A 222019-nucleotide genomic window follows, 5' to 3' on the forward strand; every position below is an offset into this window, starting at 1 on the left:
TGGGCGGGTACGGGTACACGCGGGAGTTCCCGGTGGAGCGGATGATGCGCGACGCCAAGATCACCCAGATCTACGAGGGCACCAACCAGATCCAGCGCATGGTCATCGCCCGCCAACTCCTCAAGTAGCCCCGCGACGCCCCGCCTCCCCCTCCGCGTTTCGAGGCCGGCGCGGGTGGGTGACGGCGAAGGGCTGTCGCCGCCGCGGGAGTGCCGTCAGGATGGGGGTCCGGTGGTCCATCCCGGACAAAGGGAGTGCGCATGAGCGGAACCGGCCCCGCGCCCGAAATCGACACGAGCGTCTCGCACGTGGCGCGCATCTGGAACTACTGGCTGGGCGGCAAGGACAACTATCCCGTCGACCGGGAGGTCGGCGACCAGATCCTCGGGATGCTCCCGGACGTGGCGCGGCTCGCCCGCGCCTCCCGGCTGTTCCTCAACCGGGTCGTCTGGCACCTGGCCGCCGAGGCGGGCGTCCGCCAGTTCATCGACATCGGGACGGGCCTGCCCACCGTCGACAACACCCACGAGGTCGCGCAGCGCGCCGCGCCCGGCGCGCGGATCGTCTACGTCGACAACGACCCGCTGGTCCTCGCGCACGCGCAGGCGCTGCTCACCAGCACCCCCGAGGGCGTGACCGCCTACATCGACGCCGACCTGCGCGACCCGGAGCGCATCCTGGCGAAGGCCGCCGAGACCGTCGACTTCGACCGTCCGGTCGCGTTCACGCTGATGGGGATCCTGGAGTTCATCACCGACGACGAGCAGGCGTACTCGATCGTCCGGCGGCTGCTGGACGCGGCGCCGTCCGGCAGCTACCTCGCCATGTACGACGGGACCAACGTCGTCCACGGCGAGGCGTCGGACCGGATCGTCGAGGTGTGGAACGCCTCCGGCAACGCCGGCCTCGTGCTGCGCACGCCCGAGCGCATCCGGCGCTTCTTCGACGGCTTGGAACTGCTGGAGCCCGGCGTCGTCCCGGTGAACGAGTGGCGGCCCGAGGTGACCGTCGGCACCGAGCCGGAGCCCGTGGACGCCTACGGCGGCGTCGGCCGCAAGCCCTAGCCGCCCGGCCCCCGCCCGCCGGGGGATCCGTCCGCGTGCCGCAGGATCTCGGTGATCGCGAACGCGGCGTCGAGCCGTCCGCCCTGCACGGCGGCCTTGTAGTAGACGAGCGCGACCTCCCCGCCGGCCCTGTCCCCGCTCCGGCCCGCCCGGTCGCCGAGGTGGTGGGCGTGGCAGGCCGCCTCCCGCGCGTCGAGGCCGTCCGGCGAGGCGTCCAGCAGGTCCAGCGCGCCGGGATGGCCGGCCGCCGCGGCCTCGATCAGCAGCGGGACGGCCTCCCCGCCGCGCGCCGGGTCGGTGCCGAGCAGCACCGCGACCCGGTAGAGCGCGTCGGCGTCCCCGGCCGCGGCGCGGCCGAGCAGGCCCCGGCCGTGCGGGCCGTACCCGGCGACGGTCGCCCGCTGCGACTCCGTCAGCCGCACCGGCCTGGCCGGCTCCCCGTCCGGCGGCGCGAGCGCGCGCTCCGGCGCCTCCCGGTCCGCGGACCGGGGCGAGGGGACGTCGTCCCGGACCGCCGACCGCGCGGCGCGCAGCCGGGCCTGCCAGCCGGGCAGCGACGCGGTGCCCGGATCGTCCGAGCGCACGCCGGTCTGCCAGGCGCGCCGCTGGCAGCACAGCACGAAGCTCGCCACCCAGGCGGCGGAGGGAAGCCGCTTGCGCCGCCCGGCGAGCACGTCGAAGATCCCGGTCGTCGACAGCGACGGCAGGTCGCGGCGGCCGTACAGCTCGCCGAGGTGCTCGGAGACCTCCGCGAGTTTGCGGTACGGCGGGCGGTTGCAGGAGTCGTAGAGCGCGTTGAGCGCGCCGATGAAGTCGTCCGGCCCGGCGGGCCGCGAGGCATCGTCGATCATGTAGGTCGCCTTTGCCGGCAGGGATCTGACCTGTCCGCCTTCATGCTGCCAGCCGGACGGCCCCGCCGTGGCCGGTATCGCCATCACAGGTCGCGCACTATCCGCCACAGGATCGACTGCGTCGCGGCGGCGGGCGCGGCGGTCAGCACGAGCCGGTTGATGGTGTGCCAGTACGGCACCGCGTCCGGCCCGGACGGGTACACCGCCCCGTTCAGCCGCTCCACGTACACGACGTCGGGCAGTTCGGGCTGCGGCGGCCGCAGCAGCGTGAACGAGCCGCCCGCGACGGGCGGCGCCTCGGCCGCCGCCAGCGGCAGCACCTGCAGGGTGACGTGGGGCAGGTCGCAGACGTCCAGCAGGTGCTCGAACTGCGCGAACGCGACCGCCCGCCCGCCGCGCCCGCGCCGCAGCGCGGCCTCCTCGATCACCGCCCACAGCCGCGCGGGCGACGGCCTGTGCAGGATCCGCCGCCGGACGGCCCGCAGCGCGGCGAGCCGTTCGGCCTCCCCGGCGGGCCGGTGGTCCTCGAGGAGCGCGCGCGTGTAAGCCTCGGTCTGAAGCAGGTCCGGGACGACCTGCGCCTCGTAGGCGCGGATGAGGCCGGCCGACTGCTCCAGTTCCAGGTACGGTTCGTACCAGGGCGGGACCACGTCCCGATACGCGGCCCACCAGCGGGGCGCGTTCGCCTGCCGCGCGAGGCCGAGCAGCGTCGCGAGCGCGTCCCGGTCCGCGCCGCCGTAGGCGGCGCACAGGTCGGCGACCTCGCGCAGCCGCAGCACCGCCCGGCCGAGCTCGAGCCGGCTGATCCACTCCCGCGGGCGCCGGAGCACGGCCTCGGCGTCCTCCAGGCTGTGGCCGCCGGCCTCGCGCAGCCGCCGCAGCTGGGCGCCGAGGACCATCCTGGCCACGGTGGGCCCGGCCTCCCACTCCTCGTGGAAGCCGCCGCCGGCCTGTTCGGCCGCAACTGTGCTCATGCCTTCCTTCGCGCGGACGACCGTCGGGCGTTTCCCACGAACGCTAGCCCAGCGCGGCACGGCGTGTCCCAGGGTTCGCAAGGCGGCCCGGCGCCGCTACGCCGGCCGATAAACGGGGACCTCCCCGTTTAATCTCCCCGGAAGGAACCTCATGCCCCTCACCACCGAGGACCGGCTCGCGATCACCGACGCCATCTCGCTGCACGGCCACTACGCCGACGGCGGCGAACTCGACCGCATGGCGGAGCTGTTCACCGAGGACGTCGTCCACGACGTCACCGCGCTCGGCTTCGACCGCATCGAGGGCCGCGCCGCGCTGAAGCAGGCCGCCCTGGACCTCGGCGACGGCAACCCGCTCGCCCACCACGTGACCAACGTCGTCGTCACCGGCGGCGACGGGGACCGTGCGCACGCCGTCTCCAAGGCGATCGCCGTGCTGGCGGACGGCCGCTGCGGAAGCGCCGCCTACGAGGACACCCTCGTCCGCGACGGCGACCGCTGGCTGATCAGCCACCGCACGATCCGGCCGCGCCGCGCGCCCCTCACCCCGTGACGCCGGCCGCTCCGGGGCCGGCGGCCCGCGCCGATTAGCATGATCGAAGCCGCCGGAGTCCACCTGTGAGGAGCGGTTCGTGCACGAGATCGCCGTGTTCAGCGGGAGCGCCCACCCCGAGCTCGCCGCCGAGGTCTGCGCCCATCTCGGCGTGCCGCTGAGCCCGGCCCGTGTCTCCCGGTTCGCCAACGACTGCCTGGAGGTCCAGCTCCAGGCCAACTGCCGCGAGCGGGACGTGTTCCTCATCCAGCCGCTCGTCGCGCCCGTCCAGGAGAACCTGGTCGAGCTGCTCCTCATGTGCGACGCGGCGCGCGGCGCGTCCGCGAGCCGCATCACCGTCGTGATGCCGCACTACTCCTACGCCCGCTCCGACAAGAAGGACGCGCCGCGCATCTCGATCGGCGGCCGCCTCGTCGCCGACCTGCTCGTGGCGTCCGGCGCGTCCCGCGTCCTCGCCATGACGCTGCACTCGCCGCAGGTGCACGGCTTCTTCTCGGTCCCGGTCGACCACCTGCACGCGCTCCGCGAGCTCGCCGAGCACTTCCGGCGGTACGACCTGTCGCGCACCACCGTCGTCTCGCCGGACCTCGGCAACGCCAAGGAGGCCGCCGCCTTCGCCCGGCTGCTCGGCGTCCAGGTCGCGGCCGGCGCCAAGCAGCGCTTCTCCGACGACCGCGTGCAGATCAGCTCGGTCATCGGCGAGATCGCGGGCCGGGACGTGATCGTGCTGGACGACGAGATCGCCAAGGGCAGCACCGTCCTGGAACTGCTGGACCGGCTGCGCGAGCTCGGCCCCCGCACGATCCGCATCGCCTGCACGCACGGCCTGTTCGCCGCCGGTGCCCTGAAGCGGCTGTCCGCCGAGCCGGACGTGCTGGAGATCGTCTGCACCAACACCGTGCCCGTCCCGGCCGGCGAGCGCGGCGGCAAGCTCCGGGTCCTGTCGATCGCGCCGGCCCTCGCCGAGGCCGTCCGCCGCATCCACAACGGCGAGTCCGTGAGCGCCCTCTTCGAGAACCCCCACCCCTGACCCCCGGCGGGCGGGGTCAGAGGAGCATGTCGCTGCCGCCGGACTCCTCTTCGCCGTCGGTCGTGTGCTCGGGTTCGAGGTACTCGTCCTCGGGCCAGAGCTCGTTGGCGAGGAAGGCGAGGTACTCCTCGTCGCCCGGGTCGAGTTCGGCGGTCATGGACTCGGGGTGGACGCGGCCGGGGCCGGCGTCCGCCGCGGGTTCGGCGGTGGCGGGGTCGGCTCTGGACGGCTCGTCCGGGGCCGGGGGCGCCGCGGGACGGAGCAGGCACAGGCCGAACAGGGCGGCCACTGACACCAGGACCAGGACTGTGATCACGACACCACCCCGTCCTTTCGCGGTCGAGTTCCACATGACTCTTACGTAAGTAGCAAAACAGTTGAACGCTACCTGGACGACCTATCGGATGGGAGCCGACATGCGGGCCGCCGGAGACAATGGCGCGGTGGAGTCGCACGGAGCGGTCGACGCGCGGGCCCGCGAGCTGGCCCGCGTCGTCTGGGACCACCTGGTGCTCACCGGCCCCCTCTCCAAGGCTGACGCGATACTCGCGCTGGGGTGCCACGACACGCGGGTGGCGGCGCACGCGGCGAGGCTTTGGCGTGCGGGATGGGCTCCGGTGGTGGTCGTCACCGGCGGGCGGGGCAAGATCACTTCGGGGTGGACGGAGACGGAGGCGCGGGTTTTCGCGCGTGTGGCGCGCGCGGAGGGGGTTCCGGACGCGGCTCTGCTGCTCGAGGAGACCGCTGCGAACACGGGGGAGAACATCACCGCGACGAGACGGTTGCTTGACGGACGGCTCGATCTGCGGAGCGGGATTTTGGTCGCCAAGCCGTACATGACCCGGCGGGCGCTCGCCACGGCGCGCAAGCAGTGGCCCGAAGTGACCTGGATCGCCGCGTGTCCGGACCTCGGGTACGAGGCGTACGGGGCGGGGGACGACGAGCGGCGGTTCATCGAGCTGATGGTGGGCGACCTCCAGCGGATGGAGGTGTACGCCGAGCTGGGGTTCCAGGTGCCGATGCCGGTTCCGGCGGCGGTGTGGGCGGCGTACGAGGAGCTGGTGGGGCTCGGATACGACCGGCACGTGATCAGGTGACGGTGGCACAATCGGACGCATGGCGTCAGTGGCCACTTACTGCCGGATCTGCGAACCGCTCTGCGGCCTGGAGGCCACCGTCGAGGACGGGAAGGTCGTCCGGATCCGCCCCGACCGGGAGCATCTCGTTCTGCACCTCGGTCATCGCGATGCCCTTGGGGCAGGCTGCCGTTCCTGCAGAACCACCTCACCCCGTACGGGGCGTGGACGGAGCCGGTCGTCGCGCCGCGCGGGGAGGCCCGTCAGGAGTGGGAGATCATCGACGCGCTGGCGCGCCGGATGGGGCTCGGCGTCGGCGCGTTCCCGCTGCAGCGGCTCGCGCACCGGCTGGGCGTCCGGCCGTCTCCGCGGTTCCTGGCGGACGCGCTGCTGCGCACGGGCCCGGCGGGGGACTGGTACGGGCTGCGCCGGCTCCTCGGCCGGCGCGGCGGGCTCAGCGTGCGCCGGTTGCGGAAGGCGCCGCACGGTGTCGTCCTCGCCGAGCACCAGCGGACGGGGCCATCAAGCCGCAGCACGCAGGCACCACTTCACGCAGCGCCTGCGCCTCCAGGTCATCCAGATCTAGCTATGTAGTACTAGGCGGCGGTCGTCGGGCGGTGCGGTGCGATCACGCGGCCGTCGGGCAGCAGCTCGCCGGTGTCCTCGAAGACGACGATGCCGTTGCAGAGCAGGCTCCAGCCCTGCTCCGGGTGGGCGGCGACGGTCTTTGCGGCCTCCCGGTCCAGCGCGTCGGGCCGAGGGCACGGCGGCTGGTGCGGGCAGGACGGGGCGCGTTGGTCGGTCACGGGTTCCTCCACGGACGTCCCTGTGATTAAGGACATAGTGGAAGCCTGCCGCCGTTCGTCCGAAATATGCAAGTCGATGGGGGATTCTTTACCGTTCATCGCGTGTGGCGCCGGACAAGTTGGGGCATATTGGGACGTTCAGCGCAGAAGACCCTCGTCCGGTTCGCCGCCGTGGTCGACGTCGAGCCCGACCACCGACAGGCATCCGGTGCAGATCCACTCGGCGATGACGGCCTCGGAGTTCATCCCGTGCGCCCGGTAGGGGCGGTCGACCCAGCGGCGCCGCATCCCGTGCCCGCACGAGGAGTGCAGCAGGCGCCCGCAGGTCGGGCACGGCCAGACGTCCTCGCAGCGCCGGTCGCACTGCGGGCACAGCGGCGACTCGTAGTGCTCGGCCGGGTCGGGGAGGCCCAGCTCGTCCCGCCACTCGTGCTCGAGGTCGAGGTACTCGTCGCCCGGCCAGTGGTGGTCGGCCAGCCAGGCCAGGTACTCCTCCTCTCCAGGGGCGAGCACGGCCGTCAGCGACTCGGGGTGCTCGTCGCGCGGGCGGTGTCGGCGCTCGGCACGCCGCGCGGTGGCCAGCAGGGTCAGCAGGCCGAGGAGCGCGGCCGCTGCCAGGCCAGTCGCCAGGGGCATCGCGGCGTCCTTACATGATCTTGTGGCGGGAAGGTCCGATCATGAATTCACTTCACAAAACCCTGCGAACGGTACAAGAAAGGCTCTTAACGGAAAAGTCGATCAGAAAAGAATCTTCGCCTGGACCATGATCGGCACGGGACCGAAACCCGCCTCGGGTACCGTCCGGAACCCGTGCGGCCTGCGGGAACCGGGGCGTCCGAGCGTCGCCGAGGCCGCGCGGACGCCGCCGCCGGTTTCACTCTCCGCTGAATCCGGCCTCTCCCGCCGCCACGCCGGGAGCCGCGCCGATGATCAGTCCTTGCGTCCCATCACCGCCACCATCTGGCTGTGCAGCGGGTGCTCCAGCGGGCCCTTCGGCCCGTTCGGGCGCCACTCGGTCACGTTCGCCACGCCCGGTTCCAGGATCGTCAGCCCCTCCATGAACCCCTCGATCTGCGAGGAGTGCCGGAAGTAGGACCCGCCGAGCCCCGACTGCAGGATCCGCTTGGCCTCCTCGACCCGCGGGTCGTCGCCCGAGTCGTGCAGATGCGTGAGCATGACATGGCTGCCCGCCGGCAGGAACGGGTGCAGCGCCCGGACGACCGCGGCCGGGTCCCGCTCGTCCGGGACGTGGTGGATGATCGCGGCGAGGATCAGCCCGACCGGCCGGTCCAGGTCGATGAGCCCGGTCAGCGCCGGGTCTGTGAAGATCTTCGCCGGCTCGTACAGGTCGCCCTGGATGAACGTGGCGACGCCCTGCTCGGTGAGCAGGGCCCGGCCGTGCGCCAGCACGATCGGGTCGTTGTCCACGTACACCACCCGGGCGTCCGGGTTCGCCGACCGGGCGAACTGGTGCACGTTGGACGACGTCGGGAGCCCCGACCCGATGTCCACGAACTGGTCGATCCCGATCTCGCCCGCCAGGTACTCCACCGCCCGCCCGATCGCGACCCGGTTCCCCTGCGCGACGACCGGCGCCTCCGGGACGAGCTCCATCACCATGTCGGCCACCTCACGGTCGGCGGCGAAGTTGTCCTTGCCGCCGAGGAAGTAGTCGTACACCCGGGCGAACGTCGGCGTGGAGGTGTCGATGCCGGGAGGCGCGCTCTCCGGGAGTTCGTCGGCCACGTTTGCGGCTCCTTCTACTGGACCCCGCGGCGGACGCGTCGGGGCGGAACGAGATGGCCCAAGATTAGGCCTCTCCGCTGTGCCCGGCGGGGTTTTCGGGGCTTTGCCCGCACTTTTGGCACGGGGTGCGGTTTTCCGCGGGGGCGCGCCTGCGGCGCGCGACCGGACGGCCCGGCGGTGCGCTCCATGGTGGCGGCGGCGCCCGGTTCCTAGCGTCGGGGACATGATCGAGACGACGTACGCGACCGCACGCCGTCGAGACCGCCGCGTACTTCGTGGTCTGCGAGGCCGTCACCAACGCCGCCAAGCACTCCGGCGCCCGGCGGGTACGCGTCGAGGTCGCCGGATCCGGGACAATGATCGGCGTGCGCATCGAGGACGACGGGACCGGCGGAGCCGACCCGTCCGGCGGCGGGCTCGCCGGGCTGGCCCGCCGCGTCGCCGCGCTGGACGGGACGTTCGCCGTGCACAGCCCGCCCGGCGGCCCCACCGTGATCACCGCGGAGCTGCCGTGCGGGTGATGCTGGCCGAGGACTCCACGCTGCTGCGCGAGGGCCTGGTGCGGCTGCTCGCCGAGGAGGGCCACGAGGTCGCGGCGGCCGTCGGCGACGGCGACGCGCTGATCGCCGCGGTCGAGGCCGGCCCGCCGGACGTGGTCGTCGTGGACGTCCGGATGCCGCCGACGCACACCGACGAGGGCCTGCGCGCCGCGCTGGAGATCCGCCGCCGCCGGCCCGCCGTCGGCGTCCTCGTCCTGTCGCAGTACGTCGAGAAGCGCTACGCCGCCGAGCTGATCAGCGCGGACACCGCCGGCGTCGGCTACCTGCTGAAGGACCGGGTCGCGCAGGTCGAGGAGTTCCTGGACGCTCTCGACCGGGTCGGCGCCGGCGGGGCCGCGTTCGACCCGGAGGTGGTGCGGCGGCTGCTGGCGCACAGCACGCACGCCGACCCGCTGTCGCGGCTGACCCCGCGCGAGCGCGACGTCCTCGACCACATGGCCCAGGGCCCACGAACGCCTCGATCGCCGCGCACCTGCACGTGTCGCAGAGCGCGGTGGAGAAGCACGTCAACGCGATCTTCGACAAGCTGGACCTGTCGCACGCGGCCGGCTACAGCCGCCGCGTGCTGGCGGTGCTGCGCTACCTCGGCTCCTGAGAGCCGATGACACGGGAGGAGACGACCATGGTCGGCACGCTCGACTGGGAACCCGCCGCCGGGCGGACGGACCTGCTGGCGGACCCGGTGGCGGCCGCGATCGGCGGCGTCGCGGACGCCGAGGCCGCCGCGATCGATCCGGAACTGGCGGACACGGCGGCGTTCTGCGAACGCTACGACGTGCCGCTGGAGGTCAGCGCCAACTGCGTCGTCGTCGCGGCCAAGCGCGGCGGCGAGGTGACGTACGCGGCGTGCATGGTCCTCGCGACCGGCCGCGCCGACGTGAACGGCGTCGTCCGCAGGCACCTCGGCGCCCGCAAGGTCTCGTTCGCGCCGATGGACCAGGCCACCTCGCTCACCGGGATGGAGTACGGCGGCATCACCCCGGTCGGCCTGCCCGCCGGCTGGCCGATCCTGGTGGACGAGGCGGTCGCCGCCGCGCCCCGCGTCGTCATCGGCAGCGGCCTGCGCAAGTCCAAGATCCTGCTGCCCGGCAAGGCCCTGGCCGGCCTGCCCGGCGCCGAGGTCATCGCCCTGGCGCAGTAGACGGGCCGTCCGGGATCGCGCCGACCCGGTAGGCGGTGCCGCCCGCGGCGCGGGCCCGGTCGAGCAGCACCCGGTCGGCGGCGAGCATCTCCGCGACGGGCGCGCAGCCGGGGGAGGCGGTCTTCAATACGCTGAACAGCACCGGCTCCGGCGGCGCCGCGAGCATCGGCACGTGCCCGACGCGCAGCGCCTTGACCAGGACGACGCCGCTGAACCCGAGATCGCGCGGCGTCATCTCCTCGAGCGTGGCCTCGATGACGCCGGCGGCGCGGTCGCGCGGCAGGAACACCATGACCCACGGGTGCGGCCGCGCCCACTCGCCGAGCGCGACCAGTTCCTCGACGTCGGGGCGCATGCGGTCGGCGAACGCGAGGAACGGCGCCTCCTCGGTCTCGGTGGTGCCCGGCGGGACCGGGCCGTCCCCGTACAGGGTGGCCTTCAGCTCGTACCGCCACCCGTCCGGTGACGGCTTGGCCTGACCGGAGACGTCGTCGGCCGCGATCCCGCCTTGCAGGCGCAGCAGGGCGGCCGCGTCCGGGCAGGGGATCGTGCAGGTCAGTATCCGTTCCGGGGCCGGGACGAGGCGCAGCGTCGCGGTCGTGATCACCCCGTGCCGGCCGAGCCCGCCCCGGACCGCGTCGAACAGCTCCGGCCGGACGCTCGGCGAGCACGCGAGGACGCGGCCGTCCCGCACGACGTCGAGGGCGACGACGTTGTCGGCCTGCGTGCCGTGCAGGTGGGAGGTGCCGCCGACGCCGGCCGCCGAGACCGTCCCGCCGACCGTCACGTCGAGGAAGTCGGTCAGCACGGGCGGGGCCAGGCCGAGCGGGAGCGTCGCGGCCAGCACCTCGCGCCACGTCGTCCCGGCGCCGGCGACCGCGTGCCCGGGTGAGACGTCCCGGACGCCCGCGAGGCCCCGCATGTCCAGGCATATCCCGCTGGTCAGGGACTGGCCGGACGTCGAGTGCCCGCACCCGCGCGGGACCGCCTCCAGCCGCCGCGCCCGCGCCTCCCGCAGCGCCTCGGCGACCTCGTCCGCGCCGGCCGGCCGCACCACCCGCGCCGGTGCGCGCTCCACGATCCCGCCGAAGTCCCGCATGGAACCGAGCGTCCCAGCCCCGCCGCCGCCCAGGGAACCCCGCCAAGGGTTCGGGCACTGTGCCCCTTCTGCGGTCGAGGCGCTGCTCAGCGGGCGCGGAGGCGGTCGGCGACGCGCGTCAGGGCGTCCCCGAGCAGCTCGATCTCCGCCTGGGTGAGGACGTCGATGAGGGCCTCCCGGACGACCTCGCGGTGGCCGGGGCGGACGCGGTCGAGGGTCGCGGCGCCGTCCTCGGTGAGCTCCGCCCACACCGAGCGCCGGTCGGACTCGCAGCCGGTCCGCTTGACGAGCCCGGCCTGCTCCAGCCGGGTGATCTGGTAGGTGAGCCGGCTCTTGGAGATCATCACCTCGCGCGCGAGGTCGGACATGCGCAGCCGGCCGCCGGCCGCCCCGCGCAGCCGCACCAGCACCTCGAACTCGGCGTGCGACAGCCCGCCGTCCTGCTTGAGCTGGCGCTCGATCTCGTGGTCGAGCAGGTGGCCGGCGGCCAGGAAGGCCGTCCAGGCGCGCAGCTCGGCCGGGCCGAGGGCGTCCGCCGCGTCCGTCATGGCGGTGATCCTAGTTGACCTGGATCCGAGTCGAGGTTTTCAGATGGTCTGCGTTTGAACGAAACTCCCCGGAAGCGCGCGCGTCTGATTCGTCCTCTGGCGGGCCCTCTGCGTAATTTCCATGCGCGCGGACCTCCGGAGCGTCAGGATGGCGCCATGGACGAGTGGGAGGCGTTGACGGCCGAATACGCCGGTCTGGAGGCGCGGCTGGCCGATCCCGGCGTCCACAAGGACTTCCGGCGCGCGCGCAGGCTGCGCCGATGCCTGAAGGCGCTGCGGCCGCTCCACGAGGACGCGATGCGCCTCCGGTCGCTTCTGGGCGATCTGCGCGAGGCTTGGGACCTGGCCGCCGACCCCGCCTGGCGCGCCGAGGTCGACCGGATCGAACGTGAGGCGGCGTCTCTGCGAGCGGACCTGAGCGCCGCCGTCGCCGCCCGTGATCCCTTCGACCCTTACGACGTGATCGTGCTGATCGAAGCGGAGGCGGGCGATCGCCGCCGCCCCGTCCAGGCCGTCGTGGAGACCTATCGGGAGCAGGCGCGCGCGAGGGGCTGGCGCGTCGAGCACCTCTACAACGACCCGCCACCGGACTGGGCGACGCTGGGCATCGCGGCGGGGGAGCAGGGGCCCGGCCCCTGGTCCGTGCTGAAGGACGGCGGCGGGCTTCGAACGGTGCGCACTCCTGGTGGCGCCGCCACCGCGCACGTCACCGTCCTGCCCGAAACGACGATGCTGCGAGTGCTCCACGAGCCGACCGGCATCGGCGCCTACGGACGCGACCCCGACCCCGCGCGCGCCCAGGGGAACGCCATGCGCATCGTGGCGGCGCAGCTCGCGGCGCTGGAAAGCGCTCCGGAAGGCCGCTACCAGACGGTTCCGCAGCCGCCGGGCGGTCATCTGAGCCTGCGCGCCGCGGCCACTGTCCCCAAAATGTGATCTACGCAACTTTTGCTGTGCGATTCGGAGGGAAGGTGACATTCCGGTAAACAACCGTCACCAGGCTGGAAAGGGATATGGTCCGGTCCAAAACCCGGGCCCAGGGCGCCCCGCCTTCCTGACATCCCGCTTTGCTGTCACCGGGTCTTTACGTCGAAGTGACACAATGTTCCCGATGACCGTTTCTGGGCATGGTGATGGCCGAGAGTTCCTGGAGAGGCGGGTCGCTGGTGTCGCGCGGTAGTGAGTTCGTTGTGGTGGCCAATCGGCTTCCGGTGGACCGGAGCGTCGGGGCGGACGGGGTTCCGGCGTGGCGGCGCAGCCCGGGCGGGCTCGTCAGCGCCATCGCCCCGGTGATGCGGCGCAGGAACGGCACGTGGATCGGCTGGACGGGCGCGCCCGGCGAGGAGCTGGAGCCCTTCGAAGAGGACGGGATGTCGCTGCATCCCATCGCGCAGTCCGCGGAGGAGGTCGCGCTCTATTACGAGGGGTTCTCCAATGCCACGCTGTGGCCGCTTTATCACGACGTCGTCGCCCCGCCCGTCTACGACCGCACCATGTGGGACGCCTATGTGCGGGTGAACCGGCGGTTCGCGGAGGCGGCGGCGAAGGTCGCGGCCGACGGCGCGATCGTCTGGGTGCAAGACTACCAGCTCCAGCTCGTCCCGGCGATGCTGCGCGCGCTCCGCCCCGACCTGCGCATCGGCTTCTTCCTGCACATCCCGTTCCCGCCGGTCGAGCTGTTCTGGCAGCTGCCGTGGCGGCGGCAGATCCTCGAGGGCCTGCTCGGCGCGGATCTGGTCGGCTTCCAGCTGCCCGGCGCGGCGGCGAACTTCGTCCGGCTGTGCCGGCGGCTGCTCGACACCCGCTACGCCAAGCAGGACGTGTTCTGGGACGACCGGGTCGTGCGGGCCCGCGCGTTCCCCATCTCGGTGGACGTCGGCGAGCTGAACGACCTGGTCGGGCGGCCCGAGGTGATCGAGCGCGCGCAGGAGATCCGCGGCGACCTCGGGGACGCGACGGTGCTGCTCGGCGTCGACCGGCTCGACTACACCAAGGGCATCACCCAGCGGCTGCAGGCGTTCGGCGAGCTGTTCGGCGACGGCCACCTCAAGCCGGGCCAGGCGGTGTTCGTGCAGATCGCGACGCCGAGCCGGGAGCGGGTGGAGCAGTACCAGCTGCTGCGCGAGGAGATCGAGCAGCAGGTCGGCCGGATCAACGGCGAGTACGGCGAGATCGGGTTTCCGGTCGTCCACTATCTGCACAGCTCGTATGACCGTTCCGAGCTGACCGCGCTGTATCTGGCGGCGGACGTGATGGTCGTCACACCGCTGCGCGACGGGATGAACCTGGTGGCCAAGGAGTACGTGGCCTGCCGCCGCGACCTGCGCGGCGCGCTGGTGCTCAGCGAGTTCGCCGGCGCCGCCGCCGAGCTGAAGCGGGGCGCCTTCCAGGTCAACCCCTACGACATCGACGGGCTGAAGGGCACGCTGCTGGCCGCGCTCAACGCCGAGCCCGGCGAGCAGGCCCGGCGGATGCGCTCGATGCGCCGCCGCGTCATCGAGCACGACGTGGACCGCTGGGCGCAGGACTTCCTCAGCGAGCTGGAGCGCCCGGTCCGGTCGGTGCCGTCGCCGGTCAGCGTCGCGGAGGGCTGACCCGCAGGTCGAAGGAGGCCCACACGGCCTTCCCGCCGGTGGACAGCCGGGCCCAGCCCCACGCGTCGCTGACGCCGCCCACGACGAGCAGCCCCCGGCCGCCCTCGATGAAGCGGTCGGGGTCGTTGGGCAGCGCCTCGGGCGCGCGCGCCCCCGGGTCGGTCACCGTGACGACGAGCCGCCGCGGGTGCCCCACGAGGACGACCTGGATCGGGCACAGCGGCAGCGGATGGGGCAGCCCCTCCAGGCCGTGCCGCAGCGCGTTGGTCACCAGTTCGGAGACGGCGACCATGACGTCCTCGGCGCCCTCGCCGACTCCCCACTCGCGCAGCGTGGCCTGGGTGAACTCGCGCGCCGTGCGGGGCGCGGTGATCTCGGCGGGCAGGACGCGGCGGGCGGTGCGCGGGGTGCCCGCGTGGGCGGCCGGCCACAGTCCGGCCAACCCGGGCGCGGTCGCCGGGGCGCTCGCGGGAGCGTTCGGGCGCGCGGGCGCCTGCGGGGCGTCCTGCCAGGGCGCGTGCACGGCGTGCCGCGGTCCGCGGCCGCCCACGGCGGCGCGGGCCGCGATGTCGTCTGCCTGGTCAACGGTCATTTCTCGAACCTCGAAGGCGTGCTGGGTCGGTACCGGCGAGCGTTCGCTATCTTGCTCCCCAAGTCGTGCAGATGCAAGACCGTCTGCATGAACGAATGCAAGAACGAATGCACGTGCATCTCGTACCATGGTGTGGGGTGGGGCGAGATCGCGGCCTTCCCGTCGGGGGAGGCTGAGACGCCTGAGGGGGCACTAACGATGAACGGCCACCAGATGCCGGAGTGGCGCGACGGGCTGGTCTGGCAGAAGAGCCGGCGCAGCAATCCCAGCGGGAACTGCGTCGAGATGGCCGAACTCCCGAACGGGGAGATCGCCGTGCGCAACTCCCGGGACCCGGAGGGGGCCGTGCTCGTCTACACGCGCGAGGAGGTGGAGGCGTTCGTGGGAGGGGCCAAGGACGGCGACTTCGACCACATGCTGGTCTGACCGTCCAATACCGAACGGGATTCCATTCTCCCGTCCGGCCCGGTAGCGTGCGGCCATGCACCTGGGGCAGGTAGCCGCACAGACGCCCGACAAGCCCGCCGTGATCATGGCGGGCTCCGGCCGGGTCCTCACCTTCCGGGAACTGAACGACGCGTCCAACCGGCTCGCGCGACTGCTCCACGCGGAGGGGCTCCGGCCGGGCGACCACATCGCCTTCATGCTGGAGAACCACCCGCTCTACCTGGCCATCGCCTGGGCCGCCCAGCGGTCCGGGCTCTACTACACCGCCATCAGCTCCCGGCTCCAGCCTGAGGAGCTCGCCTACATCGTCGGCAACTGCGAGGCCAAGGCCTTCATCACCAGCGCGGCCATGGAGGCCGCCGCGCAGGACCCGCCGGACGTGCCGCTGCGCCTCATGCTCGGCGGCACGGCTCCGGGCTACGACTCCTACGAGGAACGCGTCGCCGCGCACCCCGCCGAGCCGATCGAGCACGAGTGCGAAGGCTCGGACATGCTCTACTCCTCGGGCACGACCGGCCGCCCCAAGGGCGTGAAACCGCCGCTGACCCGGGCGCCCATGGGCACCGCCGGCCCGCTCCACATGCTCATCACCGGGCTGTTCGGCGCCGGCGAGGACTCGGTCTACCTGTCCCCGGCGCCGCTGTACCACGCCGCCCCGCTGCGCTACTCGCTGGTCTTCCAGCGGTGCGGCGCCACCGTCGTGGTGATGGAGAAGTTCGACGCCGAGCAGGCCCTCGCCGCGATCGAGAAGTACCGCGTCACGCACAGCCAGTGGGTGCCGACCATGTTCATCCGGATGCTGAAGCTCCCGGACGAGGTCCGCGCGAAGTACGACCTGTCGAGCCTCGTGTGCGCCGTGCACGCCGCCGCGCCCTGCCCCGTCCCGGTCAAGGAGCGGATGATCGACTGGTGGGGCCCGATCCTGCACGAGTACTACGCGGGCACCGAGGGCAACTGCTTCGTCTACACCGACTCCGAGGACTGGCTGGCGCACAAGGGCACCGTCGGGCGCCCCATCCTCGGCGAGGTCCACGTCCTGGACGAGGACGGCGCCGAGCAGCCGCCGGGCACGCCCGGCACGCTCTACTTCGGCGGCGGGCCGGAGTTCGAGTACCACGGCGACGAGGCCAAGACCGCCGCGTCCCGCGACCCCTGGGGACACGGCTGGACCACCCTCGGCGACGTCGGCCACGTCGACGAGGACGGCTTCCTCTACCTCACCGACCGCCGCTCCTACATGATCATCAGCGGCGGGGTGAACATCTACCCGCAGGAGGCCGAGAACGTCCTCGCGGTGCACCCGAAGGTCGCCGACGTCGCGGTGTTCGGCGTGCCCGACGCCGAGATGGGGGAGGCGGTCAAGGCCGTCGTCCAGCCGGCGTCCATGGCCGACGCGGGCCCGGAGCTGGAGGCCGAGCTGATCGCCTACTGCCGCGGCCACCTCGCCCACTACAAGTGCCCGCGCTCCGTCGACTTCCGGGCCGAGCTGCCGCGCCACCCCACCGGCAAGCTCTACAAGCGCCTGCTCCGCGACGAGTACTGGAAGGACCAGAGCGCCACGACCGCCTGACCGCGCCGTTGGAACAGTCCACAGACGGCGCTGAGCGGCCCGGGAACGGCAGAAAGCCCCGATCCGGGAACAGGTTCCCGAACCGGGGCTTCGCGGACGTCAGGGACGCCCTAGTGCATCGCGATCGGCACTTCGGCCTTCTCCGCAGCCGCGGTGGCGTCCGGCCGCTTGCGCGGCAGGAGCAGTGCCGGGATGAACGCCAGCGCCAGCAGCGCCACCGCGTACCAGTAGGTGTGCTGGAACGCGTCCGCCATCGGCCCGGCGATCTTGTCCATGGCGGCCTCCGGGATCTTCTGCCCGGGCTTCGTCTGGCCGCCCCCGCCGAACGGCTTGAGGTTGGACGCCAGCTTGTTGGCCAGCAGCACCGAGATCAGCGCGGTGCCGAGCGACGTCGACACCTGCTGGATGATGTTCAGCATCGTGCTGGCGCGCGGCACCTCGTCGTGCTCGAGGGTCTGGATGGCCGCCGCCATGGTCGGCATCATCGTCAGACCCATGCCGAGACCCATCACGAACAGCACCCCGCCGAGCGCCCAGAAGGACGTGTCGGCCTCCAGGATCGCGGCGAAGCCCGCCACCGACAGCACCACCACGACCATGCCGACCAGGACCACCCGGCCGGGCCCGATCCGGTCGGTCAGCTTGCCGCCGACCGGCATCGTGACCATCGCGCCGAGGCCCTGCGGGGCCAGCAGCAGGCCGGAGTGCAGCGCGCCCTGCCCGCGCACCGTCTGGTAGTACAGCGGCAGCAGCAGCATCGCGCCCATGAACGCCGCCATGAACAGCACCATCGTGCCGGACGCGGCGACCACCGAGCGGCGCTTGAGCAGCCGCAGGTCGATCAGCGGGCTCTTGGCGTTCAGCGCCCGGAACACGAACGCGATGACCAGGACGGCGCCGATCACCGTCGGGATGAGCCCGTCCGGCTTGGTGAAGTCCTTCAGCTCGGCGCCCTTGGCCAGGCCGTAGATCAGGGAGGCGAGGCCGGGCGACAGCAGGATGAGGCCCAGCACGTCGAGGCGCTCGGTCCGCTGCGGCTGGTCCTTCTTCAGGATCCGCGCAGACAGGGCCAGCGCGACGATGCCGATCGGCAGGTTGATGAAGAAGATCCACCGCCACGACACGTCGTCGACCAGCCAGCCGCCGAGGATCGGGCCGAGGATCGGGCCGAGCAGCATCGGGATGCCGACGACGCTCATCACCTGGCCGACCCGCTTCGGGCCGGCGGCCTGCGTCAGGATCGTCATGCCGGCGGGCATGATCATGCCGCCGCCGAGGCCCTGCAGCACCCGGAACACGATCAGCGAGGTCGCCGACCAGGCCAGCCCGGCCAGCATCGAGCCGATCACGAACAGCCCGATCGAGATCATGTAGAGCCGCTTGGTGCCGAACCGCGCCGCCGCCCAGCCGGTGATCGGGATCACCGTGGCCAGCGCGAGGGTGTATCCGGTCGCGACCCACTGGATGGTCGCCAGCGGGGCGTCGAACTCCTTGGTCAGGTCATTGATCGCGACGTTGACGACCGTGACGTCCAGGATGGACATGATGGCGCCGAGGACGACGCACATGGCCACCGCGAGGACGCCGCGGTCCAGCCCGCCTCCTGGAGGCGAGTCCTCCAGCGGGCCGTCCGCCGTCTGCGAAGACGCGGGAGCGGTCAACTCTCTTCCAATCGTCGGGGCCCGTGCACGCGGGCACGCAGGGACCGTGGGAACGTTCTCGGGGATACCGCAGCAAAATACTGCAGAGACTGACACTTTCGCCAACAAGTAAACTTCGCGGCCTTCGGAACTATTCCAAGAGGGTCTAGCGGTCCGGCCGGGGTCTGTGCTGCTCCCCGGCCTCCACCGTCCGACCTCGACCGCGCTCGAGGTCAACACAGTGTGACGCATCCGACATCGAGGTCTCCCCCTTCCCGCGGCGCTCCGAAGCGGACGCACAGGCAGACCGGCACACCACGAAGAACTCATCGCCCGTACGCCGAAATTTCCCCACAACTTTCCGTAACCGCCCCGCCCCCGCTCGGCTCAGGCTGACGGCCTGTCCCTCAGGAGACCTTCAGCCGCCGCCCCAACGCCTCGGCACCCCGCACCTCCTGCCCTGCGGCGATGTGGACGGTCAGCCTCCGATTGGCGGCCAGCGGCGACAGATCCAGCCCCGGCGCGGCATGTGCGAGGTGAAGGACTCGAAGGCTGGCCAGCGACGCGAGCGGTCGAAGATCGGTCAGAAGGTTGCATCTCCGAAGCCGGAGCGTGGTGACCAGGGGAAGATTCCGCACTGGCTCGAGATCGCTGATGCTGGTTCCGTCCAAGCTCAGGTACGTGAGCCTGGTCAGCGATGCGATCGCATCGAAGTCTCCTGCATGACGGCAGCCATCGAGAGACAAGTACCTGAGGGGAAGTCGCGCGACCGCCCGGAGGCCTGTCACCCAGTCGCATCGGTTCAGATAGAGCGACTGGAGAACGGGAGCGGCGTCGATCGCGAGGTCCGCCAGCGGGGGTGCCTTGGCTACGGCGTCCAACTGCTGGGGGCGCGCCACGATGAGTCGCCCAGCGTCGGGGAATTTCCGTAGGACGCGGTCGGCGAACTCCTCGGTATCGAAGTACTCCCATGCCCTCGCCACCTGTTCCTGCACTTCCCACCGCATGTCGGAGGCGTATCGCGCGAGCACGTCCAGAGCTTCCGGCCCGTTGATCAAACCGGTAGCGTGGACCGTGGCCTTTGCGACCGCCTCCGTGAGGCCGTCCAGGTTTCTGGGAAAGCGGCGTAGGACGGGGTCGCCGGCGGTGGCGAGGGAGCGGGCGGAGGCTTCGTCGCGCGGCGGGATCAGGTCGTCAAGGCAACGATCGAGGTCTTCGCGCAGGTCGTCGGGGACGGACGGGAGCGTCTCCAGGCAGGCGACGGCCACCAGTTTGAGCGTGCGGGCGCGACGCTTCTCCGTGCGGGCTCGGCTCAGGATGCCAGTGAGGAGTTCCTCACGGAGGGGTTCGTTGGCGTGGCCGGCGGCCATGATGACGGTTTCGCGCCAGGTGTCGCGGTGGGCGTTCTGGATGAGGAGATCCATGTCGCCGAGGTCGGCGGCCTGCTTGGCGGCGAGGTACTCCTGGACGGTCCGGTGCACGAAGTCGATGCGTCCGGGCACCGGTTCACGGAGAACGCCGCTGCGCTGGAGCAGTTCGTCCAGTACCGTCTCAGCCGGGACGCGGACTTGCGGCATCGAGGAGAGCCGGTCGGCGACGAGGCGTTCGACCATCGTCTTGGGGAGTTCGACGCGGGCGCTGGTCGAGAGCTGCCAGGCGATGTCCTGCAGAATCCGGATCTTCTGGTCGCGTTCGAGCACGCTCGGGATGCCGCGTTTGGTGTCCCGTGTCTCTAACAGCATGTCGAGGGCGGCCGTGTAGAGGCCCATGCGGTTGCGGGGGAGCGCCTCGCGGTCGAGGTTGAGCGCGCAGAGCATCGCGGCGAGCAGGGGGCTGGACGCGAGGGTCCGCAGATGCGGGGCGGCCTCGAACCGTGCCAGCAGCCGGGCCTCGTACGCGGGCAGCCGCTCCGGCGTGCACGGGATGTCGGGGCAGTCGCGGACGGCGTTGTGCCAGTGCTGGACGAGCGTCCGCACATCCGCCGGATTGAGCTGTTCCAGAAAGGCGGTCGCGAACCCCTCGGCACGGAGCCAGTCGGAAGCGGCGGCGGCCGGGCGGGAGGTCACGATGACGCGAATGCCGGGGAACTCGGTGACGAGTCCTTGCAGCCATTGCCGGACGGTCTGCCGCTGGCCGCTCGTCACCTCGTCGACCCCGTCCACGAGGAGCAGCGCCCGTCCGGACAACAGCCGCCGGTGCACCCAGCCGCGCGGCATGATCCCGGCGAGGTTGCCGGCAACGTCGTCGAGGAACTCTTCCGGACGCGGCAGCGCGCCGCCCGCATGGCTGCGCAGCTTGATGAGGAACGGCACGGAGCCGTTCCAGTCGCTGAGCGGCCCGGCGAAGGATCCGCGCGCCGCCGTGATCGCGATCCAGCGCAGCAGAGTGCTCTTGCCGCCGCCCGCCTCGCCGCGCAGCAGCATCAGCCGGTGCTCGCCCAAGGCGGCCTCGACGCGGACGGCTCCCGTCCGCACCTGGTCGCGCCATTCGCTCAGCGGGACGGCATGCGGTGCCCGAGATCGGTTGCGCGCGCTCTCATCGGACACGTTCAGGCTGATGTAGGCGACGCTCAACGTCGTCTGCGGGCGTGTGAACCGTTCGAATCGGATGCCGAAGAGTTCCAGCGTGTCGAGGGACTCGCTGATGGACGCGAGGTACCGGCGAGTGAATTCCGCGTCGTCGGCCTCGCCCTCGGGGGCGGTGAGCGTCCGCGCCGGAAGCCGGGTCAGGACGGCCGCGACCTGGTCGGCGAGCCCGCTGAGCCGGCCGAGCATCTCGGCGGACGCGCGCGGCCCGAACTCCGGTAGATGAACGACGATGCGCGCCAGGCAGTCGCAGCACTCGTCGAGCACGACCTCGTAGAGGTGCGCGCCCGCCTCGCCCAGTTCGAATTCCGCCCGGCGCGCCGGGAGCCGTGACCGCAGGTTCCGTGCGAGCTTGACCGGGTCGGCGTCCGCCGCGAAGAAGGCGTCGTCGGAGAGGTCGGCGTTGTCGAGCGTGCGGACGACCTCGAAGAGCGCGGCGTCGCGGTCGCCGTCGGTGAGCCCGCCGAACTCGTTGCCCGCGAACGTCAGGAGCCGTTCGGCGACGGAATCGGCGATGCCCTCGAACTGCCGCTGGACGCGCCGCCGCTTGAGCTCGTCGGGGAAACCCGTCCTGATCAGTTCGGTGAGGTCCTTGCCGGCGGCGTCCCGGGTGGAGCGTCCGGCGAGCCATCGCCCGACGGCCAGCCGCGCCACCGATGCCCCCACCCGCAAAGCGGCAACCTCGACGGACATGGCACCTCCGCTTCACCCGGATGAGCCATTATGGCGAGAACGCCGTCTCACGCGACCGCCATTGTCCGGTCCTCGTGCGTTTTCGGAGCCTCTTGCGGTATATGGACGAATCCCTGGCGCCGTCGCGAGGCGACCGAAACCCTCAGGTCAGGGCGGTACGCCGCAGGACATATCCCGTCGTATCCATGCTTGACGATTCCCCAGTAGATGTCCTCGGAGACCGCGAGAACGAGCGGTGAGCTGGTCGCCCGCAGACATTTCTTCAGTCTCGGGGCGTCCAGTAAACGGCAGGCCAGGTCGATGGCCTCGCCAAACGGTCCGTTCTCGTCCCGGTGGATCTCGCCCGCGTGCACGACGGCTCGAAGGCGCATGCACCTGCTCGGCCGTTCCGCCGTCGAAATCGACTCGTTGTAGTCGGCCAGCTGCCGGGCGAGGGTCGGGACGAGACGGGAGAGCAGCCGGGTCTTCGGCAGCTCGTCGACCGGATGGAACAGGGCGAGGACGCCGTCTCCGCGGTCTTCGAACGGATCGCACCACCGCTCGTCGATGCCCGCGGACGCCATGGCCCGCTTCACCTGGCCGTAGATCTGGCTCCGCAGTTCCTCCTTGATCGGGTTCGTGCGGAGCACCCCCGTCGAGTTCTCCAGATCGACGGCCAGAATGCTTCTGTGCACCGGGTTGCCGCTCACCTGAGCGCCCCCAATTTCGCTCTGCTGTTAGATCCTCCGGCAATAGTCTGCAACCGGTTCTCGGAGCCGTGCAAGGTGCACGGCGACATGCATGGCCGGTGGATGGTCTCTGTATCCATCTGGCCAGGTTGACGACATCCGGTGAGACAGGATGATGTCAAAGGTGGGGAACCGCTTTTCCGCGAGGTCTGGTGATCCGGGGAGCGCGCGGTTATCGTTGCCCTGCAACGTGCAGATCGGCCCGGGCCGGAAGGCCGAACCGATGCGCCGGGAGGCAGGGTGGCTGCAGCCCCGACCGTCCGCCGTCGTCGCCTCGGCATCGAGTTGCGGAGGCTCCGCGAACGCTTCGGCGGCACGGTCGAGGAGACCGCGGCCCGGCTGGACTGGTCCCCTTCGAAACTGAGCCGCATCGAGAACGCGCGGATCGGCGTCCGCGTCTCCGATGTACGCCTGCTGCTGGAGCTTTACCGGGTGGGGGAGGGGCACAAGGGAGAGATGCTGGCCCTCGCGCGGGCCGCGACGGAACAGGGCTGGTGGGCTGAGTATCGGGACGTCATGGCCGGCGAGTTCGGCACCTTCGTCGCGCTGGAGGACGAGGCGCGTACCGCGTTCACCTTCCAGACGTACGCGGTGCCAGGGCTTTTGCAGAGCCGGGATTACGCGCACCGGATTCTGAGCAGTGGGCGGGCCATCGCCGTTTCCACGCCGCGTCAGATCGAGCGCCGCCTGGACCTGCGCATGCGCCGTCAAGAAGTGTTGCGCCGCGACGATTCATTGAGCCTTTCGGCCGTGGTCGACGAGTCGGTGCTCCTCCGGGCCATCGGAGGCCGGGACGTCATGCGAGCGCAGATGCTCGCTCTCCTCGAAGCGGCCGCTCTGCCGAACGTACGCGTCCACGTTCTTCCGCTGGGCGTGGAAAGAGAGCCGATCTTCGCGGACGACTTCACGCTTCTGGATTTCGCCCCCGCGTACGATGTGACCTTTCCGGACGTCGTCTACTTGGAGAGTCTCTCGACCACGGCGGTTCTTCAGCGCGACGACGTCACGCACATGTACCGGCTCTGCTGGGAGTCGCTCAGGTCGGTCTGCCTTTCCGCGGACGAATCGCTGCTCCGGATATCCCGGGCCGCGGAGCACTGGGGAGGATCCGGCCCGGGGAGCTGCGCGGACGCGTGATCAGCGTCGAGGATCGGTCTGGTCCGGGAGCCTCCGCAATGCCCGGAAAGCCGCACGGGAGATGACGAGGACGGGGCTCGCATTTCCTTGTTTCGAGTCTCGTACGGCGATGCCGTCAGGATGACGAGCGACCTCCACGCAGCAGGTCTCCTGGCATCTGCCGCTCTTGCGCCACGCGTTCGCCCGTGCATCGAAGGCCGAGCCGGTCGCGTCGTCGTCCGCCCGTCCGGGCATGCGGGGGTCCTTTCTCCCAGCGGCCCGCGGATCGCGGGTTCGAGACCGAGGGTAGCGAGCAAACCGTCGACTCTGGGGGTGTTTGCAGCAACATTCCCGACATGGTCCCTAACCCGGGAAAACCGGACAGTTCGGGGTAAAGCAACACTTTGCTCGGTCGCCTCCGGGAGGGCGGTGAATCTGGGGGGATCCGGCGGAGCCGATACCGCCTGCCGCCAATAAGTGACCAGTAGGATATTTTCGAGCACACACATTAAAGTGAGAATCTCGATCGCTTCGGATGGCCCACTGTGAGACGGTCATTCGGCGGACGGCGACCCGGCCACTCGGGGGCCTGCGTTGGCGGCGGCGAGCCCGCTCGGCACCGGCGGGCTCCGCCCGAAACGTGTTGACGGGGGGTGGCGGTCCGGGGCAGGATGCGGGGCGTATTGATCATCTAGAGGATCTGAGGGACCTGGCCCTGGGATGGTCCGGCAACCTGCCTTCGCGGCAAGGTGCCAATGCCAGGAGCGATGAGGAGAGTTCATGGGCGTGCGCCTTGATGTTCCCGTGCTGGCCGGGTCGCTGGTCCGGCTGGAGCCGCTCACGTTGGAGCATGTGCCGGAGCTGGCGGAGGCCGCGGAGGAGAACCGGTCGTCTTACGGGTTCACGCTCGTGCCCGGGGCGGCGGACATGGAAGCGTATGTCGCCGGGCAGCTCGCACGGCCCGGGCTGACGCCGTTCGCGCAGGTCAGAGTGGCGGACGGGAAAGCGGTCGGGCATACGGGGCTGTGGGATCCGCGGACGTGGCCCGGCACGGACCGGCTGTGCGCGATCGAGATCGGCTGGACGTGGCTGGCGGCGTCCGCGCAGGGCGCCGGCATCAACGTCGAGGCGAAGCGGCTCCTGTTCACCTACGCGTTCGAAACCCTGGGCGTTGTGCGCGTGGACCTCAAAACGGACGCGCGGAACGAGCGGTCGCGGCGGGCGATCGAGCGGCTCGGCGTGCACTTCGAGGGCGTCCTGCGGAACTGGTCGCCGTCGTGGGCGCCGGGTGAGGAGGGCACCTTGCGAGACTCGGCGATGTTCTCGGTGGTCGAGTCGGAGTGGCCGTCGGTGAAGGCGGCCATGACGAACCGGCTCGCGGAGACCGTCGCGAGGTGAACGGGCTTCCCGGGCCTGCGCCGGTGCTGGGCGGGACGCTGGTACGGCTGGAGCCGCTGTCGATGGGGCATGTGCCGGGGCTGGCGGAGGCCGCGGAGGAGGACAGGTCGTCCTACGGGTTCACGCCGGTGCCCTCCGCGGCCGGCATGGAGGCGTACGTCTCCGGCAAGCTCGACCGTCCTGAGCTCATGCCGTTCGCGCAGGTCAGGGTGGTGGACGGGAAGGCCGTCGGGCATACCGCGCTGCTGCATCCGCGGCCGTGGCCCGGCCGGGACCGGCTGTGCGCGGTCGAGATCGGCTGGACGTGGCTTGCGGCGTCCGCGCAGGGCACCGGCATCAACGTCGAGGCGAAGCGGCTTCTGTTCGGCTACGCGTTCGAGACGCTGGGCGTGGCGCGCGTGGAGCTCAAGACGGACGCGCGGAACGAGCGTTCGCGGCGGGCGATCGAGCGGCTCGGCGCGCATTTCGAGGGCGTCCTGCGCAGTTACTCGGAGTCGTGGGTGCCCGGCGAGGAAGGCGACTTGCGCGACACCGCGATGTTCTCGGTGATCGCCGCCGAATGGCCGGCGGTGAAGACGGTCACGGCGAACCGGCTCGCCGAGGCCGTCCGCCGTTGATCCCGCTGCGCTCGCCGGCTCAGATCGCGTGCCCGTAACCCGTCGTCCCGTCGCGGAGCCGCGGGTACTTCTCCGGCGACGCGTCGACGATCGCCCGGACGGCCGCCACGAGCCCGGCCGCCTCAGGCGGATGGCATTCCGGAGCGAGGGGAAAGGTCGTCTCCAGGACCCGCCGGACATCGTCATCGTCACAGGCGACGAACACCGTCATGCAGGCACGCCAGAACGGCGGCCAAAGGTCGTCCACCCGGTTCTCCGACCGTGCTCTGCGCGCTTCCCGCTCCCGGACGTACGCGGCGAGGTCTTCCCTCGTCCGCACTCCTGACGGGACGGACTTCGGAAGCGGAGGCCAGCAGCGCACCCAGTAGGCGGCCGAACCCGCGTTCGCGCTCTGTCTCCACGGCCCCTTCTCGACCGCCCGGGTGAGCCGCCGCAGCACCGGCCGCCGCCCGATCGCGTCGATCAGCGGATGAACCAGCTGACCCGTCGTACCGCGGTCCAGGAGAACGGCCTCGAATATCTCGTCGGCGTACTCGGCGGTGCGCGCAGGCTGGTCGGCCATCGCCTCGCCGAGCCGCAGCCGTGCGGCCTCCACCCGTTCGTACGCACCGGCGGACGGCGGGCCGGTCCATCCGGCGCGCCGTCCGAACGTCGGGAGCAACCCGTCGATGACGTGCTGCAATGCTTCGTCCGGCACGGTGGGCGTCCTTCCCGGTCGTCCCCGGATCATGGCACGCGCCGGGCCGGCCGCCTAGAGCTCGAACCAGACGACGTGGCCCTCGGCGCGTGGCGCGATGCCCCAGTTCTTCGCGATGGACGCGACGATGCGCAAGCCACGGCCGGTGACGTCCAGGTCGGCCGCCTCGGCGACGTGCGGGACGGTCGCCGCCCGCCCGTCGTCGATCACCTCGATCCGGACGGCCCGCGCCGAGTGGGTCACCTCCAGGCGAATCTGCCCGTCCCGCCCCGACTCGGTGTAGCGCAGCGCGTTCGTCAGCAGCTCGCTCATGCAGAGCGCCGCGTCGTCCAGGCAGGGATGCTCCTGGCCCAGCACGTCGCGCAGCCAGCGCCGCGCGTGCCCTACCGCCCGGTCCATCCCCGGCAACAGAAGCGCGTCGAACCTCATGGTCGGCGCAGTCATCGCCCTCTCCCTTCGTATCGCTGTCGCCGAAAAGAATGAGCCGGACGTCCTCCGCCGATCGATGCGTTCGCCGCCCTCGTCCGCAGGTCCTCGGGCAAGAGTGCCCCAGTCACTTTTGACTGAGGCACTGTTGCCGCCTTCGTTGGAAACCTTCAACGTCACGCAAAGTCAAGGCATGATTACTCCATGGAGAACGCGCAGCGCCCGACCATGCGAAGCCGCAAGCTCGGCCAGCGCCTTCGCGCCATCCGCGAGGAGCGAGGGCTCACCCTCCAGAAGGCCGCCCGCCTGCTCAACCGCACCCCGTCCTCGCTCAGCAAGCTCGAAACCGGCAAACGCGGCATCCGCCGCCCCGCCCTGGAGCACATGCTCGACCGCTACGAGATCAGTGACCTCGACGAGCGCCAAGCTCTGTACGACCTGGCAAGCCATGCCGCTGAGAAGGGCTGGTGGCGGCGGTACGAGGGCAGATTGGCCCCTTCGGCCTTGGACTACATCGCCTTGGAGGCCGAAGCGATCTCGCTGAAGAGCCAAGAACTCCACCTTGTTCCTGGACTTATGCAGATCGAAGAGTATGCCCGCGAGGTCATTGCATCTGCCAGTGCGCTGGGGGGTGAACCTGATATTGATGGGCTTGTGGAGGTGCGCATGCGGCGCCAGCAGGTCCTGTTTCAGCCACAGCCGCCTCACCTATCGGTTGTGGTCCACGAAGCTGTAATCCGTCAGCAGTTCGGTGGCAGGCAAGTGACTCAAGCGCAACTAAGGAGGATCATCGAGCTTGCTGAACTGCCGAACGTGTCCTTTCAGGTCCTCCCGTTCGCAGCTGGGACGCACCCAGGCCTCAACGGGTCGTTCACCACTCTGACAACGAACGATCTGTCGGTGGTTCTGGTTGAGAGCCTCACAACCGGCTGGTACCTGGAGGACCCCTTCGAGATAGGCCAATACGAGATGGTCTTTGATCAACAGATGGCAAAAGCTCTTCCGCCATCGGATTCCCGCGCATTGATCGAACAGCTACTGTCAGAGTCATGACTAGTGAGCAGCTTGTCTTCTCCCCCTGGCGCAAGAGCAGACACAGCGGAGGCGGGGGTTCGGAGTGTGTTGAGGTCGCCTCTGCGTGGCGGAAGAGCAGCTACAGCGGGAGTCAAGGGTCCTCGTGTGTCGAGGTCGCCTCTGCGTGGCGGAAGAGCAGCCACAGCAGCGGAGGCGAGGGGCAGTGCGTCGAGGTGGCGGCTGCGGAGCGGCGGGTGGCGGTGCGGGACTCGAAGGATCCGGACGGGGCGGTGCTGGCCGTCGCGCCGTCCGGGTGGAAGTCCCTGCTCGCCGACGTCAAGGCCGGTTCCCTCGACCTCACCCGCTGACGCGGTGGTCCGTTGAGTTGTGGGGGGGGGGCGGTGGGGGGGGGGGGGGGGCCGCCCCCCCCCCCCCCCCCCCCCCCCCCCCCCCCCCCACAACCCAACGCTGTGCTCACCAGCGGTCGTGGTGGACGGCGGCGTCCAGGGGGCGGCGGTGGCGCCAGCCGTGCCGTTCGAGGTCCGGGACGGTCTCCAGGTGCGTGACGGGCCCGACGCACAGCCACGCGACCGGGCGGATGCCCTCCGGTATGCCGAGCAGGTCGCGCAGGTAGGGCTCGCGGTAGAACGACACCCACCCGACGCCCAATCCCTCCGCCGTCGCGGCCAGCCAGAGGTTCTGGACGGCCAGGCACACCGAGTACAGGCCCGCGTCGGCGATCGCGTGCCGGCCGAGGACGGCCGGTCCGCCGCGTTCGGCGTCGTAGGTGACGACGATCGAGAGGCCGGCCTCCAGCACGCCGTCGATCTTGATGCGGGCGAAGCGGGCGGCGGCGTCGCCGGTGAGGGTGGCGGCGAACGCGTCGCGCTCGGTCCGGACGTGGTCGTGGAACGCGCGGCGGACGTCCGGGTCGCGCACCAGGACGAAGTCCCACGGCTGGGAGAGGCCGACGCTCGGGGCCGCGTGCGCGGCGGTGAGGACGCGGTCGAGAACGTCGTCCGGAACCGGCGCGCCGGTGAACTCGGCGCGCACGTCGCGGCGGCGGTGGATGACGTCGTAGAGGTTCATGGGCAGGCTCCCGCTGCGGTCGGGCCGCCCGGGCGGGCGGCCGTCGGAGCGAGGCCGGTCTTCGGACTCCCGGATCGACGCCTCACCGCCCGCCTTCCCGGCCTTCCGGCCAGTGGCCGCGCTGCACGCGCATGGGCGGCGGCTCCCCGGTCACCGCGGCGGGCCCGTGCCGGATTCGCACCGGCTTCCCGATTCTCCCCGAGGGGCACCTCGCGTCAGTTCACGCCGTCCGCGATCGTAGCGGTGCCCTTGTCCGGCGACGGGGGAGGGGGTCAGCGCCGCTGGAATCCGTCCTTGGTGCGCAGGCCGTAGCCGAGGGCGCGGTCGAAGGAGATGTGAGCCAGCCAGCCGCAGAACCCCGCGAAGATCGGCGCCCAGGCGATCGGTGCGACGGTGTAGAGCGCGATGAGTGCGAGCGGGACCAGCGCGCGGTGCGCGGCGTTGTAGTACGGGACGGCGCGGGCCGGCAGCTGCCCGCGCTCGACGGTGTGCGCGTCGCGGATCCCGGCCAGGAAGGTGAGGTCGGGCGCGATGAAGAACGCGGCGGCCAGGAGCGCCGCGAGCCAGCCGTGGTTGACGCCTTCGAGGACGGCGAACGCGGTCCAGAACACCGCGTTCGCGGCCCAGGCAGTGCGGCGGACGGCAGTGGGGACGAAGGGCTTGCGGGCGGTGTGCGCGGTGATGGTGCTCATGACCTGCCTCCTGGATAATAGCGTTAGCCACAACGCTATGGCTAATGCCATTAGCTGTCAAGCTATAGGCAGGCTGCAACGTGAAAGGGTGGTCAGAGGAAGAGGGCGGCCAGGCGGGGTAGGTGCAGGCGGGTCTCTTCGTCGTCCTCGACGTCCCAGTCGTCGCCCACGGGATGCTCAGGACGCTTCATCGCCCGCAGGGCCGACTCCATCGAAGCGTCGAACGACTCGGTCTCTCCCAGGACCTGCTTGTAGGCGTTGCGCGCCGCGTAGTGCAGGCCCTCCGCGCCGATCCAGCCCTTCTCCTCCCGGGCCATCCGCACCACCGTCGGGACGTCGGCCAGGGTGTCGGGGTCGTCGACGGCACGTGTGAACACCTTGCGTCCCAGCAGTGCGAGCCCGGCGCGGAAGTCCATGAAGCCGTCGTCGCCGCAGCCGCCCTCGATGAGGTACGCGGCGTACCAGAGCGGCCGCCGGTACGCCGAGTCGAGGACGCGCGTCAGCATGGCGTCGAACGCGACGATGCCGGGGCCGTCCAGTTCCGCGAGCCGCTCGGCCACCAGGCCGATCAGCGGGTCGTCGGGGGAGTCGCGGTCGTCGGCGTGCTCGCCGGCCTCGGCCCGTGCGTCCTCGATCAGGGCCCACCACGCCCGCTCGTCCATGCGTCCTCCCGCACATCGATTGCGTCCGCGGACCACTGTCGCGCACGGGTCGGACAGAGCGGGCTCAGCGGGGGCGGGCGGTGAACCAGGCGCCGTCGTCGTCCAGGAAGTGGCCGAGGCGCAGGCCCGCCGCCTCCAGCACCGCGGGCAGGTCCTCGTCGCCGAGGCGCCGGGTGGTGAAGGTGTGCGTCCAGCGGTGCTCGCCGATCCGGTACTCGAGCGTCGCGACGACGGTCCCGGGCTCGGGGTGCTCGACGTGTGCCTTCCGGTACCGGACGCCGTCGCGCGTCCACTCCCGGGGGGCGTCGTCGCGCCAGAGGGCGTCGGTGTCGCGCTGGATCACGACCACGCCGTCCGGCCGGACGTGCCGCCGGCAGGCCGCCAGGAGGGCGTCCCGGTCGCCGTAGTTGACCAGGTACGACATGAGCAGCACGCAGCCGAACCGGTCGGGCAGGTCGAGGTCCTGGATCGCCGAGCGCACCGTCCGCGCGCCCTGGATCCGGGCGAGCATCGCCGCGGAGGCGTCCACCGCCGTCACCGGATGGCCGAACTCGAGCAGCGGGCGGGTGACCCGGCCGGCCCCAGCGCCCAGCTCCAGGATCGGCGTGCCGGCCGGGATCGTCGTGTGGACGAGCGCGGCGCTCGCGACGTCCGGCGGGAGCGCCGCGTAGAACTCGACCGCCGAGCCGTCGTCCGCGATCTCGCCGGGCCCCGTCCCGGCGCGCGGTCCGTCCGCCGTCGCGCCGCCCTCTTCCGTCGCCATGATCGAATCGTCGGACCGCGATCCGCCGCCGTCAAGCGCTCCGGCCGCCTCGCTGATTTGATCAGTCCCAACTGGACAGTCTGAACTGCATAAATTACACTGGGGCCATGAGCGACAGCGTCGAGGCCATCTCCCCGTCGGCCGCCCGCGCCGCCCGGGAGGTGCGGGTCGTGTTCAGCCGGCTGCGCCGCAGGCTGCGCGAGATCGGCGGAGCCCACGATCTCACACCGTCGCAGACGGCGGTGCTGAGCCGGCTGCTCAAGGACGGCGCCGCCACCGCGAGCGGGCTCGCCGCGGCCGAGGGCGTCCGCCCGCAGTCGATGGCCGCCACGCTCGCCGCGCTGGAGGAGCGCGGGCTGATCCGCCGCGACCCCGACCCCGAGGACGGCCGCCGCCAGCTGGTCACGCCGAGCGACGCCGGTCGCGAATGGGTGGAGGGCTCCCGGCAGGCGCGCGACGAATGGCTGAGCCGCGCCCTCCAGGACCGCTGCACCGAGGAGGAGCGCGAGACGGTCCTGAGGGCGTTCGCCGTCCTCGACCGCATCGTCCAGTGATCCCCGCGGTGCGACGGCTCAGTCGTCGGCGGCAGCGGCGGCGATCGGCTCCAGGAGGGTGATCAGCTCGTCGAGCTCGTCCGCGGTGAGCGCATCGTACGGAGGCGCCGCCAGCTCGTCGGTGCGGGCCTCGATCCGCTCCTTGGTCTCCCGGCCGGCGTCGGTGAACCCGCCCGCGGCGTCCACGAGGCCGCGGGCGCGCAGCCCGTCGATGACGGCGTCCAAGCGCGCCCTGGGCAGGTGGTGGATCCGGCCGAACTCCTCCGCCCGCATGCCGAGGGAGAGCGCGAGGAGGACGTGGGCCTCGGTGCCGCCGATGCCGTTGGCGAGGAGGACGGCGTTGTGGCCGTCCCCGCGGTGCTCGCGCAGCAGCGTCGACGCGTGCCAGAGCCGGGCGACCGGGTCCTCGGGCACGTCGAGTGCCCGGAGCCCGGCGTACAGCGCCCGGCCCTCGGTCGGCGCGCTGACCGCCGCCCGGGTGGCGAGGCCGGCGGCCCGTACCAGACCGGGGGAGCCGGCGAGGTCCCCGAGTACCTGCCGCAGCGCGGCGGCGCTGCCCCGCTCGCGGACGGCGAGCGCCTCCTGCGGGGAGACCTTCCCCCACACCCACGGGATGTGCCGCGCCACCTCGCCGTCGGCGAAGTTGTAGAAGACCGCGTGCACCACCTCGGCCGGTGCCGTTCCCAGCGGCGCGGCCCGGCCCGCGAAGTACCCGTCCCAGTAGTTGCGCATGCCGAGGGCGAGGAAGGCTTCGTTCGGCACCTCGGAGAAGGTGATGGTGGCGATCGGCTCGACGAGCTCGAACATGCGGCGGATCTTGGCCGGTGGGTGCGGCATCGGCGGGCGCCTCCCGTTGTCGTGGCCGCGCCCTCGTGGACGGCCTGCGACCCACGCTATGAACAGCGCGGCCCGGGCGTGGCCGCTTCGTCGGATTGCGCTCCCCCGCCGCTGCCGGAGGGACGGCGGTCAGGCCGGGGGCAGGCCGAGGGCGCGGGCGATCAGCATGCGCTGCACCTCCGACGTCCCCTCGCCGACCTCCAGGATCTTCGCGTCGCGGTAGAAGCGGCCGACCGCGTACTCGTTCATGAAGCCGTAGCCGCCGAAGATCTGCGTGGCGTCCCGGGCGTTGTCCATCGCCGCGTTGGACGCGACGAGCTTGGCGATCGCCGCCTCCTTCTTGAACGGCTCCCCGGCCAGCATCTTCGCCGCCGCCGCGTAGTAGGCGAGGCGGGCGGTGTGCGCGCGGACCTCCATGTCGGCGATCTTGAACTGCATCGCCTGGTAGCGGCCGATCTCCTTGCCGAACGCCTGCCGCTCGCCCGCGTAGCGCAGGCACTCGTCCACGCAGCCCTGCGCGAGGCCCACCGACAGCGCGGCGATCGCGATCCGGCCCTCGTCCAGGATCCGCAGGAACTGCGCGTAGCCCCGGCCGCGCTCGCCGACGAGGTTCTCCGCCGGGACGCGGACGTCGTCGAACGACAGCTCGCGGGTGTCCGACGCCGACCAGCCGACCTTGGAGTACTTGCGGCCGACGGTGAAGCCGGGCGTGCCGCTCGGCACGAGGATCGTGGAGATCTCGCCGTCGCCGGTGAACGCGGTGACGGTCACGAACGCGGTGATGTCGGTGCCGGAGTTGGTGATGAACGCCTTCGACCCGTTGATCACCCACGAGTCGCCGTCCAGCCGGGCCGTCGTGCGCATCCCGCCCGGGACGTCCGAGCCGCCGCCCGGCTCGGTCAGCCCGAACCCGGCGAGCTTCTCGCCGGACGTCAGCATCGGCAGCCAGCGCGCCTTCTGCTCGGCGGACCCGAACCGGTGGATCGGCATCGCGCCGAGCGAGACGCCCGCCTCCAGCGTGATCGCCACCGACGAGTCGACCCGCGCCAGCTCCTCCAGCGCCAGGCAGAGCGCGAAGTAGTCGCCGCCCATCCCGCCGTGCTCCTCGGGGAACGGCAGGCCGAACAGCCCCATCTTCCCCATCGCCGCGACGATCTCGTATGGGAACTCGCCCCGCTCGTACAGGTCCCCGATCACCGGGGCCACGGTCTCGCGCGCGAACCGCTCGACGGTGCGGCGCAGCTCCTCCTGCTCGTCGGTGAGCTTGAAGTCGATCATCAGTTACTCCGATTCCGGTGACAGGGCCTGGACGACGCGCGACGGGCTCGGGCGGCCGAGCCGGCCGGCCATCCAGCGGCTGGTGGCGACGAGTTCGTCGAGGTCGACGCCCGTCTCGACGCCGAGCCCGTTCAGCATCCAGACGAGGTCCTCGGTGGGCAGGTTCCCGGTGGCGCTCTCGGCGTACGGGCAGCCGCCGAGGCCGCCCGCCGACGCGTCCACGACGGTCACGCCGGCGCGCAGCGCGGCGAGGGTGTTGGCGAGCGCCTGCCCGTAGGTGTCGTGGAAGTGCACGGCGAGCCGGTCGGTGCCGATGCCCGCCGCGCCCAGCGCCTCGATCAGCGCGGTGACGTGCCCGGGCGTGCCGACGCCGATCGTGTCGCCGATGCTCAGCTGGGAGCAGCCGAGGTCCATCAGCCGGGACGCGACGGACACCACCTGCCCGATCGGGACGTCGCCCTCCCACGGGTCGCCGAGCGCCATCGACACGTAGGCCCGCACCCACAGCCCCTCGGCGCGCGCGCGTTCCACGACGGGCGCGAACATCTTGAGCGACTCGTCCACGGTCCGGTTGAGGTTGCGGCGCGCGAACGACTCGGTCGCGCTGCCGAAGATCGCGATTTCGGTGATGCCGTTGGCGAGCGCCCGGTCCAGGCCCCGCTCGTTCGGCACCAGCACCGGGTACCGGACGTCGCCGGAGCGGGGCAGGACCCCGAGCAGCTCCTCGGCGTCGGCGAGCTGCGGCACCCACTTCGGGTGGACGAAGCTCGTCGTCTCGATCGTGGTCAGCCCCGCGGCGGCGAGCCGCGTGACGAACTCCGACTTCACCTCGACCGGGACGACCGCCTTCTCGTTCTGCAGCCCGTCGCGCGGCCCGACCTCGTAGATCGTGACGCGGTCGGGCAGGCCGGGCAGCGGTGTCGCCATCATGCCTCCTCGATCACGGCCAGCACCGCGTCCAGGGCGACCTGGGCGCCCGCGCGGGCCGGCAGCTGCGCCACGACGCCGGCGCGCGGCGCGGTGACGGTGTGCTCCATCTTCATCGCCTCGACGACGGCGATCGGCTGGCCCTCGTCCACCCGGTCGCCCTCGCCGACCTTGACGGCCAGGACGGTGCCGGGCATCGGGCTGCGCAGGACGCCGTCGCCGGACGCCTCCGCCGCGGCGCCGCCCTCCGCCTTGACGTGCTCGGCGAGCGCCCACGCGTGCCCGTCGCGCCCGAGCCAGAGCGTGCGGCCGTCGCGGGCGGCGGTGAACGACACCGTCCGGCCGCCGTAGGTGAGGGTCGAGCCGGTCAGCGACGCCGCCACCGGCTCTCCCTCGCCGACGACGACCCGCGCGGACGCGGCGCGGCCCTGCACGCGGACCTCGACGGGCTCGCCGCCGGACGGGGTGATGATCCACGGCGCCCAGGCGTGCGCGCCGGGACGCCAGCCGTCCGGGATCGACCAAGGGTCGCCGTCGGCGGGCTCCAGCGCGAGCATCCGGTCCAGCGCGGCGGCGGCGAGCACCTCCGGCGGCACGCCGCCGCCCGAGGCCAGCTCGTCGAGGACGCGCTCCACCAAGCCGGTGTCGAGGTCGCCGGACGCGACGGACGGGTGCTTTACCAGCGCGCGCAGGAACGCCACGTTCGTCGGCACGCCCAGCAGCGTGTAGCCGGCGAGCGCGCGGTCGAGGCGGTGCAGCGCCTCGGTGCGGTCGGCGCCGTGGACGATCACCTTCGCCAGCATCGGGTCGTAGGCCCCGCCGACCTCCGTCCCGATGTCCAGGCCCGAGTCGACGCGGGCGCCCCCCGGCTCGGCGAGCGCCAGGACCGTGCCGCCGGTCGGCAGGAAGCCGCGCGCCGGGTCCTCGGCGTAGACGCGCGCCTCGATCGCGTGCCCGTCCAGCCGGACCTCGTCCTGCCCGAACGGCAGCGGCTCCCCGGCCGCGACCCGCAGCTGCAGTTCGACCAGGTCGAGGCCGGTGACCAGCTCGGTGACGGGGTGCTCGACCTGCAGCCGGGTGTTCATCTCCATGAAGAAGAACTCGTCCGGGCGGTCGGCGGACACGATGTACTCGACCGTCCCCGCGCCCACGTACCCGACCGCCTGCGCGGCGGCGACGGCGGCGGCGCCCATCCGCGCGCGGGACGCCTCGTCCAGCAGCGGCGACGGCGCCTCCTCGACGATCTTCTGGTGCCGGCGCTGCAGGCTGCACTCGCGCTCGCCCAGGTGCACGGCGTTGCCGCGGGCGTCGGCGAACACCTGGATCTCGATGTGCCGGGGGTTCTCCACGAACCGCTCGGCGAGCAGCGTGTCGTCGCCGAACGAGCCGCGCGCCTCGCGGCGGGCGGACGCGATCGCCTCCGGCAGGTCCGCCGCGTCGCGGACGAGGCGCATGCCCTTGCCGCCGCCGCCCGCCGACGGCTTGAGCAGCACCGGAAGGCCGACCTCCAGCGCGGCGGCCTCCAGCTCGGCGTCCGAGAGGCCCGGCTCGTCCCGTCCGGGGACGACCGGCACGCCGGCCGCCGCGACCGTCCGCTTCGCCCGGATCTTGTCGCCCATCGCGTCGATCGCGGACGCGGGCGGTCCGATGAACACCAGCCCCGCGCCGGCGCAGGCCCGCGCGAACGCGGTGTTCTCGGCGAGGAACCCGTACCCGGGGTGGACGGCCGCCGCGCCCGCCGCGCGGGCGGCACCGACGACCGCGTCGATGTCCAGGTAGGAGGGGATGCGGAGCGCCTCGTCGGCCTCCCGCACGTGCCGCGCGCCCGCGTCGGCGCCGGTGTGGACGGCGACCGAGCGGATCCCGAGCCGCCGCAGCGTGCGGAACACGCGGACGGCGATCTCACCCCGGTTGGCGACCAGGACGCTGTCGAACATCACGTGCCTCACATCCGGAAGACGCCGTAGCCGACCGGCTCCAGCGGTGCGTTGGCGGCGGCGGACAGGCCGAGGCCGAGGACGCGGCGGGTGTCGAGCGGGTCGATCACCCCGTCGTCCCACAGCCGGGCCGTCGAGTAGTACGGGTTGCCCTGCGCCTCGTACTGGTCGCGGATCGGCGCCTTGAACGCCTCCTCGTCCCCGGCAGGCCAGTCCTCGCCGCGGGCGTCCATCTGGTCGCGGCGGACCGTCGCGAGGACGCTCGCGGCCTGCTCGCCGCCCATGACGGAGATGCGGGCGTTCGGCCACATCCACAGGAACCGGGGCGAATAGGCCCGGCCGCACATCGCGTAGTTGCCCGCGCCGAACGACCCGCCGATCACGACCGTGAACTTCGGGACCCGCGCGCACGACACGGCCGTGACCATCTTCGCGCCGTGCTTGGCGATGCCGCCCGCCTCGTACTCGCGGCCGACCATGAAACCGGTGATGTTCTGCAGGAACACGAGCGGGACGCTGCGCCGGTCGCACAGCTCGATGAAGTGCGCGCCCTTCTGCGCCGACTCGCTGAACAGGATGCCGTTGTTGGCGACGATCCCGACCGGGTGCCCGTGGACGCGCGCGAACCCGGTGACGAGCGTCGCGCCGTACTCCTTCTTGAACTCCTGGAACCGGCTGCCGTCCACGATCCGGGCGATGACCTCGCGTACGTCGTAGGGGGTGCGCGGGTCGGGCGGGACGACCCCGTACAGCTCGGACGGGTCGACCGCCGGCTCCTCCGGGGCCGCCACGTCCCAGGGGCGCGGCGCGCGCGGGCCGAGGGTGCCGACGATGTCGCGGACGATCCGCAGCGCGTGCGCGTCGTCCTCGGCGAGGTGGTCGGTCACCCCGGACGTGCGGGAGTGCAGCTCGCCGCCGCCCAGCTCCTCCGCCGTGACGACCTCGCCGGTCGCGGCCTTCACCAGCGGCGGGCCGCCGAGGAAGATCGTGCCCTGGCCGCGGACGATCACCGCCTCGTCGCTCATCGCCGGGACGTAGGCGCCGCCCGCCGTGCACGAGCCCATGACCGCCGCGATCTGCGGGATGCCGCGCCCGGACATGGTCGCCTGGTTGTAGAAGATGCGGCCGAAATGCTCGCGGTCGGGGAACACCTCGTCCTGGCGGGGCAGGAACGCGCCGCCGGAGTCGACCAGGTAGACGCAGGGCAGCCGGTTGTGCAGGGCCACCTCCTGCGCGCGCAGATGCTTCTTGACCGTGATCGGGTAGTACGTCCCGCCCTTCACGGTGGCGTCGTTGGCGACGATCACGCACTCGCGGCCGGACACCCGGCCGACGCCGGTGATGATCCCGGCGCCCGGCGCCTCGTCGCCGTACATGCCGTTCGCGGCCAGCGGCGACAGCTCCAGGAACGCCGAGCCGGGGTCGAGCAGCGTGTCGACCCGGTCGCGGGGGAGCAGCTTGCCGCGCGCCACGTGCCGCTCGCGGGCCCGCTCGGGACCGCCGCGGCCGGCCCGGTCGACGCGGTCGCGCAGCTCGGCGACCAGCGCCTCGTTGTGCGCGGCGCTCGCCTTGAACGCCTCGCCGGCGACGTCGGCGCGGCTGCCGATCTCGGGTCCGGTCATGGTCCCCTTCCCAGTTAACGCTCGTTAACAACGGCCGATGTCGGAGATGTTAATGCTCGTTAACAACCCTAGTCTAGACTCTCCCCATGACCTCCTACCCGGCCCCGGCGCCCGGCGACCCGGCCGGCGGGCCGCCGCTCGCCGCGGTGAACCCGCGGCGCGCCGAGATCCTCGCCGCCGCGGCCGAGCTGTTCGCCTCCCGCGGCTACCACGGGGCGTCGATCGGTGACGTCGGACGGGCCGTCGGGCTCACCGGACCCGCGCTCTACCGGCACTTCAGCGGCAAGGAGGCCGTTCTCGCCGAGATGCTCGTCGACATCAGCGAGCGGCTGCACGCCGAAGGCGTCCGCCGCGCCGCCGATCCCGACCCGGGCCGGGCCCTCGACGCGCTGCTGCGCTGGCACATCGCGTTCGCGCTGGACAACCCCGCGCTCATCACCGTCCACGAACGCGAGCTCGACAACGTCCCGCAGCCGCAGCGCCACGAGGTCCGCCGGCTGCAGCGCGCCTACGTGGAGGAATGGGTGGGCGTGCTGCGCCGGCTGCGCCCCGGCCTGCCCGACGGGCGGACGCGCGCCGCCGTCCACGCCTGCTTCGGCCTGCTCAACTCCACCCCGCGCAGCGCCGCCGGCCTCGACCGCGACGCCATGGGCGACCTTCTGCACACCATGGCCCGCGCCGCCCTCGACGCCGCCTGAGGCCGGGCCGCGCCCGGCCCGCCCCGGCCGGATTCCGGGTGGTCCGTGATCTTGACGCGCCGACACTCGAATGGGTCAGATGGGGTGAAAGGTCACCGGCCATCCCACCCGCAGCAGAGGAGCGCCGCATGGGCGTCGAGGGCGTCGGCTTCTACGAGATCGCGACCAACGACCCGGACCGCCCCGCGATCCTGGCCCCCGGCGTCCCCGTTTCCTACGGCGAGCTGCACGCCGAGGTCAACCGGCTGTCGAACGGCCTCGACGGGCTCGGCCTGCGGCCCGGCGACGCGGTCGCGACCGTCCTCGGCAACCGCCCCGAGTTCCTCACCGTGCTGCTGGCGGCGATGCAGTCCGGCCTCTACCTCGTCCCCGTGAGCCGCCACCTCACCGCGCCCGAGATCGGCTACATCCTCGCCGACTCCGGCGCCCGGGCCGTCGTGACCGAGAGCGCCCTCGCGCGCGCCGTGTCGGGCGCCGCCGACGACGCCGGGATCGCCGCCGGCCTGCGGATCAGCGTCGACCCGGCCGACGGCCACCGCTCGATGGCCGGGCTGTGCGCGTCCGGCAGCGCCGCACCGCCCGCCAAGCGCCGGATGGGCTCCATCATGCTCTACACGTCCGGGACGACCGGGCGTCCCAAGGGCGTGCGGCGCCCGCTCCTGGACGTCCCGCCCGAACTGCTCTTCGACATCATGCGCTCCACGCTCATGAGCCACCTGGGCCTCGAACCGGGCGACGAGGTGCACCTCGCGATCGGACCGCTCTACCACTCGGCGCCCTGCGTCCACGCGATGATGGCGCTCAACCTCGGGCACGCCGTCGTCGTCGCGTCCCGGTTCCGGCCCGAGCAGACCCTCGAGCTGATCCAGCGGCACGGCGTCACCAACTCCTTCATGGTGCCGACCATGTTCCACCGCATGCTCGCCCTGCCCGACGAGGTCCGCGCCCGGTACGACCTGTCGTCGCTGCGGCAGGTCTACCACAGCGCCGCCCCGATCCCCGTCGAGACCAAGCAGCGCATGATGGACTGGTGGGGGCCCGTCCTCTACGAGTACTACGGCTCCACCGAGAGCGGCGCCGTCGTCGTCGCCACCCCGCAGGACTGGCTCGCCCGTCCCGGGACGGTCGGCCGCGCCGTCGACGGCGTGCGAATCAAGATCCTCGACCCGGAGGGCGCGGAGCTGCCGCCCGGCGAGACCGGCCTCATCTACGCCGCCGGCCAGCCGGGCTTCGAGTACCACGGCGACCCGGACAAGACCGCCTCCACCATGCGGGGCGAGTTCTACACCCCCGGCGACCTCGGCCACCTCGACGCGGACGGCTGGCTCTACATGAGCGACCGCCGCACCGACCTCATCATCTCCGGCGGCGTCAACATCTACCCGGCCGAGATCGAGTCCGTGCTGCTCCAGCATCCCGCCGTCGGCGACGCCGTCGTCATCGGCGTCCCGGACGAGGACTGGGGGCAGCGCGTCGTCGCCCTCGTCGAACCCGCCGACGGCGCCGACCCCGGCGACGCGCTCGCCGCCGAGCTGCTATCCCACTGCGCGCCCCGGCTCGCCAGGCTCAAGCACCCGCGCCGGGTCGAGTTCCGCGCGGAGCTGCCGCGCACCCCGTCCGGCAAGCTCAGTCGCGGCCGGGTGCGCGACGCCTACCTGCGGGAACAGGCGGGCTAGGCGGTCGCGCGCGGCGCGTGGGGGAAAGGCGCCGCAAGTCGCCGGCGAGACCGTCGAACGTTCCCGTGCCGCGCCGCGTACAACGGCACATGGAAGACCACAAGGTCGCCCCGTTCGACAGCGCCCCGACCCCTGCCGCCCCGACGTTGACCGATCTTCCAGTGATCACGGACCCCGGCTTCTACAACGACCCGGCGTACGCCGCGCAGAGCGTCCCGCCGGAGGACGCGCCGCCGCCCGCGGGCGACGGCGCCGGAGCCGGGATCGACACCGTGCCCCGCGCGGGGATCGACACCGTGCCCCGCGCCGGGATCGCCCGCGTCGGCGACCCGGTCGCGGTCTGGCCGTGCGCCGGCTGCGGCAGGCCCGTACCGCAGCCGGTGCGCGGCGCCCGCACCGTCCGCTACTGCCAGGACACCGGCGGCGCGTGCGAGCGGGCCGCGCACGAACAACGCGAGCGCGCGCGCGAGGCGCCGGGCCTCACCGGCCAGGTCGCCTGGACGTGGGAGATGGTGGAGCGGCTCGAGGCCGTCGCGGACCGGCTCGCCGGGTCGCTGGTGTCCGAGCTGGGCGTCGCCGGCGTCGAGCGGCGGGTCGCCGACGCCCGCGCCGACGCCGCCGGGCAGGTCGCCGTCGCGCAGCGGGAGCGGGACGCCTCCCAGCGGCAGGCCGAGGCCGCCTGGCGCGAGACCGCGACCGCACGCGCGCGCGCCGACGCCGCCGAGGAGGAGGCCGCCGCGGCCCGCGCCGATGCCGAGCAGGCCGCCGCCGACCGCGACGAGGCCCGGCGCGAGGGCCGGGAGGCCAAGGACACCGCGGACGCCGCCGTCGCCGCCCAGCTCGCCGCCGAACGCGAACGCGACCGGATCGCCTCCCGCGAGGGCGAGCTGCTCGCCGCGCTCGAGACCGCCCGGACCGAGCTCGTCGGCCTGCACGGCCGGCTGTCGGAGGCCGAGACCGTCGTCGAAGGCCAGCGGATCGAGGCCGACGCGGCCCGGCGCGCCGCCGACGACCTGCGCGCGGCCGTCCGCGACGCCGAGACCCAGCGCGGCCAGGCCGTCGCCGACCGCGACCAGATCCAGGCGCGCGCCCGCGAGACCGAGGAGCGCAACTGGGACCTGTCGCGCGCCAACGAGGAGCTGCGCGCCGCCGTCCAGACCCTCACCGCCGAACGGGACGCCGCGCGCGCCGAGGCCGACCGCGCCCGGCGCCGCGTCGACGCGCTCACCCGCCTGGCCGACCCGCCGCCGGACGGCCGGCGCGCCGTCGACCGGGAGCCGCCGACCGGCCTGCACCCCCTGCCCCCGCTGAACGGGTCGTCGGTGAACGGGTCCGGGCGGGGCGGGTCCTCGCTGGACGGCACCGACCCGCTCGCGGTCAACGGCCACCGCCTTCCCCACGCCGGCTGACCATCGGCCGGCGTACCGGCGACGAGAAGGAGGTGAGGCCCTTCACCACATGGCACTGGCCCTGAACCGGCCGCCCGCACCGCACCGGGGTGGTGGGGCGGCCGGTACGCCGGTCAGGGCCGGTTCGTTTGCAGGTACTCGGTGTAGTCCTCCGCGCCCGCGCGGACCGCCGCGTGCACGGCGCGCGCGATCCGGGCGCCCCACGTCGAACGGGGCCCGGCGAACGGCTCCGGCGCGCCCGACGCCCGCGCCGCCACGCAGATCGCGTCCGACGCGGTGCCCGTGCAGGGGTAGCCCGCCTCCAGCAGCGCCTGCGTCTTGGCCTCCGTTGCGGTGACCACGGCGTTCACCAGGGCGGCATCGCTCAACGCGACCGGCACCGCGACGACGATGTTCACCGTCCCCGGCCGCGGCGGTGCGGGCCGCTGCGCGGCGGGCTCCTGCGCCGGCGGCGGCACGTCGAGGTCGAGCGGAACCAGCTCGGGATCGGCGGTCCCCTCGGGCGCCGCCGCCCATGTCGGCACGCGCAGCCCGACCGTCGCCGAGACGGCGACGCCGCCGTCCTCGCGGCGCATCGTCCGGGCGACGGACGCGGCGGTCAGCATGCCGACCCCCGGGCCGTCCAGCCCGAGCGAGGCGGCCAGCTCCCGCAGATGCAGGGCCGGGTCCGTCCGCGCGTACCGGCCCCGGACCTGCGCGTTCAGCACCCAGCCCAGCGGCCCGATCCCGCCGCCGAGCATCGCCGACGACACCGCCCGCCACCCACCGCCCGCGCGCCACACCGCCGCGGCGAGCCGCGCACCGTCCTCGTCCCGCCAGACCAGCTCGATGTTCACCGGCGCTCCAGCGACAGCAGCGGCCGGCCGTCCGGGCCGGGCAGGACGTGCACGCGGGCGTCGAAATGCTCCTGGATCGCCGCCCTGGTCAGCACCTCGCCGGGCGTCCCCGCCGCCGCGACCCGGCCGCCCGACAGCAGCACCAGGTCGTCGGCGTACTGCCCGGCCAGCGTCAGATCGTGGATCGTCGTGACGACCGTCAGCCCGTCCGACAGCCGGAGCTGGTCGATCAGCTCCATCACCTGCTGCTGGTGGCCGATGTCGAGCGCGGTCGTCGGCTCGTCCAGCAGTAGCACCGACGTCTGCTGCGCCAGCGCGCGCGCCAGCACCACGCGCTGACGCTCTCCGCCGGACAGATGGTCGAGCGGACGGTCCGCAAGGCCGGTCAGGTCAAGGCGGTCGAGGACCTCGCCCGCGATGGTCCGGTCGCGGGCGCTCTCGCGGCCCAGATGCGGGATGTAGGGGGACCGGCCCAGCAGCGTGTAGTCGAACACCGTCATCCCGACCGGGAGGTTCGGGCTCTGCGGGGCGTACGCCACGAGCCGGGCGCGCTGCCGCGGCTTCAGCGCCGCCAGGTCCGCGCCCGCCACCGCGATCTCACCCGCGCCGCACGGCAGCAGCCCGAGCACCGCCCGCAGCAGCGTCGACTTCCCCGCCCCGTTCGGCCCGATCACCGCCGTCCACGACCCCGCCGGAACCTCCAGCGACACGCCCTTCAGCACCGGACGCCCGCCCAGCGCCACGTCCAGGCCCCGCACCGCGACCGTCACGTCTCCACCTGCCGCCGGCTCGCCCGCAGCACCGCGACGAAGAACGGGCCCCCGACGAACGCCGTCACCACGCCGAGCGGCAGCTCGCCCGGTGCGATCACCGTCCGGGCCACCAGGTCGGCCAGCTCCAGGAACGCCGCCCCGCCGAGCAGCGACAGCGGCAGCACCACCCGGTACGACCCGCCCGCCAGCCGCCGCACCGCGTGCGGCACCACGATCCCGACGAACCCGATCAGCCCGCTCACCGCGACCGCGCTCGCCGTCGCCAGCGACGCCGCCACCAGCACCGTCAACCGGACGCGCGCCGCCGACAGGCCGAGCGACGCCGCCTCCTCGTCGCCCACGCTCAGCACGTCCAGCAGCCGCCCGTGCGCGAGCAGCACCACCGTCGACACCAGCGAGTACGGTGCGACCAGCGCCAGCTGGTGCCAGTCCGCAGAACCGACCCCGCCAAGGATCCACGAGTAGATCCGCTGCAGCTCCTCCGCCTTCACCTGCTGCAGGAACGTCTGCACCGCCGACAGGAACGACGACACCGCCACCCCCGCCAGCACCAATGTCGCCGCCCGGTTCCCGCGCCCCGCCGCGCTGCCCAGCGCGTACGCCATCGCCACGCCCAGGATCGCGCCCGCGAACGCCGCGAGCGGCACCCCGTACCCCGGGTCGCCCGGCACCAGCACGATCACCAGCGTCGCGCCGACGCCCGCGCCCGCAGCCGCGCCGAGCAGGTAGGGATCGGCCAGCGGATTGCGGAACACCCCCTGGTATCCCGCGCCGGCCATCGACAGCATCCCGCCGACCAGCGCCGCCATCAGCACCCTCGGCACCCGCAGCTGGAACAGCACGTTCTCGTCGACGACGCTGAACCCGCTGTCGACGTGCACGAACGGGATCCGGTCGGCGAGCGCCTCCAGAATCCCGGTGACCGGCAGCCCGGCCGCCCCCACCACCAGGCCCGCCAGCAGCGACCCGGCCAGCAGGGCCAGCGCCACCGCCAGCGGCAGCGCCCGCAGCCGCCCCCGCACCCGGTGGTCGGCGTCCTTCCGCCGCCCCGCCGCGGCCCCTGTCCCGCGCGCGCTTTGCGAGCCGCGCACGGAGACGTCCTCGGTCCTGCCCGGGACGTCCTCCGCGTCCGGCGGGACGTCCTCCGCGTCCGGCGGGACGTCCGGGACGTCCTTCGGACGTGCGGGGACGGCCCCGGGCGCGTCCTTGGGGACGGCCGGGGACGGCTCGCGGTCGGGGGACGTCACCGGCGTGCGCTCTGCGGGGCGGCGGTCAACGCGTCTTCTGCACCGCGTCGCCGATGGCCTTCACGAACTGCGGCAGGCGCGGGCCCCAGCGGGAGGCGAGGTCGTCGTCCAGCGGCACGACGCCGCCGTCCTTGACGGCCTTGAGGTCGTTGAAGCCCGGCCGCTTGGCGAGCGCGGCGGCGTTCTGGCCGCAGCACTTGGTGTCCGCGAGGAAGATCAGGTCCGGGTCCTTCTTGACGAGGTACTCGCGGGAGAGCTGCGGGTAGCCGCCGCTGGCCTTGTCCGCCGCGTCCGCGACATTGCGCAGCCCGAACAGGCCGTACACCTGCCCGGCGAACGTCTGGGACGTCACGGTGTGCAGCTGGTTGTCCAGCTCGTGGTAGTAGGTGAGGCCCTTGCCCTTGGTGGACGCGGCGACCGTCTTCTGGATGTCGGCGCGCATCCCGTCGGTGACCTTCTCGGCCTCCGCCGCGTGGCCGGTGGCGAGCCCCAGGTCGGTGATCTCGTCGTAGGCGTCGTCGAGCTTGGCGGCGGCCGGTTCGAGCAGCACCGGGACCTTGACCTTCTCCAGTGCCTTGACGATGCCGTCCATGTCGTTGGACAGCACGACGAGGTCGGGCCGGTACTTGACGACGGCCTCGGCGTTCGGCTTGAAGGCCGACAGCTGCGTCCGGGGGGCGCCGGCCGGGTAGTCCGAGAGGCTGTCCACGGCGACGACCTGGGAGCCGGCGCCGATGGCGAACAGGGTCTCGGTGTGCGTGGGGGACAGCGACACGATCCGCTTCGGGTGGGCCGGGACGGCCACCGCGCCGTTGCCGGCCTGGACGGTGACGGTCTGCGCGCCGCCGTCCGAGGACTTGGTCTCGCCGTCGCCGCCGCATCCGGCGGCGAGCGTCACGGCGGCGGTCACGATGGCCGCGCCGAGGACGCGCACGGGTCTCACAGGAGCCTCCTGGCTGCCGGGAAGCCGCGGCCCGTCATGACGGATCGCCCTTCCACGAGGTCGAGAGTCGTCGGCGCGCGCGGAGGCGACCTGGCTCGGCCTCTTCGACAGGGGCACCACAGTTGCGGGACAGCGCCGGGTTCGCACCGGACTTCGCTCCAGGGCGCGCTTGAAGTGCAACGTTATCAGCCGCCTTATCCGGTTTCGCTCGGGGACCGGAGTGAAACCTCACTCCGCCATTGACGGAGTGAGACCTCACTCCGTACAGTGGCCGGCATGGAGGCCAAGAGCCGCCGGCGCGCCCCCGGGATGAGCCCCGAGCAGCGCCGCGAAATGATCGTCCGGACCGCCCTGCCGCTCGTCGCCGAGCACGGCAGCACCGTCACCACCGGCCAGATCGCCCGCGCCGCCGGCATCGGCGAGGCGACGATCTTCCGCGTGTTCGCCGACAAGGACGAGCTCCTCGACGCCTGCGTCACCGAGGCGCTGCGCACCGACCACGTCCTCGCCGAGATCCAGGAGATCCCGCTCGACCAGCCGCTGGCCGGCCGGCTCGCCGAGGCCACCGCGGCGATCCAGGCCTACCTCGGCCGCATGGGCATGGTCCTCGGCGCCCTGCACGCCACCGGACGCCGCGGCCGCGGCTCGCACGGCGGCGGCGAGGCGGCCGACGCCGCGATCGACCGCGCGTCCGCCATGGCCCGCACGCGGGGCGCGCTCGCCGAGCTGTTCGAGCCCGACCGCGACCGCCTCCGGCTGCCGGTCGAGGAGACCGCCGGGATGTTCATGGGCCTGGTCTTCACCTGGAGCCGCCCGCCCACGGGCCCCGAGACCCCGGCGCCCTCGCTCGAGGAGTACCTGGACGTCTTCCTGCACGGCGCGCTCACCGGCACGACCCCCGAAGGGAGCCCCGAATGACCATCACGCTCAACCACACCATCGTCACCGCCGCCGACAACGACGAGGCCGCGCGCTTCTTCGCCGCCGTCATGGGCCTGGACTACACCGGGCCCCACCCGCACGCCCGCCACTTCGTCCCGATCAAGGTCAACGGCGGCCTCACCCTCGACTTCATGACCGTCGCGTTCCCGCAGGGCCACCATCTGGCCTTCGACGTGGACGCCGCCACGTTCGACGCGGTCGTCGACCGCCTCGACGCCCGCGAGATCCCCTACGGGGACCAGCCCGCCCACCCTGACAACGGCCGCATCGACACCGCCCATCCGCTCGGCGCCCGCGGCCTGTACTTCTCCGACTCCAGCGGCAACCTCTACGAGCTCATCTCGTCCTGACGCGCCGCCGGACGGGCCCGGCGCGGGCCGGTCAACCGGCGAGCGACCTCAGCAACGCCCGGGTGCGGGTCCGGTCCTCGCCCGGCATGAACTCGCCCGCCACGAAGTCGGTGACCCCCGCTTCGGCCAGCTCCTCCAGCCGCGCGCCGACCGCGTCCTCGTCGCCGACGATGGCGAGGTCGGCGGGGCCTTCGGCGCCCTCCCGGTCCATCATCGCCCGGTAGGACGGCAGCGTCCCGTACACCTCGAACGCCTGCGCCGCGCGTTCGCGCGCCCGCCCCGGGTCGCCGGTGACGCACACCGGCAGGACGCAGACGATCCGGGGAGCGGGACGTCCCGCCGCCTCGGCCGCCGCGGTGATGGTCGGCGCGATGTGGTCGCGGACGGTGGCGGGACCCGTCATCCACAGGACGGTCCCGTCGGTGCGCTCGGCCGCGAGCTTCAGCATCTTGGGGCCGAGCGCCGCGAGCAGCACCGGGACCCGGCCCTCGTCCGGGACGGTCAACCCGATCTGGCCGCGCAGGGTCTCCCCGGCGAACGAGGCGGTCTGATGGTCCAGCAGAGGCAGCAGTACCGAAAGGTACTCGTCCATGTGCCGCAGGGGTCGTCCGAAGTCGTACCCGTACATGTCCTCGATGACGACCTTGTGCGACAGGCCGATGCCGAGGGTCAGCCGCCCTTCGCCGAGGGCGAGCGCCACCGTCCGCGCCTGCTGGGCCAGCGCGGCCGGGTGCCGCGGATATGTCGGCACCACGGCGGTGCCCAGCTCGATGCCCGGCACCCGGCTTCCCGCCACCGCGAGCGCGGTCAGCGCGTCCACGCCGAAGATGTTCGACATCCACGCCGAGGCGAAGCCGTCGTCGGCGGCGCGCCGCACGTCGTCGGCCAGCTTGCCGAGCGCGTCGGGACCGCCGCGCTCACCGAGGGAAACGCCGATGCGCACAAGGACCTCCCTGGTCTGCGTCCGTCCCGATCGTCGCACAGAACGTGATCAAGGGCGCCGGGCGGGGTCGCGGGCGGCCCGGTCCCGCGCCTCCATGAAGAAGTCGTGCAGCGCCGTCGCGCCGGGCAGGAGCCGGACGGGCCGCGCCGCGCCGAACGGGGCGTTCCAGAACGCCCCCTGCCTGGGCTCCCAGGGCCCCGCGTACGCGTACGGCTCGCCGAGGAAGCCGTCGCCGGGGGAGACGCCGTAGTTGACCTCGTCCAGCGTGAGGGCCAGGTCGAAGTGCTCGGGCCACAGCACGGGTGCGGCCCCCGGCGCGAACCGGACCAGGGCCTCGTGGCCCCGGGCGAAGCACTCCGCGATGTGGGCGGCGGCGCCCGCGTCGACGCCGAGCGTCTCGTCCGGTCCGACCCCGCTGCCGTCCTTGTAGACGCCCTGCGGCGCGCCCGCCTCGATCCCCGCCGCCGCGGCCAGCTCCAGGCACGTCGTGCCGTCCAGCGGGATGGCCCTGCCGCCCGCGACCAGCTCGGCGCCCGCCACCCGCAGCCGCGGCGCCCGGACGGTCCCGAACCCGCCCTCCGCCACGCGCAGCCGGATCGTCCCGCTCTCGCGGTGCTGCGGGCCGGCGAGCAGCAGCTCCGCGACACCGTGCAGCGAGCGGCGCGTCGTCCCGAGCGCATCCGGATCGACGGTCATCTCCCCATCCTTCGCCTGCGGTCCCCCATGACCGCCGTTCCCAGCCTCGCATCCCGCGGCGGGCGTCACAAACCGTCCGGATCCTGGTGCCGGGTCCCGTAGCGCTCCGCCAGGTCCCGGTCAGCGTCGGCCCACCGGCGGTGCCGCTCGGCCGACTCCAGATGCGCGAGGGCCTCCTCGGGATCGACGGCCGCCAGGTCCTCCAGCCAGTCCGCCGCCCGGTCGTGAGCCCACGCCGAGGACAGCATCGAGCGCAGCGCGTACTCACCGGCGCCGCGGCGCGGCGAACGCCCGGTACGCGAACGCGACACCTCGCGGGCCCGCGGCCCGTTCGCCCGGCGCTCCGGACCGCGATCGCCCGCCCGGTCGTCCGGCGGGCGCTCGTTCGCCCGTCCCTGCGGCGCTCGCCGCGGCTCCTCGCGCGCCGTCAGGCGCAGCGCGCGCTCTTCGCCGCCCATACCGGCCACTCCGACCCGCGAGCCCGTGGCTCCACCAGCGCCCCCGACACACCGGCTACCTACCCACCCGCCCGCACGTTCAGCCCCACCCGCCGCATCCGTCACCGGGGGCGGGGTGGGCGGCCGGAGCGCGATGACCGATCATGGAGGGGTGGTGACTCCGGAGCCATTGACGCTTCAGGCCGCCGACGGTGTGCGGATCGACGCGGGACACCTCGGCGGCGACGGCGACCTCTGCTTCGTGCTCGCGCACGGCTTCACCTGCTCGTGGCGGCAGCCCGCGCTGCGCCGCATCGGCGCGGTGCTCCACCGCCACGGCGGCGTCCTCGCCCTGGACCTGCGCGGTCACGGGCGGTCCGGCGGGCGCTCCACGGTCGGCGACCTGGAGGTCCTCGACGTGCAGGCCGCGGTCGCCGCGGCGCGCGCCCGGGGATACCGGCGCGTCGCCGTTGCGGGCTTCTCGCTCGGCGGCGCCGTCGCCATCCGGCACGCCGCGCTGCACGGCGCCGTCGACGCCGTCGTCTCGGTCAGCGCGCCCGCCCGCTGGTACTACCGCGACACCGTCCCCATGCGCCGCGTCCACTGGGTCATCGAACGGCCCCTCGGGCGCCTTGCCGTCCGCCTCGCGCGCGGGACGCGCATCGCCGCGAAGGGCTGGGACCCCGTCCCGGAGGCACCGCACGAGGTCGCCGCGCGCATCGCCCCCGTGCCGCTGCTGATCGTCCACGGGGACGCCGACGCGTTCTTCCCCACCGAGCACGGGCGGCAGCTGTACGACGCCGCGGGGGACCCGAAGGAACTGTGGATCGAACCGGGCTTCGGGCACGCGGAGGTCGCCGCGACCCCGGACCTCATCCACCGCATCGGCGCCTGGGCCGCCGCGTCCGCCATCGCGATGCGCCCCGACGCGGCGCTCTGACCCCCATGCCGGTGGTGCCGGCCGTCAATCCGGGCGGCGCTTGCCCTCCAGGCCGTCCACGAGGCTGCGCAGGCCGAACTCGAAGCGGTCGGTGAGGCGCGGGGCGAGCAGCTCGCCCGCGACCGCCACCAGGTCGGGGAAGCGCTCGGCGGGCAGGCCCTCCAGGTACCGGGACACCTCCGCCAGCCGGTCCCCGTTGTCCGGCCCCTTGCCGAACGCGATCTCCTGGACGGCGAACCCCGTCACGTAGAACATCAGCAGCAGGTACCCGTAGCCCGCCATGCGGTCGTCGAAGCCGGCGCGGCGCAGCATGCCGATCACATGGTCGGCGAGGCGCAGCCCGTTGGGGCCGAACGGCGGCCGCCCCGGCAGCAGGCGCGTCGCCGCCGGGTGCGCCAGCAGGACGCGGCGGAGGCCGAGGCCGATCTCGATGAGCCGCTCGTCCCAGGGCCTCCCGCCGTCGCCGTCCGGCAGCGGGCACTTGCCGACGACGGTGTCGACGAGCAGGTCGAACAGCTCGTCCTTGCCGCGGACGTGCCAGTACAGCGACGGCGACTTGATGTCGAGCGCCGTCGCGAGCCGGCGCATGCTGAACGCGTCGAACCCCTCCTCGTCCAGCAGCCGCAGGGCCGCCCGCACGATCTCCGCGCGGTCCAGCCGCGGCGCGGCGGACGTCTCCTCCCCGCGCGCGAAGCCGTGGCCGGGGCCGGCCATCAGAGCATCTCCATGGCGCCAATCTAGCAGTGCAAGGCTGTCCCTAGCACTGCTAGATTTCCTCTAGCAGTGCTAGGGAAGGAGTCGCATGGTCGATCAGAGACCGGCCGCCGAGATCGCCGGCCACCAGGACCGGAGCGCCGGGTGGTGGCCTCTCGCCGCGATCGTCGCCGCCGTCTTCATGCTCATGCTGGACGCGACCGTGGTGACCGTCGCACTCCCGGACATGAGCCATGACCTGCACGCAGGCCTCGGCGACCTGCAATGGGTCATGAACGCGTACACGATGGCGATGGCCGCCTCCCAGTTCACCGCCGGAGCGTTCGCCGACCGCAGGGGACGGCGCCGCTCCTTCCTCGCGGGCGTCGCCCTGTTCGCCGCGGCGTCCGTGGCCTGCGGCCTGGCGCCCACCGCCGCGGCCCTCATCGCCGCCCGCGCCGTCCAGGGACTCGCGGGCGCGCTCATGTTCGCGACCACCCTCGCGCTCATCGCGCAGTGCTACACGGGACGGGCCCGCGGCGTCGCGTTCGGCGTCCGCGGCACCGCCGCCGGGCTCGCCGTCGTCCTCGGCCCCGTCGTCGGCGGCGCGCTCGTCTCAGCGCTCGGCTGGCGGTGGGTCTTCCTGGTGAACGCGCCGGTCGGCGCCGTCACCCTCGCCATGGGCGCCCGATCGCTGCCGCGCGAGGAGACGCAGCCCGAACGGCGGCGCATCGACCTCACCGGGCCGTGCCTGCTCGCCGTCTCCCTCTCCCTCCTGGTCTTCGGTCTGCTGCGGGTCGAGGACCACGGATGGGGGAGCGCCCGGACCGGGCTCGTCCTCGGCGCTTCGGCGGTCGCGTTCGCGGCGTTCCTCGCCGTGGAGAGCCGCCTGCCCGACCCGATGCTCGACCTCCCGCTCTTCCGGGACCGCGCGTTCAGCGGCACGCAGATCGGGTCGTTCACCGTCCAGGCGAGCGTGTTCGCCCTGCTCGTCTACGTGTCACTGTGGTTCCAGGATCAGCTCGGCCTCTCCGCGCTCGAGACCGGGCTGTGCTTCCTGCCCCTCGTCGTCCCCATCCTCGTCGCCGGGCCGATCGCCGGCGCCGTCATGGACCGCCTCCCCAAGGGACCGCTCGTCGCGGGCTCGCTGGCGCTCCTCGGCCTCGCGATGCTGCTCATGCGCGGGCTGGGGCCCGGCTCGTCCTGGACCCACCTGGCCCCCGGCATGGCGCTGGCCGGCCTCGCGTGCGGGATCGCGCTGCCGACCCTCGGCGGCCTGGCCGTGGACGTCGCGGACCGGTCCCGGCTCGGCATGGCGTCCGGCGTCAACAACACCGTCATGCAGGTCGGCTCCGCCGTGGGGATCGCGGTGTACGGGGCGCTCCTGAGCGGGCACCGGGTGTTCACCGACGGGCTCGACGCCCTCTTCGCCACCGCGGCCGCCGTCGCGTTCTGCGGAGCCGTCCTCACCGCGGTTCTCCTCGCCGGAAAACGGCTTTGAGCTGCGCTGACAGGAGGTTATCCACATTTTCGCGCGCCCCTTACGGGGCGCCGGCGGGGTCGGCATCATCGGTGGCATGAACGGATTCGGCATCACCTGGAGGCGGACCGCCGGCGGCCCGGCCGTCCCCGTCGGCCCGGCGTCCATTTCGCGCCCGGCACCGGCACGTCCCTCACCACCCGAGCCGCCGCCCTCTCCAGCCTCCTCCCGCACGACGCGGTCATCGCCCGCCGCACCGCCGCGCGGATCGCCGCCCGCCTGGCATCCTTCTCCCGCCGCCCCCGCTGACCTTCGCCGGCAGCGGATCCGCGGGGCGTAAGGGTGGCAGGGGCTGCGGGGCTCAGTCCAGCAGGGCGGAGAGGCGTTTGGGGGCGATCAGGCGGTAGCTGTCCTCGATGAGCTCCGCGAGCTCGTCCCAGTCCTGCTCGACGTCCAGACGGGCGCCGACCCATCCCTTGGCGCCGACGTACTTCGGGACGAAGAACCGCTCCGGGCCCTCCGCGACCAGCGCCTCCTGCACCCCCGGGCCCGCCTTGAACATCATGGACGACCCGTCCTCGCTGGTCATCACGAACAGCTTGTCGCGAACACGGAAGGAAGGCGATGTGTGACCCCCGAACGGCTTCTCGGTCGCCTCCGGCATGCGCATGCAGATCTCCCGGAGCCGCTCCAGCACGTCCATCCGTCCCCCTTCCCACGAACCCAGCGTGAAAGGAGCCTAACAACTCGTCTCACCGGCGAGTCCGCTCCGCCGGGCGCACCGAGAGCGCCGCCGGTGGCGGCGAAACGCGTCCTCCACGCGGAACCGTCGCCGAGACGCCCGGACCGCACAAGCCGGCGCGCACGGATGGCGGCGGGGCCGGGAGGTCTTCCGTTCGGCGGAAGCGGGGGTGCCGTGCGGTGGCGGGAGCGGCGATGGTCGGGGCGACCACGAACCGCGAGGGGGGCACGTGACCGAGCAGAGCGCCGTCGAGACCGAGGTCGTCGTCCGGGAACGGACGGACCTGGCGGAGGGCGTCGTCGGGTTGACGCTGGGCGCCGCCGACGGAGGCGTGCTGCCCTCCTGGCGGCCCGGGGCGCACATCGACGTGGTGCTGCCTGACGGGCTCGTGCGGCAGTACTCGCTGTGCGGCGATCCGGCCGACGATCGGACGTGGCGGCTCGGCGTGCTGAAGGAAGGGCCGGGCTCGACGTTCGTCCACGAGGGCCTGAACGTCGGCGACAAGCTCGTTGCGCGCGGTCCACGGAACCACTTCGCTCTGGAGGACGCGCCCGGCTACCTGTTCCTCGCGGGAGGCATCGGCATCACGCCGATCCTGCCGATGGTGGCGGCGGCGGATGCGGCGGGCGCGGACTGGCGGCTCCTGTACGGAGGGCGGCGGCGCACCGCGATGGCGTTCCTCGACGAGCTGGACCGCTATGGGGAGCGGGTCGAGGTGCGTCCGCAGGACGAGTCCGGCCTGCCCGACCTCGACGCCGCGCTGTCCGGGCTGGGGGAGGGCACGCTCGTCTACTGCTGCGGGCCCGAGCCGATGCTCGCGGCGGTCGAGGAGCGCTGCGTCCGGGGCGCGCTGCGCACCGAGCGCTTCTCGCCGAAGCCCGTCACCGGGCCCGCCGAGGGGTTCGAGGTCGAGCTGGCGCTCAGCGGCCGGACGCTGAAGGTCGAGCCCGGGCGGTCGATTCTGGAGACGGTCGAGGAGGCGGGCGTCGCGGTCCTGTCGTCGTGCCGCGAGGGGACGTGCGGAACGTGCGAGACGCCCGTCCTGGACGGCGAACCGGACCACCGCGACTCCGTGCTCACCGACGACGAGCGCGCGGACGGCGGATTCATGATGATCTGCGTCTCCCGCGCCCGAGGCCCGCGCCTGGTCCTGGAACTCTGAACAAACCGCCTTAACCAGGTCGGCGGCGTCCCGCGCGCCAGACAGGGGTGATCGGGAGGGAGCGGCGGGGCTCGAAGGCGAAGGCGGAGCCGGTGCTGAACCGGACGACGGACACCTCGTCGGGCTCGGGGGCGGGCCGGTCGCGGCGGACGACGGTGAGCCGCCAGTCCTGGCCGGTGCCGGTGACCTCGGTGTCGAGGCAGGGGTCCGCGGCGCGGACGACGGCTTGGAGCGCGGCCGTCCAGCCGGGGCCGCACAGGGAGATCCAGGCGCCGTCCTCGTGCGCGGGCGACGGGCGGACGCTGACGGTCGCGCCGTCGACAGAGGCGTCGACGTAGGCCGCGGGGTTCAGCAGCGGGTGGACGGCGAGGAGGCGGGCCGCGCCCTGCGGGGTGGCCGGCAGGCCGAGGGCGCGGGCGAGGCGCTCGGCGGCGATGCCGGCGATGCCGACGAGCTGCCTGCGGCGGATCCGGAGCAGGCCGTCCGCGTCGGCGCGCTGGGCCACGGCGAGGGTGAAGGCCCGGTTGAGCAGATGCATCTGCAGGCACACCTCGTCGGCGATCCGGGCGAGCGCGGAGCGGGAGAAGGCGGCGAAGTCGAGGTCGGACAGGAGGGGGCCGGTGTAGTCGGCGAGGCCGTCGTCGGACGGGTCGATGGGCGCGAGTTCGAGGGTCGCGGCGCGGGACCGCTCGTTGTCGGCGAGGAGGGGGATGCCCCGCGCGTCGGGGTGGGACTCGTCGATGACCACGGTCCAGGCGCAGTGCGGGTGCCGGTCGGCGGGCGAGCGCGGCGGCCGGTGGATCGGGCGGACCTGGGCCTTCGGGTTGGTGGCGACGGCGGTCGCGTCGAAGGTGGGGTCCTCGATGTCGTGGCACATGGAGCGGACGTAGGCCTCGCCCATCGGCTCGACGTCCATCAGCGCGCCGCAGTGGTCGAGGTGGAACTCGCCGTGCCACCGGTCGTGGACGGTGTAGCGGAAGTCCATGAACTGGGGCGGGGCGCCGATGTCGAGTTGCAGGCCCTTGAAGATCGTCGGGACGTCGCCCTTCCCGGGGACCTCGGGGGCGTAGCCGAGGGCGTCCTGCATCCGCCGGGTGTAGATGGGGCTCGCGGCGGCCCACTCCTCGATCGCGATGCGCGCCATCTCCTCCCGCCCGAACGCGGAGATGCACCACGCCATTCCGGAACGGTCGATCAGCTGGCCGATCAGGAGCAGCTCGGGGACGGTGACCGCGAGTTCCTCCCGGGACAGGGCGGCGTATCGGCCGGGCGGAATCGCGCGGGGGTGCGTCATCTGCGATCTCCTCGAAGGTGAAATGTGTTCTCGTCGTCAGCCCGCGAGCCGGGCGGCCGTCTTGTCCAGGTGCTTGAGCACCGTGGCCTCGTCGGCGTCCGGGACGCCCCAGATCAGTTCGGAGGCGCCGGCGGCGGCCCATTCGGCGAGGTCGTCCGGGGTGGGCCGCTTGGCGACGAGGATCCGCACGTCGGGCTCGCCGGCGCGGCCCGCGCCCGCCCACTCCTTGCGCAGCAGGGCGGCCTTCTCGGCGATGCCGGTCTCGATCGGGGTGGTCATCCAGCCGTCGGCGTGGCGCGCGATCCACCGCATGGTCTTCGGGCCGCCGCCGGCGCCGATGATCACCGGGATGCGGCCCTGCGGGGGCTTGGGGTAGGCCCAGCTCGGCCCGAACGACACGAACTCGCCGTCGTAGGACGCCTCCTCCTCGGTCCACAGGGCGCGCATGGCCTCGAGGTACTCCTTCAGGGCGGTGCGCCGCCGGTCGCCGGGGACGTGGTGGTCGGCCAGCTCGTCGGTGTTCCAGCCGAAGCCCGCGCCGATGGTCAGCCGGCCGCCGGACAGGTGGTCGAGGGTGGCGAGGGTCTTGGCGAGGGTGATCGGGTCGGACTCCACCGGCAGCGAGACGGCGGTCGCGAGGCCGATCCGGCCGGTCACGGCGGCGGCGGTCGCGAGCGACACCCACGGGTCGAGGGTGCGCATGTAACGGTCGTCGGGCAGGTCCTCGCCGCCGGTGGGGTGCAGCGCGTCGCGGCGCACCGGGATGTGGGTGTGCTCGGGCACGTAGAAGGTGTCGAAGCCGCGCTCCTCCGCGGCCTTCGCGAGGGCTGCCGGCGTGATGCCGCGGTCGGAGGTGAAGAGCACGATGCCGTTGCGCATGGCGTCATAGTAGAACGTGTTCTAGGCTCACTGGAATAGTGACTGGACAGCTGTCCGAACGCGTTGCCGGAGGATCGGCCCGCCGCCCGGAAAAGGAGAAGTCGATGCGGATCCGGCTATTGCGGCGATCTCCGGCCCGCATTACGGTGGACACATGTCCAGTCAGGTGACCAGTCCCGCGCTGCGGCAGGGGCTCAACGCCCGGCAGGCCGAGACGGTGGAGAACCTGATGGCCGCCGGGCTCGCGGAGTTGCGCGCCGTCGGCCACGAGGTGCTGACGATCCGGACGGTGGCGCAGCGGGCGGGCGTCTCCCCGGCGACCGCCTACACCTACCTGTCGTCCAAGAACCACCTCTTCGCGGAGCTGTTCTGGCGGCACCTCGGCGGGGACGGCGGCGCAGCGCCGGCCGGGGCCCGCGCCACCGAGCGCCTGCAGGCGACCGTCCGGGCGCTGACCGCCCGGATCGTCGCGGAACCGGAGCTGGCGGCGGCGGTGACGCCGGCGCTGCTCGGCGGCGACCCCGACGTCGCGCGGCTGCGGCGGCGCATCGGCGGGGAGTTCTACGCCCGGTTCGAGACGGCCCTCACCGGCCGGCGGCCGGAAGAGCGGCGGCCGGGTGAGCGGCGGCCGGGTGAGCGGCGGCCGGGGGAACCGGCCGATGCCGCCGTGCTCGAGGTGCTGGTCCTCACCTTCACCGGCGCGCTGCTGCAGGCCGGCATGGGCCTGCTGACCTACGACCAGATCGCCGACCGGCTCGCCTCGGCCGTGGAAGTGATCATGAGGGGCAACGAATGAGCGCTTCGGCTGACGCGACGGCCGGACCCCTGGCCTTCGATCCCTACGACTACGACTTCCACGAGGACCCGTACCCGCTCTACCAGCGCCTGCGCGACGAGGCGCCCGTCTTCCACGCCGAGCGGGACGACCTGTGGGTGATCTCCCGCCACGCCGACGTGTTCGACGTGCTCCGCGACGACGCGACGTTCTCCAACCGGATGGGCGTCTCCCTCGACGCGAGCGCGTGGAGCCCCGAGGCGCACCGGGTGATGAGTTTCCTCGCCCTCGACGGGCAGCGGCAGACCCGGCTGCGCCGGCTGGTGTCCGCCGCGTTCACGCCGCGCCGGGTCAAGGAGCTGCAGCCGCAGATCCAGCGGCTCACCGACCACTACCTCGAACGGACCTTCGCGGTGAACGCCGAGCACGGCGAGGCCGACTGGATCGGGGACTTCGCCGGGAAGCTCCCGATGGACGTCATCTCGGAGATGATGGGCGTGCCGGAGGTCGACCGGACGGAGGTCCGGCGCCTCGCCGACCTGGTCGTGCACCGCGAGGACGGCGTCCGCGACGTCCCGCCGGCCGGCATGGCGGCGGCCGGCGAGCTGATCACCTACTACGCGGCGATGGTGAAGGAGCGCCGGGCCGCGGCCGAGCCGGCGAGGGACCTCACCGCGGCGCTCACCGTCGCCGAGATCGACGGCGACCGGCTCACCGACGGCGAGATCATCGCGTTCCTGTTCCTCATGGTGGTCGCCGGCAACGAGACCACCACCAAGCTGCTCGGCAACGCGCTGTTCCACCTGTCCGCGCATCCGGACCAGAAGGCGGAGGTGCTCGCGGACCCCGGCGACCCCGAGGCGCTGGTGACGCCGTGGATCGAGGAGACGCTGCGGCACGACACCTCCAGCCAGATGCTCGCCCGCTACGTCGTCGAGGACGTGCGGATGCACGGCACGACGATCCCGGCCGGGTCGAAGGCGCTGGTCCTGCTCGGCTCGGCCAACCGCGACGAGCGCGTCTTCACCGATCCGACCGTCTACGACGTCCACCGGCCGAAGGCCGAGCTCGGGCAGATCCTCAGCTTCGGCTCCGGCAAGCACTTCTGCCTCGGCGCGAACCTGGCCCGGCTGGAGACCCGGGTCGTGCTGAACGAGCTGGTCAGGCGGGTCGAGGACGTCGAGGTGCACGCCGACCGGGCGGTGCGCGTGCACTCCACGAGCGTGCGCGGCTTCGCCGAACTGCCGACGAGCTTCACCCTGCGCAAGGGCTGAGGCGCAGGGCCTGGGAGGGACTGAAGGTGTCCGAGAAGTACCGGCATCCCGAACGCCGCCCCGCGGTGATCACCGGTGCGTCGTCCGGCATCGGCGCGGAGACGGCCAAAGTGCTCGCCGCGGCGGGGCATCCGGTGGCGCTCGGGGCGCGCCGGGTCGGCGTCCTGGAGGAGATCGCCGCGGCCATCCGCGCCGGCGGCGGCGAGGCGGTCGCGCACGCGCTCGACGTGTCCGACGACGCGTCCGTGGCCGAGTTCGCCGCGAAGGCGACCGCCGACCTCGGCGACATCGAGGTCGTGGTCAGCAACGCCGCGCTGGTGGCGCCCGGCGCGACCATCGAAGTCAGCTCCGAGCGCTTCGCCCGCGAGATCGACCTGAACCTCGTCGGCGCGCACCGGATCGCGCGGGCGTTCGTGCCCGCGATGGCCGAGCGGCGGCGCGGCGACATCGTCTTCGTCTCGTCCGACGTCGCGGTCCGGCCCCGGCCGTTCATGTCGGCGTACTCCGCCGGCAAGTGGGGCCTGGAGGGAATGGTCACCGCGCTGCAGATGGAACTCGAGGGCACCGGCGTGCGGGCCTCGATCATCCGGCCCGGCCCGACGTGGAGCGGCATGGGCACGGACTGGGACACCGAGGACGCAGCGTTCGTGCTCGACCAGTGGGTCCGCTTCGGACTCGCCCGCCACCCCCACTTCCTCAAGGCCAGGGCGCACGCGGACGCGATCGCGACGATCGTCGGCGCGCCGCGCGGTGTGCATCTGAGCCTGCTCGACGTCAATCCCGAAGCGCCCGTGGAGGAGAAGCCATGACCGCCGCCGAGAGGCACCGGCTCGCCGCGATCCCCGAGGTGAGCACGGTCCTCGACGATCAGAGCCCGCAGGTGCCGGAGATCATCCGGGGCACCGGGCACCTGCCGGAGATGCGGGTCGACCCGATCGGCCTGTTCCACCGCGTCCGCGCCGAGTGCGGGGACGTCGGCCGGTTCCGGCTCGCCGACAAGGACGTCGTGCTGGTCAGCGGCGCCGAGGCGAACGAGGCGTTCTTCCGGGCGCCGGACGAGCAGCTCGACCAGGCCGCCGCGTACCCGTTCATGACGCCGATCTTCGGCAAGGGCGTGGTGTTCGACGCCTCGCCGGAGGAGCGCCAGCAGATGCTGAAGAACCAGGCGCTGCGCGGCGACATGATGCGCGGGCACGCGCGGACGATCGAGGCGGAGATCCGCCGGATGGTCGCCGGCTGGGGCGAGGAGGGCGAGATCGACCTGCTCGACTTCTTCGCCGAGCTGACCATCTACACCACGTCCGCGTGCCTGATCGGCAAGCCGTTCCGCGACGAGCTGGACGCCTCGTTCGCCGATCACTACCACGAGCTGGAGCGCGGCACCGACGCGATCGCCTACGTCGACCCCTACGCCGACATCGACAGCTTCCGGCTGCGCGACGCGGCCAGGGAGAAGCTGGTCGGGCTGGTGCAGGGCATCATCGAGCGCCGCAAGGAGCGCGGGAAGGTGCCGCGCGACCAGCGCGACCTGCTCGACGTGCTGATCTCGCTGGACATGAGCGCCGACCACATCACCGGCATCTTCATCTCGATGATGTTCGCCGGGCACCACACCTCCAGCGGCACCGCGTCCTGGGCGATGATCGAGCTGCTGCGGCACCCGGACGTGCTCGCCGAGGTGGTCGCCGAGCTGGACGCGCTCTACGCCGACGGGACCGAGGTGTCGTTCCAGGCGCTGCGGTCGATCCCGGTGCTGGAGTCGGCGCTGAAGGAGACCCTCCGGCTGCACCCGCCGCTGATCATCCTGATGCGGCTCGTCCGCGCGGACTTCGAGGTGCTCGGCAGGACGGTCCCGGCGGGGACGATGCTCGCGGCGTCGCCGCGCGTCTCCAACCGGATCGAGGAGGACTTCCCGAAGGCGGCGGACTTCGACCCGGGCCGCTACATCGACCCCCGGCAGGAGGACCTGCAGAACCGCTGGACGTGGATCCCGTTCGGCGCCGGCCGGCACCGCTGCGTCGGCAACGCGTTCGCGATGATGCAGATGAAGGCGATCTTCTCCGTCGTCCTGCGCGACTACACGTTCGAGGCGGCCCAGCCCCTGGACTCCTACCAGGACGACTTCACCAAGATGGTCATCCAGCTCAAGCAGCCGTGCCGGGTCCGGTACCGGCGGCGGGCGGGGAGGTGAGCGCGGTGCGGGTCGTCGCCGACACCACCATCTGCCAGGGGCACCAGCTGTGCCAGGGCGAGGCGCCCGACGTGTTCGGGTTCGACGCGGACGAGGACGTCGTCGTCGTCCTCGACGAGCACCCGGACGAGTCCCGCCGCAAGGACGTGGCCACGGCCGTCAAGTACTGCCCGGCCTTCGCGCTTTCCATCGAAGAGGAGGGGACGACGTGAGCGATGAGGGCGGGCTGACCCGCGCCGAGATCGAGCGGTTCTGGGACTCCTGGCTGGCGGTCAACCGCGAGGCCGAGCGGACCGGCGACTGGCGGGTGATGGCCGAGTGGTACGCCGAGGACGCGACGTACGGCTGGATGTACGCCCCGGACGAGCACTTCATGGCGGTCGGCCGCGACCAGATCCGGGACTGGGCGATCGGCATCGAGATGGACGGCCTCGACGGCTGGCACTACGACTACCAGGCCACCGTCATCGACGAGAAGAAGTCGATGATCGTCGGGTTCTGGAAGCAGAAGTCCGGGATCACGAACGACGCGACCGGCGGGGAGTACGAGATCCTCGGCATCGGCGGCTCGTGGTTCGGCGTGGAGCGGCAGGCCGCCGGGGCGGACGCCGGCCAGATCAAGATCGCCTGGCAGCGGGACTGGTTCGACATGCCGTCGACCGTCCACACGTTCATGCAGATCATCGAATCCGGCAAGGCGCCCGAGACGCTGCTTGCGCGGATGAAGGTCGCGGGCCACGGCGTCCCCGGCCACTACCACTACGACGAGATGCCCTCGACGCTGTGGCCGCCGCCCGTCGAGCGCGGCGACCACATCACCCAGGCGCCGAAGGACGCGCCGGAGGCGGCGCGATGACCGAGCGCGTTCCGACGAGTCCGCCGGCGCGGCAGTACGTCGACGGCGAGCTCGGCGCGGCGAGTGGCGGCGCGTCGTACCCGATCCTCAACCCGGCGACCGGGCAGGAGATCGGCCGCGCGCCGGGCAGCACCGCCGCCGACGTCGACGCCGCGATCGGCGCCGCCCGCCGCGCGTTCGACGAGTCCGCCTGGGCGACCGACCGCGCGCTGCGGATCCGGGTGCTGCGCCAGTTCCACCAGGCGCTGCTCGACAACGCCGACGCGTTGCGCGCGCTCACCACCGCCGAGGCCGGCGCGCCGGCGTTCTTCGTCAGCGGCCCCCAGTTCGACACGCCGGTCGAGAGCCTGAAGTGGACGATCGACCTCGCCGAGGGCTACGCGTGGGAGACCGACCTCGGCGTCGGCACCACGATGGGCATCCGGTCGCGCCGCACCGTGCACCGCGAGCCGGCCGGCGTGGTCGCCGCGATCACGCCGTGGAACTTCCCCAACCAGATCAACCTCGCCAAGATCGGGCCCGCGCTCGCCGCCGGGAACACGGTCGTGCTCAAGCCGGCGCCCGACACCCCGTGGCTGGCGGCCGAACTGGGCCGGCTGTTCGCCGAGTGCACCGACGTCCCGGCCGGCGTGTTCAACGTCGTGACGCCGCGCGACAACGGCGCGGCGGCGCTGCTGACCACCGATCCGCGCGTCGACCTGGTGTCCTTCACCGGTTCGACCGCCACCGGACGGGCGATCGCGGCGGCCGCGGCGCCGACCCTCAAGCGGCTGTTCCTCGAACTCGGCGGCAAGTCCGCGGCGATCGTGCTGGACGACGCGGACCTCAAGGCCGTCGTCGGCACCACCGCGTTCGCGGCGTGCGTGCACGCCGGGCAGGGCTGCGCGATCACCACCCGCCTGGTGGTGCCCCGCGAGCGCTACGACGAGGCGGTGGAGATCGCCGCCGCCACGATGGGCTCGCTCGGCGCGAAGGACCCCGCCGACCCCGGCACCATCTGCGGCCCCGTCATCTCCGCCGTTCAGCGCGACCGCGTGAAGTCCTACCTCGACCTGGCCGCCGAGGAGGGCGGGCGGTTCGCGACCGGCGGCGGCGTCGCCGAGCAGGACGGCGACCTCGCCGGCGGGTTCTGGATCCAGCCGACCGTCATCGCCGGCCTGGACAACACCGCGCGGGTCGCCCAGGAGGAGATCTTCGGGCCGGTGCTGACCGTCATCGCGCACGACGGCGACGACGACGCCGTCCGGATCGCCAACGAGTCGCCGTACGGGCTGTCCGGCTCGGTCGACTCCGGCGACCTGGACCGGGCCAAGGCGGTCGCGGCCCGGATCCGCACCGGCACCATCGGCGTCAACGGCGGGCTGTGGTTCGGCGCGGACGCGCCGTTCGGCGGCTACAAGCAGTCCGGCATCGGCCGCGAGATGGGCGTGGCCGGGTTCGAGGAGTACCTCGAGACCAAGACCACGGCCGAACCGGCCTAGCACTCCATGGCTAGGCGGGGACGAGGAGGAAACCGATGAGCGACATCGTCCGCGTCGGATGGGTCGGGCTCGGCGACATCGGCAAGCCGATGGCGACCCGGCTGGCCGCGCAGCAGAGCGAGGCCGGGCTCGCCCTCGGCGTGTTCGACCTGGCCGCCGCGCCGGTCGAGGAGCTGGTCGCGGCGGGAGCGAAGGCGGCCGGCGGCGCCGGCGCGCTCGCCGCCGGCAGCGACGTGCTGTGCGTCATGGTCAACAACGACGAGCAGGTCCGCTCGGTGCTGGACGAGGTGCTCGCCGCCGCCCCCGCCGGCCTCACCGTCGCGGTCCACTCGACCGTCGCCCCCGGGACGCCCGCCGAGCTGGCGGAGCTCGCCGCGCGGAAGGGCGTCCGGCTGGTCGACGCGCCCGTGTCGGGCGGCGTGATGGGCGCGGGCACCGGCGAGCTGGCCATCATGGTCGGCGGGACGGAGGAGGCCTTCGCCGCGGTCCGCCCCGTGCTGGACGTCCTGGCGAAGAAGGTCGTGCACGCCGGGCCGATCGGCGCGGGCACGAGGTTCAAGCTCGCCCGCAACCTGATGCACTACGCCGCCTTCACCGCGGCCACCGAGGCGCAGCGGCTGGCCGAGGCGGCCGGGCTCGACATCGTCGCGCTCGGCGAGGTCGTCCGGCACACCGACGCGCTCACCGGCGGCCCCGGAGCGATCATGTACCGCGACACGACCGCCGAGATGGCGCCGGGGTCGTTCTGGTTCACCACCTTCGGCCACCTCAGGCAGCTCGCGGAGAAGGACCTCGACTTCGCGATCGCGCTGGCCGACGAGCTCGGCGTCGAGGTACCGATGGCCAGGATCGCGCGCGAGCGGCTCGCGCCCGGCCTGGGCTTTCCCGAGGAGCAGCGATGAGCGACGACAAGACCGGGAAGTTCGACGACCTCCCGGAGCCGCGGGCCCGCGGCCTGCGCAAGATGGAGCAGGTCTACGGGTTCGACATGGCCGACGGGACCGGCGACTTCTTCCGCTACACCGCCGACCACCTGTTCGGCGACGTCTGGCAGCGGCCCGGCCTGTCCGACCGGGACCGGCGCCTGCTGCTGTTCGGGCTGCTGGCCGGGCAGGGCGCCGCCGACGTCCTCGGCATCCAGGTGCCCGCCGCGTACGCCGCCGGCGAGTTCGACGACGAGGCGCTGCGCGAGATCGTCGTGTTCCTCAGCCACTACGCGGGCTGGCCGAACGGCGCGCGGCTCAACTCGATCGTCGAGGAGACGATCGCCAAGGCGGCCCGCAAGGCCGCGCGGGAGGCCGCGCGGGCCGCCGGGAAGCAGGGCTGAGGAGCACCATGGCCATCCGCGTCCTGCACGTCGCGACCGGCAACGTCGGCCGCATCGCCCTGTCGCAGCTCATCGAGGACCCCCGCTTCGAGCTCGCCGGCCTCGTCGTGTCCGACCCCGCCAAGGTCGGGCGGGACGCCGGGGACCTCGCCGGACTCGGCACGGTCACCGGCGTGACCGCGACCGGCGACCTGGACGCCGCCCTCGCGGCGGCGCGGCCGGACTGCACGACCTACTGCGCGATCGGGGAGACCCGGCTGCGCGAGGCGCTCGCCGACATCGAGAGGATCCTCGCGTCGGGCAGCAACGTCGCCGCGTCGTCGCCGGTGCCGCTGATCTACCCGTGGGGGCTGCTGCCCGACCGGATGATCGACCCGATCGAGAAGGCCTGCGAGGCCGGCGGGACGAGCCTGTTCGCCAGCGGCGTCGACCCCGGCTGGGTCAACGACCTGCTGCCGTTCGCGATCGCGAGCACCTGCCAGCGGGTGGAGCAGGTGCGCTGCTCGGAGATCGCCGACTACGCGACCTACGACGGCGGCCCGGTCATGTTCGACTTCATGGGCTTCGGACGCCCGCTGGACGACCTGCCGCGCATGTTCGAGCCGGGGATCCTCGCGGCGTCCTGGGGCGTCAGCCTCCGGATGATGGCCCGCGGCTTCGGCTTCGAGCTCGACGACATCACCGAGTCTTACGAGCGGGAACCGGCGCCGGAGGCGTTCGACGTGGCCGCCGGGCACATCCCGGCGGGCGGCGTCGCGGCGATGCGGTTCCAGATCACCGGCGTCTCCGCCGGCAAGGAGGTGCTGGTCATCGACCACACCACCCGGCTGCGCGGCGACCTGCGCCCCGACTGGCCGCGGCCCGCGCAGGACGGCGGCTCCTACCGGCTCGAGATCACCGGCGAGCCGTCCTACCGCGTCGACGTGTGCCCGACCAGCGCCAAGGGCGACCACAACCACGCCGCGATCGCCGCGGGCGCCGGACGCATCGTCAATGCGATCCCCGACGTCGTCGCGGCGCCGCCGGGCCTGCGAACCCCGCTCGACCTGCCGTTCAACACCGCCCGCGGCGTCTTCGCGGCGGCCCTGCCCCGTTGAGTTGTGGGGGGGGGGGGGGGGGGGGGGGGGGGGGTAACGACGCCCCCCCCCCACAGCGCCCCCCAGGCGGGCGCGCGCCCCCCCCCCCCCCCCCCCCCCCCCCCCCCCACAACTCAACGCACACGAGAGAGAGGACATCCGATGGGACGCGTGGACGGGAAGATCGCGCTGATCAGCGGCGGCGCGCGGGGCATCGGCGCCGCGAGCGCGCGGGCGCTGGTGGCCGAGGGCGCGAAGGTCGTGCTCGGCGACATCCTCGACGAGGAGGGCAAGGCCGTCGCGGACGAGCTGGGCGGCGCCGCCCGCTACGTCCATCTCGACGTGACCAGCCCCGACGACTGGACCGCCGCCGTGCGGACCGCCGTCACCGAGTTCGGCGGGCTGAACGTGCTGTTCAACAACGCCGGGATCGCCAACGGCGCCGCCATCAACCACTTCAAGCTGGAGAAGTGGCGCAAGATCATCGACATCAACCTCACCGGCCCGTTCCTCGGCATCCGCGCGGCGGCGGACGCGCTGATCGCGGCCGGCGGCGGGTCGATCATCAACACCTCGTCCATCGAGGGGCTGCGCGGCACGTCCTGGGCGCACGGCTACGTGGCGTCCAAGTGGGGCCTGCGCGGCCTGACCAAGTCGGTCGCGATGGAGCTGGCGCCGCACGGCGTCCGGGTCAACTCGCTGCACCCCGGCCTGATCCGGACGCCGCTCACCGAGGGCATCCCCGACGACATGATCCCGGTGCCGCTCGGCCGGCCCGGCGTGCCCGAGGACGTCGCGTCGTTCGTGGTCTTCCTGGCCAGCGACGAGTCCTCCTACGCCACCGGTTCGGAGTTCGTCATCGACGGCGGCACCGTCAACCAGATCCCGCACAAGTGAGCCCGGCCGCACGGCCGGCGCCGATTCGAGACGCACCGATTCAAAGCAGGGACCGATGAACGCACAGACCCCGGCCGGAATGGCCGTCCCCCCGGTGGTGCCGGCCGCGGACCTGCCCGCCGATGCCGAGCGGTTCGACGTCGTGGTGGTGGGCTTCGGGATCGCCGGAGGGTGCGCGGCGCTGGAGGCCGCGCGCTCGGGAGCCCGGGTGCTGCTCTTGGAGCGGGCCGCCGTGCACGGCGGTACGTCGAGCATGTCGGGCGGCCACTTCTACCTCGGCGGCGGCACCGCCGTGCAGAAGGCGACGGGCCACGACGACACCGTCGAGGCGATGGCGCGCTACCTGATGGAGAGCACCAAGGATCCCGACGAGGAGAAGATCCGGGCCTACTGCGCGGGATCGGTCGCGCACTTCGACTGGCTGGAGGCGCTCGGGTTCGAGTTCGAGCGGTCCTACTTCCCGGGGAAGGCGGTGATCCAGCCCGGCACCGAAGGGCTGATGTTCACCGGCAACGAGAAGGTGTGGCCCTTCCGCGACGAGGTCGCCCCGGCGCCGCGCGGGCACAAGGTGCCGGTGCCCGGCGACACCGAGGGCACCAAGATCGTGATGGACCTGCTGCGGGACCGGGTCGAGGAGGCCGGCGTCGAGGTCCGCTACGAGACCGGCGCGACCAACCTCGTGGTGGACGCCGGCGGTACGGTCACCGGCGTCGCCTGGCGGAACTTCGACCGGACGGGTGCGGTCGCCGCGGCCGCGGTGGTGCTCGCGGCCGGCGGGTTCGTGATGAACGCCGACATGGTCGCCGCCTACACGCCCGCCCTCGGCGAGAAGCTGTTCACGCTCGGCAGCACCTACGACGACGGGCTCGGCATCCGGCTCGGCCAGTCCGCCGGCGCGGCGCTGGAGCACATGGACGAGCCGTTCATCACCGCGCCGTTCTACCCGCCGTCGTCGCTGGTCAAGGGCCTGATCGTGAACAACCGCGGGGAGCGGTTCGTGGCCGAGGACAGCTACCACGCGCGCACCTCGTACTTCGTGCTCAAGCAGCCGGGCGCCGCGGCGTACCTCATCGCCGACAGCGACCACATGGACGAGCAGCGGATGCCGCTCGTCCCGCTGAAGGACGGCTACGAGACGATCGAGGAGATGGAGGCCGGCCTGAAGCTGCCCCCCGGCTCGCTGACGGCGACGATGGCGCGCTACAACGAGCACGCCGCGCGCGGCGAGGATCCCGACTTCCACAAGCACCCCGACTGGCTCGCGCCGCAGACCAACGGGCCATGGGGCGTCTACGACCTGACCCTCGGCACCGCCCTGTACGCCGGTTTCACGCTCGGCGGCATGGCCACCACGGTCGACGGCGAGGTGCGGCGGCCCGACGGGTCGGTCATCGGCGGGCTCTACGCGGCCGGGGCCTGCGCGTCCAACATCGCCCAGGACGGCGCCGGGTACTGCTCGGGCACCCAGCTGGGCGAGGGCTCGTTCTTCGGCCGCCGCGCCGGCATCGCCGCGGCGGCGCGGGCGCGCGCCGCGACCCGGTAGGTCCGCCGCGCGCCCCCGGCGTCTAGGCGCGCTGCTCGGCGGTGCCCAGCGCGCGGCTGAGCGCGTCGAGCCGGTCGGCGGCCATCCGGCGGGAGACGGCGGCGTCCGGGATCAGACCTGAGCCGTGGAACGTCCCCGGGTAGTGGTGCACCTCCGTGCCGACGCCCGCCTGGACGAGCCGCAGCGCGTAGCCGAGGCCCTCGTCGCGGAGCGGGTCGAACTCGCAGGTGGTGACGTAGGCGGGCGGCAGGCCGGTGAGGTCCTCGGCGCGGGCGGGCGCCGCGTAGGGCGAGACCCCGGCGGTGCCGCGCACCCCCTTGCCGAGGTAGTAGTCCCAGCTCAGCTCGGCGTTCGGGCGGTTCCAGATCGGGGTGTCGGTGAACGCGCGCATCGACGGGGTGTCGAGCCGGTCGTCGAGCTCGGGGACGCCGAGGAGCTGGAAGCACAGCGCCGGGCCGCCGCGGTCGCGGGCCAGCAGCGCGGTCGCGGCGGACAGGCCGCCGCCCGCGCTCTCGCCGCCCACCGCCAGCCGGCCCGGGTCGATGCCGAGATCGGCGGCGTTCGCGGCGGTCCAGGTCAGCGCCGCGTAGCAGTCCTCGAGACCGGCGGGGAACGGGTGCTCGGGCGCGAGCCGGTACTCCACGGACAGGACCACCGCGCCGACCTCCGCCGCGATGCACAGCGCGTCGTCGTGGAAGGCGTCGACGGTGCCGAGGACGAACCCGCCGCCGTGGATGTAGAGCAGGCCGGGCAGCGGGCCCTCGGCGGCGGCCGGGGTGAAGATCCGCACCGGCACGTCCGGGGCGCCGTCCGGGCCGGGGACGGCGACGTCGCGGACGTCGACCGGGACGGACGGCTCGTACCGGGGCCGGTCGGCGAGCAGCCGGTCGTCGGCCTCCCGCATCGCCACGGGGTCGGTCAGCGTGATCTCGGGGATCATGGAGATCCACGGGGCGAGCTCCGGGTCGAAGGCGTACGGCACGGTCCGGCTCCTCTCGGCGGCTGACCACCAGTTTCGCCGCGATCCGCGGCCCCGCCCAGCCGCCGACCGGCGGGGATCGCCGGCCGGAATCCGCCGATCGTCGGGTGGCGTACGATCCGTCCATGAAAGGGCTGCTCCTGCGATTGTCGGGGCTGGACGCCGACGCGGAGAACGCCGTCCGGGTGATCGGGTTCTTCGACCGGCTGATCGCGGGACGCGCGAGCCCGCAGGCGCTGGTGCGCGCCACCGCCGCGCTCGCCGAGTGCCCCGCCGGGCTGGCCGACCCGGCGCGCGGGATCTCGCTGCGCTCCAAGCCCGGCGCGGCGCCGGGGGAGCGGGCCGTCCGGGAGTTCGCCGAGACCGGGCTCGTATGGCTGGAGCGGTCCGGCGCGCCGCTCCCGCTGGACGAGATCGTCCTCGAACGGTTCGCCTTCGCCGCGACGGTCCTGCTGGAGCGCGAGCGCGACGACCGGGACGACGCCGCGCTGGTGGACCTGGTGGTGTCGGCGGACGCCGCGGAGGCCGAGCGGTCCCGGGCGCTGCGGGCACTGCGGTTCGATCCGTCCGCCCCGCTGCACGTGCTGGCCGTCGCGGGCGGCGACGCGGCCGCGGTGCTCACAGCACTTGGCCGGGACGCCCGCGCCGCCGCGTTCGGGCACGTCCACGCGGTGCTGGCCCGGGACGTCCCGGCGGACCTGGAGCACCGGACGCCGGACGGCACCCGGATCGGGATCGGCCCCGCGCTGCCCGGCGCCGGCGCGCCGGAGTCGTGGCGGCTGGCCCGGTCCGCGCTGCGGTTCACGACGCTCGGCGACGGGCTCGCCGCGGTGGTGCGCCACGACCGGCTCGGCGGGCTCGCCGCGATCGCCGCGCGGCTGCGTCCCGAGGACATCGCGCAGGTCGCGGACGTGGCGGCGCTGGACCGGCTCGCCGCCGAACCGCACGGCGACGACGTCCTCGCGGTGCTGGTCGCGTTCTGCGCGACGGGCTCGACCCGCAAGGCCGCCGCCCGCGTGCACCGCCACCACAGCACGATCGCGGCGCGGCTGTCGCACGCGGAGCGGCGCCTCGGGTTCTCCTTCCACGCGCCCGGCGGGCGGCTGCGGCTGGACCTGGCGCTGCTGCTCCGCCACCTGCGGGACGAACCGGGCTGAGTCCCCGTCAACTCTTGCCTTATTGATCATCCGTAGGCAGCCTCTTGTGGTATGGGAGACGCCTGCCCGACCGTCCTCGCCCCGGTTCCCCCGCCGCCACCGCCGAACGACGGGAGGCGCCCGTGAGCTTCTCCGACTACCTCGCCGACCGCTGGCCGACGATCGCCCGGCAGATGGCCGAGCACGCCGAGGTGGTGCTGATCGCCGTCGGCATCGCCGCGGTGATCGGGATCGGCCTCGGCATCGCGGTGGAGGGCCGGCCGCGGCTGAGCCGGCTCGCGCTCGGCGTCACCGGCACCATGCTGACCGTCCCGTCGCTGGCGCTGTTCGGCCTGCTGATCCCGCTGTTCGGGCTGGGCCTGGCGCCGACGATCACCGCGCTGGTGCTGTACGCGGTGTTCCCGATCCTGCGCAACACGATCACCGGCCTGGAGTCGGTGCCGGGCGCGGTCGAGGAGGCCGCGCGGGGCATGGGGCTCGGCCGCGCGAGCCGGATGCTGCGGATCCGGCTGCCGCTCGCCTGGCCGGTCGTGCTCACCGGCGTCCGGGTCGCCACGATCATGACCTGGCGCGCACCGACCCGGCGAAGGCGTCCACGTGCGTGGCCAGCGAGTTCGCCGGACGCAGCGACGGGTGGCCGGGACTGCAGAAGGCGTACGGGTTCACGCTGCCGAAGTCGTCGGTCGCGACCCTCGCCGAGGGCGCCATCTACGACGCCATCGGCAAGGGCAAGCCGTGCGACTTCGGCGAGGTCGCGACGACCGACGGCCGGATCAAGGCGCTCGGCCTCACCTCGATCCCCGACGACAAGAAGTTCTTCCCCGTCTACAACCCCGCGCTGACGCTGCGCGACTCCGTTTACAAGGACCACCCGGCCATCGAGAAGATCATGAACCCGATCGCGGCGGCGCTCAGCGACTCGGTCCTGCAGACCCTCAACGGCGAGGTCGACATCAAGGGCGAGGAGGCCACCGACGTCGCGCAGAAGTGGCTGCAGTCGAAGGGCTTCATCGGCGAGTAGGGACCGCCGGGACGCCGGGGTCCGTTGTTCCGCCCCGGCGTTCCCCGGGCAGGACACCAGGGTGGCCGAATCCGCGAAATCGCGGGGGAGGGATCTGGGATGAGACCGTTCGCGTCGTCGGCCGACCTGGCGGACAAGGAGCGGAGCCTGGAGGTGCTCGCGGACGGCGTGTACGCGCTGACCGCCGAGGGCGATCCGAACGTCGGCGCCGTCGAGGGCGAGGACTTCGTCGTGTGCTTCGAGGCGCTGGCCACGCCGGTGGCGGCGCGCGAGTGGCTGTCGATGCTGCGCGAGCACACCGACAAGCCCGTCCGGTACCTGGTGCTGTCGCACTATCACGCGGTGCGGGTGCTGGGCGCGAGCGCGTTCGGCGCCGACGTCGTCGTGGCGCACGAGAAGACGCGGGAGCTGGTCGCCGAGCGCGGGCGCCAGGACTGGGAGTCCGAGCTCGGGCGGATGCCGCGGCTGTTCAAGGAGCCCGAGTCGATCCCGGGCCTGACGTGGCCGACGGCGACGTTCAGCGACCGCTTCACGATCCAGCTCGGCGGCGACCGCGGTGAGCTGGTCCTGCGGTACTGCGGGCGCGGGCACACCGAGGGCGACATCGTCGCGTGGCTGCCGCGGCAGCGGGTGCTGTTCGCCGGTGACCTGGTGGAGGCGCAGGCCGCGCTGTACACCGGGGACGCCTTCCACCGGGACTGGGCGACCGGGACGCTGGACCGGGTGGCGGCGCTCGGCGCCGAGGCGCTGGTGGGCGGCCGCGGCGCGGTGGCGGCCGGCCGGGAGGCGGTGGACGCGGCGATCGGCCAGACCCGGCATTTCCTTGAGGTGATGATCCGCGAGGTGACGGCCGTGCAGGGACGCGGCGGGACGCTGAAGGAGGCGTTCGAGGCGGTCCACGCGGAGCTGGAGCCGGAGTACGGGCGATGGCCGATCTTCGAGCACTGCCTGCCGTTCGACGTGTCGCGGCTGTGGGACGAGCTGTCCGGCGTCGAGCGCCCGGTGATCTGGACCGCCGAGCGCGACCGGGCCGTCTGGGATGAGCTCCAGGGCTGACCCCGGACCCGCGGACCCGGTCGTCGTGGCCGGGGGCGGTCCGGTGGGCCTGGTCGCCGCGCTGCTGCTGGCGCGGTTCGGCGTGCCCTCGGTCGTCCTGGAGGCCGCCGGCCGCCGCGAACCGGCCGGGTCCAAGGCGATCTGCTTCCAGCGCGACGTGCTCGACGTGCTCGACCGGGTCGGCTGCGCGGAGACCATGATCGCGCGCGGCGTCACGTGGACGACCGGCCGCACCTACTACCGCGGCACCGAACTGTTCGCCGTCACGTTCCCGGCCGCCGGGAGCGGCGACGTCCCGCCCTGGATCAACATCTCGCAGGCCGAGGTGGAGCGGTACCTGCGCGACCTGGTGGACGCCGATCCGCTGGTGGACGTCCGGTACGGGCACCGAGTCACCGGCCTCGACCAGGACGCCGGCGGGGTGCGGGTCCGCGCGGACGCCCCGGACGGCGAGGTCACCGTGGCCGGAAGCCATCTGGTGGGGGCGGACGGGCCGCACAGCGCGGTCCGCCGGCTGATCGGCGCCGGGTTCCCCGGCCGCTCGTTCGACGACCGGTTCCTCATCTGCGACGTCCGCGCCGACCTGCCGTTCCCGAACGAGCGCCGGTTCCACTTCGACCCGGAGTGGAACCCGGGCCGCCAGGTCCTGGTGCACCAGTGCCCCGACCGGACCTGGCGGATCGACTGGCAGCTGCCGGCGGGTCATGACCTGGAGGCCGACCGCGCGTCCGGGGCGCTGGACGCGCGCATCCGGAAGATCACCGGGGACGTGCCCTACGAGATCGTGTGGGCGTCGGTGTACCGGTTCCACCAGCGGTGCGCCGGGACGTTCCGCCGCGGCCGGGCCTTCCTGGCGGGGGACGCGGCGCACCTGTACGCGCCGTTCGGGGCGCGCGGGCTGAACTCCGGCGTCCAGGACGCCGAGAACCTCGCCTGGAAGATCGCGTTCGTCCGCCGCGGCCACGGCTCCGCGGGCCTGCTCGCGAGCTACGACGCCGAGCGCCGGGCGGCGGCGCTGGAGAACCTGGCCGTCACCACGCGCACCATGGAGTTCCTCGTCCCGCACACCCCCGCCGGGAGGGCGCGGCGGCTGGCCGCGCTGGAGGCCGCGCTCACCGACCCCGGCGCCCGCGCCCGCATCGACTCCGGGAAGCTCGCCGAGCCGTACTGGTACCTGGACTCGCCGCTGACCACCCCGTCCGGGGCCGCCGGCGGGTTCCCGCGCGCCCCCGGGGCGGCCCGCCCGCCGGTCCCCGGCGTCCTGTGCCCCGACGGGCCCTGCGTCGTCGACGGGCGCGCCACCCGCCTGCGCCGGCTGTTCGGCACGGAGTTCGTCGCCCTCGCCGCCGACGAGGCGGGCCGCGCACGGATCCAGGGCTCGGCGGGCGGCGTCCCCGTCGCGGTGCACGCCCTGGACGCCATCGACACCACCGGCGCCGTCCGTACCGCGCTGGAGGCGGGCCCCGGCACCGTCCACCTCGTCCGGCCCGACGGCCACCTCGCCGCGGTCCTCCCGGACCCCGATCCGGGTGCGTTCACCGCCGCGCTGCGCCGCGCCTGCGGCCGTCCCTGACCCTTCCACCGCGCTCGCCTGGGGTTGCGCGGAAAAAAGGGACGGGAGTTTCACAGGCGCCGGGTCCATTCGGTAACCTCGGAGTCGGGCCGAGAGGCGCTGCAACGGACGCGCGGGCGTCCGCCACGCTCGGCCCGGGACCGGTACACGCAAGGGCGCCTCCCAACGACACGGGAGGTGGCTGGTGGGCAGGACCGAAGAGCTGCGCGGGCTTCTGGACGAGCGGGTCGTGGTGCTCGACGGGGCGTGGGGCACGATGCTCCAGGGCGCCGGGCTCACCCCCGAGGACTACCGGGGCGACCGCATCGGCGGCGACCACGCCAAGGACGTCACCGGCGACCCCGACCTGCTGAACCTCACCCGGCCGGACGTGATCCTGGACGTCCACCGGCAGTACCTCGACGCCGGCGCCGACATCACCACCACCAACACCTTCACCGCGACGAGCATCGGCCAGGCCGACTACGGCCTCGAAGGCCTCGTCCGCGAGATGAACGTGCAGGGCGCCCGGCTCGCCCGGCAGGCCGCCGACGAGTACGGGAACCGGTTCGTCGCCGGGTCCGTCGGCCCCCTCAACGTCACGCTGTCGCTGTCCCCCCGGGTCGAGGACCCGGCCTACCGCGCCGTCACGTTCGACCAGGTCAAGGCCGCCTACGCGGAGCAGATCGCGGGGCTGGCCGAGGGCGGCGTCGACCTGCTGCTGATCGAGACGATCTTCGACACGCTGAACGCGAAGGCCGCCATCGCCGCGGCCCGCGAGGTCGCGCCCGAGCTGCCGCTGTGGATCTCCGTCACGATCGTCGACCTGTCCGGCCGGACGCTGTCCGGGCAGACCGTCGGGGCGTTCTGGCGGTCGATCGAGCACGCCGAGCCGCTCGTCGCCGGCGTGAACTGCTCGCTCGGCGCCGAGGAGATGCGCCCGCACGTCGAGGAGCTGGCGCGGCTCGCCGGCACCTACACCGCCTGCCACCCCAACGCGGGCCTGCCGAACGCGTTCGGCGGCTACGACCAGACGCCGGACGAGATGGGCGCGAAGCTCGGCGGCTTCGCCGCGGCCGGCATGGTCAACGCCGTCGGCGGCTGCTGCGGGACGGGCCCCGCGCACATCGCCCGCATCGCCGAGGCCGTGCGCGGCACGGCCCCGCGCGAGGTGGCCCGCCCCGGCCGGGCGACCCGCTTCAGCGGCCTCGAGCCGTTCGAGATCGGCCGCGACACCGGCTTCGTCATGATCGGCGAGCGCACCAACGTCACCGGCTCCAAGCGGTTCCGCAAGCTCATCGAGGCGGGCGACCACCAGGCCGCCGTGGACGTGGCGCTGGAGCAGGTGCGCGGCGGCGCGAACCTGCTCGACGTCAACATGGACGCCGACCTGCTCGACAGCGAGCGGGAGATGACGACGTTCCTCAACCTGATCGCGACCGAGCCCGAGGTGGCCCGCATCCCGATCATGGTGGACAGCTCGCGGTGGAGCGTGCTGGAGGCCGGGCTGAAGACCGTCCAGGGCAAGGGCGTCGTCAACTCGATCAGCCTCAAGGAGGGCGAGGAGCCCTTCCTGGAGCAGGCCCGCCGCATCCGCGACTTCGGCGCCGGCGTCGTCGTCATGGCGTTCGACGAGCGGGGCCAGGCCGACACCGCCGACCGCAAGGTCGAGATCTGCGGCCGCGCCTACGACCTGCTCACGCGGCGGGCCGGGTTCGCGCCCGAGGACATCATCTTCGACCCGAACGTGCTCGCCGTCGCGACCGGCATCGCCGAGCACAACGGGTACGCCAAGGCGTTCATCGACGCGCTCCCGCGGATCAAGGAGCGCTGCCCCGGCGCCCGCACCAGCGGCGGCATCTCCAACCTGTCGTTCTCGTTCCGCGGCAACGAGGTCGTCCGCGAGGCGATGCACTCGGCGTTCCTGTTCCACGCGGTCAAGGCCGGGCTGGACATGGGCATCGTCAACGCCGGGCAGCTCGCCGTCTACGAGGACATCCCCGCCGACCTGCTCGAACTCGTCGAGGACGTGCTGTTCGACCGGCGTCCGGACGCCACCGACCGGCTCGTGTCGTTCGCCGAGAACGTCAAGGGCAAGGGCACCAAGCGCGAGGTCGACCTGTCCTGGCGCGAGGCGCCGGTGGAGCAGCGGCTGTCGCACGCGCTCGTGCACGGGATCGTCGACTTCATCGAGGAGGACACCGAGGAGGCCCGGCAGAAGCTGCCGCGCCCGCTCGACGTCATCGAGGGCCCGCTGATGGACGGCATGAAGGTCGTCGGCGACCTGTTCGGGTCCGGCAAGATGTTCCTGCCGCAGGTGGTCAAGAGCGCCCGCGCGATGAAGCGCTCGGTCGCCTACCTCGAGCCGTTCATGGAGGCCGAGAAGGAGAAGGCGCTGGCCGAGGGCCGCGTCCAGAACGACCGCGGCCAGGGCAAGATCGTGCTGGCGACCGTCAAGGGCGACGTGCACGACATCGGCAAGAACATCGTCGGCGTCGTGCTCGGCTGCAACAACTACGACGTCGTCGACCTCGGCGTGATGGTGCCCGCCGCGAAGATCCTCGACACCGCGGTCGCGGAGAACGCCGACGCGATCGGGCTGTCCGGGCTGATCACCCCGTCGCTGGACGAGATGGTGTCGGTGGCGACCGAGATGCAGCGCCGCGGCATGGAGCTGCCGCTGCTGATCGGCGGCGCCACCACGTCCCGCCAGCACACCGCGGTGCGGATCGCGCCCGCCTACGACCGGACCACCGTGCACGTGCTGGACGCCTCCCGCGTCGTCGGCGTCGTGTCGAACCTGCTCGACCCCGAGCGCGCGAGCGCGCTGGCGGCCTCCAACGCCGAGGAGCAGCAGCGGCTACGCGAGCAGCACGAGAGCAGGCAGCGCGCGCCGATGCTGGCGATCGAGCAGGCCCGCGCCAACCGCGAGAGCGTACCGTTCGACGACCTGCCCGTGCCCGCCTTCACCGGGGTGCGCGTCCTCGAGCCCGCCCTCGAGGAACTGCGCGCGATGATCGACTGGCAGTTCTTCTTCCTCGCCTGGGAGCTGAAGGGCAAGTACCCGGCGATCCTCGACCAGCCGGTCGCGCGTGAGCTGTTCGACGACGGCAACGGCCTCCTCGACAAGATCATCGCGGACGGGCTGCTGCGCGCCCGCGGCGCCTACGCGTTCTGGCCCGCGCACTCCGAGGGCGACGACATCGTCCTGGACACCGGCGACGGCACCCGCTTCCCGATGCTGCGGCAGCAGACCGCCAAGCCGGAGGGCCGGCCCAACCGGTGCCTGGCCGACTACATCGCCCCGTCCGGCGACCACCTCGGCGGGTTCGCGGTCACCGTGCTCGGCGCCGAGGAACTCGCCGCCCAGTTCGAGGCCGACAACGACGACTACCGGTCGATCATGGTGAAGGCGCTCGCGGACCGGCTCGCCGAGGCGTTCGCCGAGTACGCGCACCTGCGGGCGCGGCGCGACTGGTTCGAGCCGGACGCCGACCCGAAGCTGGAGGACCTGCACGCCGAGCGGTTCCGCGGCATCCGCCCGGCGCTCGGCTACCCGGCGAGCCCCGACCACAGCGAGAAGAAGGACCTGTTCGAGCTGCTCGGCGCGGACCGGCTCGGCATCGGGCTGACCGAGTCGTACGCGATGACCCCGGCCGCCAGCGTCAGCGGGCTGATCTTCGCCCATCCGTCCTCCCGGTACTTCACCGTCGGGCGGATCGGCCGCGACCAGACCGAGGACTACGCGGCGCGGCGCGGGCTCGCCCTTCCCGAAATCGAGCGGTGGCTGCGCCCGAATCTCGCCTACGAAACGGAATGAACTGCGGCGACACCTCGCGGTACTGACCTGAACCGGCCAGCCGGATAACGCGCGGAAACGACATCCCCGGCATAAATGTAAGGGAAATGTCAACGGTCGCGGCCTACGATGTGCCGCGTGTCGGTTGCGCTGGCGGCCCGGGCCGTGCCGAGAAGGTGGAGCACCCCCCGCTGGCTGTGGACGGTGCTGGCCGCGGCCGTCGGCCTGACGGTGCTGTCCTGGCTGGCGGCGACGGCGGTGCTGGTCGGAAGCCGTTCGGCGGTGTCGTCGGTGAAGGACGGCGGCGCCCCCGCCTACGTCAGCGCCCGCACCGCGCACGCGGCGCTGTCGGACGCCGACCGGGCCGCCTGGCAGAGCTTCCGCTCCGGCGCGGCCCAGCTCATCGGCCCCGGCCAGCAGTTCCGGGACGACCTGACGACGGCGAGCGACAATCTCGCGCACCTCGCCGAGCTCGATTTCGGCGGCGCCGCCGGACGCGATCTGCTGCGCGCGGTGAATGCGCAGGTCGTCACCTATCAGGGGCTGGTGGAGCAGGCCGACGCCACCTATCGGGAAGGGCTCGAAGACCTCGGGTACGCCTATCTCGGCTACGCCTCCGGCCTGCTGCACGGCGACGGCGGGCTGCTGTCGCGGATCGACGAGATCGCGCGCCGGGACCTGCGCGGCATCCACGGCGAGCGGGACTCGGCGTGGGCCGGCGAGGGCCTCGCGCTCGGCAGCGCCGCCGCCGGCGTGGTGCTGCTCGGCGTCCTCGGCTACGCGCAGGTGTCGATGGCGCGGCGGTTCCGCCGGCTGGTCAACCCGCCGCTGGCCGCCGCGAGCGCCGTCCTGGCCGGGCTGCTGGTCTGGACGTCCCTGACGTTCCTGCACGTCGACCACGCGTTCGCGGACGCGTCCGACCACGGGGTGCCCGCCTTCGACCGGACGCTGCAGGCGCAGATCCGCGACGCCGACGCCGGGTCCGGCGCGCTCCGCGCCGGCCGCCCCGCGCCGAAGGGCGGCGGCCTGGACGTCGCCGCCGCGGACAAGGCGCAGCGGCCCCTGGAGGCGGAGCTGTCCGACGCCACCGACACCCGCGGCCTGAACGTCGGGCTGCCGCTGCTGTCGCTGGCGGTCGCGGGGCTCGCCGCCCTCGGCGTGTGGATCCGGCTACGCGAGTACGGGAGATGACCGTGCGACTTCTGGCAGCGCTCCTCCTGCTCTGCGCGTTCACCACCGTGTCCTGTGGCGGCGCCGGTTCCGGGCAGAGCGTCACGGTGCTCGGCTCGTGGACGGGCGCCGAGGGCGACGCGTTCCGCGCGGTCCTGGCCGGCTTCGAGAAGAGCACCGGCATCCACGTCGACTACACCGGCACCCGCGACGCCCGCGCGATCCTCGCCAGCGAGCTGCACGACGGCACGCCGCCCGACACCGCCGTCCTCGCCACGCCCGGCGACCTGCGCATCTACGCCGCCGCCGGGGAACTGGCGCCGGTCGGCGGCGCCCAGCAGGGCATCGGCGGCGACCTGACCGGCGCGGCCGGCCCGGACGGCGTCCGCCGCCCCTACGGCATCGTCGTGAAGGCGGCCGTGAAGGGCCTGGTCTGGTACGCGCCGCGGTCCCTGCCGGCGGCGACGCGGGCGCGGCTGGCGCAGCCCATCGCGTCCTTCGACGACCTGGCGAAGATCGCGTCCGGGGCGGCGGCGAAGCCCTGGTGCCTCGGCCTGGAGGACACGTCCAACTCGGGCTGGCCGGGCACCGACTGGATCGAGGACGTCGTGCTGCACGAGTCCGGTGCCGGCGTCTACGACCAGTGGGTGTCGGGGAATTTGGCGTGGACGTCGGACCCGATCCGCAACGCGTGGCAGACGTTCGGGACGGTCGTCGCCGGCACCCGCTCCGGTACGGACGCCGTCCTGCTCACCGGCTACGGCAAGGCGGGCGCGCCGATGTTCGCGGACCCGCCGGGGTGCCTGTTCGACCACGAGGCGTCGTTCATCACCGCCTTCTACGGGCAGGCCCCCGGCCGCCCGCAGGCGGGACGCGACTACGACTTCGTGCCGTTCCCCGGCGGGCGGGCGGTCGAGATCGGCGGCGACCTGCTCGGCATGTTCCGCGCTACCCCGGCCGCACGCAAGCTCGTCGCCTACCTGACCACGGCGAAGGCGCAGGAGACGTGGATCGAGCGACCGGGCAGCGGCGCGTTCTCGCTCAACCGGTCCGTGCCGCCGAGCGTCTACCCCGACCCGCTGTCGCGGCGGATCGCGCAGACGCTGGCGAGCGCGGCGACGGTCCGCTTCGACGCCTCGGACTCGATGCCGACCGTGATGGCCGCCGCGTTCGACCACGCCGTCCTGGAGTACGTCAGCGACCCCACCGCGCAGCGCCTCGACCGGATCCTCCGCTCGCTGGACCAGGTCCGCTGCACGACCGGTACCGGCACCGTGCCGCCACAGGACTGCTGACGGGCGGGGTCACGCGCCGGGATCGGCCTCCACCAGGGCCAGGGCGAGGCGGCCGAAGCGTTCGGCGACCTCGGCGGCGGGGAGCGGGCCGTCCTCGCGGAACCACACCGACACGCCCGTCGCCATCGTGAGGATGCCGCGGACGGCCTCGGACGGGTACGGCGTGCCGAACGCGCCGGACGCGGCGCCGTCGTTCACGACGCGGTGGAACATCCGCTCGTGCCGGTCGCGCTTGGCGATGAGCAGGGCGCGCTCGCGCCGCTCGATGCTGTGCATCTCGCCGACGCCGAGCACGGCCTCGCGGCGCAGCTCGGTGTGCACGAGGACGTGCTCGCGGACGAGCCGGCGCAGCCGGGCGGCGGGATCGGCGGGGCCGTCGGCGAGGACGGCCGCGCAGCGCTCGGTGAGGTGGTCGATGGTCCGGTGCATGATCGCCACGAGCAGGTCGTGCTTGGAGCCGAAGTAGTGGTAGAGCACGGCGGGGCTCATCCCGGCGCGGTCGGCGATGTCGCGGACCGACGTGCCGTTGAAGCCCTTCTCCGACATCGTCTCGACGGCCGCCGCGATGAGGATCCGGGTGCCGGGGGTGTCGGTCGGCAGGGACAGCGCGTCGCTCGACGTGGGCGTGACGTCGGCGGTCGTGCGGTGGGCCGGGGTCCCGCGCCCGCGCGGCGCGCGCTGCGGTACGCCCCCTTCGTCATCGTCCACGAAGATCCTCCTCTGGATTCCGCCTGCATTCCAACGTACATTCGTTCAATGCCACCCCAGCCGGCTACCGGGAGTGTGACACCGTGACCGCACCCGTCCCCGATCCGCTGGCGGCGCTGACCGCCGCCCACCCGTCCAAGACCGCGATCATCGAGGGGGACCGGCGGCTGAGCTACGCCGCGTTCAACGCGCTGGTCAACCGCTACGCCAACGTGCTCGTCGGCCTCGGCGTCCGGGCGGGCACCAAGGTCACCTGGTGCGGGCGCAACAGTACCGAGGTCGTCGCACTGATCGCCGCGCTGCGCAAGGCCGGCGCGGTCGGCGTGCCGCTGAACTACCGGCTGAGCCCGGAGGAGGCGTCGTACGTGGTCTCGAACGCCGACAGCGCGCTGGTGCTGTTCGACGTCGAGCAGGCGCCGCAGCTGGAGCTCGCCGCGCGCGAGGCCGAGGGCGTCCGCGGCTGGCTGGCGTTCCGGAGCGGAACGGGGCGGGTGCCGGACTGGGCGGCCGACCTGGACGCGCGGGCCGCCGGCAGCCCGGAGACCGAGCCGGCCGCCGCGGGCGACGACCCGGCGGCGGGCACCGCGATGTTCTACACCTCCGGGACGACCGGCAAGCCGAAGGGCGTGGTCCGCGGGCAGCCCGACCCGGAGATCGTCATCGGGCTGGTGACGGAGATCGGCTACCAGCCCGATGACGTCTACCTGACGACCGGCCCGCTCTACCACTCCGGCCCGATGAGCTTCATGCTGATCGTCCAGCAGATGGGCGGGACCGTCGTGGTGATGCGCGACTTCGATCCCGAGCGCTGGCTGGAGCTGGTCGAGGAGCACAAGGTGACGGCGACGTTCTCGGCACCGACCCCGATCCGCCGGGTGCTGGACCTGCCGGACGAGGTGATCGCCGCCCGCGACCTGTCCTCGCTGCGGCGGTTCATCGCGAACGCGGCGCCCTGGCCGTTCGAGCTGAAGCGCCGCTACGTCGACAAGATCGGCGACGGGTCGCTGTTCGAGGTGTACGGGTCGACGGAGCTGGGCGTGGACACGGTCCTGCGGCCGGAGGACCAGATGCGCAAGCCGGGCAGCTGCGGACGGCCCGCGCCCGGCATCGAGATCGCGCTGTTCGACGACAAGGGCGAGCGCGTCGAGGAGCCCCGGGTGCCCGGCGACCTGTACGTGCGCAGCAAGGCGACGTTCGACGCCTACTACAAGGCGGACCGCAAGTTCGAGGACGCGAGGCTCGGCGAGTGGCTGACGGTCGGCGACATCGCCTACCGCGACGACGAGGGCTTCTACTACATCTGCGACCGCCGCACCGACATGATCATCTCGGGCGGGGTGAACATCTACCCCGCCGAGATCGAGGCGGTGCTGACCGCGCATCCGGCGATCGCGGACGCGGCCGTGTTCGGGATCCCGTCGCAGGAGTGGGGCGAGTCCGTGCACGCCGCGGTCGTCGTGCGCCCGGGCGCCGAGGCGTCCGACGCGGACCTGGACGCGTTCTGCCGCGAGCACCTCGCCTCCTACAAGGTGCCGCGCGGGTACGACCGGATCGCCGAGGTGCCGCGCAACCCGTCGGGCAAGGCGCTCAAAAGGAAGCTGCGCGACCCGTACTGGGAGTCGAAGGAGACCAAGATCGGCTGACCGGGCGCGGCTGCCCCGGGGGCGAGCCGGAGCGCGGCTTTCCCGGGAGCCGCCTCCGGTGCCAAGCTGAACTGAACAAGCGTTAGGGAGGGTGTGTGGACTTCGAGCTGCCCGCGGAGCTGACCGGGCTGCTGGCCGATCTCGACGCGTTCATCGAGCGGGAGATCGCGCCGCTGCAGGCGCAGGACGACAACGAGCGCTTCTTCGACCACCGCCGCGAGTACGCGCGGACCGACTTCGAGAACGGCGGCGTGCCGCGCCGGGAGTGGGAGGAGCTGCTCGGCGAGATGTTCCGGCGGGCGGACGCGGCCGGCTGGCTGCGCTACGGCCTGCCCGAGTCGCTCGGCGGGTCCGACGGCACGAACCTCGACATGGCGGTGATCCGCGAGCACCTCGCCCACAAGGGCCTCGGCCTGCACAACGACCTGCAGAACGAGTCCTCGGTCGTGGGGAACTTCCCGTTCGCCCACATGCTGCTGGAGTTCGGGACGGACGAGCAGAAGGAGGAGTTCATGCAGCCGATGCTCACCCGCGAGAAGCGCATCGGCTTCGGGCTCACCGAGCCCGGCCACGGCAGCGACGCGACCTGGATGGAGACCACCGCCGTCCGCGACGGCGGCGACTGGGTCCTCAACGGCGCCAAGCGCTTCAACTCCGGCATGCACTCGGCCACCCACGACGTGGTGTTCGCCCGCACGTCCGGCGAGCCGGGCGACGCGCGCGGCATCACGGCGTTCTTCGTGCCGACCGACGCCCCGGGCTTCTCCGTCGACTTCCACTGGTGGACGCTCAACATGCCCACCGACCACGCGGAGGTCACCATCCGGGACGTGCGGGTGCCGGACTCGGCGGTGTTCGGCGAGGTCGGCGAGGGGCTCGCCGTCGCGCAGACGTTCGTGCACGAGAACCGGATCCGGCAGGCGGCGTCCGGCGTCGGCGCGGGCCAGTACTGCATCGACCGCAGCGTCGAGTATGCGCGTGAGCGGGTGACCTTCGGGCAGCCGCTCGCCGCCCGGCAGGCGATCCAGTGGCCGCTGGTGGAGCTGCAGACCGAGGCGGAGATGCTGCGCGGGCTCGTCCGCAAGACGGCGTGGGAGCTGGACCGGGTCCCGCACCTGGAGATCAGCGACAAGGTCTCGATGTGCAACTACCGCGCCAACCGGTTCGTGTGCGAGGCGGCCGACCGGGCGATGCAGGTGCACGGCGGCCTCGGCTACACCCGGCACACCCCGTTCGAGCACATCTACCGCCACCACCGCCGCTACCGGATCACCGAGGGCGCCGAGGAGGTCCAGATGCGCAGGGTGGCCGGCTACCTGTTCGGCTTCGCCGGCCCGAACCGGGCGCGCCGCGCCGAGAGGAAGGGCTGACGCCGATGCCGGACGCGCGCGCCGCCGGCCCCGGCACCCCGGGGATCGACGCCGGGCGGGTGGGGGAGTGGCTGGCGTCCCACGTCCCCGGGCTGGCCGCCCCGGTCCGGTTCGCGCTGGTGTCGGGCGGCCGGTCCAACCTCACCTACCGGGTCACCGACGCGGCGGGCTCCCTGTACGCGCTGCGCCGCCCGCCGACGGGCGGCGTGCTGGAGACCGCGCACGACATGGGGCGGGAATGGCGGTTCATCTCCGCGCTGGCCGGGACCGCCGTCCCCGTCGCGCCGCCGCTCGCGTTCTGCGCCGACGCCGCCGTCACCGGCGCGCCGTTCTACGTGATGGGGTTCGTGGACGGGACCGTCCTCGCCGACCGCGCCGCCGCCGAGGAGCTCGCGCCCGCGGCGAGGGCGGCCGCGTGCGGGAACCTCGTGGACGTGCTCGCCGCGCTGCACGCGCTGGACCCGCACGAGGTCGGGCTCGGCGACATGGTCCGCCGCACCGGGTTCGCCGAGCGGCAGCTGCGGCGCTGGCTGCACCAGGCGCGGCAGTCGGGCGCGGACTACCTGCCGCTGCTCGTCGAGGTCCACGGCATGCTGGCCGCGCGCGTCCCGGAGCAGGGCACCGGCGTCGTGCACGGCGACTACCGTCCGGGGAACCTCGCGTTCGGCCCGGACGGGACGGTCCGTGCGGTGTTCGACTGGGAGCTGGCGACCTCCGGCGACGCCCTGGCCGACCTCGGCTACCTCGTGTCGAACTGGCAGGAGCCCGGGGATCCCGCGGGCGCCGCGCCGCCCGGGCCGACGACGGTGCCGGGCTTCGCGTCCCGCGCGGAGCTGGCCGGGCGGTACGCGCGGGTGTCGGGACGGGACGTGTCCGGCCTGCCGTACTGGGTGGCGTTCGCGCACTGGCGGTCGGCGTGCATCGGCGCCGGGGTGCAGGCCCGCTACCTGGCCGGCCACATGGCCGAGGACGGGTACCTGGCCGAGGCCCGCGAGCGCGCGGACCTGGGGATCGAGCTGGCCGAGAAGGCCCGCGCGGGCCTGCGCGGGGACGAGATCTGACGAGCGGGGACGTCGAGGAGTGAAGACGAGATGACCGAAGACGACCGCGCGATGACCGAGGACTACCGCGCGAGGGTCCGCGCGTGGCTGGCCGCGAACGACCCCGGCCCGGTCGGCGGCCTGCCGCCCGCCGAGCACCTGAGCGCGGCCAAGCGGTTCCAGGCGGCGCTGTACGCGGCGGGCTTCGCCGGCATCACCTGGCCGAAGGAGTGGGGCGGGCAGGGGCTCGGCACGGCGGATCAGCAGATCTTCGCCGAGGAGGCCGCCGAGTACGACCTGCCGACCTACCCGTTCATCGTCAACATGGGCATGTGCGGGCCGACGCTGGTCGACCTCGGCACGCCCGAGCAGAAGAGCCGCTACCTGCGCCCGCTGCTCAGCGGCGAGGAGATCTGGTGCCAGCTGTTCTCCGAGCCGGGCGCCGGGTCGGACGTGGCGAGCCTGCAGACCAGGGCCGTCCGCGACGACGGCGGCTGGGCGGTGAACGGGCAGAAGGTCTGGACGACGAACGCGCAGTGGGCCGACTTCGGCGCGCTGCTCGCCCGCACCGACCCGGACGTCCCGAAGCACGCGGGCCTCACGATGTTCATCGTGGACATGCACGCGCCGGGGGTGACCGTCCGGCCGCTGAAGGACATGTCCGGCAAGGCGCCGTTCAACGAGGTCTACCTCGACGACGTGCGGATCCCCGCCGGCGCCGTCATCGGAGAGGTCGGGCAGGGCTGGCGCGTGGCGATCACGATGCTCGGGCACGAGCGGGTGTCGATCGGCTCGTCGCGGCCGTCCCGCAGCAGCGCGCTGAGCTTCGACGCGGTGCTCGCCCTGGCCCGCCGGCAGGGCGCCACCGACGTGCCGGCGCACCGCGAGCGGCTCGCCGGCCTGTACGCGCACGAACGCGCGCTGGAGCTGCTCAACGCACGGATGCGGCAGGAGGCGCAGGCCGGGCGTCCGCCGGGGGCGCGCGGCTCGGTCGCGAAGCTGGCCGGGGCGCTCCAGCTGCGCCGCGCGATCGAGGTCGCCGGGGAGCTGGCCGGCGCGGGCGCGGTGGCGTGGGAGCCCGGCGACCGGCACGGCGACGACCTCGCACTCGGCATCAACTCCGCGCCCGCCACCGGTATCGCGGGCGGCACCAACGAGGTGCAGCGGACCATCATCGGCGAGCGCGTCCTCGGGCTCCCGAAGGAGCCGCAGGTGGACCGGGACGTCCCGGTCCGCGACCTCAAGGTCGGCACGCAGCGGACGGAGGACCCCCGATGAGACTCGTCCTGGACCCCGAGCAGGAGGAGCTGCGGGCGACCGTCCGCAAGGTGCTCGCCGACCGGGCGCCGAGCGCGAAGGCCCGCGAGGCGATGGAGTCGCCGGACGGGTTCGACCGCGACCTGTGGCGCACCCTCGGCGACCTCGGCGTCCTCGGCCTGGTGGTGCCGGAGCCGTTCGGCGGCGCCGGCGCGGGCCATGTGGAGCGCGCCGTCGTCCTGGAGGAGCTCGGCGCCGCGCTGACGCCGTCGCCGTTCCTCGCCTCGGCCGTGCTCGCCACCGACGCGCTGCTCGCCCTCGACGACGTCGGCGCCGGCGGCGACCACCTGCCGCGGCTGGCCGCCGGCGAGCTGATCGGCACGGTCGCCGCCGCCGAGGACGGCGCCTGGGACCTCGCGGGCGGCGCCACCGCGGCGGCCGAGCGCGACGGCGGCTGGGAGCTGACCGGCACCAAGGCCCCGGTGCTCGCCGGCGACTCCGCCGACCTGGTCCTCGTCTACGCGCGCACGTCCGGCGGGCCCGGCTGGTTCGCGGTGGAGGGCGGCGCGCCCGGCGTCACCCGGACGCCGCTGACCGGCCTCGACCCGACGCGGCGGCTCGCGCGGATCGACTTCGCCGCGGCCCCGGCCCGCCGGCTGGTCAGCGCCGATCCCGGCGCCGCACTGGAGACGGTGACCGGCCTCGCCGCCGTCGCGCTGGCCGCCGAGCAGGCGGGCGGGATGCGGCGGGCGATGGAGCTGACCGTGGACTACGCCAAGGCGCGCGTGCAGTTCGGCCGCCCGATCGGCTCGTACCAGGCCGTCAAGCACGGCTGCGCCGACATGTACAGCGCGTGGGAGCTCGCGGTGTCCGTCCTGCGCTACGCGGCCTGGACCGCCGACCATGACATCGCCGAGCTGCCCACGGCCGCCGCGTTGGCGCAGACCTACATCGGGCCCGCCTACTTCCGCACGGCGACGGACATGGTCCAGTTCCACGGAGGCATCGGCTACACCTGGGAGCACGACGCGCACCTGTACTACAAGCGCGCCAAGAGCTCCGAGCTGCTGTTCGGTCCTCCGAGCGCGCACCGCGCCCGCCTCGCCGACCAGCTCCAGATCTAGCGGCCCTCCAGGACGGCGCGGGCGGCGTTGTGGCCGGGGATGCCGCTCACGCCTCCGCCGCGCCGCGCGCCCGCGCCGCACAGCAGCAGGCGCGGGTGCGCCGTCTCGACGCCCCACCGTCCCGCGGCCTCCTCCTCCGCGTAGGGCCAGGCGAGATCGCGGTGGAAGATGTGACCGCCGGGCAGGCCCGCGTCCCGTTCGAGGTCGACGGGCGTCTTCACCTCCAGGCAGGGCGTGCCGTCCGGCGCGCGCAGCAGGCAGTCCTCGATCGGCTCGGCGAGCACGGAGTCGAACGAGGCGAGCGTCGCGCGCAGCGCCTCGTCCCGCGCCCGCACCGGATCGGCGCGGAACAACCGCGCGGGCATGTGCAGGCCGAACAAGGTCAGCGTGTGCGCCCCGGACCGGCGCAGGTCAGGGCCCAGGATCGACGGGTCCGTCAGGGAGTGGCAGTACACCTCCGCCGGCGGGACGTCCGGGATCGTCCCGGCCGCCGCCTGCGCGTAGGCGGCGGCGAGCCGGTCGCGCCCCTCGTTGATGTGGAAGGTGCCGCCGAACGCCTCCTCGGGACGGACCGACGGGTCGCGCAGCCGGGGCAGGCGAGCGAGCACCATGTTCACCTTGAGCTGCGAACCCTCGGGCGGATCGTGCGGGGCCTCGCCGAGGAGCCGGGACAGCACCGCCGGAGGCAGCGCCGCGAGGATCCGGTGCGCCGTGACCGCGTGCTCGGCGCCGTCCGCGTCGCGGAACGCCACCTCTCCGGACGGCGGGTCGATCGAGAGGACCTCCATCCCGGTCCGCAGCTCCGCGCCCGCCGCCCGCGCCGCGTTCGCGAGCGCCTCCGTCACCGCGCCCATGCCGCCGACCGGCACGTTCCAGTCGCCGGTCCCGTTCCCGATCACGTGGTACAGCAGGCAGCGGTTCGCGAGCAGGGACTCCTCCGCCGGGTCGGCGAAGGTGCCGATCAGCGCGTCCGTGAGCACGATCCCGCGCACCGTGTCGTGCCGGAACCGCTCGTCCACCGACGCGCCGATCGGGCGCTCGAAGAACGTCCGCCACGCCTCGTCGTCGCCGACCAGTGCGCGCAGGCCGGCGCGGTCGCGCAGCGGCTCCAGCAGGGTCGGCGCGACCCGCCGCGCGACGTGCCCGGCCAGGCCGTAGAACCGCCGCCACGCGGTGAAGTCGCGGTCGTCCCCGGTGACGGCCGCGAACGACGCGGCGGTGCGCGCCTCGTCGGCGCCGTCGACCAGCACGCCGGTCCCGCCCGACGGCGTGTACGAGGCGAACCGGCGCCGCAGCAGCTCGACCGGCAGCCCGAGATCCCGGACGATCTTCGTCGGCAGCAGGCTGACCAGGTAGGAGTACCGCGACACCCGCGCGTCCACACCGGCGAAGGGACGCGCGGACACGGCCAGGCCGCCGAGATGCCCGAGGCGCTCCAGGACCAGCACGCGCCGTCCTGCGCGGGCGAGGTAGGCGGCGGCGACCAGACCGTTGTGGCCGCCACCGGCGACGACGACGTCGTAGTCGGGCACGGCGGTCACGACCGGCGCCGGTCCCGGCCGGTGCCGGCGGGCTCCGCCGACACGGACGGCAAGGTCAGGGCGTCATGGGCGGGCGTCCCCGGCGCCGCCTGGTAGAGCGACAGGCGCTGGCCGGTCGAGCCGATGCGCAGCACCTCGTAGTCCAGGGCGAGGTCGCCGACGAGCGTGTCGAGCACGGCGCCGCCGGGGTTGGTCTCCCTGCCCTGCTCGAGCCGGATGGAGTAGTCGATGCCCACCCCGGACAGCGCGGCCGGTTCCTCGCGCCGCAGCCCGGGGGTGCGGCGCCGCCCCGTCCCCTCGGGCAGCCCGACGTCGGCCGGCCGCAGCCGCGCACGGCGCGGCCGCAGGAAGTCACCGAGCCCGTTGTAGCCGTCCACCCGCCCGATTCTCCCAGCCGCGCCGCCGCGCCGGTACCCCGCGCGGGTGGCCCTGTCGCTGCCAGGCACACCGTCATAGCCGGGAACATCGTCAGAAGAGGGTCGGGGGCTCGGCCGGGACGGGGTCCGGCAGCGGCTCCAGCCCGGGCACGAGGGCGCGCACCTCGTCGTGGAAGCGGCGGGCCAGCGGCAGCGCCTCGGCGTTGTCCGGGGTGTGCACGAACACCGTCGGCGAGCGCCCCTCGCGCAGCCACCCGGCGACCTTCTCCGCCCACGGCCGCCAGCCTTCGACCGTGCGGGCCGGGTCGTCGCGGCCGAGGTAGCGCACGACCGGCCGGTCGGTCAGGGCGGGCGCCCGGCGCGGCACGCGCGGTTTCTTCGTCCACGCGTCCCGCTCGGCGTCGCTCGTCGGCGGGCTGCGGAACAGCACGGTCGTGTCGAACGGCACCCACTCGGCCCCGGCACCGCCGAGGACCCGCATGAGGTCGCGCGCGGCCCGGCCGTCCTCGAAGAACGCCCGGTGCCGGACCTCGGCGGCGTAGCGGTACACGGGCGGCAGGCCCCGCAGGAACGCCGCCAGCGCGCCGAGGTCGCCGGGACCGAACGAGCCGGGCAGCTGCACCCACAGGGCGTGGACGCGGGGGCCGAGCGGCTCGATCGCCGCCAGGAACGACCGCAGGTCCTCGCCGGGGTCCGCGAGCCGCCGCTCGTGCGTGATCGTCTTCGGCAGCTTGAGCAGGAAGCGGAAGTCCGGCGCGGTCTGCCGCGCCCACGACTCCACCGTCGCCCGCGTGGGCGTCGCGTAGAACGTCGTGTTGCCCTCGACGGCGTTGCACCACGACGCGTAGGCGTGCAGCCGCTCGGCCGGAGCCAGCGGATGGGGCAGGAAACGGCCCTGCCACGGCGCGTGCGCCCACATCGCGCATCCCACATGAAGCCGCATGGACGCGACGGTAGCGGAGCCGGCGGCGGGACGGCGTCCGGCCGGACGGGAGATCGGCGCGGGGATCCCGCTTCCGGCCCGCCGGCCCGCCCCGCCGTGCGATGATCATTGCGTGCGACGCGGTCGCGACCCCCGTCTACAAGCGTGTAGATTCCGGGGACGCCGGACCGGGCGCGGGCCCGGTCCCTCCTGAACACGGGGGATCCCATGATCGATGCCTTCGGCGCGCTGCCCGCGGTGGTGAACCCGCTGGACGCGGGGTCGCTGCTGGCGGCCTTCGGCGCCATCGGCATCGCCGTGGTGATGTTCGCCGAGACCGGGCTGCTGATCGGCTTCTTCCTGCCGGGCGACTCGCTGCTGTTCACCGCGGGCCTGCTGTGCACGGCGAGCTCGCACGGCGACACCCGGCTGTCGCTGCCCTGGGTGATGCTCGCGGCCGCGTTCGGCGCGCTGGCCGGGGCGCAGACCGGCTTCGTCATCGGGCGCCGCGGCGGGCGCGCGCTGCTCGCCCGCACCCGCAACCGGCACCTGCTGGAAGGGGTCCAGCGGGCGGAGGAGTTCCTCGCCCGGTACGGGCACGGCAAGGCCATCGTGCTGGCCCGGTTCGTCCCGGTCGTCCGGACCGTCCTGAACCCGCTGGCCGGCGCCCTGGACGTGCCGGTCCGGGTGTTCACGCTCTGGCAGATCGCCGGCGGGCTGGTGTGGAGCCTCGGCCTGGTGCTGGGCGGCTACCTGCTCGGCTCCTCGATCCCGAACGTCGACCACTACCTGCTGCCGGCCGTCGCGGTGATCGTCGCGCTGTCGCTGATCCCGGTCGCCCTCGAACTGCTCAAGGCGCGCCGCAAGAACGCCGGCTCCCGGGTACGGGCGCCGGGGGACGCGGTCCAGGTGCCGCCGCGCCGTCCGGCGGGCACGCGCGGCGCGCACCGTCGGGTGCGATGAGCGGCCTGCGCGCCGCACCGAGAACCGAAGGGCGGTCGGCCGGCTTCGCAAGGGGGCGCCCATGACGCGCGCACGCAGGGCCGCGGGCGCGCTGGAGTCGGAGATCATGACCGTGCTGCAGCGGGCCGCCGAGCCGCTGACCCCGGCCGCCGTCCGGCAGCGCCTCGACGGCGACCTCGCCTACACCACGGTCGTCACGATCCTCACCCGCATGCACGGCAAGGGGCTGCTCGTACGGAGCAAGTCCGGCCGCGCCTACCGGTACATGCCGGTCAGCGACGAGCCCGGGCTCGTCGCCCGGCGCATGTACCAGGCCATGGACGGGCGGCCCGACCGCGCCGCCGTGCTCGCGCGGTTCGTCGAGTCCCTCACCGACCAGGACGAGCGGCTCGTCCGCTCGCTGCTCGGCGGCGGGTGAGCGGCGGCGCGAGCAGGTCGCCGACGGCGGCGATGCCCGCCCGCACCGCCCGCTCGCCGGTGTTGCCGAACCCGAGCACGAGCTGCGGCGGGGCGTCCGAGCCGTCCGCCCGGCACACGCTCATCCCGTGCAGGCCGACGCCGCGCGCGCGGGCCGCCTCGATCACCGGCGCCTCCCCTCCAGGTGTGTCGAGGTGCGCGACGGCGTGGAAGCCGGCGTCCGGGCCCGTCACCCGGACGCCGGGCGCGTGCTCGGCGAGGGCCGCGAGCAGCGCGGCCCGGCGCGCCGCGTACACCGCCCGCATCCGGCGCAGGTGCCGGTCGTAGCGGCCCGACTCGACGAGCCGGGCGAGCGCGAGCTGGTCGAGCGCCGGGGAACCGCGGTCGCTCAGCAGCTTGTACTCCACGACCGCCGCCGCGAGCGACGGCGGGGCCAGCAGCCAGCCGAGCCGCAGCGCGGGCGCCGGCGACTTGCTCACCGTGCCGATCGACACGACCCGGTCGGCGGCGAGCCCCTGCAGCGCGCCGACCGGCTCGCGGTCGTAGCGGAACTCGGCGTCGTAGTCGTCCTCGATGATCACCGGGCGGGCGCCGCACCGGCCGCGACGCGGGTGGCCGAGCCGCCCCGCGTGACGAGATACCCCTCCGCCCGGAGCTGGGCGTAGCACTCCTGGACCAGGCCGCGCGAGATCCCCAGCGTCCGGGCCAGCTCGCGCGACGACGCGCTGATGTTCGCCACCGTGTGCGGCGAGTTCGGCACCCCGTGGCTGGTGAGCCGGTACGGCTACCGGGCCGCGCTGGGCGCCGGGCTGGTGCTGCTGGGCGCGCCCGCCCTCGTGCTGACGGCGTCGTCGAGCATGGCGTGGATCGTCCTGGTCCGCCTGCTGCGCGGGCTCGGGTTCGCGCTCACGGTGGTCGCCGGCGGCGCGCCGACCGCCGCGCTGATCCCGGACGGGCGGCGTGGCGAGGGGCTGGCGCTCGTCGGCATCGTGGCGGGCGCCCCGGCGCTCGGCGCGCCGCCACTCGGCGTGTGGTCCGTCCGGCACTTCGGGTACACGCCGGTCGCCGTCGTCGCGGGCGCCGCCCGCGTCGTCGCGGGCCGGACCGGCTACCCCTGGGCGTTCGTCCTCACCGCGGTGCTGCTGGCGGCGGCGCTGCCGGTCGCGCTGCGCGACCTGCGCGGCGCGTCCCGCTCAGCGGGCCCCGGCTCTGCGGACGGGTGACGAATATTGTATCAAGTATCTCCAGGCCGAGATCTCGAGGAGGACCGGGCGATGACGGAGACGCTGCGGATCGAGGACGACGGCGCGGTGCGGACGCTGGTCTTCGCCCGCCCGGAGGCGGCCAACGCCTTCAACGAGGAGCTGTACCACGCCGCCGCCCGGGCGCTGCGGGACGCCGCGTCCGACGACGCCGTCTCGGTCGTCCTGCTGACCGGGGAGGGCCGGGCCTTCACCGCCGGGACCGACATCAAGGAGATGGCCGAGATCGCCCGCGACCACGCCGCCGGCCGCTCGGACCAGGAGATGGGCGGCGGATTCGTCGCGCTCGTCGACGCGCTCGCCGAGTTCACCAAGCCGCTGATGGCGGCGGTGAACGGCGCCGGCGTCGGCCTCGGGATCACGATGCTCGGCCACTGCGACGTGGTGCTCATCGCCGAGCACGCGCGGCTGATGGCGCCGTTCGCCGCGATGGGCGTCGTGCCGGAGGCGGCGGGCAGCTACCTGCTACCTGCGCGCATGGGCCACCAGCACGCCGCGCTCGCGCTGTTCACCGGGAACTGGGTCACCGCGGAGGAGGCCGTGCGCTGCGGCCTCGCGCTGCGCGCCGTCCCGGCGGAGGCGCTGCTGGAGGAGGCGCGCGGCATCGCCCGCGAGATCGCCGCCAAGCCGCTGGCGTCGCTGGTGGCGACCAAGGAGCTGATCCTCGCGCCGCGGCGCGAGGAGGTGCGCCGCGCGCGCGAGCGCGAGGACGCCGCGTTCGCCCGACTGCTCGGGCAGGCGGGCGCGGACGGCCGCATCGCCGCCCGGCTCGGCTGACCCGCAGAGTTCACTCCCGCGCGGGCGTGCCGCGCAGCGCCGCCGCGCCGAACAGCGGCTCGAACACCGCGGAGTAGTCGGGGCCCCGGCGCAGGTGGTGGCCGCCGTCCACGTTGATGATCTGACCGGTGATCCACGAGGAGTCCGGGCCCGCCAGGAACCCGACCGCGGCGGCGATGTCCGCGGGCTCGCCGACCCGGGCGAGCGGCATGCACGCGAGGTAGTCCTCCAGCACGGGACCGGTGTCGGCGATGCCCGCCACCAGCTCGGTGCGGGTCAGCCCCGGGCGGACCCCGTTCACCCGGATCCCCGCGCCGCCCAGCTCGTCGGCCGCCAGCTGGACGAGGTGGTCCACCGCCGCCTTCGACACCCCGTACGCGCCGAACCAGCGGTGCGTGTTCGACGCGGCGACGGACGAGATCGCGATGATCGACCCGCCGCCCGCGCCCGCCATCGCCCGCGACGCGTGCCGGATCGTCAGCATGGTGCCGGTCGCGTTCAGCTCCATCGTCGCGCGCCAGGCGTCGAGGTCGAGGTCCCCGATCGGGCCGATGGAGCTGGACCCGCCGGCGCAGGCCACGGCCGTGCGCAGCGGGCCGCGCTCGGCCGCCGCCGCGACGGCGTCCGCCACCTGCGCGTCGTCGGTGACGTCCGCGACGGCGTAGCCGATGGCCTTGCCGGTCTTCTCGGCCGCCTCGCGCAGCCGGTCCTCGGTGCGCCCGCAGATGGTCACGGCCGCGCCCAGGTCGGCGAGCCGGGCCGCGCACGCGAGCCCGATCCCGCTGCCGCCGCCCGTGACCAGCGCCGCCGTGCCGTCGAGAGCTCCCATGTCGTCTCCTTTTCAGCGGTCGATCGCGGTGGTGCCGCCGTCGACCGTCAGGTGCGTGCCGGTGATGAAGGACGCCTCGTCGCTCATGAGGAACCGGACCGCCGCGGCGACCTCCTCGGGGCGGCCGAGCCTGCCGACCGGGGCCTTTGCCTCGAACAGCGGCCGCATCTCCGCCGGAACGTCCCTGCTGAGCAGCGGCGTGTCGATGTATCCGGGGCAGACGGCGTTGACGCGGACGCCGTCGCCGGCGAGCAGGTGCGCCATCGAGCGGGTGAGGCCGAGCATGCCCGCCTTGGACGCGCAGTAGGACGGGATGAACAGGCTCCCGACGAACGCCTCGATCGAGGCGATCCCGACGATCGCCGAGCCCTCCTGCGCGCGCAGGTCGCCGAGCAGGGCCTGGGACAGCAGCGCGTGCGCCCGCAGGTTGACGTGCTGGACGGCGTCCCAGCGGGCCTCGTCGAGGTCGCCGACCGCGGCCGGGCCGGAGATCCCGGCGGCGTGCACGAGCCCGCCGATCGGGCCGAGCGCGGTGCGGCTGCGCTCGATCGCGGCGGGGAAGGCGGCCGCGTCGGTCACGTCGATGGTGACGGCGAGCGTCGCCGTCCCGGTGCCGGCGGCGATCGCCTCGGCGACGCCGGCGGGGTCGGTGCGGTCCCAGAGGGCGACGGGGCGGCCGACGTCGGCGAGGGCGCGGGCGCAGGCGGCGCCGATGCCGGAGGCCGCGCCGGTCACGACGACGGCGGTGCCGGGGGAGGGGGCGGGCACGGTCATGAGCCCTCCGAATATTTGATACTTGATGCGATCTGACTTTGAGATTAGCGTGCTTCCGATCCCGCCGACAGTGCCGGCGGGCCGACCCTGGAGGGCGCCGTGCGGGACCTGCACGGGAGGGCGGCGGCGGTGACCGGCGCCGGGAGCGGCATCGGGCGCGCGCTGTCCGTCCGGCTGGCGCGCGAGGGCGTGCGCCTGGCGCTCGCCGACCTCGACGAGGCGGCCCTCGCGGAGACCGAACGCGCCCTCGGCCCCGGCGCCATCGTCGTCACGCACGTCACCGACGTCGGCGACGAGCGGTCCTCACCCACCCCGAGTACGAGCCGGGCCTCGCCGAGCAGGCCGAGGCGCTCGCCGCCGGGCGGCTGCCGGGCCTGCCCGACTTCGAGATGAGGGAATGATGCCGCCGAAGACCAGCGCCGCGCCCAAGGGCATGGACTCGCCGATCGTGCCGAAGATCCTCAAGGTCATGGCACGGCTCAACATCGCCGCCTACCGCGCGACCGGCGGCCGCGTCGGCGGGACGTGGCGGGTCGGCAGCGCCTTCCGCAAGGGCGTGCCGATCTGCCTGCTGACCACCAAGGGGCGCAAGACGGGACGACCGCGCACGCAGCCGCTGCTGTACATGCCGGACGGGGAACGCGTCATCATCGTGGCGTCCCAGGGCGGCCTGCCCAAGCACCCCCTCTGGTACCTCAACATCCGCGCGGACCCGCGCGTGACCATCCAGGTGAAGCGGGACGTCCGCCGCATGCGCGCCCGCACGGCCTCGTCCGAGGAGCGCGCCGCGCTCTGGCCTCGCCTGGTCTCCGTCTACGCCGACTTCGACAAGTACCAGTCCTGGACGGACCGCGAGATCCCCGTCGTCATCTGCGACCCCGCATAGCCGGCCTCCCTTCCCGCCTCCTCCCGGCCGCCGGATCCGCCGTCCGGCGGCTCCGGCTTTACGCCCTTGATGGCTAACCGCTACTCATTTGGCTAGCCGTTAGGGGTGATGGATGCAGGACGCGGTGCTGGCGATGCTCGCGAAGGAACCGTCGCACGGTTACCGGCTGCGCGAGCGGCTCCGCAAGGCCCTCGGGCCGCTCGGGGAGTCGATGAACGCCGGGCAGGTCTACGTGACCCTCGCCCGGCTCGAGAAGCAGGGCCTGGTCGCGTCCGAACGCGCCGGCGGGCTGCCCGACCGGCCGGACCGCAAGGTGTACGCGCTGACGCCGGCCGGGCAGCGGCGGGTGGCCGCCTGGCTGGGCGAGGTGAGCTGGCCGAAGCCGAACCTGGCGGAGTTCCACCTCAAGCTCGCCGCCGTGCCCGCGCGCCTCGCGGCCCGCCGGTCCGTCGCGCGGACCCTCAGCGTCGAAGCGGGATGAGGGCTCGCGTCAGAGGAGATCGAGCGAGCCCAGGTCCCGGATCGCCGCGCAGGAGCGGGCGGCCATCGTCAGGAACATGCGGTCGCCGCGTTCGGTGCGCGTCCCGTACGCGCAGCCCAGGACGGTGATCAGCGGGCCCTGGAGGGCGGCGAAGCGGTAGTCCTCGAAGCACTCGTCCAGGTCGTAGCCGTCCACCCCGTACCCGGTCAGGGCGGCGTGGTAGGCCGCGACGAGTGACCGCTCGTGCGCGGCACGGCCGGCGGGGTCCAGGCTCGTGCCGAGGAAGAAGGCGAGGTCGCGGAGCGGGTGGCCGAGGCTGAGCGTCTGCCAGTCGACCGCCGTGGCGCCTCGTTCCGGCGCTGGCGGGAACAGCAGGTTGTCCAGGCGGTAGTCGCCGTGGACGAGGCCGAACCGGTCGGGACGGGCCGTCATCCACGCGGCGATCGCAGCGGCGGTGTCGCGGAGCGTGCCCACGTCCCGGTCGTCGAGCGCGCCGGCGAACCGGTCCGCGAACGTCTCGACGGCGGGCGCGTACACCTCGGCGAGCGTGGCCGCGTCGTCCGCGCCGACCGCGCTCAGCCAGGGAAGGCCGGTCAGCGCCGGGTCGCACCAGCGCGGGCCGTGCAGGCCCGCGAGGTTCGTGACGGCGTCGGCCGCCTGCTCCGGCGTGCATCCCGCGATCTGGTCGCCCTGCGCCGCCGGGTGCAGGTCGTCGAGCAGCAGGACGAAGGAGGTCCCGTCGTCGGACAGGGCGCTGTAGTGGCAGCGGGGCGTCCGCACCGCGACGGTCGGGGCGACGTCCCGGTAGAAGGACACCTCGGCGCGGTACGCGGGCGCGAGGAACGCGCGGGACGCCTCGTCCTCGGCCGCCAGCTTCGCGACCAGACGGCGCGGCACGCCCTCGGCGCCCTCGAGCCTGAGGCGGTAGCACGCCCCGATCTGGCCGGAACCGACCTTCTCCCACCGCACGGCGGTCACCGACGCCGCGAAGATCTCGCTGAGCGCCGCCGGCGTGAGCGCGGACGGGCCGTCGATGAAGGGCATGGGACTCAGCTCCGGCCGGGATTGCGCCGCGCGCCGCTCGCGAGACCGGCGGGCCTGACGTCGCGGTAGGCCGCCACGACGGGCTCGACCTCGGCCGGCGTCACCCCGTGCATGATCACGCCGTCGGCGCCCGCGTCGAACTGGTCGAGGACGCGGCGCGCGCACGCGGCGGCCGAGCCGGTCGCCGAGGCGGCGAGCCACTCGTCCGGGATGAGCGTGGCGACGTGCTCGAGCTGCTCCGCCGTGCCGATCGCGTCGAACGCGCCGGGGAAGCCGGCGACGAGGTCGTCCGCGCGAAAACGGGCGAGCGGCTCCGGGTCCCAGCCGTTGACACGGACGAGCAGGTCGCCGTAGCCCTGCAGGTACGTGGCGAACCGGCCGACGAGCTTGCGCAGCCGCTGCTCCTCCTCGAGATGGTCGCCGACCGTGGCGAGCACCGACCAGACCCGGACGTCCGCCGGATCGCGTCCGGCCTTCTCGGCGCCGCGCCGCACCGCCTCCACCGAGCGGCTCAGCGTCTCGTCGGTGAAGAAGGTGTGCAGGACGACGCCGTCGGCGACCGATCCGGCGAACTCCAGCGTCTTCCCGCCCATCGCGGTGAGCAGGATCGGGATGTCCTCGTCGAACGAGGGGTCCTGGTTCAGGTACGGGAAGTCGCCGGCCGGTCCGTGGTGGTCGATGACCGGCTCCCCGCGCCAGAGCCGGCGCATGATGCCGATGAAGTCCTCGAGTTGCGCGGACGTGACGCGGGGCAGGCCCATCACGTCGAACAGCAGGTCGAACCCGCGGCCGAGGCCGAGCGCGAACCGGCCGCCGGTGAGGCGGTGCATCGTCGCCGCGAACGTCGCGGTGACGAGCGGGTGGCGCGTGTTGTGGTTGGTGGCCGCGGTCGCGATGCCGAGCCGCTCGCTCACCGCGCCCGCGGCGCCCGACAGGGTCGCGGCGTCCTTGGTGGCGAAGCGCTCGGACAGGAACACCGAGCCGAGGCCGAGCCGCTCGCCGTCGCGCACCTGGCCGAGCAGGTCCCGGGGCGAGGACGAGTGCCCGGCGAGCCCGTAGAAGCCGAGTTCCGGCAGGTCGTTGATGTCCGGCATGTCAGGCTCCCAGCGGTGCGGACGGCGTGAACCGGACCTTGAACGACTCGTAGCCGGAGACGAAGTTGGCGGACCGGTGCGCCGGCTCGCCGTCCTCGATCGGCTCGATGTCGGGCAGCCGGGCCAGCAGCCGCTCGAACATCACCTTCAATTCCAGCCGGGCGAGGCTGTTGCCGAGGCAGAAGTGCGGCCCGTTGCCGAACGCGATGTGGTCGTTCGGGGCGCGCTCCACGTCGAAGCGGAACGGGTCGTCGAACACGTCCGCGTCCCGGTTCGCCGACGGGTACAGCAGCAGCACCTTGTCGCCCTCGCGGATCGTCCGGCCGCCGAGCTCGACGTCGCGGGTCGCGGTCCGGTTCATGTTCTTGATGGGGGAGACCCAGCGCAGCATCTCCTCGACCGCGGCCGGGATCTTCGCCGGGTCGTCGATCAGCTTGCGCCGCTGGTCCGGATGCAGGCACAGCTGGTACATGCCGCCGGAGATGACGTGCCGGGTGGTCTCGTCGCCGCCGATGAGGATCAGCAGCGACTCCTGCAGCAGCGAGTCGAGGTCGAGGTGGTCGCCGTCGATCTCGGCGTGCACCAGGATGCTGAGCAGGTCGTCGCCCGGTTCGGCGCGGCACCGCTCGACGGCCCGGGCGGCGTACTCGTTGAACCCGGCGAACGCCTCCCCGGCCTTGACCATCAGCTCCAGGTCGTCGCCGCCGGTCAGGGCCCGGAGCATGTCGTCCGACCAGGCCAGCAGCGTCTGCCGGTCCCGCGGGGCGAAGCCGAGCGCGTCGCCGATCACGATCAGCGGGAGCTGCGCGGCGATGTCGTGCACGAAGTCGCACTCGCCCCGCTCGCAGACGCCGTCGAGGATCTCGTCGCAGATCCGCCGCAGGTAGTCCTCCTGGGCGGCGACGCGGCGCGGGGTGAAGCCGGCGCTGACCAGCTTGCGGCGCATCTTGTGCTCGGGGTCGTCCATGTCGATCATCATCGGCATCGCGGCGTTGTCGGGCCGGATGCCGTGGGCGCTGGAGAAGGCCTCCGGGTTCCGGGACACCGCCTTGACGTCGGCGTGCTTGGAGATCCCCCAGACGCCGCCGTTCTCGTCCCGGTACACCGGCTCGTTCTCGCGGATCCAGCGCAGTTCCTCGTGCGGGTCGCGGCCCCAGAACTCGCCGCTGACCAGGTTGATCGACTCGTGCATCGTGCTCCTCCAGCGGTGGCGGGAGGCCGGCGGCCCGGCCCGGCGTGTGCGGTTCGCGCCCGACGGATCGACATGAGACTGCCGTCTCATCTTTTCGTAGATTTGATGTTATATACAAGGGGTGAGCCAACCCGGCCGACGGGAGTGATCCATGCCCGCCCCCCTCACCCTGGAGTGGCACGGCGACGAGCTGCTCGACGACGGCATGCGCGCGCTGCTGTGCGGCCCGGGCGCCATGTTCGAGCGCCGCGTCGAGGACGTGCTCGGCGCGCCGGCCGAGGTGTTCGCGCAGCGGGCGCCGCACGTCCCCGCCATGCTCGCCGCCGCCGCGTCGAACACCCCCGATCAGACCTACCTCGCGTTCGCCGATGCGCCGGACCGCGCCGTGACGTTCGCCGAGGCGCACCGGCTCGCCGCCGCGTACGCCCGCGTCCTCGCCGCCCGGTACGGCATCGGCAGGGGCGACCGGGTGGCGGTGGCGGCGCCGAACGGCCTGGAGCACGTCCTGCTGTGGTGGGGCGCGCTGTCGCTCGGCGCGATCATGGTCGGGCTGAACGGCTGGTGGACGCCGGGCGAGCTCGACCACGGCATCGGGCTGACCGGGCCGTCCGTGCTGTTCGGCGCGGGCAAGCCGCTGGTGCGCCTGGCGGAGACCCGCGCCGCCGCCGGCGGCGTCCCGGTCGTCTCGCTGGACGAGCTGCACGCCGCCGCGGCGTCCCTGCCCGATCCGTCCGGCGCGCTGCCCGGCACCGGGATCCACGAGGACGACCCCGCCGCGATCATGTTCACCAGCGGGACGACCGGCCGCCCCAAGGGCGCCACCCTGTCGCACCGCAACTTCGTGCACTTCGGGCTGTTCGGCGGGCTCGGCGGCGCCGTCGCCGCCCTCACCGGCCCGCCGGGGCGGCGGCAGGTCCCGGACGGCGTGCAGCGCGCCTCGGTGTTCGCCAACCCGCTGTTCCACGTCTCCGGCGCGTGCCTCGCGCTGGCGAACGCGCCGCTGTTCGCGCTCAAGCTGGTGCTGCCGCCGCCGGGGCGGTGGGACGCGGAGGCCGCGCTGAAGCTGACCCACGACCACGGGCTGACGCAGTGGACCGGCGTCCCGACGCACTTCTGGCAGATGCTCACCCATCCGCGGTTCGCCGAGTACGACACCTCGCGGGTCGCGACGATCGGCAGCGGCGGCGCCACGTTCGCGCCCGAGCTGCTGCGGCTGTTCGAGGAGAGGCTGCCGGGCGTCGGCATCACCAACGGCTACGGGATGACCGAGACGACCGGGACCGGCACCTTCCTCAACGGCCGCGAGATGGACGGGCATCCCGCCTCGGTCGGCGCCGCCGCGCCCACCATCCGCGTGCAGGTCCGCGACGAGGACGGCAAGCCGCTACCCGAGGGCGAGGTCGGGCGCGTCCACATCGGCGGCGCCGGGGTGTTCCTCGGTTACTGGGGCGACGCGGAGGCGACGGCGGAGGCGCTCATGCCGGGCCGCTGGTACCGGTCCGGCGACTTCGGCCGCATCGTGGACGGCGTCCTGTACCTGGAGAGCCGGATGCGCGACCTCATCATCCGGGGCGGGGAGAACGTCTACCCGATCGAGATCGAGTACCGGCTCGTCGAGCATCCCGGTATCGCCGACGCGTGCGTGGTCGGCGTCCCGCACACCGTCCTCGGCCAGGAGGTCAAGGCCGTCGTGGTGCCGCGCGGTGGCGCGCGTCTCACCGAGCGGGAGGTGCGCGACTGGGTGGCCGCGGGACTGGCGCCCTTCAAGGTGCCCGCCCGCGTGGAGTTCCGCGACGCGCTGCCCTACAACGAGACCGGCAAGGTCATCAAGCGGCTCCTGGAGGACCCGCCGGCCACCGGGCGCGGGCATGCGATCTGATACCGGCTACAATATATTTTTTGCGTGCCGTACCCGGCGGCGCACCGCCCCGGCGGACGCGCCGGGTCCGCGGGCCGCCGGACGCGGGGAGTACGCGCTGCTAGCTTTGCGTTGCGTGCCGGGCGGTGTCGGACCGCCCACCGGACCTAGGAGTGAGAGCGATCCCGCGGAGCCAGGAACCCGAGCTGCGGGCCGCCGGTATGACGGACGGCGCCGGCGCGCTCCCGGGGCAGAACCTGTCCCGGCTGACCAGCGGCGAGCAGGTCCGGCTCTACCTGCGCCGGCTGATCTTCGACGGCGTGCTGCGCCAGGGGCAGCGGGTCCCGCAGGACGCGGTGGCGCGCGCGCTCGGGGTGTCGAGGATCCCCGTCCGCGAGGCGCTGATCGCGCTGGAGCGGGAGGGCTGGATCACGATCATCGCCCACCGGGGCGCGTTCGTGAACGCGCTCGACGAGCCGTCGGTCCGCGACCACTACGAGCTGTACGGGCTGTTCTACGGCTTCGGGGCCCGGCGGGCGGTGGAGCGGCAGGGCGCCGAGCTGGGCGAGCGGCTGGCGCCCCTGCAGAAGGAGATCGCCGCGGCGGACGGCGCCGAGGCGCTGCAGGAGCTGACGGCGCGCTTCCACGGCCTGGTCGTGGAGGCGGCACAGTCGCCGCGGCTGCGCAACATGCTGAAGCAGATGACCGGCATCGTGCCCGGCAACGTCTTCGAGCTGGTGCCCGGCGTGCCGGCCGCGGAGAAGCGCGGCACCGCCGCGATCGTCCGCGCGATGAAGAAGGCCGACGCGCAGGCCGCGGAGCGCGAGTACGTCGCGATGCTGCGCGGCCAGGGCGACCTGGTCGTCCGGCTGTTCCGCGGCCGGGGCATGTTCGAGCGGCCGGACGCGGAGGCGGAGCCCGCCGCGCCCTGAGAGCGTCCCGGCGCCTGCGCCGGGAGGGCCCGCCCGGCACGGGCGCGGCCCGGCCGCCCGCCCGGCGGCATGAGCGACGACCGTTGAGGTGCATGTGACGAACACGTCCGAATCCCCGCATCCCGCGCTGGTGGGCCGCGAAGCGGAGTCCGCGGCGCTGATGGACGCCATCCGGCGGCTCATCGCGGTCGCCACGGCGACGACGGCGCCCGCGGAGGAGACGCTGGCGGCGGCGCGCGAGCTGGAGTCCGTCGCCGACGCGCTGGAGCGGCACGTCCCCGACCCGCCGCTGCCGAAGACGATGCTGCACATGTCCGGCGACGGCCGGCCCGACCTCGCCGGGCGCATGGCCTACGACCTCGTCATCGGTCGGCACAACCCGATGGCGCTCCCGCTGGAGGTGGCGTTCGAGCCGCCGAAGGCGCTGCTGCGCGGCACGTTCACCCGCCCCTACGAGGGGCCGCCCGGCTGCGTGCACGGCGCGGTGATCGCGGGCGCGTTCGACATCCTGTGCGCGGCGGCGAACTTCATCGCCGGGGTCGCCGGCCCGACGGCCCGGCTGGAGATCGCCTACCGCCGGCCGACCCTGCTCGGCGAGCCGTGCCTGTTCGAGGGCGAGGTCGAGGCCCGCGAGGGCAAGCGGGTGCGCACGGTCGGGCGGCTCCTGCAGCGCGGCCGGGTGACGGTCGAGGCGACCGGCGACTTCGTCCACCTCGACCGCGAGGACATCGCCCGCATGGCCGCCCAGATGGCGGAGTGACCGGGCGGGAAGAAGGAGCGTTCAGGGCCGCGGCCAGGGACGCTCGCTTTTCCACAATGTTTATGGGCCATACACATTTTGTGTATGGCCCATATCGTATTTATCGTGCATATGGACGGCTCCGCCACCGCGGAGCCGCCCCGTTTCTCGAAGAGGAGACTCACGTGGACGACTCCCGGTCCACCGTCCGCCCGAACGGCATCGTCGCGGTGCTCGCCGTCGCGGGCATCGTCGCCGCGTTCATGCAGACGCTGGTGGTGCCGCTGATCGCCGACCTGCCGAAGCTGCTGCACACCACGGCCTCCAACGCGACCTGGGTGATCACCGGCACGCTGCTGGCGTCCGCGGTCGCGATGCCGATGATCGGCCGGCTCGGCGACCTGTACGGCAAGCGCCGGCTGATGCTGGCCTGCATGGTGCCGCTGATCGCCGGCTCGGTGGTGTGCGCGCTGGCGGGCTCGCTCTGGCCGATGATCATCGGCCGCGGCCTGCAGGGCCTCGGCATGGGCATGATCCCGCTCGGTATCAGCGCGCTGCGCGACCTGCTGCCGCCCGAGCGGCTCGGCTCGTCCATCGCGCTGATGAGCTCCTCGATGGGCATCGGTGCCGCCTTCGGGCTGCCGATCGCCGCGCTGGTCGCCGAGAACACCAGCTGGCGCGTGCTCTTCTGGGGATCGGCCGCGCTGAGCGTCCTCGTCGCCGTGCTGATCTGGCTGCTGGTGCCCGCCGTGCCCGCGCAGGCCAAGGGCCGCTTCGACGCCCCCGGCGCGGCCGGGCTCGGCGCCGGCCTCGTCTGCCTGCTGCTCGCCGTGTCCAAGGGCGCCGACTGGGGCTGGGCGAGCGGCACCACCGTCGGCCTGTTCGCCGCCGCCGTGATCGTCCTGCTCGCGTGGGGGTGGTGGGAGCTGCGCACCCGCGACCCGCTCGTCGACCTGCGCGTCACCGCCCGGCCGCAGGTGCTGCTCACCAACGCCGCGTCGGTCGTGGTCGGCTTCTCCATGTACGCCCAGTCGCTGATCGCGCCGCAGCTCCTGCAACTGCCCGAGCAGACCGGGTACGGCCTCGGCCAGTCGATGGTGGCCGCCGGGCTGTGGATGGTCCCCTCCGGCCTGGTGATGATGGCGGTGTCCCCGCTCGGCGCGCGGCTGTCGGCCGCCCGCGGCCCCAAGATCACGCTGATCAGCGGGGCCCTGGTGATCGCGGCCGGGTACGGGTCGGCGCAGGTCCTGCTGGGGCACGCCTGGGGCCTGATGCTCTTCACCGCGATCTGCAGCGGCGGCGTCGGCCTCGCCTACGGCGCGATGCCCGCCCTCATCATGAGCGCGGTGCCGCAGTCGGAGACCGGCTCGGCCAACAGCTTCAACACGCTGATGCGCTCCATCGGCACGTCGGTGTCCGCCGCCGTCGTCGGGGCCGTGCTGTCGCAGATGACGATCAGCCTCGGCGGGCACGCGCTGCCCTCGCAGAACGGGTTCCGCACCGGCCTCGCGATCGGCTGCGGCGTCGCCGTCCTCGCCGCGCTGATCGCCACGACGATCCCGGGCCGCCGCGCGGCCGCCACCGCGCGGGAGGCCGCGCCCGCCGAGCCGTCCACCGAGCCGGTGGCCTGACCGGCTGGTCCGCCGGGGCCGCTACGGGCCGCCGGGCGGCGGGGGCGTGGCGATCTCCGCCTCCTCCGGCGGCTCCAGCGGCGGGTAGTGCAGATCGAACGCCGGCCGCATCGACCGGATCCGCGGCATTTGCGTGAAGTTGTGGCGGGGCGGCGGGCACGACGTCGCCCACTCCAGCGAGTTGCCGAAGCCCCACGGGTCGTCCACGCCGACGCGTTCGCCGCGCCGGTGCGTCCGGTAGACGTTCCACAGGAACGCGAAGGTGGACGCGCCGAGGACGAACGCGCCGATCGACGACACCAGGTTCAGCGTCGCGAACTCCCGGGGGTAGTCGGCGTAGCGGCGGGGCATGCCTGCGGCGCCGAGCCAGTGCTGGACGAGGAAGGTGGTGTGGAAGCCGGCGAACAGCGACCAGAAATGGATCTTCCCCCAGGTCTCGTCGAGCCTCCTGCCGGTCATCTTCGGCCACCAGAAGTAGAACCCGCCGAACATCGCGAACACCACGGTCCCGAACAGGACGTAGTGCAGGTGCCCCACGACGAAGAAGGAGTCGGTGAGGTGGAAGTCCATGGCGGGCGAGGCCAGGATCACCCCTGTCAGCCCGCCGAACAGGAAGGTCACCAGGAAGCCGATCGCCCACAGCATCGGTGCGGCCAGGACGAGCTCGCCCTTCCACATGGTGCCGACCCAGTTGAAGAACTTCACCCCCGTCGGCACGGCGATCATGAACGAGGTGATCGAGAAGAACGGCAGCAGGACCTGGCCGGTGGCGAACATGTGGTGCGCCCACACCGCCATCGACAGCCCGGTGATGGCGATGGTGGCGGCGACCAGCGCCAGGTACCCGAAGATCGGTTTGCGGGAGAACACGGGGATGATCTCGGTGACGATCCCGAAGAACGGCAGCGCCACGATGTAGACCTCGGGGTGGCCGAAGAACCAGAACAGGTGCTGCCACAGCAGCGCGCCGCCGTTGTGCGGGTCGTAGATGTGCGTGCCGAGCCTGCGGTCGGCCTCCAGCGCGAACAGCGCGGCGGCCAGCACCGGGAACGCGACGATGACCATCAGGCTGGTCAGCAGCACGTTCCAGGTGAAGATCGGCATCCGGAACATCAGCATGCCGGGCGCGCGCATGGCGGTGATCGTGGTGATCAGGTTGACGCCGGTCAGGGTCGTCCCGACACCGGACAGGATCAGGCCCATGACCCACATGTCCTTGCCGAGGCCCGGTGAGTAGACGGCCGAGTTCAGCGGGGCGTAGGCGAACCATCCGAAACTGGCGGCGCCGAGCGGGGCGAGGAACCCGGCCAGCACGATCAGCGAGCCGAACGCGAACAGGTAGAAGGTGAGGGCGTTCAGGCGGGGGAACGCCACGTCGGGCGCGCCGATCTGCAGCGGCACGATCACGTTGGCGAACCCCAGGAACAGGGGGGTGGCGAACAGCAGCATCATGATGGTGCCGTGGATGGTGAACAGCTCGTTGTACTGCAGGTTGTCCATCACCTGAAGGCCCGGCCTCATGAGCTCGGACCGCATCAGCATCGCCATCAGCCCGGCGATCAGGAACATGGCGAACGAGGTGGTCAGGTACATGTAGCCGACCACCTTGTGGTCGGTCGTCGCCAGGACGTCGCCGATCCGCTTCCCGAGGCCGTGCCGCCGCAGCGCCTCCTCCGCGCTGGTGTCGGCCGCCTCCTCGACCGCCGTCATCCGTGGCCCCCTCCCGCCGCCGTGCCTACACCGGGCACTAGCCCGAGAAAGCCCACGTCAAACGCCGCTCACCGCCCGATCATCGTCATGGTGGGGCGGCCGCGGCAGGGGCCGGGCACCGTCCGGCGCGCCCCCGCTACGCTCTCCTGGAAGATCAAGGACGACGGCCGGACGGCGGGCGGTCCGCTCGCCCGCCCGTGCGGCACGACCGGGAGGAGAGCGCCGTGGAGCTGTCCGGCGTCGGTGTGTGGAGCCAGCAACTGCGCTACGGGGACGCCGCCGAGGCGGCCGAGGCCGCCGCGGAACTGGAGGAGCTCGGGTACCGCGCGATGTGGATCCCCGACATCGGGGGACCGGTGTTCGACGCGGTCGGCAACCTCCTCGCGGCGACCCGCCGCGCGGTCGTCGCGACCGGCATCCTGAACCTGTGGATGCACGCGCCCGAGGACGCCGCCGCGTCGTTCGCGTCGCTGTCGGCCGAGCACGGCGACCGCTTCCTCATGGGCATCGGGGTGAGCCACGCCCCGCTCGTGGACGCCTCGGAGCCCGGCCGCTACCGCAGGCCGCTCGCGGCGATGTCCGCCTTCCTCGACGGCCTCGACGCGGCCGAACGCCCCGTCCCCCGGGAGAGCCGGGTGCTCGCCGCGCTCGGCCCCCGGATGCTGGAGACGGCGGCGAAGCGGGCCCGCGGCGCCCACCCGTACCTCGTCCCGCCGGAGCACACCCGGCTCGCCCGCGAGGCCGTCGGGGAGGGCCCGCTCGTCCTCCCGGAGCAGACGGTGATCCTCTGCTCGACGCGGGACGAGGCGCGCACCATCGGGACCGACTGGCTGCGCTCCTACCTGAGCCTGCCGAACTACGCGGGCAACCTGCTGCGGGTCGGGTTCGCGCAGGAGGATGTCGACACGGTGAGCGACCGGCTGTTCGACGCCCTGATCGCCTGGGGCGACGAGGAGGCGATCCGGCGCCGGGTGGACGAGCACCGCGCCGCCGGCGCCGACCACGTCTGCGTGCAGGTGCTCACGGCCGACGGCAACGCGTTCCCCCGCGAGGAATGGCGCCGCCTGGCCCCGGCCCTGGCCTAGCCCGGCCACCGCGCCGGCCTGGCCGGACCCGCCGTCGGCCCGGTCCGGCCCGGGATCGCTCTTGGTGCCCGGCGGGCGGGATGCCAGGCTGAGGTGATGCGGATACTCGTCATCGGTGCGGGCATCATCGGCGCGGCGCTCGCCGACCGGCTCGCCCGCCGGGTGGACGGCGGGCCGCCCGGGAGCCGCGACGCGGTGACGGTCGTCGAGGAGCGGCGGCCCGGCGCCGGGACGTCCGGGACCAGCTACGCCTGGTTCAACGCCAACGACCCCGAAGACCCGGCCTACCACCGGTTCCGGACGGACGCGCTGCGCACCTGGCGCGACGTGGCCGCCGGGTTCGGCGGCCCGTCCTGGTACCGGGCGGTGGGCAACATCGCGTGGGCGGTGGACGAGGACGCCAAGGCGGAGCTGGCCGCGCGGGTCGACGCCCTGACCCGCCTCGGCTACGCCGCCCACGTGATCGGCGGCGACCGGTTGCGCGCGCTGGAACCGGCCGTCCGGGTTCCGCGCGGCGCGCTCGTCGCGCACTATCCCGACGAAGGCTTCGTTCACGGGGGCCTCGCGGCGGAGGCCCTCGCGCGGCGGGCGCAGGAGTCCGGTGCCCGCGTCGTCACCGGGCGCCGCGCGGTCCGACTCAACGTCGACGGCGGCCGGGTCACCGGGGCGCGCCTCGACGACGGCCGCGACCTGGACGCCGACCTCACGATCTGCGCCGCCGGCCGGGACGCGCCCGCGCTGCTGGCCACCGCCGGGATCGTCCTGCCGCTGGCCGACCCGTCCGTGCCCGGTTCGCCGGCGCCGTGCCTGGTCGCCACCACGACGCCGGTGCCCGGCGTCCTCACCGGGCTCGTGCACGGGCCGGAGCTGTCCATGCGCCCGGCGGAGAACGGGGGGCTCGTCCTGGAGGCCGTCGACATCGACGCCGGCATCGACGACGCGGTCCCGGCGGACCGGATCGAGGCCGCCGGGACCGAGCTCCTCGCCCGCGCCGGTGCCCTCGTCCCCGGCCTGAGCACGGACATCACCGATGTGCGCCGGTGCGTGCGGCCCCTGCCGACCGACGGCTACCCGCTCGTCGGCCCGCAGCTCCCCGGCCTCTACACCGCCGTCGCGCACAGCGGCATCACGCTCGGCCCCTATCTGGCCGAGCTGATCGACCAGGAGGTCCACGGCCGTCCCGCCGCGGCGCTCGGCCCGTACCGGCCGGGCCGGCACGTCTGACCGGCGCCGGTTCAGCTGTGCGCGATCAGGACACCGGGGTTCTCCACGCAGTCGGCCACGTAGCGCAGGAACCCGCCGGCGGCGCCGCCGTCGCAGACCCGGTGGTCGAACGTCAGGGACAGCTGCGCGACCTTGCGCGGCACGACGGCGCCGTCGTGCACCCACGGCCGGTCGGCGAAGCGGCCCACGCCGAGCAGCGCCGCCTCCGGATGGTTGATGATGGGCGTCGAGCCGTCCACGCCGAACACCCCGTAGTTGTTGAGCGTGAACGTGCCGCCGGTCAGCGCCTCGGGCGGCAGCTTCCCGGCGCGGGCGAGGCCGGTGAGCCGGGCCAGCTCGGCGGCGAGGTCCGCGGTCGTCATCAGGTGCGCGTCCCGGACGACCGGGACGACCAGCCCCCGGTCGGTCTGCGCGGCGAAGCCGAGGTTCACCCGCCCGTGCCGGACGATCTCGCCGCGGGCGGTGTCGACCGAGGAGTTCAGCTCCGGGAACCGGCGCAGCCCCGACACGCAGATGCGGGCGAGCAGCGCGAGCAGGCCGATGCGCAGGTCCGGGCGGGCCCGGCGCAGCGCGTCCTTCACCTCGACCAGGCCGGTGGCGTCGACGTCCACCCAGGTGGTCGCGTCGGGGATCTCGGCGCGGCTGCGGGTGAGCTTGTCGGCCACCGCCCGGCGCAGGCCGCGCAGCGGGATGCGCTCGTCCGCGAGGCCGGGCGCCGCGCGACCGGGCGCGGCGGCGGTCGCCGGCTCTTCGGGCCCGGCCGCGGCGATGGCCTGCTCGACGTCGCGGCGCAGGATGACGCCGCGCGGGCCGGTCGGGGTGACGGCGGCGATGTCCACGCCGTGCTCGCGGGCGATCCGGCGGACCAGCGGCGAGATCACGCGCGGCGCCGGCCCCGGCCGTGCCGCCCGCGCGGCCGTCGCCGGGCGTGCGGCGGGCACGGCCGCGCCGGGGCGGCCCGCTTCGGCGCCGGCCGTTTGGGGGGCGGGACGCGCCCGGCCGCGCCGCCTGCGCGTCCCCGGCGCGCCGCCCGTGCCGTAACCGATCAGCACGTTGCCCGAGCCCGCCTGCTCCTCCTCGCGGTACCGGACCGCGGCCGGGTCCCCGGACGAGGTCCCTGGCGCGGTCCCCGCCGACCCGACCTCGATGAGCGGTTCGCCGACGCCGAGGACGGCCCCCGCTCCGGCGTGCAGCTTCAGCACCGTCCCGGCGAACGGGACCGGGACCTCGACGGCGGCCTTGGCGGTCTCCACCTCCACCACGACCTGGTCGACCTCGACGGTGTCGCCGACCGCCACCTTCCATTCCAGGACCTCGGCCTCGGTCAGGCCCTCGCCGAGGTCGGGCAGGCGGAACACCCGCGCGGCGACGGCGGTCGTCACGATGCCTCCCGCATCGCGCCGCCGGCGAGGGGCCGGACCCCCGCGTCCGTCGGCTCCGCCGCCGCCAGGTAGCGGGTGTCGGGCGCGTCGTCGAACTGCAGCCGGTCGACCGCGTCGAGCACCCGGTCGGCGTCCGGCAGGTGCGAGCGCTCCAGCTTCGGCGGCGGGTACGGGATGTCGAACCCGCTGACGCGCAGCACCGGCGCGGCGAGGGAGTGGAAGCAGCGCTCCTGGACGCGCGCCGCGATCTCCGCGCCGACGCCGGCGAACCCCTGCGCCTCCTGGACCACCACGCACCGGCCCGTCCTGCGGACCGACGCCATGACGGTCTCGTCGTCGAACGGGACGATCGACCGCAGGTCCACGACCTCCAGCGAGCGGCCCTCCGCCGCCGCGGCCTCGGCCGCCTCCAGGGCCACCGAGACGCTCGGCCCGTAGGCGACGAGCGTCGCGTCCGTCCCGGCGCGCCGCACCGCGGCCCGCCCGATCCCGGCGCCGTGCCGCTCGCCCCGCGAGACCTCGCCCGAGGACCAGTACAGCCGCTTCGGCTCCATGAAGACGACCGGGTCGGGATCGGCGACGGCCTCGCGCAGCAGCCGGTACGCGTCGTCCGGCGTGGCGGGGGTGACCACCTTCAGGCCGGGCGTGTGCGCGTAGTAGGCCTCGCTGGAGTCGGAGTGGTGCTCGACGCCGCCGACGCCGCCCGCGTACGGGATGCGGATCACCATCGGCAGCGGCAGCAGGCCGCGGGTGCGGTTGCGCATCTTCGCCACGTGCGAGGCGATCTGCTCGAACGCCGGGTAGGCGAACGCGTCGAACTGCATCTCCACGACCGGGCGGAACCCGCCCATCGCCAGCCCGACGGCCAGCCCGACGATGCCGGCCTCGGCGAGCGGGGTGTCGAAGCACCGGTCCTCGCCGAACTCGGCGGTCAGCCCGTCGGTGATGCGGAAGACGCCGCCCAGCGGCCCGACGTCCTCGCCGAAGACCAGGACCCGCTCGTCCGCGCCGAGCGCGTCCCGCAGCGCGGCGTTCAGCGCCTGCGCCATGGTCATCTGCGTGGTGCGTCCCGTCATCGTCGTCATGTCAGTCCTCCAGGGCGGCCAGCTCGGACGCCAGCTGGGCCCGCTGCTCGCGCAGCTGCGGCGTGGGCTCGGCGAAGACGTGCTCGAACAGCTCCAGCGGGGCGGGCGCGCGCTCGGCGTCGGCGTTCAGCGCGTCGCGGACGCGGGCGGCGAACTCCTCGGCGGCCTTGTCCGCCGCGGCGACGCCCTCGTCGTCGAGCACGCCCCTGCCGCGCAGGTAGGCCTCCAGCCGGGCGATGGGGTCGGCGGCCTCCCAGCGCGCGACCTCGTCGTCCCGCCGGTAGCGGGTGGCGTCGTCGGCGTTGGTGTGGGCGTCCATGCGGTAGGTGTGCGCCTCCACCAGCGACGGGCCGCCGCCCGAACGCGCGCGCTCCACCGCCGTGCCCAGGACGGACAGCACGGCGACGAGGTCGTTGCCGTCCACCTGCTCGGAGCGGACGCCGTAGCCGACGCCCTTGTAGGCGAGCGCGGGCGCGGCGGTCTGCTTGGCCAGCGGCACCGAGATCGCGTACTGGTTGTTCTGCACGAGGAACACCACGGGCGCGCGCCGCACCGCCGCGTAGTTGAGCGCCTCGTGGAAGTCGCCCTCGCTCGTGCCGCCGTCGCCGACGAAGGCCATCACGACGCCGTCCTCGCCCTTGCGCCGCAGCGCCTCGGCCATCCCCACCGCGTGGAGGGTCTGGGTGGCCAGCGGGGTGCACTGGGGCGCGACCCGCACGGCGGCGGGGTCGTACCCGCAGTGCCAGCCGCCCTGCAGCAGCGTCAGCACCTCGGCGGGGTCGAGGCCGCGGGCGACCAGGGCCACCGAGTCGCGGTAGGTGGGGAACAGCCAGTCGCCGTCGCGCAGCGCGAGCACGCCGCCGATCTGGCAGGCCTCCTGCCCGCGGCTCGACGGGTACACCGCGAGCCGGCCCTGCCGGGTCAGCGCCGTCGCCTGCCGGTCGAAGCGGCGCCCGAGGACCATCCGCCGGTACCCCTCCAGCAGCTCGCCGTCGCCGGGCGCCGTCCGTCCGGCCGGGGGCTCGGCGGCCGTGCCGTCCTCGGCGACGAAGCGCACCGGGACGGCGGACGGGAGCAGCTCCTCGACCGCCGGCCGGTGATCGCGAGCGGGTCTCCGCGCGGACCTCGGTGTCCGCGCCGGCCCCGCCTTCCGCACGGGCTCGCCCTTTCGCACTGGCCCGCCCTTTCGCACTGGCATGGCGCGCCTCGCTTTCTCTGGACGCTTGACGACCAAAGCGTCCGCCCGGACGACCATCTGTTCAAGACATGCCGGATAATGAGCGACAAGTGGTTACCGATGGGGCGTGAGGATGGCCAAATGTCGAACGATGACGCCGCGGACGGCGCCTGGCCGGGACGTTCTGCCGGACGGCTGGACGCGGTGGACCGGGCGATCATCGCCGAGCTGCTGCGCGACGGCCGGATCTCGGTGCGGGCCCTCGCCGAGAACGTGCACGTCTCCCGCGCCAACGCCTACGCGCGCCTCACCCGGCTGATGGACGACGGCGTCATCACCGGCTTCACGGCGGAGCTGGCGCCGCACCGGGCGGGGCTCGGCACCAGCGCGTACGTCTCGATCACGATCGAGCAGAACTCCTGGCGGGCGGTGTCGGCCGGGCTGAAGGAGATCACCTACGTCGAGCACTTCGCGATGGTCGGCGGGGACTACGACGTGCTCGCCCTGGTCAGGGCCCCGGACAACGCGGCGCTGCGGCACGTGGTGCTGGAGCGCGTCCAGGACATCCCGGGCGTCCGCGCCACCCGCACGTGGCTGGTGTTCGACGAGGCCCGCGGGCGGGGAGCGGCGTGGGGCGCCGTCCCGGGCGCGTGAACGCGGCCGCCGCCCGCCTCGTCCGCGACGAGGGGGCGGCGGCGGGGCCGTGCGGGTCAGCCGAGGGTCTCGTGGACCTCGCCGGAGAACATCGTGGTGGAGGCGACCTCGTACTTCGCCGCGTCCTCGGCGGCCGCGGCCATCTCCGGGCTGCCGAGCGCCGCCGCGAGGGCGTCGCCGTCCGCGAACCACAGCTCGGCGACGAGGTAGGGCGCGCCGGCGCCGAGCGCCTGCGGGCGCGTCAGCGTGAACGACTTCAGGCCGGGCAGCGCGTGCACGAGCGGCACGTGCACGCGCTCGTAGCGCTCGTCGAACGCCGCCGGGTCGGCGGGGGAGAAGTACTGGACGGTGAGGCGGTGCATGCGGTCCTCCAGGGTGGATGCGGCCGGCCGGGTCCGGGCCACCTCACCGTAGCCCGCGGGCCCGGCGCGCGGAGGAGGCGGTCCCGTGTGGCGGGTCCCGGCCGGGCGGGTGTTGCGCTGGGGCGCCGTCCCGTGCGACCTTATTACTGACCGAACGATAAGTAATTCGTTCGACCGGTGAGGGAGCGGACATGACGACGACCTCCGCGGACCCCGCGGCGCGGGAGGCGGCGCAGGAGCGGTTCGACGCGACCATCGCGCGGGGCGACCGGATCGAGCCCCGCGACTGGATGCCCGAGGACTACCGCCGGACGCTGGTGCGGCAGATCGCCCAGCACGCGCATTCGGAGATCATCGGGATGCAGCCGGAGGGCGGCTGGATCGGCCGCGCCCCGTCGCTGCGCCGCAAGGCGATCCTGCTGGCGAAGGTGCAGGACGAGGCAGGCCACGGGCTCTACCTGTACTCGGCGTGCGAGACCCTCGGCGTCTCCCGCGCCGAGCTGACGGAGATGCTGCTGTCCGGCCGGCAGAAGTACTCCTCGATCTTCAACTACCCGGCGCTGTCGTACGCCGACGTCGGCACGATCGGCTGGCTGGTGGACGGCGCCGCGATCTGCAACCAGGTGCCGCTGTGCCGCACGTCCTACGGGCCCTACGGCCGCGCGATGATCCGGATCTGCAAGGAGGAGTCGTTCCACCAGCGGCAGGGCTACGAGCTGCTGATGACGATGATGCGCGGCACGGACGCCCAGCGCGCCATGGTGCAGGAGTCGGTCGACCGGTTCTGGTGGCCGTCGCTGATGATGTTCGGCCCGCCGGACGCCGCGTCCCCCAACAGCGCGCGGTCGATGGCGTGGGGCGTCAAGCGCAACTCCAACGACGAGCTGCGGCAGAAGTTCGTCGACATGACCGTCCCGCAGGCCGACGTGCTCGGGGTGAGGCTGCCCGACCCGGACCTGCGCTGGAACGCCGAGCGCGGGCACTACGACTTCGGCGAGCCGGACTGGGAGGAGTTCGCCCGGGTCGTCGGCGGGGACGGCCCGTGCAACGCGCAGCGGATGGCCCATCGCCGCGCCGCCCACGAGGACGGCGCCTGGGTCCGCGAGGCGGCGACGGCGTTCGCGGAGAAGTCCGCCCGGGGAGGTTCCCGGTGAGCGGCGACCGGCGGGAGTGGCCGCTCTACGAGGTGTTCGTGCGCGGCAAGCGCGGCCTCAACCACGTGCACGTCGGGTCGCTGCACGCCCCCGACGACGTGATGGCGCTGCGGCACGCCCGCGACGTCTACACGCGCCGCAACGAGGGCGTGAGCATCTGGGTCGTGCGGGCCGACGCGATCACCGCGTCCAGCCCGGACGAGAAGGACCCGCTGTTCGCGCCGAACGGCGACAAGGTCTACCGGCACCCGACGTTCTATGACATCCCGGGCGACGTCCCGCACATGTGAGGCGGACCACCGATGAGCGACGACCTCCTGAACAGCGACCTCGGCGGCGTGTTCGACGGCCTGGCCGGCGGCGAGTCCTCGCAGTGGGCGTTCGGCACCGGCTTCGAGGACCCCCTCGCCGGCGTCGACACCACCGTGCCGGACGGCGTCGACCGCGCCGATCTCGCCGCGTACTGCCTGATGCTCGGCGACGACGCACTGATCATGTCGCAGCGCCTGGCGGAGTGGTGCAGCCGCGCTCCCGACCTCGAAGAGGACATCGCGCTGGCGAACATGGCCCTCGACCTGCTCGGGCAGGCGCGGCTGCTGCTGTCGCGGGCGGCCGCCGCCGACCCCGCCGCCGTGCCCGCCCTCCCCGAGGGCTCCCCGGTGCCGGCCGAGGACGCGCTCGCCTTCTTCCGCGAGGCCGGGGAGTTCCGCAACGTCCGCCTCGCCGAGGTGGCCAACGGCGACTTCGCGCACATCGTCGTCCGCCTGCTGCTGTTCTCGGTGGCCCGGCTCGCGCTGCTGGAGCGGCTCCGTGCGAGCACCGACCAGGTGCTGGCGGCGGTGGCGGCCAAGGGCGTCAAGGAGGTCACCTACCACCGCGACTGGGCGGGACGCTGGTTCCTCACCCTCGCGCAGGGCACCGAGGAGTCGCGCCGCAGGCTCGTCGCGGCACTCGACGCGTTGTGGCCGCTCCACCCGGAAACGGTCACCGCGCACCCCCTCGAGACGTCCCTCGCCGAGGTCGGCGTCGGCGTGGATCCCGCCTCCGTCCGCGACGAGGTCGACGCCGTCCTCGGCCAGGTCCTCGCCGTCAGCGGCGTCGACCGCCCGGACCGGGCGCCGCTCGCCGGGGTCGGCGGGCGGACGGGCCGCGACGGCATGCACACCGAGGCGTTCGGCCGGCTGCTCGCCGAGATGCAGGTCGTCGCGCGCGCACACCCGGGCGGGCGCTGGTGAGCGCCCTCGCGACGGCCCGCGAGCGCGCCCGCGAAGCGGCCGGGCGGGTACGCGACCCGGAGATGCCGATGCTCACCCTCGCCGACCTCGGCGTGCTGCGCGGCGTCGACGTCGAGCCCGGTCCGGACGGCGGCGAGGTCGTCGTCGCCTCGATCGCCCCGACCTACACCGGCTGCCCGGCCATGGCGACCATGCGCGACGACCTCGTCCACCGGCTGAACGACGCCGGATTCGGACGGGTCGACGTGCGGGTGGTCCTCGACCCGCCGTGGTCGAGCGACTGGATCTCCGAGCGCGGGCGGGCCGCGCTGCGGGCGGCGGGCCTGTCGCCGCCCGGTCCGGCGCCGCGGCGCACCGGGCCGGTGGCGCTCACGCTCGGGCCGGTCCGCCGCGCCCCCGCCTGCCCGCGCTGCGGCTCCGCCGCCACCAAGCTGACCTCCGAGTTCGGCGCCACCGCCTGCAAGGCCCTGTACCGCTGCACCGACTGCCTCGAACCGTTCGAGCACGTCAAGGAGATCTGACATGACCACCCTCGCGCCCGGCGCCGCACCGGCCCGGTCGGCGGTGTTCCACGAGCTGACCGTCGCGGCGGTCGACCGCCTCTGCGAGGACGCCGCCGCGATCACCTTCGACGTCCCCGCCGGCCTGCGCGACGCCTACGCCTTCCGGGCCGGGCAGTCCCTCACCCTGCGGCGCTTCGTCGACGGGCGGGAGGAGCGCCGGTCCTACTCGATCTGCGCGCCCGCCGGCGCCGCGCCGCGCATCGGCGTCCGGGAGATCCCCGGCGGGCTGTTCTCGTCCTGGCTCGTCAACGAGGTCGAACCGGGCACGCGCCTCGAGGTGCAGACCCCCACCGGCTCCTGGCAGGCCGACCCGGAGGCGGGCGAACGGCACCTGTGCATCGCCGCCGGCTCCGGCATCACCCCCATGCTGTCGGTCGCCTCCACCGTCCTGACCCACCCCAGTGCGCAGGTGACATTGCTGTACGGCAACCGCACCAGCCGCACCGTGATGTTCGCCGAGGAGCTCGGCGACCTGAAGAACCGGTACGGGCCGCGGTTCCAGCTCGCCCACGTGCTGTCCCGCGAGCCGCGCGACGTCGCGCTGTTCTCCGGCCGCCTCGACGGCGACCGCCTCGCCCGCCTGCTCACCGGCCTGGTGCCCGCCGAGGTCTTCGACCACGTCTGGCTCTGCGGGCCCCTTGCGATGGTCGAGGACGCGCGGAAGGTCCTCGCCGACCTCGCCGTCCCCGCGCGGGTGCACGTCGAGCTGTTCTACGTCGACGCCCCTCCGCCGCGGCCGAGGCGCGCCGACGACACCGTCGCCGGCGCGACGGCCGAGCTGACCGTCGTGCTCGACGGCCTGCGCACCACGTCCCGGGTGTCCCGCGAGACGACGATCCTGGAGGGCGCCCAGCGCACCCGCGGCGACCTGCCCTTCGCCTGCAAGGGCGGCGTCTGCGGGACGTGCCGCGCCCGCGTCGCCGAGGGCGAGGCCGACATGCGCCGCAACTACGCCCTCGAACCGTCCGAGGTCGCCGCCGGGTTCGTGCTGACCTGCCAGTCGTTCCCGGCCGCCGACACCGTCACGGTCGACTACGACGCCTAATCGAACTGCCCTGGAGCGTTGCGGGTCTCGTTGCGGGCGAGGCCGTCGAAGGCGATCGCGGTGATGGCGTCGGCGACGGTCGCGGTGTCGTAGGCGCCGCCCGGCCGGTACCACTCGACCAGTGAGTTCACCATGCCGAACAGCAGCCGGCTCACCAGCACCGGCGGCACGTCCCCGCGCAGCGCGCCCTCGGCGACGGCGTCGGCGACGAGTTCGGCCAGCCGGTCGTCGATCCACCGGCGGCGCTCCAGCGCGGCCAGCTCCACCTCGCTGTTGCCCCTCACCCGCAGCAGCAGCGTGACGGTCGGCTGGTGCGCGACGAGGACCTCGACGCTGCGCCGCACCACCGCGCGCAGCCGCTCGTAGGCGGTCGTTCCCTCGCGCGCGCGGGACGCCTCGGCCACGGCGGCGGTGAGCTCGTCGAGGGCGTCGTCGAGGGCCTGGCCGAGCAGCTGCTCCTTGCCCGAGACGTGGTGGTAGATCGCGGGCTTGGTGAGGCCGAGCTCCCTGGCCAGGTCGCCCATGCTGGTGGCGTCGTAGCCCTTGCGGTTGAACAGGTCCACGGCGGCGCGCAGGATCGCCGCCTGGTCGTGGCCGGGACGGCCACGCCGGCGGCGCGGAGCGGATCCCTCCGGACCGGTCGTCACCACGACCGCAGCATCTCACGCGCGCCGGGGGCACCGACCGGACCGGGGCGGGCGGCGCGTGCCTGGCCGGACGGTGTGATCTGCGTAACCTTGCCGACGGTGAGGGCGCGGGCCGTCTCCGGCATATTCCCTGATAAATCGGTATGTTTTATAGGTTTTCCTCGGTCGCGACGACGTCTGTGCAGGTCGAGCGGGCTTTCGGCGGGCTTCCCAAGACCCGGTTCCGTGTGCATCCTTGGGGACATGAACGCGACGGAGGTACTGGTGGCGAGGCGCCACATCGACCTCCTCCGCGTGTGCAGCGCGTCCTGTTGAACCGCTGATCCGCACATCACGGCCGATGACCGGCCGCCTCTTCTCCTCCACCGCCCGGCAGTGCCGCCGCGACGGATCCCCCCTCTGCCTTTCCTTCCGCCCACCCCTGTCCTGGAGGTGCCGCGTGTCCACCGATCTGCTCGATCCACCCCGCTCCTCACTGCCCGGAGCCGCGGCGCCGACGGCCGCGGCGCGGTCGGGCGCCGCGGCGCTGTCGCTGCTGCGCCGCGTCCGCAAGGCCGGCGGGCTCGTCGTCGTCCTCGTCCTCTGGGAGGCCGGCGCCCGCGCGGGCTGGCTCGGCAGCACCACGCCGCCGCTCAGCGACGTCGCCGTCCGCGGCTGGGACATGGCCTCGTCCGGCGAGCTGTTCACCAACCTCGGCGTGTCGCTGCTGCGGGTGCTGAAGGGACTCGCGATCGGGCTGCCGCTCGGACTCGTGCTCGGCCTGCTCTCCGGACTGTTCCGGATCAGCGAGGACATCATCGACGCGCCCGTCCAGGCCGTCCGGATGCTGCCGCACCTGGCGCTCGTGCCGCTGTTCATCATCTGGTTCGGGATCGGCGAGACGTCCAAGGTCGGCCTCATCGCGGTCGGCGTCGTGTTCCCGCTCTACATCAACGTGTTCCACGGCATCCGCGGCGTGGACGAGCGGCTGGTGGAGTCGGCGCGGACCTGCGGCCTCGGCCGGCTCGGGCTGGTCCGGAAGGTCGTCCTGCCGGGCGCGCTCCCGCAGATCCTCGTCGGGCTGCGGCTGTCGCTCGGCGTCGCGTGGCTGACCCTCGTCGTCGTGGAGCAGTCGGCGACCGCCAGCGGCATCGGCTTCCTCATCAACCAGGCCACCCAGTTCATGCAGATGGACACGGTGTTCCTGGTGCTCGTCCTGTACGCGGTGCTCGGCGTGTCGACGGACCTGCTGGTCCGGCTGATCGAACGGCGCGCGCTGGCCTGGCGGAAGGGACTGGTGGCGCGGTGACCGCGGTCCTGCGGAACGGGGTGCGCGTCCGCGGCCTCCGGCGGGTGTTCGGCGACCGGACGGTCCTGGACGGCGTCGACCTCGACATCGCGCCCGGCGAGTTCGTCGCGCTGCTCGGCGCGAGCGGGTCCGGTAAGAGCACGCTGCTGCGCGCTCTCGCCAGGCTGGACGGCAGCGGGAGCGGCGCGGTCGACGTCCCCGCCGGGCGCGCCGTCGTCTACCAGGAGCACCGGCTGCTGCCGTGGAGCCGCGTGTGGTCCAACGTCGTGCTCGGCCTGCGCGGCCGGGACCTGCGCCAACGAGCCGAGGCCGCGCTCGCCGAGGTCGGGCTGGCGGCGCGCGCCGACGCGTGGCCGCTCACCCTGTCCGGCGGCGAGTCGCAGCGCGTCGCGCTCGCCCGGGCCCTGGTCCGGACCCCCGACCTGCTCCTGCTCGACGAGCCGTTCGGGGCGCTGGACGCGCTGACCCGGCTCAACGCGCAGGCGCTCGTCGCCGACCTGTGGGCCGAGCACCGGCCCGCCGTCCTGCTCGTCACCCACGACGTCGAGGAGGCGCTGCTGCTCGCCGACCGCGCGCTGCTGCTCGCGGGCGGCCGGATCGCGCGGGAGTACACCGTCGGCCTGCCGAGGCCGCGGTCCCTGGACGACCCCGAATTCATCGCGCTGCGGCGCGACCTGCTCGACGGCCTCGGAGTGCGGGCCGTCGCCACAGCCAAGGAGTCTCGATGAACGAACTGACCGCCGACGTCCTCGTCGCGGGCGGAGGACCCGCCGGAGCCTGGGCCGCCGTGAAGGCCGCGGAGGCCGGCGCGCGCGTCGTCCTCGCCGACAAGGGGTACCTCGGGACGAGCGGAGCGACGGCGTCGGCCGGCACCGGGGTCTGGTACGTCGAGCCGGAACCGGAGGCGCGCGAGACCGCGATGGCGAGCCGGGAGGGCCTCGGCGGGCATCTCGCCGACCGGGAGTGGATGGCCCGCGTCCTCGACCAGACGTACGCGAACATGAACGAGCTGGCCGAGATCTCCAAGTACCCGTTCCCCGTGGGCGAGGACGGCCGGCAGATCCGGCGAGGGCTGCAGGGCCCGGAGTACATGCGGCGGATGCGCGTGCGGGTGCGCCGCGCCGGGGTCCGTGTCCTCGACCACAGCCCGGTCACCGAGCTGCTGGCGGACGGGTCCGGAGCCGTCGCGGGCGCGGCCGGGTACCACTTGCGCGACGACCGGCCGTTCAGCGTCCGCGCCGGCGCGGTCGTGCTCGCCACCGGCGGGTGCGCGTTCCTCAGCAAGGCGCTCGGCTGCGACGTCGACACCGGCGACGGGGCGCTGTTCGCGGCGGAGGCCGGCGCGGAGCTGTCCGGGATGGAGTTCTCCAACGCCTACGCGATCGCCCCGGCGTTCACGTCGGTGACGAAGACGGCGTTCTACTCTTTCGCCACCTTCTACCGGTCGGACGGCAGCGTCCTGGAGGGCGCGGGCAGCCGCCGCGGCCGGTCCGTCATCGCCCGGACCCTGCTCAGCGAGCCCGTCCTGTGCCGGATCGACCGGGCCACTCCCGAGCAGCAGCGCGCGATGCGGCTCGCGCAGGCGAACTTCTTCCTGCCGTTCGACCGGCAGGGCATCGACCCGTTCACGGACCTGTTCCCCGTGACGCTCCTCGCCGAGGGGACGGTCCGCGGCACCGGCGGCATCCGGATCGCGGGCGCCGACTGCTCGACGACGGTGCCCGGCCTGTTCGCGGCGGGCGACGCCGCCACCCGCGAGCTGATCTGCGGTGGCTTCACCGGCGGCGGCAGCCACAACGCGGCGTGGGCGATGTCGTCCGGCACCTGGGCCGGGCGGGGAGCCGCGCGCTACGCCGCCGGGCTCGGCGGACGGGCGGCCGCGCGTCCCGTCCGGGCGCTCGGGGAGGCGGGCGTGCGGCCGTCCGGTCCCGCGGCGGGCGGCCACGCCGAGTACGTCGCCGCCGTCCAGGCGGAGGTGCTGCCTTACGACAAGAATTTGCTGCGCACCGGCGACCGCCTCGGCGCGGCGCTGGCGTCGCTCGACGGGACGTGGCGGGAGCTGCGGGGCACGCTCCGCGAGGACGGCGCCGGGGTGGTGCGGGCGCGGTCGGCCGCGGCCATGGCCGCGCACGCCCGCTGGATGTACAACGCGGCGCTCGCCCGGACCGAGACGCGCGGCATGCACAAGCGGCTGGACCTGCCCGAGCAGGACCCGGCCCAGCGCCGCCGGCTCGTCACCGGCGGCCTCGACGAGGTGTGGACGCGGCCGGAGACCGGCGCCCTGGCGGTGGCGTCGTGATCGAGATCGTCTCGCGGGACCGGTGCATCTCCTGCGACAAGTGCATCGCGGTCTGCCCGACCAACGTCTTCGACCGCGGCGAGGACGGGATCCCCGTGCTCGCCCGGCGGGACGACTGCCAGACCTGCTTCATGTGCGAGGCGTACTGCCCGGTGGACGCCCTGTTCGTCGACCCGCGCTCGCACCCGCTGCCCGAGCCGCCGGACGAGGCCGCGCTCGCCGCGGGCGGGCTCCTCGGCAGCTACCGCGAGCGGATCGGCTGGGGCCGCGGGCGCACCCCCGGCGCCCGGTTCGCGGTCGGGCCCTCGCTGGACCGCGCGGGCGCGCCCCTCACCTCCTAGTACGGCGCAACCCTGCGCACCCCCTGAAAGGCGTCAACGTGAGAATTCCCCGGATGCTGGCCGCCGGCCTGCTCGTCCTCGCCGCGGCGGCGTGCGGCTCGTCCGCGGCCGCCGGCGGCTCCGGGACGCTGCGCGTCGGAGTCATCGGATCGGCCGTCGGCAACAAGCTGACCCGCGCCGTCGGGTTCCTCGACGAGCGCGGTGAGCTGCTGCCCGCGCTGAAGGCCGCCGGCGTCACCAGGATCAAGGTCGCGACGTTCCAGAACGGCCCCGACCTGAACCAGGCGCTCGCCGGCGGCTCCCTCGACATCGGCATGTACGGCGACACCCCCGCGCTCATCGGGCGCGGCCAGGGGCTGCCGACCCGGCTGCTGTCGCTCAACTCGGTCCGCCTGGACGCGGCGATCGTCGCCAGGAAGAACGGCGGGCCGGCGTCCCTGAAGGATCTGCAGGGCAAGGTGATCGGAGTGCAGACCGGCTCCTACATCCACCGCTACCTGCTCGGCGCGCTCCGGCAGGCCGGAGTGAAGCCGAAGCAGATCATCCACATGTACACGCCGGCGATCATCGCGGCGCTGGAGAAGGGGTCGATCGACGCGGGCGGCCTGGTCTCCGCCGACCAGGTCGCCGAGGAGGCGAAGGGCTACAGGTCGATCGACGTCGCCTCCCGCGACCATCCCGACCTGCTCGGCACATCCGTCACCGTCGTGACGGAGAAGTACCTGTCCGGGCACAAGGGCATCGTCAAGGCGTGGCAGCAGGCCGAGACCAAGGCCTCGCAGGTCGCCAAGGCGAACTGGGCCGCCTACACCGCGTACGTCGCCAAGACCGGCGGGTACGCGCCGCAGGTCACGCTCAAGACGACGCTGAAGGACCAGCTGCCCGACGAGCCCTTCCCCGCGGACGGGCTGAAGCTGCTCGACGGCACCAAGACCTTCCTCGTGCAGCAGAAGCTCGTCAAGAAGGACTACACGCTCGACTCCTGGCTCGCGCCCGGGGCGAAGGCATGATGCCCGGTCTCAGGCGCGCCACCGGTAGATCTGCCCGTCGCGCAGCTCGACGGAGGCGGGCGGAGCCGGAGCCTGGGCGGCCTCCTCCAGCATCGCGAGGACCTTCGTCCTGCCGCGCAGGGTGCGCCCGTCGGCTCCGGTCCAGTGCAGGTACGGGTGCAGCAGCGGCCGCGCCGCCTCCCAGTCGCGGGCGGCGAGGGCCGCGTGCGCCTGCCGCACGATCTCGTCCATGCCGTGATCCTTCCTTCTATGGGCGCCCTGAGACTCCGCGTGCGGTCAGGATCCGCTGCGGAGGAGGTCGTGGACGGCCTCGCTCATCGTCACCGGATCGACCTCGCCGAGCGGCACGGAGCCCTGCGGCGCGCGGGCCGGTTCCGGACCCGCCCACAGGGCCGTGATCCGCTGGTCCTCGCCCTCGCCGTACATGTAGTAGCCGAGGCCGGGGCTCAGGCTCGCCACCACGTACAGGCCGGCCGGGTCGCGGCGGGCGAGCCAGGCGCCGGTGAAGTCGCCGTTGGCGTCGACGGACTCCCAGCGCCCCTGCGAATGCCCCTTCGCCTTGCCGTAGGGCAGGACGAGCCCCTCCACCCGGGCGAGCCTGTGCGCGGTGCGCTCGGCGTCCGTGAGCCGATGGACGGGCCGCCCGAGCTGCTCGAACGGCTGCAGGATCTCGTAGTCGGCGAACAGCTCCGCCCAGGCGCCGAGGTCGTCGCCCAGCAGCAGCGGGTGGGCGATGCCGATCCGGGCGTCCGGTGCCGGCGTGAACGCGTCGTCGTCGATGCCCGCGTAGGTGCGGTCCTCGGCGACGCGGAACGCGGTGCCGCCGTCGGTGATCCACACCAGCCGGCGGACGATGTGCCGCAGCAGCGGATGGTCGACGAACAGCCGGCGGAAGTCGTCCGGCGTCCAGCTCCGCCGGACGGTCATGGCCTTCTCCAGGCGCTTGATCTCCTGGTCGGCGATCGTCCGCAGGTCCTTGCGCAGGCCCGTGAACAGCGCGTGCGCGGCCTGCGCGAGCGCCGGGTCGTCCTTTGGGCCGGGCTTGGGCGCGCTCTTGCGGACCTTGCCGTTGGCCTCCACGACCAGCGGGACGAGCTGCTGGTCGAAGGTCACCGTGAACCGGCGCGGGCCGTAGTCCAGGACGAGCGTGCCCTGCTCGTCCAGCCCGAAATCGGGGACGGCGCGGTCGGCGAGGTCGTCCGGTGTGATCCCGCGCGCGGCGGCGATCTCGTCGATCCGCTGCGCCGCCTTGGCCTTGAGCCCCTTGTACTTGCCGCGGCGCGTCAGCTCGAACAGGTGGGTGAGGGCGACGTCGGAGCCGATCGCGGCCAGCACGTCCAGCGCGGCGACGGCCCGTCCGGTGCCGCCCTCGCCCGGCCACTGCCTGATCAGCGGCGCGAGCCGCCGCACCGTCGTGTCGTCCCCGATCACGCCGAGCTGCGCCAGCGCCCAGTTGTGCTTGGACGGCGCCCCGAGCGCGTACCAGCGCTGGAACACCGCCCAGGAGAACTCCGCCAGCGAATGCCGGTCGCAGAAGCCGCGGACGTCCGCCGCCTCGGGCGCCTTCTTGGCGAGCAGCGCCAGCAGGCGCCTCGTCGCGTCCTCGGGAAGCGCCCGGTCGCGGCCGCGGGTGAGGACGCGGGGGAGCAGCGCCGGGTCCGCCCAGTCCGTCTTCGCGCTGCGCGTGGCCCGGCCCGTGAGCGCGGCGGGCAGGTCGTCGCAGTCGGGGACGGCGGGACGCGGCAGCAGATCCTCGGCGGTCCCCGGCGGGAGCGCCTCCGCGAGTTCCGGCTTCGCGTGCAACAGGCTCCGCACCAGCCCGGCCGCCTGCAGGCTCCGGACCGTCTGTTCCTGCACGAAGGGCGCGAGCGCCCGGACCGCCTGCACCGGATGCCGCCTCGCCGCTTCCTGCAGCGCGGCCGGCACGCCCTTGATCCCCATGCGGCCGAGCAGTGCGGGGAAGAGCCGCTCGTCCGCGATCCCGAGCAGCGCTTTTAGTACGAGCGGACGTATCTCGTCGGAGTCCCCGTGGCGGTAGGCGAGGGCGGTCTCGAGCAGCGGGAGGGCGTCCGCGCCGAGACCGTCGAGCAGCGTCGCGAGCACGTCGGGCACGACGGGGATCCAGCCGAACCGGTCGGCGTGGGCGGCGGTGGACAGCGAGCACAGCAGGTGCTCGTGCCCGAGGACGCCCATGCCGGACGGGTCGTCGAGGGTCTCGTCCACCCAGGCCGTCTCGGTCGGCGCCAGGTAGGACGCCGTGGAGCGCCGCGCCGCGTCGCCGCGGTGCGCCGCCAGCCGCGCGACGGCGTCGCGGTACTCGTCCTCGGGGGCCGCCGCCAGCAGCGCGCGGAGCCGCTTGGCCACGGCGTCCTCGGCGATCCACAGGGTGCGGGCGAAGTGGTCGCGGGACGTCGCGCGCCGGATCTCGCCGCGCCATCCCCGCGGCGCGCCGGCGTGGCTGTAGGCCACGAGGCGGATGACACGGTCGGGGCCGGGCCTCGCCTGCGCCGGCGGCGGGCCGAGCGCGATGGAGGACGCCTCGGTGAGGGCGCACGCGGCGAACGCGAGCCCGTGGTCCAGGACCCAGGCGTCCACGAAGGGCGCGCCGCCGAGGCCGTCCAGGTGCTTCACCGCGACGGCGGCGAGGACCGCCGCGCCCGCCGGGTCGGCCCCGCCGTCCAGCCGCGCGCGCAGCGCCTTGGCGAGGTCGGGGTCGGTGCGCTCGTGCTCCGCCATCTCCTCGGCGATCGCCCGCGCCTCCTGCTCCCACTCGCGCGCCCGCCGCGCGGCGTCCTCGTCCAGGACGGCCTCAGGCCCGGCGACGCCGCCGTGCCGGGGGTGAAGGTGCTCGCGCCACTCGACCGGAATGTCCACCGTCTCGCTCATGGCCCCGGAACCTAACGGCTCCCGCCGACACTCGCGCGGAGCCGGTTCGGGCGGCGGCGGATCCCCAGCGGTTAGCATCACCGGATGCCGCTGATCGCAGCCGGTCGCTTCCACGCGTACGGGCCGTCCCACTGGGCGGCCCTCGGGCTGTTCGCGATCGGCTGCGCGGTGCTGGTGGCGCTCGGCCGCGCGCAGCGGACGCCGGGGACGGAGCCCGGCTCCGGGGAGCAGGCGAAGGGCTTCGGCCGGGCTTACGCGCTGGCGGTCCTGTTCGTGATGATCGGCACGCAGGCGCACGCCCTGCTGCCCCGGGAGTGGGATCTCGGCGGGTCGCTGCCCCTGCAGTTGTGCGACGTGGCGTGGCTGACCGCGGCCGGCGCGCTGTGGACGTTCCGCCGCCGCTGGTACGCGCTGACGTACTACTGGGGGCTCACCCTGTCGGTGCAGGGGCTCCTCACGCCGGCGCTCGACGGCGGCGACTATCCGGACATCGACTACCTGGCGTTCTGGGGCATGCACCTGGTGATCGTGTGGGCGGCGGTGTACCTCACCTGGGGGCTGGGGATGCGCCCGGACTGGCGCTGCTACCGGTTCGCGGTCGCGGTCACGGTGGCGTGGGCCGCCGGCACGTTCGCCTTCAACGAGATCGCCGGGACGAACTACGGCTACCTCAACGACAAGCCGGTGACGGGCTCGGTGCTGGACCTGCTCGGCCCGTGGCCCTGGTACGTGCTGGCCGAGGTCGTGATCATCCTGGCCGGCTGGGCGCTCATCACCTGGCCCTGGACGCGCGTGCGCCGGGACCGGGCGGCCGGCTGACCCGCGGCCTCCCCGGCTGAATTGGACCATTCCAAATGCGGTCTGTTCTGCGCTTCTCCGTTCGTCGTATAAGTTGGGCGGTGTTTTCGGGGCGAGTAATCCGCGGCCCGCGGTTGAGATGGACATTGCGGACTATTTACTGTAAATCGCGTCCGGAACCCTGGAATCTCGGCATTCCGCGCGTCCTCGGTGAGGCGTTGTGTCAGCCTAGATACGGCTGTAGGCATACGAGTCCGTATTGCTCAGTTCTTTGATCTTCACTGTCCGACGCACCGAGGACGCCGATGCCTGACTTCTTCGAACCCGCCGCCGGGGCCGATCGCCGGGACGTCCAGCGCCACGACAGGGCCCCGGCCTACGGCAGGCACCGCCAGACCGGCATGCGCGTCGTCCACCTGTCGATCTCCGTGCTCCCCGCGGCCGTCGTCGGGCTGCTCGGCGCCGTCGCCGCGGCCGTGCTGTACGACGGCGGCGCCCCGCCCCGGCCGGCCCGCGCCGTACTGGCCGTCGCCGCGCTCGGCACCGTGGCCGTCCTGCTCGCCGCCGCCTGGGCCGCGGACGCGGCGACCCGCCGGGTGGAGCGGCAGCGGGCCCAGGGCGCCGGCCGCGACCAGGAGGCCGTCCGCCGGCGGCTCGGCGAGCTCGCGTTCCTGGCCGCGCGCGGCCGGCGCGAGCTGCACGACATGGCCGAACGGCTGGGCGCGGGCGAGCAGGTCGGGCGCTGGAGCGAGCAGCCGCCGCCCGCCGACCCGGCCGACCCCGCCGCGCAGCTCGCCTGCGAGCTGCGCCGGGCGCAGGGCGAGGCGTGGAACGCCGTGCTCGACGCCGCGAGCCGCAGACCGGCGGGCGACCGGCGCGTCGGCGTCTTCGTCAGCCTCGCCCGCCGGATGCAGTCGCTGTCGCACCGCGCCATCCAGGGGCTGGACGGGCTGGAGAACCAGGTCGAGGACCCTGACCTGCTCAAGGGCCTGTTCAAGGTCGACCACCTCGCCACCCGGACCCGCCGGCAGGCCGAGAGCCTCGCCGTGATCGGCGGAGCCGCGTCCCGCCGCCAGTGGACCCGGCCGGTCACCGTGTACGAGATGCTGCGCTCGGCCATCGCCGAGGTGGAGCACTACAAGCGGGTCAAGGTGGTGCCGCCCGCCGAGGGCAGCGTGCACGGCAGCGCGGTCGCCGACATCGTCCACCTGCTCGCCGAGCTGATCGAGAACGGCACGAAGTACTCGCCGCCGCACACCCAGGTGCTCGTCCGCGTCGAGAGCGTCGCCGCCGGCCTCGCCGTCGAGGTCGAGGACCGTGGCCTCGGCATCCCGCGCGAGGACCAGCGGCGCCTGAACGACCTGCTCGCCGACCAGGAGCGGGGGCACACCGAGGAGCTGCTGAGCGAGGGGCGCATCGGGCTGCACGTCGTCTCCGCGCTGGCCCGCCGGCACAAGGTCCGCGTGCAGCTCCAGACCAACGTCTACGGCGGCACGCAGGCCGTCGTCGTGATCCCGACCGAGCTGACGGGCGGCGCGGAGGAGGAGACCGAGGCGCCGGCGCAGGCCGGGCGCCCCGCACCGGCCCCCGCACCGGCCCCCGCACCGGCAGGGCCCCCGCCCGGTCCCCGGCACGCCGCGCCCCCGCGGCCTGACCCCGCGTACGACGGCCTTCCGCAGGACGGCTCCGCCCATGACGGTCAGGGCGCCGCCCCCGTGTTCGCGCAGGGGCCCGCCGCGCCCGCGACACACGGCCGGCCCGCGGTGCCCCACCGGCCCGCGGCGCCCACCTGGGAGACCGGCCCGCAGCCGCCGGTACCGGGCCCGGCCGCCGGGCCCGCCGTCCCGCCGCCGTCCGGGGAAAGGCCGGAACTGCCGCGGCGGCAGGCGCAGAAGCATCTGTTCCCGGAACTGGCGAACGCCCCCGCGCGCCAGGAGCCCGACCAGGAGGCCGAACACAATCCGGGACTGATGGCGGCATTCCAGAAGGGCATGCGCAGCGCGCTCGAGAATGACGGCGCCGCGGACGCCCCGGACACCGGGAAATGACGAGCCACCACGAAATGACGAGGAGCTCCCCTTGAATGCTGTGTCTCCGAACGAGGCCCGGGACCTTGCTTGGCTTTTGCGGGGGCTGGGCGACGAGGTTCCGGCCATTCGCGGCAGCGTGCTGCTGTCCGCCGACGGCATGCTGAAGGCGGCGCACGGTTTCGACCGCACCAGCGCGGAGCAGATGGCGGCGCTCGCCTCCAGCCTGTTCTCCATCACCCGGAGCGCCGGCACCAGGTTCGACGGGAGCAACGAGGTGCGGCAGGTCGTCGCCGAGCTGCGCTCGAGCCAGCTGTTCATCTCCTGGGCCGGTTTCAACTCCGTCCTCGCGGTGATGGCGAGCGCGGACGCCGACCCGGCCCTCGTCGGCTTCGAGATGGCCCGGCTGATCCGCGCGGTCCGGCCGTTCCTGCACACCGCGGCCCGTCCGGCAGCCGCGGCGAGCGACCGAGCGGCCTCGCCATGACGGCCGGTGACGAGGAGGTCTGGGTCGACGCCGCCGCCGGGCCGCTCGTCCGCCCGTACACGGTCACCGCCGGCCGCACCCGCCCGACCGTCCGGCTCGACCTGCTGTCGCTGGTGGTGGCGACCGGCCGGCGGCCCCGGGAGATGGCCCCCGAGCACGCCGAGGCGCTCGCGTGCTGCCGCGCGCCGACGTCGGTCGCCGAGGTCGCGGCGCACCTGCGGCTGCCGGTGACCATCACCAAGGTCCTCCTCGCCGACCTGCTGGACTGCCGCGCCATGACCACGCAGGCGCGGCACACCGCGGCCGACCCCACCGACCGAGCCCTCCTGGAGAAACTGCTCGATGGCCTTCAACGAGCCTGACCCGTCCGCGCCGTCCCCGACCCAGGTCAAGATCCTCATCGCGGGCGGGTTCGGCGTCGGGAAGACGACGTTCGTCGGCGCGGTCAGCGAGATCGACCCGCTGAGCACCGAGGAGCTCATCACCACCGCGAGCGCCGGCTCCGACCACCTCGCCGGGATCGAGGGCAAGACGACCACCACCGTGGCGCTCGACTTCGGCCGGATCACGATCGAGCAGCACGGCATCGTGCTGTACCTGTTCGGCACGCCCGGCCAGCAGCGCTTCTGGTTCATGTGGGACGAGCTGTCCGCGGGCGCCCTCGGCGCCATCGTGCTCGCCGACACCCGCCGGCTCGAGGATTGCTTCGACGCCGTCGACTTCTTCGAGAACCGCGGGACCCGCTTCCTCGTCGCGGTCAACGAGTTCGACGGCGCGTTCCGCTACGACCCGGACGAGGTCCGCGCCGCCCTCGGCCTCGACCCGCGGGTGCCGATCGTGCTGTGCGACGCGCGGGACGGCGGCTCCGCGACCGCGGTGCTGCGGGCGCTGATCCGCCATCTCCTCGTCGCCGTCCCGTCCGCCTCCGTCTGACCCCGCCGTCCGCCGGCACAGACCCGCCACCCAGGAGCCCCCGTGATCCATGAGCCGCTGTACGAGCCGCCCGGCCACCTGCTGACGCCCGTCGACCCCGACGTGCCCCAACGGGTCGTCCGGCTGCGGGAACTGCGGCTCGGGCAGGCCCCGGACGCCGAGTTCGACGCGTTCGCGCGCGAGCTCGCCGAGGCCGCCCGCCACCTCGTCGGCACCGACCTGCCGCCGTTCGCGATGGTGAACTTCGTGACCGATCGGCAGTACCTCGGCGGGCTGTACGCGCCGGAGGCGCCGGGCGCCGACCCGGCCGACGCCGTCGAGCTCGGCCGGGAGGTGCCGCTCGACCACGGGTACTGCCCGCACGTCGTCGTGCGGCGCAAGGCGCTGGTCCTGGACGACGTGTGCGACTACCCCCGGTTCGCCGGCAACCCGGTCGTCGACAAGCTCGGCATCCGCACCTATGTGGGGGCTCCCCTCATCGACCGGACGGGGACGGTGCTCGGCACGATCTGCGTCATCGACCGCGAGCCGCGCCCCTGGGGCCATGCCGGGCTCGACCTCATCAAGGAGCGGGCCGCGGACCTGATGCAGGTGATCCGCCGGCGGGAGGAACCGCTGGGCTGACCCCGGGGCGCGCGGTCACGACCGCCGCGGCAGCCCCGGCCACGCCTCGGGCGCCGTCGGGATCGACCGCGACGGCGGTGCGCCCGCCGTGGCGGCGACGCCGTCCTCCAGGCCGAGGACGCCGGTGGACAGCAGGCCGAACTCGGTGGCGACGCGGGCGATGTCGGCCTTCAGGAACTCGATCGCCGTGCGCGCCCGGCGCGGGTCCGCGCCGGTCTCGGCGGCCCACCGCATCACCTGGCCGATCGCGAAGGCGTAGCCGATCGCGCGGCCGGCGAGGACGAGGTGCTCCTGGCGCAGCTTCCGGTCGAGGAACGACAGGTCCAGCCGCTGCGCGGCGACCGCGGCGGCGGTGAGCGGCCATCCGGCCAGGAACCGGCTGAGCGGCCGCCCGGCGGTCCGGGAGAGGCAGTGCTCGGCGAGCTGCTGGCTGAGCAGATCGTTGGTGCCGTCGAAGATGGTGTAGACGCGGGCGTCGAGGAACGCCTGGCCGGAGATGTTGGTCGGCGACCCGCAGCGGTATCCCTCGCCGCCCGCGAGCTGCTGGTAATGGTGCGCCGAACTGAGCATCCGCTCCGTGGCGACCGTCTTGATGGCCTGGACGGCGGGAAAAGCGCCGATCATGCTCTCCTTCATGTCCAGGTCGTTCTGTAAGTAATGGTTGAGCGCCGCGCACACGGTGTAGGAGGCGTCGATGGCGGCCAGCCGGTACCGCACGAAACGGATATCCGAAAGCGGCCCCGGACCGAGTTTGCGGCGATCGGCGTAGGCGTGCGCCTCGCGGCTGATCCGGCGCAGGAATCCGCAGCCCATCGCCGCCATCATCGCGCGCGACGCCATGAGCATTTCCACCATCGGCCGCAGATTCCTGCCGTCGGCCGGGATGCGCCGGTGCCGCGGGACGACCGCGTCGATCTCGTTGAGCCCGTAGTCGATCGCTTTCAGGCCCAGCGGCTCGTACGGCTGCAGGGTGCGGAATCCTTCGCTGCGCTTGACGATGAAATAGCCGTACTCGCGGCCGTCCTTGTCGTTCTTCGCGCTGACCAGCCACCAGTGGGCGCTGATGCTGAACGCCTGCCAGTGCTTGCGGCCGCGGATCCGGTACCCGCCCTCGACCTCCTCGAAGGTGGTGCGCATGCCGGACATCGCCGAGCCGCAGCCGGGCTCGGTGGAGGCGAACCCGCAGATCGCGGGGTCGCCTCCGGCGTACAGCGGCAGCACTTCCTGCTTGGCCTCCTCGCGGGCCCACAGCACGATGGGGCGTAACGCCACCGCCGTGATGACCGTGACGTACATGCCGACCGGGAGGTTCCATTCGGAGACGGCCTCGACGGCACGGCACATCTCGACGTGGTCGTCGCGTCCGCCGTACTCCTTCGGCAGCGTCGGCAGCAGCACGCCGGCTCTGGTCAGCAGCGTCCAATCGTCGGCGGGCAGGTTCTGCTGGGGGTAGGTCGCGGTGTCGAATCGGCGAGCGGTCGCCTCGATGCCGGCGATGAACGCGTTCGTCGACAGAGACAGAAGATCATTCATCATGGCGTCGGCTCTCATGGTTCGATCTGACGGTGCTGGAGGTTCCGGCGGTCGGGCGCGGTGGCCGCCTCGGTTTCCGGGCACTGCGGCGGATCATTTCGCGCCGCTCGAATCATCCCCTTTCGCGTGGTTCACGTCATCGTTTATCGATCGGTCACCGGGTGCAAGGAACATCTGGCTTACCGTAAGTGGCGGTGGAAACCCGGACGGCTGGAGCGACGTGCGCGAACTCGTGGCACTGCTTTTTCTGCTGAGGCCCCGCACAACGCTACCGGCGCTCCGCGGATCGCGATCGTGAAAGAAGGAAGCTCGTATCGCCGCGCGGCCGTCCGCCGCGACCATCAGCAGCCGCCCGTGCCGGTCGACGCCGTCGAGCTCGCGGGTCGCCCGGTCTTGCGCGCGGACGCCCAGGTCGGTGCGGAGCCGCGCGAACCGCACGCCGCGTCCGCCGCTCGGCAGGACATCGCGGTGCGGCCGTTGTTCGCCTCGCTGGTCGGCTCGCCGTCCAGCACGTGCAGGCCGGAGGGGCCGAGGGGGAGGGAGGGCGCGTGCGCGGCGGACTCGTGCGCGGAGCCTGCGGTGGGGGCGGCGAACGCGGCCGCCGCGGCGGCGGACAGCGCCGCGGCGCGAAGGGGACGTCTTATGCGGTCATGATCGGCGCGGCCGGTGACGCGCGCGTGGCCGCCAAGTGATCATCCCGGGCGGCCGCGCGCGGGTCAGCGCGTCAGGTCTCGAACCGGACGCAGGTGCCGTACGCGACGTACTGGGTCTCGGTGTGGATGCGCATGACGTCGGTCGTGGTGAAGTCGGTGCGGCCCACCACGTTCGGGACGGCGAGGAGGCACACCCCCAGGACGGCGTCGGGCCGCAGGTCGGCGCTGGCGCGTTCGAGGTTGGTGAATGCGGACTCGGGGCTCGAGGCGGGCTGGCCGGCCCTGATCCCCAGCGTGGTGACCCCTTCCTGGTCGTCCGGGATGCGGTCCGTCGTGTACATCGGTGTGCTCACCGGGGATTGATTCCCCCGCCGCGCCGATGCCCTCTCAGGGGCCCTTCATGGCTCGGGAAACTCTGTGTGTGTGGGGGCGACCCCCCACAGCCCCCCGCTGCGGGGTGAGCGGCACCTTCCGCTCCGCTAGCGCTCCGCTGCAGATGCCCCTCACCCCGGTGGGGGCCTGCCCCCCACGCCCCCCGGTGGGGGCTCCGCCCCCAACACCCCCCTTTTGTGGGGGGCGACCCCCCACACCCCCCGGAGCGGGGGTGCCCGGCGCCACTCCGCTCCGCTGGCGCTCCGCTGCGGGCTTCGGGCACCCCCGGTGAGGGGCCAGCCCCCCACGCCCCCCGGCCGGGGGCTCCGCCTCTTCCTGCGGACGTGTGCGGACCGGGCCCGACCCCCGCGCGTGCCCGTGCCCGCCGCTGATCCGCGGGGCTTTTCCGGTGCTTTATGGGGTCTTGAACTCGCGGTCGGCCGGCGGCATCGGATCCCGCCGGTGTAGATCGTTGTTTTCGCAGGTCAGTACGTTTCTGTACACCGGTCGGCGGCCCGCCCGGCTATGTTCGCAAAAAGGGATGAAGTCGACGCGAGACGGAGTGGTGACAATGGCTGGAACCAGCCCTCCCGACACTGGCACCGCCGACAAGCGCGAGTCCGCCCGCGGTGCGGTGGACGGCCTTCCCGTCGACCAGCTCAAGGAGGCAGGGCAGGAGTTCGTCCAGGCGCTGATGGTGAAGGCCCTCAAGAGCGCCAGCGGCACGGTGAAGCACATGACCGAGCGGCTCGGCGGTCCCGGCGGCGACGGCGGGGACGGCGGCGGCACCAAGGCGAAGATGGTCGCCGCGGGCGCCGAAGGCCTCCAGGAAGGCAAGTCCCCGCTCAAGGCCGGCCTCAAGGCGGGCATGACGGGCGCGAAGGAGACGGCCAAGAAGGCCGTCGGAGCCGGGGGCGGCGGCAAGGGCGGCGGCGAGGACGAGGCCAAGGTCATCAATATCGTCGAGAAGTTCGACGTGGGGCTGCCCCGGCGGGTGGCCTACGACCAGTGGACCCGCTTCTCCGACTTCCCGAGCATGACCAGCAAGGTGGAGAAGGTCGAGCAGGAGTCCGACGAGAAGCTCAACTGGCGCGCCAAGATCTTCCTGTCCCATCGCGACTGGGAGTCCACGATCGTCGAGCAGGTGCCCGACGAGCGGATCCTGTGGAAGTCGGAGGGGCCGAAGGGCTACGTCGACGGCGCGGTCACGTTCCACGAGCTGTCCCCCGACCTGACCCGGATCCTGCTGGTCGCCGAGTACCATCCCGACGGCTTCCTGGAGAAGACCGCGAACCTGTGGCGTGCGCAGGGCCGCCGGCTCCGCCTCGACTTCAAGCACATCGAGCGGCACATGATGACGCGGACCCTGCTGGAGCGCGACGACATCGAGGGCTGGCGCGGCGAGATCCGCGACGGCGAGGTCGTCAGGACGCACGAGGACGCGGTCAAGGAAGAGAAGCAGGCGGCGAAGGACTGACCCGCGCCCGCCCCGATTCCCGGCTTGGAGGAGCGATGGCCGAGAACGCCGACGGCACGAACCGCGAGCACGACGACCGGAGCGGCTCCGGCGAGGTCGAGGAGAGGACCGGGCGGATCATCCCGCCGGACGGGGAACGGCCGTCCCCCGAGGGTCCGGACGTCCACCTCAACGTTCCGGAGCTGAAGGTGGACGAGATCTCGCTGGAGGTCGACGACCTGGAGGCGCACGTCTCGCTGGACGCCGGAGTGCTCGACCTGCTCAGGCTGAGCGTCGGCGCGGACGTGTTCCTCGGCCGGGTCAAGCTGGGGATCAAGGGCGTCTCGGCGCAGGCGCTGCTGCAGGTCCGGCTCGACCACGTGGCCGAGATCCTCGACCGCGTGCTGACCACCCTCGACCGCAACCCGGAGATCCTTCAGCACCTGGGACGCGGCGTGGAGGCCCTCGCGCGCGACGTCGGGACCGGCACCGGCGAGGCGGTGGGCCAGGTCGGCCGGGGCGCCCGGGTCGCCGTCGAGGACGTCGGCGAAGGCACCGGGCGCGTGGTCGAGGACGTCGGGAAGGGCGCCGGCGGCGCGGTCAGGGACGTGGGCAAGGGCGCCGGCGGCGCTGCCGGCGGGATCGGCGAGGGCGTCGGCGGTGCGGTAGAGGACGTCGGAGAGGGCGCGGGAGATGCCGCCGGCAAGGTCGGTGAGGGAGCGGGCGACGCCGCCGCCGGCGTGGGCGGGGGAGCCGGTGCCGCGGCCGAGGACGCGGGCAAGGGTGCAGGAAAGGTCGCCGAGGGGGCCGTCGAGGGCGCCGGGAACGCCGGCGCCGGCGCAGCGGACACCGCAGAGGACGTGGAGAGCACCGGCGAGCGTTCCGGCGAGGACGCCGAGCCGGCCGATTCCGGTGCCGGGGCGTCCGACCGGGGCCGCTCCGAGGAGCCCGCAGGGGGCGGCGAAGACGAGGGCGGCGACCTGCGGGGCGCGTTGCACGAGGCCGAGGACTCCGTCCGCGATCTGGGCCGCGCCCTGCTCCGGATGGTCACCGGGTAGCCCGCCCGGTCAGCTCCCCGTGATGCGGCGGACGGCGCCCGCGTACCGGCGGACGGTCGGCGCCGGGAGTCTCCCGCCGGGGAGCTCGACAACGAACGCGCTCTGCCGGACGACCGTGTTCTCCCAGCTCGTGGCGCTTCCCGGGTAGACGGGAAGCGCGCGCAGCGGAAGCCCGACGTCGCGGGCGAAGCGGCGCTGGACGTCGCCCGGCCCCTGCGAGCCGTCGACCACGGCCAGATGCTGGTGGAACCAGATCGCCACGGTCGGCCGCACGCGCCGGACGAGGCGCGCGGCCGCCGCCGACTCCGGCTCCGACAGCGGCGCCGCACCGGAGTGGTGGGCGGAACCCGGGGCGCCGATCGGCCGCCAGCCCGCCGGGAAGTTGCGGTTGAGGTCCACGCCGCGGGCGTTGCCCCGCGTCCGGGCCGCCATCCCGTCCGGGTTGAGCACGGGCACGATCCAGAGGTCCGCGTGCGCCGGGCGCGGGCCGGCGGCCAGGGCGTCCGCCACCGCCGCTCCGGCCGGCTCGTCGCCGTGCACGCAGCCGACGACCAGCACCCGCCGCGCCGCGTGCGGGTCCCCCAGCTCGACCGCCGCGATCGGACGGCCCTGGACGGACCTGCCCAGCACCGCCGTCCGGCGGACCGTGCCGCCGGACGGCGGCCCGCCGGTGTCCCCGCACCCGGCCAGCAGGACCGCCACGGCCCCGAGCAGCGCACCGGGCCCGCGCCGGCTCGCCGTCCACCGCCCCGCCATGTTCCCCCCGATGCGCGCCGTCCGGCCGGTCCGGGGGGTGACCGTCCAATGCCCCCTGCGCCGCCGCTGATTCACCCGTCCCGGTGATCGGGAAGCCGCACGGTCACAGCGCCCCGGTCGGGGCCGGGTCCGTGGAGAGCGCCCAGAAACCGGCGTAGCGGCCGCCGCGCCGCAGCAGCTCGTCGTGGGAGCCCTCCTCCACGATCCGGCCGCCGTCCAGGAAGACGACGCGGTCCGCGCGCCGGACGGTCCGCATCCGGTGCGCCACCATCACCACCGTCCGGCCCGCGACCAGGCGCTCGATGCCGTCGTGGACGGCCGCCTCGTTCACCGGGTCCAGCGCGGAGGTCACCTCGTCGAGCAGCACGATGGGCGCGTCCTTCAGCAGCGCCCGCGCGATCGACACGCGCTGGCGCTCGCCGCCCGACAGCAGCTCGCCGCCCTCGCCGACGTTCGCCGCCCAGCCGCCGGGCAGCCGCTCGACCACCTCGTCCAGGCGGGCCGCGCCCGCCGCGGCCCGCACCTCCGCGTCGCTCGCGTCCGGGCGGCCGAGGCGGACGTTCTCCTCGATCGTGCCGTCGAAGAGGTGGACGTCCTGGAAGACGACGGCGATCCGCGCCATCAGCTCCTCGGTGCCGATATCGCGGACGTCCGCGCCGCCGACGCGGACCGCGCCGGCGTCCACGTCGTAGAACCGCGCGATCAGGTGCAGCAGGGTGCTCTTGCCCGCGCCCGACGGCCCGACCACGGCGAGGCGCCGCCCCTCCGGCACGGACAGCGACGCGCCGTCGATGACAGTCCGGTCGCCGTGCCGGAACGTGACGGACGCGAACTCCACGCCGCCGTGCGCCGGCCGGACCGGTTCGCGGGGCTCGGGCAGCGGCTCGGTGCGCAGCACCGCGTCGAGCCGGGCCAGTTCGGCGCGCGCGCCGCGCAGCCGGCCGCCGAGCTCCGACAGCGACAGCAGCGGGTCGGCGCAGCGGGCGGCGAGCACCAGGAGCGCCAGGACGTCCGCCGTGCCGATGTCCCCGCCGAGCGCGAGGTAGGCGCCGAGGGCCAGGAGGGCCGTGAAGACCGCCTGCACCGTGAGCGTCAGGCCGAGGACGCCGGGCAGCGCCGCCAGCGTGGAACGCCGGGACGCGCGCTGCAGACCGCGGAGCGCGTCGTCCAGCATCCCGAAGCGTTCGGCGGTCCGGCCGCCGGCCCGCAGCACCGGCTGGGCCCGCAGGTACTCGACGACCCGCGCGGCGGCCTCGTGGTCGCGGTCGGCGCGCTCGGCATCGGCGGCGGCCATCGCGCGTCCCGTCCCGACCTGGACCGCCGCCACCGCCGGTGCGGCGAGCAGCGCGGCCAGGCCCATCCGCCAGTCGAAGCCGATCATCACGGCGACGATCGTGAGCGGCGTCGCGCAGGCGGACACGAGCGGCGCCAGCAGGTGCGCGATCACGCTCATCGCCTGCAGGAGCCCGCGCCCGGCGAGGACGGACACCTCCCCGACGCGGCGCGGCCCGTACCAGCCGACGGGCAGCCGGGCCAGATGGTCGCCGAGCCGGTGGTACATGCCGTGCAGCAGCGTGGTGCCGACGCGGAACCCGGACAGGTCGCTGACGTACCGCAGCGCCCCGTACACCGCGACCGCGGCGCCGAACGCGATCAGCCAGGGCCGGGCGTCTCCGGGCGCGCCCCCGAAGAGCGCCCGGAGGATGGGGACCAGCAGCGCGTAGGACAGCCCTTCGACGACCGCGGTCGCCGTCATCAGCGCCACGGTGCGGCGCACCGGCCGGGCGTACCGCGGACCCAGCACGCGGAACAGCATCGAGATCATCACAGGTCGTCTCCTCGCAGGGCGCCGCGCGGGGACGCGGCCGCGCCGCCGCCCGCCGCCAGATGGGACCGCCAGAACGCGGCGAACCTTCCGTCCCGCGCCAGCAGTTCGGCGGGCGCGCCGCGCTCGGCGACCGCCCCGTCCTCCAGCATCACGATGGTGTCGGCGTCGGCGACCGTCTCCAGCCGGTGGGCGATGACCAGGACGGTCCGGTCGCCGCCCGGCGCCGTCAGGGCCCGCCGCACGGCCAGTTCGGTCTGCGGGTCGGCGAACGCGGTCGCCTCGTCGAGGACGAGCACGGGCGTGTCGGCGAGCAGCGCGCGGGCGATCGAGATCCGCTGCGCCTCGCCGCCCGACAGGGCGGCCTCCTCGCCGAGCACCGTGTCGTATCCGCGCGGCAGCTCGGCGATGCGGTCGTGGACGTTCGCGCGCCGGGCGGCGCGGACGATGTCGTCCATGGACGCGTCCGGGACCGCGAGCGCGATGTTGTCCGCGACCGACGCGCGCAGCAGGCGGACGTCCTGGAACACGAACGAGACCGTCCGGTAGAGGTCGCGGGCGGCGATCTCGCGCAGGTCGGCGCCGCCGAGGACGACCGCGCCGCCGGTCGGGTCGAAGAACCTTGGCAGCAGCCGGACCAGTGTCGACTTCCCGCCGCCGGACGGCCCGACGACCGCGGTGACCGTCCCCGGCTCCAGCACCAGGTCGATGCCGCGCAGCACCTCGCGGTCGGGCCCGTAGCCGAAGCGGACGTTCCGCAGCTCCACCCGGTGCCCGCGCGGGGCGACCGGGTCCGCGGGCTCGGGCAGCGGCGGCACCGCGAGCACCTCGCGGATCCGGCCGATCGCGCGCCGCGCGCCCTGCAGGTCGTCGAAGCCGTGGAACAGCGCGCCCACCGGGGCGGTCAGCCCGAGGCCGAGCAGCAGGAACGGCAGCAGGTCGGCCGGGGCCAGGCCGCCGTCCGCGATCAGCACCGCGCCGCCGGTCAGCACGGCCAGCAGCACGAACGGCGGCGACAGCACCAGCTGAATCGCGGCGGCGACCCCGGACAGGGCGCGCACCATCCGGTAGAAGGCGGTGACGAACTCCTCCACCGCGGCGGTGAACCGCCGGAGGGCGCGGTCGCCGCCGCCGAACGCCTTCACGACCGCGATGCCCTGGACGAACTCGACGACGGAGTTCGCGATGCGGCCCTGCGCCGCGTCGAACCCGCGCTGCTCGCGCCGCCGGCCCGGCGTCATCATCAGCGGGACCAGCGCCACTGCCAGCAGCACCGGGACCAGCGTGATCAGCGTGAGTCGCCAGTCCACGGCGAGCAGGTAGGCCAGCGACCCGAGCGGCACGACGAACGCGGAGGTGAGCTCGCCGGGCGCGTGGGCGATGAACGGGTGCACGGCGCTGACGTCGTCGCCGACGAGCTTGGTCAGCTCACCGGTCCGGCGGCCGGCCAGCCAGCCGATCGGGACGCGGCCGAGCCGCGCGGCCAGCCGCCGCCGGAACGCCAGCTGGACCCGGCCGTCGAGCAGGTGCCCGATCCCCGAGGACGCGGCGGTGCACAGCAGCCGGACGAGCAGCCCGGCCGCGCCCGCGGCCACGGCCGTCCAGACGCGGCCGTGGTCGGCGGGGCCGGGAGCCAGCAGGGCGCGGCCCAGTTCGGCGACCGCGAGGAGCGGCGCCAGGCCCGCCACCGCGCCGACCACCTGGAGGGCGACGAGCGCGGCGAACCCGCGGACGTGGGGGCGTAGCAGCCCGGCCGCCGGATCGTCCGGGTCCGCGGCGGGACTGGCCTCGGCAGGCGGCGCCGGTCTCGCTCGGGTGACGCCGGTGGCGGTCATCGGCGTGCCTCCGTCCGGCTTCCGGCCGGCAGGGTGACGGCCATGATGCTGCTGGGGACGTCCAGCGCGATGCGGTGCCACCGCCCGCGCGGGACGATCGCGGCGGTCCCGGCGTGCAGCCGGATCTCTTCTTCCTCCTGCCCCGGCTCCTCCGGACGCAGGTAGAGGCGGATCTTCCCGATGAGGCACGAGACGACCTCCTCGGCCTCCGGATGCACCTCCCAGCGGCCGCCGTGGACGTCGGCGTCGGTCTTGGCGTGGAAGGCGGTGAGCTGCCAGCCGTCGTGGCCGGTGCGCACTGTCCTTTTCGCGGCGTGGATCGTGCCGCCCTGGCGGAGGTGGAGCAGGGACGTGAACAGGTCGATCGGGGTGACGGGCATGCCGGGCCGTCCTTCCTGCGGTGAGAGGCCGATGGGGGAGCGGCGGTCAGTCCGCGGCGGCGGCCGGCGCGGGGTCGCCGGTCCGCCCGGCCGGCGCCGGCGGGCCGCCGCGGCGCAGCACGGTGACGGCGATGAGGACGGAGCCGAGCAGGAGCACGGCGCCGAGGCTGAAGCCGAGCGCGTATCCGTCGCTGAGCGACGCGGGCGTCACCGAGTCGCCGGTGCGGTCGTGCGCCGCGGTACCGAGGGCCGCCAGCCCGAGCGAGGCGCCGATCTGCCGGACGCTGTTCAGCAGCCCCGACGCGGCGCCGGCCTCGTGGGGCGCCACGCCGGTGGTGGCAGTGGAGACGATCGGGGCGAGGCAGAGCCCGAACCCGACGCTGGCGACGATGGAGGGCCCGAGGACGTCGACCAGGTAGGTGCCGTCCGCGCCGATGCGCCCGAACCAGGCGAACGCCGCCGCCGTCATGAGCCCGCCGGTGATCAGCAGGGTGCGGGCGGGGAGGCGGTAGCCGAGCTTCACGGCGAGGAAGGAGCCGACGACCACGCCGAGCGCGAACGGAACGAACTCGAGCCCGGTCAGCGCCGGTTCCGTGCCGAGGACCCGCTGCAGGTAGAGGGACATGAAGTAGAAGGACGACGACAGCGCCGCGCCGGCCAGCAGGTTGTAGGCGTTCGCGCCGGCGACCGAGCGGTTCGCGAGCATCCCGAGCCGGATCAGCGGCTCCCGGGCGGTGGCCCGCTCGACGAGGACGAACGCGGTGAGCAGCAGGACCGCGGCCGCCAGCGTCGACACGGTGACCGCCGACGTCCACGCGTACCGGTCGGTGCGGACGATGCCGAACACCAGCAGGGTCATGCCCGCCGTGGCCAGGACCGCGCCGAGCACGTCCGGGCGGCCCCGGCGGGCCGGGGGCGGGTCGGCGGCGACGCCCCGCCAGGCCATGGCGAGCGCGGCGGCGGCCATCGGCACGTTGACGAACATCACCCAGCGCCAGCCGGCGTACTCGGTGAGCAGGCCGCCGAGCAGGACGCCGAAGGCGCCGCCGGCGGCGTTCATCGCGCTCCAGATGCCGAAGGCGCGGACGCGGGCCCGTCCGGCCGGGAACGTCGCGGTCAGCAGCGCCAGCGCGGCCGGCGCGAGCGCGGCGGCGCCGACGCCCTGGGCGACGCGGGCGGCGACCAGGTGGCCGGGTTCCTGCGCGAGGCCGCCGAGGAGGGAGGCGAGGCCGAACAGGCCGAGGCCGAGCCGCAGCACCCGCTTGCGGCCGTACCGGTCGGCGGCCTTGCCGCCGAGCAGGAGCAGCCCGCCGAACGTGAGGGCGTAGGCGTGGATCACCCACGTCACGCCGACCGCGCTGAACCCGAGGCCGGACGCGATCCGCGGGAGCCCCACGTTCACGACCGATAGGTCGAGCGACACCATGAACTGCACGACGGCCACCGCGGCCAGCGTGAGCCCGGGCCGGGCGGCCGGTTCGGCGGCGGCCCGTCCACGGGACGTTTTCCGGATCGTGTACATGCCGGAAATGGTGCTGTTCGTGCTGGTCGCCGGTCATCGTGCGGGGGAAGACTCCTTCGCCTGACGCCCCGGACGTAGGCGCGCCCCGTCTACAACGCCGGGAGTAGCCGGTTGATACCTCCTGCAGCGGAGGACTGCGGAGAAAAAGGCGCATAACCTACCCGAATGAGGTTCTTGGACGGGAGGCGGCCGCTCGCCGAGGACGGCCTGCTCGCCGCGGCGATGGCCGTCCTGCTGACGGTCGTCATGCTCTACTCGCCGCGCGCGGGCGCGCTGGACGTCGCGGCGGGCGTCGCCGGCTCGCTCGTGCTGGTCGCGTGGCGGCGGGCGCCGCTGGTGGCGCTGCTCGGCAGCGCGGCGTTCATGCTCGTGGTCGCCGCCCGCACCCAGCCGGGCCCGGCGGCCGCCTACCCGGTCATGGTGGCGGTGTTCGCCGCGGTCCGCGCCGGTCACCGGGCCGCCGCGGCGCTGGTCAGCGCGGCCTTCCTCGGCATCGCCGTGGCGGTGAACCTGCCCGGCGCCGACGGGACCGGGGAGAACCTCCAGAGCGTCGCGCTGCTGGTCGGCTGGTTCGTGGCGGCCGGCGTCGCGGCGACCGTCATCCAGCACCGGCAGGCCTACCTGGAGGAGGCCGAGCAGCGCGCCGCCGAGGCCGAGCGCACCCGCGAGGAGGCGGCCCTGCGCCGCGCGGGGGAGGAGCGGCTCCGCATCGCCAGGGAACTGCACGACTCCCTCACCCACAGCATCTCGGTCATCAAGGTCCAGGCCGGGGTGGCGGTCCACCTGGCGCACCGGCGCGGCGAGGACGTCCCGCCGGCGCTGCTGGCGATCCAGGAGGCCAGCGGCGACGCCATGCGCGAGCTGCGCGCCACCCTGGAGGTGCTGCGCGACTCCGACGGCGGCGACGGCTCCGGCGGCGAGGCCGCGGCGTCCGGCCTCGACCGCCTCGGCGACCTGGTCGAACGGGCCCGCTCCACCGGCCTGGACGCCACGGTGACGATCTCCGGGACCCGCCGCGACCTGCCCTCCGAGGTGGACCGCGCCGCGTACCGGATCGTCCAGGAGGCGCTCACCAACGTCTCCCGGCACGCCGGCGGAGCCGCCGCCGCGGTGTGCGTCGAGTACGCGGACAAAGCGCTGGTCGTGCAGGTCGAGGACGACGGGAAGGCCGACCCGGACGCGCCGCCGGTGCCCGGCAAGGGACTGCTCGGCATGCGCGAGCGCGTCGCGGCGCTCGGCGGCCGGCTCCGCGCCGAGCCCCGCGCCGGCGGCGGCTTCGTCGTGCGCGCCGAGCTGCCCCTGGAGGGAGCCGCGTGATCCGCGTGCTCCTCATGGACGACCAGGCCCTCATCCGCGGCGGCTTCCGCGCCCTGCTGGAGATCGAGGACGACATCGAGGTGGTCGCCGAGGCCGCCGACGGCGAGCAGGGCGTCGCGCTCGCCCGCGAGCACCGGCCCGACGTCGCCCTCGTCGACATCCAGATGCCGGTGATGGACGGCATCGAGGCGACCCGGCTGATCGCCGCCGACGAGCGGCTGGCCGGCGTGCACGTCGTCATCCTCACCAACTACGGCCTCGACGAGTACGTCTTCAACGCGCTGCGCGCCGGCGCCTGCGGCTTCATGGTGAAGGACACCGAGCCCGCCGACCTGCTGCAGGGCGTGCGGGTCGCGGCCCGGGGCGACGCGCTGCTGTCACCGGCGATCACCCGCCGGCTGATCGCCGAGTACGTCGCGCGCCGTCCCGAGCCCGCCCCCCAGGCCCTCGACGTGCTGACCAACCGGGAGCGGGAGGTCGCCGCGCTGGTGGCCCGCGGGCTGTCCAACGACGAGATCGCCGCCCGGATGGTGATCAGCCCGACCACCGCGAAGACGCACGTCAGCCGGGCGATGACGAAGCTGCGCGCCCGGGACCGCGCCCAGCTCGTCGTGTTCGCCTACGAGTCCGGCCTCGTCACCCCGCGCCGCGCCTGACGCCGGTCACCAGGGGACCGGGCCCTCCGCGCCGAAGAAACCGCCGGTCGGCCCGTCCGCGCCGAGCGTGGCCAGCCGGACCAGGACCTCGGCGCCCTCCTCGACCGTGAGGACACCGGTGTGGGCGTTGCTGTCCGTGGCGACGAAGCCGGGTGCGGCGGCGTTCACCAGCACACCGTCCTTGCGCAGCTCGTTCGCGTACTGCACGGTCAGCGCGTTCAGCGCGCTCTTGGACGGCGAGTACGCCGCCGACGGCAGCAGCGCCGCCATCGGGCCGTCCGGGTCGGCGAAGATCGTCATCGACGCGGCGTGGCTGCTGACGTTGACGACGCGCGGTTCCGGCGACCGCCGCAGCAGCGGCAGCATCGCGTTGGTCACCGCGATCACCCCGAAGACGTTCGTCTCGAACACCCTCCGCACCATGTCCAGGTCGACGGTGCTCGGGACCTGGTCGACGGCCTTGTCGGGCGAGATCGGCCCGGACCCGCTGATGCCGGCGTTGTTGACCAGCACGTCGAGGCGGCCGAAGCGCTCCTCCACCTGCCGCGCCGCCGCCCGGACGGACGCGGCGTCGGTGACGTCCAGCGCGACCGCGTGCACGTCGCCGCCCGCTTCGCGCAGCGCCGCGGCGGCCTCCTCGCCGCGCCGCGGATCCCTGGCGCCGACCAGGACCGTCATGCCGAGGGCGGCGAGCTGCGCCGCGGCCCCCCGCCCGATCCCCTTGTTCGCCCCCGTGACCAGCGCGACTTTACGGTGTGCGTCCTGCTCGCTCATATCCGGCTCCCTGTCTCGGAAGGGGTGCGTCCTGCTCGGCACCCGTCGTCGGACCCGAGACGACACAGCCCGCCGGCCTGTGACACGCGGGGAACGGGGTCAGTGCGGCGCCGGGGTCAGGTGCGGGCTTCGGCGCGGAGGCCGCGGATGAACAGGTCGAGGTGGCGGCGGGCGAGGGCCTGCTTCTCCTCGGGCGGTAGCGGGCCCGGAAGCGGGCGGGCGATGCGGACCGCCATCATGCCGATGTCGGCGAACGTGACGTCCCCGGGCAGGGTGCCGGCCGCGTGCGCCGCGCGGACCAGGCCCTCCAGGAGGCGAAGGCTCTCCGCGCGCAGCGGCGACAGCTCGGGGTCGCCCTCGAGATCGACCCTGCCGAGCACTGCCGGAAGCACGGCGGAGACGCGCAGCTCCAGCGTCCGGCGCAGGTAGCGGGCCAAAGCCTCGAACGGGTCGGCTTCCCGCGCGCAGGCGTCCCGGACGGCCTCGACGGTGCCGGTCAGCGCGTCCAGGGCGACGGCGTGCAGCAGCGTGGCGCGGTCGGGGAAGCGGCGGTACAGGGTGCCGCTGCCGACCTCGGCGCGGCGGGCGACGTCGTCGAGCGGGACGTCGGGGCCGCGTTCGACGATCATGTCCCGCGCCGCCGCCAGGATCCGCTCGAGATTGCGCCGCGCGTCGGCCCGCATCGGCCTGGTCATCGTCCACCTCCTTGCTTCGTGGGGACCACGGTAGCAGCAAAGCGGAGAAAATTTCCCCGCTTCCTCTTGCCTGCCTCGGGGCGACGTGCCACGGTCAAGTGGAGGGATTCGTCCACACATACCGCAACGAAAGGGACGGCGCTATGAGCCGCCAGGAGATCCTCGACCTCGTCCACCGCTTCGCCGACGCCGAGCTCACCGGCGACAAGGCCGCCTACGAGCGGCTGCTCGGCCCCGACTTCACCGGCATCGGGCCCGTCGGGTTCGTCCTGGACGGACGGCAGTGGGCCGGCCGGCACGACGACCTGACCAACCACGCCTTCGAGATCATCGACCCGCACGTTCGCCTGTACGGGGACGCCGCGATCGTCACCGCCGTCCAGCGGCAGCGCACCACCGCGCGCGGCCACGACGCCAGCGGCTCGTTCCGGCTGACGCTCGTCGCGGTGCGCGACGGCGACCGCTGGACGATCGCGAACCTGCAGCTCAGCGGCCCGCTCCGGCAGCCGCCGGCGCCCCCGGCAGAGCCCGCGGACGCCGCGACGATCTCCCGCGCCGAACTCAGCGCCGCCATCGGCGCCGGGACGGCCGTCGCCGTCGACGCGCTTCCGGCGCCCGCCTACGACCGGCGGCACCTCCCGTCCGCCCTCAACCTCACCGCCGAGGACGCGCCCGCGTCCGCCGCCGGCGTCCTGCCGGACCGCGCCGCGCGGATCGTCGTGTACTCCACCGACACCTCCTGCACGCGCGGCCCCGACCTGGCCGCCGAGCTGAAGCGGCTCGGGTACCGGAACGTCCGCCTCTACGCCGAGGGCATCGAGGACTGGGTCGCGGCGGGCCTGCCGGTCGAGTCCGGGGGAGCGTAGGCCGGGCGGCCGGTGGCGCGGCGGCTACGGCGTCAGGACGACCTTCCCGGCGACGGTGCCGGACTCGGCGAGCCGCATCGCCTCGGCGACGCGGGTGAGCGGCAGCCGCGCGGCGATGCGGGGCGTGATGTCCCCGCGCTGGAGCGCGGCGAAGACCTCGGTCAGGTCCGCGCGCAGCCGCGCCCGGAAGCGGTCCTTGGACAGCGCCCGTCCGGCCCAGGCGTTGTAGAAGCAGGCGTGGCGCCCGTTGGGCAGCGCGTTCCACAGCCAGACGCGTCCGAGCAGCTTGACGACGGGCCACCGCTTGGACCCCTCGTCGTCGCGGGTGGAGGCGCTGCCGTAGGAGATGAGCGTGCCGCCGCACGCGAGGAGGCGCCACGAGTCGACGATGCCGGCGCCGCCGACGTGGTCGAACACGGCGTCCACCCCGCCGGGCGCGATCTCGCGGACCCGCGCGGCGACGTCGCCGGCGCGGTAGTCGACGGGCGCGACGCCCTGCTCGCGGAGCAGGTCGTGGTGGCGCGCCGACGCCGTGCCGATCACCTTCACGCCCGCCGCCCGGGCGAGCTGGACCAGGACCGAGCCGACCCCGCCGTTGGCGCCGTGCACCAGGACGGTCTGCCCGGCGCGGACGCGCGCCTTGCGGTGCAGCATCTGCCAGGCGGTGATGCCGTTGACGACCAGGGTCTCCGCCTCGGCCGCGCCGATCCCGGCGGGGACCGGCACCGCGTCCGCGGCGTCGAGGACGACGTGGCTGGCCCAGCCGCCGGTCTTGGTCAGTGCCGCGACCCGCGTGCCGGCCAGGCCCGGGTCGGCGCCGCGTCCGGTGGCCTGCACCGTGCCGACCAGGTCGTATCCGGGCACGAACGGGTACGCGGGCTGGTCGTAGTAGCGGCCGCGGCGCATCTGCTGCTCGGCGAAGGAGACGCCGGTCGCCTCCATCCGCACGACGATCTGGCCCGGCCCCGGCGCGGGGACGGCCCCGCGCCGGATCCGCAGCCCCTCCGGCTCGACCTCGCCCGGCAGGACGACTTCGACGAGCTCTTCGGTGTTCATACCGTCCTCCACTTCGTGACGCCTTCTTGCTTCTGTTAGAAGCTATAACCGAGTTCGCGCGAGAGTCAATAGGGTTCGTGATAGCCTCTAACTGGATCGTCGGGGCTGCGGCGCGAAGCGCGGGAAGGGCGGCAGAGCATGGCGGAGACGGGGACGCGGACCCCGCGCGAGCGGTACCGCGCCCAGGTGCGCGCGGAGATCAAGCAGCACGCGTGGAAGCAGATCGCCGAGACCGGCGCGTCCGCCCTCTCCCTCAACGCGATCGCCAAGCGGATGGGCATGAGCGGGCCCGCGCTCTACCGCTACTACGCCGGCCGCGACGAACTGATCACCGAGCTGGTCGGGGACGCCTACCGGAGCCTCGCCGACGCCCTCGGCTCAGCCGCCGGCGGCGGCCTCGCCGGGCTCGCCCGCGCGCTGCGCGCCTGGGCCCTGGACGACCCGCAACGCTACCTGCTGATCTACGGCACCCCCGTGCCCGGCTACCACGCGCCCGACGACATCACCCGCATCGCGGCCGAGATCATGGCGCTCCTGCTCGACGCCTGCGCGGCGCTGCCGCCCGGCCGTCTCGAGTCGCCGTTCGACGCCCACCTGGCCGACCACCGCGCCTGGGCCGGCGACCACCCCGCCCCGCCCGCGGTCCTGCACCGCGCGCTGACGATCTGGACCCGGCTGCACGGCGTGCTGTCCCTGGAGCTCGCCGGCCACTTCACCGGCATGGGCTTCGACCCGGCCCGCCTCTTCGCCGCCGAAGTGGACGCCCTGCTGGCGCCCTGACCCCGCCCCTGCCCGCCCCGCCGCCGCGAGCGTCAGTGCGCGAGGGCGCGCGGTTCCGGATCCGGGCGGCGCGGCGCGCTGACCGCCGCGTACAGCAGCACCATGCCCACGATCTGGGCGAGGTGGTACAGCGACGTCGGGTCCAGCGCGACGCGGCGCGTGACGTCCGGGTCGATGGCCTTGGCCGCCGCGGCGGCGCCGTCGGCGACCAGCGCGATGATCACCGGGCCGGCCATCGGGTGGCGGCGGCGGGCCGCCCATGCCCACAGGGCGATGATGCTGAGCATCGTCAGGCTCTCGCAGGCCAGCAGCGCGTCGACGCCCGCGTGCCCGGTGACCGCCAGCACCGCGTACGCCGCGATGCCGATCGACCGCAGCAGCCAGAACGTCCGCTGGTGGCGCGGTCCGAGCACCTCGGCGACGGTGGCGGCGAGCAGGTAGGACACCGCGATGACGACCATCGCGCTGATGACGGCCCAGCTCGGGCCGGTCCAGCGCGCGGAGTGCTTCACCACGCCGTGGTGGACGAAGCCGGCCAGGGCGGCGGCTCCCGCCCACCCGAAGGACGTGCGCCAGTGCCGGTGCGCGGCCGGCGAGCGGCCCAGCCGGACGGCGAGCACCACCACGACCACCCCCAGCGCGAGGTCGCTGAGGGCGGGCGCGGGTTCGGCGAGCACATCTGCACGTTACCGACAAACCGCCCATCGCTGTGCCGTCCGCCCCGCGTCCGGCGCCCCGGCCGGGGGGCGCCGGGCTCAGTCGAGGCGGGCCGGGAGGACGGCGCGGGGGATCGGGCCCTTGTTGCGCCGGCCGCTCTGGCTCTCCTCCCAGGCGTGCGCGAGGACGCCGATGCTGCGGCTGAGGACGAAGAGCCCCCGCGCGAGCGGCGCGGGGAAGCCGAGCTCGGCGTAGATGATGGCGGTGGCCCCGTCGATGTTCATCGGGACGGGCCTGGCGCGCCCCTCGGCGAGCCGGGCCTCGATCGCCTTGCCGGCGCGCAGGTGGCGGCCGGGGACGACGCCGTCCCGCACCGCGTCCTCGACCAGCGCGAGCAGCGGGTCCCGGCGCGGGTCGCGGGGGTGGAAGCGGTGGCCGAAGCCGGGCAGGTAGCGGGGCCCGTCCGCGACGGCCTGCTCGGCCGCCGCGCGCAGGCCGAGCCCGGCGTCCTCGCGCCGGATGACGTCGTCCAGCAGCCGGACGCACTGCTCGCCGGCCCCGCCGTGCGCGTCGCCGAGGGTGTTGACGGCGCTGGCGACGGCGTTGTTGAGCCCGACGCCACAGGTGGCGGCCATGCGGGCGATGGCGATGGACGGCGCCTGCGGACCGTGGTCGACGGCCGCGACGAGCGCCGCCTCGAGCAGCGCGGCCTGGCGGGGCGCGGGCAGGTCGCCGCGCAGCATCAGCCAGATCACGGACGTCAGGCTCGTCGTGCCGATGAGGTCCTGGACCGGGCGGCCGCGCAGCTCGATGACGCCGGGTTCCATGTGCGAGACGGCGGTCGCCCACCAGTCCGCGACGGCGCCGGTCGGGTCGATCTCGGTCACGGGAGCCTCCTGCGCTGGGCGGTCGGTCATGGGGTGACGGCGTCCTCGGCCCGGCCGTTCCAGCGGTCCGCGAGGGCGGCGCGCTCGGCGTTCTGGTCGCCGAGCAGCGGCGGGGGCCCGGTGGGGCGCAGCGGTTCGCCGTCGTGCAGCACGCCGCCGCCGGCGACCTTGAGCACCCGTCCGGAGCCGTCGGGGAAGGGCAGGTCGGTGAAGAAGCCGCGGTGCTCGAGCTGGTCGAGGCCGACGGCCTGGGGGACGGTCACGACGCGGGCGGCGGGGACGCCGGCCGGGCCGAGGATCCGCTCCCACTCGCCGGCGGTGCGCCGGCTCAGGGCGCGATTGAGCTCGCCGGTCAGCTCGTCGCGGTGCAGCTTGCGCCGCTCCCGGTCGGCGAAGCGCGGGTCGTCGAGGAGGTCGGGCCGGTCGAGGAGGCCGCACAGCGTCTCGAACTGCTGCTGCCGGTTGGCGGCGATGTTGAGCGGGCCGTCGGCCGCCTGGAACGTGCCGGACGGCGCGGCGGTCGCGTTCTGGGTGCCCATCGGCTCCGGCGGGACGCCGCTGACCAGGTAGTTGGACACGGCCCAGCCCATCGCCGAGACGGCCGACTCCAGCATGGAGACGTCCAGGAACGTTCCCTTGCCGGTGCGGTTGCGGCCGGCGAGGGCGGCGGAGATGTGCAGCGCCGCGGTGAGCCCGCCGACGGTGTCGCAGACGGGGAAGCCGATCCGCAGCGGGGCGGTCTCCCTGGTGCCGGTGATGCTCATCATGCCGGACAGGCCCTGGATGATCTGGTCGTAGGCGGGGGCCTGGCTCATGGGGCCGGTCTGGCCGAAGCCGGAGATGGCGCAGTAGACCAGCCGGGGGTTCAGCTCGCGCAGCCGCGGCCAGCCGAACCCGAGCCGGGCGAGGACGCCGGCGCGGAAGTTCTCCACCAGCACGTCGGCCCCGCGGACCAGGTCCGCGAAGGCGGCGCGGCCGGCGGCGTCCTTGAGGTCCAGCTCGACGGACTTCTTGCCCGCGTTCTGCGCCAGGAACGAGGCGCCGATCCCGGACCGGTTCAACTCGGCGTCGGGGCCGAGGTGCCGCGCGAGGTCGCCCTGCCCCGGCACCTCGATCTTGACGACCTCGGCGCCGAGCAGCATCAGCTGGTAGCCGCAGTACGGGCCGGCGAGGACGTTGGTGAGGTCGAGGACGCGTACACCGCTGAGCGGTCGCTCTGACATGCGCATTTGCTCCTTCAGGTCACGCCGCGGGTCCGGGAGTGGGCCCGGCCGCGGGTCAGCGCGCGGGGCTGAGCGGGTGGTCGAAGCCGCGTTCGGACATCTCCGCGGCCACCTGGCGCAGGTCCGCGGCGTACTGCTCGACGACGTCGTCCGGGAAGCGGACCGTCGGGCCGCTGAGGGACAGCGCGGCGACGACGGTCCCGGACCGGCCGAGGACGGGGACGGCGACGGCGGACAGGCCGTCCTCGCGCTCCCCGTGGCTGACGGCCCAGCCGCGGTGCGCCGCCTCGTCGATCCATTCGCGCAGCCGTTTGACGTGGCCCTCCCCGTAGGGGGAGCTGACGGCGATCCGCCTGAGGAGGGCGTCGGGGGCGTCGCGCAGGAGGGCCTTGGACGAGGCGCCGGCCCAGAGGGGGAGCTCGTCGCCGACGTGGACGACGTGGCGGAGCGGCTGCGGGCTCTCCTGCTGGGCGACGCAGACGCGGTAGATGTCGCGGAGCATGTAGAGGTTGACGGTCTCGCGGCGGCGGGCGCCGAGGTCGCGCATGTGCTTGCGGGTCTCGGGGGGCAGCTCCCAGCTGCTGCGCGCGAGGTGGGCCCAGCGCCACAGGCCGGGGCCGGGGAGGTAGCCGTTGGGCGCGGCCCACAGCAGGCCGTTCTGCTCCAGCGTCTGGACGAGCCGGATGACCGTGGTCTTCGCCAGCCCGGTCGCCTCGGTGATCTCGCGGATCGAGATCACCGGGCGCTCCTCGCTGAGCAGGGACAGGATCTCGACGGCGCGCTGGACGCTGCGGACGCCCTGGTGGTCGGCGGCGGACTGGGCGTCGGCGGCGGGCTTTTTGGCTGGGCTCACTGGTCCTCGATCTCCCCGATGTCGGCGGTAGGGTCCGGGAAACCCGGCGTGCTGCGCTCGGCCGCGGATGCGGAGCGGGAGCCGGCGCGGGGCCGTGCCCGGTGCGGCCGGGGACGGCTCGTACGTTACACGGAGTCCATACAGTGGTCTAGTTGGACCGTCAGTCGGTCTGTCTGGGCGGTTCTGGGAACTTTCCGCCGTGCTCTTCCCCTGGTGAGCGCCGTCACCTATAACTAACTCACTGGTTCGAACATTAGAGGGCGGCCGAGGAGGTGGCAGGGCCGTGCGACCGACCGTTCCGGCGGCTCTCCGCCTCCAACTTTCTCGCCGCCGACCCTTGTCAGCGCGCGGCGCGGCCCCGTACGTTGACTCGAAGTCCACATGATGGCACTAATGGTCCGCTTAGTGGATCTGGAGGAATGGATGCTGGAAGCGCTGCTCGCGGCTGCGGCCGAGGACGCGCCGGTGCAGGCCGCGGCGCTGGTCGGCGGCCGCTGGGAACCGGCGGGTCCGCAGAGCGAACGCGTCGGGCCGTACCTGCGCCGGCCGGTCAGCCGGGCCCCGGCCGCCCGCCCGGCCGACGTCGAGGCGGTCCGCCGCCACGCGCGCGCCTTCGCCCGGACGGTGGCGCGCACGGCACCGGCCTCCCGGGCCGCGATCCTGGAGAACGCCTCGCGCGCCGCCGCCGGGCACCGCGAGGGCCTCGCCCGGCTGCTGGCCCTCGAACTGGGCAAACCGCTCAAGGACGGGCGCGGCGAGATCGACCGGGTCGCCGACACGTTCGCGGTGTGCGCCGCCGAGGCGCGCCAGATCGGCGGCGACACGCTCCCCGTCGCGGGCTGGGCGCGCGGCGCCGGCAACACCGCCTTCACCTACCGGGCCCCGGCGGGCGTGGCCCTCGCCATCACGCCGTTCAACGCGCCCGCGAACCTGCTCGCGCACAAGCTCGGCGCCTCGTTCGCGGCCGGCAACACCACGATCGTCAAGGCGCCGCCGCAGGCGCCCGCCGTCTCCACGGCGATCGTGGCGCTGCTCGTCGAGGCCGGGATGCCGCGCGAGGCCGTCCAGCTGCTGCACGGGGACGGCTCCGTCGGCGCCGAGCTGTGCGCGGCCCCCGAGGTCGCCGTCATCAGCTTCACCGGCAGCGCCGCGACCGGCAACGCGGTCGCCCGCGCGGCCGGGGCCAAGCGCCTGGTCCTGGAGCTGGGCGGCAACGCCGCGACGATCGTGTGCGAGGACGCCGACATCGCCGAAGCCGCTCGCGTGTGCGCGCGCACCGGCTACAGCAACTCCGGGCAGAGCTGCATCTCCGTCCAGCGCGTCTACGTCCAGCGCGCCCGCTACGAGGAGTTCCTCGACGCGTTCACCGGCCAGGTGAAGGAGCTGACCGTGGGCGACCCGCTCGATCCGGCCACCGACGTCGGCTCGATGGTCGACGAGGACGCCGCCGAACGCGTCGTCCGGTGGGCCGCGGAGGCCGCCGGGGCCGGCGCCCGGGTGCTGCTCGGCGGCGAGCGCGACGGCGCCACCGCGCTGCCCACCGTCGTCGCCGGCCCGCCCCCGACCTGCTCGGTCGTCAGGGAGGAGGTGTTCGGCGCGCTCGTCGCCGTGCTGCCCTTCGACGACCTGGACCAGGTGATCGAGGAGTGCAACGCGAGCCGCTACGGGCTCCAGGCGGGCCTGTTCACCCGCGACCTGGACCGCATCATCACCGCGTGGCGCGACCTGGAGGTCGGCGGGCTCGTCGTCAACGGGTCGTCGAACTTCCGGCTCGACCACGTCCCCTTCGGCGGCGTCAAGGACTCCGGCTTCGGCCGCGAGTCGCCCCGCTGCATGATCGACGACTACACCGTCGTCAAGACCATGACGCTGCGCGGCACCTCGCTGTGGGGTGCCGAGTGAGGGCGGCCGTCCTCGCCGCGCCCGACGAGGTCGCCGTCGTGGACGACCTGCCGGAGCCGGCCTGCGGGCCGCGGGACGTCGTCGTCGCCGTCCGCGGCGTCGGGCTCTGCGGCTCCGACCTCGCCGTCGTCTCCGGCCACCGCCCGGTGCCCGCGCTGCCGTGGGTCCTCGGGCACGAGGCGTTCGGCGTCGTCGCCGCCGCCGGCGCGCAGGTCGCCGACCGGTTCCCCGGGCAGCGCGTCGTCGTCGAGCCGAACTACCCGTGCCTGGCGTGCCCGTCCTGCCACGCCGGCGCCACCGCGGGCTGCGCGAACCGCAGGGCCGCCGGCATCACCGACCCCGGGCTGCTCGCCGAGCGCGTCGCCGTCCCCGCCCGCTTCACCTGGCCCGTCCCCGACTCCTGGGACGACGCCGACGCCGTGTGCGTCGAGCCGTTCACGGTGGCGCTCAACGCCGTCCGCATGAGCGGCCTGCACGCGGGGGACGCGTGCCTGGTCGTCGGCGCGGGCTCGCAGGGGCTGCTGGTCTCGATGGCCGTGACGCACGCCGGGGGAGTCCCCTTCGTCGTCGAGCCGCACGACGGGCGGCGCGCGCTGGCGCTCGACCTCGGCGCCCGGGACGCCGCCTCCGGGACGGCCTACCCCGTGGTGATCGAGACGTCCGGCGCGCCCGAGGCGTTCGAGGAGGCGCTCGAGCGCACCGCGCCCGGCGGCGTCCTCATCGCCGTCGGGCAGAGCGCCCGGCCCGCCCGCCTGTCCACCTTCTCCCTCGTGCAGCGGCGCCTGACCGTGCGCGGCTGCCTCATCTACGACCACCCGGCCGACTTCCCCCGCACCATCGCCACGCTCGCCGGGACCGGCCTGCACCCCGGCCGGATCCTGCGCGAGCGCTTCGACCTCGCCGACGCGCCGAAGGCGTTCGCGCGCGCCGCGGAGATCGCCGGCAAGACCTGGATCAGCATGCCCCGAACCGAGGAGAGCCCCTCATGACCGTGGACGTCCAGCCCCAGAGCGACCCCGCCGTCACGGTGTCCGCGGCGGAGGCGCTCGTCCGGCAGCTCGAAGGCTACGGCGTCGAGTACGTCTTCGGGACCTGCGGCCACACCAACATCGCCCTGCTGGACGCGCTGGGCCGCAGCCCCATCGAGTTCGTCATCGCCAGGCACGAGCAGGCCGCCGCGCACGCCGCCGACGGCTACGCCCGCGCGTCCGGGCGGCCCGGCGTGCTGCTCGTGCACGTCGGCCCCGGCATGATGAACGCCGTCACCGGCGTCGCCACCGCCGCGCTCGACTCCGTCCCGCTGATCACCATCGCGGGGGACGTCCCGTCCTACTACCGGGGCCGGCACCCGCACCAGGAGGTCAACCTCCACAACGACGCCGACCAGACCGCGATCTACCGGCCGTTCGTCAAGCGCGCCTGGCACGTGCACCGCGCCGCGGACCTCGGGCGGTTCACCGAGCGCGCGTTCTGGACCGCGACGTCGGGACGCCCCGGCGCGGTGCTGCTGAACGTCCCGATGGACCTGTTCTCCCGGCCCGTCGCCCCCGCGGACCATCCGCTGCCCGAGCACGGCTCCGCCCCCGACCTGCCGGCCCCGGTCGCCGAGCGGATCGCGGCGCGGCTCGCCGGGGCCGAGCGCCCGCTGATCTACCTCGGCGGCGGGCTGCGCGGGGACGCGGGCCGCGACGCGCTGCTCGCGCTCGCCGAGCACCTCGACGTCCCGATCGTCCACTCGCTGATGGCCAAGGGCGCCGTCCCCGACGACCACCCGCTGCTGCTCGGCATGCCGGGCTTCTGGGGGCTGGAGACCACCAACGACTACGCGCGCGACGCCGACGTCGTCCTCGCCCTGGCGACGCGGTTCGCCGAGACCGACGCCAGCTCGTGGGACGACCGCTACACCTGGAACCTCGGTGGCCCCGGCGCCCCGGAGACGCACGGGCGGCTCATCCAGATCGACATCGACGCCGCCGAGATCGGCCGGAACTACCCGGTGGAGATCGGCGCCGTCGCCGACGTGACCCTCGCCGTCCAGGCCATCGGCAAGGCGGTGCTGGACCTGCACCCCGATCCGGTCGACCGCCCCGGCCTGCGCGAGCGCATCCGCGCGGCGCGCACCGAGCTGTTCGGCCGCAGCCGCGAACGCGGCCGCTCCGCCGATCTCCCGCTCCGGCCCGAGCGCATCCTCGCCGACCTGCGGGACGCGCTGCCGGCGGACGCGGTGCTGGTCACCGATGTCGGCTGGAACAAGAACGGCGTCGCGCAGTGCTACGAACTGCCCGCCGAGGGCCGCTTCATCACCCCCGGCGGCGCGTCCACGATGGGGTTCGGCCCGGCGGCGGCGGTCGGCGTGCAGATCGGCGCGCCCGGCCGCGTCGTCGTCGCGCTCGTCGGCGACGGCGGGATGAGCGCGCAGCTGCCCGCCGTCCCCATGGCCGTCGAGCAGGGCCTGCCGGTGCTCTTCGTGGTGATGAACAACCGCGCCCACGGCACGATCGCCGACCTGCAGGCCGCCAACTTCGGCGCGAGCCACGGCTGCGAGTTCCGCGACCCCGAAGGCCGCCCCTACAGCCCCGACTTCGCCGCCTTCGCCGAGGCGTGCGGAGCCGACGGATACCAGATCACCGCACCGGACGCCCTGGCGCCCGCGCTGCGCGCGGCGGTCGCCGCGCGCCGCCCGGCCGTCCTGGACGTGCCGATGGTCAACGAGCCCGTGCCCACACCCGGGCACTGGAACATCAACGACATCTACCAGGGTGTCTTCCCCGGCGACGGCGGCCACCCCTCGCCGTCCGCCCCCTGAGCCCCGCCCTCCGAGCCGACCCCACCCACCCCGACATCCCCACCCACCGAGGTGAATCCATGCGCACCATCCCCCGACTCCGTGTCTCCGCCCTGGCCGCCGGAGTCCTCGCCGCGGGCCTGACCGCGGCCTGCGGCGCCCCCGGTGAGTCGAAGGACTCCGGCTCCGGCGGCAGCGGCCCCATCAAGATCGCCGTGGTCGACGCGCAGAGCGGGCAGCTCAGCTCGCTCGGCAAATGGGAGTACAAGGGCGCCAAGCTCGCCGTCGACGAATGGAACAAGGCCGGTGGCATCAACGGCCGCACCATCAAGCTGGACGTCTTCGACGACCAGGGCGACCCGACCGTCGGCACCAACATCGCCCGCAAGATCGGCAGCCAGCACTACATCGCGATGGTCGGCACCGCCGAGAGCGCCGTCACCATCGCCATGGCGCCCACCCTGCGCCAGGAGAAGATCCCGAACATCGCCTCGGGCCAGTCCAACGGGATGGTCGCGCTCAAGAGCCCGTTCCTGTTCCTCAACGGGCCCACGTCCACCACCTACGACGAGACCCTCGCCAAGTACGTCGTGGACACCAAGAAGATGAAGAAGATCGCGATGATCAGCAACAACGGCTCCTACGGGAAGGGGGAGCACGACGCGTTCCTCAAGGCGCTGGCCGACCGCGGCGTCAAGCCCGTCGCCGACGAGGTCGTCACCACCGACCAGAAGGACTTCAGCGCCCAGCTCACCAAGATCCGGCAGAAGTCGCCGGAGGTGGTCTTCATCGGCTCGGAGGAGGTCGAGTCCGGGCTCATCGTCAAGCAGGCCCGCGACCTCGGCATCGACGCGCCGTTCGCCGGCGCCGCCCCGCAGGGCACCCCCGTGTACCGCGACACCGCGGGCGTGAAGAACGTCGAGGGCACCATCGTCAGCTCGCCCTACCTCAGCAACGAGGTCAGCGACGCGTCCAAGAAGTTCGCCGCCGCCTACAAGGCCGCCTACGGCGAGGACGCCGAACTGCACGGCGCCAAGGCCTACGACGGCACGTCGATCCTGCTCACCGCGCTGAAGAACAGCGGCGTCGCGACCGGCGAGAAGCTGGCCGACGCGATCCGCGCCGTGCGGTACCAGGGGCTGCTCGGCGACTTCCAGTACGACGAGACAGGGGTCGGCATCAAGGCGACCTCCATCGGGATCATGAAGAACGGGACGGTCGTCAAGGCCGACGGCTGACGGCGGACCACCCGGACGACCGAGGGCGGCCGGGCCCGCGGGCCCGGCCGCCCCGCCCTCGTCCCCGCCGGCTCCGACGCCGGCCGCGCAGAAAGAGAACCATGCAGGTCTTCCTTCAGACACTGATAGGCGGACTGAGCCTCGGCGCGATCTATGCCCTGGTGGCGATGGGATTCTCCCTCGTCTACCGCACCATGGGCCTGGTCAACTTCGCGCACGCCGACGTGCTCATGATCGGCGCCTACGCCGCGTCCACGTTCTACATGTCGACCAAGCTGCCGTTCGCCCTGGCCATGGTGCTGGCCATCGCGGTGACCGGCCTCATCGGGCTGTTCATCGAGCGGGTGCTGCGCCCGCTGGAGAACAAGGACTTCACCCTGATGCTGATCGGCACGATCGGCTTCGGGATGGTGCTGCAGGCCGTCGCCGTGCTCATCTGGGGCGCGACGGGACGCGCCGTCCGGACCCCGGTCGGCGGCGCCCCGCTGGAGTTCTTCGGGCTCCGCGTCCGCACCTACGACCTCGTCGTGCTCGCCATCGCCGCGGTGGCGGTGTTCCTGCTCGTCGCGTTCCTGCAGCGCACCAAGCTGGGCGCCGCGATGCAGGCGGTCGCGATGGACCACGAGGCCGCCACCGCCGTCGGCATCCACGTCGGCCGCAGCAACGCGATCGCGTTCGCGATCGGCGCCGGGCTCGCCGCGCTCGCCGGCGGGCTCGTCGGCCCGCTGCTGTACGTGAACCCGACGATGGGCGGCACCATCGGCATCAAGGGGTTCGCGGCCGCGATGCTCGGCGGCTGCGGCAACATCCCCGGCGCCATCGCCGGCGGCTTCGCGATCGGGGTCCTGGACTCCTTCGCCGCCGGCCACTTCCAGGGCTACTCCGAACTCGTGGTGTTCCTCGTCTTCACGGTGGCCATCATGATCCGCCCGACCGGCCTGTTCGGCGAGACGACGGTGAGCAGGGCATGAACACACTCCTCAGGCACCGGTACACGCCGAAGCTCGGGACCCTCGCGGCGTTCGCCGTCATCGCCTGGCTGCTGCCGTACACGGTCGGGAGCTACGCCATCCACGTCGTCGACATCGCGCTGGTGTTCGCGCTGCTGGCGATCGGCATGGGGCTGGCGATGGGCATCGCCGGGCAGATCAACCTGGCGCAGATCGCCTTCTTCGGGGTGAGCGCGTACGCGACCGCGATCCTGACCACCCACAACGGGCTCGGGTTCTGGCCCGCCGCGGCGCTGGCGCTGGTCGCGTCCGCGCTGATCGGGCTGCTGGTCGGTATCCCGGCGCTGCGGATGCAGTCGCACTACCTCGGGATCGTCACGCTCGGGCTCGCGCTCGGCTTCATCAACTGGACCACCAACGCCGAGATCGCGGGCGGCGCCGAGGGCATCTCGGCGATCCCCGTCCCGCCGATGTTCGGCGTCGACCTGTCCAGCGAGTACCTGTACTACTACCTCGAAGTCGTCGTGTTCGCGGTCGCGCTGGCGTTCGGGCTGTTCGTGGTGCGCACCGGGCTCGGCCGCCGGATGATGGCGATGCGCGACGACCCGCTCGCCGCGGGCGCGGTCGGCGCGGAGATCCCGCTGCTGCGGATGACGGCGTTCATGCTGTCGAGCCTGTTCGGCGGCCTCGCCGGCGTGCTGTACGCGGGCCTCATCCGCTACATCGCGCCTGACACCTTCAACATCGCCAACATGTTCCTGCTGCTGGCGATGGTCGTGATCGGCGGCCGGCAGAGCCTCGTCGGCTGCGTCGTCGGCGCGGTCGGCCTGACGCTGATCCGCGAGAAGCTGGTGGACCACCCCACCTACGCGCAGCTCGGCTTCGGCGTCGTCGTGGTCCTCATGGTGGTGTTCGCGCCCACCGGGCTCGCCGGCGTCCCCGCCCGGCTGAAGGCCGTGCTGGACCGGCGGCTCGGCAGGACGGCGGAACGGTCCGTCCTGCGGCCCTTCGAACCGTACGAGGCCGCCGCCGATGCCGGTGACGAGGCCGCGGCCGGAGCATCCCGGCCGATCCTGGAGATCGACGGCATCGCCAAGCAGTTCCGCGGGCTCAAGGCGCTGAAGGACGTCTCCCTGACGGTCGAGCGCGGCGAGATCCGCGGCATCGTGGGCCCGAACGGGTCGGGGAAGACCACCCTGTTCAACGTCATCAGCGGCTTCTACCGGCCGTCCGGCGGGCGCGTCCTGATGGACGGGCGGGCCGTCTCCGGGGCCCGCCCGTACCGGCTGTCCCGGCACGGCCTGGCCCGCACCTTCCAGAACCTGCGGCTGTTCGGGGAGCTGAGCGTCCGGGACAACCTGCTGGTCGCCCTCGACCGTTCCCGGACGTACGCGATCTGGCGGTACGCGCTGTGGCCCGTCGGGATCTGGCGGCAGGAGCGCCGCCTGCACCGGCGGGCCGACGACCTGCTCCGCCGCTTCGGGCTGACCGAGTTCGCCGCGGCGGCGCCCGGCGCGCTGCCCTACGGCATCCAGCGCCGGATCGAGATCGCCCGCGCGATGGCCGGGTCGCCGCGCCTGCTGCTGCTCGACGAGCCCGCCGCCGGGCTCAACGGCGAGGAGGTGCGCCAGCTCGCGGAGATCGTCCGTTCGATCCGCGACAGCGGCGTCACCGTCGTGCTCATCGAGCACAACATGGGCCTGGTGATGTCGCTGTGCGAGCGGGTCACCGTCCTCGCCGGCGGATCGGTGATCGCCGAGGGCACCCCCGCCGAGGTGGTCGCGGACCACGCGGTCATCGAGGCCTACCTCGGCGACTCCGCGATGGCCGACATGCCGCTGCCGGACAGCACCGAGGTGAGATCATGAACGCGGGCACGGCCGCCAAGGGCGGCGAGCAGGCCGGGGCCGGGACGGCGCCGGACGCGGCGACCCTGACGGTGGAGGACCTGTCGGTCCACTACGGCGGGGTCTGCGCCGTCAACTCGATCGGGTTCACGGTGCGGCCGGGGCAGTCGGTCGGGATCATCGGCGCGAACGGGGCGGGCAAGACCTCGACGCTCAAGGCGCTGATGGGGCTCGTCCCGCGCAGCGGCGGACGCGTCACGTTCGGCGGCACGGACCTCACCAGGGTCAAGGCGCGCGACATCGTCCGGCACGGCATCGGCTACGTCCCCGAGGGCCGGCACGTGTTCCCGGGCCTCACCGTCGAGAAGAACCTGATGCTCGGCGCGTACGCCCGCCCGTGGCGGGGCGCGGAGACGAAGGGGTCCCTCGCCGAGGTGTACGAGCTGTTCCCGGTGCTGGGGGAGATGCGGTCGCGGCTCGCCGGCGCGCTGTCCGGCGGCCAGCAGCAGATGCTGGCGGTCGGCCGGGCGCTGATGGCCCGGCCCCGGCTGATCCTGCTGGACGAGCCGTCCATGGGCCTGTCGCCCAAGCTCGTCGAGGACATCCTCGCGGTGCTGGTGCGGCTGCGCGAGGAGGGGCTGAGCCTGCTGCTGGTCGAGCAGAACGCCAAGCTGACGTTCGAGGCGACCAGCGACTGCGTCGTCATGGAGAACGGCGAGGTCGCGATGGTCGGCACGTCCCGCGAGCTGCGCGACGACGTCCAGGTCCGCCGCATCTACCTGGGCCTCTAGGTGCACCGTCGCCGGGCTCGTCCTGATCGTCCGGTCCGAGCCCGGCCCGGTGGCGGTGCGGTGCGCCGCCGGTCAGCGGCAGAAGGGCTTCATGCCCATCGCCGACTCGATGCCGTTCAGCACCAGGCTCCGGAACTGCTTCGCCCCGGCGAAGCCCGTTCCGTCGTCGCTGAACGCCCTGGCGTCGTGCCCGAGGGTGGTCAGCCACGCACGGCCGCCGTCGTAGTACTGGCACCAGGCGACGGGGTGGAACGAGCCGTGCCCCGGATGGTTCATGTTGCCGGTGACGCCCTGGGCGAGGGTCTTCTCGTCGACGGTGGCGAGGAAGCGGACCTCGCTCGGGAACGGGACGAGGTTGTACCACTCGTCGGTGAAGTCCCACCGGGACGGCAGCCCGGAGGTGGAGGCGTCCTTGCGGTCGACGGTCTGGACGGTCCCGGGCTGCGCGTGCCCGTGGTCGTAGAAGTTGGCGCCGCCGAGGAGCCCCTCGTACCAGGGCCAGTTGTACTCGGTGCCGAACGCGTTGTGGATGCCGACGAACCCGCCGCCCGCGCGGATGTACTGCCGCAGCGAGGTCTGGGCCGCGTCGTCGAGGGCGTCGCGGGTGGTGCTCATGAAGACGACGGCGTTGTAGCGCAGCAGCGTCGACGGCGAGGCGAGCTGCGTCACGTCCTCGGTCCAGTCGACGCCGAACCCGTTGTCCTGCCCCATCTTGACCAAGGCCTTCTGGGCCACGTTGGCGTCGGTGAGCGGCGGGTTCATGCCGGGGCCGAGGGCGGGGCCGAGGTTGGCGTGCCGCGGGCCGGCGGTGCGGCTGTAGACGAGGATCTTGTAGCCCTTGGCCGGGTCGAAGTTGCCCCAGTCGTGGTAGCAGCGGGGGTCGGTGCCGCGGCAGACGCCGTAGACGGGGTCGCCGAGCTGCTGGGCGCCGGCGTTCCTCGGCTTGGCGAGGGGGCCGGCGGTGGCCGTTCCGCCGGTCAGCGCGGCGGCGGCCAGGACGGCGGCGGTGCCGATGGCGGCCGCGGCGGCGGACAGCACCGGGGACGGGGGTCTCTTCATGGGGCGGGTTCCTTTCCGGCGTTCTTCAGCGGTCCATCTAGCGGACTAGTTGAACCGTCTAGAGGTTCTAGGACGATCTCATGCGGATCGGCCGTCGGCAATACCCCCGGCGCGGCCCGCTCCGGCCGGATTACGAGAACCCCGCTGTCATGACTGGTGAAATTACTGATGTGCGGGAACCGTTCGAGGTTCCGGCTATTGCCAGGGGCGCCGTGGCGGCTTACCGTGTCGTCCGTCGATCGGACCATAAGGTCCGTCTAGTGGACCACGGAATGGGAGAGAGCATGGATCGACGGAACTTCCTGACCGGGGCGGCCGCGGTCGTCGGCGGCACCGTGGCCTTCACGCCGCTGCGCGCCCCCGCGGCGAACGCCGACGCCGCCTCGTCCCGCCTCGCCCTGCCCGTCCCGCCGCAGCCCACCGCGTTCGGCGCCACCGGCCGCGACTTCCCGAAGGTCTGCGGGAACCTCGGCAACCAGAACCACTCGACGCTGCGCAGGATCGACCGCGGCAACGTCCGGCACCTCGGCGGCGCCTGGCACACCAACCTCGAAGGCGGCAGCACGTCGGCGCGCTCGCAGCAGAGCACGATCGTCGCCCAGGACGGAGTGCTGTACGTCCAGACCGGCCAGCAGAACGTCTTCGCCGTCGACGGCCGCACCGGCGAGGTCAAGTGGAAGACCAACGTCGGCTCGCAGCAGACCAACATGCGCGGCGTCGGGCTGGGGGAGGGGCTGGTCTTCACCACGTCCGGCGCCAATATCGTCTACGCGCTCGACCAGAGGACCGGCGCCGTCGTCTGGCAGCGCGAACTGCTCATCGCCGGCGAGGGCGACCCGACCTGCGACCCGCAGGAAGGGCAGTGCGGCGGCAACCGCGGCGGCCTCGCCGGCGCCATCGTCTACTTCGACGGCCTCATCTACGTCGGCACCGAGGGCAGCACCGCCGGCGCCCGCGGCCGCGCCTACGCGCTCGACGCCCGCACCGGCGAGATCGCCTGGACGTTCTGGGGCCCGCCCGGACCCGGCGAGTACGGCAACGACACCTGGGAGGGCGACACCTGGAAGACCGGCGGCGCCGTCTGCTGGATCCACCCGGCGATCGACCCCGAGCTCGGCCTCGTCTACTGGACGTTCGGCAACCCCTATCCCCGCACGAACGGCTCCACCCGCGGCGGGACGAACCTGTTCGCCAACTGCCTGGTCGCGATCGACGCCAAGACCGGGAAGCGGCGCTGGCACTTCCAGTCCGTCCACCACGACATCTGGGACTTCGACAACGTCATGGCGCCGGTGCTGATCGACCTGAGGATCGGCCACCGCACGCGCAAGGTCGTCGTGTACGGCAGCAAGGTCGGGATGTTCTACATCCTCGACCGCGAGACCGGCAAGGGCGTGCACGGCATCACCGAGCGGCCCGTCCCGCAGGAGCCGCGGCAGAAGACGTGGCCGACGCAGCCGTTCCCGGGCGGCGAGCCGTTCGTCCACCAGTCGCCGAGCTTCCACGACACGACGCGGCCCGTCCCGTACTACCCGACCGGCGAGATCTTCACGCCGTTCTGGGACGACGCGACGATCCTGTTCCCCGGTGCCGGCGGCGGAGCGGACTGGTCGTACATGTCGTTCAGCCCGCACACCGGGTTCGTCTACGTCGGGTACGGCCTGGTCAACTCCTCCTACTCCAACACCAACGGCGGACGCGTCAACACCGCGCGGCCGCTCGGCGAGTACTTCTCCGGCGGCATCGTCGCCGTGGACCCGCGCACCAACAAGCCCGTGTGGCGCAAGGAGGGCGAGTGGTCCCTCGCGCACGGCAACGGGATCCTCACCACGGCCGGGCGCGTCATGTTCCAGGGCGGCCCGGACGGCGTCCTGCACGCGATGGACGACGCCACCGGCCGCGACCTGTGGAGCTGGCAGTGCGGCGCCGGCGTGCACACCAGCCCGGTCAGCTACGAGATCGACGGCGAGCAGTACATCGCGGTGTTCGCCGGCGGCAGCTGGCTGCCCTACCCCGACATCCCCAAGGGCGACCACCTGTGGGCGTTCAAGCTGAACGGGAAGGTCGGCCCGGCGCCCGCGCCGACCCCGCCGTCCAAGCGCAACCAGATCCGCACCGCGGCCGTCGCCGGAGCGGACGCGGGCGACACCGTCACGCTCGGCCGGATCTGGGACGCCGCGGCGGGCGCGCCCGGCGGCGAGGAGAACACGGTCGCGCAGAACGCGATGTCGCCGCAGCACATGACCGTCCCCGTCGGAACCGAGGTCACGTTCGTGAACCCGGCCGGCAACGAGCACTCGCACGGCGCCGCGTCGTTCTTCGAGCACGCGTTCAACTCGGGGCGGCTGAAGCCCGGCGAGTCCTACAAGCACCGGTTCACCAAGCGCGGCGAGTACTTCTACAACGACCCGGTCTTCCCGCAGAGCACCGGAAAGATCGTCGTCCAGTGACCCCCGGGCCGTGAGCCCCGGGCCGTACGGATCCCCCCACCGAAGGGAAGCAGCAGAGATGACCCAGCACATCCCCCACGCCGAGACCGCGCACACCGACGTCCGCGACGCCCCCGCGCAGGGCGCGGCCGACCAGCCGGCCGCCTCCTGGTCCACGCCCGACTACCAGGTGGTGGAGACCTCCCTGGAGGTCACGGCCTACTTCGGCGTCGAGATCTGATCGCGGGCCGATGAGGGTGCGCGTTCTCGGCACCGCCGCGGGCGGCGGCGTCCCCCAGTGGAACTGCGCGTGCCACGGGTGCGCCGCCGCCCGCGCGCACCCGTCGTGGCGCCGCCTGCACGCCTCGATCGCGATCGAGGCGTCCCCGGGACGCTGGTACGCGGTCAACGCGACGCCGGACCTCGCCGAGCAGGTCGAGGCGAACCCCGACCTGCACCCGGGCCCGGAGCGGCGCCGCACCCCGCTCGCGGGGGTGGTGCTGACCGACGCCGAACTCGACCACACGCTCGGGCTGCCCCGGCTGCGGGAAGCCCGGGACCTGCACGTCATCGCGACCGGCACCGTCCGCGAGGCGCTGGCGCGCGGCCTGCGGATGGACCGCGTCCTCGCCCCGTACACCGCGCTGACCTGGTCGGACCTCCCCGAGGACGGGCCCGTCCCGCTGGACGCCGCCGGAGCCGTGGAGGTCCGGGCGGTCCGGGTCTCCGGCAAGCGCCCCCGCTACGCCGCCGGCCTCGACCTGCCGGACGGGGCGTGGTCGGTGGCGCTGCGGATCATCGACCGGCGCAGCGGCGCGAGCCTGGTCTACGCGCCGGCGCTCGCCGGGTGGCCGCCCGGGCTCGCGCGGGCCCTGTCCGCCGCGGACTGCGTGATCGTCGACGGGACGTTCTGGGACGACGACGAGCCGCGCCGCTCCGGCTTCACCGGACGGACCGCCACCGCGATGGGCCACCTGCCGATCACCGGCCCGGGCGGCACGGCCGCGCGGCTCGCGGCGCTGCCCGCCGCGCGGCGCCTCTACACCCATCTCAACAACACCAACCCCCTCGTCGACCCCGGCCACGACGGCCACCGCACCCTCGCCGGAATGGGGATCGAGGTCGCATCGGAAGGCCAGGTGATCGAACTGTGAGCACGACGACGGACGCCCCGCGCCGGCCCGCCCGCCCGCTGCCGTGGACGCCCGGCGAGCTGGAGCACCGGCTCCGCGCGGTCGCCGCCGAGCGCTACCACCACCGGCACCCGTTCAACCTGCGCATGCACGACGGGCTGCTGACGCCGGAGGAGCTGCGCTGCTGGGTGCTGAACCGCTTCCACTACCAGCGGCACATCCCGATCAAGGACGCGCTCATCCTCGCCAAGCTCGACGACCGGGAGCTGCGGCGCAGCTGGATCAGGCGCATCCACGACCACGACGGCCGCGACGGCGATGATCGCGGCGGCGGCTCCGGCGGCGACGCGGGAGGCATCGAGCGGTGGCTGCGCCTCGGCGAGGCCGCCGGCCTGGACCGGGTGCTGCTGCTGTCGGGGGAGGGCGTCCTGCCCGGCGTCCGGTTCGCGGTCGAGGGCTACGTGAACTACTGCCGTCTCGCCACGCCCCTCGAAGCGGTCGCCTCGTCGCTGACCGAGCTGTTCGCGCCCGACCTGATGGTGACGCGGATCGGGGCGTGGGAACGCCACTACCCGTGGATCGAGCCGGAAGGGCTGCGCTACTTCCAGGTCCGCGTGCGGCAGGGGCGCCGGGACGCGGACGAGGCCCTCGCGCTCGTGCACCGGTGGGCCGAGACGCGCGCCGACCAGGAACGGGTGCTGGCCGCGTTCACCTTCAAGTGCGACGTGCTCTGGTCCCTGCTGGACGCCGTGGAGCACGCCGCGGGGAGCGCGGGGAGCGCGCATGCCCGCTGAACCCGCTGCGATGACGGCGGCGGTCACGCGGGAGACCCGGCCCGCGCTCGCCCGCTCCGTCCTGCTCCGCTACGACCGCGTCCGCCGCGCCGAGCTGCTGCTGATGCCCGAACGGGCCGTCCTGCTCAGCCCGGAGGCGGGCGCCATCCTGCGGCTCTGCGACGGGCGGCGCACCGTCGCCGGGATCATCGCCGCGCTCGCCGCCGACCATCCGGACGCCCCGCTCGACCGGGACGTCCCCGAGTTCATCGAAAGGGCCCGTGCCGAGGGATGGCTGCGATGACCGAGCCCGCCGCGCCGTGGGCGCTGCTCGCCGAACTGACCCACGCGTGCCCGCTGCACTGCCCCTACTGCTCCAACCCGCTCGAACTCGTCCGGCGCGGCACCGAACTGGCCGCCGGCGAGTGGGCGCGGGTCTTCGCCGAGGCCGCCGACCTCGGCGTCGTCCAGGCGCACATCTCGGGCGGCGAGCCGCTGCTGCGCCCCGACCTGGAGCGGATCGTGGCGGCGGCGCACGCCGCCGGCGTCTACACCCAGCTCGTCACCAGCGGCCTCGGCCTCACCGCCGGCCGGCTGGACGCGCTGACCGGCGCCGGGATCGACAGCGTGCAGCTGTCGGTCCAGGACGCCGACCCGGCGAACTCCGACCTCATCGCCGGGCGGACGTCCCACACGGCGAAGGAGCGCGCCGCGGGCGTCATCCGCGCGGCCGGGGTCCCCTTCGGGCTCAACGTCGTCCTGCACCGGCACAACCTCGACCGCCTGCCCGAGATCATCGCCATGGGCGAGCGCTGGGGAGCCGATCGCGTCGAACTCGCCAACGCCCAGTTCTACGGCTGGGCCCTGCGCAACCGCGACGTCCTTCTCCCCACCCGGGAGCAGCTCGAACGCGCGAAGCGGACGGTCGCCGCCCACCGGGCGAAGCCCGGAGGGCCGGAGCTCGTGTGGGTCCTTCCCGACTACCACGAGGGCGTGCCGAAACCGTGCATGGGCGGCTGGGGCGCGCGCTCCATCACCGTCGCGCCCGACGGGACGGCGCTGCCGTGCCCGGCCGCCTACGCGATGGCGGATCTGCGCCCGCCGAACGTGCGCGACCACCCGCTGTCCTGGATCTGGCAGAGCTCCGACGCCTTCAACGCCTACCGCGGCACCGCGTGGATGAGCGGGCCGTGCGGCGAGTGCCCCCGCCGCGAGACCGACTTCGGCGGATGCCGGTGCCAGGCGTACGCGCTGACCGGCGACGCCTCCCGCACGGACCCGGCCTGCGCCCTGTCGCCCGACCACCACCTGGTGCGCGACCGCGCCGTCCGCGCGGAACGGGACGGCGGCGCCGCGCCGCAGTTCGTCTACCGGCGGCCGGCGAACGCCCGCGAGTAGGAGCCGCTCAGGGAGCACCGGGGCCGGGCGTCCTGCGGCCCGCGCCCGTCAGGTAGGCGACGACCATCTCGCCGATCATCTCGCGGTGCCGCTCCCGGTGCTCCGGAGCGGTCATGTCCCGCCCGAACAGCGCGCCGAACGTGTGCTGGTTCGCGATGCGGAAGAAGCAGAACGAGCTGATCATCATGTGCACGTCGATGGCGTCCGCCTCGGCGACGAAGTCGCCGGCGGCGCGCCCGGCGTCGAGGATCTGCGAGATCAGCTCCGCCACCGGGCCGCTGAGGTTCGGCAGCGCCTCCGACTTGCGCAGGTGCTCGGCCTGGTGGATGTTCTCGATGCTGACGAGCTTGATGAAGTCCGGATGCGCCTCGTGGTGGTCGAACGTCAGCTCGGCCAGCGTGCGGATCGCCTCCACCGGCGCCAGGTGCTGCACGTCGATCGTCGACTCCAGCTTGCGCACCTCGCCGTACGCCTTCTCCAGCACCGCGACGTACAGCTTCTCCTTGCCGCCGAAGTAGTAGTAGATCATCCGCTTGGTGGTGCGCATGAGCGCCGCCATGTCGTCCACCCGGGCGCCGGCGTAGCCGTGCCGCGCGAACTCCCGCTGCGCGACCTCCAGGATCTCCGCGCGGGTGCGGTCGGCGTCGCGCTGGCGCTCTCCCGGGGCGGGGGTGACGTAGTGCGACGGCATGTGACTCCAGCAGAGGGGTGCGGACGAGGACACATCCTATGGTGCTCCGGTCGCCCGCCCCGCTCGCTGACCACGAGTGGTCCCGGGGCGGTGACCGCCGCCGGGTCAGCCCGCGCGCGGGCGCGGCCGGGCGTGCTGCGCGGCCAGCCGGACCGGCGCGTTGACGGCGCCGTAGCCGCGGTAGCCGCCGATCCGCTGGACGATCTCGAAGAAGACCCGTCCGGTCGTCTCGGTGTAGAAGTGCAGGAACTCGCCGTGCTCGTCCCGGTCGTACAGCAGGCCCAGGCCGCGCAGCAGCCGGTGCCGGTCCGCGCCGAGGTCGTGGCGGGCTTCGAGGTCGTCGTAGTAGTTCGCGGGGATCGCCAGCATCGGGCCGCCCGCGGCGCGGAACCGGCGCGCCGTCGCGACGATGTCGGAGCTGGCCAGCGCGACGTGCTGCCAGGCCGTGCCGTGCGACCCGTCGTGCGCGCCGACGTGGGCGACGTTGAGCGCGACCCGCACCCCGCCGTCCTCGGTGGACACCGCGCGGCTGCGCATGAGCCCGTAGGGGTCCGGCAGTTCGAGGCTCTCGTGCGGGCGGAGCCCGAGGACGCTCCGGTAGAACAGCGACGCCTCGTCGAAGTGGTGCCACGGCTGGGTCAGCGCCACGTGGTCGATGTGGGTGATCTCGCCGGTCGCCGCCCCGGGGCCGCGCCGGTCCGCGGAGAAGTCGTCGGTCCAGCTCGGATGGTCGGGACGCGCCGTCGCGCAGAAGAACACCTCGGTCCCGTCCGGCGCGGCGACGGCGTCGAGCGGGGCGTCGTGCGGTCCCCGCATCCGCGGCAGGACGGGGGAGAGCAGCGCCTCGGCGCGCTTGACCGACGCGGCCGGGTCGGGCGACTCCAGCCCGATCGCGCCGAGCGCCGGGCCGTCCGGGCTCTCCGCGCTCCCGCTGTTCAGCAGCACGCGGGCGGCGCCCTGCTCCCAGAGCTCGACGGGCTTGCCGGCGTGCACGCCGGTGCGGACGAAACCGAGCGCCGTCAGCAGCGCTCCGAGCGGGGCGGCGGACGGCGCCGCCAGCTCGGCGAAGGCGAACCCGCTCGGCACGACCGGCCGGGGCGGGGACGTCAGCCCGGCCGCCCGGCCGTCCATGCGCAGGCCGACCTGCTCCTCCAGCGCGATGAGGGAGCGCATGGCGTCCTGGGCCGTCCGCATGGCCGCCGCCTGCCGGAAGATGTCGTTGAACACCTCCAGCGACAGGGGCCCGTCGTAACCGGTCCGCAGGACGTCCGCGACGAGGCCCGCCACGTCCATGTCGCCCTGGCCGGGGAAGCAGCGGTAGTGGCGGCTCCAGTGGAGCACGTCCATCGGGAGCGAGGGCGCGTCGGCGAGCTGCAGGAAGAAGATCCTGTCGCCGGGGATGGTCCGGATCGCGTACGGGTCGACGTCCCGGGCCGCGATGTGGAAGCTGTCCAGGCACAGCCCGAGAGCGGGGTGGCCGGCCATGCGGACGATCCGCCAGGCGTGGAAGTAGTCGGCGACGTGCCGTCCCCACGCGAGCGCCTCGTAGGCGATCCTGATCCCGTGCTCGGCCGCGCGCTCGGCGAGCAGCCGCAGCTGCTCGGCGGCGAGCTCGTCGTCGCCGATCGCGGCCGGGGAGACGTTCGAGCAGACCAGCAGCTGCTTCGCGCCGAGCCGCTCCATCACCGCGAACTTGTGCTCCGCGCGGCGCAGCCCGTCCGCCAGCAGGTCGGGCGGTACCGCCTCGAAGTCGCGGAACGGCTGGTAGAGCTCGACGGCCAGCCCGAGGTCCGCGGCGCGGCTCCGCACGTCCTCGGGGGACATGTCGCTGACGAGCAGGTCGTTCTCGAAGATCTCCACGCCGTCGAAGCCGGCGGCGCCGATCGCGGTCAGCTTGTCCGCCAGCGAGCCGCTGAGCGACACGGTCGCGATTGACCTGCGCATATCGCGATACGCCCCCTCTTTATGGACGAACTAGTACGTTAGCGTAGCAGGGACGTCCGGGCGCGGTGCCACGGCTCGGCCTTGACCTTCGAGCCGGGTCGAAGGTCTACCGTCCCGGTGTGACGACGATGCGGATCTCCCGGCTCGCCGAGCGCTCCGGCGTCCCGGCCACCACCCTGCGGTTCTACGAGACCGCCGGACTGCGGCCCGCCGATCGGTCCCCGTCCGGATACCGGCTGTACGGCGAGGACGCGGTGGAGCGCCTGGCGTCCCCGGAATGAGGAGCGGCCGGGATGCCGGCGGTTTGACGGGGCCACACATTCGGGGCTATGCACAGATGAAACAACATGGGATCCGGTGGTGACCCGACATGTACGCCGAGGAACGGCAGCAGGAGATCCTCCGCCGCACGCGCGAGGCCGGGCGGGTGGACGTCATGACCCTCGCCGAGGACTTCGGCGTCACGATGGAGACGATCCGCCGCGACCTGACCGCCCTGGAGCGCGCGGGGACGCTGCGCCGCGTGCACGGCGGTGCGATCCCCGTCGAACGGCTCGGCTTCGAACCGGCGCTCGCGGCCCGCGACGCGGTGATGACCGCGGAGAAGGAGCGCATCGCCAAGGCCGCGCTCGCCGAACTGCCCGCCGGCGGGTCCGTCGTCATCGACGCGGGGAGCACGACCGGGCGGCTCGTCCAGGTGCTGCCGGGCGACCGCGAGCTGACCGTCATCGTCAACTCCCCGCCGCTGGCGGCGGTGCTGGCGACCCGGTCGAACCTCAGCGTGATCATGCTCGGCGGCCGGGTGCGGGGGCGGACGCTGGCGACGGTCGACGACTGGGCGATGCGCCCGCTGGACCGGCTGCGCGTCGACGTGGCGTTCATGGCCACCAACGGCTGCTCGGTGGAGGCGGGGCTGACGACGCCCGACCCGGCCGAGGCCGCGATGAAGTCGGCGATGATCCGGGCGTCCCGGCGCAGCGTGGTGCTGACCGACCACACCAAGATCGGCAACGACTACCTCGCCCGGTTCGCCGACCTGGGCGACATCAGCGTGCTGATCACCGACACCGGGCTGGACCCGGGGCTGGCCGCGGAACTCGCCGCGGCCGGCCCCGAGGTCGTCCGGGTCTGACGCCCGGGACCGGCGGGGTCAGGCGCCGGCCGGCTCCTCCGCGTCCAGGTCGCGGGCGAGCAGGGCGGCGAGCGCGTCCAGCGCCGCGTCGGCGCCGGGCCCGTCATCGGCCTCCAGCGTGACCTCGGCGCCGTGTCCGGCGCCGAGCGCCAGCACGGCGAGGATGCTGTCGGCGGGCGCGGTGCGCTCCCCGGCCCGGATCCGGACCGGGACGTCCTGGGCCGCGGCGGCCTGGACGAACAGGTTCGCGGGCCGCGCGTGCAGCCCGGTGCGGGAGGCGATGGTCACGGTTCGCTGGGGCATGCCTGCTCCTGTCAGGGCTCGATGGTGACCTTGATCGCGGCGCCGCGGGCGACGGTGTCGATGGCGTCCAGGACGCCGTCGAGCGGCAGCCGGTGGGTGATCAGATCGGCGACGGGCACCGCGCCGGAGGCGATCAGCCGCAGGGCGCGGGCGTTGTGCGCGGGGCTGGACCCGTTGGCGCCCACGATGGTCAGTTCCCGGTAGTGCACCAGGTTGGAGTCGCAGGCGATGACCGGGTCGTCCTTCGGCAGGCCGCCGAAGAAGCTGATCCGGCCCTGCCGGGCGGCCATCCGCAGCGCCTGCTCCTGCGCGGCGCCCGAGGCCGCGGCGGTGACGACGACGTCGGCGCCGCGCCCGTCGGTCAGCTTCAGCACCTGCTCGACCAGGTCCGGGCCGGTGATGGCGGCGTCGGGACGCACCCGGCCGGCCGACATCTCCAGCCGCTCGGCGTTGATGTCGGCGAGGAACACGCGGGCGGCGCCGCGCGAGCGGGCCAGCCGGACGTGCAGGCACCCGATCGGGCCGGCGCCGATCACCACGACGTCGTCGCCGTCCCCGACCCGCGCGAGCTCCTGCCCGTTGAGGACGCAGGCGAGCGGCTCGGCGACGGACGCCTCGGCGAACCCGACCCCGTCCGGGATCCGGTTCAGGCCGTCGACGGCGAGCACCTTGGCGGGCACGACGGTGTACTCGGCGAACCCGCCGTCGTAGTGGTACCCCATCGACTCCTGGTCCGGGCACACCGTCAGGTGGCCGCGGCGGCACTCCTCGCACCGCCCGCACGGGATGGCGGCGATCACCTGGACCCGGTCGCCCGGCGCCCAGCCGGTCACGTCCGCGCCGGTCGCGACGACCTCGCCGGCGATCTCGTGCCCCATGACCCGCGGCGGCCGGATGTGGTGGTGCCCGAACCGGAAGATCTTGACGTCGGTGCCGCAGGTCGAGCAGTTGCGGACCCTGATCTTCACGTCGCCGGGGCCGGGCTCCGGTTCGGCCGCGTCCTCGACGCGGATGTCACCGGGGGCGTGGAAGCGGGCGACCTTCACTGGGCGTTCTCCTCTCCGTCCGGCCGCAGCAGCCGGATCACTTCGTCGGCGTCGGCGGTCTCGCGCAGCCTCCGCGCGCGACCGGGGTCCAGCAGGATCTGCGCGAGCTCGGACAGGATCCGCACGTGGCCGTCGTCGCGGGCGGCGATGCCGACGCACAGCGCGACCCGCTCGCCGTTCCAGTCCACCCCGCCGGGGAACCGCAGGACGCACAGCGCGTCGTGGTGCACCAGCTCCTTCCCGGCGAGGGTGCCGTGCGGGATCGCCACGCCCTCGCCGACGTACGTGGAGACCGTCCGCTCGCGGTCGAGCATCGCCTCGACGTAGCCGGGCTCGGCGGCGCCGGCCGAAACGAGCGCCAGCCCGCACTGCCGGACGGCGTCGTCCCGGTCGGCGGCGGCCGCGTCGAGGCGGACGGCGGAGCGGGCCAGCAGGTCAGGCACCGATCTCGCCGCCGTCCTTGACGGCCTTCACCAGGCGGGTCACCGCCGGGTCGCCGAGGAACACCTGGAAGGTGACGATCGGCGTGCCCGGTGCGCTGCCGCGCGCGCGGGCGCCGAGGCCCGCGTGGCAGACGACGACGTCGGCGTCGGCGGGGATGGAGTTCACCGGGGTGTGCTCGACCGTGACGCCGGCCTTCTTCAGCTCCTTGCGCAGGCTGCTCGCGAGCATGACGCTGCTGCCCATGCCGGCGTCGCACGCCACGACGATCTTGCGGATGTCCTTGCCGTCCATCTGGGTCACGCCTCCTGGGGTGAGGGGCTGGCGGTCTCTCGGGCGGCCGGCTCGCCGGCGCCGCCGGCCGGCTCCTCCGCGCCGGTGGCGGTCTCGGAGCCCGGCTCCGCGCCGGTCTCGGAACCGGTCTCCGCGCCGGGCTCGCTCTCGGCGAACCTGCCGAACCCGAGCAGTGCCGCGCCGACCGCGAACGAGACGGCGGCGGCGACGAGGACGCCCAGGTAGACGCCGATCCAACCGTGCTTGGGGGTCTCGGCGACGTAGGCGAAGATGCTGCCGGGCGACGGCGTGGCGACCAGTCCCGCGTCCGTCGCCATGAAGGTGGCGATGCCCGCCGCGCCGCCGGCGATGGCCGCGAGGATGAGCCGGGGCTTCATCAGGATGTAGGGGAAGTAGATCTCGTGGATGCCGCCGAGGAAGTGGATGATGATGGCGGCCGGCACGCTCGGCCGCAGCGACCGCGGGCCGAACAGCAGGTAGGCGAGCAGCACCCCGAGCCCCGGACCCGGGTTCGACTCGAGCATGAACAGGATCGACCTGCCGTCCCTCGCGGCCTCGGCGAAGCCGAGCGGCGCGAGCACGCCGTGGTTGACCGCGTTGTTGAGGAACAGCACCTTCGCCGGTTCGATCAGCACCGACGCGAGCGGCAGCAGGTGGTGGTGGATCAGCCACTCGACGCCGTTCCCGGCGCCCTTGGTCACCTGCCGGACGATCGGGCCGACGCCCCAGACGCCGAACACGGCCACCGCGCCGCCGACGATGCCGGCGGTGAAGTTGTCGACCAGCATCTCGAACCCGGTGCGGGTCCGCTCCTGGATGTAGCCGTCCACCTTCTTCAGCAGGTAGGCGGCGAGCGGCCCGACGATCATCGCGCCGAGGAACATGGGGATCTTGGAGCCCACCACGACGCCCATGGTGGCGACCGCGCCGACGACCGCGCCCCGCTGGCCGTGCACCATCCGGCCGCCGGTGTAGCCGATGAGGATCGGCAGCAGGTAGGTGATGGTCGGGTCGACCAGCTCACCGAGGTGCTTGTTCGGCAGCCAGCCGGTCGGGATGAACAGCGCGGTGACCAGCCCCCACGCGATGAACGCGCCGATGTTGGGCATCACCATCCCGGCCAGATGGCCGCCCAGGCGCTGGACTCCGGCTTTCAGCCCGCTTCCGCTGACGGCTGGTGTGTACGCAGCGGCCATCTCGGCCTCCTCAAGGGGTTCGGGGGTCTGCGTGAGGATCAGGCGATGAGCGAACGGCCGAGGTCCGGCCGGGCGTCGATGCGGACGATGTCGCGCCGGATGTCGTCCGGGCCCGGCATCCGGCTGGCCGGCAGGCGCACCGCGGCGGCTCCCCAGGCCAGCCCTTCGGCCAGCGCCGGGGCGCCGTCCGCGCCCGCCGCGAGGAACCCGGCGAGCAGCGCGTCCCCCGCGCCGACGGTGCTGCGCGGCGCGGCGACGGGCGCCGTCCCGATCGTGACGCCGTCCTTGTCGACGAGGACGGCGCCGTCGGCGCCCAGGCTCGCGAGCACGGTCCCCGCACCGCGCTCGCGCAGCTCCCGGGCCGCCTCGACCGCGTCGCCGACGCTGGCGACCGGCCGGCCGACGGCCTCGGCGAGCTCCTCCCGGTTCGGCTTGACCAGGTGCGGGCCCGCGCCGACGGCGGCCAGCAGCGCCGGGCCGCTGGCGTCGACGGCGACCCGCACCCCGGCGGAGGTGAAGAACTCGCACAGCCGGGCGTAGATGTCGGCGGGCACCCCCGGCGGCAGGCTGCCGCAGGTCACCGCCCAGCTCGCGCCCTCGGCCTCGTCGAGCACGACGTCGGCGACCGCGCCCAGCTCGTCGCGCGACAGCGGCTCGCCCGGCTCGTTGAGCTTGGTGACCACGCCGTCGGGCTCCACGATCGTGACGTTCGAGCGGGTCCGCCCGGCCACCGGCACGGCGTGCACGGCGATGCCGTCGCCCTCCAGCAGCCGGACGAGCTGCTCGCCGTCCGCGCCGCCGGAGGTGACGACCGCGACCGTCGGCACCCGGTTGGCCAGCAGGGCGCGGGACACGTTCACGCCCTTGCCGCCCGGGTCGATGCGCGCGGACCTCGTCCGCGTCATCGTCCCCTTGACGAGCCGGTCGACGTCGATCGTCCGGTCCAGGCTCGGGTTCAGCGTCAGCGTGACGATCACCGTCCACCGCCTCGGCGCCGTTCGCAGCTCACTGTTGGTTCACCGCCGTTTCACGTCCGTTTCCATTTGTTTACGCCTAGATCTGTGGGAACGTCAAGAGACAGGCGTGGCCGGGCTCGAACGGCGGGCACGGCGCCGTCCGGCGCCGGCGGGTTCCGAAGTGAAGGAGGCGGCCGGACGCTCACGCGCCGGCGGGCGTGCTCAGCGGGCCGTGGCGGAAGCCGAGGCGCGCGCGAGGCCGCCCAGGACCTGCCAGGTCCTGGACTGATCGGCCGGGCCGGTGAGGCCGGTCTGGGTGAGGACGACCTCGGTCGCGCCGGCGTCGACGTAGCGCCGGACCTCGGCGGCGACGGTCTCCTCGCTGCCGGGGCGGCGCGCTCGCCGGACGCCGCGTCGGCGATGCGCCGGGATCCGTCCGTGGCGCGCGGGATCGTCCAGAGAACCTTCTCTACTTGACATGTCGGAAATACTGGTTAAATTGCCTGATCATGTTGCCGGTCCGTGAAGTACCCTGCGAGCCGCCCGCCTGGGCGCGGCCCCGGGCGATCGGGCGCCCGTGAGCGCCGATCTCGTCGAGTGGCGCCGCCTGTTCCACGCGCGCCCGGAGACGGCGTTCACCGAGCTGTGGACGTCGGCCGCGGTCGCGGCGGAGCTGCGCCGGCTCGGCCTGCGCGTGCGGACCGGGCGCGACGCGATCGATCTGTCCGGCGTCCCGGCCCTGCCCGGCCGCGACGAGCTGGACGCGGCCTTCGCCCGCGCCCGGGCGTGGGGTGCCGGCGAGGACGACCTCGCCCCCGCCCGGGACGGGCACACGGCGGTGGTCGCCGACATCGAGGGCGAGGCGCCCGGCCCCACGGTCGCGGTGCGCGTGGACATCGACGCGCTGCCGCTCAGAGAGTCTGCGGCGCCCGAGCATGTCCCAGCGCGGGACGGGTTCGCCTCGCTCGCGCCCGGGACGATGCACGCCTGCGGACACGACGGCCACATCGCGGTCGGACTCGAACTGGCGCGCCGCCTCGCGTCCGGCGGGATCGCCGGGCGGGTCCGCCTGCTGTTCCAGCCCGCCGAGGAAGGCGGGCGAGGGGCCCGCGCGATGCTCGACGCGGGCGCCCTCGCGGGCGTCGACCGGCTGTACGCGCTGCACCTGGGGCTGGGCCTGCCGGTCGGCGAGGTCGCCGCGGGCACGCACGGCTTCTTCGCCAACGCGAAGGTGCGGGCGGTCTTCACCGGGCGGCAGGCGCACGCGGCCGCCGCGCCGGAGGAGGGACGCAACGCCCTGCTCGCCGCGGCGCAGGCCGCGGTGGCGCTGCACGCGCTGCCCCGCTTCGCCTCCGCCGACACCCGGGTGAACGTCGGGGTGCTGCGCGCGGGCACCGCGCCCAACGTCGTCGCGGGACGGGCCGAGATGGCGCTCGAACTGCGCGCCTCGGACGGCGGCGCCTGCGACGAGCTGGAGCGCCGCGCCCGGCTCGTGCTGGCCGCCGCCGGGGCCGGCGGCGAGGTGGCGGTGGACGTCGAGCGGATCGGCGCGGCCACGACCGCCGTCTGCGATCCGGCCGCGGTGCGGGCGGTGGCCGACGCGGCCCGTTCGCTGGCCCCGGTGACCGCCGTGCACGAGGACCACCGCTTCGGCGCGAGCGACGACGCCACCCTGCTGATGCGGGACGTGCAGGCGCGGGGCGGGACGGCGACGTACGCGGTCGTGGGCGCCTCCAGCCCGGCGCCGCACCACAGCCCCGAGTTCGACATCGACGAGGCGTCCCTCGGCATCGCCGCCGACGTGCTGGAACGCGCCGTCCGGAGCGCGGCGGGCGGCGGCGCGTGAACGGCGAGGACGCGCCGGCGCTGCTGGTCGACCATGTCGCGATCGGCTACCGGCGGCGGGGCCGCTTCGTCCCGGCCGTGGCGGACGCGGCGTTCGAGGTGCGCCGGGGCGAGAAGATCATGCTGCTGGGCCCGTCGGGGTCGGGCAAGTCGACCGTCCTCAAGGCCGTCGCGGGCTTCCTGCGCCCCTCGTCGGGACGCGTCGTCGTGGACGGCCGGGTCGATCCCGGGCCCGGCCCGGACCGCGCCGTCGTCTTCCAGGAGTTCGACCAGCTCTTCCCCTGGCGCACGGTGCTGGGCAACGTCGTCCACGCGCTGCGCGTCACCGGGGTGGACCGTGCCACCGCGCGGCGGCGCGCCGTCGAGCACCTGCGGCTCATGGGGCTCGAGGACATGCTCGACAGCCATCCGCACCAGCTGTCCGGCGGCATGAAGCAGCGGGTGGCGATCGCCCGCGCGCTGGCCGTCGACCCGCTCATGCTGCTGATGGACGAGCCCTTCGGCGCCCTCGACGCGCAGACCCGCGGACGGCTCCAGGGCGAGCTGGCCCGGATCGTCGCGCGGACGAGGTCGACCCTGCTGTTCGTCACCCACAGCATCGACGAGGCGGTCCTGCTCGGCGACCGCGTCGTCGTCCTCGCCGGGCGGCCCTCGCACGTCGCGGAGATCGTCGACGTGTCCGCGCTCGACGGCCCGGACGCGCCCGGGTTCGCCGGCGCCCGGCACCGGCTGCGGTCCCTGCTGGCCGAGGAGGGGGAGATCCTTGACGGCGTCTACGAATAGCCCCGGCACGCTCGCCCCCTCCCCGGGGGAGGCCGAGGACGGCGGGCGGACGGCGGGTCCCTGGGGGCGCCTTCCGACCTGGCTGCGGCGCACCATCGTGTTCGCCGCGCTGATCGGGATCTGGCAGCTCTACACCTCGGCGTCCGGTGTCAGCGCGTTCGTCTTCTCCGGTCCGTGGGACGTGGCGAAGGCGCTCGCCGACGGCGTGTCCAGCGGGGACCTCGTCACCTCCACCTGGACGACCCTGCGCATGCTCGGCACCGGCATGGCCATCGGGATCGCGCTCACGGTCGTGCTGACCGTGCTGGCGGTGACCACCACGCTCGGGGACGACGTGCTCACCCTGGTCTCGTCCATGATCAACCCGCTGCCGTCGGTGGCGATCCTCCCGCTCGCCATGCTCTGGTTCGGGCTCACCGACACGGCGCTGGTCTTCGTCACGGCGAACGCGGTCCTGTGGCCGATGACCGTCAGCGTCAGCATGGGGCTGCGCACCACGCCGCCCACGCTGCTCATGGTCGGCCGCAACCTCGGGCTCGGGCGCTGGCGCCTCACCTGGGACGTGATGATGCCGGCCGCCCTGCCGCACGCCCTCGCCGGCCTGAAGACCGGCTGGGCCTTCGGCTGGCGCACCATCATCGCCGCCGAGCTGGTGTTCGGCGCGGCGGGCTCCAAGGGCGGCCTCGGCTTCTTCATCAACAACGCGCGCTACTACGCGCTGATCCCGGACGTCTTCGCCGGGCTGGTCGTGATCGCCCTCATCGGCATCGCCCTCGACCTGGTGTTCAACGTGATCGAGCGGCGGACCGTGGTCCGCTGGGGAATGAAGGAAGGCGCATCCGCATGACCTGGACCTCGGCCCCTCCCGGTGGACGGCCCCGCTACGGCCGGCGCGACGTCCTGCGCTTCGGCGCGGTGGGCGCGGGAGCGCTGGCGATGGCGTCGGCCTGCGGCGGCTCCGGCGGCTCCGGCAAGGAGATCGTCATCTCCCAGGGCTCGGGGATCAGCTATGCCGCGCTGATCATCATGCAGGCCAAGGGGTGGCTGGAGAAGGACCTGCCCGGCCGCACCATCAGCTGGCGGACCGTCAGCGGCGGCAACGCCACCCGGGACGGGCTGGTCTCGGGCAAGCTCCACCTCGGCAGCAGCGGCCTCGGCCCGTTCCTGATCGGCTGGGGCGCCGGCGTCCCGTGGAAGATCGTGTCCTCGCTCAACGACATGCCGCTCTGGCTGGTCGCCAAGGACCCGCGGCTGCGCGGCCTGCGGGACTTCCGGCCCGCCGACAAGATCGCCGCGATCGCGCCCGGCTCGATCCAGTCGGTGATGCTGCAGAAGGCCGCGCAGCAGCAGCTCGGCGACGCGCACGCGCTGGACCGCAACATCGTCTCGATGGCGCATCCGGACGCCCTGCAGGCTCTGATCGGCGGGCAGATCGCCGCGGCGTACACCTCGCCGCCGTTCCAGTTCCAGGCCGTCGAGCAGGGCGCCCGCAAGCTCGTGGACAGCTACGACCTGTTCGGCCCGCACGGCTTCAACGTCATGGTGGCGACCGAGCAGTACGCGGAGAAGAACAAGGACGTCATCGACGCCGTCCACCGCAACATCGGCAAGGCCAACCAGCTCATCGCCGCCTCTCCGGACGAGGCCGCGCAGATCCTGTCGAAGTCCGACAAGGGCAAGGTCTCTCCGGCGAAGTACAAGGAGTACCTGACCTACAAGGGCATCGAGTTCACCACCACGCCGCACGCGCTGCTGAAGATCGGTGCCTTCATGAAGGAGGTCGGCGTCGTCAAGAAGGTCCCCGGCGACTGGCGGGACGCCGTCTTCGACACCGTGAAGAAGGAGAACGGCTCCTGACCCGCGCGCGCCGCGCTGCCGCGTCCACGGGCTCGCGGCACTCCGACGGCGCGGCGCTCACGCGAGACGGCCGTCGGCCGGAAGGACCGGCGCGTCGACCGGCACGGTCTCGGGGTACTTCAAACCGGCCCCGGTGTTGAGCACGACGACGCGGTCGTCCTCACGGAGCCACCCCGAAGCGCGCAGCCTGCGGGCGGCGGCGAAGGCGGCGGCGCCCTCGGGGCAGACGAACGCCCCCTCCAGCGCGGTGACCTCGCCGAGTTCGGCCAGCAGCTCGGCGTCGGTCACGGCGACCGCCGTGCCGGAGGTCTCCTGCAGCGCGTCGAGGATGAGGAAGTCGCCGAGGGGCTTCGGGACGTTGATGCCGAACGCCACCGTGCTCGCCTTCTCCCAGGCGCGGGTCACCCGCTCGCCGTGGTCGAAGGCCTCCACGACCGGGGCGCAGCCCTCCGCCTGCACGGCCACCAGGCGCGGGAGCGGGCCGGAGATCCAGCCGAGCTCGCGCAGCTCGGTCAGGGCCTTGTGGATCCCGATCAGCCCCACGCCGCCGCCCGTCGGGTAGAGGATCGCGTCGGGCGGCGTCCAGCCGAGCTGCTCGACGATCTCCAGGCCCATGGTCTTCTTGCCCTCGATGCGGTAGGGCTCCTTGAGCGTCGAGGCGTCGAAGACCCGGCCCCCGGACGCCGCGACCAGCTCGCCGACGATCCGCCCGGCGTCGCTGATCAGGCCGTCCACCAGGTGCAGGTCGGCGCCGGACGCCGCGCACTCGCGCCGGGTGATCTCCGGGGCGTCGACCGGCATCACGACCGTGGCGGCCAGCCCGGCCCGGGCGCCGTAGAGGGCCCACGCGGCGCCGGCGTTGCCGTTGGTGGGCATCGCCAGCCGCTCGACGCCGAGCTCGGCCGCCCGCGACACCCCGACGGCCGCGCCGCGCGCCTTGAACGAGCCGGACGGGAGCAGCCCCTCGTCCTTCATCAGCAGCCCGGGCAGGCCGATGCGCTCGCCGTACCGGGGCACCGGCAGCAGCGGCGTCATCCCCTCGCCGAGGCTCACCACCGCCTCGGGGGCCGTGACGGGCAGCAGCTCGTGGTAACGCCACAGGTCGGGCGCGCGGCCGGCGACGTCCTGCGGACGCACCGCCGCGCGGACCGCCGCCAGGTCGTAGCGGGCGAGCAGCGGCTTCCCGCACTCGGGGCACAGGTTCCGCAGGGCATCGGCGCCTCGCTCGCTCCCGCACCAGCCGCACTCCAGATGGGAAAGGTGACTGAAAGCCACGCCCGCTCCTCCCGACGCCCGCCATGGACCTATTCCCACCACTCTAGTAGGAATCTGCCTTCCGGCGCTTCGCGCCCCGGCACGCCGCGGCGTCATCGGCGAATCGCCCACCTTGCCGATCTTGCCGGTCTAGGCTGGGCGGCGGGTCGGCGCCGCGAGGTCTGGAGGTCCCATGACGGACGGGGAGACGCACGAGGCGGCGCCGCACACGCCCCCGTTCGACACCAGCGTCGCGCACATCGCCCGCATCCAGGACTACTGGCTGGGCGGCAAGGACAACTACGCGCCCGACCGGGAGGCGGCGGAGCAGGCCATCGCGGCGCTGCCCGACATGGTCGCCTCGGTGCGCAACACCCGGGCGTTCCTGGCGCGCGCCGTTCGCTTCCTCGCCGCCGAGCGGGGCGTCCGGCAGTTCCTCGACATCGGCACCGGGATCCCGACGGCCGACAACACCCACGAGGTCGCGCAGGCCGCCGCCCCCGACAGCCGCGTCGTCTACGTCGACAACGACCCGACGGTGCTCGCCCACGCCCGCGCCCTGCTGACCGGCTCCCCGGCCGGCGCCACCTCCTACATCGACGCCGACATCCGCGACACCGGCACCATCCTGGACGCGGCGCGCGAGATCCTGGACTTCGGCCGGCCGGTCGCGGTGATGCTGATCGCGATCATGCAGTACGTACCGGACGAGTCCGACCCGTACGGCGTCGTCCGCACCCTGGTCGACGCGGTGCCGAGTGGCAGCTACGTGGCGATCTCGCACCCCGCCACCGACATCCAGGCCACGAGGATGGCGAACATGGCCGACCGGCTGAACGAGGCCATGGCGCAGACCATCACGCTGCGCGGCCGCGACCAGGTGGCGGCCTTCCTCGACGGCCTCGACCTCGTCGAACCCGGCCTGGTCAGGGCGCCCGAATGGCGTCCGGACGACCCCGCCCTCGCCTCCACTCCGTCCACGATGTGGAGCGGCGTCGCCCGCAAGCCCTGACAGACCACCACGGCGGACGGGTTCAGCGCCGGTCCCTTACGCGGAACCGGCGGCATTCCACGGTGCGCTTCGGCAGGGCGCGGGCCGATCAGGGTTTGCGGGCGATGCCGCCGTACCAGTTGACCTGGTCCGCCGTCGGGCGGGGGCCGTCGCCGTCGGGCCGCCACTCCGACACCAGGGTCACTCCGGGGTCCAGCACCTCCAGGCCGTCGAAGGCCAGGGCGGTGAACGCGTCGCGGGTGCGGGCCTGGGCGGGGACGCCGCCGTCGCGGTAGGCCTGCTCCAGGCCGTGCACCCCGTCCGGGTCGTGCTCGGGGGTGACGTGCGAGGCGACCAGGAAGCTGCCGGACGGCAGCGCCTCCATCAGCCGCCGGACGATCCGGCCGGGCTCCTGCTCGTCCACGATGAAGTGCAGGATCGCCACCAGCATCAACGCGACCGGCCGGTCGAGGTCCAGGGTGCCGCGGACGGCGGGATCGTCCAGGATCACCGCCGGTTCGCGCAGGTCGGCATGGACGTAGGCGGTCCTGCCCTCCGGGGTGCCGATGAGCAGCGACCGGGCGTGCGCCAGCACGATGGGGTCGTTGTCGACGTACACGACGCGGCAGGAGGGGTCCTCGGCCTGGGCGATCTCGTGGACGTTGCCGGCGCTGGGCAGGCCGGCGCCGATGTCCAGGAACTGGGTGATCCCCTGCTCGCGGACCAGGTGGCGGACGGCCCGGGCCAGGAACGACCGGTTCTCGCGGACGGCGATCCGCACCGCCTGCCAGCTGCGCGCGGCGATCTCCGCGGTGTCCCGGTCGATCTGGTAGTGGTCCTTGCCGCCCAGGTAGTAGTCGTACATCCGGGCCGAATGCGCGACGGTCGTGTCGATCCGCACTGGTTCGCCAACGGGACGGGACACTGCGCTCGGCACCTCCCACGCCTTCCGGGCACGCTCCGACACTCTGCTCTCCCTCTGACATCGCCGACGAACATGATCTTATTCGCGGGATTCCGCCGGAGTGCCGTCCGCCTCGCGGTCGGCGCTCAATCGATACGCTTTGTTAACGTAACTAATCAGTTATCCTCTCCGCCGGGCCGAGCGGAGGGGTGCGGTGGCGGACACGCGCAAGGCGGCGGGAGCGGACCGGGAGCGCATCTTCACCTTCCCGTTCGTCCTGCTCATGGCCGCCAACGGGCTGCTGCGGACCGGCATGCAGATGCTCATCGCGCTGGTCCCGCTGTACACGCTCGACCATCGGCCGGGCGCCTGGAACGGCGGTGGGGGACGGCATGGGTCCTCGCTCCGGGGATCGGGCTGCTCGTCCTCGGCCAGGCCGGCGTCTGGTGGTGCCCGAACCTGCCGGTGCTGATGCTGGCCGGCGCGGCGTACGGGCTGGGGATGGGGGCCGTCCAGCCCACGCTGAACTCGCTGGCCGTGCCGGCGGCCGGCCGGGAGCGGCGCGGGCGGGCCAACTCGACGTTCTTCATGGCGATGGACCTGTCCCAGGCCGTCGGCGCGCTGGCGCTGGGAGCCGTCGCGGGGCAGGCCGGGACGGGCTCGGTCTTCCCGGTCGCCGCCGCCCTCACCGGCACGTCGCTCGCGGTGTACCTCGCGTTCCTGGCCCGCGGCCGCCTGGCGTGGCGTCACCCCGCCGACCAGCATCATTGTCTAACAATTTTCTGCACGGCCCCTGAGTGTTGACTGACCATCTCGGCATCTTCCTGGCGAATCCTTGCCGTCGAATGTCTGTCGTGTTACGTTCCCGGCATCGCTTGTCGGACAATCCGGCTGGGGTCAGGGAGGGAACGATGTCGAGCCATCCACCCGCGGAGGCCCTCCGCTTCGAGAACGTCACGCTGCGGTTCCCCGGGACGCACCGGCCGGCGATCGAGGACGTGTCGCTCCGGGTCGGGCGCGGCAGGTTCGTCGCCGTGATCGGGCCGTCCGGCTGCGGCAAGAGCACGATCCTCAACCTGGCCGCGGGGCTGCTGGCCCCGACCGCGGGCGAGGTGCACTTCGCCGGCGAGCCCGTCAGCGGCGTGAACTCCGCGGCGGCGTACGTCACCCAGCAGGCCAACCTGCTCCCGTGGCTGAGCGTGCGGGCCAACATCGGGCTCGCGCTGAAGTTCCGCAAGGTGCCCAAGGACGAGCGCGACGCGCGCATCGACCACTGGGTGAAGCTGGTCGGGCTCACCGGCTTCGAGGACCACTACCCGCGCGAGCTGTCCGGCGGCATGCAGAAGCGCGTCTCCATCGCCCGGGCGCTCATCTACGACCCGTCCATCGTGCTGATGGACGAGCCGTTCGGCCCGCTGGACGCCATCACCCGGCTGAAGCTCCAGCAGGACCTGCTCAACCTCTGGGAGGAGCAGAACGGCACGCTCGTCTTCGTCACCCACGACCTCAACGAGGCGCTGTACCTCGCCGACGAGGTCGTCGTCATGTCCAGCGGCCCGGGCACCGTCCGGCGGGTCCTGGAGGTGCCGTTCGAGCGGCCCCGCACCATCGGCTCCCTGGTGGAGTCGCCCGAGTTCGCGGAGCTCTACAACGACCTGTGGAGCCTCTTCAAGTCCGAGCTGCAGATGTCTGACGCCACCGCGTAGAGACCGAGGTTCAACGTTGATATCGATCACCGAGACGATCGCCGTCCCGAGCCCGCGGACACGGGTGTGGGAGGTGGTCTCCAGTCCCGCCGACGTCGTGTCCTGCATCGCGGGCGCGGAGCTGGGCGAGGAGCACGAGGACGGCTCCTTCGACGGGACGCTCGTCGTCAAGTTCGGTGCCGTCCGGGTCAGGTTCGGCGCGCGGGTGCACCTGGAGCTCGACGAGGACGGGTACGCGGGGCGGCTCACCGCCCGCGGCAAGGACGGCCAGGCGGCGACCCGCTTCACCGCCGAGGCGGCCTTCCGCGTCGTCGAGGACGGGACCGGCTCGAAGGTCGCCATGGACGGCGAGATCACGCTGACCGGCAAGCTCACCTCGCTGATCGAGGCGGGCGCCGGGGTGGTGGTCTCCCGCATGACCAAGGACTTCTCGGCGCGGCTGGTCGAGCTGTGCGCCGGCCCCGCCGAACCGGCGGCACCGGGGGCGGAGACGGCGCCGGCCGCGCGGCCGGAACCGGCGGCGCCCGCCACTCTCGTCGCCCGCATCCGCGCCTGGTGGGCGGCGCTGTGGAGCAGGCGTTCGGAACGCACCAGTCAAGGAGGTACGGCGTGACCAGGCTCAACGGGGTCATCCGGGCACTGGAGGCGGGGGAGCACGCGTTCGCGTCCTTCGCGCCGCCGGACCCGGCGGCCGCCCTGGAGTTCAGCACCGCGAAGTACGACGGGCTGGTCTTCGAGATGGAGCACAAGCCCTGGGACGCCGTCGGCCTCAAGGACAGCCTCCAGTACCTGCTCAACCGCAGGCAGATCGCGACCGCGGGCGACATCACCCCGGCGGTGACCCCGCTGGTGCGGATCCCGGTCAACGGTGCGGAGAAGGGCCAGTGGCACGCCAAGCAGGCCCTCGACCTCGGCGCCTACGGCATCGTGTGGCCGCACGTCTCCACGGTGGAGGAGGCGTACAACGCCGTCGCCGCCTGCCGCTACCCGCGGCTGCCGGACGCGGACCGCTACGAGCCCGCGGGCGTGCGCGGCGACAGCCCGGCGGCCGCGGCCCGCTACTGGGGCCTGACCAACGACGAGTACTACGCCAGGAGCGGGGTGTGGCCGCTCGACCCGGACGGCGAGATCCTCGTCGCGCTCATGATCGAGGACCGGCTCGGCATCGAGAACCTGCCCGCCATCCTCGACCGGGTGCCCGGCATCGGGCTCGTGATCATCGGTGAGGGCGACATGAGCCAGGAGCTCGGCATCCCCCGCCAGTACGAGCACCCCAGGCTCCTCGAGTGCAAGCGCCGCATTCTCGAGATCTGCGGCGAGCGCGGCGTCGCCGTCGGCCACCCGCACGTGACGGCCGGGAACGTCGAGCAGGTCGTCAAGGACGGCTACCGCTTCCTGATGACCATGCCCGTGCGCTCGTACCCGGGGCTCGACCGGGGCCGCGAGCTGACCGGCCGCGCCTGAGGAGGACCGCAATGATCATCGACTGCCACGGCCACTTCACCACGGCGCCGAAGGCCCTCGGCGCCTGGCGCGAGCGGCAGATCGCGGCGCTGCGCGAAGGCCGCCGGGTGAGCCCGGACGAGCTGGAGATCACCGACGGCGAGATCCGCGCCGCCATCGAGAACGGGCAGCTCAAGCTGCAGATCGAGCGCGGCACCGACCTCACGGTCTTCTCGCCGGGCGCGGGCAAGATGGCCCACCACTACGGCGACGAGCGCACCAGCCTCGACTGGTCGAGGGTCGCCAACGACCTGATCGCCCGCGTCTGCGGGCTGTTCCCGGACCGGTTCGCCGGCGCGTGCCAGCTCCCGCAGTCGCCCGGGGACGCGCTGGAGACGTCGGTCCGCAACTCGGTCGAGGAGCTGGAGCGCTGCGTCGAGGAGCTCGGGTTCGTCGGCTGCCTGCTCAACCCCGATCCGTCGGACGGCTACTACCAGGCGCCGCCGCTGACCGACAAGGTCTACTACCCGCTCTACGAGAAGATGGTCGAGCTGGACGTCCCCGCGATGATCCACGTGGCGATGTCCCGCAACGACGCCCTGCAGGGCACCTGCGCGCACTACCTCGCCGGCGACACCGCCGCGTTCATGCAGCTGTGCACGTCCGAGCTGTTCAAGGACTTCCCCGGGCTGCGCTTCGTGATCCCGCACGGCGGCGGCGCGGTGCCCTACCACTGGGGCCGCTACCGGGGGTTCATGCAGGACAAGGGCCTGCCGCCGCTGGAGGAGGCGGTGCTCGGCAACGTCTTCTTTGACACCTGCGTGTACCACCGCCGCGGGCTGGAACTGCTCCTCGACGTGATCCCGGCGGGGAACGTGCTGTTCGCCTCGGAGATGATCGGCGCCGTCCGCGGCGTCGACCCCGAGACCGGCCGCAACTTCGACGACGTCAGGTTCCTGCTCGACGGCATCGACATGACCGGCGAGGACCGCGCCGCGGTGTACGGCGGCAACGCCCTGCGCGTCTTCCCCCGGCTGGAGTCCAGGAGGGTGACCGAGTGAAGGCCTATGAGGCCATGGCCGAGGCGTTCGTCAAGGAAGGCACGACCGACGTCTTCGGCATGATGGGCGACGCCAACATGCACTGGATGGACGCGCTCGCCGAGCGCGGCGTGCGCCTGTACGAGGTGCGGCACGAGGGCTCCGGCCTCGGCATGGCCGACGGCTGGGCGCGCGCGGCGGGACGGCCGGGCGTCGTCACCACCACCAGCGGCCCCGGCGTCTCCCAGCTCGCCACGTCCATGCTGTGCGCGAGCCGGGCGGGCACGCCGCTGGTCGCGTTCTGCGGCGAGACGGCGTGGGGCGACGAGGGCGCCGTGCAGTACCTCGACCAGCGCCGGTTCGCCGCCGCGATCGAGTGCGGGTTCGTGCACCTGTCGAAGGCCGACCAGGCCGAGGAGGCGGTGCAGCGGGCCTTCTACCTGGCCCGTACCGAGAACCGGCCGATCATGCTGAGCGCCCCGTTCGACGTGCAGACCCAGGACTTCGAGCCCGGCGACTACGTCCCGTCGCACGAGCTGCTCCCGCGAGGCCGGACGCTGCCGGACCCGTCCCGCATCGAAGCGGCCCGCGAGCTGATCGAGGGCAGCAAGCGGATCGTCATCATCGCCGGACGCGGCGCCCGCCGCGCCGGAGCCGGCGAGGAGATCCTCGAGCTCCAGGCCAGGACCGGCGCGCTGCTGGCCACGACGCTCCAGGCGAAGAACTGGCTGTGCGACCGCACCGAGTTCCACGTCGGGCTGTCCGGACTGTTCGGCAGCAAGCCCGCGCAGGAGCTGCTCCAGGAGGCCGACTGCGTGATCGCGGTCGGCGCGAGCCTGAACCACTACACGACCGAGCACGGCTACCTGTATCCCGAGGCCCGCTACGTGCAGATCGACTCGGCGCCGAACGTGGTCATGGGCAACGGCCGGGTCGCCGACTGCTACGTCCAGGCGGACGCGGTCACCGCGCTCACCGAGCTGAACCAGGTGCTCGCCGGGACCCGCATCGAGGGCTTCCACACCGACGAGACCCGGAGCCGGCTGACCGACTGGCTCGAGGCGCCGGTCGACTACGTCCACGAGCCGGGGCGGATCGACCCGCGCGAGGCGATCAAGGTGCTCGACGCGGCGATGCCCCCCGAGTTCGACCTGGTGCTCGGCAGCGGCCACCAGACCGACTTCGGCACGATGCTGTTCCAGCGGTCCCGGCAGGTCACCTCCAACTACGGCATGTTCGGCGCGATCGGGCAGGCCCCGCTGCTGACCATCGGCCAGATCGTCGCGACCGGACGGCCCGCGTTCGTGGTCGAGGGCGACGCGAGCTTCCTGATGCACCTGCCGGAGTTCGAGACCGCCTGCCGCTACGGCCTGCCGCTGCTCGTCGTCGTCATGAACGACGAGGGCCTCGGCGCCGAGTACCACAAGCTGGGCGCCAAGGGCCTCACCCAGGACCTGGCGATCATCCCGAACCCCGAGCTGGGCGGGGTCGCGCGGGCTCTCGGCGGCGGCGGCGCCACCGTCCGGAGCGCGGCCGAACTGCAGGCCGCCGTCGCCGAGTACGTCGCGGACCCGCGCCCGTTCGTCATCGACGTCCGCATCACGCGCGAGGTGCTGAGCGTCCCCTACCGGCGCCTGTGGTACGGGGAGGACGTCTGATGAAGGTCGTCCTCGGCGACTACCCGCACAGCCGCGCCGTCAAAGAGCTGCCCGGCCACGAGTTCATCGAGTTCGAGCCGCTGCCGCCGGCGTTCGCCCGGATGGTCCGGAGCCTGGAGTTCGACGTCTGCGAGATGGCCCTCGCGACCTACCTCCTGGCCAGGGACCACGGCGTGCCGATCACGCTGCTGCCGGTCGTCATGGTCGGCGGCGCGCACCACCGCTCGCTGACCCGCCTCCCGGACGCGGCGCCGCTCGCGCCGGGCGACCTGCGGGGCCGCCGCGTCGGCGTCCGCTCCTACAGCCAGACCACCGGCCTGTGGGTGCGCGGATTCCTGCGCGAGGAGTACGGCGTGGAGGCGGCGGACGTCACCTGGGTCACCACCGAGGAACCGCACGTCGCGCAGTACACCGAACCCCCGTTCGTCGAGCGGTCGGACGCGGGGAAGGTCGCGGACCTGCTGGAGTCGGGCGACGTGGCGGCGGCCGTCCTCGGTCCGCGCGCCATGGGCGGCCAGGGCGAGGGCCTCGTCCCGCTGATCGGCGACGCCGAGGCGGCGGGCCGCGCCTGGGCGGAACGCCACGGCACCGTCCCGGTCAACCACGTCGTCGTCGTCCGGAACGCCGCGCTGGACGAGGACCCGGAGCAGGTGGACGCCCTGTACGCGGCGCTGAAGGCGGCGACCGCAGGCGCGGAGCCCCCGGTGGCGGCCGGGTGGAGCGAGCCGCTCGCGAAGGCCCTGGAGATCGGCGGCCGGTACGCCCTCGAACAGGACCTCGTCCGCACGCGGGTCGACGTCGCCGAGATCGAGAGGGGAGCGGCCCGATGGTCGGCATGAGGCACCGCACCGGCGCGTACACCCGCGAGCCGGACGAGTGGACGCCCGAGCTGCTGGCGAAGGTGGCGTGGCGCCGCGAGGCCGCCGCCGAGCCGTTCCGCGGCGTGGCGACGTCCGAGGGGATCCAGCGCGGCCTGTTCCCGCTGCGCGAGACCGGTCTCGACGTGGAGCCGCAGCGCAAGGCCGCCGAGGACTACCTCGCCCTGCTCACGCCCAAGGAGCTGGCCGAGGGCCGGTTCGCGATGGACGACGTGACGTGGCGGCACTGGGCGAACGGCGCCCGCTACTTCCTGCGGCACGGGCTGTGCATGGAGGACATGGACGAGCCCAGGCGCCGCGCCATCATGGCGATCCTGCGCCGCAGCCTCAGCCCGTACGGCTACCAGCAGGTCGTCGACCTGATGCACCTGAACCTCACCGTCGGCGAGCTGCGCGGCGAGGAGCACCTGCTCAACGAGTGGATGTACTGGTTCAGCGTCTACGGCGAGCCGGAGAGCGGCGGCCCGTGGGGCTGGCAGCTCGACGGCCACCACGTGAACGTCAACTGCGTCTTCGTCGGCGACCAGATGGTGCTGACCCCGACGTTCCTCGGCGCCGAGCCGGTGATCGCCAAGGGCGGGAAGTACGCCGGGACCTCCGCGTTCCGCCGCGAGGAGGCCATCGGCCGCGCGCTGTTCACCGGCCTCACCGGCGAACAGCAGGACCGGGCCGTCATCGCCGACGAGCTGCCGAGCGACCTGTACGCCGGGGCGTTCCGCGACAACTGGGAGATGGACTACGCGGGCCTGCCCTTCGGCGACCTGACCATCGAGCAGCGCGAGAAGGCCGTCGACCTCCTCGACCTCTACGTCGGCCGGGCGGGGGAAGGGCACGCCGAGCTGCGGATGGCCGAGGTCCTCGAACACGAGACCTTCTTCGGATGGGCCGGCGACCCCGCCGACGTCTTCTACTACCGCCTGCACAGCCCCGTGCTCCTCGTCGAGTTCGAGCACCAGTGGGGCGTGATGTTCGACAACGACGAGCCGATGCGGCACCACATCCACACCATCGTGCGCACCCCGAACGGCAACGACTACGGCGCCGACCTGCTGCGGCAGCACCGCGAGCGGTTCCACCGGCACTGAGCGCCTCACAGAGCATGAAGGGCATTTGATGAAACTGGTCATCGGACGGGACGACCTGGCGCGAGCCGCGGTCGAGGCCACCGGCGCGGAGCGGCTCGCCGTGAAGCCGGTCCACAAGGCGTCCAAGAGCTTCGTGAACGACCAGGCGGTGGACCTGGCCGAGCTGGCGATCGTGACGCTGCTCCAGGCCGTCGCGCACGGCCGGCCGGTCGTGCTGCTGCCGGTCACGGCGCTGGGCCGCTACCAGCACCAGACGCTGGTGACGATGGGCGCGCTGACGGTCGGCGACATCGAGGGCCGCAGCGCCGGGGTCCGGTCGTGGAGCCAGACCACCGGCGTGTGGATGCGCGGCTTCCTGACCGAGCAGTACGGCGTCGACCTGCGCAAGGTCGCCTGGACGACCTACGAGGGCGCGCACGTCGACGGCGCGCGCGACCCGGACTTCGTGGCGCGGGCGCCGGAGGGCGCCAAGCTCCAGGCCGACTTCCTCGGCGGACGCCTCGACTTCGGGATCATGGGCAACGAGCTGCCCGACGACGACCGTATCCGCACCGCGATCCCGGGCGCCCGCGAGGCCGCCGCCGAGTGGTCGCGGGCCAACGGCTTCGCCCCGGTGAACCACGTGCTCGGCGTGACCGAGCAGGCGGCGCGCGAGCACTCCGGGGCCGTGTGCGCGGCCTACGACGCGATGCGCGAGGTCATCGCGTCCCTCCCGCGCGGCGGCGAGCCGGTCGACCTGAACCCCGTCGGTTTCGCCGCGCTGCGCGGCGCGGTCTCGCGAGCGGCGGCGTACGCGCTGGACCAGGGCGTGCTGCCGCGGCCCGTCGAGTTCGACGAGCTGGTGGACGCGTCCTGCGCCGCCCTCGGCGTGCCCGCCTCCCGGCTCGGCGGCTGACCTCCCCCTTTCTCTCCTGGAGTACTGCGAATGAACAAGCTGACGGTCGCGTTCGGCGACTACCCGCAGGCGAGCGGCCTCGACGTCGACGGCTACGAGGTCGAACCGGTCGAGGTGCGCCCGATCATCGGCGCCTACCGGCGGATGATCCGCGACCTGGAGTTCGACGTGTGCGAGCTGGCGCCCGTGTCGTACCTGATGGCGGTGCAGGCCGGCGTGCCGCTCACCGCCGTCCCGGTGTTCCTGAACCGGCGCTTCCACCACGGCGACGTGCGGTGCGCCGCGGACAGCGGCGTCCGCGTGCCGCGCGACCTGGAGGGCCGCCGCGTCGGCGTCCGCGCCTACACGGTGAGCACCGGGGTGTGGGTGCGCGGCATCCTCGCCGAGGAGTACGGCGTGAACGTCGGCGCGATCACCTGGGTGGTCGACGACGAGGACCACGTCGAGGGCCGCGCCCCCGCCAACGTGGAGCGGGTCGCCGACGGCCGGTCGCTCGGCGAGCTGCTGCAGGCCGGCGAGATCGACGCCGCGTTCTCCGGCAACGCCGGCACCGGCCGCGCCGGCGCCCCCCGCGCGGGCTGGACCGCCACCGCCGAACCCGGGAGCGTGTCCGGCGGCCCGTACCCGCTGTTCCCCGACGCCGGCGTCCTCGGCGTCGACCACTACGTCCGCACCGGGATCTACCCGCTGCACTCGGTCGTCGCGCTGCGCGCCGAACTCGTCGAGCAGGACCCGGAGCTGCCCACCAGGCTCTACGCCGCGCTCGCCGGCGCCAAGCGCCGCCAGGTCGCCGCCGACCCCGGCTGGACGGAGCAGAAGCGCTTCGCCGAGCAGGCCCGGCAGATCGGCGGCGACCCGGTGCCGTACGGCATCGCCCGCAACGAGCCGACACTCGCCGCGCTCGTCCGCTACTCGCGCGAGCAGGGCCTGCTCGACGCCGGCTTCCCCGCCGACCCGAAGGCGCTCTTCGCCGCCGGCGACTACCCGGACGCCTGACCCCGCCGCCCGACCCGACAGGAGACATCACCGTGGACGTCGTCGACGCGCACTGCCACATCATCTCCGCCGACCCGGACGCCTACCCCAGGGCGCCGCTCGGCGGCAAGCAGTCCGGCTGGGCCGCGACCCGGCCGGTCACCGCCGAGGGCATGCTCGCCCGCATGGACGAGACCGGCATCGCCCAGTCCGTCCTCGTGCAGGCCACCACGAACTACGGCTACGACAACTCGTACGTGATCGACAGCGCGCGCGGGGAACCGGGGCGGTTCGTCGCGGTCGGCACCTTCGACCCGCTGCGGCCCGACGCCGCCGCGGCGCTGGAGGAGGCCGTCGGCGAGGGCGGGCTGTCGGGCGTGCGGCTGTTCACCACCGGCAGCACGATGCGGACCCAGGGCGAGTGGTTCGCCGCCCCCGAGTCGCATGCGTTCTGGAAGCAGGCGCAGGCGCTGGACGTGCCGGTCTGCCTGCAGATGCGGCTCGGCCCGGCGACCGCGCAGGCCGAGGAGGTCCTCGACCGCTTCCCCGGCGTCCGGGTGCTGCTCGACCACATCGGCTACCCCGACATCGCCGCGTCCCCGGCGGAGGCGGGCAAGGAGGTCGCCGCGCTGGCGCGGCACGAGCGCCTCCACCTGAAGCTGACGCACCGCAACCTGGAGCGGCTGGCGGACGCGGGGGAGCGGGCCGCCGACTTCCTGGAGCCGGTCGTCGCCGCGTTCGGCGCGGGCCGGATCGCCTGGGGGTCGAACCTCCCGGCCGCCGAGCAGTCGCTGCCGGAGCTGCTGCGGCTCGCCGAGGACGTCCTCGCGCCGCTGCCCGAGCACGATCGCGCAGAGATCTTCGCCGGCACGGCGCGCCGCCTGTACCCCGGGCTCGGCAAGGCCGATCAATAGCGGGCGGTATCGGACCGGCCCCGGCCGGCAGGCGGAGACGAACGGGTGATCATGATGGATTCCAGCGAGTACGACGACGTGGCCGAGCCGGGCCGCAACTCCCGGACCCGGCAGGACCAGGCCTACGAGGGCCTGCGCTCGCTGCTGCTGTCCGGCAGCATCGAACCGGACACGCGGCTGACCGAGGCCGACCTGACCAGGATGTTCAACGTCTCGCGCAGCACGATGCGGGCGGTGCTGGTCCGGCTGGTGCAGGAGGGCTTCGTCACCAGCGAGGTCAACCGCGGCGTCCGCACCCGCAGCTTCACCGTCGAGGAGGCCCTCGACATCCTCGAGGCGCGCGAGACGCTGGAGTCCGCGCTCGCCGGCAAGGCCGCCGAGCGGGCCACCGACGAGGAGATCGAGGCGCTGCGCCGCATCCTCGACGAGATGGTCGACTGCAAGGCGCGCGGCGACCAGGCGGCCTACTCGCAGTGCAACCGCCGGTTCCACCAGCAGGTGAAGGAGGCCGCCCACCAGCGGACGCTGGCCAGGGCGTACGACACCCTGCTCTACCCGCTCGTCATGCGGCAGTACCGCAACCTCTCCGCGCGGCATCCGCGCGGCGGGTCGCTGGAGGAGCACCAGGCGATCCTCATGGCGATCGTCACCCGCAACCCGGACGCGGCCGTCGCCGCGATGCGCCACCACGTGGCCTCCGCCCGCCGCGCCCTGCTGCTCCAGACCGGCGAATCCACATCCGAGCAGAACACCGATCGGGAAACGACGTGATGCGACAACCGGTGGCGACCGAGGCGGGGCTCGTGGAGGGGATCCCGAGCCGGGACCGGTCGGTGACCGTCTTCCGCGGCATCCCCTACGCCGCCCCGCCGGTCGGCGGCCTGCGCTGGCGGCCGCCGCGCCCGCCCGAGCCGTGGGAGGGCGTCCGCACGGCGGGCGCGTTCGGCCCGATCTGCCCGCAGCCGCCGAGCAGCGAGCTGGCCGGCCTCGACCTCCCGATGAGCGAGGACTGCCTCACCCTCAACGTGTGGACGGGCGCCGCGTCCCCCGGTGAGCGGCGCCCGGTGCTCGTGTGGATCCACGGCGGCGGCTTCCGGCTCGGCACCGGCGCCGACCCCCGCCACGACGGCGCCAACCTCGCCCGCAAGGGCCTGGTCGTCGTCACCTTCAACTACCGGCTCGGCGCGTTCGGGTTCCTCGCCACCGCCGAGCTCAGCGCGGAGTCCCCGCACGGCGCGTCCGGCAACTACGGGCTGCTCGACTGCATCGCCGTCCTGCACTGGGTGCGGCGCAACATCGCCGCGTTCGGCGGCGATCCGGACCGGGTGACGATCGCCGGGCAGTCGGCCGGAGCCGGGACGGTCAACTTCCTCGCGATGTCCCCCCTGGCCGCGGGCCTGTTCCGGCGCGCGATCGCGCAGAGCCACGCCCGCCACTCCCGCGACCCCGAGCTGCGCTACCTCTCCACGTCGTACCGGCTGCCGCACGACGCGGAGCAGGCGGGCGCCGCCTTCGCCAAGGAGCGCGGCACCAGGACGCTCGCCAAGCTGCGCGAGCTGCCGTGGCAGAAGCTGATGGGCGGCGCCGCCGTCGACACGGCCGTGCACACCGGCGGCTCCGGCAAGCCGCCGCTGTTCCGCCCGGTCGTGGACGGCTGGGTGCTCCCCGCCGGCTACGCCGAGACCTACGCGGCGGGCCTGCAGAACGACGTCGACTACCTCGCCGGGAACAACCTCGACGAGACCGGCGCCGTGCCGGACGACATGTACGAGGCGTACCGGTCGGAGAGCCCGCGCAGCCGGCGCCCCGGGATGCCGGCGGTGTACGTCACCCTGGACGGCTTCGTCGCCGCGGCGCACGAGAAGTTCGGCCCCATGGCCGAGGAGTTCCTCGCGCTCTACCCGGCCGCGACCGACCGGGAGGCGCTGCGGGCCAGCAGCGCGGCTATCCGCGACAACGCCCGCGTCTCCACCTGCCTGTGGGCGGCGGAGTGGTCGCGGCACACGACCCGGCCCGTCCGCACCTACTTCTGGACGCACCGGTCCGCCGCGCAGGGCCGCAACTTCCGGCGCGCCTCGCACGGCTCCGAGATCGACTTCGTCTTCGGCAACCTCGCCCCGCAGGACGCCGAGTGGACGGCCGAGGACCGCGAGGTCGCGGAGACCATGTCGGCCTACTGGGCGAACTTCGTCGCCTCGGGCGACCCGAACGGCCCCGGACTCCCGCACTGGCCCGCCTGCACGGCGGAGGCGGAGGCGGTGATGGAGGTCGGCGGCGGGTTCGGGCCGATCCCGGTCGCCGACCCGCCCCGGCTCGCGTTCTGGAAGCGGTTCTTCCAGGCCCAGGAGCCCTGGTGAGACCGCACCGGCCGGCCGCCGCGGGCGCGGCGGCCGGACCCGACCGGACCGACACGACGACGGGCGCCCGCAGTGACGCCGCCGGACACGGATGAGGAGGAGCGGATCATGGTAACCGCGACCAGAAGTGCGGAACGCGCGACCGAGGCGGCGGCCGGGCCCCGGCGGCAGGGCGAGCGGTGGCGGGGCACGGCCGCCGTGGTGCTGCTGCGGGTCGCCGTGATCGTCCTCGCCGGCGTGCTCTGGCAGGTGCTGAGCGGGCCCGTCCTGCCGGAGTACGCGGTCAGCAAGCCGACGGACGTCGTCGACGCCCTCTGGACGTACCTGCAGTCCGCGCAGGGCTGGGCCGACATCAAGACGACGTCGATCGAGATCCTCGCGGGCTTCGGCATCGGGGTGGCGCTCGGCACGGCGGCGGGCCTGCTGCTCGGCTCCTTCCGGCTCGCCGGGCAGGTGCTGGAGCCGCTGATCGCCGCGGTCAACGGCATCCCCAAGATCGCGCTGGCGCCGCTGTTCCTGCTGTTCTTCGGCATCGGAATCTGGTCCAAGATCGCCATCGCGGTGACCGGCGTGGCGTTCGTGGTCTTCTACAACATCTACCTCGGCCTGCGGCTGCGGCAGCGCGAGCTCGTGGAGATCGTCCAGGTGATGGGCGGGCGCCGGCACCACGTGCTCGGCTACGTCACGGTCCCGACGCTGGCGGCGCCGTTCTTCGCGGCGCTGAAGACCAGCGGGCCGCTCGCCATCCTCGGCGTTATCGGCGCCGAGTTCATCGCGTCCGCGGAAGGGGTCGGCCACGAGCTGTTCGTGGCCGCGAGCAACCTGGACGCCCCGAACGAGTTCGCCGGCCTCATCGTCCTCGTGGTCATGACGCTGATCCTCAACGGGATCCTGAGCCGGCTGGACGCGTACGCGCTGAAGCGGCTCGGCCTCGCCGGTCGCCGGCGGCGCAAGGGCTGAGCCCGCCACCACCCGCGAACGGGCCGTCCGGGCGGCGGCCCCTCGCACCCACCCCACCATCGCCTTTTCGCGGCCCCGGGCCGCGGCTGGGAGTCCCGTCATGCCCGATTCACATCCGTCCCGCCGGACCGTCCTCGGCGCGGCGGCCGCGGCCGCCGCGGCGCCCCTGCTGGCCGGCGTCCCGGCCGCCCGCGCCGCCGCCCGCCGCGGCGACCTGCTGTTCGTCAGCCCGTGGAAGGGAACGCAGATCTACGGCGCCCGCTTCGACGCGGGCAGCGGCGCGCTGACCTCGCTCGGCCCGGTCGGCGACGCCCCGTCCAACTGGACCGCGCCGCATCCGGCGAAGCCGCTGCTGTACGTCGGCAGCAGCGAGGACGGCGGCATCGTCCACACCTACGCGGTCGACCGGGCCACCGGCGCCCTCACCCGCACGGGGACCCCCGTCCGCACCGACGGGGGCGGCACGGCCGGCGGCGGCATCTCCTACCTCGGCGTGGACCGGCCGTCGCGCACGCTGCTGGTCGCCAACTTCGAGGCCGGTCTCGCCGCGTCGCTGCCGCTGGCGAAGGGCCTGCCGGGGACGCCGGCGTCGGTGGTCGCGGACACCGGCAGCGGACCGAACCCCAGGCAGAACGGCCCCCACGTCCACCACGTGACGATCGACCCGAGCGGACGCCGCGCCCTGGTGGCCGACTTCGGCGCCGACCGGGTCTTCGTCCGCGGCTTCGACCGCTCGACGGGCGCCATCACGCCGGGCAGCGGGGCGTACGCGTCCGCCCCGGGGTCCGGCCCGCGCCGCATCCTGTTCCACCCGCGCGGCCGGACGGCCTACGTCCTGAACGAGCTGTCGGGCGACCTGGAGACCCTCGGCTGGCACGACGGCACCCTGACGCCGCGGCAGCGCCTGGCGCTCGACTCCGGCGCCTTCACCGGCGCCAAGAGCGGCGCCGAACTCGCGCTGAGCGGCGACGGACGCTTCGTGTACGCCTCCAGCCGCGGCGAGAACGTCCTGGTGGTGTTCGCCGCCGACGGGCGGACGGGCCTGCTGAGGCTCGTCCAGCGCGTCCCCAGCGGCGGGCTCAAGCCCTGGAGCTTCACCCTGCACCGCGGCGGCGGCTGGCTCCTCGCCGCCAACCAGGCGAGCGACACCGTCACCGTCTTCGCCGTGGACCGGCGCAAGGGCACCCTCAGCGCCGCCGGCGCCCCGGTCCCCTTCCCCGCCCCCGCGTGCCTCACGTTCTTCGACCGATGACCCAGACCCCGCGCAGGCCCGACGTCACTACTCCACCCCGAACCCGGTGACAGGAGATCCCCATGACACACCGCACCACCGTTACCGGCCCCGCCGGCGGCTCGCCCGGCGGCGGGCGCCGCATCCGGGCCCTCGCGCCCGCGGCCGCCCTGGTGCTCGGCTCGGCGCTGCTGACCGCGTGCGGCGGCTCCTCCGGCTCCGGCGGGTCGACCACGGTCACGGTCGGCAGCAACGGCAACATCTTCGACATGCCGCTGAAGCTGGCGGACTCCGCCGGCTACTTCCGCAAGCAGGGCCTGAAGGTCAAGTTCGTCACCACGACCGCGTCCACCGGGACCTCCGCGCTGCAGTCCGGCTCCGTCCAGTTCCTCAACAACAGCCCCACCGGCTTCACCTCCGCGCTCGCCAAGAAGGTCCCGGAGGTCGCGATCGCCGTGTCCGGCCTCGGGAACCCCCTCGGGCTCGTCGTGAGCAAGAAGTTCGCCGGCGCGCACAAGCTGACCGCCGCGAGCCCGGCGGCGCAGGTGGCGCAGGCCCTCGCCGGCTCCAAGGGCGGCGTCAGCTCCGCCAACACCAAGGCCGAGGCCGGCCTGTTCCTCAAGGCGAACGGCGTCGACCCCGGCTCGGTGAAGTGGGTGACGCTGCCGAGCGCGTCCGCGGACAAGGCCGCGCTCAGCAGCGGCCAGATCGACTGGTTCATCACCTCCGAGCCGATCCCCCTCCAGGTCCAGAACGAGGGCGACGGCATCGTGGTGGCCGACCCGCAGAAGGCGCCCATGTGGGCCGCCGCCCAGGCGGGCTACGGCGAGGTCGTCGTCGCGACCAAGTCCTACTTGTCGGGGCACGCGAGCGCCGCGAAGAAGTTCGTCGCGGCCGTCCAGGAGGCGAACAACTACCTGGCGACCCACCCGGGCGACCCGACCGTGATGAACGTGGCGCGGCAGGTGCAGAAGGGCATCCCGGACGCGGTGCTGAAGAGCAGCGTCACGCTCGTCGAGTGGCCGAAGAGCGGCGCGATGGACGAGGCCGGCTGGACCAAGACGCTGGCCTTCGTCAACTCGCTCGGGGCGCTTCCCGACGGGGCGAAGGTCACCACGGAGAACTGGACCAACAAGTACCTGCCGGCCGGCGGCCAGTCATGACGACGTCAACCCGAAAGGACCCGGTGATGAACACCAGCATGAGGCGCAGGGCGTTCCTGGCGGCGGGCGCGGCGACGGTCGGCGCGACGCTGCTGCCCGAGCCGTTCTCCGTGGCGGCGGCCGCGGCGGGCAAGAAGGGCGTGATGCTGATGAACCGCATCGGCCCCTCGTCCTCGGACCTGTACATCTCCGACAGCGACGGCACGAACGAGCGCAAGCTGCTGGCGAGCCCGGGGTTCGACTACAACGCGGCGGTCTCCGCCGACGGCCGCTCCGTCGTGTTCACCTCGGAACGGACGGGCGACGGCAACTCCTGCCTGTACCGCGCCCGGATCGACGGCACGGGCGTCCAGCCCCTGGTGGTCAGCGGGGCCATGAACGACGGGGGCGTGCTGTCGCCGGACGGCACGAAGCTGGCCTTCGTCTCCACCCGCGGCGACCGCAAAGCCCAGATCTGGGTGCTGGACCTGCGCACCGGCGCGCTGCGCTGCCTGACCAACGGGCCGGGCGTCGCCGGCGACCCGGCCCTGCCCGACGGGCACTTCCGCCCGGCCTGGTCGCCCGACGGCCGGTGGATCGCGTTCTCCAGCGACCGCGACACGGCCTGGCGCGGGCATGACGACGGCCGCGGCTGGGAGCACACGCAGGAGCTCAGCATCTACGTCATCCGGCCGGACGGCAGCGGCTTCCGCCAGGTCGCGTCCAAGCCGGGCTACTGCCTCGGCTCGCCGAAGTGGTCGCCGGACGGCGCCCGGATCGTGTTCTACGAGATCACGACCGAGGGCACCTGGCTCGCGCACCGCCCGGAGGGCATCGGGAAGGTCGAGTCGCAGATCGTCTCGGTCGACGTCGCGACCGGCGCGCGCGTCGAGCACACCTCCGGCCCCAACCTGAAGGTGTCGCCCCAGTACGTGACCGCCACCGAGATCGGGTACCTCGTCAAGGGCGGCGCCGACGAGGGCCTGGCCTACACGGGCGGGACCCTCCCGGCGGTGAAGCGGGCGCTGCGCTCGCCGGTGTGGACGCCGGACGGCAAGTCGGTGATCTACCAGAAGGTCGGCTTCACCCCGCGTCCGATGGACACGCCGCTCTACACCTGGGACTCCGACTGGGAGTACCGGCACTGCGACGTGTTCCCCGTCCTGTCGAGGCAGGGCCGCCTCGCGATCACCGAGAAGCAGCTCGGCAACTCCTCGATCGTCACCCTGCGCCCCGACGGCACGGACCGGCGGGTCGTCTTCGACAACGCGACGAGCGGCCTCGACCCCGTCCTGATCGCCAAGGGGCTGGCCGGCGCGTTCCGGCCCGCGTGGTCGCCGGACGGCGAGTGGATCGCGTTCGGCCTCGGCGGCTGGTTCCAGGAGCGCGCGGAGATGACCGCCGTCGTCGCGCGGGTGCGCAGCGACGGCTCGGGCTTCGAGAAGCTCACCGACGGCACCGCCAACGCGGGCTTCCCGAGCTACTCGGCCGACGGCCGGCAGATCGTCTACCGGGTGTGGGGCGCGGACGCCAAGGGGCTGCGCGTCCTCGACCTCGCGACCGGCGCGACGCGCGTCCTCACCACCGAGCCCGACAACCTGCCCGACTGGTCGGCGGACGGCCGGCTCATCCTCTTCACCCGCAGGACGAGCGACACCAACTTCGACGTGTGCACCATCCGGCCCGACGGAACCGGCCTGCGGGTCCTGACCAGCAGCGGTTCCAACGACGGCCACGCCGTCTGGAACCACGACGGCCGCATCCTCTACAACAGCGGGATGTACGGCTTCCGGCAGGAGGCCGCGCTGTACGACAACACCTTCCAGCCCTACGGCCAGATCTTCAGCATGAAGGCGGACGGCTCCGACAAGCGGCTGCTGACCGACAGCCAATGGGAGGACTCGATGCCGCTCTACCTCACGCAGGACGTCCTTTCCCGGTAACCCCCGAAGGTCCGCGCCCGGTTCCCCGCCACGGGGACCGGGCGTTGCCGTAGCGCATCCGGCAGGTCGTCACGATGACGGGGGAGACGCTGCCCGCCGGCCGGCCCGGCCCCGTCCGGGAGGCGGGTGACGCCGTGACCCCTGACCGCGCGCGTCGTCTGATCCCCGCAATCGGTACGATCGGGCGCGAGGAGGATGCGCAGGTTGGTCGCCCGGAACAAGGCTGGAGCCGAGCCGAGAGTCCCGCTGAGCAGGGAGCGCGTGCTGCGGGCCGCGATACGGATCGCCGACGAGGGCGGCATCCGGGCGCTCACGATGCGCCGGCTCGCCGAAGAGGTCGGGGCCGAGGCGATGTCGCTGTACTACCACGTCGCCAACAAGGAAGAGGTCCTCGACGGCATCGCGGACGCCGTCGTCGAGGAGATCAACGAGGTCGTCGGCCGGCTCGACGCCCCCTCCCGCGGGGCCGGCTGGAAGGCGGCGGTGCGCCGCCGGATCCTGTCGGCCCGCGAGGTCCTGCTCCGCCACCCGTGGGCGCCGGGCGTCTTCGAGTCCCGCACCGCGATGGGCCCGGCGGTGCTGCGGTACCACGACGGCCTGATCGGCCTCATGCGCGACGGCGGCTTCTCCAACGACCTGTGCCACCACGCCCTGCACGCCCTGGGGAGCCGCGCCCTGGGCTTCACCCAGGAGCTGTTCGACCCGGGCGACGCCGGCGGGGACGACACCGCCGCGCTCGCGGGCATGGCCGCCGACCTGCCGCATCTCGTCGGCATGTTCATGGAGGTCGCGCACGACGACCCCGACTCCACGCTGGGCTGGTGCGACGACCAGTTCGAGTTCGAGTTCGGGCTCGACGTGATCCTCGACGGCCTCGACCGGCTGCGCGAAACGGGCTGATCCCGCTCCGCCCCTTGACCGTCTTACGCTGTAAGACGTACCTTACGACGTACGACTTACAACGTACGAAACGGCTCGTCCTTGGAGGGACCCGTCATGAAGGCGTTCGTCGTCCGCTCGTACGGTCCACCCGAAGTCCTGCGCCTCACCGACGTCGACCGGCCCGAGCCCGGCGACCGGGAGGTGCTGGTCCGGGTGCGCGCCACGTCCGTCCAGCCCTACGACTGGCACCACATGCGGGGCGAGCCGTACGTCGCGCGGCTGATGCCGGGCACGCTCGGCCTGCGCGCACCCAAGATCGGCGTCCTGGGCGCGGACGTGGCGGGGCGCGTCGAGAAGGTCGGCGCGAACGTTTCGGAGTTCCGTCCCGGCGACGAGGTGTACGCGCTCGTCGCGCAGGGCGGCTTCGCCGAGTACGCGTGCGTCCCCGCGGACCGGCTGGCCCGCAAGCCGGAGAACCTGACGTTCGAGCAGGCGGCGGCGGTGCCCCTGGCGGGCGTCACCGCGCTGTACGGCCTCTGCGGCAAGGGACGGATGCGGTCAGGGCAGCGGGTCCTCGTCAACGGGGCCTCCGGGGGCGTCGGGACGTTCGCCGTGCAGATCGCCGCGGCGTCCGGCGCGGCGGTGACCGGCGTGTGCGGCACGCGGAACCTGGACCTGGTCCGCTCGCTCGGTGCCGGCGAGGTCGTCGACTACACGGCGCAGGACTTCACCCGGCAGGACCGGCGCCACGACCTGCTGCTGGACGTCGCCGGGAACCGCTCGGCGCGGGCATGCCGGCGCGCGCTGACCCCCAAGGGGACCTACGTCGCCGTCGGCGGCCCGCAGGGCCGGTGGCTGCAGCCCGTCGGCCACGTCTTCGCGGCGGCCGCGCTGTCGCCGCTCGTCTCCCAGCGGACGGCCATGGCCGACGTGTACGCCTACACCGGGCACAAGCAGAGCCTGATGCGGCTGACCGAGCTGATCGAGGCCGGCAAGGTGGCGCCGGTCATCGACCGCACCTTCCCGTTCGACGACATTCCGGCGGCCGTCGCCTACCAGGAGGACGGCCACGCCACGGGAAAGGTCGTCATCACGATCTAGCCGCGCGGACAGATGCTTCGACCGGCCCTCTGCCTGCACAGTCAGGCTTTCGGGACGGTAGTGTTCGCCGCATGGCGGCCGTGCGGTTGAGCGAGCTCGAGGACGAGGCCTGGCGCGGGTTCCTGTACGCGCGCGACCGGATCTGGCTCGAGATCGAGGCCGGCCTCGCCCCGCTCGGCGTGAGCACGGAGGCGGAACGGACGAAGACCGAGAAGCTCAAGGCCGTCGCCAAGGCGCGCGGACAGAAGTACGTGCCGCCGAAGCCGCCGACCGCCGAGCGGCGCAAGGAGATCACCGACAACCACATCTGGTCGAACGCCGTCGGAGCGCTGCTGGCGGTGCCGGAGAACCCGCAGGTCCGGGCCGGTGTGCTCCGCATCATGGCGACGATGCCGAAGGTCAGGGTCACCAAGACCAGCACCGCGGGGCAGCCCACGCTCACGATCGTGGACAGCTGGTCCGACGGCAAGGAGACGCTGGTCGTCAGGGCCCGCACGGGCCAGCCCGTCGCCCTGCTCAGCGAGGTCCCGGGCATCAAGCCCAGCATGACCTACTACCACAACTCACGGGTGAGGACCGCCGACGTCAAGGCGGGCAAGTTCTGATCCGCCGGTGAGAAGCGCGGGCCGTCCGGTCGCCGGGCGGCCCGCGCCCATCGATGCGAGCGGGGCGGCGGGCGCCGGCGATGGCCGCGTCAGGTCCAGACGAGGCGCTGTTCCAGGAGCGCCTGCTGGGCGGGGTTGGCGGTGAGGTCGAGGGCGCGGCGGTCGGCCGCGGCGGCGTCGGCGGGCCGGCCGAGGGCGCGCAGAAGCTCGGCCCGGGTCGCGTGGTACGGCGGGTAGCCGTCCAGGGTCCGCCGGTCCCCGGGCGGGAGGGCGTCGAGTTCGGCCAGCGCGACGGCGGCTCCGCCGCGGGGCGGCGGCGCGTGCCGCAGGGCGATGACGCGCTGCAGGCGGTGGACGGGGGACGGGGCGAGCGCGAGGAGCATGTCGTAGAGCAGCGCGATCTGGAGCCAGTCGGTGTCGTCCCAGCCGGGAGCCTCCGCGTGGCAGGCGACGATGGCGGCCTGGAGCTGGTAGGGGCCGGGACGGCGCAGGGCGGCGGCGCGTTCGATCAGCCGGCCCGCCTCGGCGATGGCACGCCGGTCCCAGCGGCCGCGGTCCTGGTCGCGGAGCAGGACGAGGGAACCGTCCGGGGTGAAGCGGGCGGCGGCGCGGGCCTGGTGCAGCCGGACGAGGGCGAGCAGCCCGAGCGCCTCCGGTTCGCGGGGCACCAGCCGGGCCAGGGTCGCGGCGAGCCATTCGGCGTCGTCGGCGAGGTCGCGGGCGTGCGGCCGGTCGCCGCCGCTGGTCAGATAGCCCTCGTTGAACAGCAGGTAGATGACGGTCAGGACCTGCCCGAGCCGCTCCGGCAGCTCGGCGTCGGACGGGACCCGGTACGGGATCCGGGCATCGGTGATCTTGCGCTTGGCCCGGGTGATGCGCTGCGCGACCGTGCTCTCCTTGACCAGGAACGCGGCGGCGATCTGCGCGGTGGTCAGCCCGCACACCGTGCGCAGGGTGAGGGCGACCTGCGCCTGCCGCGGCAGCGCCGGATGGCAGCAGGTGAAGATCAGCTTGAGCCGGTCGTCGGGCTCGGCGGGCACCGGCCAGGCGAGCCGGGCGAGCTTGTCGCGGTAGACCGCCCGGCGGCGGAGCACGTCCAGGCCGCGGCGCCGCGCGACGGTCAGCAGCCAGGCGTCGGGATGGTCGGGGACGCCCTCGGCGGGCCAGCGGCGCAGGGCGGTCTCGACGGCGTCCTGCATGACGTCCTCGGCGGCGGCGAAGTCGCCGAGGACCCGGACCAGGCAGGCGGTGAGCCGGCCCGCGTGCTCGCGCACCACGCGGGCCAGCTCGCGCTGGGCGTCGTCCACGGTCAGCCGATGTCCGCGGTCAGTCGACCGGGCGGATCTCGACGACCGGGCACGCCGGCCACGACCGGGCCACGGCCAGCGCCTCGTCCAGGTCGGCCACCTCGATCTCGGCGTATCCGGACACGACCTCCTTGCCCTCGACGAACGGCCCGTCGGTCACCAGCGGCTCGTCGCCCTCGAGCCGCAGCGTGGTGGCGGTGTGCGAGGGCCGCAGGTGCGCGGAGTGGGTGATCTTCGCGGCGTGCTCGGCGAACCACCGCCCGACCGCGTCGTAGGCGGCCTGCCGGGCCTCCTCGTCCATGGACTCCAGGTCGCGGGCGAACCGCTCGGTCTCGACGAACAGCAGCACGTACTTCATCGGCTCTCCTCCCGGCAGGGCACGGTCTCCTCGGGGAGCCGGGCGTACAGGTCGACGCCGTTGCCGTCCGCGTCGAGCACGCTGGAGTAGCGCATGCCCCAGAACGCGTCCCACGGCTCGCGCAGCCCCTCGTACCCGGCCTCCGTCAGCTCGGCGTACTTCGCGTCGACGTCGGCCGGGGCGCCGAACTCGAACGCCAGGAAGGTACGCGGCCCGCCCGCGGGCTCCGTCCAGCCCGGGGTCGTCGAGCCGCGGAAGCCGGCGGTGTCCAGCATGAGGTGCATGCCGTTCGCCAGGTCGCCGTCGGCGTGGTCGGGGTACTGCGGGTCGACCTTGAAATGGACGTCCAGGCGCCCGTAGAAGGCGATCGCGGCCTCCATATCGGTGACGATCAGGTCGATCGTGTTCATGGTCGGGCTCATCATCCGCTCCTTGCGTCGTCGGGAGCCTCCTGCACCCCCTAGACGAACGGCGCCGACCTCCATACGACACCTTGCCGGAACGAATTTCGGAGGCGGCGGCGTTCCTCCGGCCCGGCCGTGCCCAAGGGCGCTAGGGAGTGCGGGGGGCGGTCTCGGCCAGCCGGCCGGCGAGGAAGCGCCGTTCCGGCTCCGTCCGGGTCAGGGCGAGCGCCCGGCGGAACGCGCGGTGCGCCTCGTCGCCGCGGCCGGCGCGATGCAGCAGTTCGGCGCGGGTGGAGTGGAAGTACCGGTAGTGCTCGAGGTCGAGGCGGTCGAGGACGGCCAGGCCGGCTTCGGGCCCGTCGATCTCGGCCACGGCGACGGCCCGGTTCATCTCGACGACCGGCGAGCCGGTCAGCCGGGCGAACGTCCCGTACAGCGCGGCTATCTGCCGCCAGTCGCGGGGCTCCCGCAGATACAGGTCGGCGATGGCCGCCTGGAGCAGGTAGGGCCCGGTGCGGCCCCGTGCCATGGCCCGCCGCAGCAGCGCTCTCCCCTCGTCGATCTGGCGCTCGTCCCACAGGGTGCGGTCCTGGCCGTCGAGGGTGACGATCCGCCCGTCGCGCAGGCGGGCCGCCCTGCGCGCGTCGTGCAGCAGCATCAGCGCCAGCAGCGCGAGCACTTCGGGCTCGTCCGGCAGGAGGGCGGCGAGGGCCCGGCCGAGGTGAATCGCCTCCGCGGGGAGGTCGACGCTCCCGCCGCCCCAGCCCTGGTTGGAGCTCAGGTAGACCACCGAGAGGACGGCCGCCAGCCGGTCCGGCAGCCGGTGCCCGGGCGGCACGGCGAACGGGATGCCCGCGTCGCGGATCTTGCGTTTGGCCCTGGTCAGCCGCTTGCTCATCGTCTCGGGCGGGACGAGGAACGCCAGCGCGATCTCGTCGGTGGACAGGCCGCAGAGGGCCCGCAGGGGGAGCGCCACCTGCGCCTCCGCGGCGAGCGCCGGATGGCGGCAGGCGAAGATCAGCTCGAGCCGTTCGTCCGGGACGGCGGCCGCGTCGTCCATGAGCGCCTCCGGTGGCCCCGGCCCCGTCGCGAGGTCGCCGGCGAGCAGTTCGGTCTTCTCGGCGAGCAGCCGCCGGCGGCGCAGCTGGTCGATGGCCCGGTTGCGCGCCGTCGTGACGAGCCACCCGGTCGGGTTCCCCGGTTCCCCGTCGCGCGGCCAGCGCTCGGCGGCGATGGCGAACGCCCGCCTCGGCTACCTGTCGCGGATCGACTTCGTGCCCGGCACCGACCCGTACGAGCACCTGACGGTCGTCGACGTCGAGGCCGCCGGTGACCGCACGAGGCTGGTCATGACGATCGACCCCCTCCACGACGAGGCCTGGACGCAGGAGTACCGCGCCCACCGCGGCAACGAGCTCGACAACCTCGAAGCATCGATCAGGCGCCGCACCACCTGAACGCCGTTCCCGCCGCCCGGCGGCAGCGGCCGCCGCCGGGACGGTGGGAGCCGGTCAGGGCTCGAAGCGGTAGCCCATGCCCGGCTCGGTGATCAAATGGCGGGGCCGGGACGGGTCGCGCTCCAGCTTGCGGCGCAGCTGGGCGAAGTAGACGCGCAGGTAGTGCGTCTCGGTCTCGTACGCCGGGCCCCAGACCTCGCGCAGCATCTGCCGCTGGCTCACGAGCCGCCCCGGATGCCGCACCAGCAGCTCCAGCAGGTGCCATTCGGTGGGCGTCAGCCGGACGTCGGCGCCCTCCCGCGTGACGCGTTTCGCCGCGAGGTCGACGGTGAAGGAGTCGGTGGCGACCACGGCGCCGCCGCCCTCCGCCGGCGCGGACCGCCTGATCGCCGCCCTGAGCCGCGCCAGGAACTCGTCCATCCCGAACGGCTTGGTCACGTAGTCGTCGGCGCCCGCGTCGAGCGCCTCGACCTTGTCCGGCGACCCGTGCCGGGCCGACAGCACGATGATCGGGACGCCGAGCCAGCCGCGCAGCCCCCGGATCACCTCGGTGCCGTCCATGTCGGGCAGGCCGAGGTCGAGGATCACCACGTCCGGGGTGCGCCGCGCGGCGAGGTCGAGCGCGGTCCGGCCGTCCGGCGCGGCCTGCACCTCGTAGCCGCGGGCCTTCAGGTTGATCCGCAGCGCGCGGACCATCTGCGGTTCGTCCTCCACCACGAGCACGAGCGTCATCGGTCCTGCACCGCCGGTGCGTCCTGCGCGATCGGCGGCGCGAACACCATGGTCAGCCCGCCGCCCGGGGTGTCGCGGGCGGTGCGCGTCCCGCCCATCGCCTCGGTGAAGCCGCGGGCGACCGCGAGGCCCGGCCCGACGCCGGCGCCCTTCGGCGCGTCGCCGAGCCGCTGGAAGGACCCGAAGATGCGGTCCTTGTCGCGATCGGGCACGCCGGGCCCGTCATCCACCACCTGGATCTCCACCCGCCCCTCCTCGATCGCTTCGCACGGTCCGCCCGCGACGACCCGGACGGGCCCGCCGCCGTGCCGCACGGCGTTCTCCAGCACGTTCGCGAGCGCGCGTTCCAGCAAACCGGGGTCGACGAGCACCGGCGGCAGGGTCTCGGGGACGTCCACCTCGACCCGCGCCTCCGGCACCGCGGCGAGCGCGAACGGGACGATCTCGTCCAGACGCCGTCCTTCGGCGTCCTCATGATGATCCCAGCGTATGCCGCGGCGCTTTCGCCGAGGACGCCGGACAGGGCCGTTGACCTCGCCGGAGGACGGACGGGACGTCGGCGGCGCCCCGTCGCCGTACCCGTGCCGGAGCCGGCATCGGACGAGCCTAGGGGGCGGGGTGGGCCCGGGCCAGGCCCGTCCGGTAGGCGATGACGACGAGCTGCGCGCGGTCGCGGGCGTCCAGCTTGGTCATGGCGCGCTGCACGTGGGCGCGGACGGTGAAGGGGCTGAGGAACGCCCGCTCGGCGATCTCCTGGTTGGACAGGCCGGTCGCGACGAGCGCCACCATCTCCCGTTCGCGCGGGGTCAGCGCGGCGAGCCGTTCGTCGTGGTGCTGCGGCGGGACGTCCGGTGCGGCCAGGAAGCGGGCGACCAGGGAGCGGGTCGCGGCGGGGGACAGCAGGGTGTCGCCCTCGGCGATCGTGCGGACGGCGTCCAGCAGCTCGTCGGCGCCGATGCCCTTGCCGATGAACCCGCCGGCCCCCGCGCGCAGCGCCTGGGCGACGTACTCGTCGGTCTCGTAGGTGGTGAGGATCAGGATGCGGGTGGCGCGCAGGTCCGGGTCCGCGCAGATCTGCGCGGTGGCGGTGATGCCGTCCACCTCGGGCATGCGGATGTCCATGACCACCACGTCCGGGCGCAGCTCCCGGGTGAGCCGCACCGCCTCCCGGCCGTCGGCGGCCTCGCCGACCACGGTGATGTCGCCGGCGGTGTCGAGCAGCATCCGGAAGGCGCCGCGCAGCAGGGCCTGGTCGTCGGCGAGCAGCACGCGGAGCGTCACGGTGCGTCCCCGGCCTCGGCGCCGGCCGTCCGCCCTTCGGCGGCCACCGGTCCGCCGGCCCTCCGCGCGGTGTCCTTGACGGGCGGGAGGGGCAGTTCGGTGGAGACGACGAAGCCGCCTTCGGGGCGCCTTCCCGCGGAGAGCCGGCCGCCGACCGCGGTGGCGCGCTCGCGCATCCCGATCAGCCCGTAACCGGGCGGACGGTCCGCCGCCGCGCCCGCGGCGGCGCCGCCGCCTCCGTCGTCGGCGACGGTGATGGTCACCCGGTCGTGGTTCCAGTCGAGGCGCACCCGGGCGCTGCCGGTGCCGGCGTGCTTGGTCACGTTGGTCAGGGCCTCCTGGACGATGCGGTAGGCGGTGAGGTCCAGTCCCGGCGGCAGCGGCCTGGCCCTGCCGTCGTGGTGCACCGACACCTCCAGCCCCGCGCGGCGGAAGGATTCGAGGAGCGTGGGGAGCCGGGACAGCCCGGGCGCCGGCTCGGCGGGCGAGGCCGCGTCCCCGGTCTGGCGCAGCAGGCCGACCGTGGCCCGCAGGTCGTCGAGCGCCTCGCGGGTGGTCTCGACGAGCTCGTGCAGGCTCTCGCGGGTCTGCTCCGGGCGGGTGTCGAAGAGGTGGGCGGCGACCGTGGCCTGCGCGTTCGCGAGGGTGATCTGGTGGGCCACGAGGTCGTGCAGCTCCCGGGCGATGCGGACCCGCTCCTCGGCCACCCGCCGGCGCGCCTCGCTGTCCCGGCTCTGCTCCGCCCGCTGGGCCCGCTCCTCCATGGCCGCGAGGTAGGCCCGCCGGTTCTGCGTCGAGTGCCCGAGTATGCCGGCCACCAGCGGGAACGCCGCCACCGCCGCCGTCCGGCTCACGTCCTGCCAGGACAGGTCCCCGTTCGCGAACACGAGGTTGGCGGCGACGAGCAGCGACGTCGAGGCCCCCACCACCGCGCCCGCCGCGTGCCGTTCGGCGCGGACGGCGAACGAGTACGCGACGATCACGGCGGGGACCACGATGGGCGGGCTCAGCAGGAGATGCAAGGGCGGCACCAGCACGCCGCACGCGGTCGTGGCCGCCACCGCGGCGAGGGGCGCCCTGTGCCGCGCCGGCAGCACGGCACAGGACACCAGCGCGATGACGTACGCGGCGAGCGGCGGCGTCGCCAGCCCCTTGTCGTCGACCTGCAGCGCGCCGCCGAACAGGCACAGCGCGAACGCGACCGCCGTGATCGTCGCCTCCCGCCACCGCGCGGCGCGCGGCCGCGGGCCGCCGCCCGGGCCCGTCATGGCCGGCTCAGCGCCCGTCGACGGGGAGCGGCGGCACCCCCGCGTCCGGGACGGTAGCGGCCGGCATGTTCGCGGCCGGCATGTTCGCGGCCGGTACGGTCGGGGAGGGCGGGACGCGCCGGGTCAGTGCCTCCCCCTCGATGTCCACGTTCGGCAGCACACGCCTCAGGCTACGCGGCAGCCACCAGGCCCGGTGCCCGAGGAGCGCCAGGACCGCGGGCGCGATCGCCATCCGGACCACGAAGGCGTCGAACGCGACGGCGGAGGCCAGGCCGAGGCCCATCGTCTGGATGGTCGGGTTGCTCATCCCGACGAATCCGGTGAACACGCTGATCATGATGATCGCCGCCGCGGCCACCACGCGCCCGCTGTGCCGGAAGCCGCCGACGATCGCCTCGCCGGGTGACGCGCCGTGGACGTAGGCCTCCCGCATCCGGGAGAGGAGGAAGACCTCGTAGTCCATGGCGAGGCCGAACACGATCCCGATGATGAGGATCGGCATCAGCGACATGACCGGCCCGGTCTGCTCGATCCCGATCAGGTCCGCCGCCCATCCCCACTGGAAGACCGCGACGAGGACGCCGAAGGCGGCGCCCACCGACAGCAGGAAGCCGAGCGCGGCCTTGACCGGGACCAGGACCGAGCGGAAGACCACCGCCAGCAGGATCACGGCCAGGCCGATGACCACGCTCAGATAGGGCAGGAGGGCGTCGGCCATCGCCTCGGAGATGTCGATGTTCAGTGCGGTGGTGCCGGTGACCGAGATGTCGGCGCCCGTTTCGGTCTCGACGCCGGACGCCGCGTCCCGGATCTCGTGCACCAGGTCCTTCGTCTTGCCGCTGGCCGGCGCGGTCCGCGGGACGGCGGTGAGGACCGCCGTGTCCTTGGCCCGGTTGAGCACGGGCTCGTCGACCGACGCGACCCCGTCCAGGCCCCGGACCGTCCGGACGACCCGGTCGGTGGCCGCCGCCGGGTCCGCGGACTTCGACAGGTCCACGACCACGGTCAGCGGGCCGTTGAAGCCGGGACCGAAGCCTTCGGACAGCAGGTCGTAGGCGCGGCGCTGGGTGGTCTCCACCGACTTCGACTCGTCCCCGGGCAGCCCGAGCTCGAGGCTCAGCGCCGGCAGTGCGACGGCGCCGAGACCGAGCACCGCCACCAGCAGCACGGCCACCGGCCGGTGCAGCACGAACCGCGCCCAGCGGGTGGCAAGCCCGGGCCGGCCGGCCGCCGGACGCCCGCCGCTCGGCCCGCCCGCCTTGCGGACGGCGCGCGGCAGCACCCGCCTACCGAACGCGCCGAACAGCGCGGGGACCAGGGTCAGCGCGACGAGCACGGCGAGCGCCACGGCGCCCGCGCCCGCCATGCCCATCTTCGTCAGCTCGGGGATCCCGACGACCCCCAGCCCGACCAGGGCGATGAAGACGGTCGCGCCGGCGAAGACGACGGCGGACCCGGCCGTGCCCACCGCCCGGCCGGCGGCCTCCTCCGGCGCGCCGCCCCGGGTGCGCTCGTCGCGGAAGCGGGAGGTGATGAAGAGCGCGTAGTCGATCCCGACGGCCAGCCCCAGCATCAGCGCCAGGATGGCGACGGTGGACGTCAGGCCCAGCGGCACGGCCAGCGCGGTGACCGCGCCGAAGGCGATGGCCACGCCCCAGAAGGCGGTCAGCAGCGACAGCCCGGCCGCGACCAGCGACCCGAGCGCGAGGATCAGCACCACCGCCGCGACCACCACGCCGATGATCTCCGTCGTGCCGCCCGGCGCCTCCTCGGCGTCCAGGGCCGAACCGCCGATCTCGACGGTCAGCCCCGCGTCCCGCGCCTTGCCCGCGGCGTCCTGGAGCGCGGTCTTCGCCGGTTCCTTCAGGTCGACCGCGTCCACGGTGTAGGTGATCGTGGAGTAGGCGATCGTGCCGTCCCCGCCGACCGCGCCGGTCTTGTAGGGGTCGGTGACCGACGCGACCTGGTCGCCGCCGTCGAGGGAGCCGAGCGCCGCCTCGACGGCCGCCTTGCTCGCCGCGGCCGTCACCCGCTGCCCGTCCGGGGCCTGGAACACCAGGCGGGCCTCGGCGCCTTGGGCGTTGGTCTGCGGGAAGCGCTCGTCGAGCAGGTCGAACGCCTTCTGCGACTCGGTGCCGGGCATGGAGAGGTCCTCGTCCTGCCCGGCCGGCGCCGTGGCGGCGGCGACCCCGGCCAGCACCAGGACGCCCAGCCACAGGCCGATCACGAGCCGGCGCCTCCGGAAGGCCCACCGTCCGATCCGGTAGAGAAATGCCGCCACCTGTTGATCACTCCAGACACCGCTAGGGAAAGGGGGATGCGCGAGATCCGCGCGCCTCCCACACTTCCCTCCGGCGCCCGCGCCGGGCATCGTCCCTCGTCGCCGTCTTCCCTTGGTGCACCCGGACCAGCGGCCCCCGCGGCCTAGTGCCGACGCACTAGCCGACCGTGCCAGGACCGGTGCCGGGGACGCCCTCTTGTTTGGCTACTGTCGATCACCTCTGCTATACGTAGAGTCACTCCACCTGGTTCGGGGTGGAGAAGGGGGCACCCGGTGTCCCCATCGGGGACCCGGGTGTGACAAGAAGAGGAATCACATGAAGTCCTTCAGCTACACCGAGCTGGACAAGCTGGCCGGCGAGGTCCTGCCGGAGCGGGCCGTGCTGTCCACCCTTCTCGTCGGTGGCGACACCGACAACGACAACCAGAACTTCAACCTCGGCAACGGCGGGCACGACGGCGGCACGACCGCGGTCGTCCCGAACTGCCAGAGCGCCATCAACCACTCGCAGGGCGGCCTCATCGGCGCGCTGGGTCTCAGCTCCGAGAACCCCAACTCGTCGTTCACCTGCGCGAGCAGCTCGGTGGTCTCGGGTCGCTGACCCGGATCGACGTGTTACGCGGGCCGCGGCCCGTCCGGGAAGGGCCGGCGTTCTCTCGCCGGCCCTTCCCCCTTTCCGAGCCGTTCTCCACCGGACTGCGGTCCGGTGAAGCCGCGCAGCTGGCGGCGTGAGGTGATGCCGAGCTTGCGGAAGATGTTGCGCAGGTGGGCGTCGACGGTGCGGGGACTGATGAACAGGCGGGTGGCGACCTCCTTGGAGGTGGAGCCGTCCGCGACCAGCCGGGCGATGTGGGTCTCCTGCCTGGTCAGCACGTCGGCGGCGCCGCGTCTTCCACCTCACCCGGCCTCGGACGCGCAGGCCGTCGGACTTTCTCCTCTGGAGGTAGCACGACTTCGCGGTGCCTTTCCGCACGGTACCGTGGACCGGTCTCGTGCGGAATGGCCGCCCGTAGGTGAGCGATCCGTTTTCAACAACAGTCGGTGCGCCGTCCGGGCCGAGCACGCATCCCCACGGGGGCTTGCGTGCCGCCCGCGACCCGGCCGTTCGGCGCGCTGGGCCGGGCCGCGGGCGGCGGCTCGGGGGTGGGATCCGCGGGACCCGGCCGTTACGGCTTGGCCGGGTCGTAGAGGTCGAAGACGTTCGGCTGGCCGGCCCTGTAGCGCCGATCATCGTCGTCGTAGAAGCCCTGGAACTCCTTGGGCAGGTACAGATTGAAGATCTTGGCGGGGGTGCCGCCGGCGCCGGAGGCGTCCAGGATCGCGTTGGCGGCCTTGCGGCCGGCGGTGTTGGCGCCCTCCATCGTCGCGAGGTTGATGTCGGCGCGGACGTAGTCGGAGGCCAGGAACAGGTTCGGCAGCGCGGTGGCGGCCTCGGGGCGGTGGTTCCACGATCCCGGCTTGTTGATCATCAGCGGCTCGTCGTTGGCGACCTGCGGGGTGCCGTTGCCGGTGATGGCCGGGTCGATGTAGTAGGAGTGGATGTTGGCGTCGTTGAGCACCACCCCGCCCCAGGGGATCGCCCGGCGCAGCTGCTCCTTGACCTCGTTGAAGATCTGGTCGGAGGTGCACTCGCGGGCGGTCTTGCCGTACAGGACGCCCTTGGTGTCCCAGGAGGACAGGTCGATCGACAGGCAGTCGTTGACCTCGCCGTTGCCGTAGGTCGAGCCGAACTTCTTCTTCCAGAACTGGCCCTGGTTGATGGAGGTGAGCGCCCAGGGCTGGCCGGCGTAGGCGACGTGCCCCTTGGCCAGGCTGATCGGCTGGCGCAGGTAGATCATGATGCCGTTCATCCAGTCGGTGGTGATCTGCGCCAGGTTCTTCAGGTTCGGGTCGGCGGCCAGGATCTGGTCGTTGAGCAGCGGGACGGCGCGCTCGACGGGCACCGCGAGGACGTAGTAGTCCGCGTCCACGGCCGCGGTGCCGCCGGATCCGGTGACCTGCGCGCCGCTGATCTTCTTGTCGGTGACGTCGAGGCGGGTGAGGGCCGCGTCGGCCACGAACTTGACGCCGAGGGTCTTGAGGTAGGCGACCCAGGGGTCGATGAGCGCCTCGTTGGTGGGGGCGTTGAGCAGCCGGTCGGGGGCCTTGTAGCCGCCGAGCCCGAGCGTGCTGTAGACCCACGCCTCGGCCATCAGCCCCATGGTGTGCGCGTTGGCCTTGTCGGGCTTGGCGGCGACGAGCGTGCCGGTGAACAGCTGGACCAGCATCTCGTTGTAGGGCTTGTCCATCTTCTCGGCGTGCACCATCTCCGAGAAGCTCATGTTCTCCCACTGGTTGTAGCGGCGCAGCGGGCCGCTGGTGACGAACGCGAGCATCTTCTGCAGGAAGTAGGCGACCTCCCACGCCTGGACGGTGCCGAGCAGGTTGAGCCCGGTGGACAGGAAGGTCAGCAGCGAGTCGGGGCTGAGCGTGCCCTCGATGGTGCCGCGGGCGGGCAGCACCAGCTTGGTGCCGTTGTAGAACGCGGCGACCTCGGTGCCGGCGACGAGGTTGTCGAAGGCCTTGCCGCCGCCGGGCAGCGGGATCCGGCTCATGGTGTCGGGGAGGTTCTGGTAGAAGCCGGGGAAGAACCGGAACCCGTGCTCGGCGGGCAGGTCCTGGCGTCCGCCGCTGCCGGTGTTCGGGACGGGCATGCTGCGGCATTTGCCGCCCCAGGCCTTCCGCTCGTAGATCGTGACGTCGAAGCCGCGCTCGGCCAGTTCGTGGGCGGTGGACAGGCCGCCCATCCCGCCGCCGAAGATCGCGACCCGGCGGCCGGCCTGGGCGGCGCGCCCGGTGCGCGGGGCGCGGCGCGCGGCCGGGGTCGCGGCCTGGGCGCGGCCGGTGCCGAGGACGCCGGCGGCGGCGACCGCGCCGGCCGCGGCGATCGCCCCGGTGACGAACCGGCGGCGGTCGAGCCCGCCGGTGCCCGGCCGCCCGTCCGGCCCGTCCGACGCGGACGGGGATGACGCGTTCTGCGATGGAGTCGTGTCCTCCACGGCGCACTCCTTGGGGGGTGGCGTGCTAACCGACACTAGCGTCGGTTGCGGATGGGCCCTCACTATGAACACGCCGCGGTACGGCGTCAAGCCCTTCTGGATGTTCCGTCCATGTCTTGACTCCGCTCCACCGTTCCGGCCACCCTAACCGACATGAGTGTCGGAAAGAGGAAGGCGGCGGGAGCGGCTCCTCGTGCGGCGAGCCGCCCCGCCCGGCCGGGGAGACGCGCATGACGCGCAGGAACATCTCGATCGCCATCGTCGGCAGCGGATTCAGCGGGATCGGCCTGGCCATCGCCCTGAAGAGGGCCGGCTTCACCGACATCACGATCTTCGACAAGGCCGACGGCCCCGGCGGGGTCTGGCGCGACAACACCTACCCCGGCGCCGCCTGCGACGCCCCGTCCCACCTGTACTCCTACTCCTTCGAACCCAAGCCGGACTGGACGCGCCGGTTCGCCGAGCAACCGGAGATCCTCGCCTACCTGCGGCACTGCGCCGCCAAGTACGGGCTCATGCCGCACTTCAGGTTCAACACCACCGTCACCGACGCCCAGTTCCAGACCGCGACCGGACGATGGCGCCTGCACACCGCCGACGGCGAGACCCGCGACTACGACCTGTTCGTCGCCGCGTGCGGCCAGCTGTCCAACCCGGCCGTGCCGGCCCTGCCCGGCCGGGACCGGTTCGGCGGGACGATGTTCCATTCGGCGCGCTGGGACCACGGCCACGACCTGGCGGGCAGGCGCATCGCCGTGGTCGGCAACGGCGCCAGCGCCATCCAGTTCGTCCCGCTGATCGCGCCCGCCGCCGAGCGGCTGACGGTCTTCCAGCTCGAGACCCACTGGATCAGCCGCAAACCCGACCGCCTCTACCCGCGCTGGCGGCACGCCCTCAACCGGCGCGTCCCCGCCGTGCAGAAGCTGTCGCGGCTGGGCGTCTTCCTGTGGTTCGAACTCGTCCTCAACCCCGCGCTGATCGCCCCGCGCGGCCGCCGCGTCCTGTCGGCGCCCGTCCGCCTGCTGTGCCGGTACGCCCTGCGCTCGGTCCGCGACCCGCGGCTGCGGCGCCGCCTCACGCCCCGCTACGAACCCGGCTGCAAACGCATCCTCACCTCGAGCGAGTACTACCCGACGCTCAACCGCCGCAACGTCACCGTGGTGGACGACCCCATCACCGAGCTCACCCCGCACGGAGCCCGGACCGCCGGCGGCGACCACCACGCCTTCGACACCCTCATCTGGGCCACCGGGTTCCGCTCCCAGGACTTCGTCGCCCCGATGCGCGTCGTCGGCGCGCACGGCACCGAGCTCAACGCCGCCTGGAAGGACGGCGCCCGCGCCTACCTCGGCCTCGCCGTCACCGGCTTCCCCAACTTCTTCCTCATGTACGGGCCGAACACCAACGTCGGGTCCGGCTCCATCGTCCACATGCTGGAGAGCCAGGCCGCCTACATCGTCCAGGCCGCGCGCCTCCTCGCGAGCGGCGTCACCTCCATGGACGTCCGCGCCGACGTCCTGGACCGCTTCGACGCCGCAGCCCAGCGGCGCCTGTCCACCTCCGTCTGGAACCAGGGCGGCTGCGACAGCTGGTACCTCGACGCCGACCACCGCAACACCAACAACTGGCCGGGCTCCATGACCGGCTACCGCCGCCGCACCCGCCGCCTCGACCCCGTCGACTACCACCTCGAACACTGAGAAGGACACCCCATGGCCGGCCTCGGCACCAGCGAACTGCTCATCATCCTCGCCGTCGTCCTGCTGCTGTTCGGCTCGGCGAAACTCCCGCAACTGGCCCGCTCGCTCGGCCGCTCCGCCCGCATCCTCAAGACCGAGACCAAGGGCCTGCACGACGACGACCCCGCCGAGACCCAGACGACGGCCCCGCCCGCGCGGCCGCTGCCGGCGACCGTCCGCACCGAACACCGCGACACCCGCACCGAACACCGCGTCGTCCGCCCCGAGCGCCGCGACGCCGGCCCCGCACGCTGGTAGCGCGGCCCCCACCGTCCGAGCTTGGAGCATCCGATGTCCATGGCCGACAGCCCCGCCGCCGCCCAGCCCGGCGCCGCCCGGCACCCGCACGACTACTACTACCGCGCGGGCATGGAACTGCGGCCGGCGCCCGAGACCGCCGCCGTCTCGCCCCTGTGGCTGACCAGACCGCACATCGAGCAGTTCTCACCCTGGATCACGGTGCGGCCCGTCCCCGTGCAGACGCCCTTGACCCGGCTCTTCGACGACCACCGCTGGCAGGGCGACGAACTGATGGACGCCCTCGTCCTCGCCTTCACCCGGCTCGGCATGGCGCGGGGCCGCCGGATGCTCGACCGGGCGCTCGACCACGGCATCGACGCCGTCACCGACCCGCCGCCCGAACTGGTCGCCCTGTTCCGGCAGCTGGACGACCCGCCCGGCTGGTTCGACGCCGGCCGCTGGGAACGGGGCCGCCGCCTGTGGATCAACGCCTCCCTCGCCGGGAAGCTCACCATGGTGCTCAGCGACGCCATGGGCACCTTCGTCGGCGCCGAAGTGTCCGCGGCGACCGGGCAGACCCGCAGGTTCCTCGCCGACTTCCGCCGCCGCGAACTGGAGACCGTCAGCTGGTTCTACGAGGTCACCCGGCCGGGCGGCGCCGACCGACGCTCCCCGGTCTTCAAGAGCATCGTCCGGGTCCGGCTGATGCACGCCCAGGCACGCCTCGCCCTCCGCCGCATCTGGGGAGACGGCCACTTCGCCCGCCACGGCAACCCGATCTCCAACGCCATGACCATGGGCGCCGCCGTCACCTTCGGCCTCCTGCCGCCGCTGTTCGACCACGCCCACGGCCGGCGGATCAGCCCGGACGACCTCGACGACGTCATGCTGTACTGGGCCTACATCGCGCACCTGATGGGCGTCGCCGACGAGCTCATTCCCCGCAACGCCGTCGACGGCCTGCGGATGGCCCACCACATGATCCTCACCGCCGGCGGCCCCACCGAATGGACCGACATCACCGTCAAGGCCGCCGCCGACCACGTCTTCAGCCGCAACCCGGTCCTGCGGCGCCTGCAGGCCCACGCCGCGGCCCCGGTCGTCGGCCTGGTCTCGGCCCTCGCCGGGGAGTCCCTCGTGCGGGCCCTGCTGCGCGCATCACCTCTCGCCACGGTGCGGCTCCAGCCCTGGCAAGCCATCGCCGAGCGCCTCGTCCACCTCAACGTGACCGTGCGCAGAGTCGGCGACCGCCTGCCCGGCGCCCGCCGCAGGATGAACGCACGCGCCCGCCACGGCGACGCCTGGCAGCGGACAGGCCTCGCCCTCGCCGCCAGGCGCGCCGCCCGCTCGGGAGTGTCCGGCACACCGTACGACCACCACGACACCAGCGTGAGATGAGCCCGGGCCCGCTCAACGGGTGCGAGGGACGCCCGCCCCGGGCGCGGTCACCGGACGCCTCGGGCATGGGGGCGCGGAGCCTTCCTTCAGGCCCCGTGCTCCCCATGCCCGAGCCCGGTCCACAGCATTCGCATCACGCCCTCGACCAGCATCACCTTGGGCATCTCTGGACGGCGCTCCCACCACTGCGCCACCCCGTCCAGGCCCGAGATGATCAGCTCGACCATCGCCTCGGCGATCGGCTCGCCGGCCTCCACGCCCACCGTGCGGATGTCGTCGGCCAGCAGCGCCGTCACCGCGTGCGTCCGCGACTCGCGGATGCCCTGCCGGACGATCCGGATCTCCGGATCGTCCTCGCCCGTGCGGTCGAACAGCAGGCGCCGGGCGTCCGGGCGGCTCTGCGCGAAGCCGAAGTAGGCCTCGATCGTGGAACGCATCCGCTCCTCGGCGGTCCCCGAGGCCCGGATGCGGGCCCCGACGAACTCGATCAGCGACGCGTTCTCCTCCTGCATGACCGTCAGCAGCAGCACCCGCTTCGACGGGAAGTGGTCGTACAGCACCGTCCGCGCCACCCCGGCGGCCGCCGCGATCTCGCCCAGCGACGTGCCGTGGTACCCCTTCTCGGCGAAGATCTTCACCGCCGCGGCGGTGATCAGCGCCTTGCGCGCCGGCGCGCGCAACCGCGGCTTCGGACCGGCGTCGCCCATCGTCGCAGCTCCTCCAGCGCAGTAGGGACACCATTATGACCCGCTCGGCCGGGCGCGGATCTCTGGCGGGCGTCGCGTTGGTCGGGGATACTCCTTCCGCCAGATCTTGCCGGGCTGCTGCCGCCCGCTGCGGGCGGGTGACACCGAGGGGTCTGGGCGGGAGCGAAGGCATGGGCGATGACCGGGGACGGCGTGAGGGCGCGCGGGTGGACGGATCGTCCGCGGGCGGTGCGTCCGCCGGCGGCGCCGCCGGCCGCGCGGGCGGGGCTGCTGCTCGACCTCGCCGACGCCGAGATGCAGTGCGGCCGGCCCGCCGCCGAGCACATCGACGAGGCCCTGGCGCTGCTGGGCGAGTCCGCGGACCGCACCCGGGCCCTCACCGCCCTGGGCGGACTGCGCTTCACGCTCGGCGAGCACCGGGCCGGAGCCGAGGCGATGGACCAGGCCCTGGCGAGGCTCACGCCCGACGACCCCGCGATGGCGCCGCTGCTGGCCGACTACCTGACGCTCACCACGTTCCGGACGGCGCTGCACCCGCTGGCCGAGCAGCGGCTGCGGCCGGTCGTCGCGGCGGCGCGGCAAGGGCGGCCGCCCGAGCATCCCGCTCTGCTCGCCCATCTGGTGCTGCGGCTGGCCTTCGCCGCCGAGCCCGCGGCACGGCTGCGCCCGCTCGCCGAGCGCGCCACCGCCGCCGACCCGCTGATCGATGCCGCCACGCACGGGATCCTGATGGGGATGGTCGTCCAGGCGCTCTGCTGCGCCGACGAGCTCCAGGCGCTGTTCGGCACCGCCGCCATTGACAAGAACGTGTTCTAGTTTTTCTGCTCTCCCCATCGGTCCGTGTAGACCACCTCGGCGACCGGGCGCCGGCGGACCGGTCCGTGCCTGCCGCGGGGCCAGCCGACGACGATGTGCCCCGCGAGCATCCAGTCGTCGGGCACTCCGACGGCCTCGCGCAGGAGCGGCTCGCCCCCGTACGACGCCCAGCTCGTCATGCACGCGCCCAGCCCCTGGGCGCGCGCCGCGAGCAGGAAGTTCTGCATGGCCGGGAAGATCGACCCGCCGAGCAGCAGCTCCGACGCGGTGGGGAAGCGCTTCTGGGTGAACAGCACGGACGTGAACTCGCCCGCACGGTCATGGAGCTCGTACGTCGCCCGGTCGGCTCGGGCGCGGCGGCTGTCGTCCTGCTCGTCCGGGCGGGTCATCCCGTAGACGGGCTCGATCACTCGCAGCGCCTGCTCCGCCGCCTTGGCGACGACGGCTCGCGACTCCGGTGACCGGAGCACGATGAACCGCCACTCCTGGGCGTTCGCGCCGGAGGGCGCCCAGGTGGCGGCCTGCAGGCAGCGCCCCAGCGTCGCCTCGTCGACCGGTTCGCCGGTGAACCGGCGGATCGTCCGCGCCGTCGACATCACCGTCCACACGTCGGTGGCTGGTGTCGTCATGTCCGCTCCTCACCACGGCCTTCGTGTAAGAACAAAAGTTACAGCATTGGAGAATCCTATT

227 protein-coding genes, 3 pseudogenes and 2 riboswitches are annotated in these 222019 nt (G+C 73.4%); of the genes and pseudogenes, 136 read left to right on the top strand and 94 right to left on the bottom strand.

Annotated elements, in window-relative coordinates; genetic code table 11:
* Positions 1–128 (top strand): acyl-CoA dehydrogenase family protein (locus F8568_RS03955; protein ID WP_268896158.1); only part of this gene is annotated, 128 nt, incomplete at its 5' end.
* A gap of 132 nt (positions 129–260) precedes the next feature.
* A complete protein-coding gene (locus tag F8568_RS03960) occupies positions 261–1064 on the top strand; it encodes an SAM-dependent methyltransferase (protein ID WP_151591490.1) in 804 nt (267 codons plus the stop codon).
* Here the strand turns inward: F8568_RS03960 and F8568_RS03965 are convergent.
* Both F8568_RS03965 and F8568_RS03970 read right to left on the bottom strand, forming a co-directional pair.
* The gene (locus F8568_RS03965) at positions 1061–1915 is read right to left on the bottom strand and encodes a hypothetical protein (protein WP_151591492.1); all 855 of its coding nucleotides are present in this window, start codon (positions 1913–1915) and stop codon (positions 1061–1063) included. The two genes, F8568_RS03960 and F8568_RS03965, sit on opposite strands and share 4 nt — an antisense overlap.
* Positions 1916–1998: 83 nt before the next feature.
* The gene (locus tag F8568_RS03970; RefSeq protein WP_151591494.1) at positions 1999–2889 is read right to left on the bottom strand and encodes a helix-turn-helix domain-containing protein; all 891 of its coding nucleotides are present in this window, start codon (positions 2887–2889) and stop codon (positions 1999–2001) included.
* A gap of 151 nt (positions 2890–3040) precedes the next feature.
* Between F8568_RS03970 and F8568_RS03975 the strand changes: the two genes are divergently transcribed.
* Positions 3041–3442 carry a nuclear transport factor 2 family protein gene (locus F8568_RS03975; protein WP_151591496.1) on the top strand — a complete coding sequence of 134 codons (402 nt, stop codon included), beginning with the start codon at positions 3041–3043 and terminating at the stop codon, positions 3440–3442.
* A gap of 79 nt (positions 3443–3521) precedes the next feature.
* Entirely contained in the window at positions 3522–4472 is a 951-nt protein-coding gene (locus tag F8568_RS03980; protein ID WP_151591498.1) for a ribose-phosphate diphosphokinase, read from the top strand.
* A gap of 16 nt (positions 4473–4488) precedes the next feature.
* Here F8568_RS03980 and F8568_RS03985 read toward each other — a convergent pair whose 3' ends face one another.
* Entirely contained in the window at positions 4489–4788 is a 300-nt protein-coding gene (locus F8568_RS03985; RefSeq protein ID WP_151591500.1) for a hypothetical protein, read from the bottom strand.
* Positions 4789–4915: 127 nt separating this feature from the next.
* On the opposite strand from F8568_RS03985, the gene F8568_RS03990 reads away from it, so the two are divergent.
* From F8568_RS03990 to F8568_RS47765, 3 genes and pseudogenes are all read left to right on the top strand, one after another.
* Positions 4916–5569, top strand: a complete 654-nt coding sequence (locus F8568_RS03990) for a YdcF family protein (protein WP_202124483.1) — start codon at positions 4916–4918, stop codon at positions 5567–5569.
* A gap of 19 nt (positions 5570–5588) precedes the next feature.
* Positions 5589–5648: pseudogene (locus F8568_RS50925) on the top strand (hypothetical protein); the annotation flags it as partial.
* Between the two features lie 200 nt (positions 5649–5848).
* Positions 5849–6142: a hypothetical protein gene (locus tag F8568_RS47765; RefSeq protein ID WP_236008383.1), complete on the top strand. Its 294-nt coding sequence runs from the start codon at positions 5849–5851 to the stop codon at positions 6140–6142.
* Positions 6143–6144: 2 nt separating this feature from the next.
* On the opposite strand, the gene F8568_RS47770 is transcribed toward F8568_RS47765, so the two are convergent.
* From F8568_RS47770 to F8568_RS04015, 3 genes are all read right to left on the bottom strand, one after another.
* Complete coding sequence (locus F8568_RS47770) at positions 6145–6354, bottom strand: DUF5999 family protein (protein ID WP_160573493.1); 210 nt, start codon at positions 6352–6354, stop codon at positions 6145–6147.
* A gap of 138 nt (positions 6355–6492) precedes the next feature.
* Positions 6493–6990, bottom strand: coding sequence for a hypothetical protein (locus F8568_RS46580; protein ID WP_202124485.1), 498 nt, complete (start codon positions 6988–6990; stop codon positions 6493–6495).
* A gap of 294 nt (positions 6991–7284) precedes the next feature.
* The gene (locus F8568_RS04015) at positions 7285–8100 is read right to left on the bottom strand and encodes an SAM-dependent methyltransferase (protein ID WP_151591505.1); all 816 of its coding nucleotides are present in this window, start codon (positions 8098–8100) and stop codon (positions 7285–7287) included.
* A gap of 275 nt (positions 8101–8375) precedes the next feature.
* Here F8568_RS04015 and F8568_RS04020 point away from each other — a divergent pair, with 275 nt between their 5' ends.
* From F8568_RS04020 to F8568_RS04030, 3 genes and pseudogenes are all read left to right on the top strand, one after another.
* The gene (locus tag F8568_RS04020; protein ID WP_407924453.1) at positions 8376–8621 is read left to right on the top strand and encodes a sensor histidine kinase; all 246 of its coding nucleotides are present in this window, start codon (positions 8376–8378) and stop codon (positions 8619–8621) included.
* A pseudogene (locus tag F8568_RS04025) lies at positions 8612–9255 on the top strand (response regulator). Before F8568_RS04020 ends, F8568_RS04025 begins: the two are co-directional and overlap by 10 nt.
* A gap of 27 nt (positions 9256–9282) precedes the next feature.
* Entirely contained in the window at positions 9283–9801 is a 519-nt protein-coding gene (locus F8568_RS04030; protein WP_151591507.1) for a YbaK/EbsC family protein, read from the top strand.
* Here F8568_RS04030 and F8568_RS04035 read toward each other — a convergent pair.
* Positions 9782–10900 (bottom strand): FAD-binding protein, encoded by a 1119-nt coding sequence (locus F8568_RS04035; protein WP_151591509.1) that lies wholly within the window; start codon positions 10898–10900, stop codon positions 9782–9784. The genes F8568_RS04030 and F8568_RS04035 overlap by 20 nt on opposite strands.
* Before the next feature lie 86 nt (positions 10901–10986).
* Positions 10987–11448 (bottom strand): MarR family winged helix-turn-helix transcriptional regulator, encoded by a 462-nt coding sequence (locus F8568_RS04040; protein ID WP_151591511.1) that lies wholly within the window; start codon positions 11446–11448, stop codon positions 10987–10989.
* A gap of 156 nt (positions 11449–11604) precedes the next feature.
* Between F8568_RS04040 and F8568_RS04045 the strand changes: the two genes are divergently transcribed.
* Positions 11605–12384, top strand: a complete 780-nt coding sequence (locus F8568_RS04045; protein ID WP_151591513.1) for a PCRF domain-containing protein — start codon at positions 11605–11607, stop codon at positions 12382–12384.
* Positions 12385–12581: 197 nt separating this feature from the next.
* Positions 12582–14042: an alpha,alpha-trehalose-phosphate synthase (UDP-forming) gene (locus F8568_RS04050; RefSeq protein WP_407924455.1), complete on the top strand. Its 1461-nt coding sequence runs from the start codon at positions 12582–12584 to the stop codon at positions 14040–14042.
* On the opposite strand, the gene F8568_RS04055 is transcribed toward F8568_RS04050, so the two are convergent.
* Complete coding sequence (locus tag F8568_RS04055; RefSeq protein WP_151591515.1) at positions 14023–14634, bottom strand: ATP-binding protein; 612 nt, start codon at positions 14632–14634, stop codon at positions 14023–14025. The two genes, F8568_RS04050 and F8568_RS04055, sit on opposite strands and share 20 nt — an antisense overlap.
* A 198-nt stretch (positions 14635–14832) precedes the next feature.
* Here F8568_RS04055 and F8568_RS04060 point away from each other — a divergent pair, with 198 nt between their 5' ends.
* The gene (locus F8568_RS04060; protein ID WP_151591517.1) at positions 14833–15060 is read left to right on the top strand and encodes a DUF397 domain-containing protein; all 228 of its coding nucleotides are present in this window, start codon (positions 14833–14835) and stop codon (positions 15058–15060) included.
* Positions 15061–15115: 55 nt separating this feature from the next.
* Positions 15116–16651, top strand: coding sequence for an acyl-CoA synthetase (locus F8568_RS04065; RefSeq protein WP_151591519.1), 1536 nt, complete (start codon positions 15116–15118; stop codon positions 16649–16651).
* A gap of 110 nt (positions 16652–16761) precedes the next feature.
* On the opposite strand, the gene F8568_RS04070 is transcribed toward F8568_RS04065, so the two are convergent.
* From F8568_RS04070 to F8568_RS04080, 3 genes are all read right to left on the bottom strand, one after another.
* Complete coding sequence (locus F8568_RS04070; RefSeq protein WP_236008385.1) at positions 16762–18312, bottom strand: DHA2 family efflux MFS transporter permease subunit; 1551 nt, start codon at positions 18310–18312, stop codon at positions 16762–16764.
* A gap of 386 nt (positions 18313–18698) precedes the next feature.
* Positions 18699–21569: an NACHT domain-containing protein gene (locus tag F8568_RS04075; protein ID WP_151591521.1), complete on the bottom strand. Its 2871-nt coding sequence runs from the start codon at positions 21567–21569 to the stop codon at positions 18699–18701.
* Between the two features lie 47 nt (positions 21570–21616).
* Positions 21617–22258 (bottom strand): hypothetical protein, encoded by a 642-nt coding sequence (locus F8568_RS04080; protein WP_151591523.1) that lies wholly within the window; start codon positions 22256–22258, stop codon positions 21617–21619.
* Positions 22259–22537: 279 nt separating this feature from the next.
* Here F8568_RS04080 and F8568_RS04085 point away from each other — a divergent pair, with 279 nt between their 5' ends.
* Positions 22538–23434, top strand: a complete 897-nt coding sequence (locus F8568_RS04085) for a helix-turn-helix domain-containing protein (RefSeq protein ID WP_151591525.1) — start codon at positions 22538–22540, stop codon at positions 23432–23434.
* Here the strand turns inward: F8568_RS04085 and F8568_RS04090 are convergent, their stop codons facing one another.
* Positions 23435–23668, bottom strand: a complete 234-nt coding sequence (locus F8568_RS04090) for a DUF397 domain-containing protein (RefSeq protein WP_151591527.1) — start codon at positions 23666–23668, stop codon at positions 23435–23437. It lies immediately after the preceding gene.
* Between the two features lie 429 nt (positions 23669–24097).
* Positions 24098–24187, top strand: a riboswitch (SAM riboswitch).
* Positions 24188–24193: 6 nt separating this feature from the next.
* Between F8568_RS04090 and F8568_RS04095 the strand changes: the two genes are divergently transcribed.
* Together F8568_RS04095 and F8568_RS04100 are read left to right on the top strand one after the other, a co-directional pair.
* The gene (locus tag F8568_RS04095) at positions 24194–24811 is read left to right on the top strand and encodes a GNAT family N-acetyltransferase (protein WP_151591529.1); all 618 of its coding nucleotides are present in this window, start codon (positions 24194–24196) and stop codon (positions 24809–24811) included.
* The gene (locus F8568_RS04100; RefSeq protein WP_202124487.1) at positions 24808–25428 is read left to right on the top strand and encodes a GNAT family N-acetyltransferase; all 621 of its coding nucleotides are present in this window, start codon (positions 24808–24810) and stop codon (positions 25426–25428) included. The genes F8568_RS04095 and F8568_RS04100 overlap by 4 nt, the downstream gene beginning before the upstream one ends.
* Before the next feature lie 19 nt (positions 25429–25447).
* Here F8568_RS04100 and F8568_RS04105 read toward each other — a convergent pair whose 3' ends face one another.
* Both F8568_RS04105 and F8568_RS04110 read right to left on the bottom strand, forming a co-directional pair.
* Positions 25448–26125, bottom strand: a complete 678-nt coding sequence (locus F8568_RS04105) for a hypothetical protein (RefSeq protein ID WP_151591531.1) — start codon at positions 26123–26125, stop codon at positions 25448–25450.
* Between the two features lie 54 nt (positions 26126–26179).
* Positions 26180–26569: an ATP-binding protein gene (locus F8568_RS04110; RefSeq protein WP_151591533.1), complete on the bottom strand. Its 390-nt coding sequence runs from the start codon at positions 26567–26569 to the stop codon at positions 26180–26182.
* 186 nt (positions 26570–26755) lie between these two features.
* Between F8568_RS04110 and F8568_RS04115 the strand changes: the two genes are divergently transcribed.
* The gene (locus F8568_RS04115) at positions 26756–27604 is read left to right on the top strand and encodes a helix-turn-helix domain-containing protein (protein WP_151591535.1); all 849 of its coding nucleotides are present in this window, start codon (positions 26756–26758) and stop codon (positions 27602–27604) included.
* Positions 27601–27933 carry a DUF397 domain-containing protein gene (locus F8568_RS04120; protein WP_151591537.1) on the top strand — a complete coding sequence of 111 codons (333 nt, stop codon included), beginning with the start codon at positions 27601–27603 and terminating at the stop codon, positions 27931–27933. Before F8568_RS04115 ends, F8568_RS04120 begins: the two co-directional genes overlap by 4 nt.
* Positions 27934–28039: 106 nt before the next feature.
* Here the strand turns inward: F8568_RS04120 and bluB are convergent, their stop codons facing one another.
* The 4 genes from bluB to F8568_RS04140 all read right to left on the bottom strand — a co-directional run bounded on the left by bluB (position 28040) and on the right by F8568_RS04140 (position 30771).
* Positions 28040–28654: a 5,6-dimethylbenzimidazole synthase gene (bluB, locus tag F8568_RS04125; protein WP_151591538.1), complete on the bottom strand. Its 615-nt coding sequence runs from the start codon at positions 28652–28654 to the stop codon at positions 28040–28042.
* A 35-nt stretch (positions 28655–28689) separates the two neighbouring features.
* Positions 28690–28882, bottom strand: a riboswitch (cobalamin riboswitch).
* A 44-nt stretch (positions 28883–28926) separates the two neighbouring features.
* A complete protein-coding gene (locus F8568_RS04130) occupies positions 28927–29346 on the bottom strand; it encodes a DUF4260 family protein (RefSeq protein WP_151591540.1) in 420 nt (139 codons plus the stop codon).
* 92 nt (positions 29347–29438) lie between these two features.
* Positions 29439–30008, bottom strand: coding sequence for a DUF4240 domain-containing protein (locus F8568_RS04135; RefSeq protein WP_151591543.1), 570 nt, complete (start codon positions 30006–30008; stop codon positions 29439–29441).
* A gap of 64 nt (positions 30009–30072) precedes the next feature.
* On the bottom strand, positions 30073–30771 hold the full coding sequence (locus F8568_RS04140) for a class I SAM-dependent methyltransferase (protein ID WP_151591545.1): 699 nt from the start codon (positions 30769–30771) through the stop codon (positions 30073–30075).
* A 107-nt stretch (positions 30772–30878) separates the two neighbouring features.
* Between F8568_RS04140 and F8568_RS04145 the strand changes: the two genes are divergently transcribed.
* Positions 30879–31325 (top strand): MarR family winged helix-turn-helix transcriptional regulator, encoded by a 447-nt coding sequence (locus tag F8568_RS04145; RefSeq protein WP_151591547.1) that lies wholly within the window; start codon positions 30879–30881, stop codon positions 31323–31325.
* Positions 31326–31343: 18 nt separating this feature from the next.
* Here F8568_RS04145 and F8568_RS04150 read toward each other — a convergent pair whose 3' ends face one another.
* The 5 genes from F8568_RS04150 to F8568_RS04170 form a co-directional block, all read right to left on the bottom strand.
* The gene (locus F8568_RS04150; RefSeq protein ID WP_202124488.1) at positions 31344–32162 is read right to left on the bottom strand and encodes an SCO6745 family protein; all 819 of its coding nucleotides are present in this window, start codon (positions 32160–32162) and stop codon (positions 31344–31346) included.
* A 129-nt stretch (positions 32163–32291) separates the two neighbouring features.
* Positions 32292–33440: an acyl-CoA dehydrogenase family protein gene (locus tag F8568_RS04155; protein ID WP_151591548.1), complete on the bottom strand. Its 1149-nt coding sequence runs from the start codon at positions 33438–33440 to the stop codon at positions 32292–32294.
* Between the two features lie 3 nt (positions 33441–33443).
* The gene (locus F8568_RS04160; RefSeq protein WP_151591550.1) at positions 33444–34370 is read right to left on the bottom strand and encodes a hydroxymethylglutaryl-CoA lyase; all 927 of its coding nucleotides are present in this window, start codon (positions 34368–34370) and stop codon (positions 33444–33446) included.
* Positions 34367–36304 (bottom strand): acetyl/propionyl/methylcrotonyl-CoA carboxylase subunit alpha, encoded by a 1938-nt coding sequence (locus F8568_RS04165; RefSeq protein WP_151592174.1) that lies wholly within the window; start codon positions 36302–36304, stop codon positions 34367–34369. The genes F8568_RS04160 and F8568_RS04165 overlap by 4 nt, the downstream gene beginning before the upstream one ends.
* A gap of 8 nt (positions 36305–36312) precedes the next feature.
* Positions 36313–37926 carry a carboxyl transferase domain-containing protein gene (locus tag F8568_RS04170; protein WP_151591552.1) on the bottom strand — a complete coding sequence of 538 codons (1614 nt, stop codon included), beginning with the start codon at positions 37924–37926 and terminating at the stop codon, positions 36313–36315.
* A gap of 86 nt (positions 37927–38012) precedes the next feature.
* On the opposite strand from F8568_RS04170, the gene F8568_RS04175 reads away from it, so the two are divergent.
* The 3 genes from F8568_RS04175 (at position 38013) to F8568_RS04185 (ending at position 41709) form a co-directional block, all read left to right on the top strand.
* Positions 38013–38624 (top strand): SACE_7040 family transcriptional regulator, encoded by a 612-nt coding sequence (locus tag F8568_RS04175; RefSeq protein WP_151591554.1) that lies wholly within the window; start codon positions 38013–38015, stop codon positions 38622–38624.
* A gap of 128 nt (positions 38625–38752) precedes the next feature.
* Positions 38753–40300, top strand: coding sequence for an AMP-binding protein (locus F8568_RS04180; RefSeq protein WP_151591556.1), 1548 nt, complete (start codon positions 38753–38755; stop codon positions 40298–40300).
* A 161-nt stretch (positions 40301–40461) separates the two neighbouring features.
* The gene (locus F8568_RS04185; protein WP_151591558.1) at positions 40462–41709 is read left to right on the top strand and encodes a phytochrome family protein; all 1248 of its coding nucleotides are present in this window, start codon (positions 40462–40464) and stop codon (positions 41707–41709) included.
* A gap of 113 nt (positions 41710–41822) precedes the next feature.
* Here F8568_RS04185 and F8568_RS04190 read toward each other — a convergent pair whose 3' ends face one another.
* The 4 genes from F8568_RS04190 to F8568_RS04205 form a co-directional block, all read right to left on the bottom strand.
* Positions 41823–42539 carry an adenosylcobinamide amidohydrolase gene (locus tag F8568_RS04190; protein ID WP_151592178.1) on the bottom strand — a complete coding sequence of 239 codons (717 nt, stop codon included), beginning with the start codon at positions 42537–42539 and terminating at the stop codon, positions 41823–41825.
* Between the two features lie 2 nt (positions 42540–42541).
* On the bottom strand, positions 42542–43315 hold the full coding sequence (locus F8568_RS04195; RefSeq protein WP_151591560.1) for an ABC transporter ATP-binding protein: 774 nt from the start codon (positions 43313–43315) through the stop codon (positions 42542–42544).
* Positions 43312–44340: a FecCD family ABC transporter permease gene (locus F8568_RS04200; RefSeq protein WP_151592176.1), complete on the bottom strand. Its 1029-nt coding sequence runs from the start codon at positions 44338–44340 to the stop codon at positions 43312–43314. Before F8568_RS04200 ends, F8568_RS04195 begins: the two co-directional genes overlap by 4 nt.
* A gap of 250 nt (positions 44341–44590) precedes the next feature.
* Positions 44591–45508, bottom strand: coding sequence for an ABC transporter substrate-binding protein (locus F8568_RS04205; RefSeq protein ID WP_151591562.1), 918 nt, complete (start codon positions 45506–45508; stop codon positions 44591–44593).
* 276 nt (positions 45509–45784) lie between these two features.
* On the opposite strand from F8568_RS04205, the gene F8568_RS04210 reads away from it, so the two are divergent.
* Together F8568_RS04210 and F8568_RS04215 are read left to right on the top strand one after the other, a co-directional pair.
* Positions 45785–46426 carry a TetR/AcrR family transcriptional regulator gene (locus tag F8568_RS04210; protein ID WP_236008386.1) on the top strand — a complete coding sequence of 214 codons (642 nt, stop codon included), beginning with the start codon at positions 45785–45787 and terminating at the stop codon, positions 46424–46426.
* The gene (locus F8568_RS04215; RefSeq protein ID WP_151591564.1) at positions 46423–46800 is read left to right on the top strand and encodes a VOC family protein; all 378 of its coding nucleotides are present in this window, start codon (positions 46423–46425) and stop codon (positions 46798–46800) included. The genes F8568_RS04210 and F8568_RS04215 overlap by 4 nt, the downstream gene beginning before the upstream one ends.
* A gap of 31 nt (positions 46801–46831) precedes the next feature.
* Here F8568_RS04215 and F8568_RS04220 read toward each other — a convergent pair whose 3' ends face one another.
* The 3 genes from F8568_RS04220 to F8568_RS04230 all read right to left on the bottom strand — a co-directional run bounded on the left by F8568_RS04220 (position 46832) and on the right by F8568_RS04230 (position 48897).
* Positions 46832–47743 carry an LLM class F420-dependent oxidoreductase gene (locus F8568_RS04220; RefSeq protein ID WP_151591566.1) on the bottom strand — a complete coding sequence of 304 codons (912 nt, stop codon included), beginning with the start codon at positions 47741–47743 and terminating at the stop codon, positions 46832–46834.
* A 48-nt stretch (positions 47744–47791) separates the two neighbouring features.
* A complete protein-coding gene (locus F8568_RS04225; protein ID WP_151591568.1) occupies positions 47792–48439 on the bottom strand; it encodes a hypothetical protein in 648 nt (215 codons plus the stop codon).
* 65 nt (positions 48440–48504) lie between these two features.
* Positions 48505–48897, bottom strand: a complete 393-nt coding sequence (locus F8568_RS04230) for a hypothetical protein (RefSeq protein ID WP_160573494.1) — start codon at positions 48895–48897, stop codon at positions 48505–48507.
* 151 nt (positions 48898–49048) lie between these two features.
* Between F8568_RS04230 and F8568_RS04235 the strand changes: the two genes are divergently transcribed.
* Entirely contained in the window at positions 49049–49816 is a 768-nt protein-coding gene (locus tag F8568_RS04235) for an alpha/beta hydrolase (protein WP_328600716.1), read from the top strand.
* A 24-nt stretch (positions 49817–49840) separates the two neighbouring features.
* On the opposite strand, the gene F8568_RS04240 is transcribed toward F8568_RS04235, so the two are convergent.
* Positions 49841–50530 carry a TetR/AcrR family transcriptional regulator C-terminal domain-containing protein gene (locus F8568_RS04240; protein WP_151591572.1) on the bottom strand — a complete coding sequence of 230 codons (690 nt, stop codon included), beginning with the start codon at positions 50528–50530 and terminating at the stop codon, positions 49841–49843.
* 88 nt (positions 50531–50618) lie between these two features.
* Between F8568_RS04240 and F8568_RS04245 the strand changes: the two genes are divergently transcribed.
* Positions 50619–52010, top strand: coding sequence for an MFS transporter (locus F8568_RS04245; protein ID WP_151591574.1), 1392 nt, complete (start codon positions 50619–50621; stop codon positions 52008–52010).
* Between the two features lie 340 nt (positions 52011–52350).
* On the opposite strand, the gene F8568_RS04250 is transcribed toward F8568_RS04245, so the two are convergent.
* Positions 52351–52692, bottom strand: coding sequence for an MmcQ/YjbR family DNA-binding protein (locus F8568_RS04250; RefSeq protein WP_151591576.1), 342 nt, complete (start codon positions 52690–52692; stop codon positions 52351–52353).
* 268 nt (positions 52693–52960) lie between these two features.
* Between F8568_RS04250 and F8568_RS04255 the strand changes: the two genes are divergently transcribed.
* On the top strand, positions 52961–53893 hold the full coding sequence (locus F8568_RS04255) for a PDR/VanB family oxidoreductase (protein ID WP_151591578.1): 933 nt from the start codon (positions 52961–52963) through the stop codon (positions 53891–53893).
* Positions 53894–53903: 10 nt separating this feature from the next.
* Here F8568_RS04255 and F8568_RS04260 read toward each other — a convergent pair whose 3' ends face one another.
* Together F8568_RS04260 and F8568_RS04265 are read right to left on the bottom strand one after the other, a co-directional pair.
* Positions 53904–55187 carry a hypothetical protein gene (locus F8568_RS04260; protein WP_151591580.1) on the bottom strand — a complete coding sequence of 428 codons (1284 nt, stop codon included), beginning with the start codon at positions 55185–55187 and terminating at the stop codon, positions 53904–53906.
* A gap of 36 nt (positions 55188–55223) precedes the next feature.
* Positions 55224–56066, bottom strand: a complete 843-nt coding sequence (locus F8568_RS04265; protein WP_151591582.1) for an LLM class F420-dependent oxidoreductase — start codon at positions 56064–56066, stop codon at positions 55224–55226.
* A gap of 154 nt (positions 56067–56220) precedes the next feature.
* Here F8568_RS04265 and F8568_RS04270 point away from each other — a divergent pair, with 154 nt between their 5' ends.
* From F8568_RS04270 to F8568_RS04325, 12 genes are all read left to right on the top strand, one after another.
* The gene (locus F8568_RS04270) at positions 56221–56862 is read left to right on the top strand and encodes a TetR/AcrR family transcriptional regulator (RefSeq protein WP_151591584.1); all 642 of its coding nucleotides are present in this window, start codon (positions 56221–56223) and stop codon (positions 56860–56862) included.
* The gene (locus tag F8568_RS04275; protein WP_151591586.1) at positions 56859–58115 is read left to right on the top strand and encodes a cytochrome P450; all 1257 of its coding nucleotides are present in this window, start codon (positions 56859–56861) and stop codon (positions 58113–58115) included. Before F8568_RS04270 ends, F8568_RS04275 begins: the two co-directional genes overlap by 4 nt.
* A gap of 26 nt (positions 58116–58141) precedes the next feature.
* Positions 58142–58924, top strand: coding sequence for an SDR family oxidoreductase (locus F8568_RS04280; protein ID WP_151591588.1), 783 nt, complete (start codon positions 58142–58144; stop codon positions 58922–58924).
* On the top strand, positions 58921–60306 hold the full coding sequence (locus tag F8568_RS04285; RefSeq protein WP_151591590.1) for a cytochrome P450: 1386 nt from the start codon (positions 58921–58923) through the stop codon (positions 60304–60306). Before F8568_RS04280 ends, F8568_RS04285 begins: the two co-directional genes overlap by 4 nt.
* Complete coding sequence (locus F8568_RS04290) at positions 60303–60518, top strand: ferredoxin (protein ID WP_202124489.1); 216 nt, start codon at positions 60303–60305, stop codon at positions 60516–60518. Before F8568_RS04285 ends, F8568_RS04290 begins: the two co-directional genes overlap by 4 nt.
* Positions 60515–61162, top strand: a complete 648-nt coding sequence (locus tag F8568_RS04295) for a nuclear transport factor 2 family protein (protein WP_202124490.1) — start codon at positions 60515–60517, stop codon at positions 61160–61162. The genes F8568_RS04290 and F8568_RS04295 overlap by 4 nt, the downstream gene beginning before the upstream one ends.
* The gene (locus tag F8568_RS04300) at positions 61159–62643 is read left to right on the top strand and encodes an aldehyde dehydrogenase (RefSeq protein WP_151591592.1); all 1485 of its coding nucleotides are present in this window, start codon (positions 61159–61161) and stop codon (positions 62641–62643) included. The genes F8568_RS04295 and F8568_RS04300 overlap by 4 nt, the downstream gene beginning before the upstream one ends.
* A 35-nt stretch (positions 62644–62678) precedes the next feature.
* On the top strand, positions 62679–63545 hold the full coding sequence (locus F8568_RS04305) for an NAD(P)-dependent oxidoreductase (RefSeq protein WP_151591594.1): 867 nt from the start codon (positions 62679–62681) through the stop codon (positions 63543–63545).
* On the top strand, positions 63542–63970 hold the full coding sequence (locus tag F8568_RS04310; RefSeq protein ID WP_151591596.1) for a carboxymuconolactone decarboxylase family protein: 429 nt from the start codon (positions 63542–63544) through the stop codon (positions 63968–63970). Before F8568_RS04305 ends, F8568_RS04310 begins: the two co-directional genes overlap by 4 nt.
* Positions 63971–63978: 8 nt before the next feature.
* A complete protein-coding gene (locus F8568_RS04315) occupies positions 63979–65067 on the top strand; it encodes an NAD(P)H-dependent amine dehydrogenase family protein (RefSeq protein ID WP_151591598.1) in 1089 nt (362 codons plus the stop codon).
* A gap of 141 nt (positions 65068–65208) precedes the next feature.
* Entirely contained in the window at positions 65209–65943 is a 735-nt protein-coding gene (locus F8568_RS04320) for a glucose 1-dehydrogenase (protein ID WP_151591600.1), read from the top strand.
* A gap of 55 nt (positions 65944–65998) precedes the next feature.
* Positions 65999–67486: an FAD-binding protein gene (locus F8568_RS04325; RefSeq protein WP_236008387.1), complete on the top strand. Its 1488-nt coding sequence runs from the start codon at positions 65999–66001 to the stop codon at positions 67484–67486.
* A gap of 22 nt (positions 67487–67508) precedes the next feature.
* On the opposite strand, the gene F8568_RS04330 is transcribed toward F8568_RS04325, so the two are convergent.
* Positions 67509–68468, bottom strand: a complete 960-nt coding sequence (locus F8568_RS04330) for an alpha/beta hydrolase (RefSeq protein WP_151591602.1) — start codon at positions 68466–68468, stop codon at positions 67509–67511.
* 122 nt (positions 68469–68590) lie between these two features.
* Here F8568_RS04330 and F8568_RS04335 point away from each other — a divergent pair, with 122 nt between their 5' ends.
* The 8 genes and pseudogenes from F8568_RS04335 to F8568_RS04365 all read left to right on the top strand — a co-directional run bounded on the left by F8568_RS04335 (position 68591) and on the right by F8568_RS04365 (position 79515).
* Positions 68591–69622, top strand: a complete 1032-nt coding sequence (locus tag F8568_RS04335) for a helix-turn-helix domain-containing protein (RefSeq protein WP_151591604.1) — start codon at positions 68591–68593, stop codon at positions 69620–69622.
* Positions 69623–69795: 173 nt separating this feature from the next.
* Positions 69796–70131 (top strand): annotated as a pseudogene (locus F8568_RS50930) (ABC transporter permease); the annotation flags it as partial.
* A gap of 56 nt (positions 70132–70187) precedes the next feature.
* Positions 70188–70643: a glycine betaine ABC transporter substrate-binding protein gene (locus tag F8568_RS50180; RefSeq protein WP_328600735.1), complete on the top strand. Its 456-nt coding sequence runs from the start codon at positions 70188–70190 to the stop codon at positions 70641–70643.
* A 99-nt stretch (positions 70644–70742) separates the two neighbouring features.
* A complete protein-coding gene (locus F8568_RS04345; RefSeq protein ID WP_151591610.1) occupies positions 70743–71699 on the top strand; it encodes an MBL fold metallo-hydrolase in 957 nt (318 codons plus the stop codon).
* Complete coding sequence (locus tag F8568_RS04350; RefSeq protein WP_151591612.1) at positions 71683–73272, top strand: FAD-dependent monooxygenase; 1590 nt, start codon at positions 71683–71685, stop codon at positions 73270–73272. The genes F8568_RS04345 and F8568_RS04350 overlap by 17 nt, the downstream gene beginning before the upstream one ends.
* 184 nt (positions 73273–73456) lie before the next feature.
* Positions 73457–77071, top strand: a complete 3615-nt coding sequence (gene metH / locus F8568_RS04355; RefSeq protein ID WP_151591615.1) for a methionine synthase — start codon at positions 73457–73459, stop codon at positions 77069–77071.
* 117 nt (positions 77072–77188) lie between these two features.
* Positions 77189–78241, top strand: coding sequence for a hypothetical protein (locus F8568_RS04360; RefSeq protein WP_151591617.1), 1053 nt, complete (start codon positions 77189–77191; stop codon positions 78239–78241).
* 2 nt (positions 78242–78243) lie between these two features.
* The gene (locus F8568_RS04365; RefSeq protein ID WP_160573495.1) at positions 78244–79515 is read left to right on the top strand and encodes an ABC transporter substrate-binding protein; all 1272 of its coding nucleotides are present in this window, start codon (positions 78244–78246) and stop codon (positions 79513–79515) included.
* A gap of 9 nt (positions 79516–79524) precedes the next feature.
* Here the strand turns inward: F8568_RS04365 and F8568_RS04370 are convergent, their stop codons facing one another.
* The gene (locus tag F8568_RS04370; protein WP_151591621.1) at positions 79525–80223 is read right to left on the bottom strand and encodes a TetR/AcrR family transcriptional regulator; all 699 of its coding nucleotides are present in this window, start codon (positions 80221–80223) and stop codon (positions 79525–79527) included.
* Between the two features lie 83 nt (positions 80224–80306).
* On the opposite strand from F8568_RS04370, the gene F8568_RS04375 reads away from it, so the two are divergent.
* The 5 genes from F8568_RS04375 to F8568_RS04395 all read left to right on the top strand — a co-directional run bounded on the left by F8568_RS04375 (position 80307) and on the right by F8568_RS04395 (position 86657).
* A complete protein-coding gene (locus F8568_RS04375) occupies positions 80307–81866 on the top strand; it encodes a class I adenylate-forming enzyme family protein (protein WP_160573496.1) in 1560 nt (519 codons plus the stop codon).
* Between the two features lie 95 nt (positions 81867–81961).
* Positions 81962–83236, top strand: coding sequence for an acyl-CoA dehydrogenase family protein (locus F8568_RS04380; protein ID WP_151591625.1), 1275 nt, complete (start codon positions 81962–81964; stop codon positions 83234–83236).
* Positions 83237–83241: 5 nt separating this feature from the next.
* The gene (locus F8568_RS04385) at positions 83242–84297 is read left to right on the top strand and encodes a phosphotransferase family protein (RefSeq protein ID WP_151591627.1); all 1056 of its coding nucleotides are present in this window, start codon (positions 83242–83244) and stop codon (positions 84295–84297) included.
* Between the two features lie 30 nt (positions 84298–84327).
* Positions 84328–85554 carry an acyl-CoA dehydrogenase family protein gene (locus F8568_RS04390; protein WP_202124491.1) on the top strand — a complete coding sequence of 409 codons (1227 nt, stop codon included), beginning with the start codon at positions 84328–84330 and terminating at the stop codon, positions 85552–85554.
* On the top strand, positions 85551–86657 hold the full coding sequence (locus F8568_RS04395) for an acyl-CoA dehydrogenase family protein (RefSeq protein WP_151591629.1): 1107 nt from the start codon (positions 85551–85553) through the stop codon (positions 86655–86657). Before F8568_RS04390 ends, F8568_RS04395 begins: the two co-directional genes overlap by 4 nt.
* Here F8568_RS04395 and F8568_RS04400 read toward each other — a convergent pair.
* The 3 genes from F8568_RS04400 to F8568_RS04410 all read right to left on the bottom strand — a co-directional run bounded on the left by F8568_RS04400 (position 86654) and on the right by F8568_RS04410 (position 89518).
* The gene (locus F8568_RS04400; protein ID WP_328600717.1) at positions 86654–88198 is read right to left on the bottom strand and encodes a phytoene desaturase family protein; all 1545 of its coding nucleotides are present in this window, start codon (positions 88196–88198) and stop codon (positions 86654–86656) included. The two genes, F8568_RS04395 and F8568_RS04400, sit on opposite strands and share 4 nt — an antisense overlap.
* Positions 88195–88575 carry a helix-turn-helix domain-containing protein gene (locus F8568_RS50935; protein ID WP_151591631.1) on the bottom strand — a complete coding sequence of 127 codons (381 nt, stop codon included), beginning with the start codon at positions 88573–88575 and terminating at the stop codon, positions 88195–88197. Before F8568_RS50935 ends, F8568_RS04400 begins: the two co-directional genes overlap by 4 nt.
* Before the next feature lie 91 nt (positions 88576–88666).
* Positions 88667–89518: a DUF72 domain-containing protein gene (locus tag F8568_RS04410; protein ID WP_151591633.1), complete on the bottom strand. Its 852-nt coding sequence runs from the start codon at positions 89516–89518 to the stop codon at positions 88667–88669.
* 207 nt (positions 89519–89725) lie between these two features.
* On the opposite strand from F8568_RS04410, the gene F8568_RS04415 reads away from it, so the two are divergent.
* Positions 89726–90460, top strand: coding sequence for a DedA family protein (locus tag F8568_RS04415; RefSeq protein WP_151591635.1), 735 nt, complete (start codon positions 89726–89728; stop codon positions 90458–90460).
* 61 nt (positions 90461–90521) lie between these two features.
* Positions 90522–90878 (top strand): BlaI/MecI/CopY family transcriptional regulator, encoded by a 357-nt coding sequence (locus F8568_RS04420; RefSeq protein ID WP_151591637.1) that lies wholly within the window; start codon positions 90522–90524, stop codon positions 90876–90878.
* On the opposite strand, the gene F8568_RS04425 is transcribed toward F8568_RS04420, so the two are convergent.
* Together F8568_RS04425 and F8568_RS47780 are read right to left on the bottom strand one after the other, a co-directional pair.
* Positions 90829–91458 carry an aminotransferase class I/II-fold pyridoxal phosphate-dependent enzyme gene (locus F8568_RS04425; protein ID WP_202124492.1) on the bottom strand — a complete coding sequence of 210 codons (630 nt, stop codon included), beginning with the start codon at positions 91456–91458 and terminating at the stop codon, positions 90829–90831. The genes F8568_RS04420 and F8568_RS04425 overlap by 50 nt on opposite strands.
* The gene (locus F8568_RS47780; RefSeq protein WP_160573497.1) at positions 91455–91616 is read right to left on the bottom strand and encodes a GntR family transcriptional regulator; all 162 of its coding nucleotides are present in this window, start codon (positions 91614–91616) and stop codon (positions 91455–91457) included. Before F8568_RS47780 ends, F8568_RS04425 begins: the two co-directional genes overlap by 4 nt.
* Between F8568_RS47780 and F8568_RS04435 the strand changes: the two genes are divergently transcribed.
* Positions 91606–92100: an MFS transporter gene (locus F8568_RS04435; RefSeq protein ID WP_202124493.1), complete on the top strand. Its 495-nt coding sequence runs from the start codon at positions 91606–91608 to the stop codon at positions 92098–92100. The two genes, F8568_RS47780 and F8568_RS04435, sit on opposite strands and share 11 nt — an antisense overlap.
* Positions 92101–92151: 51 nt before the next feature.
* Positions 92152–92916 carry an enoyl-CoA hydratase/isomerase family protein gene (locus tag F8568_RS04440; RefSeq protein ID WP_151591641.1) on the top strand — a complete coding sequence of 255 codons (765 nt, stop codon included), beginning with the start codon at positions 92152–92154 and terminating at the stop codon, positions 92914–92916.
* Positions 92917–92926: 10 nt separating this feature from the next.
* On the opposite strand, the gene F8568_RS04445 is transcribed toward F8568_RS04440, so the two are convergent.
* The gene (locus tag F8568_RS04445) at positions 92927–93745 is read right to left on the bottom strand and encodes an SDR family oxidoreductase (RefSeq protein WP_151591643.1); all 819 of its coding nucleotides are present in this window, start codon (positions 93743–93745) and stop codon (positions 92927–92929) included.
* Between the two features lie 12 nt (positions 93746–93757).
* A complete protein-coding gene (locus F8568_RS04450; protein WP_151591645.1) occupies positions 93758–94519 on the bottom strand; it encodes an SDR family NAD(P)-dependent oxidoreductase in 762 nt (253 codons plus the stop codon).
* A gap of 99 nt (positions 94520–94618) precedes the next feature.
* On the opposite strand from F8568_RS04450, the gene F8568_RS04455 reads away from it, so the two are divergent.
* From F8568_RS04455 to F8568_RS04465, 3 genes are all read left to right on the top strand, one after another.
* Positions 94619–94912 carry an SDR family NAD(P)-dependent oxidoreductase gene (locus F8568_RS04455; RefSeq protein WP_151591646.1) on the top strand — a complete coding sequence of 98 codons (294 nt, stop codon included), beginning with the start codon at positions 94619–94621 and terminating at the stop codon, positions 94910–94912.
* Positions 94913–94916: 4 nt separating this feature from the next.
* Positions 94917–95405: a nitroreductase family deazaflavin-dependent oxidoreductase gene (locus F8568_RS04460; protein ID WP_328600718.1), complete on the top strand. Its 489-nt coding sequence runs from the start codon at positions 94917–94919 to the stop codon at positions 95403–95405.
* Positions 95406–95517: 112 nt separating this feature from the next.
* Complete coding sequence (locus F8568_RS04465; RefSeq protein ID WP_151591648.1) at positions 95518–95886, top strand: PadR family transcriptional regulator; 369 nt, start codon at positions 95518–95520, stop codon at positions 95884–95886.
* Positions 95887–95895: 9 nt separating this feature from the next.
* Here F8568_RS04465 and F8568_RS04470 read toward each other — a convergent pair whose 3' ends face one another.
* The 3 genes from F8568_RS04470 to F8568_RS04480 are packed head-to-tail and all read right to left on the bottom strand — an operon-like array spanning position 95896 to position 99216.
* Positions 95896–96930: a phosphotransferase family protein gene (locus F8568_RS04470; protein WP_151591651.1), complete on the bottom strand. Its 1035-nt coding sequence runs from the start codon at positions 96928–96930 to the stop codon at positions 95896–95898.
* 5 nt (positions 96931–96935) lie between these two features.
* Positions 96936–98024 carry a TIGR03857 family LLM class F420-dependent oxidoreductase gene (locus F8568_RS04475; protein ID WP_151591653.1) on the bottom strand — a complete coding sequence of 363 codons (1089 nt, stop codon included), beginning with the start codon at positions 98022–98024 and terminating at the stop codon, positions 96936–96938.
* 1 nt (position 98025) lies between these two features.
* Entirely contained in the window at positions 98026–99216 is a 1191-nt protein-coding gene (locus tag F8568_RS04480) for a cytochrome P450 (RefSeq protein WP_151591655.1), read from the bottom strand.
* A 151-nt stretch (positions 99217–99367) separates the two neighbouring features.
* Between F8568_RS04480 and F8568_RS04485 the strand changes: the two genes are divergently transcribed.
* The 4 genes from F8568_RS04485 (at position 99368) to F8568_RS04500 (ending at position 104376) form a co-directional block, all read left to right on the top strand.
* Complete coding sequence (locus F8568_RS04485; protein WP_151591657.1) at positions 99368–101095, top strand: class I adenylate-forming enzyme family protein; 1728 nt, start codon at positions 99368–99370, stop codon at positions 101093–101095.
* A 152-nt stretch (positions 101096–101247) separates the two neighbouring features.
* Positions 101248–102006: a GntR family transcriptional regulator gene (locus F8568_RS04490; RefSeq protein WP_328600719.1), complete on the top strand. Its 759-nt coding sequence runs from the start codon at positions 101248–101250 to the stop codon at positions 102004–102006.
* 94 nt (positions 102007–102100) lie between these two features.
* The gene (locus F8568_RS50185; RefSeq protein WP_160573498.1) at positions 102101–102766 is read left to right on the top strand and encodes a PaaI family thioesterase; all 666 of its coding nucleotides are present in this window, start codon (positions 102101–102103) and stop codon (positions 102764–102766) included.
* Between the two features lie 164 nt (positions 102767–102930).
* Positions 102931–104376, top strand: a complete 1446-nt coding sequence (locus F8568_RS04500; RefSeq protein WP_328600720.1) for an MFS transporter — start codon at positions 102931–102933, stop codon at positions 104374–104376.
* 21 nt (positions 104377–104397) lie between these two features.
* Here F8568_RS04500 and ctaD read toward each other — a convergent pair whose 3' ends face one another.
* Positions 104398–106086: an aa3-type cytochrome oxidase subunit I gene (ctaD, locus tag F8568_RS04505; RefSeq protein ID WP_151591661.1), complete on the bottom strand. Its 1689-nt coding sequence runs from the start codon at positions 106084–106086 to the stop codon at positions 104398–104400.
* A gap of 224 nt (positions 106087–106310) precedes the next feature.
* Between ctaD and F8568_RS04510 the strand changes: the two genes are divergently transcribed.
* Together F8568_RS04510 and F8568_RS04515 are read left to right on the top strand one after the other, a co-directional pair.
* Positions 106311–107171, top strand: a complete 861-nt coding sequence (locus F8568_RS04510; protein ID WP_151592198.1) for an LLM class F420-dependent oxidoreductase — start codon at positions 106311–106313, stop codon at positions 107169–107171.
* Between the two features lie 96 nt (positions 107172–107267).
* Positions 107268–108395 carry an NAD(P)/FAD-dependent oxidoreductase gene (locus F8568_RS04515; RefSeq protein WP_151591663.1) on the top strand — a complete coding sequence of 376 codons (1128 nt, stop codon included), beginning with the start codon at positions 107268–107270 and terminating at the stop codon, positions 108393–108395.
* A gap of 11 nt (positions 108396–108406) precedes the next feature.
* On the opposite strand, the gene F8568_RS04520 is transcribed toward F8568_RS04515, so the two are convergent.
* Genes F8568_RS04520 through pdhA form a run of 3 tightly spaced genes read right to left on the bottom strand, consistent with a single transcriptional unit; the run spans position 108407 to position 111940 of the window.
* Positions 108407–109777: a dihydrolipoamide acetyltransferase family protein gene (locus F8568_RS04520; protein ID WP_151591666.1), complete on the bottom strand. Its 1371-nt coding sequence runs from the start codon at positions 109775–109777 to the stop codon at positions 108407–108409.
* Entirely contained in the window at positions 109774–110853 is a 1080-nt protein-coding gene (locus F8568_RS04525; RefSeq protein WP_160573528.1) for an alpha-ketoacid dehydrogenase subunit beta, read from the bottom strand. Before F8568_RS04525 ends, F8568_RS04520 begins: the two co-directional genes overlap by 4 nt.
* A 10-nt stretch (positions 110854–110863) precedes the next feature.
* Positions 110864–111940, bottom strand: coding sequence for a pyruvate dehydrogenase (acetyl-transferring) E1 component subunit alpha (gene pdhA / locus F8568_RS04530; protein ID WP_236008413.1), 1077 nt, complete (start codon positions 111938–111940; stop codon positions 110864–110866).
* A 240-nt stretch (positions 111941–112180) separates the two neighbouring features.
* Between pdhA and F8568_RS04535 the strand changes: the two genes are divergently transcribed.
* Positions 112181–112693: an Lrp/AsnC family transcriptional regulator gene (locus F8568_RS04535; RefSeq protein ID WP_202124494.1), complete on the top strand. Its 513-nt coding sequence runs from the start codon at positions 112181–112183 to the stop codon at positions 112691–112693.
* Between the two features lie 56 nt (positions 112694–112749).
* On the opposite strand, the gene F8568_RS04540 is transcribed toward F8568_RS04535, so the two are convergent.
* Positions 112750–113055, bottom strand: coding sequence for an EthD family reductase (locus tag F8568_RS04540; RefSeq protein ID WP_151591673.1), 306 nt, complete (start codon positions 113053–113055; stop codon positions 112750–112752).
* Positions 113056–113246: 191 nt separating this feature from the next.
* Between F8568_RS04540 and paaA the strand changes: the two genes are divergently transcribed.
* The 5 genes from paaA to paaE are packed head-to-tail and all read left to right on the top strand — an operon-like array spanning position 113247 to position 117052.
* A complete protein-coding gene (gene paaA / locus F8568_RS04545; protein ID WP_151591675.1) occupies positions 113247–114209 on the top strand; it encodes a 1,2-phenylacetyl-CoA epoxidase subunit PaaA in 963 nt (320 codons plus the stop codon).
* The gene (paaB, locus tag F8568_RS04550) at positions 114206–114499 is read left to right on the top strand and encodes a 1,2-phenylacetyl-CoA epoxidase subunit PaaB (protein WP_151591677.1); all 294 of its coding nucleotides are present in this window, start codon (positions 114206–114208) and stop codon (positions 114497–114499) included. Before paaA ends, paaB begins: the two co-directional genes overlap by 4 nt.
* A gap of 12 nt (positions 114500–114511) precedes the next feature.
* Positions 114512–115444, top strand: a complete 933-nt coding sequence (paaC, locus tag F8568_RS04555) for a 1,2-phenylacetyl-CoA epoxidase subunit PaaC (protein WP_151591679.1) — start codon at positions 114512–114514, stop codon at positions 115442–115444.
* A complete protein-coding gene (gene paaD, locus F8568_RS04560; protein WP_202124548.1) occupies positions 115438–115965 on the top strand; it encodes a 1,2-phenylacetyl-CoA epoxidase subunit PaaD in 528 nt (175 codons plus the stop codon). Before paaC ends, paaD begins: the two co-directional genes overlap by 7 nt.
* A 1-nt stretch (position 115966) precedes the next feature.
* Positions 115967–117052: a 1,2-phenylacetyl-CoA epoxidase subunit PaaE gene (gene paaE / locus F8568_RS04565; RefSeq protein ID WP_151591681.1), complete on the top strand. Its 1086-nt coding sequence runs from the start codon at positions 115967–115969 to the stop codon at positions 117050–117052.
* Here the strand turns inward: paaE and F8568_RS04570 are convergent.
* A complete protein-coding gene (locus F8568_RS04570) occupies positions 117049–117702 on the bottom strand; it encodes a TetR/AcrR family transcriptional regulator (protein ID WP_151591683.1) in 654 nt (217 codons plus the stop codon). The genes paaE and F8568_RS04570 overlap by 4 nt on opposite strands.
* A gap of 436 nt (positions 117703–118138) precedes the next feature.
* Here F8568_RS04570 and F8568_RS04575 point away from each other — a divergent pair, with 436 nt between their 5' ends.
* From F8568_RS04575 to F8568_RS04595, 5 genes are read left to right on the top strand one after another with little or no spacing between them, the layout of a single operon-like run.
* On the top strand, positions 118139–118987 hold the full coding sequence (locus F8568_RS04575) for an ABC transporter permease (protein ID WP_328600721.1): 849 nt from the start codon (positions 118139–118141) through the stop codon (positions 118985–118987).
* Complete coding sequence (locus F8568_RS04580) at positions 118984–119715, top strand: ABC transporter ATP-binding protein (protein ID WP_328600722.1); 732 nt, start codon at positions 118984–118986, stop codon at positions 119713–119715. The genes F8568_RS04575 and F8568_RS04580 overlap by 4 nt, the downstream gene beginning before the upstream one ends.
* Positions 119712–121286: an FAD-dependent oxidoreductase gene (locus F8568_RS04585; protein WP_151591685.1), complete on the top strand. Its 1575-nt coding sequence runs from the start codon at positions 119712–119714 to the stop codon at positions 121284–121286. Before F8568_RS04580 ends, F8568_RS04585 begins: the two co-directional genes overlap by 4 nt.
* The gene (locus F8568_RS04590) at positions 121283–121627 is read left to right on the top strand and encodes a 4Fe-4S dicluster domain-containing protein (RefSeq protein ID WP_151591687.1); all 345 of its coding nucleotides are present in this window, start codon (positions 121283–121285) and stop codon (positions 121625–121627) included. Before F8568_RS04585 ends, F8568_RS04590 begins: the two co-directional genes overlap by 4 nt.
* A gap of 38 nt (positions 121628–121665) precedes the next feature.
* Positions 121666–122637 (top strand): ABC transporter substrate-binding protein, encoded by a 972-nt coding sequence (locus tag F8568_RS04595; RefSeq protein ID WP_151591689.1) that lies wholly within the window; start codon positions 121666–121668, stop codon positions 122635–122637.
* Between the two features lie 9 nt (positions 122638–122646).
* Here F8568_RS04595 and F8568_RS04600 read toward each other — a convergent pair whose 3' ends face one another.
* Both F8568_RS04600 and F8568_RS04605 read right to left on the bottom strand, forming a co-directional pair.
* Positions 122647–122868 carry a nuclear transport factor 2 family protein gene (locus F8568_RS04600; RefSeq protein WP_151591692.1) on the bottom strand — a complete coding sequence of 74 codons (222 nt, stop codon included), beginning with the start codon at positions 122866–122868 and terminating at the stop codon, positions 122647–122649.
* Positions 122869–122913: 45 nt separating this feature from the next.
* Complete coding sequence (locus F8568_RS04605) at positions 122914–125523, bottom strand: DUF4132 domain-containing protein (RefSeq protein WP_151591694.1); 2610 nt, start codon at positions 125521–125523, stop codon at positions 122914–122916.
* Between the two features lie 84 nt (positions 125524–125607).
* Between F8568_RS04605 and F8568_RS04610 the strand changes: the two genes are divergently transcribed.
* From F8568_RS04610 to F8568_RS04635, 6 genes are all read left to right on the top strand, one after another.
* A complete protein-coding gene (locus F8568_RS04610; RefSeq protein WP_202124495.1) occupies positions 125608–126342 on the top strand; it encodes a YwaF family protein in 735 nt (244 codons plus the stop codon).
* 284 nt (positions 126343–126626) lie between these two features.
* Positions 126627–128369 (top strand): sensor histidine kinase, encoded by a 1743-nt coding sequence (locus F8568_RS04615; protein WP_202124496.1) that lies wholly within the window; start codon positions 126627–126629, stop codon positions 128367–128369.
* 40 nt (positions 128370–128409) lie between these two features.
* The gene (locus F8568_RS04620) at positions 128410–128835 is read left to right on the top strand and encodes a roadblock/LC7 domain-containing protein (RefSeq protein WP_328600736.1); all 426 of its coding nucleotides are present in this window, start codon (positions 128410–128412) and stop codon (positions 128833–128835) included.
* On the top strand, positions 128832–129197 hold the full coding sequence (locus F8568_RS04625) for a DUF742 domain-containing protein (protein ID WP_151591699.1): 366 nt from the start codon (positions 128832–128834) through the stop codon (positions 129195–129197). The genes F8568_RS04620 and F8568_RS04625 overlap by 4 nt, the downstream gene beginning before the upstream one ends.
* Positions 129178–129768, top strand: coding sequence for a GTP-binding protein (locus F8568_RS04630; RefSeq protein ID WP_151591701.1), 591 nt, complete (start codon positions 129178–129180; stop codon positions 129766–129768). The genes F8568_RS04625 and F8568_RS04630 overlap by 20 nt, the downstream gene beginning before the upstream one ends.
* A 42-nt stretch (positions 129769–129810) precedes the next feature.
* Positions 129811–130392: a GAF domain-containing protein gene (locus F8568_RS04635; RefSeq protein ID WP_328600723.1), complete on the top strand. Its 582-nt coding sequence runs from the start codon at positions 129811–129813 to the stop codon at positions 130390–130392.
* A 15-nt stretch (positions 130393–130407) separates the two neighbouring features.
* On the opposite strand, the gene F8568_RS04640 is transcribed toward F8568_RS04635, so the two are convergent.
* Together F8568_RS04640 and F8568_RS04645 are read right to left on the bottom strand one after the other, a co-directional pair.
* A complete protein-coding gene (locus tag F8568_RS04640; protein ID WP_160573499.1) occupies positions 130408–131928 on the bottom strand; it encodes an acyl-CoA dehydrogenase family protein in 1521 nt (506 codons plus the stop codon).
* Positions 131929–132649: 721 nt separating this feature from the next.
* The gene (locus tag F8568_RS04645) at positions 132650–132931 is read right to left on the bottom strand and encodes a hypothetical protein (protein ID WP_151591707.1); all 282 of its coding nucleotides are present in this window, start codon (positions 132929–132931) and stop codon (positions 132650–132652) included.
* 590 nt (positions 132932–133521) lie between these two features.
* Here F8568_RS04645 and F8568_RS04650 point away from each other — a divergent pair.
* Together F8568_RS04650 and F8568_RS04655 are read left to right on the top strand one after the other, a co-directional pair.
* Entirely contained in the window at positions 133522–134427 is a 906-nt protein-coding gene (locus tag F8568_RS04650) for an SRPBCC family protein (protein ID WP_202124497.1), read from the top strand.
* A 35-nt stretch (positions 134428–134462) separates the two neighbouring features.
* On the top strand, positions 134463–135464 hold the full coding sequence (locus F8568_RS04655; protein WP_151591711.1) for a hypothetical protein: 1002 nt from the start codon (positions 134463–134465) through the stop codon (positions 135462–135464).
* A gap of 9 nt (positions 135465–135473) precedes the next feature.
* Here the strand turns inward: F8568_RS04655 and F8568_RS04660 are convergent, their stop codons facing one another.
* From F8568_RS04660 to F8568_RS04680, 5 genes are all read right to left on the bottom strand, one after another.
* Positions 135474–136220, bottom strand: coding sequence for a DUF2817 domain-containing protein (locus tag F8568_RS04660; RefSeq protein ID WP_151591713.1), 747 nt, complete (start codon positions 136218–136220; stop codon positions 135474–135476).
* A gap of 103 nt (positions 136221–136323) precedes the next feature.
* Positions 136324–138045, bottom strand: a complete 1722-nt coding sequence (locus F8568_RS04665; RefSeq protein WP_151591715.1) for an ABC transporter ATP-binding protein — start codon at positions 138043–138045, stop codon at positions 136324–136326.
* Positions 138045–139880 carry an ABC transporter ATP-binding protein gene (locus F8568_RS04670; protein ID WP_151591717.1) on the bottom strand — a complete coding sequence of 612 codons (1836 nt, stop codon included), beginning with the start codon at positions 139878–139880 and terminating at the stop codon, positions 138045–138047. The genes F8568_RS04665 and F8568_RS04670 overlap by 1 nt, the downstream gene beginning before the upstream one ends.
* Positions 139877–140260, bottom strand: a complete 384-nt coding sequence (locus tag F8568_RS04675) for a cupin domain-containing protein (protein ID WP_151591719.1) — start codon at positions 140258–140260, stop codon at positions 139877–139879. Before F8568_RS04675 ends, F8568_RS04670 begins: the two co-directional genes overlap by 4 nt.
* A gap of 46 nt (positions 140261–140306) precedes the next feature.
* A complete protein-coding gene (locus F8568_RS04680; RefSeq protein ID WP_151591721.1) occupies positions 140307–141782 on the bottom strand; it encodes an MFS transporter in 1476 nt (491 codons plus the stop codon).
* 165 nt (positions 141783–141947) lie between these two features.
* Here F8568_RS04680 and F8568_RS04685 point away from each other — a divergent pair, with 165 nt between their 5' ends.
* Both F8568_RS04685 and F8568_RS04690 read left to right on the top strand, forming a co-directional pair.
* The gene (locus F8568_RS04685; protein ID WP_151591723.1) at positions 141948–143099 is read left to right on the top strand and encodes a sensor histidine kinase; all 1152 of its coding nucleotides are present in this window, start codon (positions 141948–141950) and stop codon (positions 143097–143099) included.
* Positions 143096–143755 (top strand): response regulator, encoded by a 660-nt coding sequence (locus F8568_RS04690; protein WP_151591725.1) that lies wholly within the window; start codon positions 143096–143098, stop codon positions 143753–143755. Before F8568_RS04685 ends, F8568_RS04690 begins: the two co-directional genes overlap by 4 nt.
* A gap of 6 nt (positions 143756–143761) precedes the next feature.
* Here F8568_RS04690 and F8568_RS04695 read toward each other — a convergent pair whose 3' ends face one another.
* Complete coding sequence (locus F8568_RS04695) at positions 143762–144529, bottom strand: SDR family NAD(P)-dependent oxidoreductase (RefSeq protein WP_151591727.1); 768 nt, start codon at positions 144527–144529, stop codon at positions 143762–143764.
* A gap of 116 nt (positions 144530–144645) precedes the next feature.
* A complete protein-coding gene (locus F8568_RS04700; protein ID WP_160573500.1) occupies positions 144646–145224 on the bottom strand; it encodes a TetR/AcrR family transcriptional regulator in 579 nt (192 codons plus the stop codon).
* Positions 145225–145367: 143 nt separating this feature from the next.
* Between F8568_RS04700 and F8568_RS04705 the strand changes: the two genes are divergently transcribed.
* Positions 145368–146090, top strand: a complete 723-nt coding sequence (locus tag F8568_RS04705) for a DUF4440 domain-containing protein (protein ID WP_151591732.1) — start codon at positions 145368–145370, stop codon at positions 146088–146090.
* A gap of 24 nt (positions 146091–146114) precedes the next feature.
* Here F8568_RS04705 and F8568_RS04710 read toward each other — a convergent pair whose 3' ends face one another.
* Entirely contained in the window at positions 146115–147146 is a 1032-nt protein-coding gene (locus F8568_RS04710; protein ID WP_151591734.1) for a medium chain dehydrogenase/reductase family protein, read from the bottom strand.
* Positions 147147–147284: 138 nt separating this feature from the next.
* Here F8568_RS04710 and F8568_RS04715 point away from each other — a divergent pair, with 138 nt between their 5' ends.
* A complete protein-coding gene (locus tag F8568_RS04715; RefSeq protein WP_151591736.1) occupies positions 147285–147926 on the top strand; it encodes a TetR/AcrR family transcriptional regulator in 642 nt (213 codons plus the stop codon).
* A gap of 32 nt (positions 147927–147958) precedes the next feature.
* Here F8568_RS04715 and F8568_RS04720 read toward each other — a convergent pair whose 3' ends face one another.
* From F8568_RS04720 to F8568_RS04735, 4 genes are all read right to left on the bottom strand, one after another.
* Positions 147959–148603 (bottom strand): DUF6962 family protein, encoded by a 645-nt coding sequence (locus tag F8568_RS04720; protein ID WP_151591738.1) that lies wholly within the window; start codon positions 148601–148603, stop codon positions 147959–147961.
* 78 nt (positions 148604–148681) lie between these two features.
* The gene (locus F8568_RS04725; RefSeq protein WP_328600724.1) at positions 148682–149470 is read right to left on the bottom strand and encodes a citryl-CoA lyase; all 789 of its coding nucleotides are present in this window, start codon (positions 149468–149470) and stop codon (positions 148682–148684) included.
* Between the two features lie 26 nt (positions 149471–149496).
* A complete protein-coding gene (locus F8568_RS04730; RefSeq protein WP_151591743.1) occupies positions 149497–150693 on the bottom strand; it encodes a CaiB/BaiF CoA transferase family protein in 1197 nt (398 codons plus the stop codon).
* Positions 150694–150748: 55 nt separating this feature from the next.
* The gene (locus tag F8568_RS04735; protein ID WP_151591746.1) at positions 150749–151546 is read right to left on the bottom strand and encodes an IclR family transcriptional regulator; all 798 of its coding nucleotides are present in this window, start codon (positions 151544–151546) and stop codon (positions 150749–150751) included.
* 405 nt (positions 151547–151951) lie between these two features.
* On the opposite strand from F8568_RS04735, the gene F8568_RS04740 reads away from it, so the two are divergent.
* The 7 genes from F8568_RS04740 (at position 151952) to F8568_RS04770 (ending at position 161059) form a co-directional block, all read left to right on the top strand.
* Entirely contained in the window at positions 151952–153448 is a 1497-nt protein-coding gene (locus F8568_RS04740; RefSeq protein WP_160573501.1) for an aldehyde dehydrogenase family protein, read from the top strand.
* Positions 153445–154437, top strand: a complete 993-nt coding sequence (locus F8568_RS04745) for a zinc-dependent alcohol dehydrogenase (RefSeq protein ID WP_151591750.1) — start codon at positions 153445–153447, stop codon at positions 154435–154437. The genes F8568_RS04740 and F8568_RS04745 overlap by 4 nt, the downstream gene beginning before the upstream one ends.
* Entirely contained in the window at positions 154434–156254 is a 1821-nt protein-coding gene (locus F8568_RS04750; protein ID WP_151591752.1) for a thiamine pyrophosphate-binding protein, read from the top strand. The genes F8568_RS04745 and F8568_RS04750 overlap by 4 nt, the downstream gene beginning before the upstream one ends.
* Before the next feature lie 59 nt (positions 156255–156313).
* On the top strand, positions 156314–157471 hold the full coding sequence (locus F8568_RS04755; RefSeq protein ID WP_151591754.1) for an ABC transporter substrate-binding protein: 1158 nt from the start codon (positions 156314–156316) through the stop codon (positions 157469–157471).
* A gap of 101 nt (positions 157472–157572) precedes the next feature.
* On the top strand, positions 157573–158442 hold the full coding sequence (locus F8568_RS04760; protein ID WP_151591756.1) for a branched-chain amino acid ABC transporter permease: 870 nt from the start codon (positions 157573–157575) through the stop codon (positions 158440–158442).
* Positions 158439–160289 carry a branched-chain amino acid ABC transporter ATP-binding protein/permease gene (locus tag F8568_RS04765; protein WP_151591758.1) on the top strand — a complete coding sequence of 617 codons (1851 nt, stop codon included), beginning with the start codon at positions 158439–158441 and terminating at the stop codon, positions 160287–160289. The genes F8568_RS04760 and F8568_RS04765 overlap by 4 nt, the downstream gene beginning before the upstream one ends.
* Entirely contained in the window at positions 160286–161059 is a 774-nt protein-coding gene (locus F8568_RS04770) for an ABC transporter ATP-binding protein (protein WP_151591760.1), read from the top strand. Before F8568_RS04765 ends, F8568_RS04770 begins: the two co-directional genes overlap by 4 nt.
* Before the next feature lie 72 nt (positions 161060–161131).
* On the opposite strand, the gene F8568_RS04775 is transcribed toward F8568_RS04770, so the two are convergent.
* Entirely contained in the window at positions 161132–162118 is a 987-nt protein-coding gene (locus tag F8568_RS04775) for a ThuA domain-containing protein (RefSeq protein ID WP_151591762.1), read from the bottom strand.
* A 272-nt stretch (positions 162119–162390) separates the two neighbouring features.
* Between F8568_RS04775 and F8568_RS04780 the strand changes: the two genes are divergently transcribed.
* Genes F8568_RS04780 through pqqE form a run of 6 tightly spaced genes read left to right on the top strand, consistent with a single transcriptional unit; the run spans position 162391 to position 167851 of the window.
* The gene (locus tag F8568_RS04780) at positions 162391–164568 is read left to right on the top strand and encodes an outer membrane protein assembly factor BamB family protein (protein WP_407924454.1); all 2178 of its coding nucleotides are present in this window, start codon (positions 162391–162393) and stop codon (positions 164566–164568) included.
* A gap of 58 nt (positions 164569–164626) precedes the next feature.
* Positions 164627–164788, top strand: coding sequence for a pyrroloquinoline quinone precursor peptide PqqA (pqqA, locus tag F8568_RS04785; protein WP_151591766.1), 162 nt, complete (start codon positions 164627–164629; stop codon positions 164786–164788).
* A gap of 10 nt (positions 164789–164798) precedes the next feature.
* The gene (gene pqqB / locus F8568_RS04790) at positions 164799–165701 is read left to right on the top strand and encodes a pyrroloquinoline quinone biosynthesis protein PqqB (RefSeq protein WP_151591768.1); all 903 of its coding nucleotides are present in this window, start codon (positions 164799–164801) and stop codon (positions 165699–165701) included.
* Entirely contained in the window at positions 165698–166474 is a 777-nt protein-coding gene (gene pqqC / locus F8568_RS04795; RefSeq protein ID WP_151591770.1) for a pyrroloquinoline-quinone synthase PqqC, read from the top strand. Before pqqB ends, pqqC begins: the two co-directional genes overlap by 4 nt.
* Positions 166464–166757 (top strand): pyrroloquinoline quinone biosynthesis peptide chaperone PqqD, encoded by a 294-nt coding sequence (gene pqqD / locus F8568_RS04800; RefSeq protein ID WP_202124499.1) that lies wholly within the window; start codon positions 166464–166466, stop codon positions 166755–166757. Before pqqC ends, pqqD begins: the two co-directional genes overlap by 11 nt.
* Positions 166754–167851 carry a pyrroloquinoline quinone biosynthesis protein PqqE gene (gene pqqE / locus F8568_RS04805; protein WP_202124500.1) on the top strand — a complete coding sequence of 366 codons (1098 nt, stop codon included), beginning with the start codon at positions 166754–166756 and terminating at the stop codon, positions 167849–167851. The genes pqqD and pqqE overlap by 4 nt, the downstream gene beginning before the upstream one ends.
* Before the next feature lie 7 nt (positions 167852–167858).
* On the opposite strand, the gene F8568_RS04810 is transcribed toward pqqE, so the two are convergent.
* Together F8568_RS04810 and F8568_RS04815 are read right to left on the bottom strand one after the other, a co-directional pair.
* The gene (locus tag F8568_RS04810) at positions 167859–168542 is read right to left on the bottom strand and encodes a TetR family transcriptional regulator (RefSeq protein ID WP_151591774.1); all 684 of its coding nucleotides are present in this window, start codon (positions 168540–168542) and stop codon (positions 167859–167861) included.
* Positions 168543–168647: 105 nt separating this feature from the next.
* On the bottom strand, positions 168648–170486 hold the full coding sequence (locus F8568_RS04815) for a bifunctional sugar phosphate isomerase/epimerase/4-hydroxyphenylpyruvate dioxygenase family protein (RefSeq protein ID WP_151591776.1): 1839 nt from the start codon (positions 170484–170486) through the stop codon (positions 168648–168650).
* A 128-nt stretch (positions 170487–170614) separates the two neighbouring features.
* On the opposite strand from F8568_RS04815, the gene F8568_RS04820 reads away from it, so the two are divergent.
* Both F8568_RS04820 and F8568_RS04825 read left to right on the top strand, forming a co-directional pair.
* Positions 170615–170767 carry a MerR family DNA-binding transcriptional regulator gene (locus tag F8568_RS04820; RefSeq protein ID WP_236008424.1) on the top strand — a complete coding sequence of 51 codons (153 nt, stop codon included), beginning with the start codon at positions 170615–170617 and terminating at the stop codon, positions 170765–170767.
* A gap of 89 nt (positions 170768–170856) precedes the next feature.
* Positions 170857–171618 carry a DeoR/GlpR family DNA-binding transcription regulator gene (locus tag F8568_RS04825; RefSeq protein ID WP_151591778.1) on the top strand — a complete coding sequence of 254 codons (762 nt, stop codon included), beginning with the start codon at positions 170857–170859 and terminating at the stop codon, positions 171616–171618.
* 18 nt (positions 171619–171636) lie between these two features.
* On the opposite strand, the gene F8568_RS04830 is transcribed toward F8568_RS04825, so the two are convergent.
* From F8568_RS04830 to F8568_RS04860, 7 genes are all read right to left on the bottom strand, one after another.
* Positions 171637–171921, bottom strand: coding sequence for an HPr family phosphocarrier protein (locus tag F8568_RS04830; RefSeq protein WP_151591780.1), 285 nt, complete (start codon positions 171919–171921; stop codon positions 171637–171639).
* A gap of 11 nt (positions 171922–171932) precedes the next feature.
* Positions 171933–172967, bottom strand: coding sequence for a zinc-dependent dehydrogenase (locus F8568_RS50190; protein WP_151591783.1), 1035 nt, complete (start codon positions 172965–172967; stop codon positions 171933–171935).
* Positions 172964–173410: a PTS sugar transporter subunit IIA gene (locus F8568_RS04840; protein WP_151591785.1), complete on the bottom strand. Its 447-nt coding sequence runs from the start codon at positions 173408–173410 to the stop codon at positions 172964–172966. Before F8568_RS04840 ends, F8568_RS50190 begins: the two co-directional genes overlap by 4 nt.
* Entirely contained in the window at positions 173403–173702 is a 300-nt protein-coding gene (locus tag F8568_RS04845) for a PTS lactose transporter subunit IIB (protein WP_202124553.1), read from the bottom strand. The genes F8568_RS04840 and F8568_RS04845 overlap by 8 nt, the downstream gene beginning before the upstream one ends.
* 5 nt (positions 173703–173707) lie before the next feature.
* Complete coding sequence (gene mtlA, locus F8568_RS04850) at positions 173708–174898, bottom strand: PTS mannitol transporter subunit IICB (protein ID WP_151591789.1); 1191 nt, start codon at positions 174896–174898, stop codon at positions 173708–173710.
* Between the two features lie 38 nt (positions 174899–174936).
* Positions 174937–175875, bottom strand: a complete 939-nt coding sequence (pfkB, locus tag F8568_RS04855; RefSeq protein ID WP_151591791.1) for a 1-phosphofructokinase — start codon at positions 175873–175875, stop codon at positions 174937–174939.
* Positions 175876–176076: 201 nt separating this feature from the next.
* Positions 176077–176334 carry a hypothetical protein gene (locus tag F8568_RS04860; protein WP_151591793.1) on the bottom strand — a complete coding sequence of 86 codons (258 nt, stop codon included), beginning with the start codon at positions 176332–176334 and terminating at the stop codon, positions 176077–176079.
* A 97-nt stretch (positions 176335–176431) separates the two neighbouring features.
* Here F8568_RS04860 and F8568_RS04865 point away from each other — a divergent pair, with 97 nt between their 5' ends.
* The 4 genes from F8568_RS04865 to F8568_RS04880 are packed head-to-tail and all read left to right on the top strand — an operon-like array spanning position 176432 to position 180339.
* On the top strand, positions 176432–177700 hold the full coding sequence (locus F8568_RS04865; protein WP_151591795.1) for an amidohydrolase: 1269 nt from the start codon (positions 176432–176434) through the stop codon (positions 177698–177700).
* The gene (locus F8568_RS04870) at positions 177697–178482 is read left to right on the top strand and encodes an ABC transporter ATP-binding protein (protein ID WP_151591797.1); all 786 of its coding nucleotides are present in this window, start codon (positions 177697–177699) and stop codon (positions 178480–178482) included. Before F8568_RS04865 ends, F8568_RS04870 begins: the two co-directional genes overlap by 4 nt.
* On the top strand, positions 178463–179329 hold the full coding sequence (locus tag F8568_RS04875) for an ABC transporter permease (RefSeq protein WP_151591799.1): 867 nt from the start codon (positions 178463–178465) through the stop codon (positions 179327–179329). The genes F8568_RS04870 and F8568_RS04875 overlap by 20 nt, the downstream gene beginning before the upstream one ends.
* Positions 179326–180339, top strand: a complete 1014-nt coding sequence (locus F8568_RS04880; RefSeq protein WP_151591801.1) for an ABC transporter substrate-binding protein — start codon at positions 179326–179328, stop codon at positions 180337–180339. Before F8568_RS04875 ends, F8568_RS04880 begins: the two co-directional genes overlap by 4 nt.
* A gap of 57 nt (positions 180340–180396) precedes the next feature.
* Here F8568_RS04880 and F8568_RS04885 read toward each other — a convergent pair whose 3' ends face one another.
* A complete protein-coding gene (locus F8568_RS04885; protein ID WP_151591803.1) occupies positions 180397–181614 on the bottom strand; it encodes a threonine synthase in 1218 nt (405 codons plus the stop codon).
* A gap of 172 nt (positions 181615–181786) precedes the next feature.
* On the opposite strand from F8568_RS04885, the gene F8568_RS04890 reads away from it, so the two are divergent.
* Entirely contained in the window at positions 181787–182605 is an 819-nt protein-coding gene (locus tag F8568_RS04890) for an SAM-dependent methyltransferase (RefSeq protein ID WP_151591805.1), read from the top strand.
* 88 nt (positions 182606–182693) lie between these two features.
* Here the strand turns inward: F8568_RS04890 and F8568_RS04895 are convergent, their stop codons facing one another.
* The gene (locus tag F8568_RS04895) at positions 182694–183509 is read right to left on the bottom strand and encodes an SAM-dependent methyltransferase (protein WP_328600725.1); all 816 of its coding nucleotides are present in this window, start codon (positions 183507–183509) and stop codon (positions 182694–182696) included.
* Positions 183510–183702: 193 nt separating this feature from the next.
* On the opposite strand from F8568_RS04895, the gene F8568_RS50195 reads away from it, so the two are divergent.
* From F8568_RS50195 to F8568_RS04995, 21 genes are all read left to right on the top strand, one after another.
* On the top strand, positions 183703–183960 hold the full coding sequence (locus F8568_RS50195) for a hypothetical protein (protein ID WP_328600740.1): 258 nt from the start codon (positions 183703–183705) through the stop codon (positions 183958–183960).
* The gene (locus tag F8568_RS50200; RefSeq protein ID WP_328600737.1) at positions 183900–184292 is read left to right on the top strand and encodes an MFS transporter; all 393 of its coding nucleotides are present in this window, start codon (positions 183900–183902) and stop codon (positions 184290–184292) included. Before F8568_RS50195 ends, F8568_RS50200 begins: the two co-directional genes overlap by 61 nt.
* A gap of 107 nt (positions 184293–184399) precedes the next feature.
* The gene (locus tag F8568_RS04905; protein ID WP_151591810.1) at positions 184400–185194 is read left to right on the top strand and encodes an ABC transporter ATP-binding protein; all 795 of its coding nucleotides are present in this window, start codon (positions 184400–184402) and stop codon (positions 185192–185194) included.
* 16 nt (positions 185195–185210) lie between these two features.
* On the top strand, positions 185211–185807 hold the full coding sequence (locus F8568_RS04910; protein WP_151591812.1) for an SRPBCC domain-containing protein: 597 nt from the start codon (positions 185211–185213) through the stop codon (positions 185805–185807).
* Positions 185804–186658, top strand: coding sequence for an HpcH/HpaI aldolase family protein (locus F8568_RS04915; RefSeq protein WP_151591814.1), 855 nt, complete (start codon positions 185804–185806; stop codon positions 186656–186658). The genes F8568_RS04910 and F8568_RS04915 overlap by 4 nt, the downstream gene beginning before the upstream one ends.
* An 11-nt stretch (positions 186659–186669) precedes the next feature.
* Positions 186670–187698, top strand: a complete 1029-nt coding sequence (locus F8568_RS04920; RefSeq protein WP_151591816.1) for an amidohydrolase family protein — start codon at positions 186670–186672, stop codon at positions 187696–187698.
* Positions 187695–189335 (top strand): thiamine pyrophosphate-binding protein, encoded by a 1641-nt coding sequence (locus tag F8568_RS04925; RefSeq protein WP_151591818.1) that lies wholly within the window; start codon positions 187695–187697, stop codon positions 189333–189335. Before F8568_RS04920 ends, F8568_RS04925 begins: the two co-directional genes overlap by 4 nt.
* Entirely contained in the window at positions 189335–190174 is an 840-nt protein-coding gene (locus tag F8568_RS04930) for a substrate-binding domain-containing protein (protein WP_151591819.1), read from the top strand. The genes F8568_RS04925 and F8568_RS04930 overlap by 1 nt, the downstream gene beginning before the upstream one ends.
* Complete coding sequence (locus F8568_RS04935) at positions 190162–191298, top strand: DUF3500 domain-containing protein (RefSeq protein ID WP_151591821.1); 1137 nt, start codon at positions 190162–190164, stop codon at positions 191296–191298. Before F8568_RS04930 ends, F8568_RS04935 begins: the two co-directional genes overlap by 13 nt.
* Positions 191299–191326: 28 nt before the next feature.
* On the top strand, positions 191327–192193 hold the full coding sequence (locus F8568_RS04940; RefSeq protein ID WP_151591823.1) for a hypothetical protein: 867 nt from the start codon (positions 191327–191329) through the stop codon (positions 192191–192193).
* A 30-nt stretch (positions 192194–192223) separates the two neighbouring features.
* A complete protein-coding gene (locus tag F8568_RS04945; RefSeq protein WP_151591825.1) occupies positions 192224–193189 on the top strand; it encodes a substrate-binding domain-containing protein in 966 nt (321 codons plus the stop codon).
* 32 nt (positions 193190–193221) lie between these two features.
* A complete protein-coding gene (locus tag F8568_RS04950; RefSeq protein ID WP_151591827.1) occupies positions 193222–194082 on the top strand; it encodes an amidohydrolase family protein in 861 nt (286 codons plus the stop codon).
* Positions 194083–194133: 51 nt separating this feature from the next.
* Positions 194134–194853 (top strand): GntR family transcriptional regulator, encoded by a 720-nt coding sequence (locus F8568_RS04955; RefSeq protein ID WP_236008433.1) that lies wholly within the window; start codon positions 194134–194136, stop codon positions 194851–194853.
* Complete coding sequence (locus F8568_RS04960; protein WP_151592220.1) at positions 194853–196439, top strand: carboxylesterase/lipase family protein; 1587 nt, start codon at positions 194853–194855, stop codon at positions 196437–196439. Before F8568_RS04955 ends, F8568_RS04960 begins: the two co-directional genes overlap by 1 nt.
* Before the next feature lie 108 nt (positions 196440–196547).
* A complete protein-coding gene (locus F8568_RS04965; protein WP_151591829.1) occupies positions 196548–197399 on the top strand; it encodes an ABC transporter permease in 852 nt (283 codons plus the stop codon).
* A 100-nt stretch (positions 197400–197499) separates the two neighbouring features.
* Positions 197500–198651, top strand: a complete 1152-nt coding sequence (locus tag F8568_RS04970) for a lactonase family protein (RefSeq protein ID WP_151591831.1) — start codon at positions 197500–197502, stop codon at positions 198649–198651.
* A 62-nt stretch (positions 198652–198713) separates the two neighbouring features.
* Positions 198714–199793 (top strand): ABC transporter substrate-binding protein, encoded by a 1080-nt coding sequence (locus F8568_RS04975; RefSeq protein WP_151591833.1) that lies wholly within the window; start codon positions 198714–198716, stop codon positions 199791–199793.
* A gap of 26 nt (positions 199794–199819) precedes the next feature.
* On the top strand, positions 199820–201715 hold the full coding sequence (locus F8568_RS04980) for a TolB family protein (protein WP_151591835.1): 1896 nt from the start codon (positions 199820–199822) through the stop codon (positions 201713–201715).
* 195 nt (positions 201716–201910) lie between these two features.
* A complete protein-coding gene (locus tag F8568_RS04985; protein ID WP_151591837.1) occupies positions 201911–202615 on the top strand; it encodes a TetR/AcrR family transcriptional regulator C-terminal domain-containing protein in 705 nt (234 codons plus the stop codon).
* A 96-nt stretch (positions 202616–202711) separates the two neighbouring features.
* A complete protein-coding gene (locus F8568_RS04990) occupies positions 202712–203698 on the top strand; it encodes an NAD(P)-dependent alcohol dehydrogenase (RefSeq protein ID WP_151591839.1) in 987 nt (328 codons plus the stop codon).
* A 71-nt stretch (positions 203699–203769) separates the two neighbouring features.
* Positions 203770–204303, top strand: a complete 534-nt coding sequence (locus F8568_RS04995; RefSeq protein WP_151591841.1) for a hypothetical protein — start codon at positions 203770–203772, stop codon at positions 204301–204303.
* A gap of 89 nt (positions 204304–204392) precedes the next feature.
* On the opposite strand, the gene F8568_RS05000 is transcribed toward F8568_RS04995, so the two are convergent.
* From F8568_RS05000 to F8568_RS05015, 4 genes are all read right to left on the bottom strand, one after another.
* On the bottom strand, positions 204393–205610 hold the full coding sequence (locus F8568_RS05000) for an RNA polymerase sigma factor (protein WP_151591843.1): 1218 nt from the start codon (positions 205608–205610) through the stop codon (positions 204393–204395).
* A gap of 19 nt (positions 205611–205629) precedes the next feature.
* Positions 205630–205968 carry a YciI family protein gene (locus F8568_RS05005; protein WP_151591845.1) on the bottom strand — a complete coding sequence of 113 codons (339 nt, stop codon included), beginning with the start codon at positions 205966–205968 and terminating at the stop codon, positions 205630–205632.
* Positions 205965–206393: a VOC family protein gene (locus F8568_RS05010; RefSeq protein ID WP_236008390.1), complete on the bottom strand. Its 429-nt coding sequence runs from the start codon at positions 206391–206393 to the stop codon at positions 205965–205967. Before F8568_RS05010 ends, F8568_RS05005 begins: the two co-directional genes overlap by 4 nt.
* Positions 206394–206520: 127 nt before the next feature.
* A complete protein-coding gene (locus F8568_RS05015; protein WP_202124504.1) occupies positions 206521–207432 on the bottom strand; it encodes an RNA polymerase sigma factor in 912 nt (303 codons plus the stop codon).
* On the opposite strand from F8568_RS05015, the gene F8568_RS47795 reads away from it, so the two are divergent.
* On the top strand, positions 207431–207829 hold the full coding sequence (locus tag F8568_RS47795; RefSeq protein WP_236008391.1) for a hypothetical protein: 399 nt from the start codon (positions 207431–207433) through the stop codon (positions 207827–207829). The two genes, F8568_RS05015 and F8568_RS47795, sit on opposite strands and share 2 nt — an antisense overlap.
* A 54-nt stretch (positions 207830–207883) precedes the next feature.
* Here F8568_RS47795 and F8568_RS05020 read toward each other — a convergent pair whose 3' ends face one another.
* From F8568_RS05020 to F8568_RS05040, 5 genes are all read right to left on the bottom strand, one after another.
* Positions 207884–208561 carry a response regulator gene (locus F8568_RS05020; RefSeq protein WP_151591851.1) on the bottom strand — a complete coding sequence of 226 codons (678 nt, stop codon included), beginning with the start codon at positions 208559–208561 and terminating at the stop codon, positions 207884–207886.
* Positions 208558–208980, bottom strand: a complete 423-nt coding sequence (locus F8568_RS05025; protein WP_328600726.1) for a sensor histidine kinase — start codon at positions 208978–208980, stop codon at positions 208558–208560. The genes F8568_RS05020 and F8568_RS05025 overlap by 4 nt, the downstream gene beginning before the upstream one ends.
* Before the next feature lie 187 nt (positions 208981–209167).
* Entirely contained in the window at positions 209168–209842 is a 675-nt protein-coding gene (locus F8568_RS05030; protein WP_151591854.1) for a response regulator transcription factor, read from the bottom strand.
* Positions 209839–211110: a sensor histidine kinase gene (locus F8568_RS05035; protein ID WP_151591857.1), complete on the bottom strand. Its 1272-nt coding sequence runs from the start codon at positions 211108–211110 to the stop codon at positions 209839–209841. The genes F8568_RS05030 and F8568_RS05035 overlap by 4 nt, the downstream gene beginning before the upstream one ends.
* A gap of 7 nt (positions 211111–211117) precedes the next feature.
* A complete protein-coding gene (locus F8568_RS05040; protein WP_151591859.1) occupies positions 211118–213391 on the bottom strand; it encodes an MMPL family transporter in 2274 nt (757 codons plus the stop codon).
* Positions 213392–213707: 316 nt separating this feature from the next.
* Here F8568_RS05040 and F8568_RS05045 point away from each other — a divergent pair, with 316 nt between their 5' ends.
* Positions 213708–213992 (top strand): hypothetical protein, encoded by a 285-nt coding sequence (locus F8568_RS05045; protein ID WP_151591862.1) that lies wholly within the window; start codon positions 213708–213710, stop codon positions 213990–213992.
* A gap of 14 nt (positions 213993–214006) precedes the next feature.
* Here the strand turns inward: F8568_RS05045 and F8568_RS47800 are convergent, their stop codons facing one another.
* Positions 214007–214264, bottom strand: a complete 258-nt coding sequence (locus F8568_RS47800; protein ID WP_328600727.1) for a helix-turn-helix domain-containing protein — start codon at positions 214262–214264, stop codon at positions 214007–214009.
* A 293-nt stretch (positions 214265–214557) separates the two neighbouring features.
* Positions 214558–216429: a hydroxysqualene dehydroxylase gene (locus F8568_RS05055; RefSeq protein ID WP_151591864.1), complete on the bottom strand. Its 1872-nt coding sequence runs from the start codon at positions 216427–216429 to the stop codon at positions 214558–214560.
* 230 nt (positions 216430–216659) lie between these two features.
* Here F8568_RS05055 and F8568_RS05060 point away from each other — a divergent pair, with 230 nt between their 5' ends.
* From F8568_RS05060 to F8568_RS05070, 3 genes are read left to right on the top strand one after another with little or no spacing between them, the layout of a single operon-like run.
* Positions 216660–218129: a flavin-containing monooxygenase gene (locus tag F8568_RS05060; protein ID WP_151591866.1), complete on the top strand. Its 1470-nt coding sequence runs from the start codon at positions 216660–216662 to the stop codon at positions 218127–218129.
* 12 nt (positions 218130–218141) lie between these two features.
* Positions 218142–218426 (top strand): Sec-independent protein translocase subunit TatA, encoded by a 285-nt coding sequence (tatA, locus tag F8568_RS05065; RefSeq protein ID WP_151591868.1) that lies wholly within the window; start codon positions 218142–218144, stop codon positions 218424–218426.
* 33 nt (positions 218427–218459) lie between these two features.
* Positions 218460–219806: an oxygenase MpaB family protein gene (locus F8568_RS05070; RefSeq protein WP_202124507.1), complete on the top strand. Its 1347-nt coding sequence runs from the start codon at positions 218460–218462 to the stop codon at positions 219804–219806.
* Between the two features lie 86 nt (positions 219807–219892).
* Here the strand turns inward: F8568_RS05070 and F8568_RS05075 are convergent, their stop codons facing one another.
* The gene (locus F8568_RS05075) at positions 219893–220513 is read right to left on the bottom strand and encodes a TetR/AcrR family transcriptional regulator (RefSeq protein WP_151591870.1); all 621 of its coding nucleotides are present in this window, start codon (positions 220511–220513) and stop codon (positions 219893–219895) included.
* A gap of 228 nt (positions 220514–220741) precedes the next feature.
* Between F8568_RS05075 and F8568_RS05080 the strand changes: the two genes are divergently transcribed.
* Positions 220742–221329, top strand: coding sequence for a hypothetical protein (locus F8568_RS05080; protein ID WP_151591872.1), 588 nt, complete (start codon positions 220742–220744; stop codon positions 221327–221329).
* Here F8568_RS05080 and F8568_RS05085 read toward each other — a convergent pair.
* The gene (locus F8568_RS05085) at positions 221326–221958 is read right to left on the bottom strand and encodes a nitroreductase family protein (RefSeq protein ID WP_151591874.1); all 633 of its coding nucleotides are present in this window, start codon (positions 221956–221958) and stop codon (positions 221326–221328) included. The genes F8568_RS05080 and F8568_RS05085 overlap by 4 nt on opposite strands.
* Between the last annotated feature and the right edge of the window lie 61 nt (positions 221959–222019).

The sequence above is a fragment of the Actinomadura physcomitrii genome (assembly GCF_008923205.2).
In the GTDB taxonomy this organism is placed as follows: Bacteria; Actinomycetota; Actinomycetes; order Streptosporangiales; family Streptosporangiaceae; genus Spirillospora; species Spirillospora physcomitrii.

What these genes read in the sequence shown, in the direction of transcription:
- F8568_RS03960 (WP_151591490.1), top strand. Translation starts at nt 261, where the DNA reads ATGAGCGGAACCGGCCCCGCGCCCGAAATCGACACGAGCGTCTCGCAC.
- F8568_RS03965 (WP_151591492.1), bottom strand. Translation starts at nt 1,915, where the DNA reads ATGATCGACGATGCCTCGCGGCCCGCCGGGCCGGACGACTTCATCGGC.
- F8568_RS03970 (WP_151591494.1), bottom strand. Translation starts at nt 2,889, where the DNA reads ATGAGCACAGTTGCGGCCGAACAGGCCGGCGGCGGCTTCCACGAGGAG.
- F8568_RS03975 (WP_151591496.1), top strand. Translation starts at nt 3,041, where the DNA reads ATGCCCCTCACCACCGAGGACCGGCTCGCGATCACCGACGCCATCTCG.
- F8568_RS47765 (WP_236008383.1), top strand. Translation starts at nt 5,849, where the DNA reads ATGGGGCTCGGCGTCGGCGCGTTCCCGCTGCAGCGGCTCGCGCACCGG.
- F8568_RS46580 (WP_202124485.1), bottom strand. Translation starts at nt 6,990, where the DNA reads ATGCCCCTGGCGACTGGCCTGGCAGCGGCCGCGCTCCTCGGCCTGCTG.
- F8568_RS04030 (WP_151591507.1), top strand. Translation starts at nt 9,283, where the DNA reads ATGGTCGGCACGCTCGACTGGGAACCCGCCGCCGGGCGGACGGACCTG.
- F8568_RS04035 (WP_151591509.1), bottom strand. Translation starts at nt 10,900, where the DNA reads ATGCGGGACTTCGGCGGGATCGTGGAGCGCGCACCGGCGCGGGTGGTG.
- F8568_RS04040 (WP_151591511.1), bottom strand. Translation starts at nt 11,448, where the DNA reads ATGACGGACGCGGCGGACGCCCTCGGCCCGGCCGAGCTGCGCGCCTGG.
- F8568_RS04045 (WP_151591513.1), top strand. Translation starts at nt 11,605, where the DNA reads ATGGACGAGTGGGAGGCGTTGACGGCCGAATACGCCGGTCTGGAGGCG.
- F8568_RS04050 (WP_407924455.1), top strand. Translation starts at nt 12,582, where the DNA reads ATGGCCGAGAGTTCCTGGAGAGGCGGGTCGCTGGTGTCGCGCGGTAGT.
- F8568_RS04055 (WP_151591515.1), bottom strand. Translation starts at nt 14,634, where the DNA reads ATGACCGTTGACCAGGCAGACGACATCGCGGCCCGCGCCGCCGTGGGC.
- F8568_RS04060 (WP_151591517.1), top strand. Translation starts at nt 14,833, where the DNA reads ATGAACGGCCACCAGATGCCGGAGTGGCGCGACGGGCTGGTCTGGCAG.
- F8568_RS04065 (WP_151591519.1), top strand. Translation starts at nt 15,116, where the DNA reads ATGCACCTGGGGCAGGTAGCCGCACAGACGCCCGACAAGCCCGCCGTG.
- F8568_RS04075 (WP_151591521.1), bottom strand. Translation starts at nt 21,569, where the DNA reads ATGTCCGTCGAGGTTGCCGCTTTGCGGGTGGGGGCATCGGTGGCGCGG.
- F8568_RS04090 (WP_151591527.1), bottom strand. Translation starts at nt 23,668, where the DNA reads ATGCCCGGACGGGCGGACGACGACGCGACCGGCTCGGCCTTCGATGCA.
- F8568_RS04095 (WP_151591529.1), top strand. Translation starts at nt 24,194, where the DNA reads ATGGGCGTGCGCCTTGATGTTCCCGTGCTGGCCGGGTCGCTGGTCCGG.
- F8568_RS04110 (WP_151591533.1), bottom strand. Translation starts at nt 26,569, where the DNA reads ATGACTGCGCCGACCATGAGGTTCGACGCGCTTCTGTTGCCGGGGATG.
- F8568_RS04115 (WP_151591535.1), top strand. Translation starts at nt 26,756, where the DNA reads ATGGAGAACGCGCAGCGCCCGACCATGCGAAGCCGCAAGCTCGGCCAG.
- F8568_RS04120 (WP_151591537.1), top strand. Translation starts at nt 27,601, where the DNA reads ATGACTAGTGAGCAGCTTGTCTTCTCCCCCTGGCGCAAGAGCAGACAC.
- bluB (WP_151591538.1), bottom strand. Translation starts at nt 28,654, where the DNA reads ATGAACCTCTACGACGTCATCCACCGCCGCCGCGACGTGCGCGCCGAG.
- F8568_RS04130 (WP_151591540.1), bottom strand. Translation starts at nt 29,346, where the DNA reads ATGAGCACCATCACCGCGCACACCGCCCGCAAGCCCTTCGTCCCCACT.
- F8568_RS04135 (WP_151591543.1), bottom strand. Translation starts at nt 30,008, where the DNA reads ATGGACGAGCGGGCGTGGTGGGCCCTGATCGAGGACGCACGGGCCGAG.
- F8568_RS04140 (WP_151591545.1), bottom strand. Translation starts at nt 30,771, where the DNA reads ATGGCGACGGAAGAGGGCGGCGCGACGGCGGACGGACCGCGCGCCGGG.
- F8568_RS04145 (WP_151591547.1), top strand. Translation starts at nt 30,879, where the DNA reads ATGAGCGACAGCGTCGAGGCCATCTCCCCGTCGGCCGCCCGCGCCGCC.
- F8568_RS04150 (WP_202124488.1), bottom strand. Translation starts at nt 32,162, where the DNA reads ATGCCGCACCCACCGGCCAAGATCCGCCGCATGTTCGAGCTCGTCGAG.
- F8568_RS04155 (WP_151591548.1), bottom strand. Translation starts at nt 33,440, where the DNA reads ATGATCGACTTCAAGCTCACCGACGAGCAGGAGGAGCTGCGCCGCACC.
- F8568_RS04160 (WP_151591550.1), bottom strand. Translation starts at nt 34,370, where the DNA reads ATGATGGCGACACCGCTGCCCGGCCTGCCCGACCGCGTCACGATCTAC.
- F8568_RS04165 (WP_151592174.1), bottom strand. Translation starts at nt 36,304, where the DNA reads ATGTTCGACAGCGTCCTGGTCGCCAACCGGGGTGAGATCGCCGTCCGC.
- F8568_RS04170 (WP_151591552.1), bottom strand. Translation starts at nt 37,926, where the DNA reads ATGACCGGACCCGAGATCGGCAGCCGCGCCGACGTCGCCGGCGAGGCG.
- F8568_RS04175 (WP_151591554.1), top strand. Translation starts at nt 38,013, where the DNA reads ATGACCTCCTACCCGGCCCCGGCGCCCGGCGACCCGGCCGGCGGGCCG.
- F8568_RS04180 (WP_151591556.1), top strand. Translation starts at nt 38,753, where the DNA reads ATGGGCGTCGAGGGCGTCGGCTTCTACGAGATCGCGACCAACGACCCG.
- F8568_RS04210 (WP_236008386.1), top strand. Translation starts at nt 45,785, where the DNA reads ATGGAGGCCAAGAGCCGCCGGCGCGCCCCCGGGATGAGCCCCGAGCAG.
- F8568_RS04215 (WP_151591564.1), top strand. Translation starts at nt 46,423, where the DNA reads ATGACCATCACGCTCAACCACACCATCGTCACCGCCGCCGACAACGAC.
- F8568_RS04225 (WP_151591568.1), bottom strand. Translation starts at nt 48,439, where the DNA reads ATGACCGTCGATCCGGATGCGCTCGGGACGACGCGCCGCTCGCTGCAC.
- F8568_RS04230 (WP_160573494.1), bottom strand. Translation starts at nt 48,897, where the DNA reads ATGGGCGGCGAAGAGCGCGCGCTGCGCCTGACGGCGCGCGAGGAGCCG.
- F8568_RS04240 (WP_151591572.1), bottom strand. Translation starts at nt 50,530, where the DNA reads ATGGCCGGCCCCGGCCACGGCTTCGCGCGCGGGGAGGAGACGTCCGCC.
- F8568_RS04245 (WP_151591574.1), top strand. Translation starts at nt 50,619, where the DNA reads ATGGTCGATCAGAGACCGGCCGCCGAGATCGCCGGCCACCAGGACCGG.
- F8568_RS04250 (WP_151591576.1), bottom strand. Translation starts at nt 52,692, where the DNA reads ATGGACGTGCTGGAGCGGCTCCGGGAGATCTGCATGCGCATGCCGGAG.
- F8568_RS04260 (WP_151591580.1), bottom strand. Translation starts at nt 55,187, where the DNA reads ATGACGCACCCCCGCGCGATTCCGCCCGGCCGATACGCCGCCCTGTCC.
- F8568_RS04265 (WP_151591582.1), bottom strand. Translation starts at nt 56,066, where the DNA reads ATGCGCAACGGCATCGTGCTCTTCACCTCCGACCGCGGCATCACGCCG.
- F8568_RS04270 (WP_151591584.1), top strand. Translation starts at nt 56,221, where the DNA reads ATGTCCAGTCAGGTGACCAGTCCCGCGCTGCGGCAGGGGCTCAACGCC.
- F8568_RS04275 (WP_151591586.1), top strand. Translation starts at nt 56,859, where the DNA reads ATGAGCGCTTCGGCTGACGCGACGGCCGGACCCCTGGCCTTCGATCCC.
- F8568_RS04285 (WP_151591590.1), top strand. Translation starts at nt 58,921, where the DNA reads ATGACCGCCGCCGAGAGGCACCGGCTCGCCGCGATCCCCGAGGTGAGC.
- F8568_RS04300 (WP_151591592.1), top strand. Translation starts at nt 61,159, where the DNA reads ATGACCGAGCGCGTTCCGACGAGTCCGCCGGCGCGGCAGTACGTCGAC.
- F8568_RS04305 (WP_151591594.1), top strand. Translation starts at nt 62,679, where the DNA reads ATGAGCGACATCGTCCGCGTCGGATGGGTCGGGCTCGGCGACATCGGC.
- F8568_RS04310 (WP_151591596.1), top strand. Translation starts at nt 63,542, where the DNA reads ATGAGCGACGACAAGACCGGGAAGTTCGACGACCTCCCGGAGCCGCGG.
- F8568_RS04315 (WP_151591598.1), top strand. Translation starts at nt 63,979, where the DNA reads ATGGCCATCCGCGTCCTGCACGTCGCGACCGGCAACGTCGGCCGCATC.
- F8568_RS04320 (WP_151591600.1), top strand. Translation starts at nt 65,209, where the DNA reads ATGGGACGCGTGGACGGGAAGATCGCGCTGATCAGCGGCGGCGCGCGG.
- F8568_RS04325 (WP_236008387.1), top strand. Translation starts at nt 65,999, where the DNA reads ATGAACGCACAGACCCCGGCCGGAATGGCCGTCCCCCCGGTGGTGCCG.
- F8568_RS04335 (WP_151591604.1), top strand. Translation starts at nt 68,591, where the DNA reads ATGAAAGGGCTGCTCCTGCGATTGTCGGGGCTGGACGCCGACGCGGAG.
- F8568_RS04345 (WP_151591610.1), top strand. Translation starts at nt 70,743, where the DNA reads ATGAGACCGTTCGCGTCGTCGGCCGACCTGGCGGACAAGGAGCGGAGC.
- F8568_RS04350 (WP_151591612.1), top strand. Translation starts at nt 71,683, where the DNA reads ATGAGCTCCAGGGCTGACCCCGGACCCGCGGACCCGGTCGTCGTGGCC.
- F8568_RS04385 (WP_151591627.1), top strand. Translation starts at nt 83,242, where the DNA reads ATGCCGGACGCGCGCGCCGCCGGCCCCGGCACCCCGGGGATCGACGCC.
- F8568_RS04390 (WP_202124491.1), top strand. Translation starts at nt 84,328, where the DNA reads ATGACCGAAGACGACCGCGCGATGACCGAGGACTACCGCGCGAGGGTC.
- F8568_RS04395 (WP_151591629.1), top strand. Translation starts at nt 85,551, where the DNA reads ATGAGACTCGTCCTGGACCCCGAGCAGGAGGAGCTGCGGGCGACCGTC.
- F8568_RS04410 (WP_151591633.1), bottom strand. Translation starts at nt 89,518, where the DNA reads ATGCGGCTTCATGTGGGATGCGCGATGTGGGCGCACGCGCCGTGGCAG.
- F8568_RS04415 (WP_151591635.1), top strand. Translation starts at nt 89,726, where the DNA reads ATGATCGATGCCTTCGGCGCGCTGCCCGCGGTGGTGAACCCGCTGGAC.
- F8568_RS04420 (WP_151591637.1), top strand. Translation starts at nt 90,522, where the DNA reads ATGACGCGCGCACGCAGGGCCGCGGGCGCGCTGGAGTCGGAGATCATG.
- F8568_RS04435 (WP_202124493.1), top strand. Translation starts at nt 91,606, where the DNA reads ATGTTCGCCACCGTGTGCGGCGAGTTCGGCACCCCGTGGCTGGTGAGC.
- F8568_RS04440 (WP_151591641.1), top strand. Translation starts at nt 92,152, where the DNA reads ATGACGGAGACGCTGCGGATCGAGGACGACGGCGCGGTGCGGACGCTG.
- F8568_RS04445 (WP_151591643.1), bottom strand. Translation starts at nt 93,745, where the DNA reads ATGGGAGCTCTCGACGGCACGGCGGCGCTGGTCACGGGCGGCGGCAGC.
- F8568_RS04450 (WP_151591645.1), bottom strand. Translation starts at nt 94,519, where the DNA reads ATGACCGTGCCCGCCCCCTCCCCCGGCACCGCCGTCGTCGTGACCGGC.
- F8568_RS04460 (WP_328600718.1), top strand. Translation starts at nt 94,917, where the DNA reads ATGATGCCGCCGAAGACCAGCGCCGCGCCCAAGGGCATGGACTCGCCG.
- F8568_RS04465 (WP_151591648.1), top strand. Translation starts at nt 95,518, where the DNA reads ATGCAGGACGCGGTGCTGGCGATGCTCGCGAAGGAACCGTCGCACGGT.
- F8568_RS04470 (WP_151591651.1), bottom strand. Translation starts at nt 96,930, where the DNA reads ATGCCCTTCATCGACGGCCCGTCCGCGCTCACGCCGGCGGCGCTCAGC.
- F8568_RS04475 (WP_151591653.1), bottom strand. Translation starts at nt 98,024, where the DNA reads ATGCCGGACATCAACGACCTGCCGGAACTCGGCTTCTACGGGCTCGCC.
- F8568_RS04480 (WP_151591655.1), bottom strand. Translation starts at nt 99,216, where the DNA reads ATGCACGAGTCGATCAACCTGGTCAGCGGCGAGTTCTGGGGCCGCGAC.
- F8568_RS04485 (WP_151591657.1), top strand. Translation starts at nt 99,368, where the DNA reads ATGCCCGCCCCCCTCACCCTGGAGTGGCACGGCGACGAGCTGCTCGAC.
- ctaD (WP_151591661.1), bottom strand. Translation starts at nt 106,086, where the DNA reads ATGACGGCGGTCGAGGAGGCGGCCGACACCAGCGCGGAGGAGGCGCTG.
- F8568_RS04515 (WP_151591663.1), top strand. Translation starts at nt 107,268, where the DNA reads ATGCGGATACTCGTCATCGGTGCGGGCATCATCGGCGCGGCGCTCGCC.
- F8568_RS04525 (WP_160573528.1), bottom strand. Translation starts at nt 110,853, where the DNA reads ATGACGGGACGCACCACGCAGATGACCATGGCGCAGGCGCTGAACGCC.
- F8568_RS04535 (WP_202124494.1), top strand. Translation starts at nt 112,181, where the DNA reads ATGTCGAACGATGACGCCGCGGACGGCGCCTGGCCGGGACGTTCTGCC.
- F8568_RS04540 (WP_151591673.1), bottom strand. Translation starts at nt 113,055, where the DNA reads ATGCACCGCCTCACCGTCCAGTACTTCTCCCCCGCCGACCCGGCGGCG.
- paaA (WP_151591675.1), top strand. Translation starts at nt 113,247, where the DNA reads ATGACGACGACCTCCGCGGACCCCGCGGCGCGGGAGGCGGCGCAGGAG.
- paaC (WP_151591679.1), top strand. Translation starts at nt 114,512, where the DNA reads ATGAGCGACGACCTCCTGAACAGCGACCTCGGCGGCGTGTTCGACGGC.
- paaE (WP_151591681.1), top strand. Translation starts at nt 115,967, where the DNA reads ATGACCACCCTCGCGCCCGGCGCCGCACCGGCCCGGTCGGCGGTGTTC.
- F8568_RS04585 (WP_151591685.1), top strand. Translation starts at nt 119,712, where the DNA reads ATGAACGAACTGACCGCCGACGTCCTCGTCGCGGGCGGAGGACCCGCC.
- F8568_RS04600 (WP_151591692.1), bottom strand. Translation starts at nt 122,868, where the DNA reads ATGGACGAGATCGTGCGGCAGGCGCACGCGGCCCTCGCCGCCCGCGAC.
- F8568_RS04605 (WP_151591694.1), bottom strand. Translation starts at nt 125,523, where the DNA reads ATGAGCGAGACGGTGGACATTCCGGTCGAGTGGCGCGAGCACCTTCAC.
- F8568_RS04610 (WP_202124495.1), top strand. Translation starts at nt 125,608, where the DNA reads ATGCCGCTGATCGCAGCCGGTCGCTTCCACGCGTACGGGCCGTCCCAC.
- F8568_RS04615 (WP_202124496.1), top strand. Translation starts at nt 126,627, where the DNA reads ATGCCTGACTTCTTCGAACCCGCCGCCGGGGCCGATCGCCGGGACGTC.
- F8568_RS04625 (WP_151591699.1), top strand. Translation starts at nt 128,832, where the DNA reads ATGACGGCCGGTGACGAGGAGGTCTGGGTCGACGCCGCCGCCGGGCCG.
- F8568_RS04630 (WP_151591701.1), top strand. Translation starts at nt 129,178, where the DNA reads ATGGCCTTCAACGAGCCTGACCCGTCCGCGCCGTCCCCGACCCAGGTC.
- F8568_RS04640 (WP_160573499.1), bottom strand. Translation starts at nt 131,928, where the DNA reads ATGATGAATGATCTTCTGTCTCTGTCGACGAACGCGTTCATCGCCGGC.
- F8568_RS04650 (WP_202124497.1), top strand. Translation starts at nt 133,522, where the DNA reads ATGGCTGGAACCAGCCCTCCCGACACTGGCACCGCCGACAAGCGCGAG.
- F8568_RS04655 (WP_151591711.1), top strand. Translation starts at nt 134,463, where the DNA reads ATGGCCGAGAACGCCGACGGCACGAACCGCGAGCACGACGACCGGAGC.
- F8568_RS04660 (WP_151591713.1), bottom strand. Translation starts at nt 136,220, where the DNA reads ATGGCGGGGCGGTGGACGGCGAGCCGGCGCGGGCCCGGTGCGCTGCTC.
- F8568_RS04665 (WP_151591715.1), bottom strand. Translation starts at nt 138,045, where the DNA reads ATGATCTCGATGCTGTTCCGCGTGCTGGGTCCGCGGTACGCCCGGCCG.
- F8568_RS04670 (WP_151591717.1), bottom strand. Translation starts at nt 139,880, where the DNA reads ATGACCGCCACCGGCGTCACCCGAGCGAGACCGGCGCCGCCTGCCGAG.
- F8568_RS04675 (WP_151591719.1), bottom strand. Translation starts at nt 140,260, where the DNA reads ATGCCCGTCACCCCGATCGACCTGTTCACGTCCCTGCTCCACCTCCGC.
- F8568_RS04680 (WP_151591721.1), bottom strand. Translation starts at nt 141,782, where the DNA reads ATGTACACGATCCGGAAAACGTCCCGTGGACGGGCCGCCGCCGAACCG.
- F8568_RS04685 (WP_151591723.1), top strand. Translation starts at nt 141,948, where the DNA reads ATGAGGTTCTTGGACGGGAGGCGGCCGCTCGCCGAGGACGGCCTGCTC.
- F8568_RS04695 (WP_151591727.1), bottom strand. Translation starts at nt 144,529, where the DNA reads ATGAGCGAGCAGGACGCACACCGTAAAGTCGCGCTGGTCACGGGGGCG.
- F8568_RS04700 (WP_160573500.1), bottom strand. Translation starts at nt 145,224, where the DNA reads ATGACCAGGCCGATGCGGGCCGACGCGCGGCGCAATCTCGAGCGGATC.
- F8568_RS04705 (WP_151591732.1), top strand. Translation starts at nt 145,368, where the DNA reads ATGAGCCGCCAGGAGATCCTCGACCTCGTCCACCGCTTCGCCGACGCC.
- F8568_RS04710 (WP_151591734.1), bottom strand. Translation starts at nt 147,146, where the DNA reads ATGAACACCGAAGAGCTCGTCGAAGTCGTCCTGCCGGGCGAGGTCGAG.
- F8568_RS04715 (WP_151591736.1), top strand. Translation starts at nt 147,285, where the DNA reads ATGGCGGAGACGGGGACGCGGACCCCGCGCGAGCGGTACCGCGCCCAG.
- F8568_RS04730 (WP_151591743.1), bottom strand. Translation starts at nt 150,693, where the DNA reads ATGTCAGAGCGACCGCTCAGCGGTGTACGCGTCCTCGACCTCACCAAC.
- F8568_RS04750 (WP_151591752.1), top strand. Translation starts at nt 154,434, where the DNA reads ATGACCGTGGACGTCCAGCCCCAGAGCGACCCCGCCGTCACGGTGTCC.
- F8568_RS04755 (WP_151591754.1), top strand. Translation starts at nt 156,314, where the DNA reads ATGCGCACCATCCCCCGACTCCGTGTCTCCGCCCTGGCCGCCGGAGTC.
- F8568_RS04760 (WP_151591756.1), top strand. Translation starts at nt 157,573, where the DNA reads ATGCAGGTCTTCCTTCAGACACTGATAGGCGGACTGAGCCTCGGCGCG.
- F8568_RS04765 (WP_151591758.1), top strand. Translation starts at nt 158,439, where the DNA reads ATGAACACACTCCTCAGGCACCGGTACACGCCGAAGCTCGGGACCCTC.
- F8568_RS04770 (WP_151591760.1), top strand. Translation starts at nt 160,286, where the DNA reads ATGAACGCGGGCACGGCCGCCAAGGGCGGCGAGCAGGCCGGGGCCGGG.
- F8568_RS04775 (WP_151591762.1), bottom strand. Translation starts at nt 162,118, where the DNA reads ATGAAGAGACCCCCGTCCCCGGTGCTGTCCGCCGCCGCGGCCGCCATC.
- F8568_RS04780 (WP_407924454.1), top strand. Translation starts at nt 162,391, where the DNA reads ATGGGAGAGAGCATGGATCGACGGAACTTCCTGACCGGGGCGGCCGCG.
- pqqA (WP_151591766.1), top strand. Translation starts at nt 164,627, where the DNA reads ATGACCCAGCACATCCCCCACGCCGAGACCGCGCACACCGACGTCCGC.
- pqqB (WP_151591768.1), top strand. Translation starts at nt 164,799, where the DNA reads ATGAGGGTGCGCGTTCTCGGCACCGCCGCGGGCGGCGGCGTCCCCCAG.
- pqqD (WP_202124499.1), top strand. Translation starts at nt 166,464, where the DNA reads ATGCCCGCTGAACCCGCTGCGATGACGGCGGCGGTCACGCGGGAGACC.
- pqqE (WP_202124500.1), top strand. Translation starts at nt 166,754, where the DNA reads ATGACCGAGCCCGCCGCGCCGTGGGCGCTGCTCGCCGAACTGACCCAC.
- F8568_RS04810 (WP_151591774.1), bottom strand. Translation starts at nt 168,542, where the DNA reads ATGCCGTCGCACTACGTCACCCCCGCCCCGGGAGAGCGCCAGCGCGAC.
- F8568_RS04815 (WP_151591776.1), bottom strand. Translation starts at nt 170,486, where the DNA reads ATGCGCAGGTCAATCGCGACCGTGTCGCTCAGCGGCTCGCTGGCGGAC.
- F8568_RS04820 (WP_236008424.1), top strand. Translation starts at nt 170,615, where the DNA reads ATGCGGATCTCCCGGCTCGCCGAGCGCTCCGGCGTCCCGGCCACCACC.
- F8568_RS04825 (WP_151591778.1), top strand. Translation starts at nt 170,857, where the DNA reads ATGTACGCCGAGGAACGGCAGCAGGAGATCCTCCGCCGCACGCGCGAG.
- F8568_RS04830 (WP_151591780.1), bottom strand. Translation starts at nt 171,921, where the DNA reads ATGCCCCAGCGAACCGTGACCATCGCCTCCCGCACCGGGCTGCACGCG.
- F8568_RS04845 (WP_202124553.1), bottom strand. Translation starts at nt 173,702, where the DNA reads ATGGACGGCAAGGACATCCGCAAGATCGTCGTGGCGTGCGACGCCGGC.
- mtlA (WP_151591789.1), bottom strand. Translation starts at nt 174,898, where the DNA reads ATGGCCGCTGCGTACACACCAGCCGTCAGCGGAAGCGGGCTGAAAGCC.
- F8568_RS04860 (WP_151591793.1), bottom strand. Translation starts at nt 176,334, where the DNA reads ATGTCAAGTAGAGAAGGTTCTCTGGACGATCCCGCGCGCCACGGACGG.
- F8568_RS04880 (WP_151591801.1), top strand. Translation starts at nt 179,326, where the DNA reads ATGACCTGGACCTCGGCCCCTCCCGGTGGACGGCCCCGCTACGGCCGG.
- F8568_RS04890 (WP_151591805.1), top strand. Translation starts at nt 181,787, where the DNA reads ATGACGGACGGGGAGACGCACGAGGCGGCGCCGCACACGCCCCCGTTC.
- F8568_RS04905 (WP_151591810.1), top strand. Translation starts at nt 184,400, where the DNA reads ATGTCGAGCCATCCACCCGCGGAGGCCCTCCGCTTCGAGAACGTCACG.
- F8568_RS04920 (WP_151591816.1), top strand. Translation starts at nt 186,670, where the DNA reads ATGATCATCGACTGCCACGGCCACTTCACCACGGCGCCGAAGGCCCTC.
- F8568_RS04930 (WP_151591819.1), top strand. Translation starts at nt 189,335, where the DNA reads ATGAAGGTCGTCCTCGGCGACTACCCGCACAGCCGCGCCGTCAAAGAG.
- F8568_RS04935 (WP_151591821.1), top strand. Translation starts at nt 190,162, where the DNA reads ATGGTCGGCATGAGGCACCGCACCGGCGCGTACACCCGCGAGCCGGAC.
- F8568_RS04940 (WP_151591823.1), top strand. Translation starts at nt 191,327, where the DNA reads ATGAAACTGGTCATCGGACGGGACGACCTGGCGCGAGCCGCGGTCGAG.
- F8568_RS04945 (WP_151591825.1), top strand. Translation starts at nt 192,224, where the DNA reads ATGAACAAGCTGACGGTCGCGTTCGGCGACTACCCGCAGGCGAGCGGC.
- F8568_RS04955 (WP_236008433.1), top strand. Translation starts at nt 194,134, where the DNA reads ATGATGGATTCCAGCGAGTACGACGACGTGGCCGAGCCGGGCCGCAAC.
- F8568_RS04960 (WP_151592220.1), top strand. Translation starts at nt 194,853, where the DNA reads ATGCGACAACCGGTGGCGACCGAGGCGGGGCTCGTGGAGGGGATCCCG.
- F8568_RS04965 (WP_151591829.1), top strand. Translation starts at nt 196,548, where the DNA reads ATGGTAACCGCGACCAGAAGTGCGGAACGCGCGACCGAGGCGGCGGCC.
- F8568_RS04970 (WP_151591831.1), top strand. Translation starts at nt 197,500, where the DNA reads ATGCCCGATTCACATCCGTCCCGCCGGACCGTCCTCGGCGCGGCGGCC.
- F8568_RS04975 (WP_151591833.1), top strand. Translation starts at nt 198,714, where the DNA reads ATGACACACCGCACCACCGTTACCGGCCCCGCCGGCGGCTCGCCCGGC.
- F8568_RS04980 (WP_151591835.1), top strand. Translation starts at nt 199,820, where the DNA reads ATGAACACCAGCATGAGGCGCAGGGCGTTCCTGGCGGCGGGCGCGGCG.
- F8568_RS04985 (WP_151591837.1), top strand. Translation starts at nt 201,911, where the DNA reads ATGCGCAGGTTGGTCGCCCGGAACAAGGCTGGAGCCGAGCCGAGAGTC.
- F8568_RS04990 (WP_151591839.1), top strand. Translation starts at nt 202,712, where the DNA reads ATGAAGGCGTTCGTCGTCCGCTCGTACGGTCCACCCGAAGTCCTGCGC.
- F8568_RS04995 (WP_151591841.1), top strand. Translation starts at nt 203,770, where the DNA reads ATGGCGGCCGTGCGGTTGAGCGAGCTCGAGGACGAGGCCTGGCGCGGG.
- F8568_RS05005 (WP_151591845.1), bottom strand. Translation starts at nt 205,968, where the DNA reads ATGAAGTACGTGCTGCTGTTCGTCGAGACCGAGCGGTTCGCCCGCGAC.
- F8568_RS05010 (WP_236008390.1), bottom strand. Translation starts at nt 206,393, where the DNA reads ATGATGAGCCCGACCATGAACACGATCGACCTGATCGTCACCGATATG.
- F8568_RS47795 (WP_236008391.1), top strand. Translation starts at nt 207,431, where the DNA reads ATGAGCGCCTCCGGTGGCCCCGGCCCCGTCGCGAGGTCGCCGGCGAGC.
- F8568_RS05015 (WP_202124504.1), bottom strand. Translation starts at nt 207,432, where the DNA reads ATGGACGACGCGGCCGCCGTCCCGGACGAACGGCTCGAGCTGATCTTC.
- F8568_RS05020 (WP_151591851.1), bottom strand. Translation starts at nt 208,561, where the DNA reads ATGACGCTCGTGCTCGTGGTGGAGGACGAACCGCAGATGGTCCGCGCG.
- F8568_RS05035 (WP_151591857.1), bottom strand. Translation starts at nt 211,110, where the DNA reads ATGACGGGCCCGGGCGGCGGCCCGCGGCCGCGCGCCGCGCGGTGGCGG.
- F8568_RS05045 (WP_151591862.1), top strand. Translation starts at nt 213,708, where the DNA reads ATGAAGTCCTTCAGCTACACCGAGCTGGACAAGCTGGCCGGCGAGGTC.
- F8568_RS05060 (WP_151591866.1), top strand. Translation starts at nt 216,660, where the DNA reads ATGACGCGCAGGAACATCTCGATCGCCATCGTCGGCAGCGGATTCAGC.
- tatA (WP_151591868.1), top strand. Translation starts at nt 218,142, where the DNA reads ATGGCCGGCCTCGGCACCAGCGAACTGCTCATCATCCTCGCCGTCGTC.
- F8568_RS05070 (WP_202124507.1), top strand. Translation starts at nt 218,460, where the DNA reads ATGTCCATGGCCGACAGCCCCGCCGCCGCCCAGCCCGGCGCCGCCCGG.
- F8568_RS05075 (WP_151591870.1), bottom strand. Translation starts at nt 220,513, where the DNA reads ATGGGCGACGCCGGTCCGAAGCCGCGGTTGCGCGCGCCGGCGCGCAAG.
- F8568_RS05085 (WP_151591874.1), bottom strand. Translation starts at nt 221,958, where the DNA reads ATGACGACACCAGCCACCGACGTGTGGACGGTGATGTCGACGGCGCGG.